The sequence below is a fragment of the Roseimaritima sediminicola genome (genome assembly GCF_009618275.1).
GTDB classification, from domain to species: domain Bacteria; phylum Planctomycetota; class Planctomycetia; order Pirellulales; family Pirellulaceae; genus Roseimaritima; species Roseimaritima sediminicola.
Genome location: NZ_WIAD01000001.1, coordinates 288,356 through 484,178, shown reverse-complemented (window position 1 = coordinate 484,178; position 195,823 = coordinate 288,356). Strand labels below are relative to the sequence as shown.

Sequence of the window (195,823 nt, the reverse complement as noted above, 5' to 3'; positions counted from 1 at the left end):
TAGTGCAGACGAATCAAACGCAACAAGCCTCTTCATTGGGGGTGCCAGTCGATGCGCCGGAGCAAATCTCTGTTGATCGTTCACAGAAAAAGAGTGAGTAGCTCGGGCGATGGGGACGTATAGAACCCTTGGATCTCAATTGCTTTGTTGACCGCTGACTGCGGTGGTTAACAGCGGCGGCGTGTAAGAGGTAGCGAGCGGTTTTGACTCGCGTGCAGTGCCGCACGATCGAATGCGAACGTTGCTCGGCTGCACCTTGGCATGTGATGGCGCCGCGTTACAGGCCTTTGCATCGCGTTTTAACGCTTTTGGCTGTCTGGCTGCGCAGCGGTCAGGTCGCCGGTGTGATGGCCGATCGGTTGCCAACGACGATTTGCTTTGCGAACTTGTCTCGCGATCACGGCGGGGGATGCTCCGAAACGGATCAAAGGGGTCAGGCCTCTTTGATGACTGTTTAGGTTCGGGGTAGAATGGGGTTTTCTGTTCTTGGAGGATCGAGCCAATGCCGAGACCACCACGAGCCGACGAGGCGGGCGGACTGTACCACGCCCTCAATCGAGGCAATTTGCGCGCGACCATCTTTCACAGAGACTCTGATTAAGGGGCGTTTGAGCGAATCCTGCACGAAGCTTTGCAGATTCATCAGATCGAGTTGTACTCGTTTCAATTGATGCCGAATCACTATCATCTGGTTCTGCGTCCGCTCGTCGATGGCGAAATGAGTCGTTTCATGGCTTGGGTGGGTGGCACCCACACGATGCGCTACCATGCGCACTACCACACTGGCGGAATGGGGCATGTCTATCAACAACGCTACAAAAGCTTCCCCATCCAGGACGATGACCATTTTTTTGTGGTTTGTCGCTCGCGTCGAGCGAAACGCCCTGCGTGCGGGACTGGTCGACCGGGCCGAAGACTGGCGGTGGAGTTCTCTGTGGCGTTGGCTTCGCAAGCCCGAACCCCAGCAGCCGCTGTTGTCCCCTTGGCCGCCCGCGCGGCTTCCAGGTTGGGTCGAGCGTGTCAACACGCCCTTGTCCGAGGGCGAACTGCCAGCGGTGCGGCTTTCGGCCCAGCGTGGTAAACCCTTGGGAGACGACGGCTGGGTCGAGTCGACCGCGCGTCGACTTCAGCCGGAATCAACCATGCGACCAAGAGGCCGACAGCGAGTTCGATTTCCAAAGACACCTGACCCCTTTTGGTTTGTCAAGAGGCCGATGGCGCGTCGAACTGCTGCAGGATGTCTGCGCTCGGTGAACATATCTGAGCTGCAACTTTCGGAGCGGTGGGACTAACCACGCCCGCGCAAACGCTGCTGCAAATCGGCTTCCAGGCTTTCCAATTCTGCGATCGTTCGTGAACGGAGCTCACTGGAGCTGGATTCTGGCTGCCCGAGCAGCGACTGTAGGAGCCGTATGCGTCCAACGAGTTCCCCTCGTGCTTCCCCGCGAGCTTCACCTCTCGCTTCACCTCGAGCCTCCGCAGCTTCCAGCCTTGCCTGCTCGTCACGCTGCATCTTCAATCGCGATTGGTAGTAGCGTCGTTCTTCGGGATTCTTGGCAATCATCTCTAAAAATCCTGCGGCTTCAGCGAATACGGGCTCGGGCAAGTGCCATACCAAGTCTTCTGCGGTCAACGTGGCGGCTCGCCGGAAGAAAAACGTCCACTGCTCGACCGGGTCCGTGATCACTCCATTATCCGCTGGCGAGTCGTACTTGGGCAACTCCAAAAGATGAACCTGCAGGCAGTCCGTCAGCCGTATTCCAGCGGTGGTGCGTAGCTGGAAGTCGTGGTGGATGCCGGGAGTCTCCCTAAAAAGCACAGCATCCAAAAAGTGCAGCGTGATCGCCGGGTGGTCGGGGCTTCCCAGCAGCAGCTTGCAAGCGAAGTCGACAGTGGGGTCGATGCCAATGGTCATTGTTACCAGCCTGGGCGTCGAGCGATAATCGGCGGGTTGAAGCCAAAGCGACTGCGCCATCATTTTAGTCGATCTCCGCGAATGTCGCCCACTGTCCACGGCCAAGAACAACAAGCATCGCGGCAGCTACCCGGCGCGTTGCCGGATGTGCAAACGACCGATACAGCCACTGGAGCAGATTGATGGGCCGCTGACGCTACGGATCTTACCGTATCTGATTCAGTTGATCGCCTGGCTCGGCGGCAAGACGGATGGACCACCGAAGATGGTTCCCTTGCTGGTTCCGGAGCATCTGCGTTCGGTGTTCACAACAGTGGTCAAGTAGAAGTGCATCATCGAATACCGAGCTCAAGGCCTGACCCTCGCGAAGCGATTCCCAGCTAGGCCGCCGTTGAGGCCAATGAAAAAGACCAGCCTGCCGGCGGCAGGCTGGTCTTTTTTGTTTTTCACAGGCTGGAAGCCTATGCCACTGTTCACAGGCTGGAAGCCTATGCCACTGTTTATCACAGGCTGGAAGCCTATGCCACTGTTTATCACAGGCTGGAAGCCTATGCCACATTTACTGCGGCGTGGGCTCGTAGTGCTGCGTCTGGTCGGCGGGTTGGCCGAGGCGAATGATCATGCCGCCGCCACCGCGCTGTTGGTTCGAACCATACACATAGCCGGCCTTCAGTGCGCTGCCGATGCGTTCGTCCATCTCTGACAGGTGCGCCTTGGTGTAGACGTCCATCTTGTCGTCGCACTTGGCGATCGACTTCTGGATCTTGCCCTGTAACTCGCGCAGTTCCAGACGAGCCAGGTTGCTGATCGGCTTGTGAGCCGCGGTGTCGCTGGCGTTGTCGAGGACCAGGTCCAGCAATCGTTCCAGGTGTTCACGCTGGAGGTTGCGGCGGAGGCTGCTGATCATCGGCCGGCGATCGTTGCGATCCGGTGGGCATTCCGCTTCCAGTTCGCTCCAGACCGCTTGGCTGACCGTGTCGAGCAACTCGGGCAGCGTCAGCATGTCCTGCTCGGCCGGCACACGCAGTTCGTTGTCGTGAACGCGGCGAAGCGTCGTCGGGTTCAACAACAGCGTCAGCGAGGTGGCTTGGATCCCCAGGATGCGATCGTGAATCGGCCATGCGCCTTCGCTGCTCATCGTATGACCGGCGCCGCCGTCGAGCCACTTGTCGGCGGACATGCGTTCCAGCAGCGCGGGCGTCAGGCCGTAGGCTTCGTCGTGGAACGTATGATCGATCACGAACTGCATCGCTTCGCGCTGCTGTTCGGCGGGAACGACTTCCACGGGCGAGCGATTGCCGGGGTCACCCTTTTTGTCGCGATGGATGAACGTGCCGCCCACCCAGTTGGCCATCATGCTGACCGATCGCGATTGCAGGCCCAGGGTCAATTCGTAGCCGCGCCGAGCTTTGGCCCAGCTGTCGCCGTCTTTGACGAATTTGTCCAGGATGCGTTCCCGATACAAACGGATCAGCTTGGTTTGTTCCTGAGCGTACTCCAGCGGGTATTTGCCGAAGTCGTAACGCCGGGCCAAGGGGTCGGGACCACTGGTGTCCTCGTCGGTGGCGTACTGCAATTCCGGTTCGGAACAACGCTTGAGGATCTCGGATAACTTTTGGTCTTCGAACGTATAGCCGTACTCGATGGCCCAGAAATCGTAGGGGCCGAGGCCGATCATCGCATAGTCACCCTGGGTTTCCCCGGATTCGTAGCGGTAGTTGATCGGGGTGTAGTCCATGACCGAAGCGGTAAAGGTTTTCTTGCCCTTCAGCTCTTCGCTGTTGATTTCGTCCATGGTGTACAGGCCCGAAGCTTTGAAGTTGTGACGCAGGCCGAGGGTGTGTCCGACTTCGTGGGCCACCAGGTCGGCCAGCAACGGTCCGACGAACCATTCGGGCATCCCGTCGAGCAACTCTTCGTCGCTGGCGACTTGTTCCTCTTTGTCGTCAGAGGCTTTTTCTTCGTCCGACGATTCGTCCTTGTCTTCGGCATTATCGTCCTTGTTGGCCGCATCCGCTTCGTCCGCGGCGTCATCGTCGGGCTCACCTTCGCCGTCTTTCTTCTTTTTTTCCTCGTCCTCTTTCTTCTTCTTTTCGTCCTCGGTCGCTTTTTCTTCGAGCAGGGTCAGGGCCCAGTTCATCCGCGCCAGGGCGAGGTCCAGGTTGCGACCGCTGGCCGCCATACACAGACCGTTTTTCTGGCTGACCCGGCCGTATAGACCGTCGAACTCGTCATCGCCGAGCAACCGCGGATCGGCGGCGCCGAAAGCGTGACCGGCCAGCGGTTGGCGGCTCAACTGAGCGGCCTGAACGCGACGCTGGTGAGCTTTCGAGGGCGGGGCGAAGCGAACGCGCGGGTCCCAGTTGGGATGTTCACCCAACCACGCCAGCGTCTCGGGGCTCATCCCTTCCATGGCCAACTGGGGCATCAGGTCGTGGAAATTGAAACGGAAGTGGCGGATCCAACCGTCGGTCAGGACGATGTCGGCGTCCAAGATCTGGCCCGTTTCCGGATGCACGCGGCTGGGGCCGATCGCGGTGCCGATGTCGTTGTTCAACCAGCGGACGAAGTTGTAGTTGACATCCTCGGGGTCCTTTTCCATGTGAGCCCCGCTGGCGGCATCCTGGTATTCGACCACGATCGCATCGATCAGGCCGACTTCCTCGAAGGCTTTGTTCCAGTATTCGATGCCCTGCTTGACCCACCGCCGGTAGCGAACCGGAGTGGTGTGTTCGATGTAGAACCGGATCGGCTCTTTGGGCGGGCTCAGCTTGAGCTTGGGATCGCGTTTTTCCAGGTGCCAGCGGTTGATGTAGCGGACACGGGTTTCGTCGTCGTCGTACTTGGCGAGGTCGGAAAACGAGGTCGTGAAATAACCCACGCGAGCATCGGCCGGACGCGGCTTGAAGCCGTTGCCGGTCGAGGGCACTTCGCTGATCGAATAGTGCAGGGTTTGCAGACGCCCGCTACGGCCGACAATTTCGAAAGCCAGTTCGATATTGTCCGGAAAGACTTTGGCCTTATCGATGCTGACCAGCCGCGAGTTGCTGATCCGCACCGTGGAACCGAAGAACTGGGTGGCGTTGCCGACGAACAGCGCGTCCAGATCGATGACCGGTCCACCGCTGGGGCCGTTGGCAAGGATCGGCACGTCCAACAGGACCTGGTCGGTGAACAGCCGTTTGACCGAGGCTTTGGCTTCGGCATCGCCGGTGGCCCGGACCGACAGGTTCGGCGCGATCAACGCCAAGCGATCGTTGTACTTCCGCCATCGGACCACCCAATCACCCGATTGCAGGCCGGCGTAGCGATCGCCACTGCTGACCGTCAGGGCGATGAAGTAGCGTTTGGACGCGAAATTTTTGGGCAGTTCACCCAGTAGTTGCGCTTTGTCCTCGTTCTTCCAGACCTTGAACAGCCCCTTGGGATTCTGCTGGTCGGCCGAAGTCACCTCGGTATACCCTTCGGAGACTTTGCTGAATTCCGCCAAGTCCGCCGATGCCTTCGACGCACCGGCCGTCACCAGGACCCAACCGGCCAAGAGGCCAGCCCAATAATTGGTGGTCCTAAGCATCGAGAAACGAGTTTTCATAAATGGTTTTCCAATGGAACGTTGGGAGAAACAATCGACCTGGTCCCGCCACCAGTCGAAGAGGGGCCGCAAGCAGTTGAGTAACTCTAGGATACGCCACGGCCAGAAGCGGCAGTGCAAGCAATGCAGCGGGAGGGCTGGTAGGTATTGTAACCGTTACCGCCAATCTTACCCGATTGATCCAACCCGGCAAACGTTTTTCAGCGGCGGTAGAAAGTAGCTCGGCTGTCCCAGCCGAGGCGGTGGTGATTCTCGGCTGGGACAGCCGAGCGACTATGGGACAGCCGAGCTACTATGGGACAGCCGAGCTGCTTGGTCACAGCGAAGCGTGGATGATGAATCCCAGGATCGCGCCGATTAACAGACACAGCGGAACGGCGATCGCCAGGGTGATCGCGACGGTCAGCCCGACCGTATTGCTGGCCGCTGTGGGGAATGGGCCGGCGCCCGATCCGGGCAGCGTTGATCCGGGCAGCGTTGATCCGGGCAGCGTTGATCCTGGGAGGGACGATTCGGGCAGCGGCGGGGGGGTGATGTCCACCGGACCGCTGATCGAGACGTCGTCGGAGGAGCTGACCTGGGGCGTTGGGGGGTCTTCGGGATCGCCGGCATCGCTTTCCGCTGGCGGCGGCGGCGTGGCCCAGTGCCCGTCGTCGAACGGCCGTTCGGCGATGTCCCCGATGCCCCCGGCCCAGGGCTCCAGCCGCTCGGCAACTTCGGCTGCCGTGGCGATCCGCCGCTCGGGATCCTTTTCCATCATGTCGGCGATGATTTCGATGAGTTCCTCGTCCAGCTCCGGAACGAACTTTCGCGGGTGCCAGGGGGTTTCTTCGCAGTGACGACGACACTTGGAAATACTGTCGCCGCCGGGATAGGGAACTTTGCCGCACAGGGCGTAGTACATCGTGCATCCCAAGGAATAGATGTCCGAAGCGGGCCCGACCTGGCGGGGGCTGCGGATCTGTTCGGGCGAGATGTAATCGACCGTGCCGACGATTTTTCCGGCGCGGGGGTCGTCCTCCAGGCCCATCGACCAGGCTGCCAAGCCGACGTCGGAGACTTTGGCGTGTCCTTCAGGGGTCACCAGAATATTGCCGGGTTTGACGTCGCGATGGACCAGGCCCAGGCGGTGGGCGTAATCCAGACCCAGGGCCGCCTGCATGATCACCGAGGCGGCCTGGTCCATCGGCAGGGGACCGCGGCGACGCACCAGGCGGCGGAGGTCCGTCCCCGGGACGTACTCGGTGACCAGGTAGTGCACGCCGCCGTCTTCGCCGGCATCGAACGCGCGGACCAGGTAGGGGCAGTCCAGCCCGGCTTGCAGGCGGATCTCCCGCAGGAAGGACTCGCGGGATTCGGGCGTCGAGCGTTCGGCCGGCAGGACTTTGACGGCCGATTCCCGTCCCATCACTTTGTGAACGGCTTTGAAGACTTGTCCCATGCCGCCTTGACCGATCCAGTCGGTGATCACGTACGGCCCCAGCGTCAACTTGCTGCGTCCGGCCATCAACTGGACCGCTTGATAACGCGTCAGGATGCCGGCCTGGATAAACCATTCGGCCAGCCGTTCGTCGCGCTGCCGCAGGCGATGCTCGGGATCGAGCGATTCGTCGCCGGACGATGCACCGGCCTTTTCACCCGGCGATGCACCGGCCTTGTCACCGGCTTTGTCACCGGGCGGCAAGCCAGGCCGCTCGCCCGAGTCCTCCCGGGCCGGTTCGCTTGCGTCGCGGGAAGGGGCGGTCCGCTGTTCGGCCAGCTCGGCGGCCATTTGCCGGTAGACGGCCTGTTTGGCGCTTTGCCACTGCGTTTCGGTCACCAAGCCGCTCAAAATGGCTTTGACGTGAAACTGAGACGGCTTCACCGAGGCGTTCACGTGGTACCAAGCTCCTGGGGCGGAAAAGATCGAAGGCAGCCAGTCAAAATACTTGCTCGGCGGCTCCAAGCCTAGTCGCGCTAGGTTCTGATCGGCACAATCGTTAAAGCCTCTCCAAAGCGTCGCGGTGGGCGGTGACGCTTAGCCAATTTCTCCGGAATAGCGATTCTGCACCGGCTGCGGCGACGATACCTCCAGCTAGAACGATGGGGTCATCGCTTCGCCAGCTCTCCCCGACCTTCGGCACGCTTCCTCCCAGGGACTTCGCCGGCAGCCGGGGGCGAGCGAACGTCTTACAGGTAACTGTGGGAGCGTGGCACGCATGTCCTCGACGGTCCCATTTCAACCTTCCTCCCTTCCTGGAGACCTTCCGATGCGAGTACTTGCACCTGTTTTGTTGGCCGCTGCGATGATCATCGGCAGCTCGGCAAACGCCAGCGCCTTCGGCCTGTTCGGCCACCACTTCGGTAGTGGTTGCGATTCCTGTTGTGACGCTCCGGCTTGCGAACCGGTCTGCGGCTGCGAAGTCGCTCCCGCTTGCGGCTGCGAAGTCGATCCTTGCTGCCCGCCCAAGCGTTCGCTGTGCGATCGCCTGAAAGGCATTTTCAGCAAGAAGCACAGCCACCACGATTGCTGCGAGCCGGCTTGTGGCTGCGAAGTGTACAGCGAACCGGCCTGTGGCTGCGAAGTCGCCGCCCCTTGCTACGCCGAACCGGCTTGCGGATGCGAGCCCGTTTGCGCTCCCAAGAAAGGTTGTGGCCTGTTCGACAAACTGTTCGGCAAGCGTCACCACCACCACGACTGCTGCGAGCCGGTTTGCGGCTGCGAGCCGACCTGCGGATTCTAAGTAGCGATCTCTGTTTCGCTACACCCAACTGCGACGCACCCGTTGCGTCGGAATCACCCACAACCCGTCGACCGCCAGCCGGTCGACGGGTTGTTGCGTTTTGGCGCCGGCAAATACCGAATCAGGAGCTGGAAAGAAAATAACCGCCGAGGTCGCGGAGGAGCGCCGGGGAGATTGCGGTCATGCCCTCCGCTCTGCGGTATATCTTGACCGGGACTGCTAAGCACGTCGGCATAAATCTTTCGGTGAAACCCCGCGACAACACCCTCCCGCGCAGCGGGAGAGTAAAGCCGAATTAAATGTTGCGACGTGCTTAGAAGACAACCAGATCTTGGCCGTCCGCGGGGATCACTCCGCAGCGTTTGGCTTGCTGCGACAGCGCCGCGAGGGCTCGACGGCCTTCCTCACCCAGGTCCACCGTCCAGTCGTTGACGTACAGTTCGACGTGCTGCATCAAAACGCGGTCGTCGAATTCCTGGGCGTAACGACGCATCTGCGGCAGAGCCGAATCCGGATCCTCGAGGGCCATCTCCAGCGATCGCCGCACCACGTCCTGGATGCTGTGAATCGTCGCGCTGGGCAGGCTGCGGCGAGCGACCAGGCCGCCCAGCGGCAATGGCGATCCCGTGGTCTGTTCCCAACGCGTGCCGAGGTCCTCGACCAGGCTGAGCCCTTCCTGCTGCCACGTGAATCGACCTTCGTGAATGCACACTCCGAAATCGGCTTGACCGGTTTTCAGTTGCGGCATGATCTCCGAAAACACAACGTGATCACTTCGCGTACACCCGCCATAAAACAACTGGTACAGCAGGGCGGCGGTGGTGTGGCGGCCGGGCAACAAAGTTCGCTGGTCCATCGATTCGGGACGCGTTTCCGGCCGCGATGCCAACAGCAGCGGGCCCACGCCAAACCCCAACGCCGATCCGCTGGGCAACACAACCGTCTGTTCGCCCAGCAGCAACGCCGCATGAAAACTGGTCTTCGCCGCAGCGAAATCGCCCGCGAACAAGCGGTCGTTTAATTGCTGGATATCCAACAATTCAATCTCAAACCGCAGGCCGCCGGTGTCGACACGACCCTCCAACAAGCCGGCAAACGCAAACGTGTCGTTGGGACAGGTCGAGATGCCCAACCGCACCGTGGTCGGGCCCGAACCGGAAGTCACAAAGGAGGTCGCTGGAGTCATCGGAGTTGCAGGTCCTGAACGATCAATTTGCTGGTGATTCGGCTGGACTCGTAGATCACCGGCAAACCGCTGCCGGGATGCGTTCCGCCGCCCACCAGGTACACGCCGTCCAAGTCGCCGAAGCGATTGCCGGGACGGCGGTGCAGCATTTGGCCAAGGTTGTGCGCCAGATTAAACGTGGCGCCGCGGTAGATGTGATGCTGGTCCTGCCAGTCGGCTGGCGTGATCATGTGTTCGACGCGAATCCGTCGCCGCACGTCCTCGATACCGATCTGGGCCAGCCGATCCAGAACCCGCTCGCGATACGCCGGTGCCTCACGCTGCCAGTCGATCGACGAGTGCATGTGGCTGACCGGCACCAACACGTACAGGGTGCTATGTCCCTCGGGAGCCAGCGTGGAATCGGTCACGCCGGCGTTCTGCACATAGAACGAGGGATCGTCGCTGAGGCGATGGTGTTGTTCGATGTCCTGTAAGTTCTGGTCGTAGTCGGCGGCGATGTGGATGTTGTGATGAGGCAGGTCGTACCGGCCTTCGATGCCCAGGTACAACATGAACGTGCTGCACGAGTAACGTTTACGCTCCAGCGTCCGGTCCTTCCAGCGGCGCCGCAGGCGATTCGGAACCAGCCGCTGCATCGCGGCGGCAAAGTCGGCATTGATCACGCAGGCATCGGCCGCATAGCAATCCTGGTCGGTCTCGACCGCGGTCACTCTTCGGCCGGCAAACTGAAACGCTTTGACCTCTTCGCCCAGCCGCAGGTCCACGCCCATCTGGCAAGCGATCTCGCCCATCCGCTCGCTGACTCGGCTGCATCCGCCGATTGGATGATGGACGCCGTATTCGTATTCCAGATGCGACAGGATGCTGAACAGGCTGGGACACTGAAACGGCGACATCCCCAGGTACTTGGCCTGGAATCCAAAGGCGATCACCAGCCGCGGGTCGCTGAAGTATCGCTGCAGTTCCGCACCCAGCGAGCGCATCGGATGCAGCTGGCCGGCCGCCTTCAAGACCGACGGACGAAGCAGGTCCCGTGCGGAGTGAAACGGCGATTCGAGGATCGGACGAAAGCGGGCCAGTTTGCCGCGATTGTCATCCATGTAGCGTCGCAGCTGGCCCACGTCGGCCGGGCTGAGCGCGGCGATCTCGCGGTCCATCGCGTCCATGTCGGCCGAACAGTCCAAGCGGCCGCCGGCGCCAAAAGTCAGCCGGTACTGCGTCTGGAGACGCCGCATCGGAACCTCTTCCTGCAGCGAACGCCCCACCGACGCGAAGATCTCTTCCAGAACGCGGGGGTACAGAAAGAACGTGGGGCCGCAGTCGAAACGGAATCCTTCACGCTCGATCGCCGAGGTCCGCCCGCCCACGCGCGGCTGACGTTCCAGGACGGTCACGTCCGCGCCGGCGTGCGCCAATTGCATCGCTGCGGCAAGGCCGCCCGGGCCGGCTCCCACAATCACGATCTTGCGGTTCTTCAACGGAGCCTCCCGGGCACGCTAGACGTCGCAGTGGACTACGGACATACCGCCGCGCTGTCGGCGGCCGCATCGACCGATTCGCCGCGGCGCCAATTAGCAAAATTGTCCGGGTCGCGATGGACGCGGTGATAAGTGGTGTCGCGTTCGACCGGTTCGCGTCCCGTTTCGGCGATCAAGTTCTGGATCTGCTCGACAGTCAAATGCTCGGGCGTGGTTGCCCCGGCGTCATGATAAATCAATTCGTGCCGCACCGTACCGTCGATGTCGTCGGCGCCGTACTGCAGCGCGGTCTGGGCGGTGCCGATCCCGAGCATGATCCAGTAGGCCTTGATGTGTTGGATGTTGTCCAGCATCAAACGGCTGACCGCCATGGTTCGCAAGTCCATCAGGGCCGAGGGCTTTTTCAGGTTGTCCAGTTTGGTGTTTTCCGGATGGAAAGCCAACGGAATAAACACCTGGAACCCGCCGGTACGGTCCTGCAATTCGCGCAGCCGCATCAGGTGGTCGATCCGGTGATACGCCTTTTCCAGATGCCCGTACAGCATCGTGCAGTTGGTTCGCAAGCCGATCTCATGGGCGTTCTGGTGGATGTCCAGCCAGGCGTGCGTGTTGGCCTTGTGCTCGCACAACTGGTCGCGGATCTCCGGGTGAAAGATCTCGGCACCGCCGCCGGGCATGCTGCCCAGGCCGGCCTCGCGCATATCCTCCAGCACCCAGCGGACGCTTTTCTTGGTCTGAAATTCAAACCAATTAATTTCGACCGCCGTCCAGGCCTTCAGATGGATCTGCGGATAGTTCTCATGCAGCAGCGAGATCAGGTCGCGATACCACGTGTAGGGACGCTGGTGGTGCAGCCCGCCCACGATGTGCATCTCGGTGCAGCCGTTGTCGGTGGCTTCCTGGCCCCGCGCCAAGATCTGTTCGTCGGACATCGCGTACCCTTTCGGGTCGCGGAGGTCCGACCGGAACGCACAGAACCGGCAGCGGTACACGCACACGTTGGTGGGATTGAGGTGCGTGTTGATGTTGTAGTAGCCGACGTTGCCGTTCTTCTGCTCGCGAACGTAGTTAGCCAACATGCCGACTTCCTGCAGCGGCACCTCCGGGTCGTACAACAACAGCCCATCGTCCAGCGACAGTCGCTGGCCGGCTTCGACCTTGTCTCGGATTTCGCGAAAGCGAGCGTTTCGTTCGGTTTGATTCATGATTTCCGCATTCTAGAGTCGTGGCAAGCGAGCGACCTCAGACCAGGTAGCTGTCGATTCCGGCCGCCACCAGGATGACGATACTAATCGTCGCGTTGACATGGAAGAAGGCCGTGTTGACGCGCTCGAGGTCGTCGGGGCGTACCAGGGAATGTTCGTAAAGCAACAGGGCCGCGATCAACGCCAGCGCGACGTAGTACACCGTGGCCCAGCCTAAACCGTCTTCGATCCACGGCAGCAACAGCAATCCCACCACCATCGCCCCGTGGCAAACGGCCGCCAGACGCAGGGCACCGGCCGTGCCCAGTCGGGCCGGAATGCTGCGCAGGCCCGCGCGGCGATCAAAGCTTTCATCCTGACAGGCATAGATGATGTCAAAGCCGGTCACCCAGAGGGCCACCGCAGCGGCCAAAATCACCGCTGGCCAGAGCTCGGCCGGATCCTCCAAAAAGCTTTCGCCCCGCACCGCCAACCACACGCAGATGGGCGCCAGGCTGAGCGCGATGCCCAGCCACAGGTGAGCGGCGGACGTAAAGCGTTTGGCCAAGCTGTAGCCGCACAAAAACGCCAACACCGGCAGGGCCCCGGCCAAGGGGATCCAGTTGGGCAGGAACAAGGCACAGGCCAGCACAAACCCCACCGCACACGCGATCGCGAACACCGTGACTTCGCGGCGGGAAAGCAAGCCGGCCGGCAGATGACGACCGGCCGTACGCGGATTGGCCGCGTCGATCCGGCTGTCGACCAAGCGGTTGAACGCCATGGCGGTGCTGCGCGCAAACACCATGCACAGCAATAGCGCCAAGGCCTCGATCCAGCCGACACTCGCGGCCGAGCCATCGGCCTCCGGGATGCGCAGCGCCATCAGCAGCGCAAGCGCCGCAAACGGCAGAGCAAAGATCGTGTGGCTGAAGCGAATCATCTCCAGCATCATCCGCAAGCGACCGCGGGTCGCGGGAGTCGTGGTCGCGGTCATGTTTCCCCCCAACGATCGATCAACCGGTTCGGTAATCCCAACTGATCCAAAATGCGCCCCACCACAAAATCCACCAGGTCCGACAGACTGCTGACGCCGTGGTACCAGCCGGGCATGGCCGGCAACACGACCGCTCCCGCGCCGGCCAACCGGTGCATGTTCTCCAGCTGAAACACCGACAGCGGCGTCTCCCGGGGCACGATGACCAGTTTTCGATGTTCCTTCAAATGCACTTCCGCAGCTCGCTGGACCAGATTCGCCGACGCGCTGCGAGCGATCGCACTCAGCGTGCTGCCGCTGCACGGGCACACGACCATGCCGGCGGTCAGGAACGATCCGCTGGCGATCGGCGTCATGTAATCCTGGTAATGGTGGTAGTGGATCGCATGTTCCGCCGGCGCAGTGGTCGGTGGTGCCGAGCGGTTTGCAGACGCATCGCCTTCGGCCTTTGCCCACTCCGGGCGGTAGTCCAGCAGCGTTTCGGGCCGGAACCGCCGCAGATCCAGCTCCAAGCCCAACTCCTGCTGGATCACGGTCGCGCCCGAGGGGCTGATCGTCAGATGCACGCTCCGCTGGGCCGCCGCCAGAACCTGCAGCAGACGCACCGCGTACACCGCTCCGCTGGCCCCGGTGATGGCGACCACGATCGGTTGTTCACTCATGCCGGTTTGCGTCCCTCGTAGATACTGGCCACGCCGAAGGTCAACGGTCGCACCCGCGTATCGGTCAGGCCGGCCGCCTGCATCCGATCCAACAACGCTTGTCCCGAAGGAAACTGGCCAACCGATTCAGGAAGATACTTGTAAGCCGACTTGTCATTGGATGCGAACCACTGGCCGATGCGGGGCAGCACGTACCGAAAATAACCGCCGTAAACCTGCTTGAGCACCGGCAGCGTGGGTTGGCTGAACTCCAGCACCATCACCTGTCCGCCGGGTTGGCACACGCGGGTCATTTCGGCCAAACCGCGATCGGTATCGGCGACGTTTCGCAAACCGAACGCGACCGTAACGCACTGGAACGCCGCGTCGGGAAACGGCAGCGCTTGGGCGTCGGCTTCGAGGAACGTAACCGGTGCGGCCGCGGCCTCGTCCGCAGCATCGGCCGTGTCGCTCGGGCTGGCAGAGCGACCGGGCGAGCGCACCGCCGCCGCTTTCTGCTGGGCGATCTGCAGCATGGCGAAACAGAAATCCGAGCCCACCACGGGGACTTCCGGATACCGCCGGCTGATCGCCAGGGCCAAGTCTCCGGTTCCTGTGCAAACGTCCAGGATCGGAGCGGTGCCGTCGACGCGCAGGCGCCCCACCGCCGCTCGCCGCCACAGGCGATCGATATTCATCGACAGCAGATGGTTCATCGCGTCGTAGCGGGGTGCGATTTGGCGAAACATCTCGCGCACCCGCGCGCCGCTCTTGTCCAGCGGCGCGGGGGTTTTGTCCAGCGGCGCGGGGGTCTTGTCCAGCGGGGCGGGGGTTTTGTCCAGCGGCGCGGGGTTTTTGTCCAGCGGCGCGGGCGAGGCGTCCGGCTGGTCCGTGGGCACGTCGCTCGGGGGCTGGCCGGGCAGCGGGTCGGAAAGGTTGCCTGGATCGGATGAAGGCATGTTTTCGGTCGCGGAAATGGCTCACACCGCTGAGGGTCAAGCAGGAACGGGCAAGGAAACAGGCACGGGCGAACCGCTATCGTCTAAGAAACCGTGCGGACTGACTAGGGCGGCAGCCTTTACAACCGTCAAGGGCGGCGAAGGGCAACCGCGGGCGGAGCGGGCTGCGGAGCATTTTTTGGGTTCCAGCGAGGCTTGCCCACGGTCCGGGCGATGCGTATGGTTGCATTGACGCCCACAAGGCCCCGGAGGATGACGCGGGCCTTTTCTTGCGCCGGGACGCGCGCCATCGAGATCGAGCAGTGGCAGAACCACTGCCCCAGCGATCGATGGACGGCACCGTCAGATCCAAAAAGGATGGCGGATTGCTAGAAATTTCGTCCCGATCTTTCCCCACTGGTTAGCCCAGTAGGCATAACCCCACGTCCGGCCGCCGGCTTGTTCCGGTTGAGCGGATTGGAGGCTGAAAAGGCGGTGACGTTTTTTTGACCGGGCATTTTTTGTGACCTATATTCACTTGGCCGTGGGCTTTACCGACGCGGCCGAATCGACACGCCTCCCGTCGATTCTTTGTTACGCGCCCGACGGAAACATGCGCATGAAAGTCAACGTCCCCGCCGCCTTGGCCGCTGGACTGTTCGCAGTCACGTTGTTGCTCGCCGCCCCTGGACATCTGTGGGCCGGGCCCCCAGCGGCCGCACAGCCCCACTCCGCCGCCGCAACCACGACGGCCGCTGAAGATCTGGCCCGGGGAATCGAACTGGAAACCGCCCGTGACTGGGGCGAAGCCATCCAGCACTACGAGGGCGCACTGCGCCGTCACGAGGGCGACGCCCAACTGCAGCAGCGGTTGTTGATCAGCCGGTTGCATTTCGATGTCAATCGCCGCTACCAAGACACCAGCTACCTGGCCGCGGTCCGTCAGACCAGCACCCAGCAGGCGCTGGACCTGTACGCGGAAGTGCTGGCCAACCTGGAGACGCACTATGTGGATTCCGCCGATTGGCAGCGTCTGTTGATCAACGGGACCGCCTCGCTGGAAGTCGCTCTGACCGAAAGCGATTTCATCGACCGCATGCTGCCCGACGCCACGCCCGATCAGATCGAAGCGTTCCGCTTGAACGTCCACCGACATACGACCGATCGACCGGCCACCAGCCGCTTTGATCTGCGGGCCACCGTGGCGTACGTCGCCGGACTGGCCCGGCAGGAACTGGGGCTGGCCGGGACGGCGACCGTCTTTGAATTCGTGTGCGGAGCGATCGGCACGCTGGATCCGTACTCGCGCTTTCTGACGCCCAGCCAGCTGGAAGAGACTTTTGCCAACATCGAAGGCAACTTTGTCGGCTTGGGCGTGGAACTGAAAGCCGAAGAGGACCGTTTGCGGATCGTCAATGTGATTCCCGGTGGACCGGCCGATGCGGCGGGGATCGTCGCCGGCGAAGCCATCACGCGAGTCGAGCAATCGATGACCGCGTCGGTCAATCCCGACTACGCCGCGGACCTGCTGCGGGGACCGGAGAACAGTTATGTCTCGGTTTCGGTCGTCGGTGCCGACGGCACCCCGCGAGATTTGAATATCCAGCGTCGCCGCGTGGATGTCCCCAGCGTGGAAGACGTGCGGATCGTGGACGCCGAGCACGGCATCGGTTACATGCGACTGACCAACTTTCAAAAGACCACGGCTCGTGATTTCGAAGCCGGGCTGTGGAAGCTGCATCGTCAGGGCATGCGTCGCTTGATCGTCGATGTTCGCGGCAACCCCGGCGGGTTGTTGACCGCGGCGGTCGAAGTGGCCGATCGCTTCATCTCCGCCGGCGACATCGTGCTGACCCGGGGACGCAACGCTCGCGAAAACTACGACTACCGTTCGCATCGCCCGAACACGTGGAGCGTTCCGCTGACCGTCTTGATCGACGGCGACAGCGCCAGTGCCAGCGAGATCTTTGCCGGAGCGATCGCCGATCACGATCGCGGCGAACTGGTCGGCGAACGGACCTACGGCAAGGGCAGCGTGCAGGGCATCTTTCGAATGCAAGCGGTGAAGGTGGGGCTGTGCTTGACGACCGCCAAGTTCTACTCGCCCAACCGTACGGCGATCAGTGGACGCGGCGTCTCGCCGACCGTTCCACAGGCCAAGACCTACATGGCCGCCCGCCCCACCGACGACGGCCGCATCGCCTCGTTCGACGAAGACGCCGTGCTGCAGCGAGCGATCGCGTTGGGACGTAGTCCGCAGAGCGAGATCGTGGCCGGCCGCCCGGCGAACGCCAAATAGCACGCCAGCACAGGAACGGGCTTTCGGCCGGATGACACGATGGCTATCTATCAACTAGGTGACCGCCGGCCACAGCTGGCCGACGATTGCTATATCGCGACCGAGGCGACCGTCATCGGCGACGTTTCGGTGGCTGCCGGAGCGAACCTCTGGCCCGGCGCGGTGCTGCGGGGCGACGTGGAACCGATCGAGATCGGCCCGGCCAGCAGCATTCAGGACGGGGCCGTGCTGCATACCGACCCCGGCAGCCCGCTGCGGATCGGACGCGGCGTCACGGTCGGACACCAAGCCACCCTGCACGGCTGTACGATCGGCGACCACGCCCTGGTGGGGATGCAGGCGGTCGTACTGAATAATGCCGTGATCGGCGCGCACAGCTTGGTCGCCGCCGGCGCCTTGGTGACCGAGAACAAGACGTTCCCCGAACGATCGTTGATCCTCGGCAGCCCCGCCAAGCGAGTCCGCGAGCTGAGCGACGAGGAGGTCGAGAACCTCCAGCGGATCGCCGAGCGGTACCTGGAGCGAGGCCGAAGCTACCGCACGGATCTCAAACGCATCGATTGAGGATTTGAGGGTTTGCGATTTGCGGGCTCCGGCGGAATCTACGTAGGGTTCGGAGCGTTAGAATGTAACGTTTTCTCCCCTCTCCCCCGCGGCGCCGCGAGCGTCAGCGAGTGAAGCAGTGGTGGGAGAGGGGCCGGGGGTGAGGGGGCTCGGGTGCAACGGAATGACTGCTTGCGTACGGTTTCTAATCCGCACCCCGCCTCGAGACACGGTAATGGTGGTGCTGCTTCTCTGGTCCCCCTCACCCCCGACCCCTCTCCCCCGAAGCCTGGCTCGCTTAGGCTCGCCAGGCTTCGGGGGAGAGGGGAGAAAACGATTCTCTTCGTACATCGAATCCGTTAGAGCCAGGAGATTTCAGATCGGGAGCTCGGCCGCTTGTGGGTGGTATGAGGTTTGCACGCTTTGGCATGTGTTCGTGCGGCGTTTCTCGCTGCTGCTGCCAACTCGCCTCGTTTGCTCCGAGCTGTCATGACCGATCCGAATCGCATCAATCGCCGTACGTTTGCGCAACTTGGTACCGCTTCCGCGTTGGCCGTTTCGGCAACCGGAAACGCTGCGGCCAACGACTCCCCCGGCGGCAAGCCGTCCAAGTCGTCGCAGATCCAGCCTGTCGGTGGCCGTTCGCTGCCGGCGAAAGACAACCAACCCCCGCTGGCCCCGCCCAATAAACAGCCGCCCAATCTGAAACTGCCCACCGTGCCGGAACGCAAAATCGGTTGGGCCGTCGTCGGGCTGGGCCAGTTGGCGCTGGGGCAGATCATGCCGGCTTTCGGCCAATGCACCTGGTCGGAGCCGACGGCGTTGGTCAGCGGACACCCGGATAAGGCGCACCGAGTGGCCAAAGCCTACGGCGTCGATTCCGGCGCGATCTACAACTACGACAACTTCGATTCGATCGCCGACAACGACGATATCGATGTGGTCTACATCGTCCTGCCCAACAGCATGCACGCCGAATACACCATCCGGGCGCTCGAGGCCGGCAAGCATGTGCTGTGCGAAAAGCCGATGGCGACTTCGATCGAAGATTGCCAACGCATGATCGCCGCAGCCGACGAGGCGCAGCGCAAACTGATGATCGCCTACCGGCTGCATTACGAGCCCCACAACCGCAAAGTGATGCAGATGTGCCGGGAGAAACGTTTTGGCGAAATCAAAACCTTCAATGGCGGTTTCTGCATCAATGTCCAGGCCCCCAATATCCGCTTGGCGGCCGAGCTGGGCGGCGGACCGGTGGGCGACGTGGGCGTGTACCCGATCAACGCGTCGCGATACGTGACCGGAGAAGAACCGGTCGAAGTGATGGCCCAGGCTCACCAACCCAAAGATGATCCGCGGTTCCGTGAAGTGCCCGAGAGTGTGACGTGTCTGCTGCGGTTTCCCTCGGGGGTGCTGGCCAATCTGGATTGCAGCTTCGGCACCCATCGCAGCGACTTCTTTCGCGTCGCCTGCGCCAAAGGCATGATCGAACTGTCGCCGGCGTTCAGCTACAACGGCCAACGCCTGCAGACCCATCACCCCAGCTCGCAGGATTCCCACGCCGTGGTGACCGATCACGAGATCGCCGAAGTGAACCACTTCACTTCGGAAATGGATCACTTCTCACAGTGCATTCTCGAGGACAAGGATCCCCGCACGCCGGGCCAAGAAGGCTTGGCCGACATGCGAATCCTGGCCGCGATGGGCGAGTCGATCCGGCTGGGCAAAGCGGTCAAGGTCGAAGCCTGAGCCCGTTTAGGCGATAGCCTCGGTTGCTGCTTTGCACAGGCGGCAAGCCTATGCCACGGCTTATTCGTCGCCCAAGTACAGTAGCTGGATCTCGGTGTCGGGCAGCTTGCTCTGCAGTTGCTCGACACCTTCTTCGGTCACGGCGGTACGGGTCACGACCAGGTTTTCCAAGTTCTTCAGACCCTCCAGGTGCTCGAGGCCTTCGTCGGTGATCAGGGTCGAACCGAGGTGCAGGAAGGTCAGGTTTTGCAGATCCTTGAGGTAGGCCAAACCTTCATCGGTCAGCCGCGTGTTGTCCAGGTTCAACCACTTCAGCTCGGTCAATCCCTCCAGCGGCTTGATCGCGTCGCTCGACACGTTGACGCGCCACAGGTTCAGCTTTTCCAGCTGCTTCAGTTCTGCCAGCGGCTCGAGCGCCGCTGCGTCGATCTGCGCACATTCGCTGAGGTCCAGTTCGACCAGCTGAGCCAATTTGGGCAGGTCTTTCATGCCCTCGGCGCCGACTCGCGTTTTCGAGATCCGCAGCTTGCGGAGGTTCGGGAATTGGGCGATGACACCGATGGCTTCATCGGCGATAGTGGTTTCCGAGAGGTACAGTTCCTGCAGGTTTTTCAGGTCGGTCAGCTGGGCCAAACCCTCTTCGCTGATCCACAGATAGTCCAGCGCCAACGCTTTCAGCTCCGGCAGCTGGGCGACGTGGACCATCCCATCGTCGCTGACCGAACTATCGCCCGACTTGCCGGACATCCGCAGGGCTCGCAACTTTTTCAGCTCCACCAGGTGGGTCAAACCGCCGTCGCTGATCATGCAGTCGCGGATATCCAAGTTCGCCAGCGTCGTGATCTGCCCCACGGTCTTCAGGCCTTCGTCGGTGATCTGCGTGCCGCCCAGCAGCAGCGAGCGCAGCTGAGGCAGCTCCGTCAGCGGTTCCAGGTCCTGGTCTCCGGTCATCGAGCCGCGGAGATCGACTTCGATGATTTCGCCGTTCCCATCTCGCTTGAACTTTGCCCCCAACGCTTCCAGTTCCGCAGCCGCTTCGGCGGCTGCGGCGTTGGGTTCGGGGGTGGCCGGAGCCGCGACCGGTTGTGGCTTGGGCATCGGCTCCGGGGCCGCTTCGGCCGCGCCGGGATCTGGATCCGCAGGCGTCGCATCGGTTTCTTGGGGAACCGGCTCGAGGTCGGCCTCGACGGTTTCACGGCGATCGCAGGCCGTGAGGCCGGCCAACAGGCAGATCAGTAGCAGGGGGGTTAGGCGAGACACGAAGGCAACTCCGTCGGATGGGGAAGGAAAAAATGTGCGGGGGTCGTACGCAGGCGCGCTGACTATCGTACCGGACCGATCGATTCCAGCCAGCCAGGATGTTGCGAAACGGGCAGGAAGAAAAGGCAGGCAGGCAGAAAGAGGAGGAAGCAGGCCAGGGGCACCGGCCCATAAAAAAAGCTCGCCAACGTCGGCGACGCTGGCGAGCCAGTGGAGTCTTGCGGCGGATCGCTACAAAACGCTGCGTTACGCTTCGGCCGAAACTTCCCAGCCTTGGCGATAATCCTTGCCGACGTACTGTTGGGCTTCGGGAGCGTTGGTAGCGGTCAGATTCTTCGCGTCCCAGTCCAGCTGTTTGCCGGCGCGGAAGGCGACATTGCCCAGCAGAACCGTCTCGGTCAGGGCGCCGGAGTAGTCAAAGTTGCAAGTCGTGGGCGTGCCTTCTTTGCAAGCTTTGATCCACTCGTCGTGGTGGCCGATCGACCGCGGGATGGTGGGTTCGGGCGGCTGGAAATCCGCGAACTTGTCGCGGGGGAACAACCGGTAACTGCTGTAGTTGGCGTACATCTTGCCTTCGCTGCCAACGAACATCACGCCGCTGCCGGGAACGCGTTCGCCAGCCACTTCGCGCGGCGTGCGGTCGCCGTCGTACCAGGTCAGATCCACCGGGGCCAAATCGCCGCGTTTGGGGAACTTGTAATGGACGACCAGGCCCAGCGGGCAGGTTTCGGGGTGCGGCGTGGGGCCGTCGGCTTCGACCGACACCGGGTGCCGCAGGTCCAGGGCCCAGAACGGCAAGTCCATGAAGTGGCAACCCATGTCGCCCAAGGTACCCCCGCCGAATGCCCACCAGCGACGCCACTGGGCCGGGTGGTAGCGACCGGCGGCAAAGGGACGCTTGGGAGCCGGACCCAACCACAGGTCCCAGTCCAGGTATTCGGGAACCGGATCGGCCTTGGTGGGCAGTTCGCCGCCACCCCAGCCTTTACCCACCCAAACGTGGACTTCTTTGATGTCGCCGAGCGCCCCGGCACGGATGATTTCCACGACGCGGCGGTAGTTATCACCGGCGTGGATTTGCGTACCGAGCTGGGTGGCAACGCCCTTCTTCTTGGCCGCTTCGGCGATGATTCGGGCTTCTTCGACGGTGTGAGTCAGCGGTTTTTCGCAGTAGCAGTGCAGACCCGCGTTGATCGCTCGCAGCGACGCCGGGGCGTGATGATGGTCCGTGGTGCCGATCACGATGGCGTCGGCCGTATCGGACATGTCGGCGATCATTTCGCGATAGTCGGCGTACTGTTTGGCGTCGGGAAACTGCTTGGCAGCCCGAGTCAAATAGTTTTTGTCGACGTCGCACAGGCCGACGATGTCCTGGCTCTTGACCCCGGCGACGTTGGCGGCCGCGCGGTTGGCCGTTCCGACGCAGAGGATCTTCAGTTTTTCGTTGGCCGAGACGGATTCTTTGGCGGCCAGTTCACTGAACACGCCAGCCGACAGGGCGGCGGCACCGGTGGTCTTCAGGAAGCCACGACGCGCGACGGTCATACGACCGGAGCGCGCTGGGGTTGAGTCACTCATTCTGGGTGGGCTCGCAGGGGGGGAAGGGAATCGGCGGGCCTTGCGATGCAACTCGCCGGAAAACAAAACAGAACAATGGTCGGTACAGTGTAGCGTCTGGAGCCGCTGACGCCAAATCTCCGCGGCAGGCCAATCCGTACCGGCAGGCCAATCCGTGCCGGCAGGCCAATCCGTACCGGCTGGCTGCTCAGCGATCGGCGGCCCGCAGCAGGGTGTGGTGCTGTTCGGCAAAGTAACGTCGGGCCGCGGGGTGGAACACCAGATTCTGCCATTCCGCCGCGTTGTGGGCGTTGATCAACTCGGGCAACAGGGCCGGCGGCTGGTAGATCGCCTCCAGGGCGCTGACGACCAGGGTGTCGGGGGCGTCGGCGCGGACGACCAAAAACGCGGTCGAACCCACCGTGGGGATACCGCCGGCGGGCACCTCGGCCTCGGGGAAATCCTCCGGCAGGATCGTCATGGGGTGCAAACTGGGATGCCGCAAAAAGACGTTCCTCGCGTGCGGCACGGGCACCAGTCGCCAGTCCCGACGCAGCAACCGGCTGACCAGTTCGCTGCCGACGCCGATGCAGATCACCGCCGCGTCGATGTCCGGGGCCGCATCCAGTTCGGACCACGCGATCACCCGCCGCCGGACCGGCCCCGCGGCTTGCGTCCCGCTTCGATCCTGTTGACCCGGCGAGCTCTTTGGGGCCTCGTCCAAGCCAAAGGAATCAAACAGGTACTCCGCGACCAGACGCGAGCCGCTGCCGGCAGGGCCGACCGCGACGCTGTGACCGCCGAGCTGTTCGATCGAGGTAATGCTGGACCGTTCGCGGACCAAAACCTGCGCCGCTTCGAAGAACAACGGCGTGGCCACACGCAGTTGATCGTCCGACACCGCCGAGGCCTGCAGCGGGGCCAGGTGAACCTGTCCATCGAGCAAGCGTTGGCGGTTGTCCAGTGAACCACCCGAGGCGAAGACTTGAACCGGAACGCCGGTGCGGCGCTGGAAACGTTCGCCCAATCGCTGGGAGAAATCGTTGTACACGCCGTGCTCCTGACCCCCGGCCAGCAGCACTCGATCGGGCATCTGTTGGGCCTGCGATTGCTGGTAGGTGAACAGCCCCACGACCATCAGTGGCAGCAGCATCACCAACAGCAACACACCGGCCTGAAAGCGCCGGTGCCCCGGACTGGCCTCGGCCAGGTGCCGGCGGCCGGTCAAGGCGGCGACCAGCGGCACCGCTTCGATCCAGTGCAGCGCGCGAACCAGGGCTGGCCGCGGGCGAGCTTGGATCGGTCGATCCTGCAGGAACCGATCCAGATCGTCGGCCAGGGCCGCGGCCGAGGCGTATCGTCGATGCGGCGTCTTCTCCAAACATTTCATACAGATCGTTTCCAGGTCACCCGGCACCGCGGGCACCAAGGATCGCAGTCGTGGCGGGTCGTGATGAACCACCTGGACCAGCGTCTGCATCATGTTCTCGCCGGCGAACGGGGGACGCCCGGAAACGGCCGCATACAAAATGGCGCCCAGGGAATAGATGTCGGCCGCCGCGCCCGAGCGGTCGCTGTGGCCGCTGGCCTGCTCCGGGGCCATGTAACTGGGCGTTCCCAGGGCGACTCCGCTGCCGGTCAAACTGCTGTCGGTGTCGATCTGTTTGGCCAGGCCAAAGTCGGTGATGTGCACGACGTCGTGCTGGTCGATCAAAATGTTTGCCGGCTTCAAGTCGCGGTGCAGCACGCCATGGCGATGCGCGTAGTCGATCGCGCGGGCGACGTCGCGGACATAGCGCGCCGCATCCTGGGGCGACAGCGGCGACCGTTGGATTTTTCTCGCCAGGTCGGTGCCTTCGACATACTCCATCGAAAAGAAGTGATGCCCCTCGCGATGTCCGAAATGAAACACGCTGACGATATTGGGATGATGCAAGCGCGCGGCCGCACGCGCTTCGGCGAAAAACCGCTTGACCTCCGCCGCCGTGGCCAGCATGCCCGAGCGAATTAATTTTACGGCCACGACTCGCTGCAGCGGGTGCTGGATGGCCCGGTACACGACGCCCATCCCGCCACGGCCCAGCGTGGTTTCCAGCAGGTAGTCGCCCAGCCGGTAGGGCAGCTTCGGGCCCGCGTCGCCAGCCGGACGGTTCTCCAGCGGCAACGTCTGCTGTTGGGCTTCGTCATAGGAAAACGGCACACTGTCAATCGTCTCGGCATCGCCCGGCACCGTGGGCAACAACCGCGTTTCGGCCAGGGCCTCGCCCGGCGTCACACTGTCGAGCAGATCGGCGGCCTCCATCAACTTCAGCAGATCCTCGGCCAGGTTGGGAAACTGTGCCGCGAAGGCATGCCGATCGGGCATCTCACCACTGTCGCAGGACTTCAGGTAAGCCGCAAAGGCGGCGTCCAGCGGATCACCATCCGGCGAATCACCATCTTGCGGGCTATCGGGATCGGAAACGTGATTCATGCAGTCCTACGTCAGAACGATTTTGAAAGCTGGGCACACGCGCGATCTGCAGCCGCCTACGACGACTCTATTGTACCTGTCCCGAGCGCCGTAGACGTAGGCCGCACCAGGCTCCACATGGGGCGCAAAAACGGGGCGAAAACGAGGCAGGATGTTCGACCACTAATCTTCACTAATCGCACACTAATGACATTCTCCTGCTGAGATTAAGCACGTCGGCATGAATCTTTCGGTGAAACCCCGCGACAACACCCTCCCGCGCAGCGAGAGGGTCGGGCTCTTAGGCCCGGGGAGGGCCCGACGAAAACCCTCTCCGGGCCTAAGAGCCCGACTCTCCCAAAGGGAGAGTGATGCCGAATGAAATGTTGCGACGTGCTTAGTGTGCGATTTGTGCCAATTAGTGGTCCCACACCGACCGACCGCCCGCCTGCCCGACCGACCGCCCGCCTGCCCGACCGCCCGACCGCCCGCTCGACTCGGATCCAGTTCCCTGAATCAATTTCGCGGAATTCAGAAGATATCCGGTTCCTGATCCGGCGAGCGGCCGGCCAGAAAATCAAAATCGCAGCCCTGGTGGGCACCTTGAACGTGCGCGGAATACATTTGGCCGTAACCGCGAGAGAACTTGGGCGCCGGCTGGACCCAACATTCTCGACGCCGGGCCGCTTCCGCCTGGTCGACGTGCCAGTGAATCGTCCGTTCAGGGATATTGATTTCGATCTCGTCGCCGTCTTCGACCAACGCCAACGGGCCGCCGGAAAAACTTTCGGGCGAAACGTGCAGGACACACGTCCCGTAACTGGTGCCGCTCATCCGCGCGTCGGAGATTCGCACCATGTCGCGAACGCCCTGCTGCAGCAGCTTTTTGGGAATCGGCAGCATGCCCCACTCGGGCATCCCGGGTGCGCCCAGGGCACCGGCCGAGCGGAGGATCAGCACCGAATCGGCCGTGACCGGCAGGTCCGGATCATCGATCCGTTTTTTCATCTGGGCGTAGTCGTCGAACACGATGGCCGGACCACGGTGCTGCATCAGGCCGGGATCCGCCGCGACACTTTTGATTACGCAGCCCTCGGGGGCTAGGTTGCCGCGCAGCACACACGTGCCGCCGGCGGGACTGACCGGATTGTCGCGAGGCCGAATCACTTCCGCGTCAATCACTTCGGCGCCCTCGATCTGCTGGCCCAAGGTCTGGCCCGAAACGGTCGGACAGTCCAGATTCAGCAGGTCGCCCAGCTGACTCAGCAGCGCGGCCAAGCCGCCGGCGTTGTAAAAATCCTCCATCAAGAACCGGCCGCTCGGTCGCAGGTCGCCCAGCATCGGCGTGGACTGCGACAGTTCGTCGAAACGGTCCAGCGTCAACGGCACGCCGGCGCGGCCGGCGATCGCCAGCAGGTGCACGATGGCGTTGGTGGATCCGCCGATGGTCATATCGGTGCGAATGGCGTTATCGAGCGATTCGGCGGTGACCAGTTGTGCCGGCCGCAGGTCTTCCCAGGCCAGGTCGACGGCGCGGCGTCCGGTGCGGACCGCCAGGCGGCTGTGTTCGGCCAGGACCGCCGGGGTGCAGGCCGCCCCGGGCAAGGTAAACCCGATCGCCTCGGCGACGCAGGCCATCGTGCTGGCCGTACCCATCGTCATGCAGGTGCCGGCCGAGCGAGCGATGCAGTTTTCGATCGCGTTCCAGTCACCGTCGCACAGGTTCCCCGCGTTGCGTTCGTCCCAGTACTTCCACACGTCGCTGCCGCTGCCGAGGGTCACATCACGCCACCGCGCTTTCAGCATCGGCCCGGCGGGCAGAAAGATGCTGGGAATATCGGCGGAGATGGCCCCCATCAACATCGCCGGAACGGTCTTGTCACAACCGCCCATCAGGACCGCGGCGTCGATCGGATGGCAGCGCAGCACTTCCTCGACTTCCATCGCCAGCAGATTCCGATACAGCATCGTCGTCGGCTTCATCATCATCTCGCCCAACGACATCACGGGAACTTCTACCGGGAATCCGCCGGCCTGAAGAATCCCCCGCCGGACCTCATCGGCGCGGTTGCGGAAATGCGAGTGGCAGGTGTTCAGATCGCTCCATGTATTCAATATCGCCACCACTGGACGGTCGCGGAAATCCACGTCGTCCACACCCATACCCTTCAGTCGCGACCGATGCCCAAAGCCGCGGAGGCTGTCCGGGGCGAACCAACGTTGGCTGCGCAGGCGGGCGGGATCGCGGTCGGGTTGGGCAGCTGACGATGCGTTCGGCGCGGCGGCCGACGTGCGTTCGGTAGACACAGTAGAAACAGTCCTCAAGGGTTCGGTAGTCGGTGGCGCGGCGGTGGCGGCTATGGGCGGGTGCGTGCGTCAGCCGGACAGCAATTGTTCGATTAATTCCTGATTGCGACGCCGCAGGTCGTGACAGATTTGCACCAGGGCGTCCGGAGTGACCTGGCCGATCAAGTACGCCAGTTTGGCCAGGTTCGCTTCGTCGTTCGGTAATTCGTGGCGTGCGGCCGTGTTCAGCAAGCGGATGCTCGATTCGATCCGTCGCAGCGTACGGTAGCCGTCGGCCAAATCGGTCGCGGCGCCCGCTGGAATGATTCCGGCCTCCTTTAACAGTCGCAAGCCGGTGATTGTGTGCGGTTCGAGGATGTGAGGATGCTCGGCCGCGTGTTTCAGCTGCAGGCCGGAAACCATCAGTTCCACATCCATGGTGCCACCGATTCCGCGTTTGAGATTTTCCGGCGCAGCCGAACGCAGGGCGTTTTCACGCAACTGACGCAGCAACGCGTCGTCCCCCGCCGACCAGGCAACCCCGGTCGCCGCTTCGGCCAGACCGCTTCGCAGTCGCTCGGTCGCCGCCGGACTGCCGGCGATCACCCGGGCTTTGGTCAGCGCGATACGCTGCCAGAAATCGCGGGCGGGAACGCCGTAGCGGTAACGCTTGATAAACCCTTCCAGCGGCATCGCCGTCCATTCGCCCTCGGTCCCGCGGATACGGCTGTCCAAATCGTACAACCGAGGGCCGCCGTCGTCGCCGGAGATGCGTTGTCGGATTCGCGTGGCCAAACGGGTAAAGAATTCGGCATTGGTCGTGGTCGAACGCGGGCCGCCGACGCGGCGGCGGGTTTCGCCATCGCCATAGAACAGGACGGCCACATCCAGGTCGCTGTGGTAATTGGGTTCCCGAGCGCCCAGTTTGCCAAGCGCCAACATCAGGGGCTGGGCGACTTGGCCACCGGGTTCCAGCGGGTCGCCATATCGCTCGGCCAACCGTTCCTGCTCGAACTCGGCGGCTCGTCGCAGGCAGGCTTCCGCCGTGGCCGCCAAGGCGGCGTGCGTTTCGGTAATATCCGCCTTGCCGAGGATGTCGCGAATTCCGATCCGCAGATGGCAGACGTTCTTGAAACTGCGGAGGATCGGCGTGATGTCCTCGGCACCGCGACACAATGCCTGCGAGTCGGATTCAAGTTCCTGGGGTTGTGGCAACCGTCCCAGTACCAGCGAATCAACCAGGTCGTCGATCATCCCCGGGTGCGACGTCAAGATTCCGGCCAGGTAAGGACTGGCGGCGCTCAACCGAACGACCATCTGCAGCGCCGAATCGCTGGTGCTGAGCAGTTCCCAGAGGGCTCCTTTGCCGCCCAGCGAATCGCTGATCGCGACCAGCGTTTCGAGCGCCTCAGGCGGATCCGGAGTCTCGGACAAGCGCTCGAGCAGCCGCGGTGCAATCGCGGCGAGAAAGTGTCGGCAACGCGGACTGGATAGAAACGGAATGTTCTCGCGGGCCAATTGATGCATGTCCGCCAGCGCCGCCTCGGGACTGGCGAAACCATGCTTGGAGAACGTCTGCCGGACCAACTCCGGCAACGGTTCAGGGTCCAGGACCAATTCGGTCTCCAGGGCGACCGTCTCGTGATCCCCAAAAGCGTCGTGCAGCAGATGATCCAGCACCCGCCGGTTCCGATCCTGCAGTTCCGCCAAAGCGGCATCGAATGCCGTCAGCGAACCGTTCGAACCGTTCGAACCGTTCGAACCGCTGGACTCCGCCGAGGCGTCCGTGGCAGAAGCGTTTGGCAGTCGAGCGGGCAAGGATACCGTGGCGGCGATCCGCCGCCGAAGCGCATCGTCCTCCGGGATCGCTTCGCACTCCTGACCGCCCAGGATCTGCAATTGATGTTGGATCCGTCGCAGGCAGACGTAGTGCTCCGAAAGCGTCGTCCGTTCCTGCATCGTCAAGCATCCCGCTTGTTCGAGGGCATCGATCGATTCCAGCGTATTGGGCAAGCGGATTGCCGGGGCCGCAGCACCATTGAGTAGTTGCAGGAACGCGATCACGAACTGCACGTCTCGCAAACCGCCCGTGCCCTGGAGGATGTCGTTGCGATCGTTTCCAGCGTCGGCAGCCTGACGCTCGATCTTGCGTTTCAGCATCCGCAGCCCCGTGATCTCGGTGCTGGTCATCACGCGCCGATACAGTCGCGGCGTCAGTTGTTGCAGGTACTCCCCACCGAGTGCCGCGTCACCGGCAACCACGCGTGATTTGATCAACGCCAACCGTTCCCAGGGCAGCCCTTCGCTGTCGTAGTAGCGCACCGCTTCGCGCACTTCGACCGAAAGGCAGCGGTTTTGCCCCAAGCACTGCGCGTGCACTTGATACCCGGGTCCTGAATCAACGCCGTCGGGATCCGCGACGGCTTGGTTTTCGGCCGGGCTCAGCAGTCCGATGGTCTCTTTGGCCCAGCGGTGGAAGAACGCCTTGCTGGCTTCGGCGACGGCGCCGAAGGCAATCTCGGGCGGATCGTGAATGAACAGCAAGTCCAAGCGATTGCCATAGCTCAGTTCCCGGCCGCCAAACTCTCCGGTCGCCACAACGCTCATCCGCGCCGGCGTGCTGTCCTGTGCCATGGGATGGGGAAGCTTTAGTTCTTGTCGCAGCCGCCGCCCGGTCCAGTCGATGGCCGCCTGCAAAACCGCTTCGGCCACAAACGTCAGTTGTTCGGTCGTGCGAGCCAGATTGGATTTGTGCAGCACATCGCCATAAATGATCCGCAGCGTCTCGCGACGACGAAACGCCCGCAGTCGCCGCGCGGCTTGCTGGGCACAATCGGTCCGCTGCAATTCCGCGACCAGCTCGTCGACCAGGATCTGACGCGGGATGGGGTGGCCATCGGTAATCCGCAGCGGTTCCAGGCTGTCGGGATCCTCCAGCAGGATCTCCGCCGGCAGCGGTCCGGCGGCCAGCAGACGCAGCAGATTGGGAAACAGGGGTTCGTCTCGCTGCATCGCGGCCGCCAGCGCGAGGGGGCTGCGCGAGTTCTCGACGAACTGCGTAAAGCGGGCCAGCGTGCCCAGCGGGTCGGGCACCTGCAAAAGCCATTCGCTCAGGCCTCGGCCGAAGTAATCCAGGATGTCGGCCGTGCTGCTGGCCGTGCGGAGCCGAAGCAGGTGAGGCCGCGCCGCATCCAAATCGTCGATTCCGACAGCCCGCAACCAGCCGTCGGTCATCGCCGGATCGTCCAATCGATCAGCGGGCGGAAACGTCGATTCGGCGGGCATTAAGTACGAAAACCTCTACGGGGCGACGGAAACGGCGGTTGATTTGGCTCGCATGAATCTACTCGAAACCGCCTCAGGGTGCGACCGACGCTTCCGGGGGTGGTTTTGTCGCGTACAATGGAAGTCGCAGCGAAAAACGCTCGCTGTCCCGCCCCCATGAGAATAGTTCCCCCCCACCTTTCCCCATCCTGCCTGCTGCGGTGCCTATGTCTGTTGACACCTGCAACCCTTGCCTTTGCGCTGTTCGTAACGCTCGGTCCTGTGGCGATACGTTTTCGTTCGGAAAAGCCCAGATGTTGGGGCTGCTGTGCGGAATGATTCTGATCGTTCCGTGGGTGGCGGCCAGCGCCGAGGAACCGGCGGCCACTAGCACGATCGAACGAGGGCGTCAGATCTACAGCGACCAATGTGCGGGTTGCCATGGCGATCAAGGCCAGGGAAACCCCGACGCGTTTGGCGAACCGCTGGTCGGCGATTGGCCGCAGACCAAGCTGACGCGCGTGATCGCCGAAACGATGCCCGAGGGCGAGCCCGAAGCCTGCGAGGGTGAGGATGCCGCGGCGGTCGCGGCTTACGTGTTCGACGCGTTCTACTCGCCCACCGCGCAGATGCGAAACGCCCCGCCACGCTATGCCCTATCGCGTTTGACTAGCGAACAGTATCGCCAAAGTGCGGCTGATCTGTTGGCGATGTTCGTCGGCACGGCCGAGGAAACGTCCGAACGGGGTGTGGCCACGGAACTCTTTTCTGGCAAGCGAATTGATCGACGCAAACGCGAGCAGCAGCGCGTCGATCCGGCGATCGATTTTGATTTCGGCAGCGGCTCGCCGATCGATGGTCAGGAAGATGGTCAAGCGTTCGCGATGGCGTTGCAGACCAGTTTGGTCGCCCCCGAAACCGGAAACTATCAACTGCGTCTGCGCACCCCCAATGCTGCCGCGCTGTGGTTCAACCGTGACGACCAACCCTTGATCGACGCGAAAATCAAATCCGGCGATCGGGTCGAGTACGAATCCAGTGTGTTTCTGCTGGCCGGTCGCAGCTACGACCTGCGAATCGAATTCTATCGCGCCGAGTACGGTTCCAAGGCCGTGGGCAACACCGGACATCCGGAAGCATCGCTGCAGCTGCTGTGGCGACGTCCGGGCCGCGTGGCCGAAGTGATCCCTTCACGGTTCTTGCGGCCCATCCGTGTTCCCCGCCAATTAATTGTCGACACGCCTTTTCCGCCGGACGACAGCAGTGTTGGGTACGCTCGCGGTACGTCCGTCTCGCGAGCCTGGGACGAAGCCACCACCGATGCCGCCCTGGCCGTGGGAATGGAATTGGTTCGCGACCTCGACGCTTACGCCAAGACCAAGCCCGATGCGGAGGATCGTGTACAGAAGTTGCAAGCGCTGTGCGAGCGGATCGCGGCGCGGGCCCTGAGGCGCCCCTTGGACGAAGCGCAGCGCCAGCACTACGTCGGGCGACACTTCGAAGAGAGTGAGTCGCCGGCCGAGGCCGTGCGGCGAAGTGTGCTGGTAATCCTTAAATCCCCGTACTTCCTGTACCCCGACCTGCGGGCCTTGAAACACCGCGCGGACCTGGACGAAGCGGCGGCGGTCGACCCCTCGACGGATTCCTACGCGGTTGCCAATCGACTGGCTTTGGCGATGTGGGATTCGTTGCCCGACGACGCGCTAACTCAAGCGGCCGGCGAGGGGCGTCTGCGTGAGCAGGCGGTGATCCGGAAGACGGCCCAGCGGATGGTCGATGAAGCGCGAACGCGGGCCAAGGTTCAACAGTTTCTGCTGCACTGGTTGCACGTCGACGAAGCCGGCGAGATGACCAAGGACGGCGAGCTGTATCCGGAGTTTTCGCCGCAGTTGGTCTCGGATCTGCGTGAGTCCTTGGAACTTTTTCTGGAGGACGTGGTCTGGGGCGAGGCGGCGGATTTTCGGCGATTGTTGACCGACCACCGGATTTATCTCAACGGACGACTGGCCGATTTTTATGGAGCCACGGTCGATGCTCCGGACCGTTTCCAACCGGTTCCGCTCGAGCCTCAGCAGAGTGCTGGCGTGTTGTCGCATCCCGCACTGATGGCCGCCTTTGCCTACAGCCGCGATACCTCGCCGATTCATCGCGGCGTGTTCCTGGCTCGCAACGTCCTCGGCCGCACGCTGCGTCCGCCGCCCGAAGCCTTTGCGCCGCTCAGCCCCGAGCTGCACGCGGACTTATCGACCCGACAGCGTGTGGCCCTGCAGACCGAGCCGCCGGCCTGCGCCACCTGTCATGAATTGATCAACCCGCTGGGGTTCGCCTTCGAAGAGTTCGATGCGGTGGGGCGTTATCGGCGTGAAGAAAAGGGCCGGCCGGTCGATACCCGTGGCCAGTACCTGACGCGCAGCGGCCAGGAGGTGTCCTTCGTCGGCGTGCGGCAGTTGGCGGAGTTTCTGGCCGGTTCGCGCGAGGCCCATGAATCCTTCGTCGGACGTCTGTTCGAGCATGTGACCAAACAGCCGGTCGGCGCCTACGGGCCGGAGCAACTGGGGGAACTGACCGACCGCTTCGCCGCCGCCGATTTTAATATTCGCAAATTGTTGGTCGAGATCGCTGTCGTGTATGCCCACGGTCCGCAGTAGTATGGGCGGAGTTCTTAACCTGTAGTGTGAAAACGCACGTCGAATTCCTATGCCACGGCTAAAACGTTCTCCCTATAATAGAGAGTCGCCTTTCGCTCCGCCGAAAGTAGCCCAGAGTCGCCTTTCGCTCCGCCGAAAGTAGCCCAGAGTCGCCTTTCGCTCCGCCGAAAGTAGCCCAGAGTCGCCTTTCGCTCCGTCGAAAGTAGTGAAAGCAACATTAACTTTCGCAGAGCGAAAGACGCCCGCCCCCCTCCCACCTTCCCTTTGTAAAAGGCCCTCCAATGCAACCCCGCAGCCGTCGTGAATTTGTCCGTTCCTTGGGCATCGGTGCTGCCGCTTTGCCCTTCCTGTCGAATCTTCCCAGCCTGTGCTTTGCCGGCAGTGGTGGCCGCAAGCAGCGGTTGGTGGTCGTATTTAGTCCGAACGGAGTGGTCAAGAAAACGTTCTGGCCGGACCAGACCGGCGCGAAATACGAGCTGAAGGAATCGCTCAAGCCGCTGGAACCGTTTCGCGACCAATTGCTGATCCTGAACGGCGTCGATGACAAGGTCAAAGGCGACGGCGACAACCACATGCGCGGTATCGGTTGCTTGCTGACCGGAACGGAACTGTTTCCGGGCAATATCCAGGGCGGTTCGCACACGCCGGCCGGTTGGTCCAGCGGGCTATCGATCGACCAGGAAATCAAAAACTACCTGCAGGCGCGGCCCGAAACCCGCACCCGTTTCGGTTCGCTGGAATTCGGCGTGGCCGTTCCCGACAAAGCCGATACCTGGACTCGCATGGTGTATGCCGGAGCGAACCAGCCCATCGCGCCGATCGACGATCCGTATCAGATGTTCAACAAACTGTACGGCCGGATGCACGATCAAGCCATGCTGAGCAGCGTGCTGGACGAGGTGCGAGAAGACCTGGAGAAGGTCAGCCGCCGGTTGAGCGCCGAGGACCGCCGGTTGCTCGAAGAACACGCCACGTTCGTGCGTCAAGCCGAGCAGGATTTGCAACGTGAGCAACAGCAACAGACCCTGCACCCGATGCCGCCGTTGGATCCCGATGTCGAGGATCGCAACGACAACATGCCGACGATCAGCAAGATGCAGATCGATCTGATGGTCAACAGTTTCCAGAATGACTTTGCCCGCGTCTCCACGCTGCAGTACACCCGCAGCGTGGGCGGAGCAAAGATGACGTGGTTGGGCATCGACGAAGGCCACCACGCCCTGTCACACGAACCCAACAGTGACGAAGCGGCCCAGCAGAAGCTGACCAAGATCAACCACTGGTACGCCGAACAGGTGGCTTACTTGGCCGAGCGGTTGCGGCAGACGCCGGAGCCCGGCGGCCAGGGCAGTCTGCTGGACAACACCACGATCCTGTGGACCAACGAACTGGGCGAAGGCAATTCGCATACGATGAACAACATCCCCTTCGTGTTGCTGGGCGGCGGATTGAATTTTGCGATGAATCGATCCCTGAACCTGAAGGGTGTACCGCACAACCGTCTGCTGATGGCTCTGGCCCACGGCTTCGGGCATCACATCGAACGCTTTGGCAGCGACAACTTCTGCAGCGGCGGAGCGCTCGAGCTGAGCTAGACAGCCAGGACGCATTCGGCATATCCGTCCTGGCAGCGTCGACCACCGTTGGCAGGAAGCCTGTCGACCGGTCGAGTTGCCTGCGTGCCGGTTAGAACATCAAAACACCCTGCCGGCCCCGAAGGGCCGACAGGGTGTTTGCGTTGATGATTCGCGTTTCGCAGAACCGTTGCGTTTGGGAGTTAAGCTGCTGGTATGGCGAGGTTTGGTGGACGACCGCCAAGGGCGACCACTACCAGGTGTACTCGGCTCCGAGCGTGAAACCGCTCAGGACCATCGAACCATAATTGATGTGGGCGTTGGAGTTGGCTTGCGGCGTTTGCAGCAGAGCGTTCGAAAGGGCGGGATCGAAGCCGCCGGCCACTTCGTCCACGGCCAGCACATAATACGAGGTGCGGAAGGCCCAGGAATGGCTGACGCGGTAGATCAGCGTCGTGGTGAAATCCACCATGCCGGTGGTTTCCGAACGTCCCAGCAGGCTGCTGCGCGAGCCTCGGGTCGCTCCGGGGCCCAGCGAGTTGCCGGTGGCAAAGACCGCGCGGTCGACGTCGTTTTCCAGCACACCCAGTTTCAATTGAGCACCGAGGTTGATGCCGGGCACAACGTTCCACCACAGGTCGCCACCGATCTGGACGCCAAACAAGTCGTTCTTGGTTTCGGTTGTCAGGTCCAAGAAGCGTTGGTTGGTGAACACCCCGCCGTTGTTGACTCGGCCGTCGGCCGAGAAGGTCAGCGAGTCGTCGAAGCGAAGGTATCGCATCCCGAACAACCACGAACCCTGGAACTGGCAAGCCGGCCCCACGGTGCGGCGGCGATAGTTCAGTTCGCCGCTGTGGAAGTGAGCCTCGCCGGCGACGGCGTGACGCACCGAGCGGTCGGAGTCATCGAAACCGCCGGCCGGGGTGGTTCCGAAATTGCTGATGAAGGAGTACAGGTCGGCGTTGTTACTGGTCACCGCCGCGTTGCCTTCCCATTTATTGCCGCCCATGTAGGTCAGTTCGATGTTGCCACCGGCGCCCATGATGAAGGCTCCCGACAAGCGGATGCCGGCTTCCAATTCATCCATGTCGGCACTGTCCAAGAACAACACGGGGGTGCCGGCAACGCCCAGCGTCGAAATCGTGCCGCTGCCTCCGCCGTCGCCGTTGCGGCCCAGGAACAGGCCTTCGACCGACAGGTCGTACCACCGCTGGGCACATTGTCCGCCTTCGGCATAGGGCAGCAGGCAGTGCACCAAGCTTCGCAGTCGGCCATGGCCCAAGCCCAGGTGTCCGAGGCCCAGCGCCGAAGCACAACCGCCCAGACAACCGCCGCGGCGGCCGCAGGGACCGCCACAGCTCTGACAGGCCCCACCACCGCGCAATCGGTTGAGGATGCGGCCCGAACCGACCGCCCCGCCGGTGCAGCGGTTGCAGCCGTAACCCAGGCAGTCACAGGCGCCGGCGTCGCAGCCCATCGGTCCGCCGCGTTGCATGAAGCCCACGGGCATGACCTGTCCGGGGCCCGGCCCGGGGGCCGCCATGCCCGTGGCGTGCATGATCGCACCGGGAGGCATTTGGCCGGCCATCGAATACATCGCCGGGTGAACCCCCGGCGACCCGATCGGCGGCATGCCTGCCGGTGTGACAAAGCCGCTGGCGCCATAATCGGCGTCCGCGGGCGAAGGCATGGGCGGTTGAGCGAGCGCCGTCGTCGCTACCACAATCGTGGCCGCCGTCATCACTACGGTGCGAGACCAGTGTTTCGTTTTACGCATTAGGAATGTCTCCGCGGCCCCCTGCCGCTACAGCTTGTCCGAATCGCGAAGAGAAGGAAATTCCCCCCTGGCATTTGTGCTTGCCGTTCGTCAATCGTGTCGGCATCAGTGCGTCCTGAAACGGGACGCACCCCACCAACCAACACGATCCTACGAATCGCTCCCGACGGAATTATCGGCACGAACCGACCTCGGGTTGCGTTTATTCCGGACGATCCTGTGAGGAAAACTTTGCCGACCACCGGCCGCGATCGTTTCCCCGTGACATCCGCATTCGTTATGATGACCGGCGGAACAGGAATCGTGTGCGACACAAACGGGGGCAACAGCACATGACAAAACCGTCCGAGCACCAACCGGACAGGGACCATTCCCAACTCGCGCCGGTCGTCGACCCGCCACGTGAATCGATCGCCGCTCTGATCGCTCGACTCGGTCCGCCGCCGGAGGTGGTCCTTCAGCACTGGCAGCAGCAGTGGCAAGCCGGCCAGGCCTCCGGCCGCTTTGCCGGCGTTCCGCTCTCGCCCTACCACTTGGCCGTCGACCGCTACAACCGCCTGATTCCGCTGGCCTCCCGCACCGCCGGCGACGTGGCGGTCATGATGATCGACGAAGCAAACGCGGCTCGGAGCCATCGCCCTGTGGCGTCTCGACGACGCGGCGCCGTCCGCCGCGGTCGCCGCACCGTGCTGCGGTGCTCGGCCGCCTTGGTGTGTCTGCTGGTTATCCTGTCGCTCCTCTACCGCCTGCCATCGGAGCCTCGGAGCACCACCGCCGACCACCGGGCCTTCTCCGAACCGCCTCGCCCCCACTTCGACGCCCCGCGCAATCCGCCCACCGAGCCGCTGGCAAGAGTCGTGGATGATGCAGCCTCGCCAGCAGCCGGCGCCTTTTCGCTGCACTGGGACCCCGAGACGACGCCGCCAACGGAGCTTCCGCAAGAGAGCGGCAACTCGCTGGGCGACCCTGTCTTTCCCACGGCCGAGTTGGCGGGAAGTCTCGATGACCTGTTGGACCCGGTCGAGGAACCGCTAAGGGAAACCCGTGACGACGCGCCGGAGACGGACGCGCGGGCCGCTTCTGAATCGGATGGTTCTTTGGGGGCAGCCCCGCAGAGGACGCCGGAAGCGGGCCAGGAGGAAGTCTCGGTCACTTCCCGTCCGCCGGCCGTCTCGCTGCTGCCGATCGATGCGGCCGGTGAGGCAACGCTGCTGCTCGACCAGCCAGCCAGTCGCATCGAGCTGGAGGTTCCCGCCGGCGACTGTCCCGTCACCATCCTGCAAACGGAAAAAGGCCGGTGGGAGGTTTTCCTTCAGGAGGAATCCGCCGCGCCGGACCGAGCAGATCCGCTGCCGGTCGCCCGCATCGAAACGACCGCGCCACCGGATACGGACGCTACGCAAACCGTTTGGAAGTGGACGGACGCAGCGGCGGAGCGACGCTGGAAACTGCAAGACGTGCACTACGGCCGGCTCCGCCTGCGGACTGCGGCCGGACCGCGGAAACTGTACCTGCGAGAATCCCGTCCTATCGATCCGGTCGTCCTCCGGCTCGATCAGGCGGACCGGCGGCTCACCTGGTCGCTCGAATCGCCACCGCATGCGCTCGCCACGCGGCTGGACATCGACGTCGACGTGCCCGATGGCGTGCGATTCGATTGGGTCGAAGCTCCCGCCGGCCAACTCGCTCGGCGGATGCGGGCGGTCGCACGCTGGACCGCCGAAGAGGACGCGACGATCGAGCTGCGCACGCACTTCGACATCCAAACCGGGCGGCAACTGGTCTGCCGGCAGCGCACGATGATCCAGCTGGTTCCGTCGCTGCCCTGGCGGGCGGTCTCACTGCCGGGTGTCGAACAAGCCATCGAACGGTTGATCGGCTTGCACCAGCAGAACCAGCTGCAACTGGAACGCTTTCGTGCCCACTACGCCGAGGCCAGGCGAACGGAGCAGCGGCAGCTGCGGCCCCAGCGCGAGCTGCTCGAGCAGCGCGGCAGGATGCTGGAAGCCACCATCGAACGGCTGAGCAAAACCGTGAATCTGATGAGCCAGCTCGACCAAGCCGCCCACCTGCACCTGAATCTCTCTACCGCCTGGCCCGACGGCTATACCCAGCCCCTGCTCACAACCCTGCTCACAACCGACGACGTCGCAGAGCCAACGGGCCAGCGGTAGAAGTCGCCGCAGCAAGTCTTGGTCGTCAGTCCATGTCCGTCGGGTCCCAGTGCTCCTCGACCCAGTCTTCGGCGTCGGCCGGTACTTGCAGATCAAACAGCGGCGCGCGTTCGTCCTCGGCCGTGATGTAGGCGTGTTTGAGCATGTTGGGGCGAAACAGTAGGTTGTGGCCCGCGACGATCCGGAATCCCAGGCTCGCCAACTCCTTGTCGGTCATCTCGGTCGTGTGTTTCCACATCACCGTCGCCGATTCGGGGGGAAACATCTCGCAAATCGAATCGAAGATCATCTGCCGCCAATCGTCCAGCGATCGATGCAGCACGGCTTGGTGAACAAAGACCAAACCAAAGACTGGATCATCGAATTCGAAGTCACGCCGGATCTCGGCAAAGTCGGTGGCCGGTTCGATCGTCGCCGCGTACACGTCGCTCCAACCTTGAGAGTCGGCGTCGCAGATGTGACAAATATCCTGCCCGGCCGCTTCAGCGCGGGTAATGTCCAGGTAATCTACGGCCACCCGCCCCGCCACCACCTCGCCGGTATCTTCGTCTGCGCAAGCGCAGAGGATCGAAACCTCGTGCGCTCGGATATAATCATCCGGCTCGGAAGGGATCGGGTAGTAGGTCGAACGGATGTCAAAACGCATGGCGTGCTTTCCTGAATTTTGGGGGGGCGTCCCATTGTGATCGAGCGGGCTTGTTGGTTAAAGCAGGTGTTAGCGGGGCGGATTGTGTCCGTAGCGTGGCGCAAGGGGGTCGTGTGCAGCCTAGGGCTGGGCGGCGTTTCGGGCGCGAGCCGAGCTCGCGGGCTGTCGATGGATCGAGCCGTTTGGGCGATCGCTTCGGGGTCGTCGGCGCAAAACCGGCGCGATCGCCCTCACGGCTCACCTAAGAGATGCGTTTTCGACTGAATCGACAGGCCGCTGGCGAGGCGTCGCCAGCCCGGTTCCCTTCTCGGTCGTCTACAATACGAACGGCAGCGAGGCCGCTTGGGAGACTGGATGGGATCGAGGCAATCGCAGGATTCGCGGTTCTCCGATGGAGCGATCACCTTGTCGAATCGCCCCCTTTTTGAGTAACCTCGGTAGGTCCCACGAAGACATCCAATCTACGCAACCGCTATAGCCGCGCAGCTGGCGGGCCCCAGCGGTGGAATAATCCTCGTTGCACCGCCGTAGTGAAAGCGCGAGTCACATACGCTGAAGTAACCCGCTGGGCGGGAAAGGAAATCGAAGTATGGCCGATTCCGATGCCAAGACGATTGCACAACAAGAATTGAATAACGCCCTTGGGGAACGAGCGGTCGTGGATCCCGATCCGTCCGAAACCGCCGAGTGGCTCTCGTCGCTGCAGTACGTGCTGCAGAGCAAGGGACCCGAACGGGCTCGTTTCCTGCTCGACCAACTGCGCGACCGCGCGGCCACCGAAGGCGTGCAATTGCCTTCGGAGACGGAAACGCCCTACGTCAACACGATTCCGCGCAAAGATCAACCGGCCTACCCCGGCAACCGCGACCTCGAGCGGCGGATCAAATCGATCATCCGCTGGAACGCCATGGCCATGGTCACTCGCGGCAACAAACGCAGTGACGGCATCGGCGGTCACATCAGCACGTTCGCTTCGTCGGCCACGCTGTACGAGGTCGCCTTCAATCACTTTTTCCGCGGTCGCGGTGAAGACGGGTACAGCGGCGACTCGGTCTATTTCCAAGGCCACGCCTCGCCCGGCATGTACTCCCGTGCGTTTTTCGAAGGCCGATTAAGCGAACAGGACCTCGAAAACTTCCGCCGCGAACTGGCCGACGGCGGCGGCCTGAGCAGTTACCCGCACCCCTGGTTGATGCCTGGTTTTTGGGAGTATCCCACGGTCTCGATGGGCCTCGGGCCGATCATGGCCATCTATCAGGCTCGGTTCAACGAATACCTACGGGACCGCGGCCTGAAAGACACCAGCAACCAACGCGTCTGGGCCTTCCTGGGCGACGGCGAGTGCGACGAGCCGGAGACGCTGGGCGCGATCACGCTGGCCTCTCGCGAGAAACTGGACAACTTGATCTTTGTTATCAACTGCAACCTCCAACGTCTCGACGGGCCGGTTCGCGGTAACGGCAAGATCATCCAGGAACTGGAATCGATCTTCCGCGGTGCCGGCTGGAACGTGATCAAGGTCGTCTGGGGCGACGACTGGGACGAGCTGCTCGAACGCGACACCAGCGGTCTGCTGGTCCGGCGGATGAATGAAGTGGTCGACGGCCAGTTCCAAAAATACACCGTCATGCCCGGCAGCTACATCCGCGAACACTTCTTCGGCAAGTACCCGGAATTGCTGGAGTTGGTCAAGAACTACAGCGACGAGCGGCTGGAGAAGCTGCGTCGCGGTGGCCACGATCCCGAAAAGGTGTACGCCGCGTATCATCAAGCGGTCAACACCAAGAACGGTCGGCCGACCGTGATCCTCGCCAAGACCATCAAGGGCTACGGACTGGGCGAAGCCGGTGAGGGCAAGAACGTCGCTCACAACCAGAAAAAGCTGAACGAAGCCGAGCTGCTGGAGTTCCGCACCCGCTTTGGGATCCCGATCAGCGACGACGAAGTCGGCAACGCGCCGTTCTACAAGCCGACCGAGTCCAGCCAGGAAATGAAGTACCTCAAGCAGCGGCGCGAGGCCCTGGGCGGTTACGTTCCGTCGCGACCCACCAAGCATCCCACGATCGAAGTGCCCACCCTGGATGACTATCGCAAATTCACCCAGGACAGCAAAGGCAGGGCGGTCAGCACGACGCAGGCTTTCGTGCGGTTGCTGACGGATCTTTGCAACGACAAGAAAATCGGCAAACACATCGTGCCGATCGTGCCCGACGAATCCCGCACGTTCGGGATGGAAGGCATGTTCAAACAAATCGGGATCTATGCCCATGCCGGCCAGTTGTACGAGCCGGTCGATAGCGCCCAGGTGATGTACTACAAAGAGGCCCAGGACGGCCAAATGCTGGAAGAAGGCATCACCGAAGCCGGCTCGATGAGCAGCTTCAATGCCGCCGGCACCGCGTACAGCCTGCACGGCGTGAACATGATTCCGTTCTTCGTCTACTACAGCATGTTCGGCTTCCAACGCATCGGCGACCTGATTTGGGCCGCCGCCGACATGCGGGCCAAGGGCTTTTTGATCGGTGGCACGGCCGGCCGTACCACGCTCAACGGCGAAGGCCTCCAGCACCAGGACGGCCACAGCCTGCTCAATGCGATCGCGTTCCCGACCGTCCGCGCCTACGATCCGGCGTTCGCCTACGAATTGACCGTGATCGTCATGGATGGGCTCAAGCGGATGTATCAGGACGGCGAAGACGCCATCTACTACATCACGGCCGAAAACGACAACTACGAACACCCGGCCATGCCCGAGGGTGCCGAAGAAGGCATCATCAAAGGGATCTACAAACTCCGCAGCCAGGAGGTCGACGGTGCCAAGGCGCGCGTCCAGTTGTTCGGTAGCGGAGCGATCCTGAACTGCACCCTGAACGCCCAGAAGTTGTTGGCCGAAAAGTACGGTATCGCCAGCGATGTCTGGAGCGTGACCAGTTACACCCAGTTGCGCCGCGAGGCGGCGGACTGCCAACGCTGGAACATGCTGCATCCCACCGAAACGCCCCGCAAAAGCTACCTCGAACAGCAGCTCGAGGGCGTCGAAGGACCGTTCATCTCGGCCAGCGACTACGTCCGGGCGCTGGGTGAACAACTGACCCCCTTCATCCCCGGCGACTACTACGTCCTGGGGACCGACGGGATGGGACGCAGCGAAACCCGCGAAGCCCTACGGCGACACTTCGAAGTCGATGCCGAATCGATCACGATCGCCGCCCTGCACCGGTTGAGCAAGGCCGGCGTGGTGACGGCCGAAGATGTCGACCAGGCGATTACCGATCTGGATTACGATCGCGAAAAACCCAACCCCTACTTCGCATAACCGGCGGTTCGCCCGGGCGCGCTGACGCGCGCGGGCCTCAACCGATTCTTTCATCTACACACCCTTTTTTGTCTTCACATCTATGGCCATCGAAGAAGTTAAACTGCCGGAATTGAGCGAAGGAATCGAATCGGGCGATGTCCTGGAAGTCCTGGTCTCCGAAGGCGACACGATCAGCGCCGGACAGGACATCGTGGAAATGGAAACCGACAAGGCCACCGTCCCGGTCCCCGCTTCGGTGGCTGGCAAAGTGGTCGAGATCGCTGTCAAAGCCGGCGATACGGTGCCCATCGGTGGCCTGTTGATGAAGGTCGAAGCCGGCGCGGAAGCCAGCGGAGGAGGCGGCGACGCGCAGGCCGCTCCGCCGCAAGCCGAAGCGGAACCGAAGGCGGAGCCGGCGCCCCCGCAAGACGAAGCCGCCTCGGGACAAACGCCCGCCGCCCCCGAGCAACCGGCCGCCCCTGAGCAACCCGCCCAGCCTGAGCAACCGGCCCAGCCGGCACCCGCGCAGCCGGCACCCGCGCAGCAGGCACCGCCGCAACCCGCCGCTCAGGCTTCGGCCGCTCAGCAGCAACCCGCCGCTCAGCAACCCGCCGCTCAGGCTCCGGCCGCTCCGGAAACGGTGGCCGAGACCGGTGCGATTCCCGCCGGTCCCGCCATTCGCCGCTTTGCTCGCGAAGTCGGCGTGGATCTGACGACCGTCACCGGCAGCGGCAACGGCGGGCGGATCACTCGCGAAGACGTCCTGGCGGTGGTTCGGCAGGCCAACCAGAAGGCCCGCAGCGGTGGAGCGTCGGCCGCTACGGCCACCAGTCAGGTGACCGGCGCCAGCCCTGCCACGCCGGCCTCGCCCGCCCTGCCCGGCGACGCTTCGCAGGACGATTTCGGTCCGGTGCGGGTGGAGCGGATGAGCAAGATCCGCAAGACCATCGCCAACCAGATGCACAGCAGTTGGTCCACGGTGCCCCGCGTCACGAATTTCGACGATGCGGACATCACCGACCTGGAACGGCTCCGCGGCAGCAGCAAAGAAGACTACGCCGCCCAGGGCATCAAATTGACCACGATGCCGTTTTTGATCAAAGCCGTGGCGACCGCCCTGCGTCACCACCCGGCGATCAATGCCGTGCTGGACATGGAAAACCAACAGGTCGTCTACAAAGACTATGTCAACGTCGGCATCGCCGTGGATACCGATCGTGGATTGGTCGTGCCAGTGATGCAGAATACCGACCAACGCGGCATCCCCGATATCGCGCGCGGTTTGGCAGAGATGGCCGGCAAGGTCCGCAGTGGCCAGTTCGACGTCAAGGATCTGCGTGGCGGCACGTTCACGATCAGCAATCTCGGTGCGATCGGCGGCCAGTACAGCACGCCGATCGTCAACATCCCCGAGGTCGCCATCCTGTTGGTCGGCCGCAGCCGCAAGCTGCCCGTCGTGATGCCCGACGACACGATCCAGCCGCGTCTGATGATGCCGCTCAGCCTGTCCTACGACCACCGCCTGGTCGACGGCGGCACCGCAGCCCGCTTCCTGAACGACGTGATCGGTTATCTAGAAGCTCCCAGCCGCTTGTTGTTGGCGCTGTAGTGTCGCCGTAGTGTCGCCTTTCGCTCCGCGAAAGAAACGAGCAGTGTCGCCTTTCGCTCCGCGAAAGAAACAAGCAGTGTCGCCTTTCGCTCCGCGAAAGAAACGAGCAGTGTCGCCTTTCGCTCCGCGAAAGAAACGAGCAGTGTCGCCTTTCGCTCCGCGAAAGAAACGAGCAGGTGAGAAAAAACACTCCGGCGGGTCATTTCATCGACCGTTTGGCGTTTAGTCCCGGTTCCAGGCAGGCGACCGTGGCTAACGCTGAAAAAGCCGGATATGCCGAAAGCCGCTGCCTGCTGAGTAGCTTGTTTGCCCCAGACGGGAGGCTGCGACTGGGACAGCCTCGCTATGTTGTGGTGTGGCTTCACAACCGTTCGTAGGGCATCTCGAACGTGTCGGCTCCACCTAGATCGCCCGATTCGAACCCGGCGTAGAACCAGCGCAGCCGTTGCTCGCTGGTCCCGTGCGTGAAGGAGTCGGGGACAACGCGTCCGGTCGCTTGCCGCTGCAGTCGGTCGTCACCGATGGCGCTGGCGGCGGTCAGGCCCTCGCGCACGTCGCCCGGCTCGAGGCTTCCAAACCTCGCCTGCTCGTGGTGGGCCCAGACGCCGGCGTAGTAATCGGCTTGCAGTTCCAGGCGAACCGACAGCCGGTTGTATTCGGTCTTGCTGACCTGTCCGCGTTGGCTGTCCATCCAATCGGTGCGGCCGAGCAGGTTCTGCACGTGGTGGCCGACTTCGTGCGCGATCACGTAGGCCTGAGCGAAATCGCCGGGAGCTCCCAATTGGTCGGCCATCTGGTCGAAGAAGGAGGTGTCCAGGTACACGGTTTGGTCGGCCGGGCAGTAGAAAGGCCCCGTGGCACTGCTGGCGTGCCCACATCCGCTGGACGTTGTTCCACGAAACAGGACCATGCGGGCGGGACGGTAGTTCAAATTGTTTTGCTCAAACAGACGGCCCCACACGTCTTCGGTGCTCGCCAGGATCGTCTCGGCGAACTGACCGGCAGCGATATCTTTTTCGGTTAACTCCGCTCCGCCGCCGGGGGCCGCTCGTTGTGCCGGAGGTTGGGCTTGCTGCAAAACCTGCATGGGATTGCCGCCCAAGGCCCATACGACCAGGGCCAAGACCAGGATTCCGATGCCTCCCGCCGCCGCAGCGGGCTTTCCCGCCATCCGGCGGCGGTCTTCGACGTTGCTGCTTCTCCGTCTTCCGCCCAGTCGCATGCTTGTCATCCTCATCGAAGTTTAGGCCAGTCGCGGCGGCCGCACCGGCTCGGCTGCGGCACGTCCCCCGGGGCGCACAGTCCCCCGGGGGCGCACAGTGCGCTCCTGAGGGCTTTCTCGAGCCGTTCACGAGGATCGGCCGAGAGTCGCGGCGAGCGATTGTTGCAAAAAGCAGGCCGTTTGCGCCGAGCGAATGCCCCTGCGGGGGTTGGCGAAAAGGAAAAAAATGCTCGACGAGCCAATGTCTGATTGACCTTCGGCACCGGGGTCGCTAAATTTCCATTTCTCACACGCGGTGGATGTAGCTCAGTTGGTTAGAGCGTCGGATTGTGGTTCCGAAAGTCGGGGGTTCGAATCCCCTCATCCACCCTTTCTTTCTCTTCGGTCTTCTGCCGATGCGTGCCGCGACGGCTAAACGACGAGGCGGTCTGGAACTGAAGATGACGCCGATGATCGACGTCGTCTTCCTACTGCTGGTGTTTTTCCTGTGGACCAGCAGTTTCAATGAGCCGGAATTCGATTTGCCCAGCGCCTTGGCGATGCAGGCCGAGACGGCCGCGCAAAGTCGCGGCAGCAGCGAGAGCACGCCCGAGTTGTTCGACGAGATCGTTATCGAGGTCGACGGCGCCGACGCGTTGTCGCTGAACGGTCAAGCGGTCGCGTCGCTGGAGCAGTTGAGTGCGCAGTTGCGCGAGATCGTGCAACTGGGCGCGTCGCCGCAGGTGATCATCGACCCCACCGAGGCGACCGCGGTCGGCCGAGCGATCGCCGTCTACGACACGGCCCGGGCTGCGGGCCTCGACCGCGTCCTCTTCGCCGCCAAAGGCTGAGTGCAGCGCTTCGCTACTTAACGAGGCTAGTAATCGCGAAACGGACCGCGTGGTTCGGCTGCTTCCATCTCGTCCAGCCAATGTTGATATCGCTGCTGGAGATCCCGCAGCCGCTGGGGATGTTCGTCGGACAAGTTCTCGCGTTCGCCGGGGTCGGTTGCCAAGTTGAACAGGCCGCCTCGGCCCTCGCCCATGTCGACCCACTTCCAGTCGCCGACACGGGCGGCTTTGAGGTCGCGGCGTTTCCAGAACATCTCGGTCCGTGGCGACGCGGTCTCGCCCCGCAGGGTCGACCACCAGTCGTACCCGTCGAGCACCAGGTCGTCCGGCACGCTCGCTCCGCTGACGGCGGCCAGACTGGGCAGCAATTCCAGGCTGGAAAGGAATTCGTCACACACCCGCCCCGCGGGGATGCCGCCGGCGGGCCAACGTACCAAGCAGGGGACGCGAATGCCGCCTTCCCAGGTCTGCGCCTTGCGGCCTCGCAGCGGCGAGTTGTCCGCGCCGCCGCTGCCGCCGTTGTCCGAAAAGAAAATCACGATCGTGTTGTCGAGAATACCCTTCTGCTGCAAGCGATCGAGCAGTTTGCCGATCGACTCGTCCATGCAGGTCACCGCCGCGCGATAGTCCCTCTGACGTGCTTCCTTGGTGACGACGGTGGCCGGCGTGCCGTAGCGATAACGCGTTGTGGTCGTCGTCTCCTTGGCAACCGCCGGATAACGGTCTTTGAACTCCGGTGGTGCTTGAACGGTGGAGCGAATCGAAGGATCCAGCGACGAGGAATTGTGCGGGGCGTTGAAGGGAACGTACAACAAAAACGGTTGCTCGCCCGCGTGTTGGTCGATGAACCGCAACGCTTCGCGTTCGAACAACATGGTGCAGTAGGTTCCGCGATCTTCGGTCGTCGGCTGGAGGTTCCGATACATCGAGGGTACGCCGTAACGCTCGTGCGTGTAGTAATCGATGCCGGTATTCACAAATCCGTAGAAATCATCGAAGCCGCGGGAGGTCGGCAGGAAACGTTTCAGCGTGCCCAGATCCCATTTGCCATAGATGCCGCTGACGTAACCGGCCGAGGCCAGGACCTCGGGCAGCAACACCTCGCGCAGGTCCATGCCTCCGACGCGTTCGAAGGACACGTCGTATTCGGCCGGCGAGTAACGGTGTCCGTAGTCGGGAGCTTCGTTGCGGATCATGTCGTAGATCCCGTTCCGCTGGGGATAGCGTCCAGTGAGCAGCGACGCGCGCGAGGGCGTGCAGGCCGGCCAAGCCACGTAGAACTCGGTCAGCCGTGTGCCCTCGTTGGCCAGCCGATCGAGAGCGGGCGTGATGATCCCATTGCCGAGCAGTCCCAGGTCGTTGTAGCCCTGGTCGTCTGAAACGATCAGCAGGATGTTCGGTCGCTCGGCCGCCGAACAGAACGTCGACATCAGGCAAGCCAGCAGCGGCACAAGAAGTCGAAGAGCGGGGTTCATTTGAATTGCTGCTGCAGCCACAGTAACCGTCCTTAGAGGATCGAAAACACGGAAAAGACCAAGGACCAACTTGTTCGAGCCGAACCGCCACGTCAACAGTCGGTGTTAGCTCGTCAGTTGATCGAGGATGTCCAGCACGCCTTCGACTTCTTCGTGCGGAGAAACATAATCGGCCGACTTGGTGATCTCCTCTTCGGCGTTTGCCGGGCATCCGAACCAAGCCACTCGCTGGACCATGAAGTGGTCGCTCATCGTGTCGCCGATCCCCGCGACTCGCTCGGTCGGGATGCCGGTCTGGTCCAGCAAGCGATCGATCGCCGTAGCCTTGCTGACGTGCTGCAGATCGCAATTGATGTACAGCCATGTCATCGAGACGCGAAACGGCCAGTCCCGCCGCTCGAATTCTTCGGCGATTTCCGGCTGGAGCGAACGCAGGTAATCGGTATCGCTGTGGTACAGCGCGACCGAAGCCGTCTTGCCCGGTTGTTGGATCACGCCCTTGTCTTCGTAACGCGAACGCAGCAGTTGACGCGCCTCGTGGACGATCTCCAGGTGCTCTTCGGTGATCTTGGGGTCACGCTCGAAGGAATTGTCGGCCGGTCCCCACAGCCAGACGCCGTTCTCGCCGATGGCGGGGATCAAGGTGTTATGCAGCAGGCGGCAGAGGCATTCGACAAAGCTGATCGGGCGGCCGCTGCACAGCGTGACGACGGGGCGATCCCGGTCGGCAATCGCCCTGCGATTGTGTTCAGCAATTTTCGTCAGCGCCGGACCATTGATGGGGGCATGCGATTCCGGCGACAAACAGCCGTCGATGTCGCAGATCACGAGGTCGTAGGATGCGGTGGTTCGAAACGTCACGATGGCGGCTTTCTGCAAGAGGAATTGGGGCCTGCGAAGATAAGATGGCGGCAGAACGGTTGTAGAGCAAGTCACCCCCAACGTAGCCGAAGTCGCCAGACTTTGGATGGCGACGGGCGCTGGAGTCTAGGCTTTAGCCGATTGGAACCTAAACCGCGTCGCCCGGAGGCTACGCTCCGACGTCCAAACTCTGGCGAGTTCAGCTACGGGGAGTCCAAACTCTGGCGCGTTCGGCGACGGTAGATTACAACAGCCGAAAAAATTTCGATCGCGTGGGAAAAACGCTTCTCGACGGTGACTATCTCTATGAAACACGTCAACGATCCGTCTATTTGCCGCATCCTGGAGTCGCTTCGCTTTGATTGATGCATCGCTCGTGCAGCGCTTGATCGATACGCACGGCGCGGCGCTGCAGCTGTTCGCGCGGCAGTGGTGTACGGCGCCGGAGGATGCCGTTCAGGAAGCGTTTGTCGAACTGCTGCGGCAACCGTCCGGTCCCGACGATCCTCTGGCGTGGCTGTACACGGTGGTCCGCCGGCGTGCGATGAATATCGCTCGTGCCGAACAGCGTCGCCGACGTTATCAGCGCGAAGCCGCCCTCGAGCGATCGCCCTGGTTCGTGCCCGACGAGAGCGAACCGCTGAGCGCCGAAGCCTACCAAACGGCGCTACAACGATTGCCCTCGTCGCAGCGAGAGATCGTGGTCCTGCGGATCTGGGGCAATCGCACCTTCGCCCAAATCGCCCTCACCGTCGAACTGCCGCTCAGCACCGTCCACCGTCACTACCGGGCCGCTCTGCGGGCACTTGAATCCGTACTTTCCACCCCCCCATCGCTTTCGTCCGCCAACCGTTCGGAAGAACCATGAACGATCGAAATACCCCGCCCCAGCGCGCCGCGGATGCGCACCATTCCATCGAACGTCGGCCCACCGAAGGTCAGCCGGTCGAAGGTCGGTTGCGTGCCCTCCGCCCGCAACCGCTGCGGCTCGATGCACAAGCTCTGATCGCCCAGGCCCAGGCCCAGGCTCAGGTCCAGGACACCATGGGGGCCGGCAATCCGTCGCCGGCCGGTGCCGAACAAGCCGTGTCACCGGAGCGTGCGCCGCAGCCGCCATCCCATAGGGCCTCGGGAGGATGGTCTCTGTTGGCGGTAGGGGTGAGCGGTTTTGCGGCCGGTGTCCTGCTGACGATGTGGGTCCTATGGCCGGCGGATCCGCCACAGTTGACGGCGGCCGTACCGTCGCCGCCGATGGAGGTTCAAGAGTCAGGGGGCGAGGCGACGGAGGTTCAAGAGCCAGGGCTGGAGGCGACGGAGGTTCCGCAGCGTCCTGGTGTGGCCACCGATGCAGTCTCGCCGCGTCCCGCCGCGGACATACTGGGCGTTTGGAAAACGGATTCGCCGACCGTATTGGCCGCTGGCGGTGTGCGCGAACAACGCCCGGCGTCTTTCAGTAATCCTCGCCGGGACGGTCATCGCCCGGCCGCCTCGCTGGCGTTGCGTGGGGCCAGCCAAGAGCCGGCACAATCCTCTGATCGGATCCGTGTCGGCAATTTGGATGGCGAACTGTTAAACGAGTTGTTGTTCGGTTTGTAGTTGTTTCTCTAGGGAGTGCTCTTCGCATGCTTGCTCGATATGACTGGATGATGCCGCGGCTGAAAAAGCCAATGGCCGCGACCGCCGTGCTGTTGTGGGGCGCGGTCGCCTTTGCTGGGGTGGCCGCGGCGGACGAGCGATCCGACGGCTGGCTGCGTCAAAGCGATCCGGACGGCTCTGGTATCGTCCGGACCAAGGACTTGCCGCTACACCCTCGCTCCGAACCCGTTCCGGCCCTGCGTTATCGATTCCTGCCGGATTCTTTTCAAGCCAGACCGGGCAACGCCGCCCTGTATTACTTGAAAGCTATGGGGTTCTTGGAACAGCAGTACGCCCGAGAGCGGATCAACGAAGTCTATGATCGAGCGCGACAGCAGGCCAGCGAAGCCGATACGTCGACCGATCAACTGCCACCGTTGGTATGGCTCGATACGCCGCCCGACCAGTTGCCGGTCCAGGAAGTCAAGGAGTTTCTGCGTCTGACGGCGTTTCAGAAGCCGATGTTGCGCGAGGCGGCCGCACGAAGCGACTTCGACATGCAGCGCAACCTTCGCGAAGTCGACGACCTGATCGGTTACCTGCTGCCCGAGATCCAGTCGATGCGCCAGCTGGCTCGCTACAACAGCCTGCGATGCCGGTTGGCGTTGGCCGAAGACCGGGTGGAGGATGCCATCGAGATCTGTGGCCAACAGTTCGCGATGGGACACCACCTGGGACAGGACGATTTTTTGGTCAGCAACCTGGTGGGGATGGCGATTGTCGCGATCGGTTGGAACGATCTGCTGTACGTCGTCCAGCATCCGGATTGCCCCAATCTGTACTGGGCGTTGGCTACCCTACCCGATCCGCTGGTCAGTACGGCGCATGCGATGGATGTCGAGCACAATCTGTTGTACTTGCAAGTCCCGGCGCTGCAGGATGTGAGCGAGGCCCCGCAACCGGCTGAGCATTGGAGTCAGGTGATCGACCGCCTCGCTGCCGAGCCGAATTCGATGTACGCAGAACTCGACACCGGTGTTGGAGAAAGCGACTTCGAGACGCGTCGAGCTTGGTTGGTCGGAGCGATCGCCGCCAGTTACCCGGCCGCCCGAGACTACCTGATCGAAACGGTCGGTTTGCCACGCCAGCAGGTCGAGGCCTATCCAACGGCCCAGGCCGTGTTGCTGGCGACCGTGCGATTCTACGAACGCTGGCGCGACGAGTACTTCAAATGGCAACACCTGTCATTCGCCCAGCGGCAAAGCTCCCAGGCGGCCAGCAGCGCCGGTGAGCGGCTGGCCGAGGCAGCCGATCGAGCGGGTTGGTTCGCGATGCCGACGAAGCAATTGATCCCGTTGCTCGGGACCATGACGATCCCGGAAATCCGCTGCCGGCAACAGATCGCGATGCTGCAAACCGTGGAAGCCATCCGGGATTACGCCGCCGCAAATCAGGGCCAGCTGCCCGCCTCGCTCGACCAATTGACGCTGCCCGCCCCGCCGGATCCGCGAACCGGCAAACCGTTTGCCTACCAGCGGCAGGACGACGCGGCCGTGCTGTCGGGACAATCCGAAGCAGGCTTGCAAACGCGTTTGCAACTGCGAATTCAGCCTTCGGATCCTTGAGCCCCCGGGGCATGCGGATATTGCTCGCCGTTATCTCTAAAACCGATCCATAACATCTATTTTGCGAATCCCAAACCATGAAAGACTTCAGCTCACTTCGCCGACAGCTGGTGTGCCTGATCGGCATGCTGGCAATCGTCACGATCAGTCCAAAGGCCCGTCTGAACGGTCAAGATACATCTGCCGACCCCTTGGCGGAAGCAGCGCCTTTCATCGACGAAACCACCTTCCTGCTGGCCCGTATCGAACCTACGGCGTTTGACGACCTCGACTCTGAAATACAAGCCCAGGATGCATCGGCTGAGCTGGTACTGGGGCTAATGAAGGTCCTGCGTCCGGCTTGGAAGCCGCTGCAGTCGTTCGCTGAGGGGCAACCAGTGTACGTGTCGGCCGGCATTCCGTTGGCGTCCGGCCAGAAGCCGCTGTTCGTGTTTCGTCGCGGCGGCTCGGAGGAGCCTTCAAGTCCGATGCTTCCGGGCCAATGGGCAAGTCAGTTGAAGCCCTACGCGGTCGATGGCTATGCCGTGCTCAGCCCCCGAGCGGACGCGAAACCCGAGGGAGGCGATTTGCCCGAGGAAACTCACCAGCGTTTCGCTGCTGGATTCGCGTCGGTTTCGTCGGCTCCGGTGCAAGTCGTTGTGCTGGCTCCCGAGCACCTGCGCCGAACCTACCGTGAGATCGGCGGGGCATTGCCGGCGGCGTGGGGCGGCGGTTCGAGCGAGATGCTGGCCGAAGACTTGCAGTGGGTAGCGCTGGGCATCGATATTGAGCAGCGGGTGGCCGAAGTGGTGGTTCAGGCCGAAGACGAGTCGGCGGCGGAGCGGTGGGCTGCGGAGTTGCCAAAGCGGCTGCGCACCGCGCACGCGCTGCGGGCGTCGCAGTCGGGTTCGCTGGCCAGTTCGGTGCTGGATTCCCTGATCGAATGGGTGCAGCCCCGGCAGCAGAAGGATCAGCTGCGCGTCCGCCTGAACCTAACCGGCGCCGACGGACCGGCAAACCATCTGCGGCAGTTGGTGGAATATGAGATGCGACAAGCAGAAGAGCGGGCGAGCAGCGAGTCCTTCCGTCGCATTTTGTTGGCCTTGCATAATTACCATGCCACCTACAACCGATTTCCAGTACCTGCGGACGGTCGCGACGAACAAGGGCGAGCGAGATTGAGTTGGCGAGTGTATCTGTTGCCGTTCCTGGGGCAGGAGGAACTGTATCGTCGGTTTCGCTTGGATGAACCGTGGAACAGCCCACACAATCAAGCTCTGCTGACCGAGATGCCCGCAGTCTATCGCCCGCGCCCCGAGGTCTGGAACGTGGCGAAGCGTCGTGCCCATCAACCCGGACACACCGCTTGCCTGGCTGTGCAGGGTCCCGGCACCGCGCTGGGCAGCGACCGTCCCATAGCGTTTCGCGACATCATCGACGGGTCGAGCAATACCGCATTCCTCGTGGAAGCAGCGGAGGGCAACTTGGTGCCCTGGACCGCGCCGGAAGATTTTCAATTCGACGAAGAACGCCCCCTCAGCGGTCTCCATCTGGACGCTCAGGGACGATGGATGTGTGGACTGGGCGACGGTCGCGTGGTGCACCTATCGGGCGACATGGCCGCCGACGATGTGAACGCCTTGTTCCACATCGCCGACGAGAAAACCGTCGACCTACAGCAGCACATCGAGGATGCTGCCGCGCGGTAGGTGAAGAAACGCCAGGTTAAATTCCCGGTTCGCCGGCCCTTACAGCGGGCGGATCTGGATGTTCCGCCAACGGACTTCGAACGGGCCGGCATCTTGAGGAATGCCGTGGACCTGCAAGCCGATAAATCCGCTTTTGTGGGATTCAGGGTCTTCCAGATCTTCGACCTTGCGGCCGTTGACCCAGACCTGCAGGCGGTCGCCAACGGCGCGGACCAGGTACTGGTTCCACTGGTCGTTCTGGTAGGCGTCCTTGATGGGTTGGTCCTTGCTGATCCAGCCTCGGCCGGTACCTTCGCTGTAGATATAGCCCGCTTCGCCCGGAGCGGTTTCGATTTCAACCTGCGGGCCATGGACGCGGCCGTTCTTGTAATCGGGCTTGCTCTGCGAGCGGATCTGGACGCCGGAGTTAAGGCCCTTGTCGACGTTGACTTCAAAGGCCAGTTCGAAATCGCCGTAGTCCTTTTCGGTACACATGAACGAGTTGGGGCTGCCCTTGGCCGTTTTGCCGATCACGACGCCGTCTTCGACGCGGTAGGTGGCGGTCCCGTTCTTTTGCGACCAGCCGCTCAGGTCTTTGCCATTGAAAATGCTTTGCCAACCTTTGGCATCGAGCGACGGGGGCCCGCCCAGCGAAGCGGTTTTCGCATCCGCAGTGATCTCCGCCGGATCGCGCCGGGCCGGAACGTCGGCGGGCAGGGTTTCCGGACCGACATCGGGGAAGGTTACCTTGCCGGTCGCCGCCCATTCGGCTCCACGCTGCAGCGTCACCTGAAACGCCACCCCGTTCATCGCTTTGGTATCGTGGCCGAGCGTGGTGTGAAAGACGCGGCCTTCGCCGTAGCCGATCGTCATCAGGATCGGTTCGTGTTCGCCGGTGCCCCCGGTGTTCTTGGCGCTCAGGGCCGTGGCCAGAACGTGCATGTTTTCGGCCGGGCCACGGAGCTGGGCGTACAGCTCATCCTCGGCCTGCATCCACGACGAAGGCAGTCCGGCGGTGATCGGGTGTTTGGTGTCGCGGACGACCACCAGGAAGGGGTGCCGGCGGCCGTGGCTGCCGCCGCGGCCGGGTTGGGTGTCGCGGACGATTCGCCCGTCGCGCCAGCGCACGTACGGGCCGCTCTTTTCGTTGCGGCCGCCCCAGCCGCCCAGGCCGATCATGCGGTTGTACGCTTGCCAGGTGGGAAAGGCGTTGTCGGCCGCGTGGACGGCTACGAATCCACCGCCGTCCGAAACGTACTTGTCGAAAGCTTCGCGAGTCGACTCGCTCCAGGGCTCGCCGTTGTAATTGGAAACCACGACGTCGTAAGCGGAGAATTTCGGAGCAAACGTGCTCATCTCGCCGCCGCGTGGTGGGCTGGTCGCCACGTCGACGGTGAAGCGGCCGCTGTTTTCCAGAGTTTGCCGAATCAGCGGAGTGGTTTCCTGCCACTTGTGGTTGTTCTGGCCGTCGATGATCAACGCTTTCAGCGGTTCGGCGGCGGTGGCAAGCGAGGCGGTCAAGCTCAGCAGCACCGCGCTGACGGCAACGGCTAATGGCACAGCACGGCGGAGGCGAGAGGACGCGGGGCGGGAGAGAGAAAGAGGCGGCATGGGCGGAACGATCTCCGTGGCGTGGATGGGAATGCGGTTGCAACGAGCACAGCGCGAGGGCCGTGTGGTGCTATTCTAACCCTGGGGTCCGAGCCAGGTGCCGGAGCCGCGGATTTTGTTGAGTGAGATATTGGTCCCAGCACCGGCTGATAAGCTTAGGACACAAAGTAGCTCGGCTGTCCCCGCCGAGACGGGTGTGTGGGTCCACGGCTGGGACAGCCGTGCTACTTTTCACAGGCTGGAAGCCTATGCCACTGAGAGTAGCTCGGCTGTCTCAGCCGAGACGGGTGTGTGGGTTCACGGCTGGGACAGCCGTGCTACTTTTCACAGGCTGGAAGCCTATGCCACTAAGAGTAGCTCGGCTGTCTCAGCCGAGACGGGTGTGTTGGTTCACGGCTGGGACAGCCGCGCTACTTTTCACAGGCTGGAAGCCTATGCCACTGAGAGTAGCTCGGCTGTCTCAGCCGAGACGGGGGTGTGGGTTCACGGCTGGGACAGCCGCGCTACTTTTCACAGGCTGGAAGCCTATGCCACTGGTTCAGCGTCCTTGGACCGGCAGGTTGCTGGCCGCCATGGTGGCCGAGTCGTAATTGTCGACTTCGCTGACGTTCAGGCTCGGCGAGAAATTCTCGCCGCGGACCAGCACGATATCGCCGCTGTCGGCATCGTCCTCGGCGGCGCAGCCGTGGTGCCGGGTCAATTCCAGCATCGCCAAAAACAGCCCGATCAGGGCCGACTTGTGCATGCCGCCTTCGACCAGGTCCACCAAGGCCACCCGCTCCACTTCGCACAGCCGCGTGTGAATCCGCTGCATGTAGACGTGGATCGGGGTGTCGTCATAGATCACCTCGGTCGGCGGTGGCCCTTTGCTCTCCCGCATCAGGCGGCCGAAGGCGCTGACCAGGTCCCACAGTTCCAGGTCGGCGATGGGTTGGCTGCCCGGATCGACTTGCCGCGGCGGCAGGCTGTCGGCCATCCGCGGAAAACGCTGCTGCCAACGCTCGCTCATCTCGTCCAGCACGCCCGCCGCATCGCGGACCTGCTTGTATTCGAGCAATCGCTGGACGAGCTCCTCCTGCGGATCCTCGACGACTTCGTCTTCGTCGGCCGGGGGTGCGGGCAGGACCGCCTGGCTCTTCAACTCGACCAGGGTGCTGGCCAATTCCAGGAACTCACCCACGTCGGTCAGATCCAATTCCTGCAGCACATCGAGGTATTCCACGAACTGGTCGACCACGCGGGTCAAATGCAACCCGGTGACATCCAGTTCCTGGCGGCGAACCAGGTACAGCAGCAGGTCCAGGGGACCGCGATAGGCAGGTAATTCAAGACGAAAAGCCATAGTCGCTTCACAATCGCAGTTTGGCCCCGGAAAAGCAAGAGAGCGGGGAAAAAGCAAACGAGCGGGGGGAAAAGCGAGAGAGTCCGGGCCTTGTTGGTTTGTCGCCACAGAATTATCATGCCGCACTGGTTTATCCCGTCCGTCGGCCGGTCCGCGTCAGGCGTCCCCGCAATCCTGCCGGGCGGCTCGATCGCGCTGGCTCGACCGGTCCCCCAAACGACCGGTGCAAGGTTCTTTCAACATGCGACATGTGCTCTCTGCCCTCGTTCAGAACGTCCCCGGCGTTCTCGCACACATCTCCGGGATGCTCGCCTCCCGCGGCTACAACATCGATTCGTTGGCCGTCGGCGAAACCGAGCATCACGACCTTTCGCGGATGACGTTCGTCGTCGTCGGCGACGAGCGAGTCCTGGATCAGGTCCGCAAGCAACTGGAAAAGATCGTCACGGTCGTCAAAGTCGAAGATGTCAGTGCGCGGGACTATGTCGAGCGTGATTTGATCCTGATGAAAGTCAAGGCGCCGGCCGGCAGCGTGCGCAGCGAAATCCGCGAACTGGTCGATATCTTCCGCGGCCGCATCGTCGATGTCGGTCCCGAAGAAATCATGATCGAAATCAGCGGACGCGAGAACAAGATCGAAGCGTTCGTCGATCGCATGCGACCCTACGGTATCACGGAACTGGTGCGGACCGGCCGCATCGCCATGGTGCGCAGCGTCAGCGACGAAGAAGCCACCGAGCCCACCGACGACGAAGCCTCGGTCAGCAGCCGAGCATAAACGCCCGCGGTCGCCCTCGCCGATTACATCCACCCAACCGAATATCTATTACCCGCAAGAGGAAACTTTTTACGATGGCCGCAACTGTTTACTACGACGACGATGCCGACCTGTCGCACCTGAAGAACAAAACGATCGCCATTTTGGGCTACGGGTCGCAGGGACACGCCCAAGCACAGAACCTGCGAGACAGCGGTTGCAACGTGATCATCGGGCAACGTCCGGGTTCGGCCAATTACCAGTTGGCCAAGGATCACGGATTCGAGCCGATGTCGATCGCCGAAGCGGTCCAGGCGGCCGACGTGATCAACATCCTGCTGCCCGATGAAGTCCAGGGTCCGATCTACCAAGAATCGATCAAGGACAACCTGTCGTCGGGCAACATCCTGATGTGCTCGCACGGCTTCAACCTGCACTTCGGGCAGATCGAACCGCCCGAAGGCGTCGACACCCTGTTGGTCGCGCCCAAGGGCCCAGGACACCTGGTCCGCAGCGAGTTCGAAAAGGGCGGCGGCGTTCCCAGCTTGATCGCCCTGGGTGAAGGGGCTGCCGAGAGCACCAAGCAGGTCGGTCTGGCCTACGCCAAAGGCATCGGCGGCACCCGTGGTGGAGTGATCGAAACGACCATCGCCGAAGAAACCGAAACCGACCTGTTCGGCGAACAGGTCGTGCTGTGCGGCGGTGTCAGCGAATTGGTCAAAGCCGGTTATCAGACGCTGGTCGAAGCCGGATACCAGCCGGAGATGGCCTACTTTGAATGCATGCACGAGCTGAAGCTGATCGTGGACCTGTTCTACGAAGGCGGCCTGAGCTACATGCGCTACAGCATCTCGAACACCGCCGAATATGGCGATTACAGCAGCGGACCGCGAATCGTTACCGACGAAACCCGCGCGGAAATGAAGAAGATCCTGGAAGAGATCCAAAACGGTACCTTCGCCCGCAACTGGATCCTGGAAAACCGCGCCGGTGCTCCCGGATTCAAAGCGACCCGTCGTCGCGAACGTCAACTGCAGATCGAAGAAGTCGGTCGCCGGTTGCGGAAGATGATGACCTGGATCGACGAAAAAGAAGTCTAGCCAGTGGCATAGGCTTCCAGCCTGTGAACAGTAGCACGGCTGTCCCAGCCGTAGAAAGCAGCACGGCTGTCCCAGCCGAGCTACTATGTACTGCCCTCGGCTGGGACAGCCGAGCTGCTATGTGTCGCCCTCGGCTGGGACAGCCGAGCTACTTTGTGGCCTAGGCTTGCCCCAACCCATCGAGCCGCCCATGCAATCCGAACGCACAATCCGTTTGTTCGCTGGCGCTCGCGAGGCCGTCGGCAGCGATACCGCCCGGGTGTCGTTGCCCGAAGCCGCGACCGCGGAGGAAGTGCTGCAGGTGCTGGCCCGGTCCCATCCCCAGCTATCCGGCTTGTTGCCCTCCTGCCGCTTGGTCGCCGCACAAGAGTATCTCGATCCCGCGGCACGCGTTCCGGCCGATGCCGAATTGGCTTTGATCCCGCCGGTCAGCGGTGGGTAGGTGGAACCGATGGCCGCGGAATTGACCGTCCGGTTGGTGGACCATGCGATCGAGCTGCAGGCGTTGTGGCAGCGGATTGCGGATCCGGATTGCGGTGCTCAGTTGGTCTTTGTCGGCGCTACTCGCCAGCGCACCGCGACCGAGCGAGACGTGTTGGTCACCCGTCAGTTGGCCTACCAGGCCTATCGGCCGATGGCCGAAAAGGAGCTGCGGGTGCTGCTTGAGGAAGCCGCCGAGCGTTGGCCACTGCGGCACTTGGTGGCCGTGCATCGACTGGGCGAGGTTCCCGTCGGCCAAGCCAGCGTCGCGATCGGCTTATCCAGCCCCCACCGCGGGGCCTGCATGGAAGCGATGCCGTGGATAATGGACGAATTAAAACGTCGCGTTCCGGTATGGAAACAGGAACATTATGACGACGGCAGCACCCAGTGGATCCACCGGTGAATCCAGCAACCCGCGTCTATCTGGACAATGCTGCGACCAGTTGGCCCAAGCCGCCAGTGGTCTACGAAGCGGTGCTCCGTGAAATGCGTGACTCGGGTGCCGCGGCCGGCCGTGGCGGATATGGGCAAGCGGTCGCAGCGGCGGATACGGTCACGCGCACCCGGGCGGCGATCGCCGATTTAATCGGCGCCGAGACCGGACGCAGTATCGTGATCACGGCCAACGGAACCGCGGCGCTGAACACCGCAATCCTGGGCGCCCTGCCGGCCGGCAGGGTGCGGCAGCCGGCCCACGTGGTCACGACCGCCGCCGAACACAACAGCGTGCTGCGACCGCTGTGGGCCTTGCAGACTCGGGGCCACGTGCAGATGGACGTGGTGGACTGCGACCAGGCGGGCCGCGTCGATGCGGATCGCGTTCTGGCCGCCGTCCGCCCGGAGACCCAAATGGTGGCCGTGACGCATGCTTCCAACGTCACCGGCGCGATCCAGCCGGTCGAAACGATCGGCCGGGCGCTCGAGGATCATCCGGCCTGGTTCCTGTGCGACGCCGCACAGACGTTTGGGTATCACGCGATCGACGTACGCGGCGCCCGCATCGATCTGCTGGCCGCCCCGGGGCACAAGGGCGGCATGGGACCGCTGGGCACAGGCTTTCTGTACGTCGCGCCGGCTCGGGCCGCAGATTTGGTGCCCACGCTCTGGGGCGGCACCGGTGGCAACTCGCAGGAATTGACGATGCCCGAGGCGGCGCCCGAGCGGTTTGAGGCCGGGAATCTGAACGTGCCCGCGATCGCGGGCTGGCTGGCCGGCCTACAGTGGTTGAAGCGGCAGACGGACCGCTGCGAGCACCTGGCCGCCCTGGCAAATCAATTGGACGAAGGCCTCCAGCCGCTGGCCGCGGTCCGCTGTTTGGGAAGCGGCGGAACGCTGCCCCTGCGCAGTGTGACATTCGCAGGATTGCCGCCGGCGGATGTGGGAGCGATCCTGGATGCGGAGTTCGGTATCCAGGTCCGCACCGGACTGCACTGCGCGGCTCGGATTCACGCCGCCCTGGGAACCGATCCTGACGGAACGGTGCGTGTCAGTGCCGGACACTTGACCACGCCCGAAGAAATAGAAATCCTAATCGATGCGGTGGCAGCCATCGCCGGAGAGATGTAAGGCGGCCAAAAGACGTCGTTTCCAATCCGTAAAAAAACCTTTGAACCGACCGATGAGGCGAGTGACGATGGCTCAAGACAAACCCTGGTATCATGAGGGCCTGCGGTTCGAGTGCAGCGGATGCGGCGACTGCTGCAGTGGCGAGCCAGGTTACGTGTGGGTGGACGACGCGGAAATCGCCGCGATGGCCACCGTGATGGAAATGGACGTCCAGGCTTTCGAGCGGCGGTTCGTGCGCGAGGAACCGCAGGGCAAGAGTCTGGTCGAGTATCCCGACGGAGACTGCATCTTTCTCCAGCCCGATACCCGCAAGTGCTCGGTCTACGAAGCCCGGCCGATTCAGTGCCGGACGTGGCCGTTTTGGAACAGCAATTTGAAGACCAGGCGAGCTTGGAAAGAGACCTGCCAGGTGTGTCCTGGCAGCGGTACCGGTAAGCTGTACACGCTGGAGGAGATTGAAACGCGGCGCAAGGAGAAAGACGTTTAGTGGTCATCAAAGACATCCCCGAACTGTTGCGAATGGGAACGCGGGTCGCCGTCCTGCCGGTAATCCACGGAAGTGGTGATTATGCGTTGGCGGTTCGGCGTTGGATGTTGGAGCATGACTTCGATTGCATCGCGGTACCACTGCCCGAATCGTTCCGCAGGCCGGTCGAGCATGCCGTCCGGCATTTGCCCGTGCCCAGCATCGTCCTGCAGCCGCCCGGACCTGGTTTCGACGTCGGTGCGGACGCCGGCGACCGTTCCTGGCAACCCGATCAGTGGTCGTCCGAAACGCCTTGGAGCGAAGCCGGCGAAGAGGCGGACGACGAGGATGACCTGGATCAGGAACCCTACAGCTTTGTCCCGGTTGACCCCTGCCAACCGGTGATCACCGCCATCCGCGCTGCTCTGGGCGAACACATTCCCCGGGCCTACATCGACATGGAAACGGCGTCGTTCCAGCCGCAGTCGGCCATCCTGCCCGACCCCTACGCGCTGAAGCACGTCTCGCCCGAACGCTTTGCCGCGGCGGTTCTGCCCAGCATCCCGCGGCCGCCCGACCGTCAGACACTGCAGCGTTTGGCGCACATGGCTTGGCAGCTGCAGGAGCTGGAGCAGCGCTACCAGCGGATTCTCTTTGTGTGCAATCTGCTGCACTGGCCCTGGGTCCGGCAGGCATTCACCGACACCTACCAGAGGCCGGTCGAAGGCGATGCGGTGCAGACGCCCGAGACCTACGACGTCGATCCCCGGACATTGAACTTTTTGTTCGGCGAGCTGCCTTTCATCACCGGCCTGTACGAACGCGCCCGCGCCGAACTGGGCGACGACGAAAACCTGTCGATCGACGGCCTGAAGGAATTGTTTTTGGCCAGCCGCGATTCTTATCGAGCGGATTTCGGCCGGCGGGCACGGCCGGTAACGCCCCTGCTGTTGTCGCAGTGCATCAAGTACATCCGCAATCTGTCGCTGATGGAACGGCGGATGACGCCCGACCTGTACACGATCATCACCGCCGCCAAACAAATTCTCGGAGACCAGTTCGCCCTGCACGTGGTCGAACGCGCCTGTGAGTATCCGTACGAAGGTCCGGTCAGCGATCAAACGGTGGCTTTGGGCGTCGAGCAGTGCCGATTTCCCGATGGCCAAGTCCGCGATCTGGTCAGCCGCTTGCCCGGACCGTCGACCATGTGGAAGACGGTCGAACTGAAACGACGGCCGACCGGCAAAGAGAAGCAGCGCTGGCAGTATTCCTGGAACCCGTTCCGGCAATGTAGTTATCCGCCGGAAGACGTGCAGATCGAAAACTTTCGCACCCGCGTCTTCGACCGCGCCCAGGCGATCATCGGCAGCGATTTGGCGCGGACCGAAAAATTCACGACCAGTGTCAAAGATGGGATCGACATTCGCGATACCCTGCGGCACTGGTATGACCAACAGATCTACGTCCGTGTCGTTCCGCCCAGTGGCGGTAAGTTGGACGCCTGCGTGATGCTGTTCGACAGCCCGGCCGACCCGCGAGACTATCCCTGGCGGACAACCTGGTTTGCCGAGCACGACGATGAATCGACGATGGCGTTTTATGCCACCGATTTCCGCGAAGAGATGGTCGGGCCGGGGATCGGGATGAGCGTTTACGGCGGAGCGATGTTCCTGTACCCGCCGATCGTGATCCCCGAAATCTGGACCGATCGGCGATTGGATTTCGTCGATTCGCTCGAGGAACGTCTGTTGGCGGCCGCCTGTCTGCATGCTCGCGGACGTCAAATCGCTCTGGTCTCCTCCTTGCCGCCGGGGGCGGGCTGGAGACGCTTGGCCAAGCGTTTCAAGAAGCAACTGGTGCACGTCCCGCTGGGCTCGTTCAGCAGCGCCGAAGTCCAGCAGTTGCGGATGGCCCACGTCTTAAACGGCACCGAGATCCGCAGCTTCGCCGCCCACTTCATCCGCAAAGCGTAAACCGTCACCGCATCGCGGATTTTCCATCGACGCGCAGGAACGCCGCGCAGAAACGCCGCGCAGAAACGTTTACTCCCCTCTCCCCGCCGGCCTTGGGCAAGTGGAGCTTGCCCAAGGCCGGCGGGGAGAGGGGCCGGGGGTGAGGGGCCTCCGGTGCAAGTTCGCGGTGCTGTTCTGCAATCCCCCTCACCCCCAGCCCCTCTCCCCCGAAGCCTGACTCGCTTAGGCTCGCCAGGCTTCGGGGGAGAGGGGAGCAAAATATTCTAATGCTCTCCGCTTCCGCTTCCGCTTCCGCTTCCGCTTCCGCTTCCGCTTCCGCTTCCGCTTCCGCTTCCGCTTCCGCTTCCGCTTCCGCTTCCGCTACTGCGATCCCTTGGTTTCCAGTCTCGCATCGTCCGGACCTAGCCGACCGACCGGGCGAATCCCCTTGCCGGAACGTTTCTGTAGTTTGTCGCCCAAGTCACTGCGGAACGCTTCGGCGGCCCTTTCCAGACGCGCCACCACTTCCGGGTACTCGGCCGCCACATCGGTCGTCTCGCCGACGTCGGCTTTCAGGTCGAACAAAGCCTTGCCAATGCGGGCCTGCTGGTAGGGCACCGGCTTGCCATCGCTGCCGCCATCGCGGCCGTCCAGGGTTCGGTAGGAATGCGGAAAATGCAGTTTGAATCGTCGGTCGCGAACCGCTTGCAGCTGGCCGCCGCCGTAGTAGCACGCGAAGGCTTCGTGGGGCGATTTTGCGGCGGGCGTGCCAAACATCAGCGGCCGGATGTCTTTGCCATCGATTCGGTGTTCGGGCAGCGGGGCGCCGATCAATTTGGCGATCGTGGGCAGAATGTCGATTGTCGAAGCCAGTTCGTCACAGGTTTTGCCAGCCGGAATCCGGCCGGGCCAACGCATCAACGTCGGTTCGCGATAGCCGCCTTCGAACATCGTTCCCTTGCCTTCACGCAGCGGTCCCGCGCTGCCGGCGTGATCGCCATAGCTCAACCAGGGGCCATTGTCCGAAGTAAAGATCACCAGTGTGTTGTCGTCCACGCCGACTTCGTCCAGGGTCCGCAGGATCTCGCCCACCGACCAGTCCAATTCCATGACCACATCGCCAAACAGGCCTGCGCCGCTTTTGCCGCGAAACGCATCCGAGACGTACAGCGGCACGTGGACCATCGGGTGCGGCAGGTAAACGAAGAAGGGTTCGTCGGCGTGCTGGCGAATGAACCGGGTCGCACGGTTGGTAAAGTCCCGCGTCATCTGCTGTTGGTCCGAGGGTTGGACGTCGGGATTAACGACCGTGGTGCCCTCGATCATCGGCAGCGGGGGCCAACGGTTCTTGGCGTTGGGGTTGCGCGCGATCCGGGCCACGTCTTCGGGGTGCAGCGGCCACATGTCGTTGGAGTACGGGATGCCGTAGTACTCGTCAAAGCCTTGGGCGGTGGGCAAAAAGGGTGGGTGATGGCCCAGATGCCATTTGCCGAAGCAGGCCGTCGCGTAGCCCTGGCTCTTGCACAATTCGGCCAGCGTGGTTTCCTGCGGGTTCAAGCCAATCTCGGCACCGGGTCCGAGGGCCCCGCGGATACTCACCCGCACGTGGTAGCAACCCGTCAGCAGGGCCGCTCGCGAGGCCGAGCAAACGGCCGATGGGACCACGAAATCGGTAAAGCGAGTGCCCTCGCGAGCCATGCGGTCGAGATTGGGCGTCGGGTAATCCTCGGCGCCGAAAGGTCCGATGTCCGCGTAGCCCATGTCGTCGATAAAGATGACGACGATGTTGGGAGGCGTGGCCGGCGCGGTTTCCGCATCGGCGGCCAATGCCATGCTGGTCCAGCCGGGGATGCCCGCGGCCACAGCCAGCAGCAGTAGTAGAACTCTTGGCATCGTCTCTCTCTCGGGGATCCAATTGACTAAATGGCTTCTTCTCCGCGTTCGCCGGTACGGATGCGGATGCAATCGTCCATCGGCAACACAAAGATCTTACCGTCTCCGATCGCGCCGGATTCGCCACTGCGTCCGGCGCCCAGGATCGCGTCGACCGTGGGTTTGACGAACTCCTCGTTGACGGCGATCTGCAATTGTACTTTGCGCAGCAGATTAAAGGAGAACTCGTGGCCACGATAAATCCCGGTCTGCCCTTTCTGTCGCCCAAAGCCCTGGCAGTCCATCACGGTCAGGCGGACCACGTCGACTTCCGTAAGAGCCTGTTTGACGGCTTCCAATTTATCGGGCTGGATGATGGCGATGATCAGTTTCACGTCGACGCGTCTCGAGCATACGGCTGGGGAGGATCGAAAATGACTCGTTTCTGCTGCCAATGGTAGTCCCTGGCCGTACCGGTGGGCAACGGGCCGCTGGCCAACCGCTATACTGCCGACGGTGGCCGGCGGGGCCGCTTCACCGCAAAATGCAAATGGGATAACTGTCGATGCGCCTGATCCACCACGGCGCCCACCGCGGCGTCACCGGTTCCTGTCATCAACTGAAAATGCAAAACGGGAACAGTTACCTGGTCGATTGCGGCATGTTCCAGGGGGATGACGCCAAGGAGCATCCGAATCCCGAGATCAAGTTTCCCCTGAAGGGCATCGCGGCGTTGCTGCTGACCCATGTGCATATCGATCACTGTGGCCGCATTCCGTACCTGCTGTCGGCGGGGTTCGACAAATCGATTTATTGCAGTCATCCGACGGCCAAGCTGTTGCCGTTGGTGATGGAGGACGCGATCCGTATCGGTTTCACTCGCAACCGGCGGATGATCGAACGCTTTCTCAAAACCGTTGGCAAACAGCTACGGCCGCTGGACTATCATCGCTGGCATGCGATCGAGGGCGGCGCGAGGATTCGTTTGCGGCCTGCCGGCCATGTGCTGGGATCGACGGTTTTCGAAGTCGAGACGCCCGATGGCGCAACCGCCGTATTTTCCGGCGATATCGGCAGTCAGAATGCTCCGCTGTTGAACGCAGTGACCAGCCCACCCAAGGCCGATCTATTGGTCTTGGAGAGCACCTACGGCGATCGGCTGCATGACAACGCCGAGAATCGGCAACAGCAACTCGAAGACATCCTGCGGCATACGCTGAAAGACAAGGGGGTGACGATCATCCCAGCCTTCAGTCTGGGACGCACCCAGGCGCTGTTGTTCGAGATGAACAATATCTTCGAACGCATCGAGCAACAAAGTGGGCACAGTTTGATGAAGGCCGTCGACGTCATTGTCGACTCGCCCTTGGCCTCCCGGTTCACAGAGATCTACAAGGATCTTCAAGCCTACTGGGGGGAAGAAGCCCAGGCGGTCCTGCGCACCGACGATCAACCTCTGGTGTTCAACAACCTGACCACCGTGGGCGACCACTCCGAACACATGGACACCCTGGGGTACCTTGCCGAACACCGACTGCCCGCCGTCGTGATCGCCGGCAGCGGGATGTGTACCGGCGGCCGAGTCGTCAATTACCTGAAGCGGTTTCTGTCCGATCCCACCGCCGATGTGGTCTTTGTCGGTTACCAAGCACACGGTACGCCCGGCCGCACCATCCAACAGCAACGCGACTGGGTGCGGCTGGATGGGCGGAAGTTCGACATCCAGGCCAAGGTGCACCAGTTGAGCGGGTATTCCGCCCACGGTGATCAAGCCGACTTGATCCGCTTTGTCGAAGGTTTCCAGTCGCGGCCTCAGCACATCCGCCTGGTCCACGGCGAGTACCACGCCAAGAAAGTCCTCAATGAAGAACTTTCCCGGCGTGGCTATGACGTGGACTAGTTCTTGCTCACGATCCGGTACGCTTTGTCGGCGACGACCACGAGCACCTCCTTGTTTTGGGCCAACCACTCTTTCTGGTCCTCGTCCAATTCCTTCAGCAGGTCGAAATACCGCTGGCTGAATTGTTCTACCTTTTCCGCTTCGCGGATCTGCTGGTCGGACGCTTCGGCATCGATCAAGGCTTTACCGCGAGCGAAGAACGTTTTGCCAGCGATCTGGCGAACCGACCCACGCGGCCTGCTGGCCGGTTCGGCTGCCGCGGGTGCTGCGCCGGCCTGTAGGGCCGGAGTGGCGGCGCGGCCCGCGGCGGAGCCGCTCCGAGCGGCGATCCCGCCCAGTCCGGACGCTTGGTTCGTCGGCGGAGCCGATTCGGCGAAGTCCTGAACCGACAGGCTGTCCGCCGAACTGGCTCGCGGCGCGTACTTGAAAGCGCCTTTGGTGGCTCGCTGGCGGAACGCGTCGGCGCCGTACTCGGCTTGCAATCGCTGTAGGGAGCGTCGCGTGCGCGTCTGTTGCAGGCGTCGATCGTTCAGGTCGACGTCTTCGTCGGCCAGGAACGCGGTGTAGGGCGTCAACACACCGTGTTGTTTCGACAACGCGATCAATTCGTCGACCAACTCTTGCTTTTCACCGTTCAGGTCAATCTGGTCGATGATGGTGCCGATCCGCCGCACGGCCCACAACCTTTCAACAAAGGCGTTACGCCGCTGGCTGGCGTCGGCGTCGGGCAAGTGGCCGCTGTACTGATAGGTCTTGCGTTGGCCATCGAAGTCCCCGCTGAGTTCGATTTTGACATCGCCATCATGCCGGTACCGTCCCACCACGACGACCTGATCGCCCGAAAACAGGTCCAGCATGTCGTCGGGGTACAGCTGGCGAACCGACCGTTTTTTTCCGTCAACCGTGATCGTTAGTTTCACGTCTGTTAGCGCGGGAGCACCGATGCGGTCATACAATTGTTGGACGCGGTCGTCGATCGCTTCACCGGGACTGACGTAAATCGACCGCCCTTGCAACTCCATCGATAATTTGTCCAACAACCGGCTGTTGACGTCGTGCCCCACGCCCAGGCTGAGCAGTCGAGCGTGGCCGTCGTTGGCTTTTTTCGCGGCTGCCACGATCTTGCCAATATCGGTCGTGCCCACCGTCGGCCGCCCGTCGGTCAGGAACACAACATACGGCGAACCGTCGGCATCGGCGGCGGTTTCCAGTGCGGTTTGCAAAGCTTCGTGGAAGTTCGTGCCGCCCCCGGCCAGCAGCGAGGACACGTAATCCTGGGCATCGCGGACGGTGTCTTTGTCGGCATCGACCAGCGATTCGCTGTAGGCTTCGACCGTATTGTCGTAAGCGATCAACTCAAACCGATCTCGTGGTTTTAATTGTTTCAGGACATAGTCGACGGCGGATCGCGCCTGGTCGATCTTTTCGCCTTTCATGCTGCCGCTCTTGTCGAGAACCAGGATGACGTGCTTGCCGCGACGACGGTCCTCTGCCGAAGCCTCAGGAAGATCCGGCTGCAACAGCAGCATGAAATAACCGTCCTCGCTTTGTTTCTTGCGGTAACCGACCAGGGACATCGGCACCGGATCTTCGCCCATGTCCCACATCAACCGCAGGTCACCCTCGATCTTCTTGCCAGACGTTTTCCATTTAATCTGGGCCGTCCGCGAATCGGGTCTTTTGACCTCCACTTCGTGCGTGGGACTGTAGACGTTGGCCAGCGGTGCGGAGCTGCGGATGCGGGCCGACAGCGCGACCTGGCCCACCGGGGTTCCGCTGGAGGCGGCCGGTTTCAGGGGCAGCAACCAATCGGTCATCGTGCCGGTGCGGCGCAGCAACTGGGTGTAGCGCAGCGATACGGTACGCTCGGCGCCCGCGGGAACCGGAAACACTTGTGTCTGAAAAACGCCTGGTCCGATCCACTGGACCAATGCCGGATCCTCCATCCGCCGCACATAATCGGTGAACTGTTTGCGAGCCGCGTCGGCATCCATTAATTTCCCCGGCAACTCTTCGCCATCGACCAGGAACGTCATCCGGTCGACCGCCCCGTCGTAGGGCATGGGAAACACAAAGCGAACTTGCAGGGTTTGCGAGCACGTGTTGCGGAACGTCTGAGAGACCTGCACGGTGGCCACCTGATCCTGCAGCGAAGCGTCCACATCGATACGGTCGACGCGATACGTATGGACAGGCTGCTCGGGTGCAACTCGCCGCCACACCGGACTGTCGGGATCGGCCGGTACCAGAAAGCCTTGTCCGGCCGCTGGTAGGGCCCCGCCGAGTACGGCCAAGACCGCCCCACACACTAGCGTCAACACCGGACGGGCGGCCAACACCGAACGGGCCAAAGGCGGCCTGCGACGAAGAGAAAAAAAGGACGTACGCATACCAATCGGCTCCTCATTCACACGGAAATTCGAGACGCGCGGCCGCCGCGCTGCCGTTCGTGCCCTGCGGCCACCGGACAAGAGGATGGACGCGCAGTGCCGATCGCGGTTCCCGATTTTTGCGTGTCGCGCCGACTTTGTGGCTAAGTGGCCATGTCGTGTGGCTTGGTGTCTTCGTCTTCGGGATCCCGTGCCTCCGCATCGGGAATGCTGTCAAGGCTCGACCGGGCCGAGTCCTCGGCCGCCGCGATTTCGCGGAAGCGACCCATCACGACCGTGATATTGTCTTCGCCGCCTCGTGCATTGGCCAAGGCCACCAAACTCTCGCAGGCCTCGGCGGCGTCCGCCGACTGCGAAACGATGTCGCTTAGGGTGGTTTCGTCCAGGTAGCGGTACAGGCCATCGCTGCACAGCAGGATCACATCGGAATCCTCAAGCGTTTCCACGCCAGCGTCGACGGTGATGCAGTGGCCGCCATGCCCGCCCAGGACATTCCACAACACGTTGCTCCAGCGGCTGTCCGCTTCATCCTCCGGACGCATTCCGCCCTGCTCGACCAATTGTCGCGCCAGGGTGTGATCCTGGGTCAAGCACTGCGCCTGCCCATCGCGGATCCGGTAACAACGCGTGTCTCCGGCATGCAACACGTACAACTTGGGCCACAGTGCGTAGGCCAGCGTGAAGGTCGTGCCCATGCCGCGGTTTTCGCTGTGGACCGCTGCATCATCGATGATGCAGCGATGAGCGTCTTGGACCAGTTGGCGGAGGTACTGCAGATAGTAGTTGTCACACTGTTTCTGCGCGGGGCAAACGCAGTCCGGCGTATGGAACAAACGCTGAAACAGGTGCTGCACCGCCAGCAAACTGGCCCGCTCGCCCGCAGCGTGTCCACCCATTCCGTCGGCCACCACCAACAAGTGTCCGGCCGCCCGCCCCAACAACGGCGAAGGTAACTGCAGTGGCAAACTGGTGGCTTGCAGCTGCATCGCCGGATGCAACGTCGCAATCAAGAATTGATCCTGGTTGATCTGGCGGACACGGCCCTGGTCGGTGACGCCACAATAATCGATATCAACAGGCATCGGTCTTACTCGGTTAAAGCCGATTCGGTCGGTATCGCGGAGCCACCACGGACTTTGACAAAGCCCGAGATGCCCACAATGACCGCCGCCAATAGGATCAATACTCGCAACCACAAATCCCTGCGTCGCCGCAACGACTCCAGCTTCGCCGAACGCCCTACCAAGGCCGCCGCGATAAAGAACACGCCCAAGGCCAACAGCATCTTGATACCGACCAAGGCGTGGTACAGGCCATCGCCGCGGTGTAGCTCCATCGCGCGGAAATAGTTGTAGAAACCGCTGATCAGGAACAGCAGGATTCCGATGTGGACGAAGCGTTTCCACCGTCCGGTCACCGACGTCGCCAAAGCTTCGTGCGCGGTCGGCTCCAAACCCGTCGCGGCCGGACGCAAGATGAAGGCGGTGAAGATGCTGCCACCGATCAAAGTGATGGCGGTAGCGATGTGAGTAAAACGCGAAATCCAGTCAAGCCACAATTGGCCATCCATCCTGGCAGAACCTTTGGGAATACGAAGGCGATTGAGATGTCGTCAGCTGCTCTCATGCTAGCCTATCAAGAAGCCGCGTTGTAGACACAGAACGAACATCGCCGGTGGTAAAACCAGGTTCTTTGGCAGGTTGATTTCATCGACCCGTCGATCAGTATTCGCTTGGCCGGAACTGGTACTGTATTGCTCCGGTGCGCGGGTTCGAGTCGTGATCAGCCGCAACTGTCGTCGCACCAAGGGATCCAGGCCGCCGGTCGGTTCGTCCAGGATTAATAAGTCCGGCTCGTGGGCGACGGCCAGGGCCAGAGCCACCTTGGCTCGCTGGCCCTTGCTGAGCCGTTTCAGTTTTCGGCTCAGCGGCACTTCGAACTGGGCAATCAATTCCCGATAACGAAGTTGAAAGCCATCGGGATAAAAGGCTGATGTGAACCAACCAATCTGTTCGGCAGTCATCCAGTCATACAGGGCCGGTGCATCGGAAACATAGCCCACCCGGCGGCGAATCTGCATGCTCTGCGTTTGACAGTCCAGGTCCAGAATACGAGCTCGACCGGCATCGGCGGGTAGGAAACCCGTCAGGATGCGAATCAGTGTGGTCTTGCCCGCCCCGTTCTCGCCCAGCAAGGCAAAGACGACCCCCGCAGGCACTTTTAAATCGACGCCCTGCAGGGCATCGCATCCGCGAAAACCTTTGGTTAACCCAGTTGCTTCTACCACAGTCGACATTGTCGCGTCTCCCAAGGATGGATGGATGCGGTCCACGGCCGGCCGGCCGATCCAGCAGGACGAATCAGGTTTCGGTATTGGTGCGCTGTATGGTTTCTGTCGGTACTGCCTCGTCGCCACCGTGCTGACAAGCTGGCGTCCTAGCAAGCTGCCGTGCTAATCGATGCCGGCCAGCTGTGCCTCGAACATGGTGGTGATCTCGCTGCGCGTCAGCCCGGCCTGCGAACATTCTTCGATGGCCGCTTTCAACCGCTGCGCCAACAGTTGATTGCGAGCCTTGAGGCAGCGGTTCAAGGCGTCTTTGCGAACCACCAACCCGCGGCCTCGCAACGGTTCGACCACCAGCTCCGTCTGCAATTGACCATAAGCCCGGGCGATCGTGTTGGGATTGATCGCAAGCTGCTGGGCCAATTGGCGAACGCTGGGGATCATCTGTCCGGTGGACAAGACGCCATCGGCCACCGCGAACTTCACCTGACGAACCAATTGCTCGTAGATGGGAACGCCGTTGGAAGAATCGATCGAAAAGAACATCGCTTGCCACACTCCCGATAAGGGAACCCAGGGCCGCCGGCAAACACCCTCGCCGGCTGGTCCTCTGTTCTGGTGAACTAGCTTAATAGTACACCAGTGCGGATGGGCGTCAAGGAAAAAACGGGCCCGGCCGGTCAGTCGAAGCTAACGCTCAAACGGTCGAGCACGGGGGTCGAGCAAAGGTAAACGCCCTGGTGGCTGATAGGTTTTCCGCCCCCCAACCATTCTCGTCGCCCTACATAGGCAGCACTCGCCGAGGGTTTTTCCTTACATGTTGCTCCGCGGTCTTTCGAGTTCGCATAGGTCGATCGCGGACGCGGTCTAGCCCTTGCATGCCGCAAACGTGCTGCGAAGAGGGCGGCCGCAGCGGTATAATTGGAAGCTTGGGGGGTCGGGTCCCCGACGGACCTGGATGGAAAAAAATGTAAAAGACTTCTGTTTTATGCCGCAACAAACGATAGAGGCGATTGACAGAATAGCTATCAGTATCAAACTGATCGGTGTGTTGACGATGTTTGGGGCATTACATGAGTGAAAAGGAACAAGAGACATGGCTAAGAAGAAATCCGGTCCGAACAAGTCGCAAGAGATTCGTGATTACTATGACGCGAACCCCAACGCCAAGCCCAAAGAAGTGGTGGCGGCAATGGAGGAGAAAGGTCTGACTGTATCACCGACGTTTGTCAGTACGATTCGTTCCAAGCAGCTGGCTCGCGACGGCCAGCCGCCCAAACGCCGTGGACGTCCCAAAGGCAGCACCAAGAAGAAAGTGGGCGCGACGCGTCGCGGTGCGGCGGCCACCACCGGCAACCAAGACTCGGTGTCGTTGTCCAGCCTGAAAAAGGCCAAGGAATTCATCGATTCCGCTGGTGGAATCGAGAAGGCCCGAGCCACGATCGAAGCCATCGACCAGCTTTCCGATTAAACCGTGCCTACTGCCACCGGGGCCGCCATCGTTGCAGACCAGCTTCGCGTTCGTTTCGAAGATGGCTCGTCGGTGTTCGATAACTTAAGTGTCACCATCTCCAGCGGTGAGATGGTGGCGGTGGTGGGTAAGAGCGGTTGTGGCAAGACGAGTTTGTTGAGGGTTTTGGCCGGTCTGCAGCCCTTGCAGGCGGGGCGTTTGCAATTTGATCCCCCACTCGAGCCTCAGCGCGGAACGGTGGGATACGTCTTTCAGAATGCGGCACTGCTGCCCTGGCGATCCGCTTGGCAGAATGTTGCACTGCCGTTGGAATTGATCACCCGAGGACGCCGGGCGCGACGCGCCGAGCTTCGACGCCAAGCCTATCGGTGGTTGGACCGAGTCGGGCTGGCCGAGGCGGACCATCAGAAGAAACCGCATCAGTTGTCCGGAGGCATGCAGATGCGGGTCTCGATCGCTCGGGCTCTTTGCACCGATCCCACGTTGCTGTTGTTGGACGAACCGTTTGCTGCGCTGGATGATGTCCTGCGGGCGCGGCTGGGCCAATTGGTTCAGCAGCTATGGATGCAACAGAGTCGCACCGTGGTGTTGGTGACCCACAATATTGCCGAAGCGGTGTTGAACAGCCAACGCGTATTGGTGATGAATGAGGGACGAATCACCAGCGAGATCACGGTGGACCGTCCGTATCCTCGGCCCACGTCGATCGCCGGCGATCGGTATCTTCTCGGGCGCGTGGCCCAGATCACGGAAATACTGGAAAAGGCGGATCCGGTATGAACCTGGTCGAGGCGAGTTGGCGGACGCGGATGGGAAACGTCCTCTCGGTCAGCGTGGTCGCCATGGTGTTATTGTTGGCTTGGGAGGCGACGATCTTTCTGGGCGACATCCATCCGGTCTTGCTGCCCCACAGCTACCAGGTACTCGGCGACGCTTGGCAGCATCGCAGCCAGCTCGGCTGGGGATGCGTCCTGACCGGCTGGGCCGCCTTGCTGGGACTGGTTTGCAGCGTCGCGATCGGTACCACGATCGGGATCCTGTTCAGCCATTTTCGCAGCCTGCGGATCGGGTTCTTTCCCTATGTGATGTTCCTGCAGACGGTGCCCATCATTGGAATCGCACCGCTGTTGGTCACCTGGAGCGGGTATCAGTTTCGCACCGTCGTGTATGTGGTGGTGATCATCAGTCTGTTCCCGATCATCAACAGTGTGACCACGGGATTGATGGCGACCGAGCCCCAGCTGAATGACCTGTTTCGGATCTATCGAGCCGGGCGGCTGAAGACGTTGTACAAGCTGCGTTTCCCAGCGGCGATTCCTTATATCATGGTGGGCATCCGAACCGCCGCCGGCTTGGCAGTCATCGGGGCGATCGTCGGCGATTTCTTTATCGGCTTCGGTAGCCAGCACGACGGCCTCGGCACGTTGATGCTCAGTTGGTTGAACCAACAGCGTACCGCGTCACTGATGGCAGCGATGTTTGCCAGTGCCGTTGTGGGGTTGGTCTTGTATGGTGCCATCAATCTGTTGTCCGCCACGGTCCTGCGGCGCTGGAGCGGCGGCTAAGCACCGCGGCTTGAAGCTTTCGGTGAAACGCTGCGACTACACCCCGCTGGCGCACCGGGGGGGGCGGGCTATCGTGTCCGGGCAAGGTCTTTGCGACGACCCGCCTCGGGCCGCGAGATAGGATATAGTGTGACCTTTCCTACTTAGCCCGCCCTCCATTCAGGAGACCCTTCCACGATGTTACTCTCCCGAGTTTTACTGTTTCGTTTTGGCTTGCTGGCCGCCGTGGCCGTCGCCGGTGTTGCCACCCTGAAAGCCGAGGACGCAGATCGCAAGTTCCTGGCCGGAGCGTCGACCAGCAACATCACGCCACCGCTGGGTGAAATGATTGTGGGAAATTGGAAACCGATTCCCGCGACCAATATTCACGACGAACTGCACGCCCGTTCGCTGGTGCTGGACAACGGCGAAACCCGGTTGGCGATTGTCCTGTGCGACAATGTGGGGATTCCCGTGGAGGTGTTCGATCTGGCCAAACAGCATGTTCAAGAAGCGACCGGGATCGCCCCGTCGCACATCTTGATGGCGGCGACGCACACGCATTCGGCGACCACGGCTCGCGGATCCAGCAAAGTGCACCGCGACGAATCGCTGACGGACTATCAACGATTCTTGGCCCGGCGGATCTCCGATGGAGTTCGCCGTGCGGTGGCCAACCTGCAGGAGGCGGAGATCGCGTGGGGCAGCGTGGACGAGCCCTCGGAAGTGTTCAATCGGCGTTGGTTTGTCGACGATGCCGCTCTGCTGAAAAACCCCTTTGGCGGGCTGGACCGGGTGCGTATGAATCCGCCCCGCGGCCACAAATCATTGAATCGTCCGGCCGGGCCTGTGGATCCGGAAATCAGTTTTATTTCGGTGCGGCACCGTGACGGTCGTCCCTTGGCCGTGCTGGCGAATTATTCCTTGCACTACGTCGGCGGCGTGAATCCCGGCGATGTCTCCGCGGACTACTTCGGTTACTTTGCCAAGTTCATCGAACAGAAACTGCTCGGCGACGACGAACAGGGCGGCGACCGGTCGTGGCCGCCGTTCGTAGGCATTCTCAGCAATGGTACCAGCGGCGACATCAACAACATCAATTTCCAAGATGGCAAACCAAAACGTTATCGTCGTTACGAGAAAATGGCCGAGGTGGCCGACAAGGTGGCCCAGCGGGTTGCCGATGCCCACCGCGATTTGACCTTTCATTCTTGGGTGCCGCTGGACGCCCAAGCCACCGACCTGCGCTTGAATGTCCGCAAGCCCAGCGAAGAGATGCGAGCACACTTTGCCAATCTGGACGCCAGTGACGCACCGCGAATGGGACGCGAGCAGATCTATGCCGAACGCGTGGCCAAGCTGGACGCAGGGCCCGAAGCGATCGACGTGCCGCTGCAGACGCTGCGAATCGGTACCCTGGGCATCGCCGCGATTCCCTTCGAAACGTTTGCCGAAACCGGACTGGAAATCAAACGCGAGAGCCCCTTCGAGCAGAGCTTTACGATCGAGCTGGCCAACGGCTCGTTCGGCTACCTGCCCACGCCGGAGCAGCATCGGCTGGGCGGTTACGAGACCTGGATGGGATCCAACAATGTCCAGAAAGACGCTTCGGTAAAAATAGTCGATGCCCTGATGGAAATGTTCGGACGTTTGCATCAGGAGTAATTGTCAGCAGCGTTTGGCCCGCCGACGTGTTGATGAACACGCCGGCGGGCGGCCTGGAAGTCGTCGTCGCTGGCGAAACAGTGGCGGGGCAAGACGACGTGCAGGAATAACTTGCCCGGCATCCGCAGCCATAATGTCTGCTCACTGGAACCGCACTCGTTAAACGCGTGCCAGTTCGAACAGCCCTGCTTCAAGCCGTTCAGGATCGTCACGCCGCGGTCGTCGATCCATCCGCTCATCATCAATAACGGCCGGGTGGAGTCGACCAGCGGACGTAGCCCGGTTTGGTACACGCGGAGGATGCGGATGCCCACCATCAGGAAGAATACCGAACTCACCAGGCCGAGAAACACGCTTGCGAACATGCCGACCAGCAGCGGTGCGAGCACACAGATCGCGGCGAACAATCCGCACCGCAACAGCACGGCACGGCGACGGGATTCCAGCGGCGTGCCGCGCATGTCGGCCACAGTCAGCATGCCTGTGAAGGGGATTGAATCCTCCGGCGGCGGACCCATCTGCGACCGCTCGGCCGGTTTTAATTTGCGGGGATCGATCACGCCGGCGGCCAACGGCGGGTTGTGCTCGGCGTAGTAGGCCAGGATCCGTTCGGCGGTCAGCGGATCGGAAAAAAACCGATACGGGAGGATCAGCGTGGTCAGCCCTTGCGGATCAAACTGCACGACCATCGCGCCGCCGCGAACGGTCAACGCGGTCAGGGACTTCAGCGGCAACCAGGCACGGCCTCGTTCGGTGACCAGTTCCACCGCGTCGGCGGTCAAGGTTCCGTGCAGCGAGTCGAGGGCTTGCGGATGGGTCCTGAGAAAACGGTGCGCCGGAAACATCTGCAATCGCAACTTCGCGGCCAACGCAACGACCAGCGGTACGAGCAACACGATCAACAGCGCCAAAACGCCCGATTCACGCACCGGACCGCCCCAGCCGACCAGGTCCCTGGCCAACAGGCCCAGCAGCAGCGTCAGCGGCGCCAGGACCAGAGCCAGGAGGATCGCTGGCGGAAGGATTAACCGCCAATCCCGCATCGCCAGATCAATGTCGCCGCGGGTTAATTGACCGCCAAAAGCCAACCCCTGGGGCGGCCGCGGCAGTTCGGCTCCCGCCGCCCCGGGCTCCAGATTCCCCAGCCCGCCTGCGGGCGGGCGATACGGGTTTTCGGACGCCGGCAGGGGAGCTTCAGGAGGCATCGCAATTCGACCTTTGGCGAGCGGTTACGGTTGGGATTCGGCGTCCCAATCACCGCGGCCGAGCACGTCGCCCACGACGATCTTTTCGGGATCGACGACCACATGCTTGACCCGTTGCCGCTTCCAGGTGTAGGTCATGTGCACCATCCCATCGGCGGTTTGAATGATCGCCGGATAGCTGAATTCACCCTCGGGTTCTCGTTCCAGGACACCGACTTTGCGCCATGTCAGCCCGTCGTCGGAGATGGCCAGGTTCAGCAGTCCGCGGCGGCCCCAACCCGTTTCTCCACTACCCAGGTGGTTGTAGATCATCAGGTGCCGGCCGTCGCGGAGGGTCACCACCTCGATTCCCGAATTCGGGTTGGGCAGATCGATGGGCGTCAGTTCCGACCAGGTCTTGCCGTCGTCCTCGGAAAAGCTGCTGACGATTACGCTCTGTTTCGTGCGGCACAGCACCTGTAGGCGACCGTCTTGGTGTTGCAGGATGGTCGGTTGAATCGCGTCGAATTTTTCTCCGCTATTGATCGGTCCCACGCGACGCCAGGTTCCCGAGGGCTGGCCGTCCTCTAGCGTGGTGGATTCGAAGTGCACGGTCCAGCCATCGTATTCGGTGGACGAACCGGACAGCAGGGTTTTGCCGTCGGACAACAGAACGGGTTTGCAGCGGACCGGGCCATCGATGCCCTCGGGCAATCGCCGCCGCTCGACGAACGTGCGGCCGCGGTCATAGCTGACCATCATCTCACCCCACCACAGCTGCGGAGTAGGACCGACTTTGAAAAACAGCAGGGTCGGGCCATCGCCGGGGCTCTGGTACAGGACCGGGTTCCAGCACGGATAGCGTAGTCCATCGTGCTGCACGCCGTTGGCGACCTCTTTGGGGGCTGACCACCGCGACCCGTCGTGATAACTGGTCCAGATGCCCACGTCCTTGTGCTTCTCGCGGGTACCGCCAAACCAGGCGGCAACCAAACCGCGATTGGTTTCGCAAATCGTCGAAGCGTGACACTGCGGGAACGAGGCTTTGGTATAGATAAATTCCTCGCTGACGAAACCGGGGAATTTGCCTTCGGCAGTCGGTTGGGGATCGGCCGCTTGCAGGGCTTCGCCAGAATATTCGATGCAGTCTTCGTGAGCGATGTAATACAGGCGTCCGTTCTCCGCTCCGATCAACAGGTCCGGTTTGCCATCCTGGTCGAAGTCGCAAGCGGCGGGACTGGAGGTATGGCCGGCGACGTTACGGTGGGCCAGATTGCCCACCGCCTTCAAAACGATCTTGCCGTCTCGCGTCTCGCAGTTGCGATACCAGGTGGCATTTTGGGAATTGACCAGGACGTCCAGTCGCGAATCGCCGTCCCAGTCCACCACGTCCAGTTTGACGCGTCCGGAACTGCCGCAAGACCTTTCGTTCAGCCGCAGGGGTTGGTTGTTCTCGTCGACGAAGATGCGTTCGGCTTGTTTGCCGCCGCGGCGTAGCGTCAGGTAGCCTTCCTGGTCCAACATCACCAGGTCCATCGTGGCGTCGCCATCAAAATCGACCGCTACCGGCGTGGTTCGCCACTGCGAGAGCGCGTCGCTGGACTCGGTTTGCCACCAGTACCAGCGCGGCGGGGCTTCGCTCTGCCCGGTGTCCAGCGGCGTATCGACCAGGGTTCCGCCGTCGTTGCGCAGCAGACCGATCCGGGCCAGGATCGAGTTGTAGATCACGTCGGGATCGCCGTCGCGGTCCCAGTCGGCAACCGACAGCGTGGTGTAACCCCATTTGGCTTCGCAGGGGCCCTGAATCGAACCGCTGGGGCCGGCCAGAATACGAAAGGTTTGGGGACCGCTGGTCGATCCGGGGGTCTGCGACTGGAGCCGTTTCGGAGCGGCCCACTTGGGCATCCCGTTGGGTGCCATTCCCAGGTTTTCGAACAGCGCGATGTAGCCCGCGGTGTTGCCGCAGAGAATGTCCTGGTCGCCATCGCCGTCCCAGTCGTAGGCATAGGGTGTCGCCAAGGCTCCGAACTTCAGCGTATCGGCTTGCTGTTGGAAGTACTGCGGGGGCGCGAACACCGGTAGACTGCCGCGGAGGACGCCCGTGTTTTCGATCAAAGCCACGCGGCCATCTTCGTCGCCGACAATCAGGTCCAGATCGCCATCGCCGTCCCAGTCGAACGCCGTCGGCGTGATCATCTGCAGGTCCATCCTCAGGGGCTGATTCTGCGAATCGACCAATCGCTGTCCCGCGGCGTAGACCGGCTCGGTGCGGGTTCCGATGTTTTCGAAATAGGTGAACCCATCGAGGAATTCGCCGCACAACAGGTCCAGGTCGCCGTCGCCGTCGAAGTCGGCAAAGTTGGGCGAGGGCCAGCCGTAGACATCGATATCGCCGCCGCCAGCGGTCAGGCGGCGGGGCGTGTCGGAGTACTGCGGCGCGTCGTCGCTGCCCTGGTTTTCGATCCAGTAGACGTAGCCGTGCAGGGGGCCGTTGCGCCAGCGGCCGTGATTGTCGTAGGCGTTGTCCCAGACGTACTCCGTCCAGTCGCCCGCACCGACCACAAGATCGTGATCGCCGTCGCCGTCGTAATCCACGTACCGCCACATATTGCCGCGGACCCGATTGGAATGCACATTGCTTTTCGGATAGATGTGCCGTCCGGCGTCGAAATCAAACTTGCCGGTTTGCGGGTCACGCGGGAATTCGGTCGAGGTTTGTAGAATTCGCGGCTGGCCGTCGACGTAGCTGATCTGCATGTTGTGCGACGTCTTGCCCAGCCGCACGCCGGGCAGAAAGACCGGCATCTTTTCGTCGGGATCCTGGGTGGGATTCTCGAAAAAGTAGACGCCATTGCTGGGTTTATCGGGACAGGAAACCAACAGGTCCAAGTCGCCGTCGCCGTCGTAATCCACCGGCATCGGCCACGCCCACAAGCCGACGCCGAGGTCGACGGTCAAGCCGGGGTGGTTGTAGCGCAGGGGCTGCAGTTTCCAGGATGGATCCTCGCCGCTGGCGGCCGGCAGCCAAAGCGAAACCAGGGCGAGTGGAAACAGCGACGAGAGAGCGAATCTGCGGAGCATGGTGATCCGTCGGGAACGAGGAAACAAGGAAGCAACGTGGGCTCACCGCGGGCGACTCCGCGTCCACGGCGGCCCCGCAGCGAGGTCGAGGGTGGGCAACCGGCAAGCTTCGGCACGCCAACTGCAGGCACGCCCACGGTGGGGAGGTTGTCAGGGGGTGGGAAATTTCCTCAGAGTATAGCCAGAGGCTGGGGCGATTGCACCTGAAATCAAATCCGCCTGACCGCGACAAGCAAACCGATCAAGGAACCGCCTTTTCGCATGAACGACATCAACGAAGTCCTGGGCGAATGGTGGAGCACCGGTCTGCCGTTCGTCATGACCACCCTGGAAATATTGGGCATCGCTTCGGCTTGGCATGCGGTTTCCAAAGTGCGGACGTCGCAAGCGGCCGTGGCCTGGGCCGTGGGACTGGTCGGGATGCCGGCGCTGGTATTGCCGATGTACTGGACCTTCGGTCGCAACAAGTTCGGTGGCTATCGGGCAGCGATCCGCCAGGTCGAACGCGAACACAAAGAATCGGTGGCGGCCGTCCGGAACGAACTGCAGACGAAAAAGAACGCCGGCGATCCCACCGCGGATTCGCCCTTGGGCGTGCTGGCCGACACGCTCGACACGCCTCGCTGCGGCGGAAACCGCTTCGAACTGTTGGTCGATGGCAAAGCTTTCTTCGACAAACTGATCCAGGAGATCCGCTCGGCCCGCAGCTACGTGTATGCCGAATTCTACATCATCCGCGACGACGAAATCGGACGACAGTTCGCCCAAGCCCTGTGCGACGCAGCCCAAGCCGGCAAGACCGTGCGCTTGCTGTACGACGAGGTGGGGTGTTTAAAGCTGCCGAACGCCTACGTCCGAAAACTGGAGCAGTCCGGCGTGGAAGTCTCCGCGTTCAACACGCGACAGGGCTGGGCCAATCGCTTCCAGTTGAACTTTCGCAATCACCGCAAACTCTTGGTCGTCGATGGACAACGCGCCCTGGTCGGCGGCCTGAATGTCGGCGACGAGTACCTGGGCCGAGCCAAGTGGGCGCCGCGCTGGCGGGATACCGGCGTGTGGGGCGAGGGCGATATCGCTCGCAAGCTGCAGGCGGTCTTCGCCGCCGACTACTACTGGGCCCGCCGCGTCGATCTGCCCGAAGCGGACTGGTCGGAGACCGAGCCGGCCCGCAGCGAAACGCCGGCCCACAGCGACGAGCCGCTGCGGGCCGGCGACGGATGCGAAGCGGCGGTCTGCGCAACCGGCCCTTCGGATCAACGCCAGCGGGCCACGATGATGTTCGCCGCCGCCGCCGTGGCAGCCAAGCGGCGGCTGTGGATCAGCACGCCCTACCTGGTTCCCGACGATACCTGCATCAACGCCCTATCGATGGCTCGAGCACGCGGCGTCGATGTGCGGATCATGATTCCCGATGTTCGCGATGTGTGGCTGGTCTATCTGGCCGCGTTCTATTACGAGGAAGCCTTCGAAGCGATCGGCATCCCGGTCTATCGTTACAACGACGGCTTCCTGCATCAGAAGTGCGTGCTGGTGGATGATCAATTGGTGCTGATCGGATCGACCAACTTGGATAACCGGTCTCTGCATTTGAACTTCGAACTGATGCTGGCCACCGGCTGTCCGGAGATGATCCGCAGGGTCACCGAAATGCTCGAGCAAGATTTTGCCGACTGCAAAGAGAAATCGACCAAGCACCCGCGGTTGCTGCCCTGGTACGTCCGCGTCGGCACCGTGGTGGCCAGATTGTTCAGCCCGATTCTGTGAGCGGCAGGGGGCGAGTGCGAAGGTGGCGGGTGGCAGGTTTGGTTGGTGCTCGGTCCTGCGGTGCATGACGGAACCGTCTCAGGCATAATAGCCAGGTCTTCGCTTGTGTTTGTTTTCGCTTTCCCGTGTTCGGCTAGGGTTATGTTCTGTAATTCCTCTCGTTCTGATATCCCCCAACGTTCCGCTCCGCGATCGCACCGTCGGACGCCGCGTTTAGGCCGCCGCCATTTCCTGGCCGCTGCTTCGGCGATGTCGTTGTCCGCAGCTCGCTTTCCTCATCTGGCCGCAGCCGCCGACGAGGCACCGTTTCCGGTCCGGGCGATCACCCGCGGTCCCAAGCATCATTGGTTCGGGTACTACGACAAATTGCAATTCGATCCCACCGGCCGGTATGTGCTGGGAATGCAAGTCGATTTCGAGCACCGGGCGCCGCGTGCCGACGATGTGATTCGCATCGGGATGGTCGACCTAGAGGACGATGATCGCTGGATCGAGCTGGGCGAGAGCCGGGCGTGGTGTTGGCAACAGGGCTGCATGCTGCAGTGGTTGCCGGGATCGGCATCCGAAATTATCTGGAACGACCGCCAGGGCGACCGTTTTGTTTCCCATGTGCTGGACGTCCACAGCGGCGACAAGCGGACGCTGCCGCACCCGGTCTACACGCTCAGTTCCGATGGCAAGACCGCGGTCGCACCGGATTTTCGCCGCATCAACGACATGCGTCCCGGATACGGTTACGCCGGTTTGCCCGATCCCCATGCCGATCAATTGACGCCCGACGACACGGGAATCTTGCGGATGGATTTAACCAGTGGCCAGGCCGAGACAATCCTTTCGATCGCCGATGTGGTGCGCACCGGCGTGGTGCCCGACGAGCGTCTGGGCAACAAACACTATTTCAATCATCTGCTGTTCAATCCGTCCGGCACTCGCTTCATCGCCCTGCACCGGTGGCGGAACCGTACCGGGTCCTTCTCGACCCGCATGATTACCGCGGGGGTCGATGGCAGCGATATTCGGATCGTCTGCGGCAACGGCTACACGTCTCACTTTATTTGGCGCGACGACGAGCACATCCTGGCGCAGAGCCGTCACCATGACGGCAACGACCAATGGGGCAACTTTCTGTTTCGTGATGTCGACGGCGGCGGAGAGGTCCGCGAGATCGGCCGCGGCGTGCTGGACCGCGGCGGTCACCTCAGCTACCTGCCGGGCAACCGCTGGATCCTGAACGACACCTACCCCAAGGGCAAAGAGCGACTGCAGACGCCGCACGTCTATCACATCGAGAGCGGCCGTCGCATCGACTTGGGGCAGTTCCATCTGCCGCCGGTCTATACCGGTCAGTGGCGGGTGGACACGCACCCGCGGTATTCCCCCGACGCCCGTTGGGTCTGCATCGATTCGCCTCACAATGGCCAGGGACGCCAGTTGCACCTGATCGATATTTCTCGGTTGAACATCGGCCAGCAGCCTGCGTAGAAACGCTATGCAGGGCGTTTACCAGAGCGGCAGGCGGTTGGGCTTTGACCAACGGATACGGGCCAGCAGGACGTCGCCGCGGTAGCCGGCCCGCGGCATCCATTCGCCTACGGTCACCCACGTCTCGTCTTCGCTGGCGTGGGTCACGTGGAAATTGCCCATCAGCGCGACGTGCTGGGGGTCGTCCACACCGTCGCCAACCAGCGGCAACACGACTTGTTCGGTAGCCCGAATCAGACAGCGTTTTTCCCGGTCCACTCGGGCGATCCACAGCGGTGAACGCCAACGCATCACGTTGAGGTTGCTGGGATCTTTGCGGGTGTAGACCAGGAACAAGCCGTCGCTGTGGTTCACCCAGTGTTGTTGGGTCGTGGACATGTCCAGCGGCGTGCCGTCGTCCCAGGTCCAGGGTTGTTTTTCCTCCCACTCCAGTCCGTCCTCGCTGGTGCTGACATAGCCCCGTCCGTCCTCGGCCCGGATCGTGATCCAGTAGCGATCGCCGTGGCGCGTGACGCTGGGTTCCAGAAGGCCGCGGCCGTGAGGGTGATGCAGCGGCGGACCAACCTCGGATATCTTCAGGTGGCTACCGTCGTAATCGGCGTGGACGCCCGCCACCATTCGCGCCGTGGACTTGGGCCCGAAGGTGAACGCCAAGGCGATCTTTCCATCGGGCATCACCACGCGTTGGCCACAATTATTGCTGTAGATGAATCCGCCGCGGGGATCGTCCCATTGCAAGATCTTGCGGTCCGACCAGTTGCCCTCCGCATCGCGCGTCACGTACACCGGATACCGAGCCAGTTGTTCTTCGCGAGCGAAACGGTTGCTCTTGTAGAACACGACGTGCCCCAGAGCCAGGACCGTGTCGGTCTGGGCGTGGTATTCGGGGACCACATCACAGACGCCCGCCTTTAGCCCGTCGTCGCGGTTCGGTACAGCAACGCGATCCAGGGCCGGGATCGGCTCCGGTTCGCTCCATGTCTTGCCAAAGTCCAGCGAGCGTGACCAGTGGACCGGTCCGAAGTAGTCCGAGCCGGCGATCTCCTGGAGGGTCATCAAAGCGACCGGTTGGCCATCGTCGCCCGGGACCATGCAGGCCCGGGGATGGAACCAGGTGCGTCCGCTGCCATCGCGATTTTGCCACAGCGTTTGCTTGGTAATCGAAGCGACCAACCGCGGCGCCGCCGACTCGCCCGCCTCCTCGGCCAGCACGCTGATAACCGGACACATGACGACAAGTGCGAAGGGTAGCCATCGGGTTAGATTTGGCAAGATGCGAGTCTCCTGTACTAGGGCGTTCGGCCGGTTGTTGGCTGCCTATTATGCCCCGGCTTCCAGAGAGAGTGGGCCGCCGCGCTGGGAAAGCAGAAAAAAACGTTCCGGTAGCGCGGTTCACCGGCGCCGGCACTTGCGAAGGATCTTCGCAAGCGGTCCTGAGAGACGCTTTCAAACATGCGTTTCAGGTGCGGTGACGATCGCCGACAGATGACTCATACATCTAATAGGACGTGCGAGGCCCGGTCGTCCGCCGTGACATCCCGCCGGGTGGCGACCATGATCGCGACCTGCAGGAAGGAAGTGGCGTGCATTTTCCGCACGATGTTGGCCCGATGCGCCTCGACCGTTTTGATGCTGATCGAAAGCTTTGCCGCAATCTGTTTCGACAGCTGACCGGCTAGCACCAGATTCAAGACTTCGCGTTCCCGCTTCGACAACGATTCGAAACATTGCTGAATGTGGCGTTCCCGTAGAAACGCTTGGCGTCGCGATTTGTGTTCGCTCAGGGTCTGTCGCAACTGTGGCAACAGATCTCCGGCGGTCACGGGACGTTCCAGGAAGTCGACCGCGCCGTGATGCAAGGCGCGGCGAATTTGCGTAACCCCCGGTCGGCGGCCGAACAAGATAAACGGCGCACAGTACTCCGACTGTAAACGCTCTTGCAGAAAGATAATTCCTTCCGTCCCGATGGCATCGTGATCGACGACCAGGCATCCGGCTCGCGCTGCTTCGTACTCTTCCAACAGACTTTCGGGATCCTCAAAGGCATGGATGCAGATGCCTGCGGTTTGCACCAAATGCGTCGTTCGTGATCGCGATTGGTGATCGCTGTCGAGCAAATAAACAATCGGTTGACTCAAGATGTTGCCCCTTCAATTTGCGTTGCGGTGAGAGCTTTAGGGGATGCCAAACCCCGTTCGAAGACAGCTCTCGGTGACTTGTGCTCCCTATGGGGTACATCGGTCCCGGCTTCCTGATGCGACATAAAGAAAACCCTTAGCCGGCCAAGATTGGGACGTTATGTATCGGGTTTTACGCCCGATGCGGTCCACACTTGAGCCGATCCGCGACGCCCCTTCGGTTTCTTGAAATGGCTTTCGCGAAGCGTGTCCCCTCGGTTTGTGTGAGCCAATCCGTCCGCTGCGCGAGTGCGTCGCCACGGGGGCGTTGGCTGTGACCTGGGACGCGACACCCCGCAGGACGATCGAGAGGGAAACCCCTAGGGGGCGCTGCGTAGGGGGCGCTGCGTAGACGTTCCCCTGTAAGGGTTTTTCCGGCGGATAAAAGTCGTCCTTTTCTGACGCCCACGTGTGGCCGTGCCCTACGTTCCCTGTGAGAACACGAACCGATCGCAGGAGCCTCGGAGAACGACGTGGGAACGATCCAAGACCGAAAGGGCAAGAACTGTATGGAAGCCTGGATAGCTGCCGAGACGCGAACGCTGGGCGTACGACTGAAGGACTGTTTGCAGGATTTGGGAATCGTCGTCGCAGACAATCACCTGATCGATCTGGCGCGGGCTCCGTATACGCAGCTGCCCAATCAACCGTGCGATGGGGTCGTTTTCGTAGCGGTCGCCACGGTGGGTGCTGCTGAACTACAACAGCTTCACCGTCTTCACCAAGCGACCACCGCGAAACTGGTCGTCGTTGCCGACGTCGACCGGCAAGACCGGTTGGTCGAACTGTTCCGTCATGGTGCCAGCGATCTGTTGACATGGCAGCAAGATCTTCCCCGACAGATCCATCAATTGTTTCGTCGAGTGAATTCGCAATCGGTTCGCCGCAGCGAAGGACGCATCGTCACGATCATTCCCAGCAGCAGCCCCTGCGATTCCAGTTTGTTGGCGGCCAATCTCGCGGCTTTGATTTGTCACTCGACCGAAGATTGCGGGTTGGTCGATCTGGATCTGCGCGGCGGCGATCTGGCGACGATGTTGAAACTGGATCCGCCGCACACGCTGCACGACCTGCTAACGCAACGCGATGGACTGGATGAAACCATGATCAAACAGGCCTTGGCCTGCCACGGATCTGGCGTTCGCCTGTTGGCCAGTCCCAAGATGTTCAGTCCACTGGAACAGGTACGCGCTCCGCTGTGTCGACAGGTACTGCAATACATGCGGGCTACAACCCCCTGCACCGTGATTCACGCAAACGATGTCGCCCATGCAGCGCAGCTGGGAGCCTTGAAGTACAGCGACGCGGTCCTGCTGACGACGCAACTGGACATCGTCGCCATCGCCCGGGTCAAAGAGGTGCTGCGTTACCTGGCGGACCATCAGTTGGCGCAAAACAACCTGTCGGTGGTCGCGATGCGGACCGGGCACTGCAGTCAGTTGCCAGTCCGCGCGGTGTGCAAACTGCTGGATCTGCCGGCGATGCACTGTGTCGCCGATGATGCCGAAGCGATCACCGCTTCGCTGAACGTCGGCAATCCGCTGGTCCAGGAATATCCTCAGTCGCCGTTCACTGCCTCGCTGAAGAACCTGCTCGGCCAGGTACCACCGCTGCAATCTTTGTTGCCGGTGGTCGAAGCCCCGGACACCGAATCGCACCTCGAGGCGTTGCGAGCGTGGTGTCAATCCTTTTGGTCACGGAGAAAGAACGAATCCGCGGCTGCTCTACCGGCTGGCGTCTGACCGGTGCGTCTGACTCCCTTGGCTTTCACCCCTTCGCTCGAGGACTACCAAAATGATCCGTCCACCCATCATCGATGCGGCGACACCCGAAGAACGCTTTCAACAATTGAAGGCGGAGATCCATGAAAAGCTTATCAGTGATATCGATCTGACCGTCAGCCGCTCGGTGCATCGGGATCGGCTGCGCGAGGAGCTGCGACGGGGAGCCGAAGCACTGACTCGCAACAACTCGGATCTGCTTTCCCAAGCGGAGCGGCAACGTTTGGTCGAGGAATTGATCGACGAAACGCTGGGTCTGGGCCCCCTGGAACCGCTGATGCAGGATCCGACGATCTCCGACATTCTGATCAACGGCCCGCAGTGTGTGTACGTGGAGCGGCGGGGGGTCTTGGAGTTGACCGACATTCAGTTTCGCGACAACGATCACTTGATCGATATCGTTCGCCGAATCGTTGGCCAGGTCGGACGCCGGATCGACGAATCCAGTCCCATGGTCGACGCTCGCCTGTTGGATGGCAGCCGACTGAATGCGGTGATTCATCCGCTGGCCTTGGATGGCGCCTTGGTATCGATCCGGCGATCGGCAGCCCGACCGATCAGTGTGCGAAACTACATTACCGCCAAGTCCGCGGATCCGGTGATGTTGGACTTTCTGGCGGCTTGTGTGCGGGCTCGGATGAATATCCTGATCTCCGGCGGAACCGGCAGTGGCAAGACGACCTTACTGAATCTGTTATCCAGCTTCATATCCAAGCGCGAGCGGATTGCGACCATCGAAGACGCGGCCGAGTTGCGTTTGCAGCAGCCCCATGTGGCACGCATGGAGACGCGGATCGCGAACCTGGACGGCAAGGGCGAGATCTCCTCGCGAGACCTGATCCGCAACGCCCTGCGGATGCGACCCGACCGCATTATTGTGGGCGAGTGCCGGGGCCCGGAAGCCTTTGACATGATGCAGGCCATGAATACCGGTCACGACGGCGGGATGTCGACGATCCACGCCAACGACACCCGCGAGGCGCTCAGCCGGCTTGAGATGCTGGTTAACATGGCGGCGCCGGAGTTGCCGCTGAGCTTTATCCACCGGCAGATCGCCGCTTCGGTCCACTTGGTCGTGCAAGTGACTCGGCTGGCCAACGGCGAGCGTAAGATCACGCAGATCTCCGAGGTCACGGGACTCCATGGCGAACGCGTCAACATGCACGATCTGTTCGCCTATCGACAAACCGGCGTCAGTTTGGAAGGGCGTGTCCAGGGGCATTTCGAAGCCAAAGGTTTGATCCCCAATTGTTACGGACGGTTGGAACGCGCCGGGATCACCATGCCGCGTTCCTACTTCCAGCAACGGATCTTGAAATGTGAGCGGATCGGTCGAGGAGGGACGCAACGATGACCCTCGAGATCACCCTTGTCGCCATCTTTGTACTGACCAGCATTGCCACGTTTGGAGTCTGCGCTGCGGCGCATCAAGTCCTGTTTGGCTATCGCTTGGCGGTACAACAACGAATGGCCTGGCTGGCCGAAAACGAGCCGCCGGCCGAAGCGATGTCGCTGTTCAAAGAATTGTCGGCCCAGGACGGCCACCGGATCGACCTGCGGACCGCGGTTCGGACTTGGCTGCAAACCCTCCTGGAACGCGCCGCCATCTCCTGGTCGCCGAAGACATTCGTCCTGGTCTGTTTGGCTTCGGGCCTGTTGGCTGGCCTGCTGGCGGTGGGCGTTTGGGGGCCGTGGGCGGGCCTCATCGCGGGACCGGCGGGATCAATTCCCTTGGCGATCGCTTTTGCCAAACGCAATGCGCGGCAACGCAAGCTGACAGAGCAGTTGCCCGAGGTGTTTCAGATCATCAGCCGTGCGGTGCGGGCTGGACAAACCGTTCCGGCGGCGTTGCGAATCATCGCCGAGGACCACGCTTCGCCGGCGCGTGAGGAGTTCGCGCTGTGCTACGAACAACAGGACCTTGGTATGAGCCGCGAGTTAGCGCTGCGGAAACTCGGCGATCGAACGCAGGTCATGGAGCTGCAGATTTTCGTCGTGGCTTTATTGGTCCAAAACCGCTCGGGCGGCGACCTGGGGGAATTACTGGACAACCTCGCGCGATTGGTTCAGACCCGTTTGCGAATGAGGACTCGCATCCGTGCCCTGACCGGCGAGGGTCGCATGCAGGCGACCGTATTGATCCTGTTGCCCGTACTGGCCTTCCTCGCGATCTGGGGTTTCTCGCCCGACTACGCGGCGCTGTTGCTGGACCGGCCCGGATTGTTGCTCGCCACCGCCGCTTCCCAATCGATCGGCGCGTTTTGGATTCATCGCATCGTCAACTTTAAATACTAAGCCATGCATAGCGAACACTTTCAATCTCTGTGGGTCGTGTTGCCCATCGTATTCGTCGCGGTCAGCGGGGCGATGTACCTGCTGCTGCGGAGCTTTGATCCCTATCGGACCCAGGTCCGCGGTCGGCTGCAGCAGCTGGCGCGCGGCGAAGCGGCCCGACCGGCGGAGGAGGGCGCGTACGCGGAAAACGTCGAATTGAATGGCGACACCGAATGGTCCGCTGAAGCCGCGCCGCTCGGTGCGACCCGGTCGTGGATGCGCAGCGACCGAGCCGACTTGCGAGCCCGATTAAGCCAAGCCGGCCTTCATGATCCCCAGGCCGGTACCCGGTTCGTTATCGCCCGCGGGCTGTTGACGGTCCTGCCCGCAACGACGCTGGCTGTGCTCGCGGCCAGCGGGCTGCTCAGTTGGTCGGTGGCCGGATTGGCCATCGTGTTTGCGGCCGGCGGTGGGTATCTGATTCCGGGACTGTGGCTGGCTCGCGGGGTCGACCGCTACCGCGCGGTCCTGCGAAAGGGCTTGCCCGATTTTCTCGATCTGGTGGTGGTCTGCCTGGACGCCGGGTTGAGTCTGCAGGAGAGCATTCGGCGGGTGGGCGATGAGCTGCGTCTGATCCATCCGGTGTTTGCCGGCGAGTTGTCGCGAGTGCAACGCGATATCGAACTAGGGGCTCCCATCGATCGCGCGCTGCGACGGTTTGCCGATCGCAGTGACGACGACGCGGTCCGCACGCTCAGCACCCTGGTTCGCGAAGGCCAACGGTTCGGAACCAACATCTCCGAGGCGCTCCGAGGGCATGCGGAAATGCTCCGAATCGGGCGCGAACAGGCTGCGGAAGAGAACGCGCAAAAGGCTTCGGTGAAAATCCTCCTGCCGACCCTGTTGTTCATCTTCCCGGCCATTTTCATCGTGCTTGTCAGCCCCGCGGCTTTCAAGATTCAAGAAGCTTTCTCCCGCACTGAAGCGACGGCAGCATCCCATGATATCGTCCCCGCCCCTTGATCCCTATGGCCCTGCACGCCGGGGCACCGTCGCGACCGAGCTGGCATTGGTACTTCCGGTGTTGGTGCTGAGCGTGCTGGTGTGCTGTGATTTCAGCCGGGTCATGCAGCATCGTACGGTGGTTGCCAATGCCGCCCGAGCGGCAGCACAGCAAGGAGCGATGAAGCAATTCACCGATTACACCTACGCCGACTGGGAACGCCGCGTACGAGCCTGCGCCGAGGAGGAGTTGAACTGCCTGGGGACCGTCGATCCCGGTCAGGCGTTGATCGTTCCGAGCAGCTATACCGACGACGCCGGCTACCGGTGCGTGGCGGTGGATGTCGAGTTGCCGTTTGAAACGGTGATCAGCTGGGGCGCGATTCCGAGAACCATTCCGATTTACTACCGGGCAGAGTTCCGGCAGTTTCGCTAAGGAGCTACGCAATGTTGGGGCAAAACATCCGACACCAACTCAAAAGAAACAAGCGTCACGGGGCGGTAGCGGTCGAGGCGGCGCTGGTGTATCCGCTGTTTCTGTGGATTCTGCTGGCGATGATGGATCTGGGGCTCGTGGCGCTGCGCTCCAATGCGTTATCCGATGCGGCGCGACGCACCGCTCGGGAGGTGATGCTGCGGGGCACATTGGCCAACGATGGCCCCGCCTGTTGGGGCCCCCAGCCGATCACGACCACCGCAGCGGCCGATTCCGAAGTCCTGCGAGCGCTGCCGCCCACCCTGCCCACCATGGCTCCCGATCAGGTCGACGTTTCGGTCCACTGGCCGGACGACGGGAATCAACCCGGCGACCGTGTTCGTGTGGAATTGCGTTTCGTGCACCAGCCACTTGTGCCCGGACTGTTGCCCTGGGGGCCGCTGGACCTGCACGCCTCGACCGTCATGTCCATCGTCAATTGAGGCACCTTCCTGTGGGATCCATCGTTGTTGGTCGAGCGACCGCCGCTACTCGAAGACTGTTGCCTTACTGGACTGCCATGAAATCGTATTCTGACGCTCGCGTTTTTAGATTCTTTGCTACCCCTGCCGCGGCTGTCCTCGGCTTCAGCTCCGTTCGGTTTGGTAATCGAGCGGCGAGACCGCGGTGCGGAGACGTTCCTGCGCCGCGAACGATTCCGGAGCGTGGGACGTCGCGGCGGAGAAGAGCGACTCGGCAGGGCAAAGTGCTGGTGACCTTGGCGGTGCTGTTGCCGACCCTGTTGACGATCATCGGATTGATCTTCGATGGCGGCATGATGACGACACAACAAATGGACCAGCAACACGTCACCGATGCGGCCGCGTTGGCCGCCGCGGTGGACATCCGCACCAACGAATCCCAGCGGGTTAACGCGACGGCCGCCAGCAGCTTCGGGCGTCTGCCGCGGATGGACGGCGTCGTGGTAGAAACCTTTTGCCCACCGCGAAGCGGACGCTATGCGGGAGATTCCCGGTATGTCGAAGTGCTGGGCGAAACCCGCTACCAAACCAGCATGATGAGCATGTTCAGCGGTTACCGCGCTTCGTCGTTGCGATCGCGAGCGGTCGCAGGCGTGGCCCCTTCGGGCCCCGGAGCGGCGCTGGTGGTTCTGGACCCGTTGCCGGCACCACTGTCGATCGCGGACTGGACTTCGCTGTTACAAAACACCACGCATCCGGAGTTCCTAGACGCGGCCGGCGAAACCCTCGATCTGCTGGGCGTGCTCGAGCACCTGCCCTTGTTGTCGGCCGTTTTGGATGGCTTGTTGCAACAGCAGTTGACCGACTGTTTGCTGCAAACCGTCACGGAAACTTGGGATCTGCTGGTGACGCGCTGTGTACCGATTGCCCTGCCCGCGCTGACGGCCGGGCTGGAGATCGAAGGTCTGGGCAGCTTGACGGTCGAAGGGGCCGTGCATGTGAACAACCGCTGGGGCGGAGTGGATGAGTGCGGCGAGCGGGCGGGCATCGGCCCCGCCCTGCCGGCGGCCGTGGCCTGTATGCCACTGGTCCCTACGACACGGTTAATCACGCCGCAGATTCGTGTTGTGGGCGGCGTGGACGATCCTCGCAATTATCGGCCCCTGGATCCGGCCGCAGATCCACCGTTGCGCGCCAATCAGTTGCCCGTGCCCGATCCCCTGGCGGATTTGAGCGCGCCGACGACCAGCGGTGTTCGCGCCGGTGACGTCGTCGCGGTGGCCGTGGACACCAAGGCCGCCGAGCTCTTGCTGGACCGCTTGAGCGGCGCTTTGTCGGTGTTGCTGCGCCCGGTTTTTGACACCGTCCGGCCGCTGCTTCATCGCCGCTTGACCCAGGTCACCTTGCACCCCGGCGTCTACGACTCGCTGACCGTCTTGGCACCGGGAGGCGGCGCGGTCCTGCAACCGGGGGTGTATGTGATCCGGGGTAAAAACCCGGCAACCGGGCTGTCGCTGTGTCTGTTGGGACCCGTCCACGCCGAGGGCGTGTTGTTTTGCATCCAAGACCCGGGCCACGGTCGGGCGGGGCACGATGGATTGCTCGGGCCTGAGCCCGCTGGTTCTGCGTCCACGGAGCCTCCACCGCGGCCCCATGCCGTGGACCTGTTGCCCAGCGTCGTCATTGCACCGCTACTGCCCGGTGGTCGATTGACGGGATTGCAGGATCCAGATAGTCCGTATCGCGATATGTTGATCTATCAACAGCGCAGCGACCGGCGGCCCATCCTGCTGGAAGGGCAGCACTTGGTCGGTGGAGGCGATTTGTCGGGAACGGTGTATGCGCCGTGGGGGCATGTCTCGCTGGTTTCCGGTGCCGCCCGGCACGACCTGCGGATCGTCTCGGGGACGGCACGGGTGTTGACCGTCGGGGATACGACACTCGCCCCGCAGAGCCTGTTTCGACCGGCCGAAGATGTGGTGTTGGTCGAGTAAGCGGGGTTCGTCGCTGGCAGCCAACCGCGGTGGTAGACTGATTCGTGGCGCGATTGTCGGATGGAAGCCACAAAAGATCATTTCAGAAGGGAAGCTCGGTCGATCTGATTTCAATGGAGGGGCGATCCGCCGTGGAATGAACCTAGCCCATGGAATACTTTAAATAGTCATGATGAAGCGAATTGTGATGCGAACCCGACACGCGCCTTTGATGCTGTCCCTGCTGTTTACCGCGGCTGTCGTGATCGGTTGCACGCAGCAGGGTGGAGAAGTCGGCCGCAGTGACGACTTGCGTTCCGAACCGACGCAGTTGTCGGATAAACTCGGCCGCGATCAGCAGGGACGGCCCGCCCAGAGTCTGGGAGCGGATGTGCCCGACCGCGCGATCGAGTTGGCGGCCGGCGAAGATTTGGTGGCCACGCTCGACGCCGCTCCGGGGCCGGTGCTGATCGATTTCTATGCCCCCTGGTGCGGCCCCTGTCGCACCCAGGGCGAGATCCTGGGCGAATTCGCGCCGACCGCTCAGCAGCACAACATGACGATCCTCAAGGTCAATATCGACGACCATCCCGAACTGGCCAGACAGCTGCAGGTGCAGAGCATCCCGACGCTGATGTTCGTCAAGCAGGGCAAGGTGGTCGAGCGGCAAATCGGCGTGACCGAACCCCGCCAGCTGTTATCGTGGCTGCAGGCCTCGTAGAATTTGCCTAGCCCCAGTGCGGGACTGCGCCTGCCTTCGGCGGGCAGGCTGCCGCTTGTCGCCCTTCTCACAAAGTCTGCATCCATGCTTCCCACGCTCCAGCGGCGTCAGGCCGAATTGGCCAGCGCTGCGCACCAACGGCGGACGCTCGAAGCTCCCCTGGCCGAAGGCACGATCCCACACTTTTCCCAGTCGCTGCGGACGCACCGATTGCCCGAGTTGTCGGCCCGGGCGATCGAGGTCTTGCAGGTCAATGTCGGCAAGGTCTGCAATCAAACCTGTTCGCATTGCCACGTCGACGCGGGACCGGAACGGCAGGAGAAAATGTCGCTGGAAACCGCTCGAGCGGTCATCGACGTGCTCGCCCACAGCGACGTGCACACCCTGGACATCACCGGTGGGGCGCCGGAGATGAATCCGCACTTTCGGTTCCTGGTTCGCGAAACCCGGGCCCTGGGCCGACGCGTCATCGACCGCTGCAATCTGACGATTCTGATGGCCAATGGTTTTCGGGACCTGCCCGAATTCCTGGCCGAGAACGAAGTCGATATCGTGGCCTCCCTGCCCTGCTATCTGGAAGACAACTGTGATGCCCAACGCGGCGATGGCGTCTTCCAACGCTCGATCGCCGCCCTCCAGCGACTCAATGCCCTGGGGTACGGCCAAGACCCGACCGCCCATCCGGGGCGAAACCTGACCCTGGTTTACAACCCCACCGGACCGACGTTGCCGCCGGAAGAGCAGCAATTGCAAGCGACCTATCGCCGGGAGCTGAAGTCGCGCTACGGAATCGAATTCACGGCCCTGCACGCGATCACCAATCTGCCGATCAGCCGTTTCCTGGATGATCTGCTCAGCCGCGGCCGGTTGGAAGAGTACCTGCGGGTACTGGTCGAGCACTTCAATCCGGAAACGGTTGGCGGCGTGATGTGCCGAAGCATGCTGTCGGTCGACTGGCGGGGGCGGCTGTTCGACTGCGACTTCAACCAGATGCTGGACCTGGAACTGGCTCAGGGGTTGCCGCGCACGATCTTTGATCTGGACCTCTCGGACCCGGACCAGCTGCGGCGGATCACGTCGCGTGCGATCGTTACCGGACGCCACTGCTATGGCTGTACCGCCGGCTGCGGTTCCAGTTGTCAGGGGGCGGTCGTCAAACCGACCTAGGGCTGCGTCATCTTTGGTCGACCGGTATGGCCGTAGCGGAAGCCGCCAGACTTTGGGCCTGCCGGGACGCGGCACTAAAGGTCGCCGGGTTTGCGATTCCAGCCGCCGTTGACGTCGATGGTCTGGCCGGTGACAAAGTCCGAGTGCGGGCTGCACAGATGAACGGCCATGGCGGCCACGTCTTCGGCCCTGCCCCATCGCTGCATCAGGGCCTGGCGTTGGGCACGCCGCTGCCAGGTGTCGGTGGCGGAATCGCCCCAGGCGGTTTGAATCCAGCCCGGTGCGACGCAGTTCACGCGGACGCGCGGTGCGAGCGTTTGGGCAAGCGAACGGCTGAAGGCCGTCACGGCCGCTTTGATCGGACCAAACATCTGGCCCGCGTCGCCCTCCATGCCGTGTTCGGCCTGGTCCCAGCCGATGAACAGCATCGCCGGTGGCGACGGTGCGGTCGGTTGAGCGAGCATGGCTGCGGCGACTTGCCGGCCCAGCTCGATCGTGCCCCGGACGTCGACCTCCCACAACCGCTGGAGTTTCTCTTCAAACGTCCACTCGCCCGCGGCCCCGGTCAGGACATCGGCGCCGGCGATGTGGAACCAGGCGTCGACTCGTGAGTTCCGCTTCCAAGCGGCGTCGACCAGCCGGCGGCGATCGTCCCGGACTGCCAGATCGGCCTGTACAACCGTCGCGCGAGCTCCCGCTTGCTCGACGTCCGCGGCCGTCTGCCGGGCGCCTGATTCGTTGCGGTGGTAGTGGACCAGTACGTGCTCGGCGCCGCTCGCCGCGCACCGCAGGGCCGTCGCCCGACCGATCCCGCTGGAGGCGCCGGTGACCACGCAGTGGGCGGGCCCCGAAGTCGCGACCGGCGGCTTGACGCGTTCTTCGTCTTGACTCACTGCGAACGTCCCTGGTTGACGAACAGGACCACGTTGTGGGTGGCGCGTCCGCCGGCCAGGATGTCCAGGTACCCATCGCCGGTAAAATCGGCCACCACCAAATCCTCGCAGGCCACCTGCGAACTGATCCGCGTTTCCTGCCACGATCCATCGGGTTGCTGGTCGAACACCAACACACCGACCTGGGGATTGGGTTGGCGGTAACCGACCACGACTTCGTCGTTGCCGTCCTTGTCCAGGTCCGCACACCACAGGGCGTGACCGCCGCGGAGTTGGTCGGTCAGGACGGTGCGTCGCGGTGCTTCGGCAGAGAAAAATTCTCCGATCTCGTAGACCACGGCGTGGGTACCGTGCATCGGTTCGATGGTCGCGATAAAGCGGCGGCCGTCGGCAAAGCGACCGACTTTGACTTCGCCGGCGCCTTGTTCGTTCGCCGCCTGGCCCTCGGCGCCGGCTAGCAGTTCCACCCGGCGGAACCGCCGCGGGTCTTTGTGGTCCGGCACGATCGCCGAGACGCCTTCCTGGCTGGCCGCGAGCGTGATCTGGCTGCCCGCTTGCGAATTCGGATCCACCGGCGGCAGCCCCACCGTTTCGCGGTCGATGCACAGATGGTTGTGCAGACGGTGCATGCTGGCGTCCAGGACGGTCGGTCGCCAACGGTCGTGGCGTGGGTCGGCGGGGATCGTGAAGGCCAACAAACGCACTCCGTCCCGGATTGACTCGTTCAGCGGCGAAACCACCAATTGCGGTTCGTCGCTTCCCAGCACGCGCCCCCAACGCATCCGGTGGGTCCAGGCTTCGGCGGCGATCTCGTGCACCTGCCAAGGGCTGTCGATGGTCTCGCCCGGCGACAACCACTGGATGGTTCCGCCGTTGGTCGGCCAGCCCGCCCCGAGCGCCAAATCGATATGACCGTTGCGGTCGATGTCCAGCGGCGCGATGCACACGTTGTCGGCCTGCGTCGTGCCGCTCAGCAGCGTGCGTTTTCGCCACCGCGGAGCCTGATACCAATAGATGGCATTCTCGGTGACGGCCACCAGGTCGGTGCGGCCGTCGTTATCGATATCGGCACCGGTCACCGCGTAAACGACTTTGCCGGGGTTCGGGTCGATAACCTGCGCCTCGAACTCGACTGCCGGCAGCGGCGCCGCCGACAAGGTGGCAAACAGGGTGGAAAGCAGGGTCAGGGCAATCGTGGCAGGTCTCATGTTGGGATCCTCGGAGTGGAAACGGCAGGTGACGGCGAGGCGGGGTGCGGCGGGACAGCGGCCAGCGAGGCAGCACCGGCAGATCAACGCGTCCAGAGTGCGACGGCGGCAAGGCCAATGACCATGATCAACACGATCGCGGCGAGCACCTTCCAGCTGACTTCGCGCCGGGTCGTGGCTCCCCGGCGATCGTCGATGCACTGCGTCAATTGTACCCGTCCGGGATCGTCCGCGGGGAGTCGGCCGGCGATGGCCGGGTCGGGGCCGGGGCCGATCGCGGGATCCGAGGATTCCGCCGGGCGCAAGACCTGCAGCATCGCCCCCTGAACCGCCCGGGCGTTGAACGGCCGTTGATCGGGGTGTTTGGCCAGCAGTTGCGAGATCGTTTCCGCCAGCGGTGGCGGGCAGGACGGGACCGCTTGCAGCAACCCGGGCGGCGCCGCGTGCAGGTGTTGTTCGAACACCTCGACCGCGCTGTCCCCTGAAAACGGCGGGCGACCGGTGAGCATTTCAAAGCCACAACAACCCAACGAATACAGGTCCGCCTTGCCCGATAACGAGCGGTCGCCGGTGATCTGTTCGGGCGCCATGTAGGCGTGCGTTCCGACGGTCATTCCGGCGGCAGAGAGGTCGGCGCTGCGAAGGTCGCGAGCGATCCCAAAGTCGCCCAGTTTGACCTGTCCATCGAGCGTCAGGAACAGGTTATTGGGTTTGAGGTCGCGATGTACCACGCCGTGATTGTGCGCGCACTGCAGGGCCGAGGCCGTTTGTCCCAGCACGCTGGCGACGGCCAACGGAGGCAATACGCCGCGGTGCCGAAGCAGGTCGCCGACCGAGCCGCCGTCGACGCGTTCCATCACACAGAACAACGTGCCGTCGGATTCTCCGCCCCCGAACGAGGCGATGATGTTGGGATGCCGCATCCTCCGCAGCAGTTCGATCTCGCGTTTGAAACGCGCGCGAATCAACGGGTTTTGCGCACAGTGCTCGTGCAGCACTTTGATCGCCAGCGGCGGGCTTTCGGCACGGTCCGGCCGGCGATCTCGAGCGGCATAGATAGTGCCGACGGTGCCGACACCAATGGGCGACAACAGCTGAAAATCATCCAGCTTCGTCGCTGGCATCTCAAACGCCGCTGATCGACTCAATCCGCACGCGGGTGTGCAGTTGGCGATGGCCGGTGCGTTTTTTGGAATGCTTGCGGCGGCGGAACTTTTGCACGTAGATCTTCTTGCCCTGCTTGGGACCGAGCACCGAAGCGGTCACGCTGGCTCCGTCGACCGTGGGCGTGCCAAGCGTCAAACCGGAATCGTTCGAGACCGCCAAGACGGTCGGGAACTCCACGCTTTCGCCCTGGGCAATGTCGCGATAGTCGATATCCAATTCTTCGCCAGGTTGAACCTTATACTGGCGGCCACCGTCCACAATAATCGCGTACATAACTATTTAACTGGGTGTCTAGTTTCTGATGAACTGTCCAAGGCGAAGTCGCCGGTTCATGCGGAGCTGCAGAACGATCGATGCGGTTCGCAGAAATTGCAGCCCGGCAATATAGCCGTGGGCCCCCGCCGGGCTCAAGGTGGGGCGGCCAGAATTCTCGGCGGAGTTCGCGAAAAACCGTGCGGCGCGTCCGGCGGACGCTGGGGTGCGTCCGCCGGATCATTCGGTTCGTCCGGCGGATTTTAAGTTCGTCCGGCGGATTTCGGCCCGCTGATCGGCCCGCGGATCTGTGCTTGCCCGCCACCAGGGGGCTGCCGATAATGAAGCCTCGGGAAGGCTCGCTGCCGCGGCGGGGAGCCAAGTGTCTAAAAAATATCAAAAAAAATCGCCGGGCCGCGTTGCCGCTCGAGCGAGCTGTCGCGGGCCGCAGCCGGCCGCGGAAAACGCCAGCACAGGATGGGCGTGGCATGATCGTAATCGGGATCGTCGGCCCCCCGGCAGGCGGGAAATCTACCGTTGCTCGGCAGGTAATGGGGTTGGGTGCGCAATGGTTCGACGCTGACCGTCTGGCGCACCAGGTGCTCCAGCAGACCGCGATTCAGCGGCGGTTGCAGGAGCATTTCGGGCCGCAGGTCCTGGCCGATGGTCAGGTCGACCGCCGCTGGCTGGCCAGCCAGGTCTTCGGGGCTGACCCTGTCAGCCGCGAACGGCTAGAATATCTTGAGGCGATAATTCACCCGCCTACCCGTCTTCTCTTGCAGGAACGACTGTTCGACGCGGCCGAGAACCACGCGATCGCGGCGTTGTTGGACGTTCCGCTATTATTTGAATCGGGCTGGGATTTGTGGTGTGACTGTGTTTGGTGTTTGGACACGCCACTGCAGAGACGGCGTCAGTGGATTTCCCAGCGGGGTTGGACCGACGAGGAGTTGGACCGCCGCGAAGGACGCCAGTTGTCGCTGGCAGAGAAGAAACGTCGCAGCACCCACGTCATTATCAACGACAGCGATCTGACCGCCCTGCAGGAGAAGGTTCGGCGGTTATGGGACCAGTTGGTCGACGGCGCGGCAGCGGTGCCGGCGTCGGATGCCGATCGAGCCCACTGTACCGGACCGGCCGCCCCACCCGCACCCGCCACTGCACCGAGGATCCAACCCGCACCACCGAATCGCTGAACTCCTCCTTCCGATGCTCGTGACCTGACGGTCATCCCTTTTCCCTTTCTCCTGTGTTCGCCGCCTGGCGAATTGGTCGACAGGCCCCGCTGTTGACCGTTATGGACCGTGGCTATGCCAAACAATCGAAATTCACGCTTTCGCAGTGATCGGCCGCGACGCGGTGCGGATGCTGCCAACCGTGCTTCCTCCGCCGATCATGCTTCCAGCCGCCGCCCTCGCCACCCCGATGCCGAGGTGGATCAGCGTATCCGCGAATTGGACGCCGAACGCGATCCGCTGTCGTTGCCGGAGGAGATTGTCGACGAGGCCAACCGGGCCGGGCAGCGCGTCGGGATTCCGGCCCAGCAGGAGACCACCACGGACGAGCCGATCAACGTCTCGACGTTGCAAAAGAAGACCGACGAAGAGCTGTTGGCCATGGCCCGGGCCGCCGACATCGAAAAGGCCGCCGCGCTGCGACGCACCGAACTGGTCTTTGCGATCCTCAAAGATCACATGAAACGCAACGGGTTGATGTACGGCGAGGGAACGCTGGAAATCCTTCCCGACGGCTTCGGGTTCCTCCGCAGTCCGCAGTACCACTACGTCAGCTGTCCCGACGATATCTACGTCTCGCCCAGCCAGATCCGTCGCTTTGGTTTGCAGACCGGCAGCAACGTCGCCGGCCAGATCCGTCCGCCCAAGGAGAACGAACGCTATTTCGCCCTGCTGCGAATCGAGGCGATCAACCACCAGGATCCGATGCAGCGCAAGCAGCAGCGGTCGTTCGAAGACCTGACACCGCTGCATCCCGATACGCGAATCATCGTCGAGCACGATCCCAAGGAGATGAGCACGCGGGTCGTTGATCTGCTGACCCCCATCGGCTTCGGCCAACGCGGCTTGATCGTCAGTCCGCCTCGGGCTGGCAAGACGGTGTTGATGCAAAAGATGGCTCGCGCGGTCCTGAAGAACTATCCCGACGCCTACGTTTTTATTCTGCTGATCGACGAGCGGCCCGAAGAGGTCACCGATATGGAGCGCGAGGTCCGCGGGCCGCAGTGCGAAGTGGTCAGCAGTACGTTCGATGAACCGGCCCAGCGGCACATTCAGGTCGCCCAGATGGTGATCGAGAAAGCCAAGCGGATGGTCGAATACGGCACCGATGTCGTCATCTTTCTGGACTCGATCACGCGTCTCGCGCGAGCGCACAACAGCGACGGCGACAACAACGGCAAGCTGATGTCCGGCGGTCTGGACAGTGCAGCGCTGCAAAAACCCAAGGCCCTGTTCGGATCGGCTCGCAAGGTCGAAGAGGGCGGGTCCTTGACCATCCTGGCGACTGCCCTGGTCGACACCGGCAGCCGCATGGACGACGTGATCTTTGAAGAGTTCAAAGGCACCGGAAACCTGGAAATCGTCCTGGACCGATCCATCGTGGATCGACGCGTTTGGCCCGCCATCGAGATGCATCGCAGCGGCACCCGGCGCGAAGAGATGCTGTTGGATCCCGAAGAGTACCGGCGGATCAATCTGTTGCGGCGCGAACTGGCCGATCTGACCGCGGCCGATGCCATGGAGCAGTTGACCAGCGGTCTGGCCAAGACCCAAAACAACGCCGAATACCTGCTGGGGATTCGCGGTTAGTGGGGCGGCCAGGTTTTCTTGAAAGGCGTAGCCGATCTCACCAGAGATAAGCACGTCGCAACATTTCATTCGACTTTACTCTCCCACTGGGAGAGTCGGGCTCTTAGGCCCGGAGAGGGTTTTCGTAGGGCCCTTCCCGGGCCTAAGAGCCCGACCCTCCCGCTGCGCGGGAGGGTGTTGTCGCGGGGTTGCACCGATAGATTCATGCCGACGTGCTTAGGATCCGGGCGGCGAAGCGGTCCAAAACCGGGCGACTGCACGGTCTGTCGATTTATTGAGCCGTTTTGGCGATAGCCTCGGTTTCGTCACCGCAAGACCGGGGCGTTCGCCCAAACGGCTCACATAAGTCATGCGTTTTCGAACAAATCGACAAGTCGTGCAGCTACGGCCCGGCCCCAGGCTTAAACCTTGACGCAGCACCCAGTCGCGGGACGCGGCCGGCCGGTCGCTAACCAAGTCGCCGTAATCGCTGTGTTAGTGGGGGTGATGCCCCCGTTGTAGCCGGCTCTTCGCTGCAGGTAGGCGATTCGCTTGCCTTTGCCGATACTATGCAGTAGTCTCAAAACTTCATTCGGATGCTAGCACACTCCTGTGGCTCGGGCGGCCCGGTTGTTCGGGCGGTCTGAGAACTTTTATCGGTAATACTGCGATGTCAGCCAGCTCGGACCGAGTGCGTTACAAAACCAAGGGCAGCCAGTTGGTTGCAGAACTCCAGGATTCGCAGATCGTCAGCTGGAAAGTGGCCGGACAGATCCGCGAAAGTCTGACTACCGCTCTGCGAGAGCAGGGATCGAGCGTCCGAGCGGTACGGATCGATTTGAAGCAAGTCGAACGGATCGGCAGCGCCGGTTTGAATGAATTAATCGGCTTCCGTACGCGAGCTCGTGGTCAGGGCCTGGAGGTGGAGCTGTCGGATGTCCAGCCTCAGGTCCGCGAAGTCCTCTCGGTGACTCGCCTGGACCGCGTCTTCGAAGTGCCCGAGATCGCGTTGCCCGACGCCGAGTAAACTTGAGCCGTTAGGGCGATCGCCCCGGTTGTCGGCATTGAACCGTTTGAGCGATCGCCCCGCTTGGGTGTACCCGCCGTCGCTGGCGTCAAAACGGCGGTTCGTCGTTCCATGATTGCTTCGGCGATGGTCGCTGCGCGGCCGAGCGTCTTTCGCAATCGCCAGCGCTCTCGCGGCTACTCTTTGTAGCGATCCTGCAGCGACAGCACGTCCATTTCACCGGCTTTGAGGGCTTCCATCGCCCGGATAGCCGCATCGGCGGCAGCCAGGGTCGTGATGCAGGGAACGCCGTACTGGACCGCGGCCGCCCGGATCTTGCCTTCATCGGTCCGAGCGCCTTTGCCGCTGGGTGTGTTTAGGATCAGCTGGACGTCGCCGTTCTTCAGGTAGTCGATCAGGTTGGGTTTGCCCTCGGCGATCTTCTTGACGCGCCGGACTTCCACGCCGGCTTCGGTCAGTTGCGCAGCCGTGCCGACGGTGGCCAACAAGCGGAAGCCCAGGCCGGTTAGCGCCCGGCCGAGTTCCACGGCGGCGTGTTTGTGCGGCGCCGAGAGGCTGAGAAAGATGTTGCCGGATTCGGGCAGGACGGTGTTGGCCGCGATCTGGCTTTTGGCGAAGGCCAGCGAGAACTTTTCGCTGACGCCCATCACTTCGCCGGTGCTCCGCATCTCGGGGCCCAGCACGATGTCCACGCCGGCGAACTTGCGGAACGGGAACACGGCTTCTTTGATCGCGACGTGACGCGGGATCGGTTCGCGGTCCACGCCCAGTTCCTTGAGGGTCTTGCCCATCATCACCTTGGTGGCGATTCCGGCGACGCGGGCGCCGGTGGCCTTGGCGACGAACGGGACGGTTCGGCTGGCTCGCGGGTTGACTTCCAGGATGTAAACCACGGGCTTGCCGTCTTCCATCTTGACGGCGAACTGGATGTTCATCAGGCCCACGACGTTCATTTTGTGGGCCAGTTTCTTGGTGGCTTCGCGAATCTCCCCCAGGACGTGCTGAGGCAGATTAAACGGCGGGATCGCACAGGCCGAGTCGCCGGAATGAACGCCGGCTTCTTCGATGTGCTCCATGATGCCCATGATGATGCAATCCTGGCCGTCACAGACCGCGTCCACGTCCACTTCCGTGGCGTCTTCCAGAAAGCGGTCGATCAGGACGGGTTGGCCTTCGGCCACGGCAAAGGCTTCGGCCACATAGCGATCGAACTGCGCCTTGTCGTAACAGATCTCCATCGCTCGGCCACCGAGCACGAAACTGGGGCGAACCAGCGCCGGAAAGCCGATCTCGGCCAGTTCGCGACGGGCTTCGTCCATCGTGCGGGCGATGCCCGAGGGCGGTTGTTTCAGATCCAGTTCGTTGATCAAGGCCTGGAACAGTTCGCGGTCTTCCGCCGCTTCGATCGTATCGACCGAGGTGCCCACGATCGGCACGCCCGCATCGCTCAGGCCGCGTGCCAGGTTCAGAGGGGTCTGGCCGCCGAACTGGGCGATCACGCCCTCGGGAGCGATCGCGTCGTGGATGTTCAGCACGTCCTCGATCGTCAGCGGTTCGAAGAACAGCATGTCGCTGGTGTCGTAGTCGGTGCTGACCGTCTCGGGGTTGCTGTTGACCATCACGCTCTGGTAGCCGATCTCGCGAAGGGCAAAGCTGGCGTGGCAGCAGCAGTAATCGAACTCGATGCCCTGGCCGATTCGGTTGGGGCCACCGCCGAGGATCATGACCCGTTGTTGGTCGCCCTCGAGCGGCAGTTCGTCTTCTTGTTCGTAGGTGCTGTAGTAGTAGGGCGTGTAGGCTTCGAATTCCGCGGCGCAGGTGTCGACGCTCTTGTACACCGGCGTCACACCCAGGTCTTTACGGTAGGCGCGAACCTGCATTTCGGTCTTGCCGAACAGGTGCGCCAGTTGGCGGTCGGAGAAACCCATGCGCTTGGTTTCTCGCATCATGTCCTCGGTCACGTCTTCCAGTTTGTCCAGGGCCGCCAGGCGATCTTCCTGTTCGATGATCTGGGCGATGTGGTCCAGGAACCAGGGATCGATGTGCGTGATTTCGTGAATCTGGTCGACGCTGTAGCCGGCTTTGAAGGCATAGCGGATGTAGAAAATGCGGCCGTCGCCGGGGGTGCTCAGCCGGGCGCGGATCTCGTCGTCGTCGGGTTGGTTTTCGGTCCCCCAGCGATCCTTGGTGTCGCAGCCCAGTCCGAACGCCCCGACTTCCAGTCCGCGGAGCGCTTTCTGCAGCGATTCTTTGAACGAGCGGCCGATGGCCATCGTTTCGCCGACGCTTTTCATCTGCGTCGTCAGCGTCGCGTCGGCTTCGGGGAATTTCTCAAACGCGAACCGCGGGATCTTGGTGACGACGTAGTCGATCGTCGGTTCGAAGCAAGCCTTGGTTTTTTGCGTGATGTCGTTGGGCAGCTCCCACAGGCGGTACCCCACGGCCAATTTGGCGGCGATCTTGGCGATCGGAAACCCGGTGGCCTTGCTGGCCAGGGCCGAGGACCGCGAAACCCGCGGGTTCATTTCGATGACGATCATGCGGCCGGTGTCCGGATGCACGGCGAACTGGATGTTCGATCCGCCGGTCTCCACGCCGATCTCGCGAATCACCGCCAGCGAAGCATCCCGCATCCGCTGGTATTCTTTGTCCGTCAGGGTCTGTGCCGGAGCGACGGTGATCGAGTCGCCGGTGTGGACCCCCATGGCATCGAAGTTTTCGATGCTGCAGATGATCACCACGTTGTCGTCCACGTCGCGCATCACCTCCATCTCGTACTCTTTCCAGCCGATGATGGATTCTTCGACCAACACTTCGGTGACCGGGCTTTGGTCCAGGCCGTTTTGCACCAGGGCATCGAAGTCGTCGCGGTTGTAGGCGATGGCCGAACCGCTGCCACCCATCGTAAAACTGGGGCGGACGACGCAGGGCAGGCCGACCCTGTCGAGCACCTGGCGGGCTTCTTCCAGAGAGTTGACCGTTTCGCCGACGCAGACATCCAGGCCGATCTTTTCCATCGCCGCTTTGAACTGGTCCCGTTCTTCGGCTTTGGCGATCACGTCGGCCCGGGCGCCGATCATTTCCACGCCGTACTTCTCCAGCACACCGTGTTCTTGCAGGTCCATCGCCGCGTTCAGGCCGGTCTGACCGCCCAGGGTGGGCAGCAGCGCATCGGGGCGTTCCTTGGCGATCACCTTTTCGATCATCTGCCAGGTCAGCGGCTCGATATAGGTGGCGTCGGCCATGTCCGGATCGGTCATGATCGTGGCCGGGTTGCTGTTGACCAACACCACCTCGTAGCCCTCTTCACGGAGCGCCTTGCAGGCCTGGGTGCCGGAGTAATCGAATTCGCAGGCCTGCCCAATGACAATCGGGCCACTACCAATCAGCAGGATTTTCTTAATGTCGTTTCGACGAGGCACGGCGGTTCTTTTTCTTTTGCGGCGGAGGGGGCGGAACTCAGCCCACAACAGGCTGGTGCAAATTGCCGCAAAATTTAACAGATTACGTCGCGATAGCGTAGGACGGGGAAGCCGGGAAAAAGGATTTGCGGCCGTTTTCTGCCCGAGTTATCATAGAGGCGCTAAGTCTTTTCAAAATCGGCAGTTACGCCTCGGCGGTGGGGGGGACGCCCGCGCCGCTGGGTACGTTTGCTGGCAGACGACGTTTTATCAGTGTTGGCGAGTTGGGAACCGGTCGCGGGAACCTCGCCACAGCGGGGAAAACCCCGCCGGTCCACTTCTCTTCCATATTTCTCCGAAGGTTTGGTCGTATGATTCGACCCGTATTGCTTCTCGTCTTGCTGAGCGGTCTGAGCACCGTGTTTGTGAGCGGAGCGGCCCATGCCCAGAGTTCCAGCGCCGCCGAGCAGGTGGCGACGATCAACAAACTGATCGAACAGAACTGGGCGGATTATGAGATTCGCCCTTCCGGGGTGGTCGATGACGCCAAGTGGTGCAGAAGGGTTTATCTGGACATCATCGGCCGCATCCCCACGCTGGAAGAGCTGGCCGAATTCACCTCCACACGCGACCGCAACAAACGCCAGCAACTGGTCCAGACCCTGCTGTACGACGACCGCTACACCGAGGAGTACGCGCGGCACTGGGCGACCGTGTGGTCGAACATTCTGATCGGACGCAGTGGCGGGACCGATCGCCGTTCGCTGACCAGTCGTGACGGAATGCAGAAGTACCTTCGTGACTCCTTCGCCATGAACAAACCGTACAACGAAATGGTGTACGAGCTGGTGGCGGCCGAGGGCGCGACCAAACCGGGCACCGAGAACTTCAACGGTGCCGTCAACTTCCTGGTCGATAAGGTCAACGACGAAAACGCCGTCCTGGCGACCAGCAGTGTGTCGCGGATCTTTCTCGGTCAACAGGTCCAGTGCACCCAGTGCCACAACCACCCCTTCAACCAGTGGAAGCAGCAGAAGTTCTGGGAGTTCAACGCGTTCTTCCGGCAGACGCGTGCCCTGCGCCGCTTCGTCGATGGGACCCGGGACATCGACCATGCCGAACTGGTCAACGAAGATACCGCCGGCGAAGGTGGAGATCCCGAAGATGCGATGATCTTCTACGAGCTCCGTAATGGGCTTACCAAAGTCGCCTATCCGGTCTTCGTCGATGGTCAGGAAATCGGCCGCAGCGGTTTTGTCAGCGACTCCAATCGCCGAGAAGAACTGGCGCGGCTGATCACCGGCAGCGAGTTCATGGATAAGATGTACGCCAATCGGATGTGGGCCCACTTCCTGGGCTATGGCTTCACCAAGCCGGTCGACGACCTCGGGCCCCACAACCCGGCGTCGCATCCGGAGTTGTTGGAGTATCTGGGGCAGCAGATCCGCCAGCACAGCTACGACCCCAAGACGCTGATCGAATGGATCACGTTGAGCAAGCCGTATCAGTTGAGTGCCCAGATCACCACGGCCAACGAAATCGACGATCCGACGCTGGGCGAGATGCCCAAGTTCTCGCATTTCTATCTGCGGCAGATGCAAGCCGAACAGTTGTATCAATCGCTGGTTGCGGCCACCGGGGCGGGGGCGGCCGGTTCGTATGAGAAACAGGAACAGGAGCGGCGAAAGTGGTTGTCGCAGTTCGTCGTCGCCTTTGGGACCGATGAGGGCGACGAGGCGACCACCTTTAATGGCTCCATTCCGCAGGCGTTGATGATGTTCAACGGCGACCTGATCAAGCAGGCCACGGCGACGGACAAAGGGTCGTTTCTGGGAGAGATCGTCGACGACGACACCCGCTTGCGAGCCAAGCTGGACGCGGTGTTCATGGCCGGAGTAGCGCGGCGACCGACGCGCATGGAACAGACCATGGCCACCAAACTGCTGGCCGCTCGCGGAGGCGACGAAGCGGCGATGCTGCAGGATATCTGGTGGGCGTTGCTCAATAGCAATGAGTTCATCATGCAGCATTGACGCGTTTTTACTAAAGGGACGTCCCGCGACGCCCGTTACGACACCTTGATCTATCGTCCCCTCGAGTTTTCCGCACATGCTTCGGCCAAGGAGCCTTCCCAATATGTTCAATCGCAATCCACTCCCCTGGGCGACGCCCACCGGAATGTCTCGCCGCCACTTCGTCAAACACCTGGCCGGGGCTTCGGCCATGGCCGGCACCGCGGCGATGATGGGCCAAAGCATTCGGGTGCAAGCCGAGGAGATGCGGAAGAATCAAAAGTCTGCCATTTTGTTGTGGATGGGCGGGGGCCCTTCGACGATCGATATCTGGGATCTCAAACCCGGTGCGGCCACCAGTGGCCCGTTCCGGCCGATCAGTACCAGTGGCGACATGCAGATCTGCGAGCACATGCCCGAGACGGCCAAGCAGATGCACAATCTGTCGATCGTCCGCTCGATGAGCACGCGGGAAGCCGACCACAACCGCGGTCGCTACTACATGCACACCGGCTTTGTTCCCAACCCCAACATCGAACATCCCGGCTACGGCAGCGTGATCGCCCACGAATTGTTCGAACAACGCCAGGACCTGGCGATTCCGCCCTTCGTATCGATCGGCGGCGCCAGCACCGGGCCGGGGTTCTTGGGCATGGCCTGGGCGCCGTTTTCGGTGACCAGCAACGGGCGGATCCGCAACCTGCAGATGAACCTCGAAGAACGACGGTTGTTGCAACGCATGGCGGCCCTGGACGTGATCGAGTCGGGATTTATTAATCGCACCCGCGGCTCGGCGGCCAGCGAACATCAGAAGGTCCTCAAAAAGACGCTGGACCTGATGACTAGCGAGCAGATGGAGGCCTTCAAGGTCGATAAGGAACCGGAGGAAATAAAGGAGATGTATGGCACCAACAACTTCGGCCAAGGATGCCTGTTGGCACGTCGACTGGTCGAGGCGCAGGTGCCCTTCATCGAGGTGGATCTGGGTGGCTGGGACAACCACGCCGGGATCTTCCCGACCCTGGCCGATACGAAATTGCCACAGCTGGACAAAGCCATGGCCGCCCTGACGGCGGACCTCGAACAACGCGGTTTGTTGGAAAACACGGCGATCATCTGGATGGGCGAGTTCGGACGCACACCGCGAATCAACGCCGGCGCGGGCCGCGACCACTGGGCTCGATCGTGGAGCTGCGTGGTGGGCGGCGCGGGCCTCAAAGGTGGGCTTGCCGTGGGCGAAACCAGCAGCGATGGTTTGGCTGTGGAAACCGAACCGTACAGTTCCGAAGACCTGATGGCGACCGTCTGCAGGGGCCTGGGGATCTCCCTGGAAACGACGTACACGTCGAAGAATGGACGGCCGATGAAGATCGCCGCGGGCGGTAAGGTGATTCGGGAATTAATTGCCTAGGATCCGACGACGATCGCAGGACAACGCGAACAACCAAAGATCAGCGAACGGGTTGAACGGACTCCGGCCGAACTGGTGCAACGCCACCAAGCCGGGGTGTGGCGGTACCTGCGCGTCCTGGGATGCGACCCGGCAACCGCCGACGACCTGACTCAAGAAACGTTTTTGAAAGTCCTTCGCCACGACGCGTTCGTCCAACACAGCGACGCGGCGACGGCAGCCTACCTGCGGCGCACGGCTCATAATCTTATGATTTCGATGCACCGGCGCGGGGGCAAGATCCGGCAAGTCGAGACGGTCGAAACGATCGATGTCGTCTGGCAACGCTGGGCCGGGGCAGATCTGACCGGCGACGAGGCGGTCGACGCGCTCCGCGACTGTTTGCAGACGTTGACCGAACGAGCTCGGTTGGCACTGCGGTTGCGTTATCGCAGCGAGGCCAGCCGAGCCGAGATCGGCGAACAGTTGGGCATTACCGAACACGGTGCACGGAATCTGATGCAGCGTGCAAAACAACAGTTAAGAACATGCGTGACAAAAAAACTGAACGCCCAGTGAATCCGTCGTCCGCCGAGGATGCGGCCCTGCGGGCGTTTTTAACCGAAGCCCTCGGCGGGGCGTCGCCGCCGGATCTGTCGGAACAGATCCTGCATCGGCTGTCCGATTCGTCGGCCGACCCGGCGAAGCCGGCCGACTGCGAAGTCCTCTCGCCGAACCCGCTGGGCACCCGCAAGACGCCCCTGGCCGCCGCGGCCGCATTGATCGTGGCCGTCGCTGCGGTGCTGCTGGCCCTGCTCACGCTGCAGCCCCAAGCCGATCCGGAGCGTCCGCACCCGGTGGCCCAGAGCCCGAACGGTCAGAGCCCGAACGGTCAGAGCCCGAACGGTCAGAGCCCGGATGAGCAGAGCCCAATTGCTCAAAATCCGGATGAGCAGAATCCGAACGGTCAGAGCCCGGGAGCGAACTCGCCCGAGACCGCACCACGAGTTGCCCAAGCGGATGCCGACGCCCAGCCGGATCCGTCCGGTTTGGCCGCTGCCGCTGAAGACGCTGCGGCGCAGCCCGCGCCGCGTTCACGGCAACTGCCCATGCAGGAAACGCCGTTTGCGCCGGCCGCTCGCGTGGCTTCCGAGCAAGCGGTCGTCGATTTCGAACGGGCGCCGCGGGTGCCGCCCCACGATGCGCAGCAAATCGCCGCGGAGCTGAACCGCCGCTTCGAACAGGCTTGGAAACAGCTGGGCGTCGAACCCACCGCAGAGGTCTCGCAGGACGAGGTCGCCCAGCGTATTAGCCGCTGGGTAGGGACCGACGTTTCGCCTTCATCGGCCAGCGATCCGGCGGCTCTGGCAGAGGTGTTGCGAGGCCGCGCGGCCAGTGAGTCGGCCGCGGAACGCCTGTTGGCCCAGCTGCTCGGTTCGGCTTGGCGACGCCTGCCGGCCGAACGACAACAGGTGCTCAGCGGTTTCATTGCGCAGACGTATTCCGGTCAGCAGCGCTTTGACGTTGCGGCCCAGCAATTGGTCGTCGGCGGGACCGACCAGCGGGTCCAGCGCGCTTCGGCGATCTGGCTGACCAGTTTGGCCGGAGAGCGCAGCGTGCCGGTCACCCAGCAAATCGGGCACGCCGTGTTGGATTTGGACCTGGCCTGCGCCCGCTGTCACGATGATCCCTTGGACAGCCAGATTCGCCAACAGGATTTTTGGGGCTTGGCTGCCGTGTTCCAGAACGGCCTGCGATACTCCCGCAGCCAATCGGGCGAACCGCTGGTGCAAGCTGTCTCGGAGAGTGAACGGCAAAAGGGCCAATTCTTCGAACTGCCCGACGGTCGCCAGCGAGTCGCATTGCCGGGCGTGCCGCCTCAGTGGCTGGACCTGCAGGTCTCGGCCCCGACCGGCGAAGAACCGGCGGGCCGCGTGTTGAAGGATCTGCAGACGCTGGTCGCCCAGTGGCGAGACAATCCGCGCTTGGCCAAGGCCCTGGTCAATCGGGTTTGGAACGCGGTCTACGGCCGGCCCCTGACCGGTTCGACAGCCGATCCGGAAGCGCCGCCGCACGAAGAGCATCTGGTTCAGTTGCGAGATTACCTGGCGGCGCAAACGCGGGCTCACGATTTCGACTTGGCCCGACTGACCGCTTGGGTTCTGACGGCGCCGCCAATGCATCGCGCGGCCGTCCTGGAACCGCTCAGCGACGAGGCCGCGTTTGCTTCGGACCAGCAACTGGCCCGAGCCGATTTTCTGCATCGAACCTTTGCAGGATACCAGCCCCAACCGGTGAAGCTGCGGTTCGGATCGCTGCTGGATTTGGTCTCGCGGTGGAATGGCCGTGGAACCATCGAAAGCGTTCCCGCTTTGGCCCAGCCGGCGGCCAGCAGCGGTAGTTTCGTTCCGCTGCAGGCCCCCAGCGAAGCGGAGTTGACCGAGAATTGGCTGCGGACGTCCTTCCCCGAACGCGGCAATGCCGCGGCACCGCTGCCCGCCCAGTGGCTCGGAGCGATCGAGGACTTCGAGCAACAGGCACGGCATCTGTACTACGCCGCCGGATACTGGAAACCCAGCGGCCGACAGCTGAAAGCCGCTGCGGAGCTGCGCGAGAGTACCGGCGACGACGACGCAGCCCTCAAGCAGCTGTGGTGGGTCATCCGCAACAGTCGGTAAGCATAGTGTCGCCTTTCGCTCCGCGAAAGTAGCCCAGAGTCGCCTTTCGCTCCGCGAAAGTAGCCCAGAGTCGCCTTTCGCTCCGCGAAAGTAGCCCAGTGTCTTCAGCAACTTTCGCGGAGCGAAAGGCGACCAACTTTCCCCGCAACTTTCGCGGAGCGAAAGGCGACTCGACTATGGGGCCAGGATCCGGGTTCCACAGCGGTGGCAGTAGATCGCCGGCACGAGGTGTTTCCCGGCCTGGCATCCCGGGCAGGAAACTTTGGCGAAGCGCGGCGGGGCCTCCGGCAGCGAGTCCTCGAAAATTCTCTGCTCTCGTCTGGCTTCGGAGAATTCAGCACTGACGAAGCCCGTGGGTACGATGATCAGACTGTACCCCAACAGGATCAAGACGGCGCTGATCAGTTTGCCTGCGACCGTGGTGGGGACCACGTCGCCGTAGCCCACGGTCGTCATCGTGATGATCGCCCAGTACATCGATTGAGGGATGGAGGTAAAGCCGGATGTCGAGGGCGAGCCGTCGGGGTTGGGGCGATTCTCCACGTGGTACATCAGCGTGCCACTGATCGTGATCGCGACCATGACCACCGACAAGAACACCACGATCTTGCCCCGCGAACGCCAGATCGTGCGGCCCAGCACATCCGCTTCGCTCATCAATCGCCACAGCTTCAGGATGCGGAACACGCGCAGCAACCGCAGCGAGCGAACGATCACAAAGGCGTTCTGCTTGGAACTTCCGAGGCCGACGAGCAATGAGGGCAGAAAGCTGATCAGATCGATCACGCCCCAGAAACTGAAGATGTATCGCAGGGGGTAGCGACAGCAGTACACTCGCAGGCCGTACTCGATACCAAACAGAATCGCCAGCGCCAGCTCCATACGGACCAGCCACCGGACCTGCTCGGCGTCGGTGCGAACCGACGGCAGGGTTTCCATCGCCACGATCGCGATGCTGCCGAGAATCGCGATCAACAACGCGATATCGAACGCTCGCCCCCAGCGGTCTTCCGCTTCGAAAATGATATCGTACAGCTTTTGCCGCAATCCGGGTTCCGGTGGTCGCTGCGGCAGACGTTGACGTGAAAGAGGCACCGACAAGATCCCTGCGTTTGCGTGCTGCGAGTCGTGAGGGCTGCGCCGCGGCAACCGAAGCTCTAGAATAACTAACGGCGACGTCCGAAACACCGTGCTACAGCGTGCAAAAAGGGGCAACCGATGCTGCGCAGCGAACGCATCTCTCGGCTTGGCGTGCGGACCGATCAGCCCGAGTCGCGGGATGGGCCCGAGTCGCGGGATGGGCCCGGCTCGCCGATGGAAGCGCCCGCTGCGGTAGAACTGTACGACGCGACGGGGCGGCCCTGGAACCGGCAAGTGTATGGAATCGTCTGTTCACGGCTGGGGCGAAGTTTGCAGCGACGACGACGAGTCTTTGATTATCTCCAGCAAGCGACGCTGGCGGCCAAACGCGCCGGAGCCGCGTTACTGGTCGTGGCCGGAACCGCTCCCGAACCCTGGGTGCGGCGGGCCGGGGAATTGTTCGGCGTGCCGGTGCTGTTCATCGCGGCCCCGGCCGGAGTGGACCGTGACCGGTTGTTGGTTGCCACGCCGGAGCGAGTGTTCGGGATTTGGGTTCGCCGGCGGGGCAAAGTGGCCGAGCTGTTGAAGCAGCGCTGTCGCCTGTGTCGCGATGAATCGACTTGGGTGGCGGTCAACGAGCAGGAGGCCGACTGTGCGGCAACCGCGCTGATAAAAGAGGGCGCGATCGGGTGGTTTCGGCCGACCTGCGGCTCGCCGTCGATCGAACGACCTGCGGGGCCGGTCGAAAGCCTCCCGGCGGCGACCGGCCAAGTGGTCGCGGCCACTCACATCGATTGGTCTCGATACCTGGTGCACTGTACGCGAGGTCGCAGTGGCCCGCTGGCCGGGCAGAGCTGGGCGCAGTACCGCGACGAGGTGTTGCTGGGGGGCGACGGAGGCCTGCCGGCCACGGCCGCCGAGACGCTGCGTAAGATCCTCTCCGATGGCTGGCTCCGCGGCAACGCTCGGGTGACGCGTCACGATCTTCCGGTGGTCTGCTGGACCGAAGTCCCCCTGCCGCAGTGGCTCGCCCGCCGTACCTTCCGCTCGCACCTGGGCCGCTGGGACGGCGAACCCTACGGCATCGCGGTACTGCGATCGCGGGCAATCCAACTGGGGTTCCAGCCGGTGATCTACGGCGAAGCGTCGCGGCGCGAGCGGGTGCCGGCAGCACAACGCTGGCGTTTTCAGGCGTGTGGACGAGTCGATTGGCGGGAAGAAAAGGAGTGGCGATGTCGGGGCAGCCTGGAGCTGAGCGCACTGGAGCCCGAGGAGGCTCTGATTTTCGTGGGCGCGGCCGGGGAGGTCGCTCCGACGGCCGCCCTCAGCCGCTGGCCGGTCGTGCTGGTCGACACGTTCCTCAAACGGCCCAAAGGGGTACAATAGATAATGCCCGTGAAGGGTTTTGAAAGAGATTTGAAAGAGATTTGAAAGAGATTCGCTCAGTCGTCCCGGAGTTCTTTGTGAGTACGATCACTGAATCGGAAGTCCAGCATCCGTTAGCCCCTTACAAATCGTTGGAAAACGATGTTTTGCAACAGCGGATCGAGGCCGTACGCGCCCACCTGGGCGAACGCTTGCTGATTCTGGGGCACCATTATCAGCAAGATGAAGTCATCGCTCATGCGGACCTGCGCGGCGATAGTTACCAGCTGAGCCAGATGGCGGCCGCGAGCACAAAGTGCGAAAACATTGTGTTCTGCGGCGTGCACTTCATGGCGGAAACGGCCGATATTTTGGCCAACCGTCCCGATCGCCTGGAAAAACGCGATGGCCGCCGCATTCCCGTGGTGTTGCCGGATTTGGCCGCGGGATGCTCCATGGCGGACATGGCGGCGATCAACCAAGTCGAAGCGGCTTGGGAAGACATGTCCGAAATCATCGATACCGACCAGGTCATCCCCGTCACCTACATCAACAGTGCGGCCAGCCTGAAAGCCTTCTGTGGTCGCCACGGCGGCATCGTCTGCACCAGCAGCAATGCCAAAGCCGTGTTGGAGTGGGCTTTCGAACGCGGGCAACGCGTGTTCTTCTTCCCCGACCAACACCTCGGCCGCAATACCGCCCTGAAGATGGGGATCGATACCGAAGCGATGCCGGTCTGGGATCCGTACGCGATGGAGCTGGGCGGGATCGAAGAGTCGGTGTTGGAGAACAGCCGGGTGATCCTCTGGAAGGGCCACTGCAGCGTGCACCAGATGTTCCGCCCCGAACACGTCGAGCAGTTTCGCAAACAGCACCCGGGGATCAAGATCCTGGTGCATCCCGAATGCCCCCGCGAAGTCAACGATCTGGCCGACGTCTCGGGCAGCACCGGTACGATCATCCAGACCGTCAAGAACAGCCCGCCGGGCACTAAATGGGCCATCGGCACCGAGCTGCACCTGGTGAACCGCTTGAAGCAGGAGCACCCCGAGCAGGAGATCCATTTCCTCTCGCCGGTCCTCTGCATGTGCGCGACGATGTACCGCATCGACCTGGCGCATCTGTGCTGGAGCCTGGAGAACCTGCGGGACGGCCATCCCGTAAACGTCATCTCCGTCGACGACGACACCAGCAAGTGGAGCCTCGTCGCGCTAGAGCGAATGCTTGCTGTGAAGTAGGTGTACCAGTGGCATAGGCTTCCAGCCTGTGAGCAGTGGCATAGGCTTCCAGCCTGTGAACAGTGGCATAGGCTTCCAGCCTGTGAGCAGTGGCATAGGCTTCCAGCCTGTGAAAACCCACCACAAAAGGGGCAGTTCATGTTCGATGGTATCTTTCGACGGCGAAATCTCCCGCACATCGATATCGAGGGCAAGCCGTCATTCGTGACGGCTTGTTTACAAGGGAGTTTGCCGGCCGCCGGATTGAAACAAATCCGCGACTATCGCCAGGAGCTAGACGCTCGCAGCAAGCCGCACGACCGAAGCGACGCCGACTGGGAATTGCAAAAGCACAAACTGGTTTTCAAACTCGTCGACTCGCTTCTTGATCAGCAGCCTCCAGTCAAGCATCTTGCCGATGAACGGCTCGCCGAGATCGTGCAAGATGCGTTCTTGCATTTTGCTGGCGAACGCTACCACTTATTTGCGTTCGTAGTCATGCCGAGTCACCATCATTGGGTTTTTCTTCCTATAGATGACTGGGTGGACGAGCTTGCGACGGGTCAGCGACACAAATCCAACAAACGAACGCCTCGAGAAGTCATTTCGCATAGTGTCCAGAGCTATACCGGTACGCAGTGTAATCGGTTGTTGGGAAAAACGGGATCGTTTTGGCAAGTGGAAACATTTGACCATTGTGTACGCGACGAAGCGGAACTGCATCGAATAATTGAATACATCGAGAACAATCCCGTTGTCGCCGGGCTAGTCGAGCACGTGGACCAATACCGCTGGTCTTCGGCGCGTTTGCGAAAGGAGTTCGGGATCCAACGCGGTATGCCTATTCCGAAATCCTTGATGTAGGTTGTGGGTCGAGGTGGTTTTTTTCACAGGCTGGAAGCCTATGCCACTGGGTAAAAACGCCAACAAACTGGCCATCATGATCCACTGAAATAGATGCAGGTGCATCGCGTATTCCAAGCTCAGGTGCAACGCGATGCCCGCAGCCACGGCGAGGGTGCGCGTGGGGCGGAACCAAAGCGCTACGGGCAATAGGGACTCCACGGCCAGCACCGCCCACGTCGAAAGCCGGATCGCTAGCTCCTCCTGCATCAGCCACATCGGCAGCGGCCCGCGACCAAACAGGTCTTCCATCTGGTAGACGTAGTACAGCGCCGAACCGTCCCGCCATGTGCTGCCGAACCATTTGCAGGCGGCCGCCGAGAGGTACAGCAGGCTGAGGTGAAACTGCAGCAACCGCAGCCCCCACGCTCGCGAACGGGCAAGCGACGCGTCGTACGCCGGGCGACCGGCCATCCACCGGCCCAGCGACCACCGGTAGTCCAGCGGCATAAAGATCAGACAAAAGATCGCGATCCGCAGCATCGTGTCCTCCGCATCGCCGATTACCGGATTGCGGTTCTGAAAGGACACCAGACCCACGAACAAACATGCGGCTTGAAAACGCGAAGCGAGGCCCGCCAACAAACACACGCTTTGAAGGATCAGGATTGCCAGGGCGATGGTGACCACCGCCGGTGTGGCGGGAACCCAGTTAAACAGCGACCACAAGGGGGCGGGCACGAGTTGCCCCGCGGTGGCCGTCGTCAAAACGCCCTCGTCGCTGAACCAGTACGCCGCGTCCGCCGACCACACGCCCAGATAAACCAACAGCAAGGTCGCGAACGCAATTCGCAAAACGACGCAGGTGTGAGGCGAGGCCGATTCGAACAGAAAGTGGTCCAGCCGGCGGGTGATCGAATGCCGGATGTGACTCATGGCCGAACTCCGGTGGCCAGCGGTTCGCTGTACAGCATCCAGGTCGCTTCTTCGGGCTTGGGAATGCCTCCGTCATAGGGCGGGACCAGACGCAGCCCATCGGCGGTCAACTGCAAGACCGCCTCGGGATCTTCCGCCGGATACTGCCTGTCCAGGTACCGGGCAAGGTCGCGCGCGGCCGCGCGATTGGCTGGCAAGCGGATACGGTTGGAATAATTTAGGTGGCGGAAGCGATAGAATTTTTCCCAAGCCGGAACGTCCGCCCACTGCGGCGAGGACCAAATCGGCTCCGGGATCGCCGCCGCAAAGGACAGGTTGTTCGGCGAAGCGGTGTCGGCACGGGTGGCTGTCAGCCAAGCGTTGTCCACCGTCGGATCGGGCGCAAACATCGACCACGGTCCGGTCTCTAGTCCCAAGGGACGCAGGATCGCGGCGGCGATCGGCCGCAGGGACGCTTTGCCAGGCACGTCCTGTGGCAGCGCGTCGAGAGTCCAGGCCGCCGCCAGGACGAGCACGAGAACGCGCGTCAGACGGCGAGCGGTACCGGTGGTTGGCTTGCCTGTGGACATAGGAATTTGCGTGAGAAAATGCGGATGTAGCTATGTTAATGTGCCCGGCCGCAGGCTCCGCGGTCGGTGAAAATCCGTAAACTGAGCGGGCCGTAGCGACCAGAACCCACCCAATCCGTTTTACTGACCTAATCTTCCCGGCGCAGGATCGAGGACCGAGGCATGCGATGTTCCAGTCCATTCAGACGTTGGCCGCTCAAGCCAAGGTGCCGCACTGGTTGTAAGTCGAGCCGTTTGTTCCCTGGGCCCGCCAGCGTGGATTAGGGATCCGTGGCGGCATCCAGGCGGTCCTGCCAGAACGTGCGGGCCGCGCGAACGTACGGTACATGTTGGCTGAGTTCCGCCGGCGGCAGCTTGGCCAACGCTTGCTCGCGATCTTGCAACCAATCTCGAAAGAACTCGACGGCCGCTTTGGAAACTCGCGGTTGTTGGTCGAAGACGACATGCCACGGCGCCGACACCGCCGCTCGCCAGTGTTCCTCGTGCAGGGTCACCACTCGCACCATCACCCAGCCGCTGTTTTCAAAGCGCAGTGGCGGGATCACGCCACCGGCCTCGGCAAATTCGTCCAGCCGAGCGCTGTAGAACACGTTGCCGTTGTGGATCACCTCCAAGTACTCCACCGGATCGCGCGTCGATAGATTCAACTCGACGCTCATCTCCAGCGCCTCGCCCGCGGTGGCATGGAACGTGTGCCCCGGGTACTCGCCGCCCAGCGTGGGCCGCAGCAGCGGACCGTTGGTCACGACCGACTGTCCCGCCAGAGCTGCCCGCCACCAGGCCTGCGGCGAGAACGACCGCGCGGCACCGGGACTCGTCCCGCGAGGCGGATGCACATACGTGCGGCAATAACCCACCGGATGGTGCTTCGATGTGGAGCCGCTGCCGCCCAGCGGTGCGATCCTCAGTCCACTGTCCAGCACTTGCCAGTACACGTACTCGGCCCAGCGTCCCGGACCGAGTTCGTCGCGATAGCCGACTTTGCTGGGCGGGCGTCCGTCGGGAACCGCGACCACGCGTCGGTCCAGTCGCAGCCATGGTCCCTGCAGGAACATCGCGTCGATGCGTTCGCTGGCCAGCCAGATCGGCAGGTCCCAGGCAAACGGGTTTTCGATCACGATCGCCTCGACCTCTGCGTTCGCGCCCGCGCGGATCGTATCACTGCTGACCGGCGAAGCGGGCAGGGCAAAGTGCTCGGGCGTTCCGACCAACAGCAAACCATTGGTATCGGCGACCAGATCGGTGCGGATGTCCAGCGGTCCCCAAGCAGGTGCTTCCTCGCCCGTGTCCCCGTCGCCCGTGTCTCCGTCGCCCGTGTCGCTGCGGATTTGCGGCAGCGGCCGGTCCAGACGAATCTGCGTTTGGGGATCTTCGCCGACGCGGCCTACGAAGTGCAGGTCTTCGCTCTGCATCATCAGCGGCAGCAGCCGGCGCGGCGCCGTGACGGCCGGATCGCCCGACCACCAACCCTCTTCGGCCATGTCGACCATCCGAGGCAAGGTGACGCTGTGCGAATCCGAAGCGTCGCGGTCGATGGAAAAGTTGCCCGTGATCTTTCGGTATTCGGGGCCCCGCAAGATTTGAAACTGGAAGGCGCCGTTGGGCAGGCTGAGCCGTTGTTCGCCCTCGACGACAAAGCCGACGCCGCTGGGGATCACCCGTCGCACGATCTGCGGCCGGCCGTCGGCGCGGGTGACCGTGACGCGAGCCGGGACCGGTTGGTCGGTGTCCTCGTCGATGATCTGCAGCAAGAAACTGCCGCCGGCCAGCGCCGCCGAGCCGCCCAGCAGGAGGCTCGTCACCAAACCGACGGCGGCCGGCCAGCGAGCGGAAAAAGTAGTCCAGCCCATGGGAACCTGAAAATACCTTGCGTTGAAGAAATAAACCTCGCCCTCTACAGTAGCTCACTCGAGCGACTGGCTCGGCATTTGCGAAAATCAAAGGATCGAAACGGAACGCTGTCAAATTGGCAGGTTGGTCACTAGCAAAGAGCATCCATGGCGGAAGATCTGTATCAAGTATTGGGAGTCGGACGCGACGCATCCAAAGCGGAAATTCAAAAGGCGTATCGCAATCTCGCCCGCAAGCATCATCCGGACATGAATCCGGACGACGACGCGGCGCGGGAGAAGTTCAAGCGGGTGCAGGAGGCGTACGACGTTCTCAGCGACGAACAGAAGCGCGAGGCCTACAACCGCTACGGTGCGGACTTCGAACGCATGCGCAGCGGCGGCTATCCCGGCGGCGCGGGCGGTGCTTCCTTTGATGGCTTGGATCTGGAGCAGATTTTCGGCGGGGCGGCCGGCCGCGGCGGTGGCGGTGGCTTCGAAGGTGGCTTCAGTGACTTTTTCGAACAACTGATGGGTGGCGGTGGTCGTGGTCCTCGCGGCGGCGGCAACCCGTTCGCCGGCGGCAACCCGTTTGCCGGCGGCCGAGGCCCGGCGCCTCCGCCACAGCGAGGCTCGAACATTCGGCACGAATTGACCATCCCGTTTCAGACTGCGGTCAAAGGCGGCAAGACCGAGTTCTATTTGACCCGAGGTGGACAGCCGCAGAAGCTAAGCGTGACGATTCCGCCGGGCGTCAGCGACGGCAGCAAGATCCGGCTGCGCGGCAAAGGAAGTCCCTCGCCGAGCGGTGGTGAACCGGGCGATCTGATTTTGGTGCTGAGCGTGTCGCCGCATCCGCTCTATCGTCGCAGCGGCAAGAACCTGGAACTGGACCTGCCGATCACGCTGGGCGAAGCCGCGCTGGGAACCAAAGTGGATCTGCCCACACCGGCCGGTACGATCACGTTGACCGTGCCGCCCGGCAGCAGTGGCGGCAAGAAGCTGCGGCTGAAAGGTCAAGGCGTTCCCAGCAAGGACGGGGCGGCCGGCGACCTCTTGGTGCGTCTGCAGGTACAACTGCCCAACGAGTGGAGCGAAGCGGATCAGGAGGTCCTGCGCGAACTGGAAGAACGAAATCGGTTGAATCCGCGTCAGCAACTGGCATGGTAGGCGAGCATCGGTTTCCCAAGGCCGTCCGGTTGTGCGGCCACGATGCGTTCGGGCCAGTCATTCGTCGCGGCGGATTCGCCGCCGATCAAACGCTGGTCGTGCATGCCCTGCCCCAGGAAAACGCAGCGGCCCTCAGCCGTTTTGGCGTGACGATCCCACGCCGCACCGGCAATGCCGTGGTGCGCAATCGCTGGAAGCGTCACATCCGCGAAGCCATCCGGCACTGCCGCCTCGAGGCCGCCAGCGGATTCGATTTCGTGATCCGCCCCAAGAAGGGAGCCACCCTCGACGGAGCCCAAATCCGCCGAGGCCTACCCAAGCTGCTCAAGCGAGCCACCCGACGCTACCGTGGTTCCTCGTCGGGTAAATCGTCCTGAGCGTTCCCGGCGGTGGCGTCCAGGTGGCGGATCCCAAAAATCCAGTCGCGGAGCGACGACATGTGGTAGCCCCGGTGCAACCCGGGGTAGCCTTTCTCCCCTCTCCCCCACGGCTTCACTCGCTGACGCTCGCGGCGCCGTGGGGGAGAGGGGAGAAAACGTTCTGTTCGATCCACTTAATACGCGTGCTCGGTCTCGTCCAGCCGCCGGATCCAGACGTTGCGGAAGGCGACCGGATTGTTGTGGTCCTGCAGGAACAGCGGACCCCGGGACGTCTGCTTCTGCTGCTCGGCCAGCTCCCGCAGGTAGTCGCTGGTGCGGTAGCGGAACGGATGGTAGACCGAGCGCGGCTCGTCAAAGGTGACGTCGTTCTGGACGAGATAACCGTTCAGCCAGGCGGTCAGGCGGCCCGGTGTGGTGATCTTGCCCTCGGCGTCGCGGCGCGGGGCGTGGTAGCGGATGTCGTAGACCTGCCACTCACCCGGCGGTTTGACGGCGTTGACCAGCGGTGGATAAAAACCGTACAGGGCGCCGGCGGTCTGCTTGTCCGGCCGCCGGCCCGCGGAGTTGTAGATTTGCATCTCGTAGTTGCCGTGGATGTACAGGCCGCTGTTGCCGGGGCCGCGCTCGGGCAACCGAAACTCCGCGTGGATCTCGGCATCGCGAAACAGCTCGGTGCTGCACAAGTGGTTGCTGCGGCCTTCACCGGGCGTGACCACCAGGACGCCGTCCTGTTGTTTCCAGTCCGCCGGTTCGCCGTGCTTGTTGACGAAGCGGTTGACGCCCTCGCCTAGCAGGACCACGGCATCCTCGGGAACCGGCGCGGGCAGACGGCTTTGATCGGGACGGAACGGGGCCGTAACTTCGGGCAGCGGGATGCCCAGGTCGTCGCCGTTGGGGCGGAAGCCGTCGCCGTTGCGGTCGACGAAGATCGGGTTGCTGACCACGACCGGGGGCAGCGTGCCGCGGGTCGGTCCCATGACCCGGCCCAAGGTCAGTCCTTCACCGATCGCCGCGACGATGATGTGGGCATCCTCGGCCAGCTCCAGCGGTAGCGTCTGGTCGAACTTCACGACCCCGTCGGCAAACATCGCGGCGTGCGTGCGGCGACGATAGTTGTGTTCGGGCAACATTCGGCCGTTGGCGAACACCTGTACGCGATTGATGTCCAGCCAGTTGGGGCACTGGATGCGAACGTGCAACCGGCACGGATCCTGCTCCAACCGCAGCTCGTCACCGATGCCGGCGGTGCGTTGGCCGCCGCCGTTCTCGGTCGATTCCGAGGACAGCTGGACTTCCAGGAACGGTCCGGTGGACATGACCACGTGCCCGTGCTGGGCGGCGTGAATCATATCGGCGATCTTGATTTTCGCCGGGTCGTCGGTCGAGCTTTCAAACCAGTTCCGCAGCCAACCGCTGCCGTGGTGATTGTAGTGAGCGTCGGTATTGACCACGCCGGGGATGCGGTAGCCGGCGTTCAACAGCTGCATCCAGCGGAACATGCGATTGCCCGCTTCGCGCGGCGGGGCCGCTTTGTCCGGAACGTTAAAGATGGCCTGCGGAGGATGGACCTCGATCACATCCATGAAACCCAGCATGGCCCGAAAGCCGTCGTCGGGCTGGCCGTCGGTGTCGCGGTCGCCATAGATCTGGCGGATGTTGGGGTGGTTGCCTTGGACGACCTTTTCCGACCCGTCGTCCCACATCGCCAGGCGTTCGATCTGAGCGATCGGATTGGTGTCGGTGTGCGGCCCGCCGCCGTCCTGCGTGTGGGGATGATGATGCAGGGGGAACGCGTTCTGGTGATTCACCGGCAGCGGGGAACCGGTTACTTCGATCCCGGTGCAACTGCTGAGCAGCGCTTCGGCGCCCAGTGCTTCGAGGTGGGGCTGGTAGGAATCGACGCGGTTGTGCTCGGTGCAGGGTGCGAACTCCAGGTGTTCGCACAACAGGTTCTGAACGCGGCCGCGCTGGGAAGAGGTGTTGTCGCCCGAGGGGCTGCTGTGGCTGTGCAGTTCCGCGCTGACCCAGCCCTCGGTGTCGACCGAACGAATCAATTGCTCGTCCAGCTCCACGATCTCGCCGGGTTTGACTTCGATCTGGCGAAACACCGCGTCGAATTCCGGTCCCCGGCTGAGGATGACTTCGTACTGGCCGGGGGGAAGCGTGCGGGTTGTCGAACCCGAGACGCAGTACACACAGTTAACGATCGATCCGGCCGCGCTGTCGGGCCCGAAGTCGGGATCGGGCGTCCCCTCGCGGCCGTAGATCGTCATCTTGAACGGGGAGGCGTCGCCGTCGCCATCCTGGACGCGTGCTCGGATTGCCGATGGCGTAGGGAGCGTCAAGCGATGTTCGGCCGCCGAATCATCGACGTCCAGCGAAAGCTTGGTGTCCGCGTAGCCCGGAGCGCGGACGTGGACGTCGTAGCGGCCGCTGGCCAGCCGCGTCGCGACCCGGCCCTGTGCGTCGGCCTGCAGTGTGTTCCAGGCATCCGAGGGAGCGATCCCGGCCGGGACGATTTGCACCACGGCGTGGTCCGCCGGGGCGATGTCGCTGTGCAAAGTGATCCGCTGCAGCGTCGCCGGACGATCGTCCGTGGCGGCCAGTGCCGAAGCCAGATCGAGCGGGCTGGTCGCCGGATACAAACGCACTCGCCAGGAAGGACCCGCCGGAGACGTTTGGTCAGCGGTTTGTTCGGTGGCGGCGGCCGGGTAGGTCAGTGTTCGCATTCGCTGCTTGCCCCAGCGGGGCGCGCCCGCACTGTGAACGAAACCGTAGGTCTGACGAAAGTAGCGGTCTTCGCAGAACACGGCCGGCGGGCCGCCTTCGGGGAAACCGGCAAAGCGAAAGGTGCGGTCCGCGCGGACGCCGTCGAACGAGGCGGGTGGCTGGCCGTCGCCGGACGGAGCGGTGATTTCGACTTCCGCCGAGACAAAAGCGTCGCCGGGGCCCAAGCGATAGGTCACCGTGCAGGACGTGCCGTCGGCGGCCGGAGCGGAACTGCGACAGCGCCAGGACACTTCGCCCTCGGCCGATTCGCTGATCTCGACCAGGTCGGGGTCGTGGAAAGAGTATCGACCCGCGGCCGGGTAGTAGGCGCTCAGCTGGTCGTTGGGCAAGTCGCGGAGCGTCAGGTCGATGATCGACGCCCCGACGTTGCGGACCGTCATGTTGGCATTGCGGCCTTCAACCGGCCGCGCGATCACGGCCACGACGTGTTCGTTTCGCAGTAGGTAGTCACCGTAGATCCAGTCGACTTCCTTACCGGACATGCCGCTCATGTCGGTCGACTCGTCGATCGGAAAAACTTCTGCGGCCAGCGCGGAGGTGGCCGGCGAAGCGAGGGCAAAGGTGATGGGCAGGGCTGCGAGCAGCGGCAGGATCCACCGCTGCAGAGCTGACGGCAGCGAACGGTTGGGCATGAGGAGTACCGGGAAGTGGGAGGGACGCGGACAGGTGAGGCTCTTTTTATACACGTCCGCGCGCTGCGTAACAGCATTCCCCCCGCTGGCCGGCCTGTCGATTTATCGAGCCGTTTAGACGCTGGCCTCGGTTTCAGTATCGCAGAACCGGGGCGTTCGCCCAAACGGCTCAGGCAAGCCGTGCGATTTTCGAATCGACCGATAGGTTAGGGCGCCGCCGGGGCGGCGCTCGGGGCGGCGTATTTACGGGCTGGAAGCCTATGCCACTGATTTCACAGGCTGGAAGCCTGTGCCACTGTTCACAGGCTGGAAGCCTGTGCCACTGGTTTCACAGGCTGGAAGCCTATGCCACTGTTCACAGGCTGGAAGCCTATGCCACTGGTTTCACAGGCTGGAAGCCTATGCCACTGGTTTTACAGGCTGGAAGCCTGTGCCACTGTTCCGGCGGTTAGGAGACGTCGGTGAGGCGATTGTGGGGGCCTTGGGGGCCGGGTTTGCGGCCTCGTACTTTGCCCTTCTCCTTCGGCACGTGCTTCTCCTTGATCGGCAACAGCAGCTTGCTGATGCACAGCTTGTTGATGCTCGTGCGGTGCTCGCCCGCTTCCAGCTTCAGGGCTTCGTGTTGGCTCTTGGGCAGGCGAACGGTGATCATCTTCTGCGGCTCCAGCTCATCGCCCTTGCCCGGGTCCTGGCTGCGCATCGCGGCGGTCATCTCGAGCAGCTCGTCGAACTGAGGCGATTGTTCGAACTGCCGCATCGCTTCGGCCGAGGGAAACATCTTGCGGGCTACCCCGTCGGCGCCCAGGATGCCGCGGTAGAACAGGATCCACTTATCGGTCGTCGGGAAAGCTTCGCGAGCGACTCGCAGCACTTCGTCGGCGCGTTGCTCGGGCCGCACGTGGTAATCCACGGCGGGCAGTTCGAGGCGCTGGACCGGCTCGGTGGTCGGCTCGGCCGCCGCGCCGCCCTGGGCGCTTCGGGCCGCTTGGTCGGTCGTGGCCGAAGGAGAGGAAGTGGCGGAGGGATGAGGGTAGGAAGAATGCGATTCGTTCATCGGAGTCCTTTCAGAACAAGTGCTTGTAAACGCGGGTCAAAAGCAACCTGTTGCCGGCGTGGGCCTCGAGAGCGACGTGCCGCCTCGAGCCGCTCCGCCGCCGGGACGGGTTGCTGAGTTCTCGCCCGCATTCTTCGATGCTGGCAAAAGCAATTCCCCAACTCATGCAAGCAAAAGGACTTAGGGTCGATGCGCAAGCGGTGTGCACAGCCTGCGCAGCCCTGCTCAATTCGGGGGCAGGGCGGATGTGCCTAGTTTTTAGGCAGGTCGGTCTGGCGCGAAAACCAGGTGTCCATGCTAGCAGTCAAGAAAAAGCTAGCATTAAAAAGAAATTTTCGGGCACCGCTTTCCCGGAGCTGAACTCGCCAGAGTTTGGACCTGCGCCGTCTCTCCGCACCGCGTTCCGCGCCGCCACCTGGCGCCGGCACTTCGCGATACCCTCCGCGATACCCTCCGCGATACCCTCCGCGCCGGCTCGCCAAAGTCTGGCGACTTCAGCTACGGTTGGGCTACGAGTCGGGCTGCGGTTTTGCCGGGTCGCCGATCAGCGGTGATGCATTGCCTGGTCCCAGGCTTCGGCGATCAGGTCGGCCGCTCGATCGATCTGCTCCTGGCTGGTCGTCCAGCCGATGCTGACTCGCAGCGCTCCGCGGATCTGCGGCGGGGCCATCCCGATGGCAGCCAGGCAGCGGGTCATCTCGTCGGCCGGGGCGGCGCTTTGGGCCGTCGCGACGATCAAGGGGCTGGCGACGCGCTGCAGGTGGTGAGCGGCTGTGGGCAGGATCAGGGTGACGGTATTGGGCAGTCGCGGCGAGGTCTCGCAGGCCACCTCGACCGCCGGGTCGATCGTGTCGCGAAGGCGGAACACGAAGCGGTCGGTCAGCTCGGACAGGCGGTCGGCGGCCTCGACCGCGCAGCGGGCGGCCAGCTGGGCGGCGGTGCCCAGCCCGACCAGTCCGGGCACGTTCTCGGTGCCGGGCCGAACGCCCATCTCACGGGACTCGCCGAACCGAATCGGCCGGACGACCAAGCCGCGGCGGACATACAGGGCACCGGTGCCTTTGGGGCCATAGAATTTGTGCCCGCTGATCGACAGCGTGTCGGCCCTCAGGCGGCTGATGTCGACCGGTAACTTGCCGAACATCTGCGAAGCGTCGCAGTGGACCAGCACGCCTTCGGCGTGGCACGCTTCGGCGACTTCGCGGACCGGCTGCAACGTGCCGAGAACCGGGTTGGCAGCCTGCAGGCAGGCCAGCCGGGTATTGGTCCGCAGCCGCACGGTAAACTCTTCGGCGACCACCACGCCGTCGCTGCCACAGGGCACCGCTTCGATATCCCAGCCGGCGCGCTGCAGGGAGCGGGCGGCGTTCCAAACCGAGTCGTGTTCCAGTTCGCTGATCAGCATGTGGCCCGGCGGGCAGTCGGTGGCCAAGCCCAGTACGGCCAGATTGTTGGCTTCGGTGCCGCCGTCGGTGAAGACAATTTCAAAGGCGTCGCAGCCGATCATCTCGGCCACGCCCTCCCGCGCCCGCTCCAAACCCTCGGCGATCGCCCGGCTGCCATGGTGCTCCTGGTCGGGCAGCAGGAAGTGCTCGGCCCAGTACGGTTGCATGCTCTCCTGCACCGAGGGCGCAAGCGGAGTGGTGGTATTGAAATCGAGGTAGATGGGCTGCACGGTGTCGATCGAAGTTGCGGAACATGGCGGCGCGAGCAAGCTCGGTCGTCGATGGCGCGACGCTCGCACGCTCCAGACTAATTCCGCTCCGGCGCAGAACGAGTCCGGCGGAGGCATTTCCGCCAAGAAATCCGCCGGACCGTCATGTGGGTTTGCCCTGCCGGGCATCAAGCAGCCCACCGCGCATAAAAAAATGGGCCGACGACCCGCAGGTCGGTCGGCCCATTGCATCAGGGGGAAGCGACGTCTGTAGGCGGCTCCTACAGGGCGTCTGCGCCAGCACCCACGTTGACTCCAGCTCCGCCGGCTCCCACGCCGACACCGACGCCGGAACCTCCGCCACCGACGTTCACGCCGGCGCCAACACCTTGGTTACCGACGCCCACGCCAACGCCCGCACCGTAGCCGGTGTTGCCGTAGTTCTGGCCGTAACCGTAGTTCTGACCATAGCCATAGTTCTGGCCGTACCCGTAGCCGCCGTTGTTGTATCCGTACCCGTAGCCGCGGTTGCTGTGGCCATAGCCGCGGTTGTTGTAACCGCGATGATGGCCGTAGTTGCCGCTGGTGTAACCGTAGCCGCCCCCGGTGTAGCCGCTGTAGCCGCTGTAGCCGCTGTAACCGGTGCTGCCGTGGCCATAGCTGCTGCCGCCGTGGTAGCTGCTGTAGCCGGAGCTGGCATAGGAGACTTGCGGTGCGCTGTAGCCTCCGCCGCAGCAGCAGTTATTGTGGCCGCGATGCTTGCGGTGATGTCGGTGGCCTGCGTCTGCTTCCACCGCCATGTACGAAGCAGTAAAGGCAAGGGCAACAGCAATAGCAGTCGTTCGAAGCATCATCTGTGATAGGTCCTTTCCATCGAGGGTGTAACAGGTTGGCAAAAATGCCGCTCCACCTCGGAGCTGCCCGTGACATGTGGCAACTGCTGTGCCTAACGGTTACGAGGATCGCGCAAGAAAGGGGAGACGCGCAGAATATGTGGGTTTTGCTCCAGCGCGGCCGAGCTCCCGCCACGCTCACCCCGCCGGAGAGCCGACCGCCGAATTGTTTTCGGAGCACTCTGGTCGTTTTCCGAACACCTCCGCCGGCAGTAAAAAGTTTTTGCAAGCAAAGGGTTCACCGCCGGACCCAAGGCGAGTGACTCGTGCTCGTGCTCGGCGCTCGTGCTCGTGCTCGGCGCTCGTGCTCGGCGCTCGTGCTCGTGCTCGGCGCTCGTACTCGCCGCTCAACGTCGAGGCGCCAGGCCAGACGCAACATCCTTTTGGCGATTGCGATCTTCGGTCCTGAAGTCCTTGGCTGCGATCGAGTACGAGTACCGCTTCGCTGAGTACGAGTATTTCTCGGTCGCAGCCGAGCTGGGGAGGGGGGACCTACGGAGCGCGTGCTAGGCGTGGATGCTCTTGTAACGGAACTTCTTGGGTTCTTCTCCGTTATCGCCCATTCGCTCGCGGCGCTGGCGTTCGTAGTTGTCGAAGTTGCCTTCGCACCAGTGCACGTAGCCTTCGCCTTCGAAAGCCAGGATGTGGGTGGCCAGTCGGTCGAGGAACCAACGGTCGTGGCTGGTGACGACGACGCAGCCGGCGAAGTTCATGATGGCTTCTTCCAAAGCCCGCAGCGTATCGACGTCCAGGTCGTTGGTCGGTTCGTCCAGCAGCAGCACGTTGCAGCCGCGGCGAAGCAATTTAGCCAGGTGCACGCGGTTGCGTTCTCCACCGGACAGATTGCCAACCTTCTTCTCCTGGTCGGGGCCCTTGAAGTTGAACTTGCTGACGTAGCTGCGGGCGTGCATGACTCGGCCGCCCATGTCCAACGTCTCGTGTCCGCCGCTGATCTCTTCGTAAACCGTCTTATCTGCCTCGAGTGTATCGCGGCTTTGGTCGACGTAGCCCATCAGCACGGTTTCGCCGACGCGGAGGATGCCCGAATCGGGTTCGTCCTGGCCGGTCATCATTCGAAACAGCGTGGTCTTACCGGCTCCGTTGGGGCCGATCACGCCGACGATGCCGCCGGCCGGCAAGCGGAAGTCCAGGTCTTCGATCAGGACTTTCTCGCCGAAGGCTTTGTTCAGGCCCTCGGCTTCGATCACCACACTGCCCAGGTGCGGCCCGGGCGGAATCTGGATTTCCAGATCTTCCGGTCGCTCGTCGAAGGATTGCTGGGACATTTCTTCGTAGGCTTTGATCCGCGCCTTGTTCTTGGCCTGCCGCGCCTTGGGACTCATGCGAATCCATTCCAGTTCGCGCGTCAGCATCCGTTCGCGAGCCTTCTCCTGTCGCTTCTCGACCGCTTGGCGTTTCTCCTTGGCTTCCAACCAGGCGGTGTAGTTGCCTTCGAAGGGGAAGGCGCGGGAGCGGTCGATTTCCAGGATCCACTGGGCGACGTTATCCAGGAAGTAGCGGTCGTGGGTCACGGCCACCACGGTCCCGGGGTACTTGTGCAGGTGTTGTTCGAGCCAGGCGACCGATTCCGCGTCGAGGTGGTTGGTCGGTTCGTCCAGCAGCAGCAGATCGGGCTGGCGGATCAGCATCTGGCAGAGGGCCACGCGGCGACGTTCGCCGCCGGACAGTTTGGTCACGTCGGCGTCGTGCGGCGGCAGGTTCATCACGTCCATCGCGATTTCGACCTGTCGATCCAGTTCCCAGAGGTTGCTGGCGTCGATCACGTCCTGCAGCTGGGACATTTCATCGCACAGCTTTTCCATCTGGTCCGGATCGTCGATCTCGCCCAGTTGGGCGCTGATCTCGTTGTAGCGGTCCAGCACCTTGCGGCGTTCCTGGACCGCGTCTTCGATGTTTTCGCGGACGTTCTTGGTGGGATCCAGGTCGGGTTCCTGTTTCAGGTATCCGACCGTGTAGCCCTTGGTCAGGCGGCCTTCGCCCTCGTACTCCTGGTCCTCGCCAGCCATGATTCGCAGGAGCGTCGACTTGCCGGCACCGTTGGGGCCCAGCACGCCGATTTTGGCTCCGGGATAGAAGGCCAACGAAACGTCATTCAGGACGACTTTCGGACCGTGTTTTTTGACCAGATTCGAGATCTGGTAGATGTAGTGCTGACTCATTTATTCCCATTCGATGGTTGCGGGTGGTTTGCTGCTGATGTCGTAGCAAACGCGATTCACCCCTTTGACTTCGTTAATAATTCGGGTGCTGATTTTGGCCAGCAGGTCGTACGGCAAGCGGCTCCAATCGGCCGTCATAAAATCGTCCGTATTGACGCTGCGGATGGCCACGGCGTTGTCGTAGGTGCGGGCATCGCCCATCACCCCGACGCTTTGCACCGGCAGCAGCACCGCAAAGGACTGGCTGGTTTGGCGGTACAGCCCGGCGGCTTTGATTTCGTTGACGACGATCTCGTCGGCTTCGCGGAGCACTTCCAGTTTTTCGCGGGTCACTTCGCCCAAGCAGCGAACGGCCAGCCCGGGACCGGGGAAGGGGTGGCGCCAGACCAGCACCTCGGGTAGGCCCAATTCTTCACCCAGTCGGCGGACTTCATCCTTGAACAGATCCCGCAAAGGCTCGATTAACTCAAATCCTAGTTGTTCCGGCAACCCGCCCACATTGTGGTGCAGCTTGATCGTGGCGGCCGGACCGTCCGGAGCGGCCCCGCTTTCGATCACATCGGGGTACAGCGTGCCCTGGGCCAGGAAGTGGGCATCCTCGATCGATTCGGCCTCTTTTTGAAAGCAATCGATGAAGGCATAGCCGATGCGGCGGCGTTTTTCCTGGGGTTCGCTGATGCCTCGCAGGGCCTCGAGGAACTGCGCTTCGGCATGCACCACTCGCAGGTCCGCTTTGAAGTGGTTGGTGAATTCGGAGATCACGGCGGCTTGTTCGTCCTTGCGCAGCAGGCCGTTGTCGATCAGGATGCAGGACAGCTGTGGCCCGATGGCTTTGTACAGCAAGGCCGCGACGACCGAGGAATCGACGCCGCCGGAGAGCCCACAGATGACGCGCCGCGAGCCGACCTGTTCGCGCACCTGTTCGATCAGCGAGTCGGCGAAATCCGCCAGGTGCCAGGTGCCCTCGCAGCCGCACACGCCGATCACGAAGTTATGCAGCACCTGGCTGCCCAGCGGGGTGTGCGTGACTTCGGGGTGAAACTGCATCCCGAACACGGGCAGCTGTTTGTGGACGATCGCCGCAAAGGGGCAGGTTGCCGTATAGGCCAGGGTCTCGAACGCTTCGCCCACGCCCGAGATCTGGTCGCCGTGGCTCATCCAGACGTCCATCGAATCGGGCAAGCCATCGAACAGGCTGCGGTGCTGGGCGACCTTCAAACTGGCCCGGCCGTATTCGCGACTGGTCGTGTGAGCGACGTCGCCGCCGAGGGCTTTGCACATCAGCTGCATACCGTAGCAGATGCCCAGCACGGGGATGCCCAGCTGGAACAGTTCGGGATCGCAGCGCGGGGCCCCGTCCTGGTAGACGCTGGCCGGGCCGCCCGAGAGGATAATGCCTTTGGGCCGCAGGGCCGCAATCCGCTCGGCCGGCAAGTCGTGGCGGACAATCCGGCAGTACACGTTTTGCTCACGCACGCGGCGAGCGATCAACTGGGCGTATTGCGAGCCGAAATCCAGCACCAGCACGCACTCGTCGGTGAACGCGTCTGCTGCCGATTCCTGGTCGGTTTCGGTCGAGGGTGATTGGCTCATCTAGCTCGGGCTCCCAGGGGTTCAGAATCTCGGAGTATAGAAATCGTTAAAACGCTTCCCAAGGGGGCGCCAAAGGAGGCTTCCCCACTCGCGGAAACCGCAGCCCGTCGATGGATGCGAAAACGCATTGCTCTGGTGAGCCGTTGGGGCGATAGCCCCGGTTCTCGGGTGACGGAGTCGAGGCTAGCGCTCAAACGGCTCAATAAATCGACAGCCGCCAAACGCGGCTGGAGTGGCTAGCGAGGAACGCACGAAAAAACCCTCCGCACCGATACGTTTCGGCGCGGAGGGTCGCGGTTTTCTTCAGAGGACCGTCTGAATGACTAGTGACGACCGTTGCGGTCGGTGAAGTCCAGGAACCACCAGCCGTCGTCCCATTCCAGGCTGACTTTACGCCATCCCAGGGGCACTTGCGGATAGGGGTAGAACGGTCCGATATAGGGCCAAGCCGAAGGGCTGTACTGCTGCGGATAGCTCAGAGCAGCGTAGTTCGGGTAGGCGGCGTAACCGGGCCAAGCGTAGTTGGGCAGGTAGGGTTGGTCGTACCGCGGTGCGGCAGCACCGGCGGCGTAGGGAGCCATCGGAACCGGCTGGCCGGCGACCGCTCCGCCATGCACGACCGCTCCGCCGTGCACGGCCGCTCCGCCGTGGACCGCGGCGCCACCGTGGACCACACCACCGTGGCCGAGTCCTGGAGCCGGGTGCGCGACGGGCTGGACACCCTGGGCGACCGGACGCGGGTCGCGGATCGGCTGGGCGCCGGCGGCCTGCAGTCGCTCGGGCGAGTGGACCGTGATGTTGTCGATCACGCCGCGGACACCCTGGGTGTTGCGGGCCAGGTCCAGGATCAACTGCTTGTGCGCCGGAGTCGAGGTGCGGCCCTTGAGCAGCACTTTGCCGCCGGTGGTCGTGACGTCGACGCCAAAGCCACGCAGGTGCCCTTCTTGTTGAGCTCGACCGAGGGCACCGATCACCGCATCGGTGACGGCGTCATCGGCCCCGCCGACTTCGTTGGCCGAAGCCGGAGCCGCGGGGGCCGGAGCGGCTTTCGCGGCGGTGTAAACGCCTTCGAACTGGCCCGCTTCGGCAGGCTGCATCTGAGCGGCTTCCTGCTGCAAGGCCTGGCGGAAGGAGAAGCCTTCCGGCCGCTCGACGGGCTTCTCGGCCGGGGTGGCGGCGACCGAAATCTGGTCGACCACTTCGGCGATGCCCTCGAGGTCCTCGGCGGCCGCCAAGACGGTCGACTTCTGGGCGGGGTTGCTGACTTTGCCCTTGAGCAACACCACGCCGTCTTCGACTTTCAGGTCCAGCTTGAAGCCTTTGAGTGCTCCGGCGTCCCGCTGGACTTTCAGCCGATTGATAATCTGTTCGGCGATCTCGCGATCACCAGCCCATCCCGGTACGGGACAGGTAGCAGCCAGTGCGAGCACCGCCGCTGCGCAAAAGAAACGTCGCATCGAATCCCTCCTTAGGTCCTCTGCATTGGCCGACGCCACGATCGCTGGGTCGATGGCCGTACCGCTACAATATTCCAGCTCTCGCTCGCTCAGTCACTTCCATTGCAACCGATTCCACGGCCCACAGGGACCGCTTCGAGAGACTAGTGTCCGAGAGTATGTGTCGGCCGAATCCGCCGCGCAGTGGTAGGTTTTTTCCGATTTTGTTGGTCAGCAGCGTAATAATCATTGTGCCGAACGCGTCCCGGGGCCGACGCTGCCGTTAAGCTCGCCGGCACCTTTCCCAGCTTAACAAGGCACGGGGCTGGTTCTTTCACAGGCTGGAAGCCTATGCCACGGGGGCTGGTTCTTTCACAGGCTGGAAGCCTATGCCACCGGGGGTGGCTACGAACGGCGGAACATGCGGACGGCCGCCGAGAGGGTCAACAACAGGCCGGCGGCGGGCAGGAGGGCAGGCAGCAACCGCGGCTGGACCGCCACCACGCCCACCAGTGCCAACAGGGCGATGGCCATGCCCGGCGGCAACCAAGTGGCCGGCCGCCGCAGCGAGGGCCAGGCCAGCCAGATCGCGCCGAACACGATGCCCAAACGAATCATGCTGCCGGAACCAAACTGGCCATGACCCGAAGCTTCATCGCTGGCCAGACGCAGGCCGACGCCGGCCAGCAACAGCACGATGGCCAGCGCCAGGATGACCCAGCGGCGCCAGCGGGCGGGAACGGATTCGATCGTCGCGCGCTGCTTCATAACCGCGGCAAGGTCCCGGTCCATCGCAGCAGCGTCGGGATCTGCAGGTCGCCGGTGCGAACGACCGGAAAGCCCAACTTGGGCAGCACCCCGGCCCAACTGGGCAGCTCGCCGTCGGCGGCTAGTGGCATGGCCAGCTGCAGCGGTTGCTCGGGGTCGTTTTCACGAAGGCGAATCGCGGGCGGGCGAATGTCGGTGCGGACCGCCGCCCCGCCCACCGCTTCGTTCTCGGTCAGGCCCACGACCAACGCCATCGCATGACTCGGCCCCTGCTTCCAGCCGGTCACGCCGATCGACCAACGGTCGATGCCCAGCCGCTGGCCCAGCTGCGAGGCGACGCGGCCGACCAGATTGGCTTCGGCCGGCGTCCAGCGTCGCTCGTCCGCCGCGGCGACGACCGCCACGGCGATGCCCATCGGCTGTGCCAACGCTTCGAACTCGGCCAGCACGTTCTCGGGTTTCGGAGTGCCCGGATCCAACAACACCAACAACAACGCCCGCGCGGCCGATGCCTGCGGGTCTTGCGGCGCGTAGTAGAGCGCCTGGTTGGGCACGTCGGGCAGCGTCAACGGTTTCTGTTGCCAGGTCGACCGGGCCGCGTTGGGACCATCGTCGTCGCCAGCTTCACCCGCTTCGTCATCGTCGGCTTTCTCAGCGGTGCCGGCGCGATCCAGTGCGGCCGGCAGCGGCGCCAGCGGGCCATCGATCGGACGGTTGTCGACGCGGAGGGTGCGTTCCTGGTCGTCGCGGCGAATCCGCAGTTGCAGCGCTGCTTCGGGGTCGCTGGTCAGGATCCGTCGCCGCAGTGAATCCAGCGAAGCGATCGCGTGATCGTTTACGGCCAACAGGATATCGCCGGCAGCCAATTCGGCTTGGGCGGCCGGGGACTCCGGTTCGACCGCCCTCACCCGGACTTCCGCGTCGGCCCCGCTGGCGTACAGACCAACGACCTGCGGTTCCAGCGGCGGGATCTCCTGGGCCAGTGTCGCCTTCAGTTGCAACGTTTCTTCGCCACGGCCCACGGTGAGCGCGACTTCGTCTCCGGCGTTGTAACTTCCCAGTGCCTGGCGGACTTGATAGTGGTAGCGAACATCGCGGTCGCCCACCTGCAGGATTTCGTCCCCCGGCTGCAGGCCCGCTTTCTCTGCCGGCGAACGCGGCCGCACCGCATCGATCTTGGTGCCTGCGGCGAAGGAGTCGGCGGCGCGAGCGACCGTGCCGAGCAGTCCGCGATAGATGTCCTGGCCGGATTGCATCCGCGGCAGTTGTGCGGCGATACGGTCGGCCGGAATGGCGAAAGCGATTCCCGCGTCGTACCAACCGGCCTTCTCCTCTGCGCCAGCGGCCTCGGGCATGGCCGGCACGAGGATGCCGAGGATCCGGCCGCGGATATCCACCAGCGGCCCTCCGTAATGAATCGGCGAGACCCGGGCGTCGGTCTGCAACGCCCGACCATTTAATCGTCCCGTCGCGCTAAGGATGCCGACCGAGACGGCCGGATGCTCCGAGCCGGCAACGCGGCCCACGGCGATCGCATAGTGCCCCACGACCGGCGAAACGTTTTCCGGCAACGATACGGCAGCCATCGGCGCGTCGGCTTCGGTCTTCAGCAGCACCAGTTCGCGACTGGTATCGCGAGCGACGACGCGAGCGGTTTGACGCGTTCCGTCGGCCCGCACGACCAGGATCGAAGCGGCCGGTTGCTCGGTGACCAGCGACGAGGCGATGATCCAGCCATCTGGATCGACCACCGTTCCCACCGAAGGCGCGTCCGCGCGGACTTCGCCGGTGGTTTCGGCCACCCCCACCAGTTCAATCCGGACCACCGCCTCGGCCACGCCGGCCACGGCCGCGTCGATCGCTTGCTGTTCCTGCTGGAGAAAGCTGTCCTGTCCGCGGGCGGGCGGCACCGCGATGGTCCAGGCCGCCGCCAGCATCGCGGCACCGGCCGATAGGGTTTGCAGTGTGTTCATAGTCGCATTGTAATCGTCGCGCCCAGAACATAGTAGCGCGGCTTTACTCTCCCACTGGGAGAGTCGGGCTCTTGGGCCCGGAGAGGGTTTTCGTAGGGCCCTCCCCGGGCCTAAGAGCCCGACCCTCCCGCTGCGCGGGAGGGTGTTGTCGCGGGGTTTCACCGAAAATTGGGGAGGAATCTGCAGCTGCTTTCGCGGAGCGAAAGGCGACTCTGTTACTTTCGGCGGAGCGAAAGGCGACTCTAGTCCGCCGCGGGGGGCATGGTGCGGTCGACCACCGCGGCCCCGACGGCGTCGCCGAAGCAGTTGACGGCGGTGCGGAAGCGGTCGAGCAACCAGTCGACCGAGAGGATCAGTCCGATGTATTCGATCGGCAGGCCCACGGCGTTCAGTACGATCAGCATCGTCACCAATCCGGCTTCGGGGATTCCCGCCGCACCGATGGCGGCCAGCGTTGCGGTCAGGGCGATCAACAACTGCTGGGTGAGATCCATTTGCATGCCCAGGACCTGGGCGATGAACAGCACCGCGGCGGCTTCGTAGAGCGCCGTGCCGTCCATGTTGATCGTCGCTCCGAGCGGCACGACAAACTCGGTTGATTCTCGCGATACGCCCGCCTCCTGCGTGCACTCCATCGTGATCGGCAACGTCGCCGACGAGCTGGCTGTGGAAAAGGCGGTCAGCATGGCTTTGGACAATTGCCACGCGTAGCGGTAGGGATTCTTGCGAGTGACGATCCAGTAGATCAGGGGCAGCGTGACGACCGAATGCAGGGCCAATCCGATCAGCACCGTGCCGAAGTACCAGCCGATCTGGCTGAGTTCCTCGTAGAATCGGCCCTCGGCCTGGGCTTCGCCAAACCGCGAAGCCACCAGGCAGAAAATCCCGATCGGCGCCAGCTTCATCAACCACATGACGAACTGCATCAGGGCGGCGTTGGACTGTTCGATGAACTGGGTGACCAAAGACACCCGCTGGCCCATCGTGGTCAACATCGCTCCGAACACGATCGCAAAGACGATGATCGGCAACAGCTGGGTCTCGGCGGCCGACACGAATAGATTGTCGGTGACCAACATCAGCGCCATGTTTTCGAGGATCGTGCCCATCCCCGGCCGCTGGGCTTCGCCCTCGGGCAACTCCTCCAGGACGCTGGCCACCTCGGTGCTCGACAACCCCGAATTCGCGGCCAGGCTCTTGATGATCCGCGACTTGGGCGAACCCACGGTCGCGCCGGCATGCTGCTGGACCCTGTCCTCATCGACCGTGCCCACACCGGGCTGGAGCACGTTGACCACCAACAGCCCCAAGGTGACGGCCAGGATCGTCGTCGACAAGTAATACAGGATCGCGGTGCCGCCGGGTTTTCCCAGTTTGCGGATGTCACCCAGCCCCAGTACGCCACAGAGGACCGACGTAAACACCAGCGGAACGACGATCATCCGCAGGGCGCGCAGAAACAATTCCCCGCCCACGTCGGTCATCATCGCCAGCGGTGGAAACAACAGGGCCACCAAGATCGCCGCCACGATGCTGCCGGCGATCCAGTAGGTCAGGGTGTTGCTGTGAGGGTTCGGCGGCCGCGGATCGGTAGCATCGTTCGCGGCAGACGAATCGTTCGCTGAAGACGAATCGTTCGCTGGAGACATTGGCACTTCCTGTGTCGGTCGATTCCTGTGTCGGACGAAGCAGATCCGGCACAGTGTAGCGGCACCGGATCGCCTCGACCGCCCGGGTCATTTCAGTTGCATCAGGTACTCCAGCAAGTCCGCAACGTCTTGCTGGTCGAGGTTCTCTTCCAGCCCTTCGGGCATCAACGACACGCCGGTGCTTTGCAGTTCTTCGATGTCCTGTCGCAGCACCGTATCGCTGGCCCCATCGCCGCGGAGCAGCGTGATACTGTTGGCGCTTTCCGAGACGATCATTCCGGTCAGCGTACGCCCATCGGCGGTCAGCACGATGTAGTTGACGTACTGCGGATTGACCTCGCGGTTGGGGTCCAGCAGATTGACCAGGATCGCTTCGCGGCCGCGTGCCTGCAGGGTCGCCAGTTTGGGGCCCGTTTCGTGGCCGACGCCTTCGGCCGCATGGCAAGCCGCACAGTGTTTGCGAAACACCATCCGGCCGCGGCTCACATCGCCCGCCTGCTCCAGCACCGGGCGGTACCGCGCCAGCACGGCCGAACGATCGCTGTCGACGGCGCCGCCGCTTTGGCGTTTTTCCAGCAGACTTGCCGCTCGCTTGGCCAGCGATTTTTCCGGCGACTTCTTCGCCCACTGCAGACGCGCTACCGGAATCTCCATGACCGACAGCTCACCCGCTTCGACACGATCGAGCAAGGCGAGCGCAAACTGCGGACGCGAGAACAACACCTCGAAGGCCGTCTCCCGCAGCCGCGGGCTCAACTGATCCCAGACGTCCAGCATCATCGATGCGACGGCGTCCTTTCGAAACGTGCCCATCGTCTGCAGGGTTTGCTGCTGCAGGTCGGCCGGTTGGCTGCTGTGCAGCAGTTCGGCAAACAGAGGCTCGAGCGACGCGAAGTCGTCCAGCCGCAGCTGTTCCACGGCCGCCCGGCGACGCGGTAGCGGCGCGTCCGAATCGGTAGCCACTTCGCGGAGCTGGGCCAGCAGGTCCTCGAGGGCCCGGTTCAGCCGCGGATCGTCCTGCGCTCGCTGGGCAATGCGTTGGCCCAGCACGTCCAGCAGGAATCCGGCTTCGGCACCCATCTGTTGGCTCTGTTCGATGAACAATCGGTCGGTGTATTCGCCCAGCGAGCTGAGCACCGCCATTTGCATCCAGCGATTCTGGTGATCGTTCTGCAGCAGGCGTCCCAGCGGGGCGAGCCGCTGTTCGGGCGGCAGGTAGCCCAGCGTGAACGCCACTTGGAAACGGACTTCCAGCGACGGGTCTTCCACCAGGTCCAACAGAGCCGCTACCAAGGCTTCGGGGCTTTCCGCCAGCATGGGCTCGGATAGGCGGGCGGCGTGCCGGCGAACCTGCGGGTGCGTGTCGCCGAGGGCGGTGACCAGCACGGTTTCGTCCAGGGCGCCCAGGCCGGAGAGCGCATACAAGGCGTGCATCCGGCCGCGTGCCGAATCACCTTGCGTGACGGTTTCTCGCAGCCCTGGCACGGCGGAGGAATCCCGGCGTTCGTACAGCAGTCGCGCCGCGGTTTCGCGATGCCAGGCATTGGGGTGCGAAAGCGTCGTGACCAGCTGTGCGGTCGACGCGTCGCGAAGGTTCGGGTCGGCTCGCCGCTGATGACCCTCGGCCTTGATCCGGTAGATACGTCCCGCGTTGCGACCGGCGGTCAGGTCCAGGTGCTTTTTGATTTGCGGCGGCAGGCTGGCCGGATGTTCGATCACTTCGCGACACACATCGACGACGTGCAGGCAGCCGTCGGGAGCGTTGGCGAACTGTGCGGGACGAAACCAGATATCACGCGAGGTGACGAATTCGCTGTCCGGATCAATCCGCTGGGCATCGAACACGATGCCGTCGGTGACCAAGCGTTTGCGATGGATCAGATTGCTGCCCACGTCGCCGACAATGGCCGTTTGCAACCAGCGCTCCGGCCAGGCGTCACCGCGATAGATCGTGATCCCGGTCGCACCGGTAAAGTAACCGGCCGGACGTCCACCGCCTTCGACAACGCCGCGAACCTCGCCGCTGACCCGCAGCCGTGTCCGCAGGATCCGCCACGGTTCGACGGGACTGGTGCGAAAGACTTCGGCCTGCGGTCCGTCGACCGCGATCGATTGCCGCGCAGGCGGCGCTTTCAAATCGGGATTGCGGGCGACGTAACGATCCTCATAGACGATCTGTTGGATGTGGTCGCTGTTGGAACTGGCGAACTTGTGGCCCCAGTCGTCAAAACACATGCCGTGCTGGGCGCCGCCACTGGTCCGTTCGAACTGGTAGGTGTCCGGATCGAAAGCGATGTCGCGACCGCGCACTTCCACGGCGGTCGATTCAGGGTCCTGCCAGCGTCGGACTTTGCCGCCCACGGTGCCACAGGCGACGTGGATGCGATTGTCCAGGCCCCAGCGGAACGAGTTCAACAAGCCCTGGACGTTGGAGGTATTGAAGCCGGTCAGGACGATTTGTTTTTCGTCGGCGACACCGTCATCGTCGGTGTCGCGAAAGAAATAAATGTGCGGGGCGTCGGCCACGAACAGTCCATTTTTGAATGGAAAGATTGCTGTCGGCCACAGCAGTCCGTCGGCGAACGTCACATGGTGTTCGTAGACACCGTCGCCATCGCGGTCTTCCAAGCGGCTGACCCGCGAGATCCCGTCATCGCGGTCCTCGCTGTAGCCACGCATCTCGCAGACGAACATCCGTCCCAACGCATCCCACTCGACCGCCACCGGGCTGTTGACCAGCGGTTCCGACGCGGCCAGTTCGATCTCGAAGCCTTCGGCCACCGTGAAATGCTTCAGCGTCTCGTCGGCGGGCGTAAAGGGAATTCGCGGCAGCTGATCCGCAAAATCGTCCTCGGCCCGCAGCGTGTTAGGGCGTTGAAGGTTTGACAGGCCGCAGATACCGGCCGCGATCGCCATCATCCACACGGCCCCGAGAGACCATCGGTTCTGTTGCCGTCGTCCCCGTTTCCATGGTCCCCGTTTGTAAATCCCGTTCATTCGGCGGTCTCCGTGTGGTTCGCTGCGTTGGTGGTTTTGGTGTTGATGTTGGTGTTGGTTTCGGTATTGGTTTTCGTTTGGGGAGCGCGGGCCGCTGCGGCCTGTGCCGGCGGAGCGGCCTCGAGCAGCTTGGCCATGGCGTCCATCAGGATCGGTTCGGCCCGCTGGTCGACGCAGGTGGCTCGCGGACTGGTTTCGTAACCGCCCTGCGAATACGCTTCGGCCGTGCCGATGTAAGCGGTGCCGTAATCACCATAGGCAGCCATGGCCACGTGCAGATCGCTGCGCATCGCTTTGGCGGCCAATTGGTATTCGACGAACAACTCGCCCGGCAGGTGCAGGATGCGCACGTCGCCCACCCGCAAGCACTGCAGCAAGATCTTTTCACCTCGTTCGTAGCGCCGCAGGTAGGCCAGCCGGGTGGAGGCTTGGATGGTGTTGGTCGGCGTCGGCCCGCTGAGCTGTTGCCGCAGTGCGTCGGCGTCGAGATGTTCGGCAGGCGGCAGGGCGACGCCCTGAGTGGTCCAGCCGATGTCCTGGGCCGACAAGGGAAATCGCTCCGTGTTGTCAAACGCCTGTTTCATCGCCGCGGCGACGCGACCGGCCAACAGCACGCGATTCTCTTTGCTGCCGTCATTGTACTTGCCGGCTCCGATGTTGCCGCCCGCGCCGGTGAAATGCACATGCAGGGCGGTCGGCAACTCCTGGCCGCGCAGAAACCTGGCGATGCCGGGAAAGTCGCTGCTCGGGACCCCCGTGCGGTAGTAACTCTGCGGGTGCGTTGCGTAATAGGTCAGCACGGCGACGCTTTGGTCGTCGTTCCAGAACGACAGCGCGCTCAGCTCCGGATCGACGACGCCTTCGGGTTCGGCACGCAGGTCCGGGTCGGTACAGGTGGTGTAACGCACCGCCCGCACCACGCCCTGATCATTCAGGATCCGGCGGTTGGAGGCGACCTGTTCGACGTTTGCAACACCGAAGCCGGCGTGCGTGATCGGTACCGTCTGCTCCAGCGAGGCGGCGACGGCCGGTTTTAATTTCTTCAGCCAGCTGCGGGCAAACGATGCGTCATGCGGACCGAGATCGCTGATGCCAGCTTCGTGCAGCACCTGCTCGGCCCCGAAGTCACAGCGTGGGGCATCATGCTGATGCAGGGCGTGGACGGCCACTCGTTCGGGCGTCGTCCCGGCCGCTTCGGCCAGAACTCGCTTGAACACGTCCTGGGATTCGTTGCCGACGCCAATCCAGTCGATCGCGCACAGCACGATCGGCTGTTCGGCGCCCAACAGGACGATGCCGCGGCAGCGCAGCCCCAGTTCGTCGTGGCGAACCACTCGGTCGTAAGCCATCATCGAACCGACCGGCGGCGTGGCATCCAGATCGAAACGAGCCAAACGAAGCGGTTCGGAAGCAGGCGAGTCCGGCGCGGACGCCGGATCTCCGGACGCAGAATCCTGCGCCACGGCAGAGGCGGCGCAGAGCAGCGTCCACAGGAGAAACACAGCAGGCGGGCGAAGGGCACAGAACGTCAGCCAACGAGGGGGGCGCATAGCGGTTCAGCCAGTAGGAGGAGCGAGGTGGGGGCAAGCCACAACAAGGGCCGGTGGGAAACGCCGACCAGTTTAATCGATCGCGACGAGGGTGTGGGGCGTGGGGAGAGTTGGTTGTTGGTTGTTGGTTGTTGGTTGTTGGTTGTTGGTTGTTGGTTGTTGGTTGTTGGTTGTTGGTTGTTGGTTGTTGGTTGTTGGTTGTTGGTTGTTGGTTGGATTCGTGCTCGTGCTCGTGCTCGTGCTCGTGCTCGTACTCGTACTCGTACTCGTACTCGTGCTTGTACTCGTGCTTGTACTCGTGCTTGTACTCGTGCTCGTACTTGTACCTGCGCTCGTGCTCGGTTTTAAATGATGGAGCGTGACAGGTGGTTGCGTTGACGCTCCCCCTCACCCTCGGCCCCTCTCCCCCAAAACTTCACTCGCTGACGCTCGCGGCGCTTTGGGGGAGAGGGGAGGAAACGAGGTGGGTTGCTGGTGCGCGATGAAGCGTGCCCGCCTCCTCTCGCAAACCGCTCCATTATCAAGCCACGCTCCCACACCGTCTGCGCTGTGCCGTCCGCTGGTCCGACCCATAAAAAAACGCCGGCGTTCGAAAACGCCGGCGTTGGGTAAGCAATCGGTCTCGGGTGCGTTGTCTGGTTTGCGGCCCAAGTCTTACATGTCGTCGTCGGTGGGCACGTATTCCGGGAACGGAACGTTGCTGGATTTGCCTTTGGGCGTCAGCAGCGCTTGGTACACGCGGTAGTCGATCGATTCGGTGATGAACCGCGTCGAACCATCGGCCATCGCCACGTTCACGCCATCGGCGTGTTCGGAAGAGGGCCGGGCGAGCACGGCCATGTTGCCGTTGTTCATCGGCGTGAACAACGTATCGCCACCGTTGATCTGGTATTCAGGGGCGGCGACGGCACCGGCACCGCCTGCACCCTGCTTGTCGAAGTAGTGCCAGACCATGCCCTGCAGGTAACGCGAAGCCACCGGGTAGGGTGCCGGCGTGCTGAGGTTGTTGTCCGGGTCCAGGTGGTTAAGGCCGGAACCGAAACCCACCAGATGCCACGATTGGGCTTGAACATTCTCCGACAACAGCATTGTGTTGGTCAGCCCATCGTCGATGTCGTCCATACGCACCTTGGGTCCGGCTGGAACGCCATAAGCGCTATGCCCATTGTTAAAAATGGTGTTGGCTTTGGATTGGCTGATAGCGAAGGCCGTCGTAGATGCCGGCGGCTGTGGCGCAAAGTACCGGTTGCCCGGGTCGGCCGCCATGCCGGTATTGGCGACGTAGCTGTTGGGACCGATGGCGTCGGAGAACAACGGGTTGCTGGGACACTGAAAGACTTCCAGCGTCGGCGCAGTGGCTTTGCTGTAGCCGTTCGGGCCGGCGTTGCCGGCATTGGCGGTGAGCAGCGGATAGCGGTCCTCGTTCCAACGCTCGTAGGTGGGTTGTTGATCGATGTGGCCCAGAATCGAAACCTGCCATCCGCCCAACTTGTGGTGTGCCGAAGGCGTGCTGCCGGGGTCGGCCGGATCGGGCGAGGTGGCCGTGTACTGTCCGAAACTTTTAACGTACTTGGGCATCGAATCCTTGGAGCCGTGGTAACCGATCACGCCCTGGCTCATGCCCTTGAGGTTGGCGTTGCAGGTGGCTCGGCGCGCCGCTTCGAGCGCCATGTTGATCGCCGGCAGGGCCAGCCCCATCAGGATGCCTATGATGGTGATCACCACCAACAGTTCGACCAGCGTAAAGCCGGCTTGCAGACGCTTCTGCATCATTCCGCTCCGGGAAGAGAGATTAAGAGAGTAGACGGCAAGGTCCCGCGACAAGTCGTTTCAGTTTCTCACACTCCGCCGGGAAAGTCCAGCGAAACCGATTCGCGAGCTTTTTTTGCAAAAATTGCAAAGATCGCCCGCTCGGCGGCGAATAGCCCTGTGAATGGTTCAAAACCTTGCTTTCTTCGCAATCGAGGACACACAGATGCTTAAGAAAATATTGCTTGTCGGTTCGGCCGTAACCCTGCTTTCGGGGGTGGTTATGGGCACCGGGCTTTGGAGCTACGGTCAATTGGCGGCCGATAAGGTCAGCCAGTCGACCAAGGACTTGATCCCCATGGAATGGGAAATCGATCGGGCGCGGCAGATGATTACGGACCTGGAGCCGGAGATCGCCGAGAACGCCAAACGAATCGCCCGCGAGAAAATCGCGACCGCTCGCTTGGAACGCCAAGTCGACCAGGCCAGCGACCGCCTGGGCGACGCCCAGCGGAACATCGAACGCCTGAGCGCCGATTTGAAGCAAGGTGACGATCGCTTCACCTACGCCGGCAAAACCTACACCTCGGCCCAGGTCCGCGACGACCTGAGCGCCCGCTGGAAGCGGTTCAAGACTCAGCGCCAAACGGTGGACAAACTGCAGCAGCAGTTGGTCGCCCGGCAAGCTTCTCTGGACGCTGCCAACGAACGGATGGACGCGATGCTGAGCGCCAAGCGTCAGTTGGAAGTGGAAGTCGAAAACCTGCAGGCTCGATTGTCGGCCCTGCGAGTCGCACAGACCACGTCGAGCCTGAACCTGGACGATAGCCAGCTGTCGCGAACCCGCGAACTGCTCGATGATATCGCCACGCGAATCGACGTCGAGGAAGAGGTTATGGCGGTCGACACGCAGTACTTCGGCGGGATCGATTTGGACGAGCCGGATCAGTCGGAATTGCTGGACGAAATCTCGGCTTACTTCGAGGGCCCTGCCGAAGACGGTGAACAATTGGTGACCATCGAAATGGTGCAGTAAATCCCGGCGAATGGGTGAGAGAAACCGCCACCGCGTTCTTTGTTTTTGACCGCCGCGGGCCCGTGCACCGCGGCGGTTCGATTCCTTCAAACCAAGCCAACGGTTCGATGATGACGCTGCCAACCGCCAACGACTCTCCCGGCCCGACCGCCTCGCCGCGCTCGTGGCTGCTGTGGGTTGATGGCGGCGGCGGTTTTTTGTTGCTCGACCAGCCGCGGTTTTTGCTCGGCGGACCGGCAAGCGGCGGTTCAAACGGCGTCGCGGTGGACGACGACGGCCAGACGGTCGTCGCGGTGCAGGCGGACCTGCGTCGCCGCGAAGCGGAACTGTCGCGGCACAGCGGTCGCTATGTGCTCGCCCCGCGAGACGGCCGAGTGCAGATGGGTCCGCAGCGGATTCACGAATCGGCCTTCCTGCGGTCCGACGATCGCTTTCAGTTAGGTTCCGGGGTCGCCTTTCACTTTGACGTTCCGCACCCCCTGTCGGGGTCGGCCCGCTTGCGAGTGGATCGGCGGACTCGTTTTCGCCCGCACGTCGATGCCGTGTTGTGGCTGGACGACACCCTGGTGCTGGGGCCTACGGACGATTGTCACGTGCGCGTTTCCCACGCCGAAGGACCGCTGGTGATGATGCGGCGGCAGGATGCGTGGCAGGTCAAACCGGTCGCCGCTGGCGAATCCTGGCGAGCGTTGACGCCCGGCCGCCGGCTGGAGGGACTGGGCATTTCGTTTCTACTGGAGTCGCTATGAACCGCTTTCAACCGGCCACCGCGGCACCCCCAGCAGACTCGGGCGATCCCGGCGCGCCCTCTCGGCCCGAATCTCGGGCCTTGGAAGATAGCACTTCCCCTTCGCAAGCTCCTCATAAGCGAGAAAATCCTGTCATGGCCGCCCTTGCCGGTACACTAGAAAAGGGACGACGCCTGATGGGGCACCCCTCGGCGGCCGATACCCCGACCTCGGACCATATTGCCCGTCCGGACGAACCCCTTTCCGCCCAGACGCCCAAAATGCACTTTACCTATGCCAGCGGAACGTCGCCCTTGGACCGCTACACGATCCGTCGTGGCGTGGGCATGGGCGGTTTTGGCGAGGTGTATTTTGCGGTCAGCCAGGCCGGCAAAGAGGTGGCCCTGAAGCGAATCCAGCGAAACCTGGAGGTCGAGCTGCGGGGCGTCTCGCACTGCCTGAACCTGAAACACCCCAACCTCGTTTCACTGTACGACGTTTGCCGCGACGATGACGAGCAGGCCTGGGTCGTGATGGAATACATCGCGGGACCAAACTTGCGCGAAGTCTTGGATGACGCGCCCGAAGGGTTGTCCCACGAAGAAACGCTGCGCTGCTTCGCCGGACTGGCCGCCGGAGTGGCTCACCTGCACGCCAGCGGTTTGGTTCACCGCGATTTGAAACCCGGCAATATCTTCGACGACGCCGGCACGATCAAAATCGGCGACTATGGGCTGAGCAAATTCATCTCCTGTTCTCGCCGCGGCGGGCACACCGAAAGCATCGGTACGTTTCACTACATGGCCCCCGAAATCGGCCGCGGCGAGTACGGTCGCGAGATCGATATCTACGCGATGGGCGTCATCCTGTGTGAACTGCTGACCGGTCGCGTACCCTTCGACGGCGAGAGCAGTCACGAGATCGTGATGAAACACCTGACGGCCACCCCGGATCTGAGCGGCATCGAGTCGCCGTTCCGCGAAGTGATCCAGTGGGCGTTGGAAAAGGACCCTCAGCGGCGTCCGCAGTCGGTCGCCGAAATGGTGCGTCCGCTGGGAATCGAATTGGACGCTTACGGTTTCGTCGCCAAGACCCCGGGGCCGCCAACGGCGATCGTCCCGCCGCCGGTAGAGACGGAGGATGCGGTCGGCTCCGCGCCTACGGGCACCAGTCCTGTGCCGGATGAGGAAACGCCGGTTCGAGCTCGCGTGGTCCGGCCCACCGCCGGTCGGCCCGCGCCGCTGGGAACGGTCGTCGGCGGCGTGCCTGCCGGCGCCGCCTCGACCGGCGAAGAGCCGCTCGCCCGAGCCCTCCGCGGTTCGCTGGGTGACCTCGCGCGGTGGTGGAAGAGCCTCGAGTCGTACCCCGGCACGCGGCTGGCGCTGATGATCATGGCGATTGGCCTGGTGATGGTAAACACCGGATGGTTGCTGCCCGTGCTGTCGGTGATGGCAATCGTCTACGTTCCTTATTACATCGTTCGCCAAATGGTGCTGGGTGTGCGGCGGCAACCTTCCTACGCCGAAGCTCATCAGATGTCCGTCGCCGCCGCGCGGCGACCGCGTCCGCTCTCGATAAAGCAGTGGCGGCAGTACAAACGCAACGAACTGGGCGCCAAACGCAGCCTCACGCGGCTGACAGAATTAAGCGGATCGAGCACTGCCGCGGTCGTCACGACCGCGGTGTTGGGGTTGGTCGCCGCGTTGGTGGGCCTGCGCGACACGGTCATCACGCCGCTGAATATCGCTCCCTACGCCCTGACCGCCGCCACCGTCGCCGTGGCTTCGTTGGTGATGCTGGGCATGGGCAAACTGTGGGAACGCGATGAAGGCGAGGGCGTCACGCGGCGCCTGGTCCTGTCGGGTGTGGGTGCGATGATCGGTGCGTTTGCGTTCGCCGCGTCGGAATTTCTGATGCTGCCCGTCGGCGGAGGTCCGCTGGCCGAGCATGTGATCGAAGACCTGCCCCAGAATTTTTATTTCGATGGAGCCCCGCGCTTGGTCGCGATGATGGCGCACTTTGCCATCCTGATGGGAGCCGTCGGATGGTGGAAGAACACGGATCCTCTGCGGACTCGGCGGGTCAGCCTGTGGGCGATCGCCGTGGCCGTGGTGGTCGAATGGGGGATCAGCCAGTTGTTGCCCATCCCGCAGCCCTGGGGCATGTTGGCCGCCGGCGGCACCGCCTTGGTGCTGCAGTTGACCGCCCCCTGGGAGAACCCACGCGTGCGAGTCCCTACAACCACTTCGCCAACGACAAGTCTGGTTTAACACTCAAAACCAGGTGACTCAAACAGTTTTCTATATGGGTAAACGTCTAAATACATTGATTCTCTTAGAGCCAGAAAACTTTACCACGCAACACGCATCGAGGCCTGAGCAAATGACTTCTGCAAATCCCTTGGAAATTTCCTTCTGCAGTCGGATTCTGGGAACCGGTCTGTGTGTGGCCCTGGCCGTGGGAGCCTGTTTTGCCGAAGGCAGTTCGTTGGCGACCATTCGCGAAGAGGCCGTGGTGACGTCGACCGAAACGCAGGCGGGCGCCGAAACGGACAACCAGGACCAGCCCAGCGAGCTTTCGGTCCCGCCGCTGGACCACAAGATCTATCCCGACGACCGCCCCAGCTGGATCGGCGAGGATCCGCAGCTCGATGGCCAGCGTCATCGCTGGCCGGTGGTTTCTGTGCCCTCGCTGACCCCGGAGGCCAGCCGGGAGAGTTTGCAGATGCGAATACAGCTGGCCGTCGAAGCTTACGTGAATCAATGGGCCGGCTCCGAGCAGGCCGGTGAGGCGATCCGGTTCGACGAGGCCTATATCGATGCCCATCTGGTCAACCCATCGCGTCATTACAGCGGCGTGGTGACGACCAGCAACGGCGAGATGTACGAGGACGCGACCGAGTTGGTATTCGATGCCGATTTTCGCGACGAAGTCGACCGGCAATGGCGCGAGCACGAAGTCGCCGAGCGATTGGCCGGCTTGGGGTTGTTGGGCGCCGGCGGTGTGGTCCTGCTGATGGGGCTGACCAGCGTCCTGAAGTTCGTCAACCGAGTCGTGGCCTAGGCTTCCAGTGGCATAGGCTTCCAGCCTGTGAACAGTGGCATAGGCTTCCAGCCTGTGAACAGTGGCATAGGCTTCCAGCCTGTGAACAGTAGCATAGGCTTCCAGCCTGTGAACAGTGGCATAGGCTTCCAGCCTGTGAACAGTGGCATAGGCTTCCAGCCTGTGAACAGTAGCATAGGCTTCCAGCCTGTGAACAGTAGCATAGGCTTCCAGCCTGTGAATAACCAACCTCTCGGCTGGGACAGCCGAGCTACTTTCTGAAACCGCCACGCGACCTTGTCGCGACTGGCACCGCAGCAAACGGCCTAATAGGATGGGACCCCTCCGCCCTCGGACGCAACGACTGCTTCGGAGGGACTGTCCCTCCATTTGAATCCAGGAGCGTTGCAAAGCGATGCGTTTTGGCCCCTCTCCGCCGCTTGTCTTGAGTATCCTGTTCGCCGTCGCAGCGACGTTGACCGCTACGGCCGACGCCGCCCAGCCAGCCGACGCCGCCCAGCCGGCGGGCGATGCGCACCGTCCTCATATTCTCGTGATCCTGGTCGACGACATGGGTTACGGCGATCCCGGTTGCTTCAATCCAGAATCGAAGATCCCCACGCCGCACATCGACGCGCTAGCGCACCAAGGCATGCGCTTCACCGACGCTCACGCCCCCGGTCCGCTGTGTCACATGTCGCGCTATGGTCTGCTGACCGGACGTTACCCCTTTCGCACACAGGTCGGCCGCTGGCGCGAGCATGCATTGATCGAACCGGATCAGATGACGATTGCCTCGTTGGCACAGCAGCAAGGCTATGCCACGGCGATGGTGGGTAAGTGGCACGTGGGTTTTGAGGAACAGGGATACGATCGGCCGCTGGCCGGCGGTCCGGTGGACCGTGGCTTTGACCAATTCTTTGGGATCCGCGCGTCGACCGATATCCCGCCCTATTTTTATATTCGCGGGGACCGTGCGGTGATGCCGCCGAGCGAACAGATCGCGGCCAACAACAGCGAAGGTTGGTCGCCGATTCAGGGAGCCTTTTGGCGAGCCGGAGGGATCGCGCCGAACTTGCAACTGGAAGACGTCTTGCCGCGTTTCACCGACGAGGCGATCCGGGTGATCGACCAGCATGCGGCCGCGTCGGCTGCGGAGAAGCCGCTGATGCTGTACCTGGCTTACCCCGCGCCGCACACCCCGTGGTTGCCCGACGAAGCCTTCGTGGGCAAGAGCGGTGCAGGCATGTACGGTGATTTCATGATGATGGTCGACGCCCAGATCGGACGCGTGCTCGCATCGCTGCGGGAGCACGAAATGCAAAAGGATACGTTGGTCATCTTCACTTCCGATAACGGTCCCACTTGGTATCCGAAGGATGTCCAGCGTTTCGGACACGACAGTGCGGCGGGCCTGCGCGGGATGAAGGCGGACGCTTGGGAAGCCGGTCACCGCATGCCCTTCATCGTCCGCTGGCCGGCACGGGTGCCCGCCGGGACGAGCTGTGATCGGGTGATCAATTTCACCGACCTGTTGGCCACGTTCGCCGAACTGATGAACGTGGAATTGCCACCGCAAGCCGGACCGGACAGCTACAGCTTTCTGCCGGCTCTGTTGCAGACCGATCCGCCGGATTCGACGCGGCCCCCGGTCGTGATGCGCAGCGGCAACGGCCGGCTGATGACCATCCGCGACGGCGATTGGAAACTGATCACCGGTCTCGGTTCGGGAGGTTTTACGCGGCCCGGTTTCATCAAGCCCGGGCCGGGCGATCCGGCCGGCCAGCTGTATCATTTGGGCGAGGACCGCGGCGAGCAAAACAATCTGTACGACCAACATCCCGAGATCGTCGCTCGGCTCGAAGCGAAACTGGCCGAGATCGTCGGCCAGGATTAGGGGCAGGCAGCCGCACCGGGCTCGATGGGGTCGCCACTGTCGGCCGGACGGATGGTTGAGACGGCGGCCCTTGTTTGGGCTATAATGCGCGTCCTTCCGCACCGTAGGTGCTCCCTCGCCTCCCGCCTGATAAGACCTGCGCGACGCAGGTTCACGTCAAGAAGGATCTTTTCATGCGACCCTCGTTGCCGCTGCGGTACCTGAACCTTGCGCTGGTGTGCCTGATGACGACGGCCGTCCACGCGGCGGTCAACGACGTCCAGCCGCGAGCGTGCCAGCCGGGGCAGACAACGCGCTTGACGCTCTCCGGCAAGGGGCTGAACGCCGGCCTCCGCGTGGCTACCAATCACCCGGGCGCAAGCTTGGAGATCGAATCCGCCGAGGCGGAGAGAGCCACCGTGGTGCTGACCTTGTCCGACGACGCGCCGCTGGGACCGCTAGGTCTGTGGACCGCCACGGCCGATGGGATGCCCGCGCCGCTGGTGGTGATGGTGGATGATCTGCCTGCGGAATCCGACAGCGGCGTCAACCACACGCTCGAATCGGCACAGCCGCTGGAACACCTGGCCGCCGTCTCGGGCGTCGGCGAGGGCGATCGTAGCGATCACTACAAATTAACTCTTGCGGCCGGCCAGCGCGTGGCCGTGGAAGTGCTCTGCCAACCCTTGTCCTCGCCCATGGATCCGCTGGTGCGGGTGCTGGCCGCCGACGGTACGGTCGTGCACCGCGCCGATGACGACCCGGTCGGTCCGGACTGCCGGTTCAGCTTTACCACGGCCGAGGCCGGCCAATACATCCTGGAGGTGCGGGACAGCCGGTACGCACCCGGCGGACGTTATCACCTGCGCGTCGGTGATTTCCCGGTGCTCGAGCACGCTTATCCGCTGGCCGTCCAGTCCGGAAAGCCCACCACCGTTCGGTTTGCGACTCGCGATGGCGTGTCCGCGGTGGACGCCAGCGTGCGGTACGATACCGGGCCCGTGGCCACGACCGTGAATGTTGCCACGCGGCGCGCCGACGGCGCATCCTCGGCCTGGGTTCCGCTGCGAGTCAGCCCCCGCAGCCAGTTTGTCGAGCCGGCTGAGGGGGCTGCGTCGGCCGATACCGCCACGCCGCTGAGCGTGCCGGTGGGAATCAGCGGTCGCTTGAGCGAAGCGGGACAGAGCGATCGGTTTGCGATCCAAGGACAAAAGGGAAGGGCCGTGCGTTTCCAATCTCGCACGCGCAGCCTGCGATCTTCCGCGGCCTTGCAGATGCGACTTCGCAGTGCTGCCGGCGAGGTGGTCGCCGAAACGGCTGTCGATAACAGCGATGAGTGGCGGTTTGATTACACGTTCGCCGAGGACGCCGTCTATGAGTTGGAGGTATCGGACCTGTTGCAGCGGGGGGGGCCGAGCGTCGGTTACTGGATCGACGTGTTGCCCGCCGGATCCTTCGAGATCGCTCTGAAAGCCGACGCCAAGACGGCTGAGAAATTTTGGCTCGAACCGACCAACGGTGGCTGTGCGATCGATCTGCAGATCTCGCGTTTTGGATACGATGGCCCGATCGAGGTGCGCTGGCCCGACCCGCCCCCGGGACTGCGGCTGGTGAATCCGCGGATTGCCGCGAAGGCGACCGAAGCCAAACTGTTCATCGCCGCCGACGAAACCTACACCCCGGACCGTTTGACGTTGGTTTCCCTGTGGGCTCATCGCCCGGATGACCCGGCCCGGGCCACACAGATCACCAGCACGGCCCTCGCCCGAGTGAAAACGCCTCACGTACCCTTCCCGGCGGCGTATCACGATGGAGTGATCCAGTTGGCGGGCGTCGCGGGCCGCGAACCCTATGTCACGCTCGAAGCCGAACCGCTGAAGTTGGCTCGGCCTGTGGATCGCTTCACCGCATCATTCTCGCTGAAGCGGCTGAAACCCGCATTCAAAGCTCCGGTGACCATCCTCGCCGACGATCTACCGGCCGGCTGGCAGCTGGAACTGAAAGCGGAGGCCGACAAATACGATGCCGTCTTCACCCGCGATGCCGCCCAGCGGCAGGATGTTGCCGAATTGCCGTTGTTGGTGTTCTCGCAGTTTCAAAATCGCGGGCGGATCGACCGAGTCAGCGTGCCGGTGCAGTGGTTCGACCCGCTGGCACTGGAAATCGACGCTCCGGATGATTGGATCGCAGGCCGGACGTATCCGGTGACGTTGCGCGTCATCCGCGAGGGCGGTTCGCCGCAACCGGTCACCATCGCTTGGACCGATCTGCCCGCCGGACTGACCGCTCCGGAATCGGTGACCGTTGCCGCGGACCAGGATCGGGTCACGGTCGATGTGACGGTGGCCCCCGAGGCGGATTCGAACGCGGCGTTGGTGCTGCGAGCCGAGGCGTCCAGCAAGTTTGATGGCGTCGACATTCGTGTCGATGGACAGTCCAGCAAAGTTAATTTGGCGGCCCTGCCCCAGCAGATCCAAGTGCATCCTGCCGAAATTGCGTTTGGTGATGCGCGCGATCGCCAGCAGATCCTCGTTACCGGGGTAGACGCCGACGGTGCGGTGCGAGACTGGACCCACCAGGTGACGATTCAAAGCGCGAATCCTGACGTTGCCGAAGCCCTCGGTGCGGTGGTGCGTCCCGGAGCGGATGGCGAAACCGAAATCGTTGTCACGCTGGGACCGCATCGCCGCGTCATTCCGGTCAGGGTCGCCGACTTGGCCTCACGCCGCCGTGTGGATTTCGAATCCGAAGTGCTGGTGGCGCTTTCCAAGCAAGGGTGCAATAGCGGCGCCTGCCATGGTTCGCCCAGCGGCAAAGGAATGTTTCGCTTGTCGCTGCGCGCCTTCGATGTGGAGCTGGATCGGTTGACGTTGATCCGCGAAGAGTTCGGCCGCCGGATCAACCGCATCGAACCGGAACAGAGTCTGTTGTTGTTAAAGCCGACGATGAAAGTCGCGCACGGCGGCGGCAAACAATTGCGAGCCGACGATCCCGCCTATGAGATCCTTAAAACGTGGATTGCCGAAGGGGCCGAGGCCGATCCGCCCGAAACGCCTCGCTGTGTGCGCTTGGAGGTGTTGCCGGGTGAGAAACGCGTGCTCGCTCTGGGCGACCGCCAGCAGTTGTCGGTCACCGCTCACTTCGCCGATGGTTCGTCGCGGGACGTGACGCACCTGGCCGCGTATGAGTCTTCGGATACCACCGTGGCCACGGTAACCGCCGACGGACGCGTCGACTCGCACGCTCGCGGTGACGCGGCGATTTTGGTGCGGTTTCTGGAACACATCGAATCGGTGCCGTTGATGTTTGTGGAGCAGATTCCCGGTTTTCAGTGGGCCGCGCCGCAGCCGGCCAACTACATCGACGAACAGGTGTACGCCAAACTGCGACAATTGCAGTACCTGCCCTCGCAGCGGTGCAGCGATGCCGAATTCCTGCGGCGCGTGTACCTGGATGTGACCGGATTGTTGCCCACGGTGGAGGAGAGTCGAGCGTTCCTGAGTGATCCCGCCGAGGGCAAGCGTGCGGCGTTGATCGATCGATTGCTCGAACGCGACGAGTACGCCAAGTTCTGGGCGCTGAAGTGGGGCGACCTGCTGCGGATGACCAGCAAACAAATCGGCGAGCAAGGCGTTTACAAATACCACCGCTGGGTCGAGCGGTCGCTGCGCGAGAACCAACCCTACGACCAGTTCGCCGCGGATCTGCTGACCGCCAGCGGCAGCACGCTGGCGAATCCGCCGGCGAATTTCTATCGCGCCGCCAGCGACATGAACGAGAGCGTCGAATCGATCTCGCAGGTCTTTTTGGGGGCCCGGCTGCAGTGTGCCAAGTGCCACAATCATCCCTTCGAACGTTGGACGCAGGACAATTACTACGGTCTGGGGGCCTTCTTCAATCGAGTGCAGCGGCGCCGCACCCAGCGGCCCGGCGAAATGTTCGTCTATACCTCCTCCAGCGGCGAAGTCACCCAGCCGCGTACCGGCCAACAGATGCGGCCCTGGTTGCCTCAGCGCGGCAGCGTGGACGTACCGGGCGATGCCGATCGAAGGGATGTGTTCGTCGATTGGCTGGTTGATCCCGAGAATCCGTACTTTGCCCGCATGGAAGCCAACCGGATCTGGAGCCAACTTTTTGCCCGCGGCATCGTGGATCCGATCGACGACTTCCGCGACTCCAATCCGCCGTCCAATGCGCCCCTGCTCGAAGCCCTGGCCGCGGATTTTGCCAGCCATGGTTTCGATCGCAAACACCTGATCCGCACGATCCTCAACAGCCAGACGTACCAGGCCAGTTCCCAGGCCAACGAATTCAACCGCCAGGATACGATCTACTTTTCGCATCAGACGCCGCGACTGTTGACCGCCGAGCAGTTGCTCGATGCGCTGAATCATTTCACAGGCACCACGCAAAAACTGGGCAAGTTGCCCGCTGAGATGCGGGCCACCCAGTTACCCGCCCCGGACGTGGTGAAGGTCGACTTTCTGAAAGCGTTTGGCCAGCCCGAACGAAGCACGGTGTGCGCCTGCGAACGCACCGACCAGTCGAACCTGGGGATGGTGATCGAGTTGTTCAACGGAGCCACGGTGCACGCTCGGCTGAGCGATCCCAACAATCGCTTTCGCCGTGCTCTGGATGCTGGAAAGAGTCTCGAGCAGGTGCTGGACGAATTGTATTACGCCGCCTTTTGTCGACCGCCCAGCGACGCCGAACGCGATGCCGCGCTTGCCCACTGCCGCGCCGCCGGCGACCCGGCAACCGGCTTGGAAGACGTGTGTTGGGCGCTGCTGAATACCGACGAGTTCCTGTTCCAGCATTAGGGGAGTAAACGTTAGACAGAATAGAATTGATCCCGCGCTCCGAATCTTGAACGCTCCGCCGATGACATCGATTTCCCTTTACCGAACTGGCAGACTCGCCTGCGCTACTCTGTTGGTCATCCTGAACGCGGTGGGCTCGCCGAGTGCACAACGTGCGGTTGCCGAAGACGCACCAGCACCGGCGACCGAAACGCCGGCCGCAGCGGTCAGCTTTCGCAGCCAGATCGCACCGCTGCTAAAGCAGCACTGTGTGGCGTGTCACAACGCGAACACGGCCGAGGGCGGGTACCGCGTCGACACCTACAAAGAACTGTTGGTCGCCGGCGATAGCGAAGCCGTACCGGTGTCGACCGATCCTGAGCAACCCAGTGAGCTGTTGCGCCGGCTGACCACCGACGACCACGGCGAGCGGATGCCGGCGGACGCCGAACCACTGGGCGCAGCGGAAGTCCAACGGTTCCGCGACTGGCTTGCGGCCGGTGCGGCGTTCGATGGCGACGATCCCGAACAGACCTTGGATTTGGTGGTTCCGCCGCCGCGGCATCCCGATCCACCCGAGACGTACCCCGCAGCGGTGCCCGTGACCGCCGTCGCTTTCAGCCCCGACGGCAGCGAGGTGCTGAGCGGCGGCTACCACGAAGTGTTGGTCTGGAATACCGAAGGCACCCTTCAGCGACGAATCGCGAATGTCGGCCAACGGACGTTTGCCCTGGCCTTCAGCCCCGACGGCGGGACGTTGGCGGTGGCTTGCGGCGAACCCGGTCGCAGTGGCGAGGTCCGCTTGATCGATTACGCCAGCGGCGAGATCCGCGGCGTGGTGGCCCGTTCGACGGATGTGGCGTTGTGCCTGGCGTTTCGTCCGGGCACCGACGAACTGGCCGTCGGTGGCGCCGACAGTTTGGTACGGATCGTCGATTACAAAACGCAGCAGCCGGTGCGTCAGTTGGCCGGACACGCCGACTGGGTCTTCGCGGTCGCCTACAGCGACGACGGCCGGCAATTCGTTTCCGGCAGTCGCGACAAATCGGCCAAGGTGTTCGCCGCACAGACGGGCCAGTTGCAGGGCAACTATCAAGGCCACGCCGCGGCGGTTCGTGGTCTGGTCATCAGTCCGGGTGGCAAGCAGGTCTTTTCGGTGGGCGGCGATTCCAAGCTGCATCGCTGGAACCTGGCCGATACCAAACGTGTGGCCACCGTGGCGGCCGGTGGAGACGCTTTTGCGGCCGTGCCGGGTGAAGGTCTGATCCTGGTGGCGAACAACGCCGGCAGCGTGTTGCAGGTGGACGTGGCCAGCAACAAAGTTGTCCGCCGCTACCAAGGGCATCAGGACTGGGTTTTGGCCGCTGCGCTGCATCCGGCCAGCGGCCGCGTGGCCGCCGGCGGCTACGATGGCCAGCTGTGGCTGTGGAATCAGGCCGACGGCCAACCCATCAGCCACTGGCTAGCCAAGCCGTAACGCACGGCTCTGCATCAATCGAAATCGTTTTCTCCCCTCTCCCCCGAATCCTGGCGAGCCTAAGCGAGTCAGGATTCGGGGGAGAGGGGCCGGGGGTGAGGGGGATTGCCGCGCGGCGCCTTCGTTTCTGTTTTCCGAAGTGATACGGGAGGCGTCAAATCTACAGGATGAACGAGTTGCAGGCAGTTGCACCGGAGCCCCTCACCCCCAACCCCTCTCCCCGCCGGCCTGGGCAAGCACTACTTGCCCAAACCGGCGGGGAGAGGGGAGTAAACGTTCGGTTCGATTCCGTTTGCGTCGGAAAAAACTAAAGAGACTGTGCGCTGTTCACGGCTGGGACAGCCGTGCTACTTTTCACAGGCTGGAAGCCTATGCCACTGGTTAACCTACCTTTTGGCCCATTCGTTCGGCCAGCACTCGCAGTGTTTCGCTGGCATCGTTCTCCTCCAGCTTGCACTGAATCAGGTGCGGTCCGGCGTGGTCCTCCCAGGCGGTTTGCAGGGCGGCTTCGAACTCGCCTTCGGTCTCGCAGTAGTATCCTTTGCCGCCGCCGTAGACGTCGACCAAACGGTGATACGCCCAAGGCTGGATCTCGTTGTACTTCCACTCGCCCGGGTGCAGGAACCGTTCGGTGCCATAACCGTGGTTGTCCAGCACGATCACGATGGCCGACGCGCTCGTGCGGACCAAGGTCGACAGCTCTTGCCCGGTCATCTGAAAGGCCCCGTCGCCGACCAACACGATGATGCGATGATCCTTTCTGGCGATCGCCGCGCCCAAGCCGGCCGGTACGCCGAACCCCATCGATGTGTAGTAGGCCGGGCTGAGGAATTCGCCGCGGTCGTGGGTGATCAGTTCGGTCGCCGCGAACAGACAGTCACCGACGTCGGCGATCACGATCGTATCCGGATCCAGACGCCGGTTGATCCGGGCCATCATCCGCGTCGTTCGCAGCGGGCTGTCCGGCTGCAGCGGTGATTCCGGCGCGGTGCCGACGCCGCGCAGCGAGTCCGGGACAGCGCGGCCGCGGGCCGAGGGTTCTGCGGCTTTCAGGGCCTCGAGAAAATGGTCCAGCGGCACGTCGTGGTAGTGGTGATGCGAGATCCGCAGCGCTTCGCTGGTGGCCAGGACACAGCGATTGGGATCCAGGTTGGCGGTGAATACGCCCAAATTAATGTCCGTCAAAAACGTGCCCAGCATCAGAATCAGGTCGCTTTGTTCGACGAACTCGGTGACTTCCGGGTGTCCCATCGCTCCTTCGTACAGGCCCACGAACAAGGGATGTTGTTCGCTGATGACGCTCTTGCCGAGGATCGTGGCGGCGATCGGAATCGACATCGACTCGGCCAATTCCAGCAGCGTGTCCTGCAGTCCAAAGCGGTGGATTTCCACGCCGGCCAGGATCAACGGCCGCTCCGCTCGGCTCAGCCGCTGGACGACCTCGGCCGCCGCCTCGGCGGTGGCTTCGGCGTTGGGCGAGCGTGCGGGGCCGTGGTAGACGTGGTTCATCGGCGGAACGACGTTGACCATGTCGCGGGGCAGTTCGATATATACCGGTCGTTTGTAGCGGTCGGCGGCATCGAGTGCTCGATCGATCTCGGCGAAGGCTTCCAGCGGGTCCGACAACTCGACGGCGCAGATCGTGAATTTTTCAAACACTTCCAGCTGGGTGCGAAAGTCGCGGACTTTGTGGTGCAGCAGGGCCCCTTGTTTGCGTTCGCTCATCCCCGGCGAACCGCTGATCACCACCACGGGCGACTTCTCGGCGAACGCGCCGGCGATACTGTTGGCGACGCTGAACCCGCCCACGCAGTAGGTCACGCACACGGCGCCCATACCGTTCAGCCGGGCGTAGGCGTCGGCGGCGAATCCCGCACAGTCTTCGCGGGTACAACCCACCACGTTGATCGGGCTGTTTTCCAGTTCACCGTAGAACGACAGGACGTAGTCGCCGGGAATCCCGAACAGGTCTTCGATGCCGTAATCCTGTAGCCGCTGGATCAGGTATTGTCCGATCGATCGGTCGGCGGTGGGACGTCGTGAAGCGGTCATGGCGAGCTCCTTTGAACGCGTATGCTCCGTTACTATTATGGCAGGTCGAGACACACCCGCAGGCGGATTCGCGTTACAATTCGAGTGCCGCCACGGTTCGCGGTCCCGCCCTTTTCGTCCGCTTGTCACCCGTTCGTTCCGGAGCTTTCCACGTGCGTTTTCTGACACGTCCGCTACCCGCGTTGCTGTTCGCCTCGTCGGCCGTTTTGTCGTTGATGCTAGCCGTGTCGGCCGGCTGCACTAAATCCGCCGACCAGGCCGGCGTGGGCGGAGCCGTTGGCGGGGAAGCGCTGCAGATCGCAGTGATTCCCAAAGGCACCAGCCACGAATTCTGGAAATCCGTGCACTTCGGGGCTCGCCAGGCCGCCGAAGAAGTCGGAGGCGTGGAAATCATCTGGCGCGGACCGGTCGTCGAAAGCGATACGGGCAGCCAGATCGAAGTGGTCAAGAACATGATCACCCGGCACGTCGACGGCATCGTGCTGGCGCCGAATCAGAAAGGCGGCCTGGTCGAAGCCGTCGAAGAAGCCATCGCCGAAGACATTCCGGTCGTGATCTTCGACAGCGGACTGGCCGAAGGTCCGGAGATCGTCAGCTACGTGGCCACCGATAATTTCAAAGGTGGCCAGATGGCGGCCGATCAAATGGCCGAAGCGATCGGTGAAAAGGGGAACGTCATCCTCCTGCGTTACCTGGCCGGCAGTGAGAGTACCGAACAGCGTGAAGAAGGCTTTCTGGAAGGCCTGCAAAAATATCCCGACATCAACGTCGTGTCCTCCGACCAGTTCGGTGGCGACAGTGCGACCGAAGCCAAGGAAACCGTCGATCAATTGCTGCAATTGCACGGCAAGGATTTGGCCGGCATCTTTGCCGTCTGTGAACCCAATGCCAACGGGACGCTGGAAGCCCTCCGGAACGCGGGGGTGACGGGGGACGTGAAACTGATCGCCTTCGATTCCAGCGACGCCCTGATCGAAGGGCTGAAGGACGGCTCCTGCAGCGGGATCGTGCTGCAGGATCCGGTCGAAATGGGGTATCAAGCGGTTAAAGCTCTCGTCGCGGCGATCCAGGGTGAAGAGGTCGAAGACTTTATCTCCACCGGCGAATACGTCGCCACCCCCGAGAATATGGACGACCCCGAAATCCAGAAACTGCTGAAGCCGGAAATTGTCAAATAGCCCTTCCTCGTCGGCCGGGGAGCCGCTGCTGCGCGTGGCTGGGATCAGTAAACGATTCGGTCCCACGCATGCCCTGCGCGATGTCTCTCTGGAAGTCCCGGCCGGACACACCCTGGCACTGATCGGCGAGAACGGTGCCGGCAAGAGCACCCTGCTGAAGGTGCTCAGCGGTGCGCACCGCGCGGACAGCGGCCGGATGACCATGGGCGGCCAGCCCTACCAGCCTTACGGCCCCAGCGATGCCCGCGCCGCCGGCGTGGCCATGATCTACCAGGAACTGAACCTGGCGCCGGATCTGAGCGTCGAAGACAACCTGTTGCTGGGCCAACCGGGAACCGGTGGCGGGCTGCTGCTGCGAGGCCGGCAGCGGGAGCGCGTGCGCGAAGCTCTGGACACGGTCGGCCTGACGGACCTGGACCCCCGAGCCACCGCCGGCGCCCAATCGGTGGCCACCCAACAATTGCTGGAAATCGCTCGGGCTCTGGTCAGCAACGCTCGGATCATTCTGTTCGACGAACCCACCAGCTCGCTGCCGCAGCGCGACGTGCTGCGGTTGTTCGAAATCATTCGCCGGTTAAAAGCCTCCGGCCTGGGCATCGTCTATATCAGCCACTTCCTGGAAGAGGTGCGAGAGGTTTGCGACCTGTACTCGGTGCTCCGCGATGGCGAGAACGTGGGACACGGCCGGATCGCCGACGTCGACGACGACAGAATCGTCTCGCTGATGGTGGGCCGCGACGTGGACGATCTGTATCCCACCGTGCCGCACGAAGTCGGACCGCCGCGAGTCAAGGTGGAGCGGTTGCAGGGTGTGCCCTATCCGCGCAGCGTCGATCTGTGCATCCGCCAAGGCGAGATCTTCGGCGTGGCCGGATTGGTCGGAGCCGGCCGTACGGAATTGCTGCGCGCGATCTTCCATTTGGACTCCGGTTGTACGGGCAGGGTCCTGATCGAAGGACGCCCGGTCGGTCGCAGCGTGCCGGCTCGGATGCGGGCCGGGCTGGGGTTGTTGTCCGAAGACCGCAAAAGCGAAGGCCTGGCCCAAGACCTTTCCATCCTGGAAAACATCACCCTCGGCACCCTAAAACCCTACACCCGTTTTGGCTGGATCAACCTGCGTCGACGCCGTCGTGCCGCGGCCGACTTGATGGATAGGGTGCAGGTCAAAGCCGCCTCGCCCGAACAGTCGGTCGCCGAGCTGTCCGGCGGAAATCAACAGAAAGTTGCGATCGCGCGAATCCTGCATCAACAAGCCGACATCTTGTTGATGGACGAACCCACCAAAGGCATCGACGTGGGCACCAAAGCCGAAATCTATCGGATGATGGGCCAGTTGGCTGCCGAAGGCAAAACGATCCTCTTCGTCAGCTCGTACCTGCCGGAATTGATGGCCGTTTGCGATTCGATCGGCGTGATGTCGCGCGGCAGTCTCCGTGAGATACGCCAGACAAAAGATTGGACCGCCGACGAAATCATGAGCGTGGCGATCGCCAGCGATGATCCCGTCGCTGGCACGAATGAACCAGTCCTCGAAGCCTAGTCGCCATGTTTGAAAAGCTTAAACACTTCGCAATGCAGCTCGGGCCGCTGATCGCCCTGGTGGTGATCTTTGTCCTGTTTGCCATTGCCGACAATGTCTTCAGCGAAGGTTATTTTCTGTCCTTGTACAACCTCCGCGTGATGCTCAGCAGTGCTGCCTTGATCGCCGTACCGGCTTTCGGCATGACGATCATTATTATCGCGGCCGGAATCGACCTATCGGCCGGCACCGCGCTGACCCTGTGTGGCACCGTCCTGGCGGTGCAGTTGAAGAACGCGGAGGTCGCGGCAGGGGAACCCGGGTTTGCCGCTGCCATGATCGGGGCCCTGTTGCTGACGATCCTGGCCGGATGTCTGTGCGGATTATTCAATGGGACTCTGATCAGTGCCACGCGCGTGGTACCGTTCATCGTCACGCTGGGCACGATGACGATCTTCCTGGGCGTTGGACAGATCCTCGCCGGTGAATCCACCGTGTACGCTCCCACGGAAAACATCCCCCGGTGGCTCAAGTACCTGTGTTACACCGGTTCGGACGGCAGCAAGTACTTGATCGACGGCCTGAAAATCCCGACCAGCGTGTTGATCGCCGCGGTATTGGCCATCGGCGTGGGGCTGTTGATGCGTTACACGGTCTTCGGCCGCAACGTGTTTGCCCTGGGGTCCAGCGAATCGACGGCGCGGCTGTGCGGCATCAACGTGCCGATGATGATCTTGTCGGTGTATACGTTGGCCGGATTCTTCGTCGCCATCGGAGGCCTGCTGTACTTTGCCGACGTCAAGAACGGCAATCCAACCGACGGCACCGGCAAGGAACTGGAGATCATCGCCGCCGTGGTGCTGGGCGGTGGCAGCCTGAGCGGCGGACGCGGCTCGATCATGGGAACCATGGTGGGGGCCTTGATCATTACGGTCATCCGCAGCGGATGCATGCAGTTGTCGATTCCCAATACCTACACGCATATCATCATCGGCGTGATCATTATCGTGGCCGTGATCGTCGACCAACTGCGACATGGTTCGCCGGAATGGTTTTTCCGCCTCCTTCCCCAACGCACTGACAATTCCCGATGACCGAACGCCCGGCCGCGCTGGCCCCAAACTCCAGGCAACCCGCATCCAGGCAACCCGCATCTTGGCAACCCGCATCTTGGCAACCGCCCGCCGGAGCCGAGCGAGTGGCAACGCCCGCGTTGTTGATCGACGCCGATCGGGTGGACCAGAACATCCGCCTGATGCTGCAGACCGTCGGCGATCGACCCGACCGGCTTCGGCCCCACGTGAAAACGCACAAAATGTCGGCCGTCGTACAGCAGTACCTGAAGGCCGGTATCCGCAGCTTCAAAGCGGCCACGCTGGAAGAAGCCGCGATGGCCGCCGCGGCCGGCGCGGCAGACGTCTTGTTGGCCCATCAACCGGTCGGCGAGAAACAGGGCCGCTGGAGCAAATTAATTCAGACGCACCGGTCCACCCGGTTTTCCACGATCGTCGATGACCTGGCGGTCGTCGATCAATTGGGCGGGCTGGCCGAAAGCTGCGGCGACACGCTGGATCTGTGGATCGACGTCGATTGTGGCATGCATCGCACGGGGATCGCTTTTGGAGCGGAACTGCAGGCTCTGCGGGAGCGGATTCGGCAAGCCACGGGCCTGCGCTATCGAGGCTTGCATGTCTACGACGGGCACCTCCACCAGCCGTCGCTCGAGCAGCGCAAGGTCGCGGTCGAAGCCATCGCGCGAACGATCGAAGCCGACCTGCGCAGCGACCCGGCTCCCGAAGTCGTCGTGGGCGGATCGCCCACGTTCGCGCTCTGGGCCGAGCGCTTGCCCGACCGACCGCAACCGTTCTGGCAGTGCAGCCCCGGCACGATGGTGTTCTGGGACTGGGGCTATGACCACTCGTTTGCCGAGATGCCGTACGAGATCGCGGCGACGGTGTTGACCAGCGTGATCAGCAAACCGGCATCGGGAAGGCTGTGCCTGGATCTGGGACACAAGTCGCTGGCCAGCGAGATGCCGCTGGAGCTGCGGGCGGCGTTTCCGGCCCTGCCCGACGCTCGTCTGGTGGGCCACAGCGAAGAACACCTGGTGATCGAATCGGAACAGGCCGAAGGGATCGCCGTCGGCGAGACGTTGGTCGCGCTGCCCCGTCACATCTGTCCCACCGTGAACCTATACGGTCAGGCCGCTGTGGTACGCGATCGTGCGGTCACCGAAGAAGCATGGGCGATCACCTAAGCCCGGCGATACGAGGCTGTAAGGAGGCCCAACGGGCCGGTCCTAGGTCGGCCCGGGGCAACGCCCTGGGCTGACATAAGGTTGCCCCTTCGGGGCGAATTCTCTCTGGAAACCTCAATCCCCGTTCGAATGCTGACGAAAGTTTTCCTGGACTTTGGCGTGGGCTGACCTTTTTGCCTGTATCACCACGGACTTCTTGGAGGGATAAGGTGCCAGTATAAAATCCTCCAGGTCTTGCGGACTTAAGCTTTCGGTCGCCAGCTTTCTAAGCTGTTGCTCATCGATCGAAGAATATTCCGGATCCCAAACAGGCAGGTCCGCAATCCTGTAGATCAATCTGACTACGGAATCGCTAGGTGTTGATTCTCCAACGCCGTTCTTTTCGACGGTCGATTCGACCGGTAGTCCTTTTGCTCTCCGGGCTGCGTCGACCATGGATTGAAAGAAACCATGGTTCTCTTCAAACATTTGCTGCGCCCCCAAGGCCAGGGCTTCGGCTGCATCCCATTCCTTGGCCAATGCCAACTGGTGGAAGTGTTGAGCAATCTTCAAAGATCGTTCGCCGGCGTTCTGGCGTTGATCAGACGTCGGCGGATTATCGGCTACCGCCGAGTAAGCGGGAAGCAATAGCAAGCAAGTTAGAATCAGCCGTGTCATCATCAGAATCCGTTGAGTGGGTTCGAGGCAAGTGGCGGTCTAACCGATTAGAAATAGCCCAATGTTAGAATTTCCACAATATCGATTATCAGCAGATGCAAGCGGTTGGTTTGAGTGGCGACATGCGGTCTGCGTGCGGTAGGACCCGCGGGCTAGCGCCCAATGCCATCTACTTTCACCATCGCTTGCGATTGAAGCGTTAGCGGAGCGGCGCAAGCCGCCCGGTGTGTGAAGATTCGCACCGCAAAACCGGACGGCTCGCGCCGTTCCGCTACAAAGGAAGTGGCATTGGGCTAGCGCCCCGGCGGCTGATGGTGTTAGGTCTGAATCAATTTCAGCAACCGCGGATCGTCCAGACGCTCGGCGATCAGGTGGGCGCCGTCGTAGCGGTGCCCGACGGTGTGTTCGCCGGGAATCGCCACGGTGATCGCTCCGGCGGCGACCGCGGCGGCACAGCCGTTCTCGCTGTCCTCCAGGACCAACATGGACGCCGGATCGATGTCCAGCTCCGCGGCGGCTTTCTGATACATCTCCGGGTGCGGTTTGCCGTGCGTGACGTCTTCGCCGGTCAACAGAAACGCCAATTGCTCCCGCACCGCGTCGCGTCCCAGAATGGTTTCCGCAAACCGCCGACGGCTGCTGGTCGCCACGCCGTAGGGGATTTCCGACCGTTCCAGTTCCGTCAACCACCGGGTCAGTCCCGGCATGGGTTGCAGTCCGTCGGCCAGGATGCCGGCGTAGATCTCGTCCGACTCCTCCAAAAGCACCGCCGGATCATCCGGCAAATCCAGATTGTCGATCAAGACCTGCATCGCCTGGACACCCGGTCGTCCCATCATCTGCCGCTGCAGGTGATCGCTGAACTGGTGGTTGCGGCGGGCGAGTAGTTCGCTGCCGACCTGCCAGTACAATGGTTCGGTATCGTACAGCAGTCCGTCCAAGTCCAACGCGACGCCGAGTATTTCGTTGCCATCCATTGATCCGCTCCGCAAACTTCTTCAACACAGCACGACGGGGGAGTATATCGCGGCCGGGGCGCCGCACTGGGACCTGGAGCCGTACATCGCGTTGGCTTGCGACCAGCTGCAGCAGAGTCTCCTGGATCGTGATGAATTGTCGGCCGATCAGCAAGCCGCCGTGCGGCATTTTGGCCAGACCCTCTCGGCCGTTTTACATCACTACGGTCGGCGCGGGCAGGCGGAACTGAATCGCCGCTACGTGGGCATCGATCCGGACAACGAGGGCGTGCGGGCCAAGAACTGCGAGGTCGAACAAGACGACGCGGAGATCAACGCGGCCGCGAAGGACTGCACCGAGCGGATTCGCCGGGTCCTGCGCGCCGCCAACTACACGCCGCTGAGCCGCGAGCAGATTGAATCCACCGTGGGCATCGCCAGTCAGTGGGGCGTGCCGCTGCACGTCGATTTCGACGTCTTCACCCAGTTGGCCGTCTACACCCGCGGCGACATCGTCGGCGTGCGGACCCTGCGGCCCTGGCACCGGCCTTGGTTGGAGGTGCCGGTGGAGGTGCCGGTGTACCAGCGCGTCGTCGTCGTGTACCAACTGCAGCAGGACGCCAAGAGCGATTGGGCTGCCGATCCGCACCACCTGCATCTGCGGATGTTCAAAAACATCCCGCGGTTGGACGTCGACATGTTGCTGCCCGGTACGCGGGTCAAGATCAGCTGGTTGGACCGCACCAAGATCGTCGTGCCCAGCCTGGGCGGGATCGGGATGACGATCTGGAAAATCGTCCGCACCGCGCTGCTGGTCGCCGCGCTCAGCCTGTACACGGCCGCGGTGCTGTTCGGATTGATTCTGGCGGCGCTGGGTTACATCGTGCGGTCGGTGATGAACTATTTCCAAACCCGCGACCGCTACATGCTGAACCTGACCCGCAGCCTGTACCACCAGAAACTGGACAGCAACGCCGGCGTGATCTATCGGCTGCGCGAGGAAGCCCAACAGCAGCGGTACAGCGAAATCTTGTTGGCCTACTACGCGATGTTGACCAACGACGAAGCGATCAGCCGCCGGCGGCTGAAACGCCGCGTGGAGCGAATCCTGCGCGAGACAATCGACATCGAGGTCGCCTTCGACGTCAGCAAGACGCTGGAGTTGATGATGTTGTTGGGAATCTGTACCCAAGGGCCCGACGAGCGTTACCGCCCGCACCGGCCAGCCCAAGCCACCGAGCACCTGCGCGCCTGGTGGGACGCCCAGTCCCTGGAAGACGATTGAAACGCGCGTTGATGGTTGATGGTTGATGGTTGATGGTTGATGGTTGATGGTTGATGGTTGATGGTTGATGGGCAACTAACAACTAACAACTAACAACTAACAACTAACAACTAACAAGGGTTAAAGGTACGCGCTGGCTTGTTTGGCGGCCCACCAGAAGATGCTGACGCCCAGCAGGGCCAGCAGGATCATCACTTCGGTCGTCACGGTGCTGGGGAACCGGTGCCCGGTGCCGATGCGGTAGGCTTGCCACAATCGCCAGGGGATCATCGCGCACAAGAAAAAGAAGGCGACGGTGCCGGGCGGATGGATCGCCAGCGCTTGGCGGACCTCGCCGTGGGCGCTGAGGATAAAGCTGCGCGTCAAACCGCAGCCCGGACAGTCGATCCCCAGCACGCGGCGGGCGTTACAGGATTCTGGCAGCGGTTGATCGATCCACGGCAGGCGGACCGTGCGCGGCGGTTCGAACTGCAGCAGCCGGGCCGCGGTTACCATGGCAACCAACAGGATCAACCAGGCGACCACGGTCGACATGGCCATCGGAGCCCGCACGTTCATGACGCTTCGGCTTTCGCCGCAGCTCTGGCCGCGAGGAACTCCGCCAATTGGCGGTGGACCGCCGGGTCCGCTCCGCCCAGCCGGACGGCGCGCTGCTGATAGGCCACCGCCCGGTCGTAGTCTTCCACGGCAAAGAAACACCGTGCGCAGGTATCCAGCAGCATCGGGTCATCGGGCTGCAGCTCCAGCGAACGAAGGCTGTTGCGGAGGGCTTGTTCGTAATCGCCAAACGTGTTGGATACCAGCCAGGCGTGCTGGTTGAGCGCTTCGGCCAGGGCCAAGCGGTAGTGGGACGAGTTGCGTTGACGATAAGCACGCTGGGTCTGTTGGACGTGCTGGGCGAAGCGGCTTTCCAGTTTGTTGATCCAGTCTTGCACCCGGTCCTCTTGCCTGGTGTCCTTCGGCAGGCGGTACAGGGCAATCAGGATGTCGGCGTCCTCGGGCGAGCGGGCGCGAGCGGCAGTCAGGCAGTCGTAGGCTTCGACATAATTGCCCCGTTCGGCGGCCAGCAATCCGCGGTGCCGCAGCATCCGCACTTCGATACTGTCGGGGTTGATCAGGGTGTTTTGCAGGCGGCGACGATAGTCCTTGTCCCGTTCCATCCGGTCGCTCAGCGGTTGCAGGGTTTGCAGCACTTCTTCGTGCTGAAGCAGACCGCCGTGTAAACGAGCCAATTGCCAGCGGGTGATCGCCGCCACGACCATGTCAACTTCCAAGTGTTCGACGATGTGTTGGTACTCGCCGATCGCCCACTGGAACTGGCCACGATTTTGCAACTGGACGCCGATCTCGCGGTGCCGCAGCGCCAAATTCTCTAGGGCGTCCCGCGACATCGCTTCGGCCGCTTCGGAACTGGGGTCCGGCAACGGATCGATCGCCAGAGCCGTGGTCGCCAAGCGTTCGGCCCGTGCCGGTTCGCCTTGCGCCTGATAGGCTTCCGCCACCGCGTACAGCAACATGGGGTCTTTGCGGAAGGGAATCGGTTGTCGCTGCTGCATCTGGATGACCACCGAATACAACTGGTGGTCCAGAGCCCAGGTGGCGGCTTCGATCAATTCTTTGCGACCCGGCGGGATCATTTCCAGGGTTTCCAACCCCAGCCTCAGAGCTTCGTCGTGGTTGTCGGCTTGCTTGGCCCGCACGGCACAGACGCGCACCAGTTCCAGGACCGCATCGGGATCGGCCTGCAAACTGCGGCGACCCTCGGCCTGGCTGCGCTCGCGCGCAATCAATTCGCGCCAACGGTCCGCGTCATACACACCGCGGCGAAGGTCGTCGGCATAGACGCGTAACCAGCGAGCCGCTGGACGGCGATTGGCGCCCATCAAGCCGTTGATGGTATCGGCCGAACGCTGCTGCTGGGCTCGCTCGGACAACAGCGGCTGGCGCATGATCAGCAGGGCGGCGTCACGGCTGAGTCGCAGGCTGGATTCAAACCGGACCACGCGGCACAGCCCCCTCAGGCCGATGCGATCCGGTAATTCGGCCAACCGCTGGATGTGCGTCCGCCGTTCCGCCTCGTTGGGACTGTCGCCGTAGCCTTCGAACACTTCCTGGACCTGAGGCGGATCATCCGGATGCGTCCAGCTGATCTGCAGGCGGCTGAGCAGGTGCCGCGCGGCGATCGCCACTTCGTTGTCCGGGTGGGTGCTGGCCTCGTACAGCAGGTCAAAGGCCAACAGGCCCATCCGCTGCAGTTCGCTCTTCGCCCGCACGCGTTGGGCGTAACTGTCGTGGCCGAGCGTCTCGATCCAGTGTCGGATCTCCGCCTGCAGCTGGGCGTCGTCTTCAAACGCCCCCCAATCGCTCGGTTCGGCGGCTTGTACTGGACCAGAGCGGGGCAACCCCGTACACAGCAGCATGCCGAGCAAGGCTGCGAAAAAGCCGTAGCGGAAAGTCATGATACTGGTAGCCCCCGACTGGCAAGCAAGTGGAACGCCGACACGTGGTCCGTTCGGACTCGTCCAGTATATCGCAACCGCGCATAAAGTAAGGCGAGGCCAGTCCCGAAGGACTGACCCCGCCTCGCACGGGGGGTACTGCTGTTTTATCTGTCGGGCGAATCTGGCCTCCCGTCTTTGCCTCTACGTCCAAACCCTAACCCCCGTTGCCGCCCCGAGCGGGCGAGAACTGAAGGCAATCTGCAAAACGTAGGCTACCGGCGGCCCCGGCGTGCCGCTTGTGAGGGTCCTGCGGTTTAACGGGCTGTCGACGAAATCGAAAACGCATCTCCTAAGCACGTCGCAACATTTGATTCGGCTTTACCCTCCCGCTGCGCGGGAGGGTGTTGTCGCGGGGTTTCACCGAAAGATTCATGCCGACGTGCTTAGGTGAGCCGCCAGTGCGATAGCCCCGGTTTTTGGGGTGAGGGGCCACGGCCGGCCCAAGTGTCTTAGGGCCAGCCGCTACAGCTTGCGTAATCGTTACGCTGCGAAACAAGCCGCCCGAATCTTTTGACATCCCACTCAAGTTGCTGCTGAAAACGTTGACGCAGACCGCTCTCTGACGTCCAATTCCGCGAGCGAAGACGTGCGCCGACCGAAGCGTTCGTGTTTCGTTCGTTTGAACGGCCTGCGGCCACGCAGCGTCGCGAACTACGCCTGAACCAAGTTGCTAACGATGTTCTTTAAACGCCGCTTTGCTATTGTCCTGTCCGCTTTCGCCGTAGCCGTCTTGGCGGTCACGCCGCCGGTCAGCGCGGGATGCCTGTGTGACTGGTTGTTCGGCCGACCCACGACCTACGCCGCCGCGATGCCGGTCACCCCTGCGCCGGCCTACGCCGCAGCGATGCCGGTCACGCCCACCCCGGCCTATTCGGCCGCGATGCCGGTTTCGGCCACCGCACCTCTGGCAACCGTTCCGGCGCAAACCGTTCCGGCGCAAACCGTTCCGGCGCAAACCGCGCTGCAGCCCATCACCACCGCGCCGACGAGTCCCTATACGGCGCAGATGCCGGCCTATGGCACGGCCGCGCCACTGTCCAGCGGCTACGCCGGCCAGTACAGCAGCCTGTACGGTGGGACGACGCCCGTGGCCGGCTCCGCCGTCGCCGCTCCGGCCGTGACGGCCGCGCCGATCACATCGTTCTACGGAACCGGTAACGTGTACCCACCGATTCAACCGACCAGCGGTTACACGGCCAATTACGCGCCCGGCTACACCGCGGGCACGGCGCCGGCCTACACTGCGGCGCCAACCTATGCCGCCGCGCCGGCGGTCACTGCCGTACCGGCTCGCACCGGCGGTTTGTTGGGTGGCATCCGCGGCTTTTTCGGAAACCTATTTGGCACCAATTATCGCACCAGCTACTACCGTGCTCCGGTGACGTACTACCGTCCGCTGACCACGGTCGATCCGGTGTCCGGATCAACCGTGACGGTCCAGCGACCCTGCACGGCTTACCAAAACCAAGTCCAACGCACGCCCTACATGGGGCTGCAGCCCGCCGCCGCGACGCCGGCCGCCGCCTGTGCACCTACGCTGCCGCCGGCCACCTACTCCAGTCCCGCCGTCGGGACGAGTCCCGCGCCGGCTTGGCAAGGTGGATCCACTTACGGCTCGGGCCAGTCGCTGCCGCCACAGTCGCTGCCGGGCCAGCCGCTGACGGGCCAGCCGTTGATGGGCCAGCCAGGACAAACGCCGAGCTCTGTGCCCCAGGGCGACGCAGCCCCGGTCGCGCCGCCGGCGCTACAGCGCGTGCCGGTGCCCTCGACCGAAGCTCCGGAGACGCCGCGATACTGGCAGGCTCCGCCGGCCACCACGTCCAGCGCCGCGGCGCCGGGACCGGCTCGAGGATTGCCCGACCCGCCCTCCACCTACGCACGTCCGATCCCCGCGCCGCCGACGCCGTGGGCCCAGCCTTCGACCAAGTCGGCAAAACCGTCCACATCCTCGCCGCAGCCTTCGACGCAGCGTGATGGGTTCGGTGAGGGCGGCCGTACCGCATCGCGACCCGCTTGGGGTTTCAAAACCATCGCTTGGAACGCCTCGCAGGACCGCGGTGTCCAGCCGGCGGCGTACCAGGAATCGGCATATGGGGAACCCGGCCGCTACGGCGACCAAACCGAATCCGCGCTGCGAATCGGGGAGCGTGACACGGTCGCCGAGCCGGGACGTGTTGCCGAGCCGGTGCGAAGAGAAAATCGGTTGCCCAATGCCGGTGCCGCACAAATCGAGCGGCGTCAACCGGCGATGCTGAACGCCCCCGCCCAGCTCGCACCTCGCCGCAACAACCCGCCGCGTGCAACCCAGCCGGCGTTCGATGCGTCGCACCAGGACGATTCCCGCAACGGCGGCTACGACAATTCGGGCTGGCGAGCGTCACGTTAGGCTGCCGGGGCGAACGCCAAAACGGCTGATCGCTTGTTTTGCACGGCATTCCTGGCGCGTCGCGCCGGACGCCTCGATTTCGGGTATTCTAGAGGTTTCCCGAAAAACCTCCTGACGCTAACGGAATCTATGTGGAGAACATAAAGGTTTTCTCCCCTCTCCCCCGAAAGCCTGGCGAGCCTAAGCGAGTTTCTGAAGATCCTTAAAGCAGCATGACGAACCGTCCGCTTTCGACCTGTTTCTACGCCGAAGTCATCGGCACGTTTCTGTTGGTCTTCTTCGGTTGCGGCGCGGTCCACGTGGCGGTGGTGTTGGGGGGCCTGGAGGGACTGTGGCAGGTCGGTGTGGTGTGGGGCATTTCGATCATGCTGGCGATCTATGTGGTGGGCGCGATCAGCGGTGCGCACATCAATCCGGCCATCAGCATCGCGCTGGCCACCTGGGGCTTGTTTCCCTGGCGGCGGGTGCCCGCCTATGTCGCAGCCCAACTCGCCGGCGCGATGCTTGCCGCGGCGACGCTGTTCGTATTGTTTCAGCCTTACTTGAAAGCCAAAGAGCAGCAGAAGGGGATCGTCCGCGGCCAGCCGGGCAGCGAATTGACGGCGATGTGCTACGGCGAGTACTACCCGAACCCCGGCGGGTTGGCCGCTGGGGATGAACCGTACCGGGCCGACGTACATCGCGAACTCAATGCGTTGGTATCGACGCCCGCGGCCAGTCTTGCCGAGATCCTGGGAACGGCTGTGCTGGGGTTGGTGGTCGTCGCGGTTACCGATCCGCGGAACCTGGACGGGCCCCGCAACTTTGCCGCGGTATTCATCGGTTTGACCGTGGCCGCGTTGATCTGTGTGATCGCTCCGCTGACGCAGGCCTGCTTTAATCCGGCTCGCGATTTCGGGCCTCGTCTGTTTGCCTTTTTCGCCGGCTGGGGCGACGTCGCGTTGCCGGGACCCAACGGGTTGGGATTTGTCGTGGTATATGTGGTTTCGCCGGTCGTCGGGGCGGTTGTAGGCGTCGGCCTGTACCAGCGGCTGCTCGGACCTTCGGTCGCCTACGAACCGATTCCCCAGGACGACACCCAGCGGGATTTGGTTGCGCCGTAATGGCTTGCTGGCGCGTCCGCTTCGTCTCCGATCCACGCCGCACCCTTTGCCACGAACGCTCTCCTCACGATCAACAAGGAAACCTGCATGTCGAAAGCAATGACCGTCGCCGTGGCCGTCTTGGGGGCTGTGCTGTGGAGCGATTCGGTCGTTCGCGCGGACCAGCCGCCGAATATCGTCTTGGCCTTTGCCGACGACCTCGGACGCTACGCCAGCGCGTACGCCGATCCGGATCATCCTTCGCCCAACGACGTCATCGACACACCGCACTTCGACCGTGTGGCTCGCGAAGGAACCCTGTTCGATTGTGCTCTGGTCAGCGCTCCGTCCTGCACCCCGTCCCGGGCGGCGCTGGTGGCCGGTCGTCACTTCTTTCGCAACGGCAGTCACGCGCAACTGCATCATCCCTGGATGAAGGGCTATCGCGACCCTTGGGACGACGTCAAAGGTTTCCCGTTGATCTTGCAGGACGCCGGCTACCACATCGGGTGGTCCTACAAGATGCACATCAGCGAGGACCGCATGGGCGGCAAGCAGCGCAACTACCGGCCGGCCGGTTCGAAATTCAATCGTTTCAGCCAGGTCGTGATGGAGGCGGACGACCGCGACGCTGCCAAACAACGGTTGTTGGACGAAGTGCGAAAGAACTTTTCGGCGATGCTGGACGATCGCGACGGCGAGCAACCGTTTTTCTACTGGTTCAATCCCACCAATACGCATCGTGCCTGGGCCAAGGGATCGGGGCAGGCACTGTGGGGAATCGACCCCGATCAACTGCAGGGTCGCCTGCCGGCGTTTCTTCCGGATGTACCGGAGGTGCGCGAGGATTTCGCGGATTACCTGGGCGAGGCGATGGCCTTTGACGCGGCTGTGGGCGTGTTGTGGGACGAGCTGCAGCAGCGGGGAATGCTGGACAACACGCTGTTGGTAGTCAGCGGCGACCACGGTGCGCCGGGGTTTCCTCGCGGCAAATGCAACCTGTACGACTTCGGGACCCAGGTGCCGCTGGCCATTCGCTGGCCGCAAAAGGTGGCGGCGGGTCGCCGCATCGCCGCGCCGGTCAGTCTGATCGATCTGGCTCCGACGTTTTTGTCTGCGGCCGAGAAACCGGTGCCGGCGGACATGAACGGCCAAGACCTCTGGCCGGCGCTTCGCCCAGACGCTCAGGACTACGAAGCCGCGCTTCGGGGCTGGGTTGTTTGCGGCCGCGAGAACCATGTCAACGAAGCTCGCCCGGGCGGACTGCCCTACCCGATGCGAGCGCTGCGGACCGAGGATTACCTGTACGTCGTCAACTTTGCCCCCGATCGCTGGCCCGTGGCCCAGCCACCGCTGGCCGCGCGGCTGAAAGGCAGCAAGCCGGGGGCCGACCGCCGGATGGACATCGACTATGGTCCGACGCGGACCTATTTCGAACAGCACGAAACCAGTCCCTCGATCGCGGCCGCTTGGCGGTTGGGGTTCGCTCGCCGGTCCTCGGAAGAGTTGTACGACGTGCGCCGCGATCCCGACCAGATGCACAACTTGGCCGACGATCCCGATTACGGGGACGTGCGGGCGGAGTTGCGTTCGCGGCTGCTGGAGCGACTGGCCGAGAACGAGGACCCGCGACTCGACGGCGACGCCTTCGATCATCCGCCCTATGCTCCCCTCGCACCCGACCGTGGGGTGCTTGCGGCCGATCAAGACGGGCGCTCCCCGGCCAACGATTAAACCTGCACCCCCGGGTCGTTCGCATGTCCGAATCCAGTTCGTCGCAACCGGACCACGCTCGCCTGCGTCGTTTGATCGCGGCGTACGAGCAACGTCGATCGGCGGGGCGGCCCGTCGACGAGGCGGACATCCTGCGTTCCTACCCGGATCTGGCGGAGGGTTTTTTGCGCTATGTCCAGCGACGCAGTCGCACCAAGTCGGGGGAACTTGGCAATGGCCGCGACGAGCCGATTGCGGACTTGCCGGCCGCGCGGTCCGATCCGGCGGATTGGCCGGCGGAGCGTTCAACGGCCGAGTATCTACCTGCCGGGACCTTGGTGGATCGCTATCGGGTGCTGGAAGTCTTGGGGACCGGTTCGATGGGGGTGGTGTATCGGGCGCTCGACCAGCGACTGGAGCGTGAGATCGCCTTGAAAATGCCGGACCTGCAGGGGCAGAACCGCGCGGTGTTCCTCGAGCGGTTTGAGACCGAGGCCCGCCTGGCCGCCGGGCTGTCGCATCCCAGTCTGTGTCCGATCCTGGATTTCGGTACCTGCGACGTGGGCGAAAACCGCCAGCAGCCCTACCTGACGATGCCGGTTTTGCCGGGACCGAGTCTCGCTCAGTTCGTCGAGCTGGAAGGTGCTCAGACGCCGGCGGACGTCATCCAGTTGGTGCGGCGGATCGTCGAGGGGTTGCAGGAGATGCACGAGCACGGGATCACGCACCGCGACCTGAAACCCAGCAATGTCTTGCTGGATCGTCGCGGCCGGCCGGTGATCACCGACTTTGGCTTGGCCCGCAGCGACCGGCTTTCCTCCGATGTGCGAATGACGCAAACGGCGGCCTTGATGGGCAGCCCCGCGTATTGCTCGCCCGAACAGGTGCGCGGCGAGCAGACGATCGACGCGCGAACGGATCTGTATTCCCTGGGCGTGTTGATGTACGAGCTGCTGACCGGACACCTGCCCTTCGAAGGCTCGGTGGGCGAAGTCTTGGGGGCGGTCCTGCACCTTCAGCCGCCGCCTCCGACCCGGCTGCGTCCTTCGCTCTCGCCGGCGATGGAAGCGCTGTGCGTGGAGCTGCTCGAGAAGGATCCTGCGGCCCGTCCCGCCTCGGCCGAAGAGCTGCTGAAACGGTTGGAGGATCCGGCTCTGGTTGTCGCCCCGCCGGCGACCAACCGATGGCTCCAGCGAGTCCGTGAGTTCTATCAAGGTTGCATCCGTCGTAGCTACGCTCCCTCGCGACGGTAACGCAGCATGTGGTGGCTCATCAGAACGATCGCGGCCAGCATGGTCTGGGGAACCCAGCAGATGTAGATGCCCATCAAGACGACGTCGAATTCGATGCCCAGCGAGGCCCCGATCCACAGCGCTACGGCGATCATCGCCAGGGTGGCCGGGGTCAGGATCGCGACTCGCTGCTGCCAAGCAATGCGGTGGGGCAGCAGGGCAAGGAGGACCAAGCCCGCCGGACCCAGCACGTAGATCACCCATAGCGATTCCGGCCGCGTGGCGAACTCCTTGACCGTCCAGGCCACGATCGCCGACAGCACCGTGGCGACCATCAGCCCGCCGACGGTGAACTGGAAGTTCTGTTGCGCCTTGTTCTGCTCGCGACGTTCGAAGTCGCGGAGCATGGTTTCCAGCCACCGCGCCCGGCTCGCGGACCACAAACCCAACAGCGTGCCCAGTGCAAGGGCAGCCAGAGCATTGATGGCCAGGCCCCAGGAGTCGATGAACAACCCGCCGTAGTTCGTTCCCGATCGCCACAGTTCCAGCGGAAACCCGATCGCTTCGCGGCCGGCTTGGCGATTGCCCAGCAGGCTGCCCCAGCCGTCGCTGCGAAAGAAGTAGGAGACGGCGTTCGCGGTCCCGGCCAACAGCAGTCCCAAGAACAAGCCGCGACCGAACCACCGAAGCCGCAACAGCGGTGCGCGAGGGTCGTTCATCGGCGCCGCCTCAGCACGCTCGTCTCAGCCAGGTTTCGATCGGGGCGGCGTCGCTGCCGTAGGGGATGGTGCCCAGCAGGGGAACCGAACAATACTTCTTCAGTTCGTCGGCGTTGGTTGCCGCCGAGACGTCGGTCCGCGACATGGGTTGATTCAGGATCACGCCCGCCAGCGTCAGGCCCTCGTCGCCGTAGTGGGTCGCCGCCAGCGTGGTCGCGACGACTTGATGGATCACGCCCAAGCGATTTTCCGCCACCAGGACCATCGTCGCCCCGAGGTCCTTGGCCAGGTCGGCATTGGAGTAGCCATCGGCCAGCGGCGAGAACAACCCGCCGGCTCCTTCGACGATCAGCAGCGAACATTTCTTGAACCACCAACGCGCCCCTTCGAGGATCTGCTCGACATCGACCGTGCGGTTTTCCAGGGCCGCGGCGGCCGGTGGTGCGAGCGGGGCCTGAAAGCACTGCGGGCAGACCCGGTCGATCGACTGGGGACGCTTGGCAGCCCGCCATAATTCATTGGCGTCTTCGCTGTACAGCTGGCCGTCGCGCATTTCACATCCGCTGGCCACCGGTTTGTAAACGCCCACGTTCATGCCGTAACCGGCCAACAACCGCGTCGCCAGGGCGGCGACGTAGGTCTTGCCCACGTCGGTATCGGTACCGGTGAAGAATAGGATCGGAGGTGCTGTGGCAATCATGGCTCTAAGCGTACCATATGCGTCATTTGAGTAGGGCTCACACTGTTCTGAAGGACCAACATGTCTCGTGAAGTTTCTGTCGCACTTGTGCAGATGAGTTGTACCGAAAACAAGCAGCAGAACGTCGACAAGGCCGTCGAGCGGATTGAACAGGCGGCCGATCGCGGTGCTCAAATTGTTTGTTTGCAGGAATTGTTTACCGGTCCCTACCCCTGCCAGGAAGAGGACCACCGAATGTTCGACTGGGCGGAAAGCATCCCCGGGCCGACCACCGAGCGGTTGGCGGAAGTGGCTTCGCAGCGTCAAGTCGTGATTGTAGCGTCGTTGTTCGAACGCCGGGCACCGGGGCTGTACCACAACACGGCCGTGGTCCTCGACGCCGACGGCAGCACGGCCGGAATCTACCGGAAAATGCACATCCCCGATGACCCGCTGTACTACGAAAAATTCTATTTCACGCCCGGCGATCTCGGCTTCCGCGTGATCGAAACGCGGTACGCCAAGCTGGGCGTGGGCGTGTGCTGGGATCAGTGGTTCCCGGAGGCGGCGCGGCTGTTCGCCCTGGCCGGAGCGGAGATCCTGTTGTACCCCACCGCGATCGGCTGGATCGATGACGAGAAAGAGGAGTACGGCGAGAACCAGTACAACGCCTGGCAGACGTCGATGCGAGCCCACGCGATCGCCAACGGCTTGTGGGTCGCCGCCCCCAACCGCGTCGGTGTCGAGGGACGGGTGCAGTTCTGGGGCGGCTCGTTCGTGGTCGCACCGACCGGCGAGCTGATGCACCAGGCTTCGCACGAGCAGGAAGAGACGGTCGTGCATCGCTGCTCGCTGGACATGCTGGACCTGGTCCGCACCCATTGGCCGTTCCTCCGCGACCGCCGCATCGATGCCTACGACGGTCTGCTGAAACGCCACCTGTCGCCGTAGCTAATCGATAACCTGATACTGCTCACGCAGCTCCTTCAGCTTCTCTTTGAGGTCGGCTTGGACTTCGGCGTACTGCGGGGCGTCGTACACGCTGGTCAATTCCTTCGGATCCTTCTCCAGATCGAACAGCTCCCACGTGCCGACGTCGTAGAAGTGAATTAATTTGTAGCGATCGGTGCGGACGCCGTAGTGTTTGGCGACGCTGTGCGGTCCGGGGAACTCGTAGTAGTGGTAGTAGACCGCATCGCGGAAGGAGCCTTCCTGCGATCCGTCCAGCACCGGCACGAAGGACTTGCCCTGCATGTCTTCGGGGACCTCTAAACCGGCCGCGTCGAGCAGCGTCGGGGCGAAGTCCAGGTTCATCACCATTTGGTCGGACGTCGATCCGGGCTGGATCTTGCCGGGCCAACGAACCATCAGCGGCGTGCGGAAGGACTCTTCATACATCCAGCGTTTGTCGTACCAACCGTGTTCGCCCAGGTACCAGCCCTGGTCCGAGGTGTAGACGACGATCGTGTTTTCGGCCAACCCGCTCTCGTCCAAGTAATCCAGCACGCGGCCGACGTTGTCGTCGACGCTCTGCACGCAGCGCAGATAATCCTTGACGTACCGCTGGTACTTCCAACGGACCAAGTCTTTACCGGTCAAGTTCGCTTCTCGGAACTTGCGGTTCTTTTCCTCGTAGGCTTCGTTCCAGACCTTGGTTTGTTCCTCGTTCAAGCGACGCTGGGGGACCAGTTTCAGGTCGTGCGGCGAGAGATGTTCGGCGATCGTCATGGTCTGATTGCGGGCCGGGCTGGTGCGGCCGGAGTAGTCGTCGAACAACGTGTCCGGTTCGGGAATTGTCACGTCGTCGAAATCGTTCAAGTGGTCCGGGCCGGGCATCCAGTTGCGGTGCGGGGCTTTGTGCTGGTAGATCAACATGAACGGTTCGTCTTCGTTCCGCTGTTCCTTCAACCAGTTCAGCGTAACATCGGTGATGATGTCGGTCGTGTAGCCGGTGTGCTGGACCGGGCCGTTGCTGGTCAGCATGTTGGGGTTGTAGTAGGGACCCTGTCCGCGAAGGACGTGGTAGTAATCAAAGCCGGTCGGGTCGGTGCCCAGATGCCACTTGCCGATCACGGCGGTCTGGTAACCGGCCTGCCGCATGTATTTGCCCAGATGCGGCTGGGAACCGTCGAAACGCTTGCCGTTGCGGGTAAAGCCGTTGATGTGGCTGTGTTTGCCGGTCAACATCACCGCGCGGCTGGGGCCGCAGATGCTGTTGGTCACGAACGCCCGGTCGAAACGCATCCCCTCCTTGGCGATCCGGTCCATGTGAGGCGTGTCGATGATCTCGCTGCCGTAACAGGACAGGGCTTGGTAGCCATGATCATCCGACATGATGTACAGGATATTGGGGCGATCGCCATCGGCGGCAACACCCAGCGGAGCGAGGGTCGCGGCGAGGAGAAGGCCAGCAAAAACTCGGAGCATGGAAACGAATCCTTCGAATATGTGGAAAGCGTGGAAAAGCATGGAATGCAATTTGGACCCAGTTTCTTCGCTCCACCCAGCGAAGTCAAACCGAACCTTCAACCCGTAGCTGAAGTCGCCAGACTTTGGTTGTTGGGCCGCTGGAGTCCAGGCTTTGGCCGCTCCGGGTGCCGAAGCTCGAATCGCCTGAAGGCTACACTCCAGCGCCCAAACTCTGGCGAGTTCAGCTACGAGAGTTCAGCTACGGGCATCCAAGCAGCCTGCTACAATGCCGCTGTTCCTTTTCCACTCCCCCCCCCACGATCCCCGCAAACCGCATGCGACCACTCGTTCAAATATCGCTCGACCTGACCAACATCGAAGAAGCTCTCGAGACGGCCGAAACGGCGATGCGCGCCGGCGTGGATTGGCTGGAAGCCGGCACGCCGTTAATCCTCGCCGAAGGTCTGCACGGGGTGCGCGCCCTGCGCGAAGCCTTTCCTGAAACGCCGATCGTGGCCGACCTGAAAACCATGGACGGCGGCTACCTGGAAGCCGAGATGATGGCCAAGGCCGGCGCCACCCACGTCGTCGTGATGGCTCGTGCCCACGAGGAAACGATTCGTTGTGTGGTCAAAGCCGGTGCCGATTTCGGCTGCCAGGTGATGGGCGACAATATGGTCTGCCGCGATATGGTCGCCGGAGCGAAACGGCTGGAGGACCTGGGCTGTGACTTTGTGATCCACCACATCGGCTACGACGAGCGCCGCGGCATCGCCGCTCGCGGCCAACGGATGCCCAGCCCACTGGATCAACTCCGCGAAGTGGTCGACGCCGTCAAAGTTCCCGTCCAAGCCGTGGGCGGGTTGTCGCTGGAACAAGCCATCGCCTGTCCCAAGTACGGCGCCCCGCTGGTGGTCCTGGGAGCCCCGCTGACGATCGATGCCGACGCGTTCAAAACGGCCGAGGGTGACCTGGAAGGATCGTTGCGAAAAATCTGCGAAGCGGTGCATGCCCAGGAGGTGTCGTCATGAGTGCTGCGGCGGTTGTCAATTACGCACCCCAGGCCGGTTCGGTGGAACTGCGCGACGTGCCGCGTCCGGAAGTTGGTGCCGACGACGTGCTGTTGGAAGTCGCCAACGTCGGCGTCTGCGGCAGCGACCTGCATCAGTGGACCGCCGACCATTCCTGGCCGGTCAATTATCCGGTCATCCTGGGCCATGAGTTCGGCGGACGCATCGTCGAAGTCGGCGACGCCGTGCAGTCCTGGCAGGTGGGCGACCGCGTGGTCAGCGAGACCGCGGCCATCATCGACCCGGCCAATCCGATGACGCGTCAGGGCCGCTACAACCTGGACCCCAGTCGCAAGGGATTCGGTTACGGCGTCGACGGCGCGATGACGAAATGGGTGCGAGTACCGTCACGGATCCTGCACGCGGTGCCCGAGGGTTTGGCGATGCAGCACGCTTGCCTGACCGAACCCTGCTGTGTGGCCTATAACGCGACGGTGCGCAACGCCCGGATCGAACCCGGCGACCGCATCGTGGTGCTCGGCCCCGGCACGATCGGCATCCTCTGCGCTGCGATGGCCCGTCTGTGCGGCGCGGAAGTGGCTTTGGTGGGTTTGGAATCGGATCGCAAGCGGCTGCAGATCGCCAAAGAGTACGGTTGTGAAGGGATCGTCGGCGACGCCACGGATTGGGCGCGCGCCCGTGACGGTCTGGGGTGCGACGGCGTGATCGATGCCGCCGGAGCCAGCATCACGCTGAAATTGGCCATCGACCTGGTGCGACCCGCCGGGTGGATCAGCAAGGTCGGCTGGGGACCGCAGCCGTTGAACTTCAACCTGGACCCGCTGGTCCAAAAGAACGTCACGCTGCAAGGCAGCTTCAGCCACCACTGGGCGATCTGGGAACGCGTCCTGGCACTGCTGGCCAGCGGTCAACTGGACGTCCGCCCGATCCTCGGCGGCGTCTGGCCACTGGACCAGTGGCAACAGGCCTTCGAAAAGATGCACCACGGCGAAGTCGTCAAAGCGGTGCTCGAGCCGGTTTAAGCAGTGGCATAGGCTTCCAGCCTGTGAGCGAGCGAGTTCTGCAGCTGCGTCGCCGCTCGATGGCCGGCGATCCGTTATGTTGACCGCAATCGCCGGACCAGCCTGCAGGGCGACACAGCCCCTGCCGGCGGGGCGACCCGCCGGTCGATTTATTCGAAAACGTATTGCTTATGTGAGCCGTTTGGGCGATAGCCCCGGTTTTGCGATGACGAAACCGAGGCTAGTGCCTAAACGGCTCAATAGTTCGACAGGCCGGTGACGCGCCGGTTCGCACCCCTCAGACAAAAGTCCCGGAGGGGCGGCGCGTCGTTGGTTCACAGGCTGGAAGCCTGTGCCACTGTTCACAGGCTGGAAGCCTATGCCACTGTTCACAGGCTGGAAGCCTATGCCACTGTTCACAGGCTGGAAGCCTATGCCACTGTTCACAGGCTGGAAGCCTATGCCACTAGGGCAACCGATACACGGCGTAGTGCTGGTTGGGTTCCCAGGGCGTGGGGTAGACCTGTTTTAGCGGCAGGGCATAGGGCACGATGCGGCGGTCGACCACCAGGTAGTCGGCGTCGTAGTCGCGGCGAAAGGCTTCCAGTTCGGCGTACTGGATCGTCACTCGCACCCGTCCCAAATAACGCGGGAAGACGCGCTCGAAACGCTCCTGCCACTGTTTCAGGTGCGGGACGTCCTGGGGAACGTCCTTGTAATTGACGACCTCCGCGCGGTGGGCATACCACTTGAACGTCTGCTGGTGCCGCGGCGTCAGGAACACAGCATCCGGGTCGGTGTTGTCGCGGATCCACTGGCAGGTGCGGATCCAGTCGCGACAGACCTGTTGCCGCTGGGCCACCGTGACGTCGGCGGGGTTGCCCTGAGAGTGCAGATCGCACGACGCGGGCAAGCCGGCGAGCTGTTTTTCCAGACCATGCCGGCCCACCAACAGAATGCTCACCAGCGCCAGTGTGATCAACAGAACGCGACCCAGCGGGACGCCCAGTCGGCTGGGTACCACCCACAACCGCACGCTGGCCAGCGCCAGCGCCAGGGGAACGATCGAATCGGTCATTCGGAACCAGTAGTAACGTAGCAGCCTGGCCGCCAGATCCGGATGCGACGGTGGCAACAGGCCGATGACCAATCCGACCAGTGCGAGGGCGACCGTGCCGACCGTAAACCATCCCAACATGCCGGTTCGCCGGTCCAAACGCTGCAGCCCAAACACCGTGGCGGCGAGCGCCAACAGCACGCCGTGTCGGACGTACCAGGAAAGCGCAAAATTCGAAGGCAACAAATGGTGCGGAATGCGTTGGTACACATAGATGCGAGCCGCGGCGACCGCATCGGCTGGTGTGGTTCCCTGTTCCAGCCACACGGCCGGCAATAATCCCAGTAACGCGATCGCACCACCGACCAACAGCGGCAGGATCTGCCGGCGGGGTGGACTGGCCCGGCGCCCGACCAACACATAGACCAACATCCCGCAGACGACCGACCAGCCGCCGACCAACACATGAAAGGCGGCGGCCATGCCGAACAGCGGCCAGACCCAGGACCAGCGGTCGCGGAGCATGCGTTCCAGGCCCAGCAGAACCAGACCATAGGCGGGGACCTTGGCTTCGATCCCGCCGACGACCCACTCGCCGGCCAGGTTGCCGTGTTCGATGCCGGCCAGCCAGATAAACGCCGCGATGACGCTGGCGTAAGGACGTCCCACCACGGCCCAGCTCAACCGCTGTAGACCCAAGGCCAGCATCAACCACCCGACCAGGCGGCCGATCCAGGCGGTGGTGTCCAGCGAAAACAATTGGGTCAGCCAGCCGAACACGACATAGAACGTCGCATGCGCTTTGCCGCTGGTCACGAACATGTCGCCGCCGCACCACTGGGGCTGCCAAAAGTTTTTGGCTTTCACCAGGTAGTGAGCTTCGTTGATCGCCGGAGCGGGGTCACCGGCGTAGAAGATAAACACCAACAGGATCAACCAGGTTTCCCAGCCGCAACGACGCCAAGAGCAGGCGTCTTGAGGCTGGGCGGCGAGCGGCTGGGCGGCTGGTTCGGGGGTGTGCATCACACACGGTTCGCTTGGAATCGCAGAGGACCAGGGTTACTGGCGAAACAAAAAGGCGGCCGATCGATCTTCGCTGGCGGCCTGCTCCAACAACGCCCGGTTGAATGCCGGAATGACCTCATGGGCGGCTTGTCCAATGCGTTCCATAATGAACTGGGAAACCCGCTGCTGGGTCCAGCGACCGGTGCCGCTGGTGTTCAGGTCCATCATATCGCCTGTGGCCGACCAAAAAACCTCACCCGGCGACAGACGAAACGGCGTTTCACTGGGACGGTAGTCGGGAAAGCTGCACAGCGGCTGCGAAGCCTTGGTCAGGGCCCGGTAGCCGTAGGGGCTGAACACCATGGCCAGCGTCGACCCGGCGTTGGCCAACAGACCTTCACCGCTCTCCGGATCGATGTTCGCGTACAGCAGCGACACCAATTGATCGCCGGTATTGGTCTGCCACAGCGTGTCGGAGACGCGCTGCAGGATCTGTTTGGGCGAAAGCCGATAACCGCAGTGGGCTTGGAAGGCGGCTCGGGCCGTGGCCGCGATCATGGTGGCGTCGGCCGTATCGCTGTGAGCCTGGGCGACCGCCAGGGCCAGCATCCCATTGGGCAGGATGTCCCAGGTGTGCCAAGTCGAGGCGATCGCTTGGTCGGTGTACGTCAAACCATCGGCAAAGAAGCCTTTGGCCAGCGGCATCGCCGGCGGCAGCTGGCGCTGTTGCCACTGCGACACGGCTCGCAGGCTGCGGTTGTTCGCCTGTTCGTCTTGGCCGGTTCGCTGGAAACGTTCGCAGGCGATCTCGCTGGCCAGGGCTCCGGCCGCCAGCTGTGCGACGCTGGTCGCCGCGGCGTCGAACGACAGGGGCGTGTCGTTGAAGATCCACAGCGTGCCGATCGGAACGTCCCCATCGGAGACGACCGCACAGATCGCGGCGGCCATCGGCAGGGGGCTGTTGTAGATCTCGTCGGCCGCGGCGCAGTCTTCTATCGTGACCACGTCCGAAACCATGGCTTCCAGGTCGGCCAGCGAGCCGCGCAGGGGACGCGGGTCGGCCGCCAGCAGCGAATCGGTCAAGCCGACTTGGGCTCGCATCTTCAGGGCCGTCGTATCGTCGTCCAGCATGTAGAAGGCGGCGGCGACGCAGTTCGCCCCATCGGCGGCTTGCTGGAGGATGGTGTTCAGGCGATCGGCGAAATTGGCTTGCTGTTCCGGCGCGGCCAAGGGCGTCGCCGTGGCCACCAATTCCGCTTCCTGACGCCGCAGCGTTTGCTCGGATTCGCGCAGGCGGACGATCAGTTTGGCCGCGGTGGTCGCCAGGTGCGTCGCCTGCGGTTTGGTCAGCGACGACCGGTTCTTCGGCGGATCGTCGATGTCGATGGCCGGTTCGCGAATCGGCAACAGTTTCGGTGGTCCGATCCCTCGCGAGCGGCGATCCAGCCGCCATCCGGTGGCTTCGGAGAAGGCCGACCAGAAGGCCGACATCTCGTCGGTCGGCCCGTCCGGGGTCTGGGGCGAATCGTGTTGGGCGCGATGCAGACGAAGGTAGCTGGGTCGTGGCGTGGTCGTTTTCACGGATATCGGCTTTGCGGTTGCCAGGCAATCCGTGCCCGTTGGCTGTGCCGCACTTCCCGAGCGGCCAATCAGTTTTATTTCTCTCTACAACCGTCCTTCGGCCGCGCCGCCAGCCCCGCCGCAACCGAACATCCTTCGCAGAAGGAAAACTCTGCGGGGCCGGCTGCGCAATCCTTGCGGACCAGTAAAAACATACGCGCCGCAGATGCGGTACAGAACGTATCAGCCGCAACGCGCTAGCGTCCGGTTCCCTAGCGCGGTGGTTCATCTTGGCATGTGTCGCACCATCGGAGGTTGCATCCGAGAACCGTGGGCTAGTGCGCGGCGGCGGGTAACCGCCCGCTATCGCACTGCGGCAGATGGATGGGGGCTGCTGTCGATTGTGTCAGACTGTGAACGGCGGTGGCGGAGGCCTACCAGGGCGATCGGTACCCAGCCGCCCTGCATCAGCGTGGCGCAGACGATTGTGGCGATGCCGATCGGTTTTTGGGCGTCGGTCGGGCTCCAGCTGTTGAAGACAATCGTTAAAAACACTCCGGCCACGATCCCCAAACTGGCAATCGAAATCGGCCACAGCAGACGAAGCGAGGGCGGCAGGGCGATGAAGATCAACGCAATGGCCACCGGACAGAACGCAAAGGCGCTGCCGATGATCGTTTCGATCTCCCACACCGCGAGGGCCGACGCGGGAACGCTGCCTGCCACCAGGATGACCGCAAAGCTTTGCGCAAACCAAAACCGGACGCGGCCGCTGGCCGGCCGGCCGTCGTCGATCGGGCGAGCCATCACGCTGGCCGGTGCAGCGTAGGGATTGACGGAGTTGTCCATAATCGCAGATCCGCACGGAAAGAGTCGCAAGCCATCGATTGTAGCGGGTGCATCCGGCACGTTATGCTTGCCACCTCGTTTGCACTCGCATCTTGCACGATTTGCTTTTTGAGAAAGAGGACAGGAACGTCACATGGCTGATTCGCTTTGTCGCTGGGGTTTTTTAAGTACGGCCGCGATCGCTCGCAAGAACTGGAAAGCGATCCGCTTGTCGGGCAACGGCACGGTTTCGGCGGTGGCCAGCCGATCCCGCGACAGTGCTGAACGCTTCATCGACGAATGCTCGCAGGAGGTCCCGATGGCTCCCTCGCGCCCGGCGGCCGTGGAAGGCTATGAGGCCTTGATCGCCCGCGACGATGTCGATGCTGTCTACATTCCGCTGCCGACCTCGATGCGGCTGGAGTGGGTGCTGAAGGCCGCGGCGGCAGGCAAGCACGTACTGTGTGAAAAACCGATCGCCAACACCGTCGAAGAAGCTCGCCAGATGATCGACGCCTGTCGCGAGGGCGGCGTGCAGTTCATGGACGGCGTGATGTTCAGCCACAGTCGTCGGTTGGACGCGATGAAGCCGGATATCGCCAAATTCTGCGGTTCGCTGCGCCGGATCACGACGCAGTTCACCTTTCACGGTGGCGAAGAATTCAATCGCGGAAATATCCGTACCGACAGTCGTCTGGAGACTCACGGATGTCTGGGAGATCTGGGCTGGTACACGATCCGCATGATCCTGTGGGTGAAGGATTTTGAACTACCCACCGCGGTCTCGGCCCGATGCCTGACCGCCCTGCAAGGCGATGAGAGTCCCGAAGCGGTGCCCGGCGAGTTCTCCGCCGAATTGTTCTTTGCCGATGGCAGTAGCGCCAGTTTCTACAATTCTTTCGTCACCGAAAACAGCCAACTGGTGACCATCAATGGCACCGACGGCTATGTCACGATGGATGACTTTGTCCTGCCGACTTACAAGTCGGAGCGGGAGTGGACCGGCCACCAGAACGTGTTGGAGATCGACAACTGTCGCTGGAACATGCTGGATCGGCCCACGCGCCGTTCGGTGACCGAGTATCCCGGCGGCGAAGCCAACGCCCAGGAAGTCAACATGGTGCGGACGTTTGCGGAGCTGGTATTGGCGGGCAAGACCGACGATTTCTGGCCCGAAATCGCCTTGAAGAACCAAACCGTGTTGAACGCTTGCCGCGAGAGCGCGGACCACGACGGGCGGCTGGTCGAGCTGGGTTAACCTTCCTCGCCCGTGCTGAGCACCGACATGAAGGCCTTTTGGCTGATTTCCACGCTGCCGATGGCCTTCATGCGTTTCTTGCCTTCCTTTTGCTTCTGCAGCAGTTTGCGTTTTCGCGTGATGTCCCCGCCGTAGCACTTGGCGGTCACATTTTTACGGATCGCCGAGACGGTTTCGCGGGCGATCACGCGGCTGCCGATGGCCGCTTGCACGGCGACCTCGAACATGTGCCGATCGATCTCCGTCTTCAGTTTCTTGACCACCGCCCGGCCGCGCCGCTGGGCGTCGGCGCGGTGACACACGACGCTGAGCGCGTCGACGCGATTGCCGTTGACCAGGATGTCCATCCGCACCAGATCGGCGGCTTCGTAGCCCCGCATTTCATAGTCCAGCGTCCCGTAACCGCGGGTCGAGCTTTTGATCCGGTCGTGCAGGTCGTAGATCACTTCGGCCAGTGGGATGTCGTAGACCAGCATCGCCCGTGTCGGGCCCAGGTACTCCTGACCCTGCTGGATGCCGCGACGTTCCTGACACAGTTTGATCACCGCGCCGATGTATTCGTTGGGAACCACGATGCTGCAGCGGACGATCGGTTGGCGAAATTCTTCGATGTCGCCCGGATCGGGAACATCCTGCGGCTTGTGGATCGTCAGCGTCTCGCCACGCTTGTCGACGATCTCGTAGGTTACGTTCGGAGCGGTTTGGACCAGGTCGACGTCGGACTCGTGCTCCAGTCGCTGCTGGACGATCTCCATGTGCAGCAGGCCCAGGAATCCACAGCGAAACCCGAATCCCAGGGCATCGCTGGTTTCCGGTTCGAATTCGAAACTGGGGTCGTTGATCGACAGTTTGCCGAGGGCGTCGCGGAGTTCGGAGAAATCTTGGCCGTCGCTGGGAAACAGGCCGCAGTAGACCATGCGTTTGGGACGCGAGTAGCCGGTCAGCGGCTGGGCGGCGTCTTTGCCGGGCGTGCTGACCGTGTCGCCGATGTGGACGTCTTTCAGCGATTTGATGTTGCAGATCAGGTAGCCCACCTGGCCGGCTTGCAATGAGTCACAGGACGTGCGGTGCGGGCGGAACTGGCCCATTTCCACGACTTCGTGTTCGCTGCCCGCGCGCAGAAAGCGGATCTTCTGGCCCTTGCGGACGGTCCCGTTCATCACACGGATGTAGGTGATCGCACCGCGATAATCGTCGTAGTTGGAATCGAAAACCATGGCCTGCAGGGGCGCATCGGCTGAGCCGCCGGGGCTGGGGACTTTCTCGATCACCGTCGTCAGCAAGTCCTCGATGCCGATGCCGGCTTTGGCGCTGACCTTGACGATCGTGTCGGGTTCGCAGCCCAAGGATTGTTCCATTTCGAAGGCCACCTCGTCGGGACGAGCGTGGGTCAGGTCGATTTTGTTGATCACCGGAATGATCGACAATTCGTGTTCCAGGGCCGCGTAAGCGTTGGCCACGGTCTGGGCTTCGACGCCTTGGAAGGCATCGACCAACAACAGGGCGCCTTCGCAACAGGCCAACGAGCGCGAGACTTCGTACTGGAAATCCACGTGGCCCGGCGTATCGATCAGGTTCAACTCGTAGGTTTCGCCTTGATGTTCGTAACGCATCGAAACGGCCCGCGCCTTGATCGTGATGCCCCGCTCGCGCTCCAGCGCCAGATCGTCCAGCAATTGCTCCTTCATTTCTCGCTTGGTCACCGTGCCGGTAAATTCCAGCAGCCGGTCGGCCAGCGTGCTCTTGCCGTGGTCGATGTGCGCGATGATGCAAAAGTTGCGAACCTGCATAGAGGTCACTTATACCCGGTTGGTTGAATGAAGTTGGTGACTAGTGTTGGGGGCGATACTTGCGGCGTGCATAGCCGGCCGCCCCGACGTAGCCGGCTGCGGCGGCCAGCGTGGCAAAGTCCAAGGTCGTGCCTTCGTACACGTTCTCGAACGTCCGCTCGCGGAACTCCTTGCGGATGGCTTCCAGGAACCGACGTCCGACCTTCGAGTCGCGGCCCCCGAAGTCCATGGCTCCGCCCAGCACGACCAAGCCCGGATCCAGGGTGTGGACCAGGATCGTGATGCCGATGCCCAGCCAGCGAGCCGTTTCGTCGATGATCTCCAGTGCCAGCGCGTCGCCGTCCTCGGCCGCCTGATACACTTTCTTGGCCGTCAGTTCGCTGTCGCCGCCGCCCAGCAGACCGCTCAACTGGCTGTTCGCTCCGGCGGTCAGCCGCTCCCGCGTTCGCTGGACCACGGCACTGGCCGAGGCGTAGGCTTCCAGCTGGCCGCGACCGCCACCCCACACGCACAGTTGGGCGTCGGGAGCCGAATTGACCAGGATGTGCCCACACTCGCTGCCGAAACTGTTGACTCCGTTGACCAATTCCCCATCGACAATGATGCCGCCCCCCACGCCGGTGCCCAGGGTCAGCAGGATCATCGACGAGTGCTCGCGTCCGGTGCCCAGCCAGAATTCTCCGTACGCCGCCGCATTGGCGTCATTGATAAAGGATACGCGGCGGTCCATAGCCTGGGACAGGGCATCGCGGATGGGAAACTGCCACCAATTCGGTAGATTTGGCGGTTCCAGCAGCATCCCGCTGGGCAGATCCATGCTGCCCGGGGCCCCCAGACCGATCGACGGCACCTGTTCGGCGGTCAACTGCAGCTCGCCTTCGATCCGCCGGAGCGTGGCGGCCACACGGTCCACGGCGGCCTGCGGTCCGTCCGGTTCCTCGGTCGCGATCTGCTCGAAGGCTACGGTCTTGCCGGTATCGTCCAGCAAACCGATCTTGATGTTCGTGCCGCCGATATCCACTCCCCAAAAGAAGGGTGGCTGGGCCTCGTCGAGCGGCGTTAAGGGAAGATGATCCGGCATTTCGTTTTCCTGGCAGGGTTTCATTAGCTGGCGGAGCAGGCGAGTATAGAAACGCTATGAATAATCCACAACGAGCGATTCGAACGTCATGAAACTGGCTTACTTAACGGCCGGTGCCGCCGGGATGTACTGCGGCAGTTGTATGCACGACAACGCCCTCGCCCGCGAACTGCAGCGGGTGGGCGTCGATTGCGTGCTATTGCCCGTTTACACGCCCATCCGCACCGACGAACAGGACGTCAGCGAATCGCAGGTCTTTTTCGGCGGGGTTCACATCTATCTGCTGCAAAAGGCGCCGTGGCTGCGCTGGGTGCCGCGGCCGGTGCGACGGTGGCTCGACGCGCCCCCGTTCCTCCGCTGGGCGACGCGCCGCACCGCGACCGCCCCGGCCAAGACCCTGGGTGAGCTGACGATTTCGATGCTCGAGGGCAGCGACGGCCGGCAGGCCGAGGAGGTTCATCGTTTGGCCACCTGGTTGGCCGATCACCTCAATCCCGACTGCGTGCTGCTGAGCAATCTGCTGATCGGCGGAGCCATTCCCGAGATCCGCAAACGATGTCCCGACGCCACGGTGTGCGTCACGCTGCAGGGCGACGATATCTTTTTGGATTACCTGTTGGACCAGCATCGTCAGCGGGCCGTGGAATTGATGCGCGGCCTGGTCCCGCAGGTCGACCGCTTTATCGTGCACAGCCAGTTCTATGCCGAAAAGATGGGACGACTGCTGGAGATCCCGTCCGAGAAGCTGGTCGTCCTGCCGCTGGCGATCGACGCCGAACCGTTCGGGATCAGCGACCTGCGGGACGAAAGCGACCCGAATGATGCGATCGGCATGCCAGAGGAAGACGGTGCCGCGGGCGTGCGGCCCCCGCGAATCGGATATCTGGCTCGCCTGGCGCCGGAAAAAGGTCTGCATCACTTGGTCGAGGCGTTCATTTCGCTGGCGACGCGCAGCGGCATCGAAACGCTGGAGCTGCACATCGCCGGCTACGAAGGACCCCAGCACGCCCAGTACATCGCCGCCCTCAAAGACAAACTGCAGCGGGTCGGTTTGAGCCAACGGGTGCGGTTTCACGGCAGCCCCGACCTGGCGGGCAAGGTTGCGTTTCTCCAGCAGCTGGATCTGTTGTGCGTGCCGACCGAATACGAAGATCCCAAAGGCCTGTTTATCTTGGAAGCCTGGGCGGCCGGCGTGCCGGTGGTGCAGCCGGATCATGGGGCGTTCTCGGAACTGGTAACGGGAGCCCAGGCCGGATGTCTGGTGCCCCCGATGGACCCCGGCGCGTTGGCCGACCGCCTGCACGCCGCGTTGCTGGACGAACCCGGCCGGCTGCGCTGGCAAGAGGCCGGCCGAAACTACGTCCGCCAGCAGGCCACCATCACGATCCAAGCCCGGAAGCTGTTAGAGGTGCTGCGGTCTTTGAAACCAACCTAGCCGAGAGAGGGTTTTGAGATTCGAGATTCGAGATCTGAGATTTGCTGACTCCGGCGGAATCAATGTAGGGGAACGAATGTTCCTAAATTGCGGAGCGTTTGTCTGTGGTAGCCCCAAAACGCGAGCCCGGGGAAACGTAAACACCACGGACAAAAGCCCTGGAAGGGCGACAGGAAGTCTGGCACCGGGATTCGTGTCGTCCCTCTGGGACTGGCGCGCGGGTGTGGGGGCGGCACCCCAGGCTCGCGCCTGGGGCTACCACATGTCGCCACTCCGTGGCTTCTACCGCTCCGGGCCCTACCTAGATTCCGCCGGAGTCAGGAAATTGGAACCGCGGATCGTCGGGGACGTCTGCTCCGCGCTTTTGCGGGCGAAATCGGTCACAATAGGGCCGAGAGCATTTAACGAGTCCTGCGTAGCGGACTGCAGAAACGGAGCGGAACGGTGAAAGTAAGCAGTGGCGGTGGATTCCGGGCGATCTGGTACACCTGGAAAAAAGGCCGCGAGGCCGGCGGCGTGTGGAAGCTGTACAAGGCGATGCGGACGCGCAACGCCTGTAAGACCTGCGCCCTCGGCATGGGCGGTCAAAAGGGCGGGATGGTCAACGAACAGGGCTCGTTCCCGGAAGTCTGCAAGAAAAGCTTGCAGGCCATGGTGGCCGACATGCAGCCCGGGATTCCGCCGACGTTCTGGGCTGAAAACAGCATCGAAAAACTGCAAACGCTTTCCCCCCGCGAACTGGAACACTGCGGACGCCTGGTCCAGCCGCTGCTGTACGAGCGCGGCCAAAACCACTACCGCCCGATCACTTGGGAAGACGCTTTCACACGCATCGTCGACAAACTGCAGACGGTGCGGCCGGACGAAACGTTCTGGTACTTCAGCGGTCGCAGCAGCAACGAAGCCGGGTTTCTGCTGCAGTTGATGGCCCGTCTGTACGGCACCAATAACGTCAACAACTGCAGCTACTACTGCCACCAGGCCAGCGGCGTGGGATTGCAGTCGGCGGTCGGCAGCGGTACGGCCACGGTCGTGCTGGAGGATGTCGAACACGCCGACCTGGTTTTTCTGATCGGCGGCAATCCGGCCAGCAACCATCCGCGGTTGATGACCAGTTTGATGAACGTGCGTCGCCGTGGCGGCAAGGTGATCGTGATCAATCCGGTGGTCGAAACCGGGCTGGTCAAGTTCCGCGTGCCCAGCGACCCCCGTTCGCTGCTACTGGGAACCAAGGTGGCCAGCCAGTACGTCCAGCCGCACATCGGTGGCGACCTGGCGCTGCTGTGGGGGATCGCCAAAGCGACGCTGGAAATGGGGGCCGAAGACAGCGAGTTTCTCAAACAACACTGCGCCGGTAGCGACCTCTGGCGCGAAGCGGTCGAAACGCTGTCCTGGCAGGAGATCGAGTCCAAGTCCGGCGTGGCCCGAGCGGAGATCGAAACCATTGCCCAGACGTATGCTCAGGCCAAACACGTGGTGTTTTCCTGGACCATGGGGATCACGCACCACGCCAACGGGGTCGAGAACGTGCAGGCGATCGCGAATCTGGCCATGGCTCGCGGCATGCTCGGCCGGCCGGGCTGTGGGTTGATGCCCATCCGCGGTCACAGCAACGTGCAGGGGATCGGTTCGGTGGGCGTGACGCCCAAATTAAAACAAGCCATCTTCGAGTCGCTCGAGTCGAAATTCGACGTCCGCCTGCCGACGTCCGCCGGACTGGACACGCTGGCGTGTATCGACGCAGCGAAGGCCGGCGAGATCAAAGTCGGCTTTTGTCTGGGCGGAAATCTGTACGGATCCAATCCGGATTCGCAGTACGCCGACGAGGCGCTGTCGAACTTGGAAATGAATGTGATGATGAGTACGACGCTGAATACCGGCCACGCGCACGGACTGGCCGAGGAAACCATCATCCTGCCCGTTTTGGCTCGAGACGAGGAACCGCAGGCGACGACTCAGGAATCCATGTTCAACTTCGTCCGGGTCAGCGACGGAGGACCGAGCCGCGTGCCGGGGCCGCGCAGCGAAGTGGAAGTGATCGCGACGCTGGGCCAGCGACTTGTGGATCGCGACCGCGGGGTGGATTGGGCCGACATGCGAAACACGGCCACCATCCGGCGGTGGATCGGAGCGGTCGTACCCGGATACGAAAAAATCGCCGACCTCGAACAGTCGCGCGAAGAATTTCAAATTGGCGGACGCACTTTTCACCAGCCCCGTTTCGGTACGCCCGACGGTCGCGCCGTGATGCACCGCCACGAGCTGCCGGAATTGAAAGGAACCGCCGAACATCAATTGCGGTTGATGACCGTCCGCAGCGAAGGGCAATTCAATACCGTGGTCTACGAAGAGGAAGACCTGTATCGCAACCAGGATCGGCGCGATGTGATTTTGATGCACCCTGAGGATCTGAAACGTTTCGGTCTCGGGCACGACCAACGCGTCAGCGTCTCCAGCGAGACGGGCCGCATGAGCGGTATTCTGGCGCGCGGCTTTGAATCCATCCGCCCCGGCAATGCGCTGATGTACTATCCGGAATCCAATGTCCTGGTTTCTCGCCGCGTCGATCCGGCCAGTAAAACGCCGGCTTTTAAGAACGTCGTCGTGACGATCGACGCTTATTCCGTGGCCGCTGGCCAATCGTATTCTACAGTTGTTTAGACACACCTCTGCGGCCGGCGTCTGTTTCCACCGGAGGCGTCGCCTTGAACCCATTTTAACGACTGTAACGATCACCGATGAATCGCAATCGCCTTGCTCTGTTTCGAATCTCGTTTCTGTCGATCACTGCTGCGGTGCTCGTCGCGGTTGCGGCAAGCCAGGTCCATAGCGATGCGGCCGAAGCGTCGAAGTCGACCCTCGATACTCGGGTTGCGGCTGCGGTCCGCGCGGCGGAACCCGCGGATCCGCATCGCGTGATGGGCTCGCAGACCTGCGTCAAATGTCACGCTTCGGAGGTCGCCGTTTGGCAGCAGACCCCGCACGCCCAAACATTTGAACAACTGCATCGGCGTCCCGAGGCCCGGCAGATCGCCGCGCGCCTGGGCGTGCAATCGATCAAGTACGACGGGCGCTGCGTGGACTGTCACTACACCCAACAAGCCGATCCCAGCGATCCGCATGAGATCACGGCGATCGCCGGGGTGTCCTGCGAATCCTGCCATGGGCCTGCCCGGGACTGGCTGGACGTGCATCACGATTACGGGGGCGAACATGTGACGCGGCAAAGCGAACCGGCCGCACACCGCGAACAGCGTCTGCGCGAGAGTGTGAGGCTGGGCATGCGAAACCCGGTGAACCTGTATCTGATGGCGCAGAGCTGCTACCGATGTCACACCGTGGGCGATGAAGAGCTGGTGAACGTCGGCGGACACAACACCGGTAGCCTGGACTTCGAAATGGTGTCCTGGTCGCAGGGCATGGTGCGACACAACTTCGTGCGCAGCGATGGCAAGACCAATGCCGCCAGCAGTCGCGAGCGGTTGCGTGTGATGTTCGTCGCCGGGATGATCGCCGATCTGGAAAGCAGTTTGCGAGCCGTGGCGAGCGCGACGGTCAAAGACACCTACGGATTGACGGTTGCCAAACGAGCGGATCGAGCGGCCCGGCGTTTGAAAAGCGCTCAAGCGAAACTGGCGCATCCGCGGTTGGCCGAAGTCCTGGGCGTCTACGACAACGTCCAGCTGAAACTGAACAACAGCGAACCACTGCGAAAGGCTGCCGACCAGATCGCAGCGATCGGGTACGCCTTTGCCGATGAGAGTCAGGGAACGGAACTGGCGGCCATCGATCGTTTCGTGCCTCCTCCGGAAAAATACAAATAGTCACGTCGAAGTCGGTGCGGATCAGCGGTTACAATACCGAGCGTGCCGTTCGTTCCATGGCTTTGAACCGTTCGCCTGTCACCTGCCATCCGCCCGAGTTTTGATGAGCGCCTCGGAATCGACCGAACACCCCGCGATGGTGCTCGAACCCTGGCAGCTGCAGCCGGAACCGCTACGCGCTGCGTTGTCGGAACTGGAGCCCTCCGGCGACCAGGAACCGAAGCGGTGGCCGTTGATTCAGGCGGTCGACGTTGCGGGGCACCATGACGCGTTGATG

The 195,823-nt window shown here is 62.7% G+C and carries 142 protein-coding genes and 1 tRNA gene (1 of these 143 only partly in view); 75 read left to right on the top strand and 68 right to left on the bottom strand.

The window, feature by feature from the left end:
• Positions 1-631: 631 nt before the first annotated feature.
• Positions 632-1,081, top strand: coding sequence for a transposase (locus GE027_RS23635; protein WP_390621565.1), 450 nt, complete (start codon positions 632-634; stop codon positions 1,079-1,081).
• 207 nt (positions 1,082-1,288) lie between these two features.
• On the opposite strand, the gene GE027_RS01670 is transcribed toward GE027_RS23635, so the two are convergent.
• The 3 genes from GE027_RS01670 to GE027_RS01660 all read right to left on the bottom strand — a co-directional run bounded on the left by GE027_RS01670 (position 1,289) and on the right by GE027_RS01660 (position 7,383).
• Positions 1,289-1,915 (bottom strand): PD-(D/E)XK nuclease family transposase, encoded by a 627-nt coding sequence (locus GE027_RS01670; RefSeq protein ID WP_162006532.1) that lies wholly within the window; start codon positions 1,913-1,915, stop codon positions 1,289-1,291.
• Between the two features lie 559 nt (positions 1,916-2,474).
• Positions 2,475-5,507 carry a zinc-dependent metalloprotease gene (locus GE027_RS01665; RefSeq protein WP_237607164.1) on the bottom strand — a complete coding sequence of 1,011 codons (3,033 nt, stop codon included), beginning with the start codon at positions 5,505-5,507 and terminating at the stop codon, positions 2,475-2,477.
• A 316-nt stretch (positions 5,508-5,823) separates the two neighbouring features.
• Entirely contained in the window at positions 5,824-7,383 is a 1,560-nt protein-coding gene (locus GE027_RS01660; protein ID WP_237607163.1) for a serine/threonine protein kinase, read from the bottom strand.
• Between the two features lie 373 nt (positions 7,384-7,756).
• Here GE027_RS01660 and GE027_RS01655 point away from each other — a divergent pair, with 373 nt between their 5' ends.
• On the top strand, positions 7,757-8,230 hold the full coding sequence (locus tag GE027_RS01655; protein WP_153555410.1) for a keratin-like protein: 474 nt from the start codon (positions 7,757-7,759) through the stop codon (positions 8,228-8,230).
• A gap of 313 nt (positions 8,231-8,543) precedes the next feature.
• On the opposite strand, the gene GE027_RS01650 is transcribed toward GE027_RS01655, so the two are convergent.
• The 6 genes from GE027_RS01650 to ubiE are packed head-to-tail and all read right to left on the bottom strand — an operon-like array spanning position 8,544 to position 14,678.
• Entirely contained in the window at positions 8,544-9,416 is an 873-nt protein-coding gene (locus tag GE027_RS01650; protein ID WP_153555409.1) for a 1,4-dihydroxy-6-naphthoate synthase, read from the bottom strand.
• Positions 9,413-10,897: a phytoene desaturase family protein gene (gene crtI, locus GE027_RS01645; RefSeq protein ID WP_153555408.1), complete on the bottom strand. Its 1,485-nt coding sequence runs from the start codon at positions 10,895-10,897 to the stop codon at positions 9,413-9,415. The genes GE027_RS01650 and crtI overlap by 4 nt, the downstream gene beginning before the upstream one ends.
• A 35-nt stretch (positions 10,898-10,932) precedes the next feature.
• Complete coding sequence (gene mqnE / locus GE027_RS01640) at positions 10,933-12,102, bottom strand: aminofutalosine synthase MqnE (RefSeq protein WP_153555407.1); 1,170 nt, start codon at positions 12,100-12,102, stop codon at positions 10,933-10,935.
• Positions 12,103-12,139: 37 nt separating this feature from the next.
• The gene (locus GE027_RS01635) at positions 12,140-13,078 is read right to left on the bottom strand and encodes a UbiA-like polyprenyltransferase (RefSeq protein WP_153555406.1); all 939 of its coding nucleotides are present in this window, start codon (positions 13,076-13,078) and stop codon (positions 12,140-12,142) included.
• Positions 13,075-13,740: a UbiX family flavin prenyltransferase gene (locus GE027_RS01630; protein WP_153555405.1), complete on the bottom strand. Its 666-nt coding sequence runs from the start codon at positions 13,738-13,740 to the stop codon at positions 13,075-13,077. Before GE027_RS01630 ends, GE027_RS01635 begins: the two co-directional genes overlap by 4 nt.
• Positions 13,737-14,678 carry a bifunctional demethylmenaquinone methyltransferase/2-methoxy-6-polyprenyl-1,4-benzoquinol methylase UbiE gene (gene ubiE / locus GE027_RS01625; protein WP_153555404.1) on the bottom strand — a complete coding sequence of 314 codons (942 nt, stop codon included), beginning with the start codon at positions 14,676-14,678 and terminating at the stop codon, positions 13,737-13,739. The genes GE027_RS01630 and ubiE overlap by 4 nt, the downstream gene beginning before the upstream one ends.
• 502 nt (positions 14,679-15,180) lie before the next feature.
• Here ubiE and GE027_RS01620 point away from each other — a divergent pair.
• From GE027_RS01620 to GE027_RS01610, 3 genes are all read left to right on the top strand, one after another.
• Entirely contained in the window at positions 15,181-16,956 is a 1,776-nt protein-coding gene (locus GE027_RS01620; protein ID WP_237607162.1) for a S41 family peptidase, read from the top strand.
• Between the two features lie 39 nt (positions 16,957-16,995).
• Positions 16,996-17,520, top strand: coding sequence for a gamma carbonic anhydrase family protein (locus GE027_RS01615; RefSeq protein ID WP_153555403.1), 525 nt, complete (start codon positions 16,996-16,998; stop codon positions 17,518-17,520).
• Between the two features lie 468 nt (positions 17,521-17,988).
• Positions 17,989-19,248 carry a Gfo/Idh/MocA family protein gene (locus GE027_RS01610; RefSeq protein WP_153555402.1) on the top strand — a complete coding sequence of 420 codons (1,260 nt, stop codon included), beginning with the start codon at positions 17,989-17,991 and terminating at the stop codon, positions 19,246-19,248.
• 60 nt (positions 19,249-19,308) lie between these two features.
• Here the strand turns inward: GE027_RS01610 and GE027_RS01605 are convergent, their stop codons facing one another.
• The 5 genes from GE027_RS01605 to GE027_RS01585 form a co-directional block, all read right to left on the bottom strand.
• A complete protein-coding gene (locus GE027_RS01605; protein WP_162006531.1) occupies positions 19,309-20,508 on the bottom strand; it encodes a leucine-rich repeat domain-containing protein in 1,200 nt (399 codons plus the stop codon).
• A 246-nt stretch (positions 20,509-20,754) separates the two neighbouring features.
• Complete coding sequence (locus GE027_RS01600; protein ID WP_153555401.1) at positions 20,755-22,086, bottom strand: Gfo/Idh/MocA family protein; 1,332 nt, start codon at positions 22,084-22,086, stop codon at positions 20,755-20,757.
• Positions 22,087-22,273: 187 nt separating this feature from the next.
• Positions 22,274-24,538: a serine/threonine-protein kinase gene (locus GE027_RS01595; RefSeq protein WP_153555400.1), complete on the bottom strand. Its 2,265-nt coding sequence runs from the start codon at positions 24,536-24,538 to the stop codon at positions 22,274-22,276.
• Between the two features lie 510 nt (positions 24,539-25,048).
• A complete protein-coding gene (gene araD, locus GE027_RS01590) occupies positions 25,049-26,824 on the bottom strand; it encodes an L-arabinonate dehydratase (RefSeq protein WP_153555399.1) in 1,776 nt (591 codons plus the stop codon).
• A gap of 69 nt (positions 26,825-26,893) precedes the next feature.
• Complete coding sequence (locus GE027_RS01585) at positions 26,894-30,088, bottom strand: [protein-PII] uridylyltransferase family protein (RefSeq protein ID WP_153555398.1); 3,195 nt, start codon at positions 30,086-30,088, stop codon at positions 26,894-26,896.
• Between the two features lie 293 nt (positions 30,089-30,381).
• On the opposite strand from GE027_RS01585, the gene GE027_RS01580 reads away from it, so the two are divergent.
• Entirely contained in the window at positions 30,382-32,715 is a 2,334-nt protein-coding gene (locus GE027_RS01580; protein WP_162006530.1) for a DUF1592 domain-containing protein, read from the top strand.
• A gap of 281 nt (positions 32,716-32,996) precedes the next feature.
• On the top strand, positions 32,997-34,310 hold the full coding sequence (locus GE027_RS01575; RefSeq protein ID WP_153555396.1) for a DUF1552 domain-containing protein: 1,314 nt from the start codon (positions 32,997-32,999) through the stop codon (positions 34,308-34,310).
• 232 nt (positions 34,311-34,542) lie between these two features.
• Here GE027_RS01575 and GE027_RS01570 read toward each other — a convergent pair whose 3' ends face one another.
• A complete protein-coding gene (locus GE027_RS01570) occupies positions 34,543-36,066 on the bottom strand; it encodes a hypothetical protein (protein ID WP_153555395.1) in 1,524 nt (507 codons plus the stop codon).
• A gap of 332 nt (positions 36,067-36,398) precedes the next feature.
• Between GE027_RS01570 and GE027_RS01565 the strand changes: the two genes are divergently transcribed.
• Complete coding sequence (locus GE027_RS01565) at positions 36,399-38,240, top strand: hypothetical protein (protein WP_153555394.1); 1,842 nt, start codon at positions 36,399-36,401, stop codon at positions 38,238-38,240.
• Positions 38,241-38,265: 25 nt separating this feature from the next.
• Here the strand turns inward: GE027_RS01565 and GE027_RS01560 are convergent, their stop codons facing one another.
• The gene (locus tag GE027_RS01560) at positions 38,266-38,886 is read right to left on the bottom strand and encodes a hypothetical protein (RefSeq protein WP_153555393.1); all 621 of its coding nucleotides are present in this window, start codon (positions 38,884-38,886) and stop codon (positions 38,266-38,268) included.
• A gap of 589 nt (positions 38,887-39,475) precedes the next feature.
• Between GE027_RS01560 and aceE the strand changes: the two genes are divergently transcribed.
• Positions 39,476-42,202, top strand: coding sequence for a pyruvate dehydrogenase (acetyl-transferring), homodimeric type (aceE, locus tag GE027_RS01555; RefSeq protein WP_153555392.1), 2,727 nt, complete (start codon positions 39,476-39,478; stop codon positions 42,200-42,202).
• A gap of 88 nt (positions 42,203-42,290) precedes the next feature.
• Positions 42,291-43,793 (top strand): 2-oxo acid dehydrogenase subunit E2, encoded by a 1,503-nt coding sequence (locus GE027_RS01550; RefSeq protein WP_153555437.1) that lies wholly within the window; start codon positions 42,291-42,293, stop codon positions 43,791-43,793.
• Between the two features lie 361 nt (positions 43,794-44,154).
• Here the strand turns inward: GE027_RS01550 and ypfJ are convergent, their stop codons facing one another.
• Positions 44,155-45,015, bottom strand: coding sequence for a KPN_02809 family neutral zinc metallopeptidase (gene ypfJ, locus GE027_RS01545; protein WP_153555391.1), 861 nt, complete (start codon positions 45,013-45,015; stop codon positions 44,155-44,157).
• A gap of 295 nt (positions 45,016-45,310) precedes the next feature.
• Between ypfJ and GE027_RS01540 the strand changes: the two genes are divergently transcribed.
• Positions 45,311-45,384 (top strand) — tRNA-His (locus GE027_RS01540).
• A gap of 26 nt (positions 45,385-45,410) precedes the next feature.
• Positions 45,411-45,845 carry an ExbD/TolR family protein gene (locus GE027_RS01535; RefSeq protein ID WP_153555390.1) on the top strand — a complete coding sequence of 145 codons (435 nt, stop codon included), beginning with the start codon at positions 45,411-45,413 and terminating at the stop codon, positions 45,843-45,845.
• Positions 45,846-45,871: 26 nt separating this feature from the next.
• Here the strand turns inward: GE027_RS01535 and GE027_RS01530 are convergent, their stop codons facing one another.
• Positions 45,872-47,320 (bottom strand): sulfatase-like hydrolase/transferase, encoded by a 1,449-nt coding sequence (locus GE027_RS01530; RefSeq protein ID WP_153555389.1) that lies wholly within the window; start codon positions 47,318-47,320, stop codon positions 45,872-45,874.
• 105 nt (positions 47,321-47,425) lie between these two features.
• Positions 47,426-48,181, bottom strand: coding sequence for an HAD family hydrolase (locus tag GE027_RS01525; protein WP_162006529.1), 756 nt, complete (start codon positions 48,179-48,181; stop codon positions 47,426-47,428).
• Between the two features lie 358 nt (positions 48,182-48,539).
• Here GE027_RS01525 and GE027_RS01520 point away from each other — a divergent pair, with 358 nt between their 5' ends.
• From GE027_RS01520 to GE027_RS01505, 4 genes are all read left to right on the top strand, one after another.
• Positions 48,540-49,049, top strand: a complete 510-nt coding sequence (locus GE027_RS01520) for an RNA polymerase sigma factor (protein WP_162006528.1) — start codon at positions 48,540-48,542, stop codon at positions 49,047-49,049.
• A complete protein-coding gene (locus GE027_RS01515; protein ID WP_153555386.1) occupies positions 49,046-49,777 on the top strand; it encodes a hypothetical protein in 732 nt (243 codons plus the stop codon). Before GE027_RS01520 ends, GE027_RS01515 begins: the two co-directional genes overlap by 4 nt.
• Positions 49,778-49,803: 26 nt before the next feature.
• The gene (locus tag GE027_RS01510) at positions 49,804-51,381 is read left to right on the top strand and encodes a hypothetical protein (protein ID WP_153555385.1); all 1,578 of its coding nucleotides are present in this window, start codon (positions 49,804-49,806) and stop codon (positions 51,379-51,381) included.
• Positions 51,382-51,458: 77 nt separating this feature from the next.
• Positions 51,459-53,069, top strand: a complete 1,611-nt coding sequence (locus GE027_RS01505; protein ID WP_153555384.1) for a DUF1559 family PulG-like putative transporter — start codon at positions 51,459-51,461, stop codon at positions 53,067-53,069.
• 39 nt (positions 53,070-53,108) lie between these two features.
• Here the strand turns inward: GE027_RS01505 and GE027_RS01500 are convergent, their stop codons facing one another.
• Positions 53,109-54,659 (bottom strand): family 16 glycoside hydrolase, encoded by a 1,551-nt coding sequence (locus GE027_RS01500; protein WP_153555383.1) that lies wholly within the window; start codon positions 54,657-54,659, stop codon positions 53,109-53,111.
• 538 nt (positions 54,660-55,197) lie between these two features.
• Positions 55,198-56,001: a segregation and condensation protein A gene (locus GE027_RS01495; protein WP_153555382.1), complete on the bottom strand. Its 804-nt coding sequence runs from the start codon at positions 55,999-56,001 to the stop codon at positions 55,198-55,200.
• A 241-nt stretch (positions 56,002-56,242) separates the two neighbouring features.
• Between GE027_RS01495 and ilvN the strand changes: the two genes are divergently transcribed.
• The 7 genes from ilvN (at position 56,243) to GE027_RS01460 (ending at position 62,346) form a co-directional block, all read left to right on the top strand.
• Positions 56,243-56,779 carry an acetolactate synthase small subunit gene (gene ilvN / locus GE027_RS01490; RefSeq protein WP_153555381.1) on the top strand — a complete coding sequence of 179 codons (537 nt, stop codon included), beginning with the start codon at positions 56,243-56,245 and terminating at the stop codon, positions 56,777-56,779.
• 74 nt (positions 56,780-56,853) lie between these two features.
• Positions 56,854-57,858 carry a ketol-acid reductoisomerase gene (gene ilvC, locus GE027_RS01485; protein ID WP_153555380.1) on the top strand — a complete coding sequence of 335 codons (1,005 nt, stop codon included), beginning with the start codon at positions 56,854-56,856 and terminating at the stop codon, positions 57,856-57,858.
• Positions 57,859-58,048: 190 nt separating this feature from the next.
• Positions 58,049-58,300, top strand: coding sequence for a MoaD/ThiS family protein (locus GE027_RS01480; RefSeq protein ID WP_162006527.1), 252 nt, complete (start codon positions 58,049-58,051; stop codon positions 58,298-58,300).
• Between the two features lie 9 nt (positions 58,301-58,309).
• Positions 58,310-58,744, top strand: coding sequence for a molybdenum cofactor biosynthesis protein MoaE (locus GE027_RS01475; protein WP_153555378.1), 435 nt, complete (start codon positions 58,310-58,312; stop codon positions 58,742-58,744).
• Positions 58,741-59,907: an aminotransferase class V-fold PLP-dependent enzyme gene (locus tag GE027_RS01470; RefSeq protein ID WP_162006526.1), complete on the top strand. Its 1,167-nt coding sequence runs from the start codon at positions 58,741-58,743 to the stop codon at positions 59,905-59,907. The genes GE027_RS01475 and GE027_RS01470 overlap by 4 nt, the downstream gene beginning before the upstream one ends.
• A 67-nt stretch (positions 59,908-59,974) precedes the next feature.
• Positions 59,975-60,394: a YkgJ family cysteine cluster protein gene (locus GE027_RS01465; protein ID WP_237607160.1), complete on the top strand. Its 420-nt coding sequence runs from the start codon at positions 59,975-59,977 to the stop codon at positions 60,392-60,394.
• 32 nt (positions 60,395-60,426) lie between these two features.
• Positions 60,427-62,346: a hypothetical protein gene (locus tag GE027_RS01460; protein WP_153555436.1), complete on the top strand. Its 1,920-nt coding sequence runs from the start codon at positions 60,427-60,429 to the stop codon at positions 62,344-62,346.
• Positions 62,347-62,706: 360 nt separating this feature from the next.
• Here GE027_RS01460 and GE027_RS01455 read toward each other — a convergent pair whose 3' ends face one another.
• Positions 62,707-64,218, bottom strand: a complete 1,512-nt coding sequence (locus GE027_RS01455; protein WP_153555375.1) for a sulfatase family protein — start codon at positions 64,216-64,218, stop codon at positions 62,707-62,709.
• 26 nt (positions 64,219-64,244) lie between these two features.
• A complete protein-coding gene (locus tag GE027_RS01450; RefSeq protein WP_153555374.1) occupies positions 64,245-64,592 on the bottom strand; it encodes a P-II family nitrogen regulator in 348 nt (115 codons plus the stop codon).
• A gap of 170 nt (positions 64,593-64,762) precedes the next feature.
• Between GE027_RS01450 and GE027_RS01445 the strand changes: the two genes are divergently transcribed.
• Positions 64,763-66,097, top strand: a complete 1,335-nt coding sequence (locus GE027_RS01445) for an MBL fold metallo-hydrolase RNA specificity domain-containing protein (RefSeq protein WP_153555373.1) — start codon at positions 64,763-64,765, stop codon at positions 66,095-66,097.
• Here GE027_RS01445 and GE027_RS01440 read toward each other — a convergent pair.
• The 5 genes from GE027_RS01440 to GE027_RS01420 form a co-directional block, all read right to left on the bottom strand.
• A complete protein-coding gene (locus tag GE027_RS01440) occupies positions 66,094-68,487 on the bottom strand; it encodes a VIT domain-containing protein (protein WP_153555372.1) in 2,394 nt (797 codons plus the stop codon). The two genes, GE027_RS01445 and GE027_RS01440, sit on opposite strands and share 4 nt — an antisense overlap.
• A gap of 143 nt (positions 68,488-68,630) precedes the next feature.
• The gene (locus tag GE027_RS01435) at positions 68,631-69,569 is read right to left on the bottom strand and encodes a PP2C family protein-serine/threonine phosphatase (protein WP_153555371.1); all 939 of its coding nucleotides are present in this window, start codon (positions 69,567-69,569) and stop codon (positions 68,631-68,633) included.
• A gap of 5 nt (positions 69,570-69,574) precedes the next feature.
• On the bottom strand, positions 69,575-70,057 hold the full coding sequence (locus GE027_RS01430; protein ID WP_153555370.1) for a hypothetical protein: 483 nt from the start codon (positions 70,055-70,057) through the stop codon (positions 69,575-69,577).
• A 57-nt stretch (positions 70,058-70,114) separates the two neighbouring features.
• Complete coding sequence (locus GE027_RS01425; protein WP_153555369.1) at positions 70,115-70,783, bottom strand: ATP-binding cassette domain-containing protein; 669 nt, start codon at positions 70,781-70,783, stop codon at positions 70,115-70,117.
• A gap of 156 nt (positions 70,784-70,939) precedes the next feature.
• Positions 70,940-71,317 (bottom strand): GntR family transcriptional regulator, encoded by a 378-nt coding sequence (locus GE027_RS01420; RefSeq protein WP_153555368.1) that lies wholly within the window; start codon positions 71,315-71,317, stop codon positions 70,940-70,942.
• A gap of 550 nt (positions 71,318-71,867) precedes the next feature.
• Between GE027_RS01420 and GE027_RS01415 the strand changes: the two genes are divergently transcribed.
• The 4 genes from GE027_RS01415 to GE027_RS01400 all read left to right on the top strand — a co-directional run bounded on the left by GE027_RS01415 (position 71,868) and on the right by GE027_RS01400 (position 75,451).
• Positions 71,868-72,242: a hypothetical protein gene (locus GE027_RS01415; protein WP_153555367.1), complete on the top strand. Its 375-nt coding sequence runs from the start codon at positions 71,868-71,870 to the stop codon at positions 72,240-72,242.
• Positions 72,243-72,245: 3 nt separating this feature from the next.
• A complete protein-coding gene (locus tag GE027_RS01410) occupies positions 72,246-73,022 on the top strand; it encodes an ABC transporter ATP-binding protein (protein ID WP_153555366.1) in 777 nt (258 codons plus the stop codon).
• Complete coding sequence (locus GE027_RS01405; RefSeq protein ID WP_237607159.1) at positions 73,019-73,807, top strand: ABC transporter permease; 789 nt, start codon at positions 73,019-73,021, stop codon at positions 73,805-73,807. Before GE027_RS01410 ends, GE027_RS01405 begins: the two co-directional genes overlap by 4 nt.
• A 177-nt stretch (positions 73,808-73,984) precedes the next feature.
• Complete coding sequence (locus tag GE027_RS01400; protein WP_162006525.1) at positions 73,985-75,451, top strand: neutral/alkaline non-lysosomal ceramidase N-terminal domain-containing protein; 1,467 nt, start codon at positions 73,985-73,987, stop codon at positions 75,449-75,451.
• On the opposite strand, the gene GE027_RS01395 is transcribed toward GE027_RS01400, so the two are convergent.
• Complete coding sequence (locus GE027_RS01395; protein ID WP_153555365.1) at positions 75,442-76,656, bottom strand: hypothetical protein; 1,215 nt, start codon at positions 76,654-76,656, stop codon at positions 75,442-75,444. The two genes, GE027_RS01400 and GE027_RS01395, sit on opposite strands and share 10 nt — an antisense overlap.
• Before the next feature lie 24 nt (positions 76,657-76,680).
• Positions 76,681-79,716: an exo-alpha-sialidase gene (locus GE027_RS01390; protein ID WP_153555364.1), complete on the bottom strand. Its 3,036-nt coding sequence runs from the start codon at positions 79,714-79,716 to the stop codon at positions 76,681-76,683.
• 261 nt (positions 79,717-79,977) lie between these two features.
• Here GE027_RS01390 and cls point away from each other — a divergent pair, with 261 nt between their 5' ends.
• Positions 79,978-81,480, top strand: a complete 1,503-nt coding sequence (gene cls / locus GE027_RS01385; protein ID WP_153555363.1) for a cardiolipin synthase — start codon at positions 79,978-79,980, stop codon at positions 81,478-81,480.
• A 249-nt stretch (positions 81,481-81,729) separates the two neighbouring features.
• The gene (locus tag GE027_RS01380) at positions 81,730-82,962 is read left to right on the top strand and encodes a hypothetical protein (RefSeq protein WP_153555362.1); all 1,233 of its coding nucleotides are present in this window, start codon (positions 81,730-81,732) and stop codon (positions 82,960-82,962) included.
• Between the two features lie 18 nt (positions 82,963-82,980).
• On the opposite strand, the gene GE027_RS01375 is transcribed toward GE027_RS01380, so the two are convergent.
• A complete protein-coding gene (locus tag GE027_RS01375) occupies positions 82,981-84,192 on the bottom strand; it encodes a sialidase family protein (protein WP_153555361.1) in 1,212 nt (403 codons plus the stop codon).
• 260 nt (positions 84,193-84,452) lie between these two features.
• Positions 84,453-85,100: a response regulator transcription factor gene (locus GE027_RS01370; protein WP_153555360.1), complete on the bottom strand. Its 648-nt coding sequence runs from the start codon at positions 85,098-85,100 to the stop codon at positions 84,453-84,455.
• A 548-nt stretch (positions 85,101-85,648) separates the two neighbouring features.
• Here GE027_RS01370 and GE027_RS01365 point away from each other — a divergent pair.
• The 9 genes from GE027_RS01365 (at position 85,649) to arsS (ending at position 94,954) form a co-directional block, all read left to right on the top strand.
• Complete coding sequence (locus GE027_RS01365; RefSeq protein WP_153555359.1) at positions 85,649-86,881, top strand: AAA family ATPase; 1,233 nt, start codon at positions 85,649-85,651, stop codon at positions 86,879-86,881.
• Positions 86,882-86,933: 52 nt separating this feature from the next.
• On the top strand, positions 86,934-88,274 hold the full coding sequence (locus tag GE027_RS01360; RefSeq protein WP_153555358.1) for a CpaF family protein: 1,341 nt from the start codon (positions 86,934-86,936) through the stop codon (positions 88,272-88,274).
• Positions 88,271-89,215: a type II secretion system F family protein gene (locus GE027_RS01355; protein WP_153555357.1), complete on the top strand. Its 945-nt coding sequence runs from the start codon at positions 88,271-88,273 to the stop codon at positions 89,213-89,215. Before GE027_RS01360 ends, GE027_RS01355 begins: the two co-directional genes overlap by 4 nt.
• 3 nt (positions 89,216-89,218) lie before the next feature.
• Positions 89,219-90,217: a type II secretion system F family protein gene (locus tag GE027_RS01350; protein WP_153555356.1), complete on the top strand. Its 999-nt coding sequence runs from the start codon at positions 89,219-89,221 to the stop codon at positions 90,215-90,217.
• Entirely contained in the window at positions 90,195-90,632 is a 438-nt protein-coding gene (locus tag GE027_RS01345; RefSeq protein WP_153555355.1) for a TadE/TadG family type IV pilus assembly protein, read from the top strand. Before GE027_RS01350 ends, GE027_RS01345 begins: the two co-directional genes overlap by 23 nt.
• A gap of 11 nt (positions 90,633-90,643) precedes the next feature.
• Positions 90,644-91,114: a TadE/TadG family type IV pilus assembly protein gene (locus GE027_RS01340; RefSeq protein WP_153555354.1), complete on the top strand. Its 471-nt coding sequence runs from the start codon at positions 90,644-90,646 to the stop codon at positions 91,112-91,114.
• Positions 91,115-91,377: 263 nt separating this feature from the next.
• Entirely contained in the window at positions 91,378-93,087 is a 1,710-nt protein-coding gene (locus GE027_RS01335) for a pilus assembly protein TadG-related protein (RefSeq protein ID WP_237607158.1), read from the top strand.
• Positions 93,088-93,256: 169 nt separating this feature from the next.
• A complete protein-coding gene (locus GE027_RS01330; RefSeq protein ID WP_202617294.1) occupies positions 93,257-93,787 on the top strand; it encodes a thioredoxin family protein in 531 nt (176 codons plus the stop codon).
• A gap of 84 nt (positions 93,788-93,871) precedes the next feature.
• Positions 93,872-94,954 carry an arsenosugar biosynthesis radical SAM (seleno)protein ArsS gene (arsS, locus tag GE027_RS01325; RefSeq protein ID WP_153555353.1) on the top strand — a complete coding sequence of 361 codons (1,083 nt, stop codon included), beginning with the start codon at positions 93,872-93,874 and terminating at the stop codon, positions 94,952-94,954.
• A 74-nt stretch (positions 94,955-95,028) separates the two neighbouring features.
• Here arsS and GE027_RS01320 read toward each other — a convergent pair whose 3' ends face one another.
• The 5 genes from GE027_RS01320 to GE027_RS23265 all read right to left on the bottom strand — a co-directional run bounded on the left by GE027_RS01320 (position 95,029) and on the right by GE027_RS23265 (position 99,115).
• Positions 95,029-95,847, bottom strand: coding sequence for an SDR family NAD(P)-dependent oxidoreductase (locus tag GE027_RS01320; RefSeq protein WP_202617293.1), 819 nt, complete (start codon positions 95,845-95,847; stop codon positions 95,029-95,031).
• On the bottom strand, positions 95,844-97,055 hold the full coding sequence (locus GE027_RS01315) for an FG-GAP repeat domain-containing protein (RefSeq protein WP_153555352.1): 1,212 nt from the start codon (positions 97,053-97,055) through the stop codon (positions 95,844-95,846). The genes GE027_RS01320 and GE027_RS01315 overlap by 4 nt, the downstream gene beginning before the upstream one ends.
• 83 nt (positions 97,056-97,138) lie before the next feature.
• The gene (locus tag GE027_RS01310; protein WP_153555351.1) at positions 97,139-98,179 is read right to left on the bottom strand and encodes a serine/threonine-protein kinase; all 1,041 of its coding nucleotides are present in this window, start codon (positions 98,177-98,179) and stop codon (positions 97,139-97,141) included.
• A 1-nt stretch (position 98,180) separates the two neighbouring features.
• Complete coding sequence (gene rplU / locus GE027_RS01305) at positions 98,181-98,495, bottom strand: 50S ribosomal protein L21 (RefSeq protein WP_153555350.1); 315 nt, start codon at positions 98,493-98,495, stop codon at positions 98,181-98,183.
• Positions 98,496-98,860: 365 nt separating this feature from the next.
• A complete protein-coding gene (locus GE027_RS23265; protein ID WP_237607169.1) occupies positions 98,861-99,115 on the bottom strand; it encodes a hypothetical protein in 255 nt (84 codons plus the stop codon).
• Here GE027_RS23265 and coaE point away from each other — a divergent pair.
• The 3 genes from coaE (at position 99,026) to GE027_RS01290 (ending at position 102,305) form a co-directional block, all read left to right on the top strand.
• Positions 99,026-99,670 (top strand): dephospho-CoA kinase, encoded by a 645-nt coding sequence (gene coaE, locus GE027_RS22775; protein ID WP_237607168.1) that lies wholly within the window; start codon positions 99,026-99,028, stop codon positions 99,668-99,670. The two genes, GE027_RS23265 and coaE, sit on opposite strands and share 90 nt — an antisense overlap.
• A 114-nt stretch (positions 99,671-99,784) precedes the next feature.
• Positions 99,785-101,299 (top strand): transcription termination factor Rho, encoded by a 1,515-nt coding sequence (gene rho / locus GE027_RS01295; RefSeq protein ID WP_153555348.1) that lies wholly within the window; start codon positions 99,785-99,787, stop codon positions 101,297-101,299.
• A gap of 649 nt (positions 101,300-101,948) precedes the next feature.
• Positions 101,949-102,305: an STAS domain-containing protein gene (locus GE027_RS01290; protein WP_153555347.1), complete on the top strand. Its 357-nt coding sequence runs from the start codon at positions 101,949-101,951 to the stop codon at positions 102,303-102,305.
• Positions 102,306-102,481: 176 nt separating this feature from the next.
• Here GE027_RS01290 and carB read toward each other — a convergent pair whose 3' ends face one another.
• Complete coding sequence (gene carB, locus GE027_RS01285; protein ID WP_153555346.1) at positions 102,482-105,727, bottom strand: carbamoyl-phosphate synthase large subunit; 3,246 nt, start codon at positions 105,725-105,727, stop codon at positions 102,482-102,484.
• Between the two features lie 350 nt (positions 105,728-106,077).
• Here carB and GE027_RS01280 point away from each other — a divergent pair, with 350 nt between their 5' ends.
• The 4 genes from GE027_RS01280 to GE027_RS01265 all read left to right on the top strand — a co-directional run bounded on the left by GE027_RS01280 (position 106,078) and on the right by GE027_RS01265 (position 111,786).
• On the top strand, positions 106,078-107,739 hold the full coding sequence (locus tag GE027_RS01280; RefSeq protein WP_153555345.1) for a DUF1549 domain-containing protein: 1,662 nt from the start codon (positions 106,078-106,080) through the stop codon (positions 107,737-107,739).
• 145 nt (positions 107,740-107,884) lie between these two features.
• The gene (locus GE027_RS01275) at positions 107,885-109,129 is read left to right on the top strand and encodes a DUF1501 domain-containing protein (protein ID WP_153555430.1); all 1,245 of its coding nucleotides are present in this window, start codon (positions 107,885-107,887) and stop codon (positions 109,127-109,129) included.
• Positions 109,130-109,204: 75 nt separating this feature from the next.
• Positions 109,205-109,687 carry an RNA polymerase sigma factor gene (locus tag GE027_RS01270; protein WP_237607157.1) on the top strand — a complete coding sequence of 161 codons (483 nt, stop codon included), beginning with the start codon at positions 109,205-109,207 and terminating at the stop codon, positions 109,685-109,687.
• Complete coding sequence (locus GE027_RS01265) at positions 109,684-111,786, top strand: DUF1549 domain-containing protein (protein ID WP_153555343.1); 2,103 nt, start codon at positions 109,684-109,686, stop codon at positions 111,784-111,786. The genes GE027_RS01270 and GE027_RS01265 overlap by 4 nt, the downstream gene beginning before the upstream one ends.
• A 174-nt stretch (positions 111,787-111,960) precedes the next feature.
• Here the strand turns inward: GE027_RS01265 and GE027_RS01260 are convergent, their stop codons facing one another.
• Entirely contained in the window at positions 111,961-112,881 is a 921-nt protein-coding gene (locus GE027_RS01260) for an ion transporter (RefSeq protein ID WP_237607156.1), read from the bottom strand.
• A 123-nt stretch (positions 112,882-113,004) separates the two neighbouring features.
• Here GE027_RS01260 and GE027_RS01255 point away from each other — a divergent pair, with 123 nt between their 5' ends.
• The 3 genes from GE027_RS01255 to GE027_RS01245 all read left to right on the top strand — a co-directional run bounded on the left by GE027_RS01255 (position 113,005) and on the right by GE027_RS01245 (position 116,312).
• Positions 113,005-114,252 (top strand): hypothetical protein, encoded by a 1,248-nt coding sequence (locus GE027_RS01255; protein WP_153555342.1) that lies wholly within the window; start codon positions 113,005-113,007, stop codon positions 114,250-114,252.
• Between the two features lie 77 nt (positions 114,253-114,329).
• Positions 114,330-115,469 (top strand): quinolinate synthase NadA, encoded by a 1,140-nt coding sequence (gene nadA / locus GE027_RS01250; protein WP_202617292.1) that lies wholly within the window; start codon positions 114,330-114,332, stop codon positions 115,467-115,469.
• A gap of 138 nt (positions 115,470-115,607) precedes the next feature.
• Positions 115,608-116,312 carry a hypothetical protein gene (locus tag GE027_RS01245; RefSeq protein ID WP_153555340.1) on the top strand — a complete coding sequence of 235 codons (705 nt, stop codon included), beginning with the start codon at positions 115,608-115,610 and terminating at the stop codon, positions 116,310-116,312.
• Here the strand turns inward: GE027_RS01245 and GE027_RS01240 are convergent.
• The 3 genes from GE027_RS01240 to GE027_RS01230 form a co-directional block, all read right to left on the bottom strand.
• Complete coding sequence (locus GE027_RS01240; RefSeq protein ID WP_153555339.1) at positions 116,214-117,227, bottom strand: HTTM domain-containing protein; 1,014 nt, start codon at positions 117,225-117,227, stop codon at positions 116,214-116,216. The genes GE027_RS01245 and GE027_RS01240 overlap by 99 nt on opposite strands.
• Entirely contained in the window at positions 117,224-117,796 is a 573-nt protein-coding gene (locus tag GE027_RS01235) for a hypothetical protein (RefSeq protein WP_153555338.1), read from the bottom strand. Before GE027_RS01235 ends, GE027_RS01240 begins: the two co-directional genes overlap by 4 nt.
• A gap of 260 nt (positions 117,797-118,056) precedes the next feature.
• Positions 118,057-119,646 carry a CehA/McbA family metallohydrolase domain-containing protein gene (locus GE027_RS01230; protein WP_153555337.1) on the bottom strand — a complete coding sequence of 530 codons (1,590 nt, stop codon included), beginning with the start codon at positions 119,644-119,646 and terminating at the stop codon, positions 118,057-118,059.
• A gap of 147 nt (positions 119,647-119,793) precedes the next feature.
• Between GE027_RS01230 and GE027_RS01225 the strand changes: the two genes are divergently transcribed.
• Together GE027_RS01225 and rnpA are read left to right on the top strand one after the other, a co-directional pair.
• Positions 119,794-120,795 (top strand): DnaJ C-terminal domain-containing protein, encoded by a 1,002-nt coding sequence (locus GE027_RS01225; RefSeq protein WP_153555336.1) that lies wholly within the window; start codon positions 119,794-119,796, stop codon positions 120,793-120,795.
• Positions 120,789-121,172, top strand: a complete 384-nt coding sequence (gene rnpA, locus GE027_RS01220) for a ribonuclease P protein component (RefSeq protein WP_153555335.1) — start codon at positions 120,789-120,791, stop codon at positions 121,170-121,172. The genes GE027_RS01225 and rnpA overlap by 7 nt, the downstream gene beginning before the upstream one ends.
• Before the next feature lie 176 nt (positions 121,173-121,348).
• Here rnpA and GE027_RS01215 read toward each other — a convergent pair whose 3' ends face one another.
• From GE027_RS01215 to GE027_RS01155, 13 genes are all read right to left on the bottom strand, one after another.
• Positions 121,349-124,597 (bottom strand): CehA/McbA family metallohydrolase, encoded by a 3,249-nt coding sequence (locus tag GE027_RS01215; RefSeq protein ID WP_153555334.1) that lies wholly within the window; start codon positions 124,595-124,597, stop codon positions 121,349-121,351.
• 448 nt (positions 124,598-125,045) lie between these two features.
• The gene (locus GE027_RS01210; protein ID WP_153555333.1) at positions 125,046-125,651 is read right to left on the bottom strand and encodes a toxin-antitoxin system HicB family antitoxin; all 606 of its coding nucleotides are present in this window, start codon (positions 125,649-125,651) and stop codon (positions 125,046-125,048) included.
• A gap of 544 nt (positions 125,652-126,195) precedes the next feature.
• Positions 126,196-127,326: a cysteine desulfurase family protein gene (locus GE027_RS01205; protein ID WP_153555332.1), complete on the bottom strand. Its 1,131-nt coding sequence runs from the start codon at positions 127,324-127,326 to the stop codon at positions 126,196-126,198.
• Positions 127,327-127,586: 260 nt separating this feature from the next.
• Positions 127,587-128,105 carry a hypothetical protein gene (locus GE027_RS01200; protein WP_153555331.1) on the bottom strand — a complete coding sequence of 173 codons (519 nt, stop codon included), beginning with the start codon at positions 128,103-128,105 and terminating at the stop codon, positions 127,587-127,589.
• Between the two features lie 599 nt (positions 128,106-128,704).
• Positions 128,705-130,378 (bottom strand): energy-dependent translational throttle protein EttA, encoded by a 1,674-nt coding sequence (gene ettA, locus GE027_RS01195; protein WP_153555330.1) that lies wholly within the window; start codon positions 130,376-130,378, stop codon positions 128,705-128,707.
• Positions 130,379-131,971: a glutamine-hydrolyzing GMP synthase gene (gene guaA / locus GE027_RS01190; RefSeq protein WP_153555329.1), complete on the bottom strand. Its 1,593-nt coding sequence runs from the start codon at positions 131,969-131,971 to the stop codon at positions 130,379-130,381.
• A 323-nt stretch (positions 131,972-132,294) separates the two neighbouring features.
• A complete protein-coding gene (locus GE027_RS01185; protein ID WP_153555328.1) occupies positions 132,295-133,428 on the bottom strand; it encodes a BON domain-containing protein in 1,134 nt (377 codons plus the stop codon).
• Positions 133,429-133,812: 384 nt separating this feature from the next.
• Positions 133,813-134,175, bottom strand: a complete 363-nt coding sequence (locus GE027_RS01180; RefSeq protein ID WP_237607154.1) for a hypothetical protein — start codon at positions 134,173-134,175, stop codon at positions 133,813-133,815.
• A complete protein-coding gene (locus GE027_RS01175; RefSeq protein ID WP_153555327.1) occupies positions 134,172-136,148 on the bottom strand; it encodes a PDZ domain-containing protein in 1,977 nt (658 codons plus the stop codon). Before GE027_RS01175 ends, GE027_RS01180 begins: the two co-directional genes overlap by 4 nt.
• A gap of 242 nt (positions 136,149-136,390) precedes the next feature.
• Entirely contained in the window at positions 136,391-137,797 is a 1,407-nt protein-coding gene (locus GE027_RS01170) for a dicarboxylate/amino acid:cation symporter (protein WP_153555326.1), read from the bottom strand.
• Between the two features lie 87 nt (positions 137,798-137,884).
• Positions 137,885-140,794 carry a PVC-type heme-binding CxxCH protein gene (locus GE027_RS01165; RefSeq protein ID WP_153555325.1) on the bottom strand — a complete coding sequence of 970 codons (2,910 nt, stop codon included), beginning with the start codon at positions 140,792-140,794 and terminating at the stop codon, positions 137,885-137,887.
• Positions 140,791-142,188 carry a hypothetical protein gene (locus GE027_RS01160; protein WP_202617291.1) on the bottom strand — a complete coding sequence of 466 codons (1,398 nt, stop codon included), beginning with the start codon at positions 142,186-142,188 and terminating at the stop codon, positions 140,791-140,793. The genes GE027_RS01165 and GE027_RS01160 overlap by 4 nt, the downstream gene beginning before the upstream one ends.
• A gap of 810 nt (positions 142,189-142,998) precedes the next feature.
• Positions 142,999-144,117: a DUF1559 family PulG-like putative transporter gene (locus GE027_RS01155; protein ID WP_153555324.1), complete on the bottom strand. Its 1,119-nt coding sequence runs from the start codon at positions 144,115-144,117 to the stop codon at positions 142,999-143,001.
• 202 nt (positions 144,118-144,319) lie between these two features.
• On the opposite strand from GE027_RS01155, the gene GE027_RS01150 reads away from it, so the two are divergent.
• The 7 genes from GE027_RS01150 to GE027_RS01120 all read left to right on the top strand — a co-directional run bounded on the left by GE027_RS01150 (position 144,320) and on the right by GE027_RS01120 (position 157,051).
• The gene (locus tag GE027_RS01150) at positions 144,320-145,129 is read left to right on the top strand and encodes a hypothetical protein (RefSeq protein WP_153555323.1); all 810 of its coding nucleotides are present in this window, start codon (positions 144,320-144,322) and stop codon (positions 145,127-145,129) included.
• 14 nt (positions 145,130-145,143) lie between these two features.
• Positions 145,144-145,878: a hypothetical protein gene (locus tag GE027_RS01145; RefSeq protein WP_162006522.1), complete on the top strand. Its 735-nt coding sequence runs from the start codon at positions 145,144-145,146 to the stop codon at positions 145,876-145,878.
• Between the two features lie 134 nt (positions 145,879-146,012).
• The gene (locus GE027_RS01140) at positions 146,013-148,127 is read left to right on the top strand and encodes a serine/threonine protein kinase (protein ID WP_237607153.1); all 2,115 of its coding nucleotides are present in this window, start codon (positions 146,013-146,015) and stop codon (positions 148,125-148,127) included.
• 112 nt (positions 148,128-148,239) lie between these two features.
• Positions 148,240-148,920, top strand: a complete 681-nt coding sequence (locus GE027_RS01135; RefSeq protein ID WP_153555321.1) for a hypothetical protein — start codon at positions 148,240-148,242, stop codon at positions 148,918-148,920.
• 424 nt (positions 148,921-149,344) lie between these two features.
• Positions 149,345-150,796, top strand: a complete 1,452-nt coding sequence (locus GE027_RS01130; protein ID WP_237607152.1) for a sulfatase family protein — start codon at positions 149,345-149,347, stop codon at positions 150,794-150,796.
• Positions 150,797-150,969: 173 nt separating this feature from the next.
• On the top strand, positions 150,970-155,595 hold the full coding sequence (locus GE027_RS01125; protein WP_153555319.1) for a DUF1549 domain-containing protein: 4,626 nt from the start codon (positions 150,970-150,972) through the stop codon (positions 155,593-155,595).
• A gap of 112 nt (positions 155,596-155,707) precedes the next feature.
• Positions 155,708-157,051 (top strand): c-type cytochrome domain-containing protein, encoded by a 1,344-nt coding sequence (locus GE027_RS01120; protein ID WP_162006521.1) that lies wholly within the window; start codon positions 155,708-155,710, stop codon positions 157,049-157,051.
• A 381-nt stretch (positions 157,052-157,432) separates the two neighbouring features.
• On the opposite strand, the gene GE027_RS01115 is transcribed toward GE027_RS01120, so the two are convergent.
• A complete protein-coding gene (locus GE027_RS01115) occupies positions 157,433-159,103 on the bottom strand; it encodes an alpha-keto acid decarboxylase family protein (RefSeq protein WP_153555317.1) in 1,671 nt (556 codons plus the stop codon).
• 152 nt (positions 159,104-159,255) lie between these two features.
• On the opposite strand from GE027_RS01115, the gene GE027_RS01110 reads away from it, so the two are divergent.
• From GE027_RS01110 to GE027_RS01095, 4 genes are all read left to right on the top strand, one after another.
• Positions 159,256-160,281, top strand: coding sequence for an ABC transporter substrate-binding protein (locus tag GE027_RS01110; protein ID WP_237607151.1), 1,026 nt, complete (start codon positions 159,256-159,258; stop codon positions 160,279-160,281).
• On the top strand, positions 160,271-161,821 hold the full coding sequence (locus tag GE027_RS01105) for a sugar ABC transporter ATP-binding protein (RefSeq protein ID WP_153555316.1): 1,551 nt from the start codon (positions 160,271-160,273) through the stop codon (positions 161,819-161,821). The genes GE027_RS01110 and GE027_RS01105 overlap by 11 nt, the downstream gene beginning before the upstream one ends.
• A 5-nt stretch (positions 161,822-161,826) precedes the next feature.
• Complete coding sequence (locus GE027_RS01100; RefSeq protein ID WP_153555315.1) at positions 161,827-162,894, top strand: ABC transporter permease; 1,068 nt, start codon at positions 161,827-161,829, stop codon at positions 162,892-162,894.
• A 104-nt stretch (positions 162,895-162,998) separates the two neighbouring features.
• Entirely contained in the window at positions 162,999-164,057 is a 1,059-nt protein-coding gene (locus GE027_RS01095; protein ID WP_162006520.1) for an alanine racemase, read from the top strand.
• 114 nt (positions 164,058-164,171) lie between these two features.
• On the opposite strand, the gene GE027_RS01090 is transcribed toward GE027_RS01095, so the two are convergent.
• Both GE027_RS01090 and GE027_RS01085 read right to left on the bottom strand, forming a co-directional pair.
• On the bottom strand, positions 164,172-164,714 hold the full coding sequence (locus GE027_RS01090; RefSeq protein ID WP_162006519.1) for a hypothetical protein: 543 nt from the start codon (positions 164,712-164,714) through the stop codon (positions 164,172-164,174).
• Positions 164,715-165,031: 317 nt separating this feature from the next.
• On the bottom strand, positions 165,032-165,691 hold the full coding sequence (locus GE027_RS01085; protein ID WP_153555312.1) for an HAD family hydrolase: 660 nt from the start codon (positions 165,689-165,691) through the stop codon (positions 165,032-165,034).
• On the opposite strand from GE027_RS01085, the gene GE027_RS01080 reads away from it, so the two are divergent.
• Positions 165,681-166,955, top strand: a complete 1,275-nt coding sequence (locus GE027_RS01080) for a TMEM143 family protein (RefSeq protein ID WP_162006518.1) — start codon at positions 165,681-165,683, stop codon at positions 166,953-166,955. The two genes, GE027_RS01085 and GE027_RS01080, sit on opposite strands and share 11 nt — an antisense overlap.
• 120 nt (positions 166,956-167,075) lie before the next feature.
• Here GE027_RS01080 and GE027_RS01075 read toward each other — a convergent pair whose 3' ends face one another.
• Positions 167,076-167,495: a DUF2752 domain-containing protein gene (locus GE027_RS01075; RefSeq protein ID WP_202617290.1), complete on the bottom strand. Its 420-nt coding sequence runs from the start codon at positions 167,493-167,495 to the stop codon at positions 167,076-167,078.
• Between the two features lie 14 nt (positions 167,496-167,509).
• Positions 167,510-169,414 (bottom strand): tetratricopeptide repeat protein, encoded by a 1,905-nt coding sequence (locus GE027_RS01070; RefSeq protein ID WP_153555309.1) that lies wholly within the window; start codon positions 169,412-169,414, stop codon positions 167,510-167,512.
• A gap of 718 nt (positions 169,415-170,132) precedes the next feature.
• Between GE027_RS01070 and GE027_RS01065 the strand changes: the two genes are divergently transcribed.
• The 4 genes from GE027_RS01065 (at position 170,133) to GE027_RS01050 (ending at position 175,890) form a co-directional block, all read left to right on the top strand.
• The gene (locus GE027_RS01065; protein WP_153555308.1) at positions 170,133-171,842 is read left to right on the top strand and encodes a hypothetical protein; all 1,710 of its coding nucleotides are present in this window, start codon (positions 170,133-170,135) and stop codon (positions 171,840-171,842) included.
• Positions 171,843-172,054: 212 nt separating this feature from the next.
• Positions 172,055-172,945: an MIP/aquaporin family protein gene (locus GE027_RS01060; RefSeq protein WP_153555307.1), complete on the top strand. Its 891-nt coding sequence runs from the start codon at positions 172,055-172,057 to the stop codon at positions 172,943-172,945.
• A gap of 87 nt (positions 172,946-173,032) precedes the next feature.
• The gene (locus GE027_RS01055) at positions 173,033-174,658 is read left to right on the top strand and encodes a sulfatase family protein (RefSeq protein WP_153555306.1); all 1,626 of its coding nucleotides are present in this window, start codon (positions 173,033-173,035) and stop codon (positions 174,656-174,658) included.
• Between the two features lie 23 nt (positions 174,659-174,681).
• A complete protein-coding gene (locus GE027_RS01050; RefSeq protein ID WP_153555305.1) occupies positions 174,682-175,890 on the top strand; it encodes a serine/threonine-protein kinase in 1,209 nt (402 codons plus the stop codon).
• On the opposite strand, the gene GE027_RS01045 is transcribed toward GE027_RS01050, so the two are convergent.
• Both GE027_RS01045 and bioD read right to left on the bottom strand, forming a co-directional pair.
• Positions 175,869-176,588: a hypothetical protein gene (locus GE027_RS01045; RefSeq protein WP_153555304.1), complete on the bottom strand. Its 720-nt coding sequence runs from the start codon at positions 176,586-176,588 to the stop codon at positions 175,869-175,871. The two genes, GE027_RS01050 and GE027_RS01045, sit on opposite strands and share 22 nt — an antisense overlap.
• Positions 176,589-176,598: 10 nt before the next feature.
• Positions 176,599-177,288: a dethiobiotin synthase gene (gene bioD, locus GE027_RS01040; RefSeq protein WP_237607150.1), complete on the bottom strand. Its 690-nt coding sequence runs from the start codon at positions 177,286-177,288 to the stop codon at positions 176,599-176,601.
• A 60-nt stretch (positions 177,289-177,348) separates the two neighbouring features.
• Here bioD and GE027_RS01035 point away from each other — a divergent pair, with 60 nt between their 5' ends.
• Positions 177,349-178,218, top strand: a complete 870-nt coding sequence (locus GE027_RS01035) for a carbon-nitrogen hydrolase (RefSeq protein ID WP_153555303.1) — start codon at positions 177,349-177,351, stop codon at positions 178,216-178,218.
• Here GE027_RS01035 and GE027_RS01030 read toward each other — a convergent pair whose 3' ends face one another.
• Positions 178,219-179,694 carry a sulfatase family protein gene (locus tag GE027_RS01030; protein WP_153555302.1) on the bottom strand — a complete coding sequence of 492 codons (1,476 nt, stop codon included), beginning with the start codon at positions 179,692-179,694 and terminating at the stop codon, positions 178,219-178,221.
• Between the two features lie 317 nt (positions 179,695-180,011).
• Here GE027_RS01030 and GE027_RS01025 point away from each other — a divergent pair, with 317 nt between their 5' ends.
• Both GE027_RS01025 and GE027_RS01020 read left to right on the top strand, forming a co-directional pair.
• On the top strand, positions 180,012-180,707 hold the full coding sequence (locus tag GE027_RS01025; protein ID WP_153555301.1) for an orotidine 5'-phosphate decarboxylase / HUMPS family protein: 696 nt from the start codon (positions 180,012-180,014) through the stop codon (positions 180,705-180,707).
• On the top strand, positions 180,704-181,729 hold the full coding sequence (locus GE027_RS01020) for a zinc-binding dehydrogenase (protein ID WP_153555300.1): 1,026 nt from the start codon (positions 180,704-180,706) through the stop codon (positions 181,727-181,729). Before GE027_RS01025 ends, GE027_RS01020 begins: the two co-directional genes overlap by 4 nt.
• A gap of 445 nt (positions 181,730-182,174) precedes the next feature.
• On the opposite strand, the gene GE027_RS01015 is transcribed toward GE027_RS01020, so the two are convergent.
• The 3 genes from GE027_RS01015 to GE027_RS01005 all read right to left on the bottom strand — a co-directional run bounded on the left by GE027_RS01015 (position 182,175) and on the right by GE027_RS01005 (position 186,179).
• Positions 182,175-183,788: a DUF6798 domain-containing protein gene (locus tag GE027_RS01015; protein WP_237607149.1), complete on the bottom strand. Its 1,614-nt coding sequence runs from the start codon at positions 183,786-183,788 to the stop codon at positions 182,175-182,177.
• A 36-nt stretch (positions 183,789-183,824) separates the two neighbouring features.
• Positions 183,825-185,351 (bottom strand): SpoIIE family protein phosphatase, encoded by a 1,527-nt coding sequence (locus GE027_RS01010; protein ID WP_153555299.1) that lies wholly within the window; start codon positions 185,349-185,351, stop codon positions 183,825-183,827.
• 342 nt (positions 185,352-185,693) lie between these two features.
• Positions 185,694-186,179: a hypothetical protein gene (locus tag GE027_RS01005; RefSeq protein WP_153555298.1), complete on the bottom strand. Its 486-nt coding sequence runs from the start codon at positions 186,177-186,179 to the stop codon at positions 185,694-185,696.
• A gap of 133 nt (positions 186,180-186,312) precedes the next feature.
• Between GE027_RS01005 and GE027_RS01000 the strand changes: the two genes are divergently transcribed.
• A complete protein-coding gene (locus GE027_RS01000; RefSeq protein WP_153555297.1) occupies positions 186,313-187,416 on the top strand; it encodes a Gfo/Idh/MocA family protein in 1,104 nt (367 codons plus the stop codon).
• Here GE027_RS01000 and lepA read toward each other — a convergent pair.
• Both lepA and GE027_RS00990 read right to left on the bottom strand, forming a co-directional pair.
• Entirely contained in the window at positions 187,413-189,206 is a 1,794-nt protein-coding gene (gene lepA, locus GE027_RS00995; protein WP_153555296.1) for a translation elongation factor 4, read from the bottom strand. The genes GE027_RS01000 and lepA overlap by 4 nt on opposite strands.
• 40 nt (positions 189,207-189,246) lie before the next feature.
• Positions 189,247-190,287, bottom strand: a complete 1,041-nt coding sequence (locus GE027_RS00990; RefSeq protein WP_153555295.1) for an ROK family protein — start codon at positions 190,285-190,287, stop codon at positions 189,247-189,249.
• An 88-nt stretch (positions 190,288-190,375) separates the two neighbouring features.
• On the opposite strand from GE027_RS00990, the gene GE027_RS00985 reads away from it, so the two are divergent.
• The 4 genes from GE027_RS00985 to GE027_RS23260 all read left to right on the top strand — a co-directional run.
• A complete protein-coding gene (locus GE027_RS00985) occupies positions 190,376-191,722 on the top strand; it encodes a glycosyltransferase family 4 protein (RefSeq protein WP_153555294.1) in 1,347 nt (448 codons plus the stop codon).
• 444 nt (positions 191,723-192,166) lie between these two features.
• Entirely contained in the window at positions 192,167-194,383 is a 2,217-nt protein-coding gene (locus GE027_RS00980) for an FdhF/YdeP family oxidoreductase (protein ID WP_153555293.1), read from the top strand.
• Positions 194,384-194,460: 77 nt separating this feature from the next.
• Positions 194,461-195,546 carry a cytochrome c family protein gene (locus GE027_RS00975; protein ID WP_153555292.1) on the top strand — a complete coding sequence of 362 codons (1,086 nt, stop codon included), beginning with the start codon at positions 194,461-194,463 and terminating at the stop codon, positions 195,544-195,546.
• A 103-nt stretch (positions 195,547-195,649) separates the two neighbouring features.
• Positions 195,650-195,823, top strand: partial view of a tributyrin esterase gene (locus tag GE027_RS23260; protein ID WP_153555291.1) — the 5' portion only. It continues 570 nt past the right edge of the window; the window shows 174 of its 744 coding nt (coding positions 1-174); its start codon is at positions 195,650-195,652; its stop codon lies off the right edge, out of view.

Excerpts from the sequence above, each read along its gene's own strand:
- arsS (WP_153555353.1), top strand. The coding sequence starts at position 93,872 with ATGCTTCCCACGCTCCAGCGGCGTCAGGCCGAATTGGCCAGCGCTGCG.
- GE027_RS01170 (WP_153555326.1), bottom strand. The coding sequence starts at position 137,797 with ATGTCTCCAGCGAACGATTCGTCTTCAGCGAACGATTCGTCTGCCGCG.
- GE027_RS01175 (WP_153555327.1), bottom strand. The coding sequence starts at position 136,148 with ATGAACACACTGCAAACCCTATCGGCCGGTGCCGCGATGCTGGCGGCG.
- GE027_RS01615 (WP_153555403.1), top strand. The coding sequence starts at position 16,996 with ATGGCTATCTATCAACTAGGTGACCGCCGGCCACAGCTGGCCGACGAT.
- GE027_RS01565 (WP_153555394.1), top strand. The coding sequence starts at position 36,399 with ATGACAAAACCGTCCGAGCACCAACCGGACAGGGACCATTCCCAACTC.
- GE027_RS01600 (WP_153555401.1), bottom strand. The coding sequence starts at position 22,086 with ATGAGTGACTCAACCCCAGCGCGCTCCGGTCGTATGACCGTCGCGCGT.
- GE027_RS01255 (WP_153555342.1), top strand. The coding sequence starts at position 113,005 with ATGCTGCGCAGCGAACGCATCTCTCGGCTTGGCGTGCGGACCGATCAG.
- GE027_RS01500 (WP_153555383.1), bottom strand. The coding sequence starts at position 54,659 with ATGCCGCCTCTTTCTCTCTCCCGCCCCGCGTCCTCTCGCCTCCGCCGT.
- GE027_RS01125 (WP_153555319.1), top strand. The coding sequence starts at position 150,970 with ATGCGACCCTCGTTGCCGCTGCGGTACCTGAACCTTGCGCTGGTGTGC.
- GE027_RS01115 (WP_153555317.1), bottom strand. The coding sequence starts at position 159,103 with ATGACCGCTTCACGACGTCCCACCGCCGACCGATCGATCGGACAATAC.
- ilvC (WP_153555380.1), top strand. The coding sequence starts at position 56,854 with ATGGCCGCAACTGTTTACTACGACGACGATGCCGACCTGTCGCACCTG.
- GE027_RS01465 (WP_237607160.1), top strand. The coding sequence starts at position 59,975 with ATGGCTCAAGACAAACCCTGGTATCATGAGGGCCTGCGGTTCGAGTGC.
- rnpA (WP_153555335.1), top strand. The coding sequence starts at position 120,789 with ATGGTAGGCGAGCATCGGTTTCCCAAGGCCGTCCGGTTGTGCGGCCAC.
- GE027_RS01015 (WP_237607149.1), bottom strand. The coding sequence starts at position 183,788 with ATGCACACCCCCGAACCAGCCGCCCAGCCGCTCGCCGCCCAGCCTCAA.
- GE027_RS01065 (WP_153555308.1), top strand. The coding sequence starts at position 170,133 with ATGTTCTTTAAACGCCGCTTTGCTATTGTCCTGTCCGCTTTCGCCGTA.
- GE027_RS01635 (WP_153555406.1), bottom strand. The coding sequence starts at position 13,078 with ATGACCGCGACCACGACTCCCGCGACCCGCGGTCGCTTGCGGATGATG.
- GE027_RS01045 (WP_153555304.1), bottom strand. The coding sequence starts at position 176,588 with ATGAACGACCCTCGCGCACCGCTGTTGCGGCTTCGGTGGTTCGGTCGC.
- GE027_RS01510 (WP_153555385.1), top strand. The coding sequence starts at position 49,804 with ATGCTTGCTCGATATGACTGGATGATGCCGCGGCTGAAAAAGCCAATG.
- GE027_RS01440 (WP_153555372.1), bottom strand. The coding sequence starts at position 68,487 with ATGCGTACGTCCTTTTTTTCTCTTCGTCGCAGGCCGCCTTTGGCCCGT.
- GE027_RS01085 (WP_153555312.1), bottom strand. The coding sequence starts at position 165,691 with ATGGATGGCAACGAAATACTCGGCGTCGCGTTGGACTTGGACGGACTG.
- GE027_RS01415 (WP_153555367.1), top strand. The coding sequence starts at position 71,868 with ATGGCTAAGAAGAAATCCGGTCCGAACAAGTCGCAAGAGATTCGTGAT.
- cls (WP_153555363.1), top strand. The coding sequence starts at position 79,978 with ATGAACGACATCAACGAAGTCCTGGGCGAATGGTGGAGCACCGGTCTG.
- GE027_RS01390 (WP_153555364.1), bottom strand. The coding sequence starts at position 79,716 with ATGCTCCGCAGATTCGCTCTCTCGTCGCTGTTTCCACTCGCCCTGGTT.
- rho (WP_153555348.1), top strand. The coding sequence starts at position 99,785 with ATGCCAAACAATCGAAATTCACGCTTTCGCAGTGATCGGCCGCGACGC.
- GE027_RS01435 (WP_153555371.1), bottom strand. The coding sequence starts at position 69,569 with ATGCCTGTTGATATCGATTATTGTGGCGTCACCGACCAGGGCCGTGTC.
- GE027_RS00990 (WP_153555295.1), bottom strand. The coding sequence starts at position 190,287 with ATGCCGGATCATCTTCCCTTAACGCCGCTCGACGAGGCCCAGCCACCC.
- ubiE (WP_153555404.1), bottom strand. The coding sequence starts at position 14,678 with ATGCCTTCATCCGATCCAGGCAACCTTTCCGACCCGCTGCCCGGCCAG.
- GE027_RS01585 (WP_153555398.1), bottom strand. The coding sequence starts at position 30,088 with ATGCCCGCCGAATCGACGTTTCCGCCCGCTGATCGATTGGACGATCCG.
- ilvN (WP_153555381.1), top strand. The coding sequence starts at position 56,243 with ATGCGACATGTGCTCTCTGCCCTCGTTCAGAACGTCCCCGGCGTTCTC.
- GE027_RS01090 (WP_162006519.1), bottom strand. The coding sequence starts at position 164,714 with ATGACACGGCTGATTCTAACTTGCTTGCTATTGCTTCCCGCTTACTCG.
- GE027_RS01030 (WP_153555302.1), bottom strand. The coding sequence starts at position 179,694 with ATGCTCCGAGTTTTTGCTGGCCTTCTCCTCGCCGCGACCCTCGCTCCG.
- GE027_RS01165 (WP_153555325.1), bottom strand. The coding sequence starts at position 140,794 with ATGAACGGGATTTACAAACGGGGACCATGGAAACGGGGACGACGGCAA.
- GE027_RS01020 (WP_153555300.1), top strand. The coding sequence starts at position 180,704 with ATGAGTGCTGCGGCGGTTGTCAATTACGCACCCCAGGCCGGTTCGGTG.
- aceE (WP_153555392.1), top strand. The coding sequence starts at position 39,476 with ATGGCCGATTCCGATGCCAAGACGATTGCACAACAAGAATTGAATAAC.
- GE027_RS01280 (WP_153555345.1), top strand. The coding sequence starts at position 106,078 with ATGATTCGACCCGTATTGCTTCTCGTCTTGCTGAGCGGTCTGAGCACC.
- GE027_RS01135 (WP_153555321.1), top strand. The coding sequence starts at position 148,240 with ATGACTTCTGCAAATCCCTTGGAAATTTCCTTCTGCAGTCGGATTCTG.
- GE027_RS01570 (WP_153555395.1), bottom strand. The coding sequence starts at position 36,066 with ATGCGTAAAACGAAACACTGGTCTCGCACCGTAGTGATGACGGCGGCC.
- GE027_RS01215 (WP_153555334.1), bottom strand. The coding sequence starts at position 124,597 with ATGCCCAACCGTTCGCTGCCGTCAGCTCTGCAGCGGTGGATCCTGCCG.
- GE027_RS01350 (WP_153555356.1), top strand. The coding sequence starts at position 89,219 with ATGCATAGCGAACACTTTCAATCTCTGTGGGTCGTGTTGCCCATCGTA.
- GE027_RS01355 (WP_153555357.1), top strand. The coding sequence starts at position 88,271 with ATGACCCTCGAGATCACCCTTGTCGCCATCTTTGTACTGACCAGCATT.
- GE027_RS01380 (WP_153555362.1), top strand. The coding sequence starts at position 81,730 with ATGTCGTTGTCCGCAGCTCGCTTTCCTCATCTGGCCGCAGCCGCCGAC.
- GE027_RS01275 (WP_153555430.1), top strand. The coding sequence starts at position 107,885 with ATGTCTCGCCGCCACTTCGTCAAACACCTGGCCGGGGCTTCGGCCATG.
- GE027_RS01150 (WP_153555323.1), top strand. The coding sequence starts at position 144,320 with ATGCTTAAGAAAATATTGCTTGTCGGTTCGGCCGTAACCCTGCTTTCG.
- GE027_RS01005 (WP_153555298.1), bottom strand. The coding sequence starts at position 186,179 with ATGGACAACTCCGTCAATCCCTACGCTGCACCGGCCAGCGTGATGGCT.
- GE027_RS01070 (WP_153555309.1), bottom strand. The coding sequence starts at position 169,414 with ATGACTTTCCGCTACGGCTTTTTCGCAGCCTTGCTCGGCATGCTGCTG.
- GE027_RS01035 (WP_153555303.1), top strand. The coding sequence starts at position 177,349 with ATGTCTCGTGAAGTTTCTGTCGCACTTGTGCAGATGAGTTGTACCGAA.
- coaE (WP_237607168.1), top strand. The coding sequence starts at position 99,026 with ATGGGGTTGGGTGCGCAATGGTTCGACGCTGACCGTCTGGCGCACCAG.
- GE027_RS01050 (WP_153555305.1), top strand. The coding sequence starts at position 174,682 with ATGTCCGAATCCAGTTCGTCGCAACCGGACCACGCTCGCCTGCGTCGT.
- GE027_RS01505 (WP_153555384.1), top strand. The coding sequence starts at position 51,459 with ATGAAAGACTTCAGCTCACTTCGCCGACAGCTGGTGTGCCTGATCGGC.
- bioD (WP_237607150.1), bottom strand. The coding sequence starts at position 177,288 with ATGATTGCCACAGCACCTCCGATCCTATTCTTCACCGGTACCGATACC.
- GE027_RS23265 (WP_237607169.1), bottom strand. The coding sequence starts at position 99,115 with ATGCTCCTGCAACCGCCGCTGAATCGCGGTCTGCTGGAGCACCTGGTG.
- GE027_RS01330 (WP_202617294.1), top strand. The coding sequence starts at position 93,257 with ATGATGAAGCGAATTGTGATGCGAACCCGACACGCGCCTTTGATGCTG.
- GE027_RS01235 (WP_153555338.1), bottom strand. The coding sequence starts at position 117,796 with ATGTCCACAGGCAAGCCAACCACCGGTACCGCTCGCCGTCTGACGCGC.
- GE027_RS01630 (WP_153555405.1), bottom strand. The coding sequence starts at position 13,740 with ATGAGTGAACAACCGATCGTGGTCGCCATCACCGGGGCCAGCGGAGCG.
- GE027_RS01420 (WP_153555368.1), bottom strand. The coding sequence starts at position 71,317 with ATGTTCTTTTCGATCGATTCTTCCAACGGCGTTCCCATCTACGAGCAA.
- GE027_RS01475 (WP_153555378.1), top strand. The coding sequence starts at position 58,310 with ATGGCCGCGGAATTGACCGTCCGGTTGGTGGACCATGCGATCGAGCTG.
- GE027_RS01075 (WP_202617290.1), bottom strand. The coding sequence starts at position 167,495 with ATGGCCATGTCGACCGTGGTCGCCTGGTTGATCCTGTTGGTTGCCATG.
- GE027_RS01240 (WP_153555339.1), bottom strand. The coding sequence starts at position 117,227 with ATGAGTCACATCCGGCATTCGATCACCCGCCGGCTGGACCACTTTCTG.
- GE027_RS01055 (WP_153555306.1), top strand. The coding sequence starts at position 173,033 with ATGTCGAAAGCAATGACCGTCGCCGTGGCCGTCTTGGGGGCTGTGCTG.
- GE027_RS01290 (WP_153555347.1), top strand. The coding sequence starts at position 101,949 with ATGTCAGCCAGCTCGGACCGAGTGCGTTACAAAACCAAGGGCAGCCAG.
- GE027_RS01345 (WP_153555355.1), top strand. The coding sequence starts at position 90,195 with ATGATATCGTCCCCGCCCCTTGATCCCTATGGCCCTGCACGCCGGGGC.
- GE027_RS01230 (WP_153555337.1), bottom strand. The coding sequence starts at position 119,646 with ATGGGCTGGACTACTTTTTCCGCTCGCTGGCCGGCCGCCGTCGGTTTG.
- GE027_RS01310 (WP_153555351.1), bottom strand. The coding sequence starts at position 98,179 with ATGCCAGCGACGAAGCTGGATGATTTTCAGCTGTTGTCGCCCATTGGT.
- GE027_RS01430 (WP_153555370.1), bottom strand. The coding sequence starts at position 70,057 with ATGGATGGCCAATTGTGGCTTGACTGGATTTCGCGTTTTACTCACATC.
- GE027_RS01455 (WP_153555375.1), bottom strand. The coding sequence starts at position 64,218 with ATGCCAAGAGTTCTACTACTGCTGCTGGCTGTGGCCGCGGGCATCCCC.
- GE027_RS01650 (WP_153555409.1), bottom strand. The coding sequence starts at position 9,416 with ATGACTCCAGCGACCTCCTTTGTGACTTCCGGTTCGGGCCCGACCACG.
- GE027_RS01060 (WP_153555307.1), top strand. The coding sequence starts at position 172,055 with ATGACGAACCGTCCGCTTTCGACCTGTTTCTACGCCGAAGTCATCGGC.
- ypfJ (WP_153555391.1), bottom strand. The coding sequence starts at position 45,015 with ATGCGACTGGGCGGAAGACGGAGAAGCAGCAACGTCGAAGACCGCCGC.
- GE027_RS01405 (WP_237607159.1), top strand. The coding sequence starts at position 73,019 with ATGAACCTGGTCGAGGCGAGTTGGCGGACGCGGATGGGAAACGTCCTC.
- GE027_RS01000 (WP_153555297.1), top strand. The coding sequence starts at position 186,313 with ATGGCTGATTCGCTTTGTCGCTGGGGTTTTTTAAGTACGGCCGCGATC.
- GE027_RS01155 (WP_153555324.1), bottom strand. The coding sequence starts at position 144,117 with ATGATGCAGAAGCGTCTGCAAGCCGGCTTTACGCTGGTCGAACTGTTG.
- GE027_RS01395 (WP_153555365.1), bottom strand. The coding sequence starts at position 76,656 with ATGCCTCCTGAAGCTCCCCTGCCGGCGTCCGAAAACCCGTATCGCCCG.
- rplU (WP_153555350.1), bottom strand. The coding sequence starts at position 98,495 with ATGTACGCGATTATTGTGGACGGTGGCCGCCAGTATAAGGTTCAACCT.
- GE027_RS01495 (WP_153555382.1), bottom strand. The coding sequence starts at position 56,001 with ATGGCTTTTCGTCTTGAATTACCTGCCTATCGCGGTCCCCTGGACCTG.
- GE027_RS01200 (WP_153555331.1), bottom strand. The coding sequence starts at position 128,105 with ATGGCGGTGGAAGCAGACGCAGGCCACCGACATCACCGCAAGCATCGC.
- GE027_RS01530 (WP_153555389.1), bottom strand. The coding sequence starts at position 47,320 with ATGAACCCCGCTCTTCGACTTCTTGTGCCGCTGCTGGCTTGCCTGATG.
- GE027_RS01185 (WP_153555328.1), bottom strand. The coding sequence starts at position 133,428 with ATGCGACGTTTCTTTTGCGCAGCGGCGGTGCTCGCACTGGCTGCTACC.
- GE027_RS01575 (WP_153555396.1), top strand. The coding sequence starts at position 32,997 with ATGCAACCCCGCAGCCGTCGTGAATTTGTCCGTTCCTTGGGCATCGGT.
- mqnE (WP_153555407.1), bottom strand. The coding sequence starts at position 12,102 with ATGAATCAAACCGAACGAAACGCTCGCTTTCGCGAAATCCGAGACAAG.
- ettA (WP_153555330.1), bottom strand. The coding sequence starts at position 130,378 with ATGAGTCAGCACTACATCTACCAGATCTCGAATCTGGTCAAAAAACAC.
- GE027_RS01535 (WP_153555390.1), top strand. The coding sequence starts at position 45,411 with ATGCGTGCCGCGACGGCTAAACGACGAGGCGGTCTGGAACTGAAGATG.
- GE027_RS01665 (WP_237607164.1), bottom strand. The coding sequence starts at position 5,507 with ATGAAAACTCGTTTCTCGATGCTTAGGACCACCAATTATTGGGCTGGC.
- GE027_RS01670 (WP_162006532.1), bottom strand. The coding sequence starts at position 1,915 with ATGACCATTGGCATCGACCCCACTGTCGACTTCGCTTGCAAGCTGCTG.
- GE027_RS01400 (WP_162006525.1), top strand. The coding sequence starts at position 73,985 with ATGTTACTCTCCCGAGTTTTACTGTTTCGTTTTGGCTTGCTGGCCGCC.
- GE027_RS00985 (WP_153555294.1), top strand. The coding sequence starts at position 190,376 with ATGAAACTGGCTTACTTAACGGCCGGTGCCGCCGGGATGTACTGCGGC.
- GE027_RS01460 (WP_153555436.1), top strand. The coding sequence starts at position 60,427 with ATGGGAACGCGGGTCGCCGTCCTGCCGGTAATCCACGGAAGTGGTGAT.
- GE027_RS01225 (WP_153555336.1), top strand. The coding sequence starts at position 119,794 with ATGGCGGAAGATCTGTATCAAGTATTGGGAGTCGGACGCGACGCATCC.
- GE027_RS01515 (WP_153555386.1), top strand. The coding sequence starts at position 49,046 with ATGAACGATCGAAATACCCCGCCCCAGCGCGCCGCGGATGCGCACCAT.
- GE027_RS01100 (WP_153555315.1), top strand. The coding sequence starts at position 161,827 with ATGTTTGAAAAGCTTAAACACTTCGCAATGCAGCTCGGGCCGCTGATC.
- GE027_RS01610 (WP_153555402.1), top strand. The coding sequence starts at position 17,989 with ATGACCGATCCGAATCGCATCAATCGCCGTACGTTTGCGCAACTTGGT.
- GE027_RS01340 (WP_153555354.1), top strand. The coding sequence starts at position 90,644 with ATGTTGGGGCAAAACATCCGACACCAACTCAAAAGAAACAAGCGTCAC.
- guaA (WP_153555329.1), bottom strand. The coding sequence starts at position 131,971 with ATGAGCCAATCACCCTCGACCGAAACCGACCAGGAATCGGCAGCAGAC.
- GE027_RS01595 (WP_153555400.1), bottom strand. The coding sequence starts at position 24,538 with ATGAATCACGTTTCCGATCCCGATAGCCCGCAAGATGGTGATTCGCCG.
- GE027_RS01180 (WP_237607154.1), bottom strand. The coding sequence starts at position 134,175 with ATGAAGCAGCGCGCGACGATCGAATCCGTTCCCGCCCGCTGGCGCCGC.
- GE027_RS01425 (WP_153555369.1), bottom strand. The coding sequence starts at position 70,783 with ATGTCGACTGTGGTAGAAGCAACTGGGTTAACCAAAGGTTTTCGCGGA.
- GE027_RS01375 (WP_153555361.1), bottom strand. The coding sequence starts at position 84,192 with ATGTGTCCGGTTATCAGCGTGCTGGCCGAGGAGGCGGGCGAGTCGGCG.
- GE027_RS01210 (WP_153555333.1), bottom strand. The coding sequence starts at position 125,651 with ATGAACGAATCGCATTCTTCCTACCCTCATCCCTCCGCCACTTCCTCT.
- lepA (WP_153555296.1), bottom strand. The coding sequence starts at position 189,206 with ATGCAGGTTCGCAACTTTTGCATCATCGCGCACATCGACCACGGCAAG.
- GE027_RS01315 (WP_153555352.1), bottom strand. The coding sequence starts at position 97,055 with ATGAGACCTGCCACGATTGCCCTGACCCTGCTTTCCACCCTGTTTGCC.
- GE027_RS01245 (WP_153555340.1), top strand. The coding sequence starts at position 115,608 with ATGTTCGATGGTATCTTTCGACGGCGAAATCTCCCGCACATCGATATC.
- GE027_RS01025 (WP_153555301.1), top strand. The coding sequence starts at position 180,012 with ATGCGACCACTCGTTCAAATATCGCTCGACCTGACCAACATCGAAGAA.
- GE027_RS01365 (WP_153555359.1), top strand. The coding sequence starts at position 85,649 with ATGGAAGCCTGGATAGCTGCCGAGACGCGAACGCTGGGCGTACGACTG.
- GE027_RS01140 (WP_237607153.1), top strand. The coding sequence starts at position 146,013 with ATGGCCGCCCTTGCCGGTACACTAGAAAAGGGACGACGCCTGATGGGG.
- GE027_RS01655 (WP_153555410.1), top strand. The coding sequence starts at position 7,757 with ATGCGAGTACTTGCACCTGTTTTGTTGGCCGCTGCGATGATCATCGGC.
- GE027_RS01480 (WP_162006527.1), top strand. The coding sequence starts at position 58,049 with ATGCAATCCGAACGCACAATCCGTTTGTTCGCTGGCGCTCGCGAGGCC.
- GE027_RS01445 (WP_153555373.1), top strand. The coding sequence starts at position 64,763 with ATGCGCCTGATCCACCACGGCGCCCACCGCGGCGTCACCGGTTCCTGT.
- GE027_RS00975 (WP_153555292.1), top strand. The coding sequence starts at position 194,461 with ATGAATCGCAATCGCCTTGCTCTGTTTCGAATCTCGTTTCTGTCGATC.
- GE027_RS01560 (WP_153555393.1), bottom strand. The coding sequence starts at position 38,886 with ATGCGTTTTGACATCCGTTCGACCTACTACCCGATCCCTTCCGAGCCG.
- GE027_RS01360 (WP_153555358.1), top strand. The coding sequence starts at position 86,934 with ATGATCCGTCCACCCATCATCGATGCGGCGACACCCGAAGAACGCTTT.
- GE027_RS01580 (WP_162006530.1), top strand. The coding sequence starts at position 30,382 with ATGTTGGGGCTGCTGTGCGGAATGATTCTGATCGTTCCGTGGGTGGCG.